The sequence below is a fragment of the Chitinophaga sp. CC14 genome, assembly GCF_048957795.1.
Lineage (GTDB): Bacteria > Bacteroidota > Bacteroidia > Chitinophagales > Chitinophagaceae > Chitinophaga > Chitinophaga ginsengisegetis.
In genome coordinates this window covers 288358-519043 of the sequence record NZ_JARBFY010000003.1, presented here as the reverse complement: position 1 = coordinate 519043, position 230686 = coordinate 288358, and the positions used below count along the sequence as shown (strand labels likewise).

The window sequence follows — 230686 nt, the reverse complement described above, 5'->3', positions numbered from 1 at the left end:
ATATGAAACAGATGAGGAACTGGTGAATGACAAACTCCAGTGGATGCGGTACCTCGATACCGCCAGTGTGAACAACCCCGTTTTCAGTATTAAAACACCGGAATTTAACCTGCATCCCACTACAAATCCGGTGCAATCAAAACATAACCTGAAAGGCGTAAACATTTACCAGGAACCGGAAAACACTTATGCCCCCTTCCGGCAACTAACCCAGGTAATCCGTGTGAATAATAAAAATTATGAACTGGTACTCCGTAAATCGCTGATAGAAAAAGATGACCTGGTAAATAACATTATCCATGTAATGCTGGTGGCCTTTGGCGGCCTGCTCCTGTTTGTATTGCTTTCCAACTGGCTGATCAGCAAAAGTGTATGGAAACCATTTTACCGGTCGCTCGACAAAATACAACAGCTGCAACTGAACAAACTGGAAAACATCCTTTTTGAACATACCGCCACGCTTGAATTTAACCGGCTGAATACCGCCCTCAGCGCCATGACCACCCGTATTCACAGGGATTATACCAGTATGAAAGAATTAACGGAAGATGCAGCCCATGAAATGCAAACACCCCTCGCTATTGCCCAGAGCAAACTGGAATTATTGCTGCAGGACGACACCCTCTCGGAAACACAACAGAACAGCATCCTAGCCGGTTATGATGAGCTGCAACGCCTGTCGCGCCTCAATCACAACCTGTTGCTGCTGGCTAAAATAGAAAACCAGCAGTACCCCGTAACGGAACAGCCCGACCTTTGCGCCGTTGTTGAAAAATACCTGCTGCTTTTTGAAGAGCTTATCAAAGAAAAAGAGCTGCATATTCATAAAGAAATGACCACCACCGCGCCGTGGCCGCTGCATCCGGCGCTCACCGATATACTGGTCAGCAACCTGCTCGGGAATGCTATTAAATACAATTATCCACAAGGTAATATCTCCATCCGGTTAACACCCGACACTTTTACCATTTCCAACACCAGCCATCTGCCCGAAATACCCGCCAATGTGTTGTTTCAGCGCTTTAAAAAACACAACAACGGCTACACCAATTCCAATGGCCTGGGACTGGCCATCGTTAAAAAAATGGCAGACTCCTATCATTTCCATCTTACCTATTATTATACAAACGGCCAGCATACCTTCAAGATAACCCTATAACCTACCGTTCAGATTTGCTCCAGATTCAGTGTTTTTCTTTGCCATATAAAGGAGCATATGAAACAAATAGTACTGGCTATCATTTTATTGAGCATAACGGGAATTACAACCGCACAAAATCGTGTGCCCGTTCCCGTTAAAGACACTACACAGCAACCGCTTAAAGATACCACCATCAGCAAAGTATCGGACCTGGAAGAAGTAGTAATTTCTTCTACCCGGAATAACCGCCGTATCGAAGACCTCCCCATGAAAGTAGAAGTACTGGGAAAAGAAGATATGATGGAAGAAAGCGGCATAAAACCCGGTAACGTGACCAGTATCCTCGGCGACCTGTCGGTAATCCATATTCAAAACACCTCCGCAGTGAGCGGTAACAACGCCATCCGCATGCAGGGGCTGGATGGTAAATACACCCAGCTGCTTCGTGATGGCGTGCCCGTGTACGAAGGCCTGAGCGGCAATTTCGGCGTACTGTCCATTCCGCCGCTGGATCTTAAACAGGTGGAAATTATAAAAGGGTCTGTGTCCACGCTTTATGGCGGTGGCGCTATTGCAGGTATTATCAACTTCATCGCCAAAACGCCCGGCAGCAAACCCGAACTAACGGTGCTGGTTAATCGTAGTACGCTGAAAGAAACCAATGTGAACGCGTACTACGCAGAAAAATACGGCAAAACCGGCATGACTCTTTTTGCCGGCGTTACTACTCAAAACGCCACCGACGTAAATAAAGATGGCTTCAGCGATGTGCCACGCCTGCGCCAATACCTGCTCCACCCCCGCTTCTTCTGGTACATCAATCCACAAACCACTTTCGTGGCAGGTTATACCGGCACCATCGAAAAACGCGAAGGTGGCGATATGCAGGTGCTGGATCATGCTGCCGGCGGCATCCATCAGTATACAGAAGTCAATAACAGCGAAAGACACAGCGCAGAGCTGCAGTTCACCCGGAAAAACCTGGCCGGCGGAACATTGTCTGTGAAAGGAGCCGGGAGCTTCTTTCACCTGGAAAATAACGTGGAAACATTTGCACTGCTGGGAAATCAAACCAGTACCTACGCGGAGGCTGCCTATCATAAAACTGCCGGCCACCACGACTGGGTAGCCGGCATCAACAACACCGGCGAAATATATCACCGCGCCAAAGGCGACAGCACATTGCTGGGCAACTACCAGTACAACACGGTGGGCGCTTTTGTACAGGATGGCCTCCGGATCACGGATCAGCTGATGGCAGAGGCCGGACTGCGTGCAGATCATCACAATAAGTTCGGCTGGTACATTTTACCACGACTGGCATTTGTGTACAAACCGGTGAGTGACCTGTCCATCCGCCTGAGCGCGGGGACCGGCTATAAATCGCCCGCTGTTTTCACCACCCAAACCCAAACCATCGGCTACCGGTACCTGCTGCCGCTCAGCGCAGGTATAAAATCCGAAAGAAGCCAGGGGATTAACTTTGACGGGAACTACCACACCATTTTTGGTAAGGTAGACATGACCCTGAACCAGGCGTTCTACTACACCCATATCAAAGATCCCATCCTGCCGGTGCGGCAACCCGGTAACCAGGGGATGTACCTGCTGCAGAATATGCCTTATGCCGTAAACAGTCTCGGTACAGATACCTACCTCCGTTTTGAACTGGATCACCTGGAACTGTACCTGGGATATAATCATACCGTGTCCCGGTACAACGATCCCGCCCGTACCAACATAGCATTTGCGCCACAGGATAAGTTTGCCGGCACGCTGGCCTACAATATTGAAGGCAAGTGGCGCTTCGGCATTGAAAACAGCCGCGTAGGCCATCAGTACGACGATAACAATCAACAAACGCCCAACTACTGGTTCTGGGCAGCCATGATTTCCCGGCAGTTTGGAGAGCATGTTACGCTGGTACTCAACGGGGAGAACCTTTTTGATGCAAGACAGGGCAAGCATGCTCCCCTTTATACCGGTACCGTTACACACCCGGAATTTGCACAATTATGGGGGCCTGTTGACGGAAGAATCATCAATATGTCATTGAAAGTTAATTTATAGTTAAATTTATCAGGAACAATGTACCTTCGCGGTCTTAATTTTCTATTCTATACACCATGAAATTTGTAAAAAACAGGTATGCGGTGCTCCTGGGCTTTGGCGCCGTACTCCTGATCCTGTCGTTCCTCGTTAGAACTGCCTTACTGGTATGGGCTTTCCCACAATCCGGGCTGCGCCTGTCCCATTTACCGGCTATTTATGGCAAAGGTCTTATTTACGATGCCGGGGTAGCCTTATTCTTTACCATCGCTTACGCGCTTTACCTGTTGTTGCTGCCACAACGGCTCAACAACACCCTGTTTAACCGGGTATTCACCTACACCGGTTTCTTCCTGGCCATGGTGATCCTCGTGTTTTCTTTTTTTGCGGAGTTTACCTTCTGGGGAGAATATTCCGGCCGGTTTGATTTTATTGCGGTAGACTACCTCATTTACACGTATGAAGTAATCAGTAATATAAATCAGTCGTATCCATTGCCATTACTGATTGGCGGCGTATTATTATTCACCGCCCTTATCACCTGGGCTTTGGCGCGCAGGGGAGTTTTCCGCAACAGTTTCCAGTCGAACACGCCGTTCGGAAAACGGCTGCTCATCTTTGCAGTCCTGACCGGCCTGATGTTCCTTCACATTTTCCTGGTCAATAATACCTGGGCAGAAAAAAGCAAAAACCGGTATGCGCAGGAGTTATCCAAAGCGGGTGTGTATTCGTTTATATCTGCCTACCTGAACAATGAGCTGGCGTATGATAAATATTATTTGCTGGAAGATGATAACAGCGCCTTCAGCCGCCTGCGTACCTTATTACAATCGCCCGACAGCCATTACCTGGCCGCCGGTAACACTATTTACAGGAGTATAACGGATACGGCTACACGTGTTACACCCAACGTGATTATGGTCACCATTGAAAGCTTCAGCGCTGATTTCATGGACCGCTTTGGCAACACCGGGCATATCACCCCGGTGCTGGACAGTATCGCCAAAGAAGGCATCCTGTTCACTAACATGTACGCTACCGGCACCCGCACCGTAAGAGGTATGGAAGCGCTGACACTGGCGGTACCGCCCACACCCGGACAAAGCATTGTTCGCCGGAAAAAGAATGAAAATCTCTTTTCTGTGGGCCAGTTGTTTGAGCAGCAAGGCTATGAGAGTACGTTCTTTTATGGCGGCGATGGCTACTTCGATAACATGAACAAATACTTTGGGAATAATGGCTATGATATCACCGACCGGCTCCGTCATAAACTGGTGGATGATCATATCACCACCACCCGCACTAACATCCCGGACAGCGCCGTACAGTTCGAAAATGCGTGGGGCGTATGCGATGAGGATATTTATGCCGCCGCTATTAAAAGCGCCGATCAGAAATATGCTGCCGGGAAACCGTTCTACGATTTTGTGATGACCACCTCCAACCACCGGCCATTCACCTATCCTTCCGGCAAAATAGACATCCCTTCCGGCAGCAGCCGCGAAGGCGCTGTAAAGTATACCGACTACGCCATCGGGCAGTTCCTGAAAAAGATCCGCACCAAACCCTGGTTTAAAAACACTGTGATCATTTTTGTAGCCGACCACTGCGCCAGCAGCGCCGGTAAAAATGAAATAGAAATCAGTAAATATCATATCCCCTGTATCCTGTACAATGTTCCGGGTGCAGCGCCGCAGGAAATCAGCACCATGTGCTCCCAGATAGATATTTACCCTACCCTGCTGGGTATGCTGCACTGGACTTACAACAGTAAATTTTATGGCGAAAATGTGCTGGAGCCCGGGTACCAGCCCCGCGCAATGGTAAGCACCTATCAAAAGCTGGGCTACCTGGAGCCGGGTAAACTGCTCATCCTGAGTCCGCAGCAAAAAGCGCAATGCTTCAGCTGGAACAAAGAACGCAATGAACAACGCGCCACCGCGATGGACAGCACACTCCTGAAAAACAGTATTGCCACCTATCAAACTGCCTATGCCCTGTTTAAGAACGGCGGCATGGCAAAATAACACATCCATCAGCGGAGAGAACGGCCTAAAAACGTTCCCTCCGCTGGTGACAATAATTCCTTGTTCGTTTCTCCGGTTAATTCCCTAAATTTATTTCCACGGTATTATCTTAACGATGTAACTACACCGGTATTCATAATCTGGCCTCTTTTTTAACATCGAATATTAAACCAACATCGCTCATGCTGGCTACTGCAGCGCTGCGTCAACAAAAGTTACTGGACATCATTGGTAGTATTCCTGCGGATTATACAACGCAGGAACATCCCGTTAATGCCGTTCAGCAACTGTTAGGACAACTGATGGAACTCACAGGCAGCACTTACGGTTTTGTGGGAGAATTGAAGAAAAGCGATACGCCTTCACAACTGCATACCATTACGATCATTAATCACGCGCCGGAACACGGCTGGAACTTCACGCCTGCCCTGCAGGAGGTGGCCTCCAACGGACAACCACTGATAGCACCGGCAGGAGACAGCACGCCCGCATTCATCGGGTTACCGGTTGCCTGCCAGCAACAGGTGCTGGCCATAATAGGGCTGGCAGGCAACACCAGCGGCTACGCTGCAGATACCGTTACTTTCCTGCAACCACTGCTGCAAATATTAGGGCATCTTCATTTTCACGCACTCCGGGAAAGGGAAACCAGGCAGCTGCAAACCGATTTTACCCGGTTAAAAGCAGAATGGGATTCGCTGATGCTTACCCTGGATGATATTTTATTTGAGATGAATGACCAGAAGATCTTCACCGGGATATGGTGCAGCAACGACAACCTGTTGTTCCGGCCCAGGGAAGAAGTGATCGGCAAAACCATTAAGGAGGCACTGGGCGAACATGCCGGCACTTTCGACCGGCTAACAGATAAACTGCTGGAAACAGGAGAAAACCAGGAATTTGTGTACCCGGATATCAGGCAGGGGCTGCAAAACTGGTACCAGCTGAAGTTACGGCTCATCAAAGATAAGTCGCCCGCCCCACGGCGCATCCTGCTGATGATCCGGAATATCTCGGAAATTGAAAAAAAGAACAACAGCTACCTGCAGGCACAATCTGAACTCCACCGGAGTAACCAGCTGCTCGGTATTTGCCAGCAGATGGGTAAAATGGGGGGATGGGAATTCAATGTAGCCACCGGCGAAACCTACTGGACCCGCGAAGTGTATGAACTGAGAGAGGTACCGCACGACTACCCCCTCACCTTTCATTCGTCCGTTGAGTTTTATCATCCGGACGACCGGTCCGTTTTCATTGCCGCCAGGGAAGCGCTGATCCATCATAAAAAGCCGTTCGACCTGGAACTGCGGCACCTCTCCGCCAAAGGCAAACCCACCTGGATGCGTACCATTGGCAGGGCGGTATTTGACAACCAGGGGCAACTTACGCACTTCAGGGGCATTATCATGGATATTACTGATAAGAAAGATACAGAACTGGCGCTCACCACTGCCCGGGACAACGCACAGAAAGCTGCGCAGTCGAGAAGTGATTTCTTATCCGTAATGAGCCACGAAATCCGTACGCCCCTCAATGCCATTATCGGCATCGCCGGTATCCTGGGGGAAAACCCGGCAGCAGAACAGGCGGAAGTGGTGCGCAGCCTGGAATTCTCCGCCCACCACCTGCTTGGACTGATCAATGATATCCTCGACTTCAGCAAAATGGAGGCGGGGAAAATTGAACTGGAAAATATTCCGTTTGATCCGGAAGCCCTGCTCACAGGCCTTATGCGTAATTACCAGCCAATGGCAGCCGGCAAGGGCATTGAACTGATTTCCCGGCTTGATCATTTGCCGGCCACCCTGAAGGGCGATCCGGTAAGATTATCGCAGGTACTCAATAACCTGTTGAACAACGCCATCAAATTTACCAGCGCGGGATCAGTTACACTGGATGTACGCCGGAGAAATGCCTCCGCCGGCGCCTGTACCCTTTGCTTTGCCGTAAAGGATACCGGCGTGGGCATTGTCCCTGAAATGCAGGCTAAAATATTTGATACGTTTGTACAGGAAGATTCAGCCACTACCCGCCATCATGGCGGCACAGGGCTTGGACTCGCCATCACCAAAAAACTGGTGGCGCTCCACAACAGCAACATCATCCTGGAAAGTAAAAAAAATGAAGGCACCACCTTCCGTTTTGATATCAGCTTTACAATACCTGAAACAGCGCGCGGTCCTATGCACAAGAAAAATAAACACCGGGAAGGTTATCTGAAAAATATGAAGCTACTGGTAGTAGAAGATAATTCCATCAATATCCGTATCCTTGAATTGCAGCTGAAAAATTCAGGTGCACAGATTGAAACAGCCAGTAATGGTAAACTGGCGCTACAAAAAATACAGCAGCAATCTTTTGACGGTATTATCCTCGATCTGCATATGCCGGAGATGAATGGCTACGAAACGATTCCGCACATTCAACAACTACAGCCGGATGCTTTTATCATTGTATTAACGGCCGACATTATGCCGGAAGTAACCGAACGACTGGCCCGTTTGCATGTAAAAGACATGCTGCCCAAACCATACGCAGCAGAGGATCTGCTGGAGATACTGGAGCGGCACCGGAAAACATAACCTCCTTTTATAGTACCTTCGCGCCTGCACCAACAGCCAGCAATTATGCAAACATCTTCTTTGTCGGCCCGTGATCTGGACGTGATCTGGCACCCTTACACCCAAATGCAAACCGCGCCTGCACCAATAGGCATTGTACGTGGTGAGGGGGCTTTGCTTTTCGACGAAAACAATAACAGCTATATAGATGCCACCTCCAGCTGGTGGGTGAATATTCACGGTCACGCGCATCCGCATATTGCGCAACAGCTGGCCGCCCAGGCGCTGCAACTGGAACACTGCATTTTTGCCGGCTACACCCATCCGCCGGCTGTTCATCTTGCGGAGCGATTACTACCGCTGCTTCCCGCCAATCAACGCCGCGTTTTTTATTCAGACAATGGCTCTACTGCCATAGAAGTAGCCCTGAAAATGGCGATCCAGTACTGGGATAACAAAGGCACCCCCAAACATAAGATCCTGGCTTTTCACAACGCCTATCACGGTGATACTTTCGGCGCCATGAGCGTAAGTGGGAGAAGTGTGTTCACCCGCGTTTTTGATGACCGCCTGTTTGATGTCCAGTTCATTGAAGTACCCACTGCGGAAAACATCTCCCAAATAATAAACAACATCATTGCACTGCAACCGGAAGATATTGCCGCCTTTGTTTTTGAACCGCTGCTCCAGGGCTCCGGTGGCATGGTGATGTATGATGCGGCCGCCTTTGAACAGCTGCTGCAGTTTTGCGCCGCTAAAAATATACTGCTGATTGCAGATGAAGTGATGACCGGCTTTGGCAGAACCGGTAAAAATTTTGCGATGGAATACCTGCAAACGCCACCGGATATTGTTTGTCTTTCCAAAGGGCTCACCGGCGGCACAATGGCGCTGGGCGTAACTACCAGCACCGCAGCCATATATGAAGCCTTTCTTTCCACAGATAAGTTGAAAACATTATTCCACGGGCATTCTTTCACCGCCAACCCGCTGGCCTGCACGGCCGCACTGGCCAGCCTGGACCTCTTTACCGATCCGGCCTGCGCCGCCAACCGGGAACGCATACACGAAAAGCATGCAGCCTTTCTGAAAGAGTTGTTTACTTATACCGTTATAAAAAATCCAAGATTGTTGGGTACCATCCTGGCGTTTGAAATAGTAACGGCTAACGCCGACGGTTACACGAATGCGTTGGCGGATGAACTGCACCGCTTCTTCCGGGCTAAAAGAGTGATGCTGCGCCCGCTGGGCAATACCCTTTATATACTGCCGCCCTACTGCATCACCAACGAACAATTGGAGGAAGTGTACAACAGTATCCGGGAACTGGTGGCTACCTTATCATAATAAAAAAGGGCACAGACGCGGTGTCTGTGCCCCCTGATATTTTTCCCGGTAATATTATTTAACCGGTACAGATACTTTAGTGTCATCCCACTCAAATACCACTGCATTACCGGGTAAAGTGAAGGTGAGTTTTTCTGCTGGTGTAGACAGTTTTTCGCGTGGTACTTTCACGGATACTACGTCTTCGCCTTTGTTCTTGTCGTAATCATAAGCGCCCCATTGACCCAGTTTACCATTCAGGATAACGGTCCAGGTTTTAGGATCAGGAATAGAGAAGAAAGTGTAAGTACCTGCTTTTACAGGTTTGCCGCCAAATACCACGTCTTTGCTGAAAGTGATCAGGGTGGCTTCATCAGCGCCGGTGCGCCATACTTTACCAAATGGTTCCAGTTTACCAAAAATTTCGCGGCCTTTCTTGGAAGGCTGGCCGTACACTACTTTAATACCGTTGGCTTCTACTGTAACGTGGGGGCTTTTACGTGCCTTCTCCTGAGCAAAAACGAGGCTGGTAAAGGCCAGAAATAAGGTTGCCAAAAAGAAATGTTTCATTTTTTTAGTTTTTTCTGTAAGAAGTTGTTGAGATACGACAACAATTTAAATCATAAAAACCATCGTAAACAAAACTATTGGATCAATGGTAAAATAACTCCATACTATTTTCCTTCGCAGATCCGGCTCAGCTTCGTCAATCCGTCGTTCATGGCCGGGCCGTATACCCTGTCGGCTACAAATCCCCTTAATTTCCACCACGGCAACATGCCCAGTTTAATTTCCATATGCCAGAAAATGGCGGTGGCTTTGCCATCCGGCGTTGGCTTCAGTTCTATGCCTCCGTTTACAGGACGCACGCTTTTAATATCGAGCAGGTAATGAATCCCCGTGGCCGGATCGCTGTCCAGTACCGTTACCTTACCGCTGTTGAGTTTTCCATCCCAGCTGTACCAGGCGCCGGGGCCGGACGGCGGATCGGAGTATACCAGGGTGGCGGTAGTATCGGGGCGGGTCCAGGGGTTCCAGGCATCCCAGGCTTTCAGGTTACTGATATGTGCGTATACCGTATCAACAGGCGCACGGATAACACCTGTACGCTCTACCACTGCTGTAGAAGGAAATGCCAGCGATAGCCCGAAAATCACCACGCCTAAAATGATCACACTGATCAGTAACAACTTAATAAACCGCATAGAAAAAATATATTATCCTTTAAGGAGCCGCTTTATGTTTGCCAGTCCTTTTTCAAAATCCTTTCCTACCCATTTGTCCATCATCAGCCCCATCACTTTCCGGATGGGATGTTGCCCCATATCGCACACCATTCCCCAGGTAACCAGGGTGCCGCCATTTACAGGGTCCAGCCGGAAATAGCCTTTGGTAACGCCCATACCCATAAAATCGATGTGGGTGGCCACCTGCTGATCGGGTTTGGATTCCGTGATGGTCATATGCCCCTTCCCTACGTTCCGGTTGCGGCTTTCCCAACTGTAACCGGCGCCCACGCCACTTTCCTTTTCCCCGTAAGTAATTCTAACGTTGGGGTCCTGTTCCTTCCAGGGCGACCATAGCTCCCAGTTACGGGCTACGTTCACCAGCGGGAAAATATCTCCCGGCGCAGCCGTTATTACCAACGAACGCTCTACCTTAATGGCAGAAGACAGGAATAAACTGAAAATGAAAAGCCCCAGCACAAGGACAATGAACGCACCCAGGATAATGAAAAAGGCTTGCATGTGACTGGATTTAGGTATCACAAAGCTAACGAAATCGCCTTATTCCCACTTGAATACTTTCACGGCTACCGCATATACGACAACACCCCATAAAGTAAGGATGGCAATATCCCAGCCTACATGCCAGAGATGCAGCCCTTCAAAAGCCACTTTTCTCAGGGCGTCTATCAGGTACGTGAGCGGCATGATCTTACAGATCGGCTGCAGCCAGCCAGGGAAGGAATCTATCGGGAAAAAGGTGCCCGCCAGCAGGAATTGGGGCAGGGTAACGATATTGGCCAGCGGCGGAATAGTGCTCTCGTTTTTTGCCAGGCTGCTCACCACAAAACCAAAACCCATAAATACCAGCAGCCCGAATACAGACAATACCAGCATTTCCAGGAAGGTGGCAAAGCCATGTACCAGCGTAAAGCCAAAGGCAAAATGCCCCAGCGCAATAATTACCACAGAGCTGATAAGCTGGAAGATCATCCGGCTCAGCGCTTCTGCCAGTACAATATAGGTGCGTTTGATGGGTGTAGCAAAGAAACGCTTGAGTACCAGCGTTTGGCGCATATTATAAAACAGGAAGGCCGTACCAAAAACAGCGGCACTCATCAGGGCAAAGCCCAGCTGACCAGGTAAAATAAAATCGATGGTCTTAAATTCACGACCCGGCACCTCTGTTTGTGTAAAAGTGGCTACCGTAGGGCGTTTATAGGTTTCATCATCCAGTTTGCCGGCGATGCTCTTCAGCACCGATAACAGGGTTACTTTTTTTGCAGCATCGGAGGCGGTAGAGGTCCGGATATTAATATCATAAGCAGTTACATGATCAGCCCCCTCTTTCGGCACAATGTTCAGAATGGCCACCAAACGGCCTTTCTTCAGATCATCTTCCATTTCTGCTTCAGGCTGATCGGCGACCAGTTTCAGCGTACCGGCATGCGACAATTCCTGGTAATACCTGCTGGTAATATCAGTCCGCCGGTCCACCCCCACTTTAACGGAAACAGTACTTTTACCAATAAACCCAAACACCAGGATAAATACCAGCGGAAAACCCAAACTGAACACTACTGCGGAAGGACTACGGAAAATACCTCTTAAACTTCCTTTCGTAATGGCCAGCATGGCCCTCAACTGACTGTACTTAGCTCCATTCATCTGATTCTGCTATTTTAAAAACCGGCGGTAAAACTACAACGTTTTTCCAGCTTTTAGTAAAAAATGCAGCGGAGGTTGTCTTTCTCCCGATTAACTGTGATTATGCTGATTTAGGGATTTGATCACTTTTGATTTTAAAAGATTAGGGGAGATATAAGCGGATTCGCTTATATCTCCCCTAATCTTTTAAAATTTATAAAATCCAAAAAGTAAAATCAAAGTAATCAGCATAATCCTGAGAAAGACAAAATACGCTTAGAAGTTATATTTAAACGGCATTCTTGCCTGGATATCGCCATGCAACTGTTGTACGTCCTTTATCTGCTGGTAAATTTCGTAGTTGGCGCCCAGTTCCTGCTTCACCATCTGCGCGCGCATGTTGCCGCTAAAGGTTTGTACCAGCCTGCTGATCGAGATTTTTGACTCCGGGTATTCGCGTAAGCGGTATTCCGACAGTTTAGCCAGCTTTGCGGCACAGGCCAGCGCTTCGTTGATACCACCGATACGGTCTACCAATCCCAGTTCCTTTGCCTGCAGGCCACTCCATACGTGCCCCTGGGCAATACTGTCCACGATAGCGGGGTTCAGCTTCCTGCCGGCTACCACCCGTGATTTGAAAGAAGCATAGGTACTGTCTACACCATTCTGGATAAAGCGCTTCTCTACTTCGGTAAGCGGACGGCCCATAGAACCAAGATCTGCATAAGGAGCAGTTTTAACGCCGTCGAAGGTAACACCCACTTTATTTTTGAAGAAGTCCTGCATATTAAACATCACACCAAATACGCCGATAGAACCGGTTAAGGTATTAGGTTCTGCAAAAATGCTATCAGCCATACAGGAAATGTAGTAACCGCCGGATGCTGCGTAGTCGCCCATAGACACCACTATCGGTTTCACTTTCTTAGCCAGCGACAATTCGCGCCAGATCACTTCAGAAGCCAGTGCGCTACCGCCACCGGAGTTTACCCGGAACACGATTGCCTTTATATTTTTATCTTCACGCGCTTTGCGGATTTCGCGGATGTAATTCTCGCTCGCAATGGTTTTATCCCGGTCTGATTCTCCGCCTATGATATCGCCCTCCGCATAGATCAGCGCTATCCGTCCTTCGCCGCTGCCGGAAGAAAGGTCAGTACCGCTGTTATATTTTCCGAGGGTCACCAGGCTTACTTCCTCATCCTGTTTAATGCCCGTTTTGCTTTTCAGTTCTGCCATCAATTCATCATCATACTTCAAACCATCTACCAGCTTATATTTCAGTGCATCGGCCGGTTCCTGGATAAGATTCTCATTGGCATAGCCATGTAAAGTAGCTGTATCAATATTACGCGCAGTGCCTATTCCTTTCAGGAAGGTGCCATACAGCTCTCCCAGGAACTGGGTGGTTTGTATACGGTTGGCCTCTGTCATCTGTGTTTCGCGCAGTGGCTCGGTGGCGCTTTTGAATTTTCCGCAGTAAAAAATTTCCGGTTTGATTTCCAGTTTATCCAGGGTTCCCTTCAGGAACATCACCTGGCTGGCAAAACCGGTAAAATCGACTCCACCTTTTGGGTTCAGGTAAACTTTGTCTGCCGCGCTGGCCAGGTAATAGGCGTTCTGGTCCATCACTTCTCCGTATGCGTATACAAATTTTTTGGACTTCCGGAAACGGAGGAGCGCATTGCGCAACTCCTCTGTACTGGCAAAGCCGTTGGGGTTACCGTTTACTTTCAGATAAATGCCTTTGATGTTGTCATCACTGGCGGCATTCTCTATCAATCTTACCAGCTGATACAACCCAGGGGGTTCTGCTGATTCGTTGTTTATCAGTTTGGCGAGTGGGTTAACTACATTCTGCTCGTTGTACGACTGCCCCGTTTCGAGCACCAGTACGCTATTGGGGGAAATTGTTACCTTTTCAGGGGTAATGGCCCTACCTATCATTATCAGCAATATAAAGAAGCATACTACTGTAAATGCTATGAATGCAAGGAATGAGGCCAGGAAAACTTTAAAGAAACGCATACTTTTTTGTTAAGATGAAACTGAGATAGAAAGATACATTTTTTCAAAAATAAGGAATATGGCTACTTTTGAGTCCTGAAATATACATGAATACAGCAATATTACTTATAGGTGGCAATTTAGGTGATCGTACCGGGAACCTGCAAAAGGCGGTACAATTGATTGCTGAAACAGCCGGAGAGGTGGTACAAACCTCAGCCTTATACCAGACCGCTCCCTGGGGAGCCGTGGATCAACCGGACTACCTGAACCAGGGAGTGGAGATCCGCACATCATTGGATGCACTAACGTTATTGCATACACTTTTGGAGATAGAAAGAAAGATCGGCCGTATCCGCCAGGAGAAATGGGGATCGAGGGTAATTGATATCGACCTGATCTTTTTCAACGACAGCATTCATTCCCTGCCAGATCTGAAAGTACCGCATCCGCGGATGCATCTCCGGCAATTTGTGCTGGTGCCTTTAATGGAAATTATCCCGGACTATATGCACCCCGTGTTGCATAAAACCGTGAGGGAACTGGCAGCCAGCTGTCCGGATACATTACCTGCAAACCGTTACCTGGATTAATTTTAAACCCATTTTCATGCACTATAGATTTATTACGGTAGAAGGAAATATTGGCGCCGGCAAAACTACGCTGGCCAACATGCTCGCTACCCATTTCTCTGCAAAACTGATATTGGAAGAATTTGCAGATAATCCATTTCTCCCTCTTTTTTATGAACGCCCGCAGCAATACGCTTTTCCGCTGGAACTGTTTTTTATGGCGGAACGATATAAACAGCTCAAGGAAATGCTGCAGTCGCAGGACCTTTTCAGCGATGTGATCATTTCCGATTACCTCTTCATTAAAAGCCTGTTGTTTGCAAAGATTAATTTACCGGAAGAAGAATATTCCCTTTACCAGAAACTTTTCGATATCATCAATCCGCAGCTGGTGCAGCCGGAGCTGCTGATCTTCCTGAATGCACCGGTTACAAAGCTGCAGGAAAATATCCGTCACCGCAACCGCTCCTACGAGCAGCAAATACCCGACGAATACCTCCTGAATGTGCATGATATGTACATGCAGTATATCAAGCAACATCCCGTGCGCACACTGATGATAGATACTACCAAAGTGGATTTTCTCCGGCAGCCGGAAGATTTCGACCACCTGCTGCTGGCGCTGGAAAAAGAATACGAGCCGGGAGTGCATTATCTGAAACTATGATGCGGATGTTGTCATCCGCTGGGCAATGGCGCTGGCGGCCACAAAGCCGCTTGTCCATGCGTGCTGGAAGTTGAAGCCGCCGGTAATGCCATCTACATCCATTACCTCGCCCGCGAAGAACAGGTTGGGCACCAGCCGGCTTTCCATGGTGGCCGGGTCTATTTCACTGAGCGTAATACCCCCGCAGGTAACAAATTCCTCTTTAAAGGTAGTTTTACCTTTCACCGGGAATTCCATGCTTACCAGCAGCTTCATTAAACGGTTCTGGTCTTTCGCCGGAACGTCCGCCCATCTCATCTCTTCAGAAATACCTACCTGTTGCAGCAGGAATTGCCATAAACGCTGTGGTAAGCTGAAAGGGTTTTTATTATATATCTTCTGCTTTCCTAATTCAAAACGCAGATCCTGCCAGTGTTCCCGCAGGGTATTTTCATTGTAGGAAGGAATCCAGTTAACGATAGCGGTAAAGGTATATTGCAGTTGCTGCAGTTCCCGGGCGCCCCAGGCCGACAAGCGCAATACAGCCGGACCGCTCATACCCCAGTGGGTGATCAGCAAAGGGCCCTGTTCCTGCAGTTTGGTACCGGCTACTTTCACCTGTGCATTGGTGGCTACTCCCATCAGGCCCGTAACAGGGTTGCCCGGCATATTAAAGGTAAACAGGGATGGCGCCGGTGGCATAATGCTATGACCCGTTTGTTCCAGCCAGGCAAATTTGCCCGCCTGCGCGTAGCCTCCGGCGGCAATGCATAAATAGTCGGCGGTAAGCGCAGGACCTTGCTGCAATTGCAGCTCCCAGCGCCCGTCGCTGCCCTTTTTAAAGGAAGTTACTTCTGTATTGGTACGGATGTTAAGATGATATTTATCTGCTTCCCGCAGGAGGCAGTCGATAATCGTTTGGGAGTTATCTGTTACCGGGAACATCCGGCCATCGTCTTCCGCCTTCAGCGCTACCCCTCTTTCTCCAAACCAGGAGATGGTGTCGGGCACAAAGAACCGGGAAAACGATTTCTTTACAAAGTTCTGGCCGCGGGGATAGCGTTTAGCCATATACGTAATGTCAGGCGCATTGTGGGTTACATTGCACCTCCCGCCGCCGCTCACCTTTACCTTCGATAACAGCTTGCCTGTTTTTTCCAGCAATACCACTTCCAGTTGCGGGCATAGGCGGGCCGCATTTACCGCACAAAAAAAACCGGCAGCACCGCCACCAGCTATCACTAAACGTTTCTTTCCTGAACTCATTAAAATCTTGTTAAAACCGTAGGTTGAACACGCAATAATAACAAACCTGCCGTAATCTTACTGATTAAATCTTCCAAAGTTTATATTTTTGACATATATTATACCCGCTCAAACTATATTGCATGCAATCGAACCTGAAGAAAAAGCGACAACATCTGAAATGGATAATACCAGCCGTTATGTTAGGCGGCGTAATGAGTGCATTGGCTGTACAAACGCGCCCTACTGACTGGTCCGACCGCATTATAAAGGCATTACAAACCTTCGGCAACCGTTACCCGGCCGAAAAAGTATATCTGCATCTTGATAAGGACTACTACGCAGCCGGTGAAACCATCTGGTTCAAAGCCTATCTCACCCTGCAGGGCATGCCTGCCACCACCGCCACCAACCTGTATGTGGAGCTGCTGGATAAAAACAATAACATTGTACAAAAGAAACTGTTTGCCGTTGGCAACGCCGGCGCACCCGGTAACTTCGATCTGCCGGAAACGCAGAAAGCAGGCGTATACCAGCTAAGGGCTTATACCGCCTGGATGCTCAACTTTGATCCCGCATTCAGTTATACCCGGACCATAGAAATCTTTGATCCTTCCAAAAAAACACAACCGGAAGCCGATAGTGCCACCACACCGGATTTTGCCGTACAGTTTTTCCCTGAAGGCGGTAACCTGATTGTGGGCCAGCCTAACGTGGTAGCTTTTAAAGCCATCGATAACAATGGTTACCCGGTAGAAGTATCCGGCGCCGTAAAGGACGCTAAAGGCGCCAGCAGCGCAGTGATCAAAACCCTGCACGATGGTATGGGCTCTTTCGAGATCACCCCTGCCAATGCACAGGACATCTTCCAGGCAACGGTAAAAAACAATAAAGGACAAACCAAAACGGTGGCCCTCCCCGCAGCAGTAGCTGCCGGCGCCTCCCTGAAAGTATTCAATAAAGGCAGCCGTATCTTTTACCAGGCTGTACCCGGCAACGTAACCGATACCTCCATCAACGATCTCGTGATCATTGCCCAGATGGGTAGCCAGCTGGTGTACAAAGCCAACCTGGATATCGGGGAAGGCCGCATCAGCGGATTTATTCCCGCCGATCATCTTCCATCAGGTATTATCCAGATCACGCTTTTTGCTAAATCAGGCATGCCACTGGCAGAACGCCTTGCCTTCGTCCGCAAAAATGACCTGATGCAGATAGATGTACTGGACGCAGATACCCACAAGGAACCCAGAACAAAGAATGCCTTTGAACTGAGATTACCCGATACCATGCAAACAAATATCTCTGTAGCCATTACGGATGCAGACGCGGTACCGGTAGATAAAAATTCCAATAACATCATCTCTACTTTCCTGCTCACCTCCGATATCAAAGGTTATATCTACAATCCGTCGTGGTATTTCCGTAATGATGCCGACTCCACCCTGAAAGGTCTGGACCTGGTGATGATGACCAACGGTTGGAGACGTTTCAGCTGGGAAAAGATCATCAATAACGAATTCCCTGAAGTGAGGTTCCCATACGAACAGGGATTACTCATGAAAGGAGTAGCCACCATGCTCAATGGCCGCCCGATGCCTACCGGTAAACTGGATATGATCATCCGTCTCCCGATAGACAGCTCCTCCATGTTTGCCTCTACTCCCATCAACGATAAAGGACAGTTTGAGATGGCCAACATGGTATTCCCGGATACCGCTTACATCTACTACCAGGGCAACGACCTCGTAAAAAAAGGCGTAGATGTAAACGTGAAATTCGATAATCACTTCTTTGAACGTCCTACACAAATTAAGATTCCTTACCCGCTGCGCATACCACCTGCGGTTGATAATAATGCACTGAAACAATTCCTCGCCAATGCGGCAGAAGGCAACAAGGTAAACCGCTCCATCAATAATAAAACGGTGTACCTGCAGGAAGTAAACGTAAATGCGAAAAAAGTGAAGCCGGAAGAAACCACGGAAAAACGTTACGCTTCCGGTATGTTCTCCGGTGGTGATGGTTACTCTTTCGATTTAACAAAAGAAACGCCCATTGCACTCAACGTATTCCAGTACCTGCAATCCAAAGTAGCAGGGCTGCAGATTACAGGCGATTATAACAATCCAACGCTTTCCTGGCGCGGTGGCGCACCGGGATTATATCTCAATGAAATGCAGTCGGATGTGAGTATGCTAAGCACCCTCTCCATCCAGGATATTGCACTCATCAAAGTATTCCGTCCTCCGTTTATGGGTGGCTTTGGCGGCGCCAATGGCGCTATTGCGGTATATACCAAAAAAGGCGGCGATAATTCACCTAAAAATGATCCAAGTATCAGGGGCTTTAAACTGTATAAAAAAGCAGGCTACCAGATCGTGAAACAATTCTATTCACCGGACTACTCCGTGAAAAAAGAAGTACACGCATTACCTGATAAACGCCTCACGCTTTACTGGAATCCGAACGTAGCCATAGACACGCTGACGCACACCGCCAGGGTGGAATTCTACAACAATGATTTCACTAAGCGTTTTCGTTTAGTCGTGGAAGGTATAGGTGAAGATGGCAGTGTAGGCCGGCTGGAACAGGAGTTTTAGCGGATTTTGTCTTTCTGCCTGATTAGGCTGATTATACTGATTACCTTGATTTTACTTTTTGATTTTAGAAAGGATTTTAAATGATTAGGGGAGATTTAAGCGGATGTTCGCTTATATCTCCCCTAATCATTTAAAATCAAAAGTGATCAAATCCCTAAATCAGTATAATCAGCCTAATCAGGCAGAAAGACAAAATCCGCACTGATCTATTGTATAAACTGGGGTCTGATTAGGTTATCAAAAGTGAAAATTTCATCCCACTTTTCCTGCGTCACCCATTTCTTTTCTTTTACGGCAAGGTCGTGTACCGACTTACCCGTTTCCAATGCTTCTCTTGCAATAGCGGAACATTTCTCATAACCGATGATCGGGTTGAGCTGTGTTACAATACCGATGCTTTGCATCACCATGTCCCTGGTGCGGTCAGCATTAGCAGTGATGCCTGCCACACATTTATCTTTCAGTGCTCTGCATGCGTTATTCATATAGGTGATGGCGGTGAACAGCGCGAAAGCAATGGTAGGCTCCATTACATTCAGTTGCAGCTGACCTGCTTCCGCCGCCATTGTTACCATAAGGTCGGCGCCAATCACATAGAAAGCCGTTTGGTTTACCACTTCAGGAATTACCGGGTTTACTTTTCCCGGCATAATAGATGATCCCGGCTGCATGGGCGGGAGGTTAATTTCGTTCAGCCCTGTCCGTGGTCCGGAAGAAAGCAGCCTCAGGTCGTTACATATTTTAGAAATCTTTACCGCAGTGCGTTTCAGCACACCGGATAATTGTACATACGCGCCGGTATCCACGGTGGCCTCAATAAGATCTGCCGCCAGTACGAGATCCAGCCCCGTAATAGCTGCCAGGTGCTTGGTTACCAGGTCTGAATATCCTTTGGGCGCATTTACCCCGGTGCCAATAGCGGTAGCCCCCATATTGATTTCAGAGATGAGACGTTTGCTGTCTTCCACCCTGGATAATTCTTCATTGATGTTGGTAGCGAAAGCCTTGAACTCATCACCCATGCTCATGGGTACTGCATCCTGCAACTGGGTACGGCCCATTTTCAGTACGTTTTTAAACTCCTCTCCTTTTGCCTGGAAAGCCTCTCCCAATTCACCCAAGGTTAATTTGTAGCCGGTAAGTTTATTGATCAGTGCAATGCGGAAGGCCGTAGGATATGCGTCGTTGGTGGATTGTGAGCAGTTCACATGATTATTGGGGTGACAGAATTCATACTGCCCTTTTTCTTTGCCCATCATTTCAAGCGCTACATTGGCAATTACTTCGTTGGCATTCATGTTTACAGAAGTACCTGCACCGCCCTGTATCAGATCGCTGAGGAACTGGTCATCAAATTCACCTGCAATCACGCGGTCGGATGCTTTGATGATGTATTCTGCAATATTTTTATCAAGCACGCCGAGGTCGCGGTTGGCCATAGCAGCGCCTTTCTTCACATAGCCCAGGGCCTGCACAAACATGGGTTCCACTTTGAGTGGAATACCGGTAATATGAAAGTTTTCTATTGCACGAAGGGTTTGAATACCATAGTATACATCCTGCGGTATTTCTTTTTCTCCCAGGAAATCGTGCTCAATTCTCTTTGCCATATTTAAAGTAATTTAGGCCTGAAAGTTAAACGGATTTAGAACAATGAAAGCATTTCAATTGTTTTATTTTATCTTAAAGTGCAGCGCTTTTGTTACTATTCATTTGTAATTGGTCATTCATAATTTGTTATTTTCTATGGGGTTTCGTATTTCTCTGCTCTCTTTTCTAATTTTATTTTCCGTAAGAAGTAATTGTTTTGCGCAGCACCTGTCACCCAATTTCAATGCCGCCGAATACGGTGAGTTGCTGAAGTTGGCGGAGCGCTCCAGGGACACCCCGTGGACCAAAGTAAAAAGCAGCCCGCCCGTTGATTGTGAGCTGGTATACCGTTCCCCGGAAACAGGATTGGTAAACCGCTGGGATCTCTGGAAAAGAAAAGACAATGTAGGCATCATCTCCATCCGTGGTACCAACGGCACCGCTGCTTCCTGGCTGGAAAATTTCTATGCCGGTATGATCCCGGCACAGGGCGTCGTAAAATTAAACGACAGCACCACCGTACCCTATAAAGTGGCAGAAGATTCCAGGGCGTATGTACATGCCGGATGGATGCTGGCAGTAGCAGCTATGGGACCGGAAATGATACAAAAGATCAATGAGTACTATCAGCAAGGCATACACGAATTTATCATTTTTGGACATAGCCAGGGAGGGGCCATTTCTTTTTTAATGCGTTCCTATTTTCAATATGCCCCCGGTTTGCCGAAAGACATTGTTTTTAAAACATATGCCAGTGCAGCGCCTAAGCCGGGTAACCTCTATTATGCATACGACTTCGATTTTATTTGCCGCGATGGCTGGGGACTGCGTGTAGTGAATGCGCGCGACTGGGTGCCGGAAACACCCTTCTCTTTGCAAACAACGCGCGACTTCAATACCGTGAATCCGTTTACCGATATCAAAGGCGCATTAAAGAAGCAGAAATGGCCGGTGCGGGGTGCGTTGAATTATATGTACGGCCGGCTGGACCGTCCTTCCAAAAGGGCTTCCAGGCGCATGCAGCGGGTATTGGGCAACTTCGCCTACAAGCGGGTAAAAAAAATACTGCCGGAGTATCAGCAACCGGATTTTGTGGCCAGTCACAATTATACGCCGGCAGGCACGCCAGTGATCTTACACCCCGTGAACGGTTATGATGAAAAGTTTCCGTTCGACGGAAAAAATATCTTTATTCATCATTTTCCGGAGGCTTACCGGTGGGAACTGGAACAGATCTATCATATAGAAGCCCATTAATCGTTACCGCTTTTTTCGCCGGTAAACCAGTGTTCCTTATCCCTGAATAATACATTGAAAGTAGTGAGCGACCCATAGATGCGGGTAATGTACTGCTGCATGTTCACCTTTTCTTCATCGGTGAGTACTTTGTGGCTGTTGATGTTTTGCTCCAATACGCGGAGGCGGTCGCGCAGCATCACTATTTTATGGAAGAAGGTATCGATGGGCAGCTCTTTTGCTTTCAGCGTGGTATCGCCGGGTTGAAGAACAAGGGTACCACCTTTCCAGCGGTCGCCCAGCGGCACTACTTCCGTAATACCTCCCCAGAGGCGCAGGATCTTCAGCAACGACGTTTCCACATCTGAAGCGGTTTCCACTTCCGGGGTTACATTTTCTGCCACCAGTACTTCAAACAACGGGTCTGTTTTATCGATCATCTTAATACCATGATCCATAAACGTAACGCGGTATTGGGCATATTTAACAGCCACAATAACGCCCTGACCAAAATGTGCGTGCTGCACCCGGGAGCCAACGCCGAGAGTTAGTTCTTCCATTTCTTTTTACGTAAACATAAATAATTCTGCGGATTTTGTCTTTCTCAGGATTAGACTGATTGTACTGATTTAGGGATTTGATCACTTTTGATTTAAAAAGATTTGGGGAGATGTAAGCGGATATTTTCGCTTACATCTCCCCAAATCTTTTTAAATCTTTATAAAATCAAAAAAGTAAAATCAATATAATCAGCATAATCAGTCTAATCCTGAGAAAGACAAAATCCGCGCTATTCCTTTACCTTGTTAAGAAAGTACGACAACTTAAACAACAACTCATCCTGTAAACCTGCGCGCAGTTTGGCTTCCTCGTCGGTGATACCTAAACGGCGAAGGCGTTGGTAATATACATAAGAGCCGCCGATCAGTTCCAGGCATTCCTGTATTTTACGTTTTACTTCTGCTTCTTTGGTCCTTTTTTCAAATTCTTTTTTTGTAAGAATTTTATCTACAAAGTAGAAGTGATCTTTGTCTTCCACCCATTTATTTCCTTCCCTGTGCTGGGGTTTATATACTTCCAGGTAGCAGTTGTCCAGTTTCAACACATCGCCGAATTCAGCGCGTATATCTATTACCGTTGGTTTCTCTGCAGCTGGATTGGCCAGGCGTTTTTTAATATGATTGCTGATTTCAACACCCAGTTCATCGCTGCTCATCAGGATCTGGTTCAGCTCTGAAAATTCCAGGCTGATAGTGATGCGGGCGTATCCCCTGCCGCTCTTTATTTTACCAAACAGGCTGGGAGTGGTTTGTTCATCAAAGATGATATCTTCCACCTGTACTTTGGTAATGGTTTTATAGTTAGGTGTATAACCATCTTCCAGTGGTGTAGCACGTTTATTCACCAGCCTGGATGGTTCCTGGCGGCGGGTAAACTGAATGAACTCGTCGATAAAGCGCAGTTCGTGTTTCTTCAGTTTGGTGTACAGTTCGTGGGTGGTATGGTTATGTATTTTACTGAGCAGCATCAGGTCGTTCCAGCTGTCGAAATGCTGCATTTTCTTCAATTCGTCGAGGATATCCCCGGCGGCCATATTGCGGCGGTAAAAAAGCTCTCCAATGAGGAATAGGGCATATTCCTGTGCGGGGTATCCCAGCTCGGGCAACACATCGTAAGCACTGCGTTTTTGTTCGCGGGCGCTTTCAAGCAGGTCAATGTCGGACATAACAGGCGCCAATAGATACTTACGTGCGGCCGTGCGTAATTTTTTACTTACATAATCCAGCAACTGGTCACTCACATGGCCATGATGCACGAAATCATGCAGTATCTGCACAAAGCGCCGGGATGTAGGCAATCCAAATTGTGAAAGAATATCGTTTTCCATGTCCAGCACGTCCTCAAAACCAGGCTCCTCCTTTCCAGGCTTCACCCGTTGGTCCATTTGCTGGTAACGCTGATAGTACTCCTGCAACTTCAGTTTAAGCTGATCCATAATGTATATACAATTAAATATTAAATACTTGCTTTTATTTCAGTTAGAGAAAAAGGGATTTTGTTAAATATTTCCTGTCTTGGTTAACTTATCCGGACTAAAGGGCATTAAATCGCCTGAAATCAGGGATTTCTTTGATGCCATAAAATAACATCCTACTGATTATTAATCACTTATAAAAATGGGAATGGAATGGGAAAGTGCGCAAAGATACACCTTTTCCGGAAGTTCCAATAGAGGCGCTTGTTAATGTTAGGAACGGTTCTTTTTAACAAATGAAAACGATTTTAATATTGGGTTTCATTTGCAGAATATGATCTATACGTAATCCCTTGAATTTTTTTTATTCAAAGTATTTGGAATTTAAAAATAGTTTCGCTTATCTTTGCACTCCCAACAACGAAATAATACACGAAATTGACGATAAAACGGTGGTTGTAGCTCAGTTGGTTAGAGCATCAGATTGTGGTTCTGAGGGTCGAGGGTTCGAAACCCTTCAATCACCCAAAAACAAAAAAGGCTTCTGTAAAAAGAAGCCTTTTTTATTTTCAGAAAGTACTAAAAAAATTCTTGGCCAGATAAAAGTTTCACTTATATTTGCACTCCCAAAAACGGGGTAACCGTTGAACATGGTGGTTGTAGCTCAGTTGGTTAGAGCATCAGATTGTGGTTCTGAGGGTCGAGGGTTCGAAACCCTTCAATCACCCGGAAAAATTAAAAAGGCTTCTGTAAAAGGAAGCCTTTTTGTTTGTGTGAACAGTTGCCCCACCGTCTTGAATTTTTTTATTTAAATTCGTTAACGTGAAATTAAGCATATGATAAGGCCATTGACAGAAATAGAGAAAAGAGCACAGATTGCGGTTAAAAAACTGCGGGATGAAACCTTGTTGCAAGGCAATCCTTTTATGATCTATCATAAAAGTCTTCCAAAGGGCAAATACTATATGGAATACCCTGATGGCAAAATGAAAATCGTTTCGGTCTCCCGTAAACTGAATGACTTTATTGTTGAGAGCGAATTGTCGCAGCAACAGGCTGATCTGATCAGAAAAAGGCTTAACTCCAAACACAACTAGTGCCAACGCTTTATATTATTGCAGGCTCTAACGGCGCTGGTAAATCTTCAGCCGGGCCAGATTTGTTACCCACAGAATTAATAAAAAAGCACTCCCCTTTTGATGGCGACAAGCTAAAATCGCTAAAACAATTAGAATTCCGGAAACAACTGGGGTGTTCATACAAAGAAGCCGGCAAGCTAACGGATGAATATGTTGATCAAACCTTTGAGTTGCAGTATAAGTCCGCACTTGAGCAAAACGAAGATTTTGTATATGAAGGCCATTTTACAGAAGAAGAGAGCTGGTCATTGATACGCACCTTTAAAAAGGAGAAATACCGGATAAACATGCTCTTTATGGGATTGGCAACACTTGAAATATCACTGGATAGAGTATTTAAACGCGCTATGAATGGTGGACATAATGTCCCTGTTTATGAAATTGAAAGGACAATCTCATAACTTTTCACATCCCGCCAGACGAAATGCCCCTATGGTTCACCGCGGGCCTCCCCAACCTTTTCCAATCCGGCTCCTTTACCTGAACCAAAAAATTCATTTACTTATTGCCTTCCTATTTTTTACATTTGTAACATCTGAAAATCAATTCATTCAATGATCTTTTTCCTTCCCCTCATCGCTGCTGTCATCGGTTGGTTACTCAATAGCCTTGCTGTTACCCTGCTTTTCCGCCCGTATAAACCCGTTAACATCGGCTTTATCACCCTGCAGGGATTGTTCCCAAAAAGACAAACACACCTGGCCAACAGCATCGGGGCACTGGTAGCACAACAGTTTTCTTTTGAGGATATCAAAACCAAAATGACGGATCCGGAAAAGATCAAAAAGATTATTCCACTCGTAGAAGCACACCTGGACAGCTTCCTGCGGGAAAGACTACCCAAAGCAATGCCCGTACTCTCCATGTTCATCGGCGATAGTATTGTAAACCAGATAAAAACCCACCTGGTAGCGGAACTGGACACCCTCTTTCCCGTACTGATCCGCCAATACCTCGATAACATAGAACAGGACCTGAACCTGGAAAAAATGATAGCACAGAAAATTGCAGGTATCTCCGCAGCACAACTGGAAACCATTACCCACAACCTCCTCAGCAGGGAACTAAAAAGTTTTAAACTCCTCGGCGCCATCAGCGGACTCATTACCGGGTTAATATGCATGGCTATCTCCCTCTGGTAATACGCTGAAACACACCTCTGTTAACTACTGTTAAGACCTCTTAGCGCTTATATTTGCGATTTCCTGCGCGTAATAATTCCACTCATCACAATCTCAAACCATTCATACCTGTACCCCGATACATTTGTCCTTATCTGAGAAGAAAGTCCGGATAAAAAACTATAAGGATGAAAAAATGCTACGCAGTTCTTGCTGGTATACTTTTGTGGCAGGCGCACGCCTTTGCACAGGCGCCCGGAGCTACAACCCCGCGGCAGGCACAAGGACAGGGACAACAGGGAAGACCCAACATGCCTCAGATTGGCCATTTATATGGCAAACTGGTGGATGCTAAAACAGGGAAAGCAATAGAATATGCTTCTGTTACTTTATTAAGGCAGAAAGATTCCTCACTGGTAACAGGCATGCTCACCAAACCCAATGGCGACTTCAGCCTGGAAAATCTGCCCTTCGGCCCCATGATACTACGGGTGAATTTCATGGGCTACACTAACATGCAGAAAAAAGTAACCATCACACCACAGGCCACTGAACAGGATCTTGGCAATATCAAAATGCAGCAGAACGTAAAAACACTGCAAAGCGTGGAGATCACCGGGCAAAAAAGCGCCTTTGCGATGGGCATCGATAAAAAAGTATTTAACGTAGACAGGAACCTCACCAGCGTTGGCGGCACCGCACAGGACGTACTGAAAAATGTACCATCTGTGAATGTAGACCTTGATGGAAATGTTACCGTGCGTAATGCTTCTCCCAATATCTTTGTAGATGGCAAACCCTCTACACTTACCCTTGATCAGATTCCCGCAGATGCGATAGAAAGTATTGAACTGGTTACCAACCCCTCTGCGAAATATGATGCAGAAGGCATGTCCGGTATACTGAATATTGTGCTGAAGAAAAACCGCAAAGCCGGCTTCAATGGCGCCCTGAATGCAGGTATCGGCACAGGTAATAAATACAACGGCGGCGGTAATATTAATATCCGTCAGGGTAAATTCAATGTGTTCGCCAACTATAACATCAATGCCAATCAGAACTGGGCAGATGGTACCACCAGCCGCAGCAACTACAGCAACGGCCAAAAGGCAGATACCAACTTCCTCTTCCAGAACAGCAACAGCACCAGCAAACCGCTGTTCCAGTTCGGACGGTTCGGACTGGACTATATGCTCGATAACAGGAACACCATCTCCATCTCACAAAATATTGTGGCCGGCGATTTTAAAAACAACGAAGACCTGCGCAGCACCTTCTCCGATAAGGATCACGTGGTAACCGGTATCAGCGACCGCCTGAACAATAACAACTTCAGCTTCCGTAACTACACCACTGCACTGAGTTTCAAACATACCTTTGCACAACCGAATAAAGAATGGACCGCTGATATCAACTACAATAACAGCAAAAATAACCGCAACGGCGACTATCTCACACAAGCGCAAAACGCCGCAGGGTCACCACTCGGACAAGCATTGCTGCAAAACAATACCACCAACGGTAAAACCACTTTCGTTACTTTTCAAACAGATTACACCAACCCCATCGGGAAAAATGGTAAGCTGGAAGTAGGCGCCAAAGCTACTTTGCGCGATTACACCAGTTTGTATAACGTGTACGACAGGGATACTACCACCGGTGAATTTGTCAACAACCCGCAGCTCTCCAACAATTATAAATACAATGAAGAGATCTATGCCGGTTACGCCAACTTCGCCAATACCATTGGCAACTTCGGCTACCAGGCAGGCTTACGTGTAGAGCAATATGTGTATGCAGGCGAAAATGAAGGCACTAAGTACAAGCCCACCAAAGCAGTACCAGGCTTCTTTCCCAGCCTCTTCCTCTCTGAAAAATTAAAGAACGACCAGGAGTTACAACTGAACTATTCCCGCCGTGTAAACAGGCCCAATTTCTTCCAGCTGATTCCTTACCGCGATTACAGCGATCCTCAGAATCAACGGGAAGGTAATCCAAACCTGAAACCGGAATACACCAACAGTTTTGAGTTTTCATATGTAAAGAACTGGGCCAACAGCAACTTCCTCGGTAGTGTGTATTTCAGGAATACCAACGATATGATTTCCACCATCAGCACACCCATTGGCGCGGATACATTACTCACGCAGTACATCAATGCCAACAGGAGCAACTCTTACGGTGCAGAGCTGACCATGAAAAATCAAATCCTGAAAGGATGGGATCTCACTACCAACGTGAACCTCTATCAAACAGATATGAAGGTAAACGCCAATGGGCAGAACTATGATAACAACGGCTTCAGCTGGTTTGCTAAAATAAATTCTGAAACAAAATTACCGGCCAACTTCACCGTGCAGGTAAATGCCACCTACCAGGCGCCTACTATTGCACTTCCGTCATCCGGCGGTGGTGGCGGCGGCGGCCGTGGTGGCGGAGGAGGTGGATTTAACCAGATCCCAAGTTCTGCACAGGGTACCATCAAAGGTTTCAGCACAGTGGACCTCGCAGTGAAAAAAGATTTCCTGAAAAATAAAGCAGCTTCTGTAACGCTTAGCGTATCAGATATTTTCAATACCCGTCAGTATGAGCTGAACCAGGCATCGCCGGAGTTTGCACAGGATTATATCCGCAAACGTGAATCCAGGATACTGAAACTCAACTTCAGCTACCGCTTCGGCAAGTTTGATGCATCATTGTTTAAAAAGAAAAAGAAAGACTCCGGAAACGATACACAGATGGGCGATCCCATGCAGAGTTTCTAAAAACATACTAAAGAAGGTGAATGCAAACCACAGGCCGGTTAGTAGTGCTACAACACTCTGCCGGCCATGTTTTTTTAGCTACCACTCATCATATTTCGTGAATGTTTAAACATACGCCTATTACTTTTACGCTGTTGTTGTATCATTATTAAAGTTGCTAAGTCCACGCATGCGAAATTTTTTCTCACTCATGGTCGTGCTGTTTGTTGCGTCGTATAACGTCAACGCACAAACGCCAATTCCCACAAGCCTGAAGGTAACAGGAAAGGTAGCGGATATTGTTACCGGGAAACCTATTGAATACGCTTCCGTGGTACTACTGAAACAAGTAGATTCTTCTATGGTTACCGGCGCTTACACCACTCCCACCGGCACCTTTTCACTCAATAATATTACGCCAGGCATTTATGTTGTCCGCATCACTTTTATGGGATACGAAAAACTGGAAAAAGCCGTAAGGGTTACAGAAGGGAAAAATACGCTGGCCGGCACACTCCGCCTGCAACCCGCCGGTAAAGTGCTGAACGCAGTGGAAATTAAAGCAGAAAAACCAGCCTTCTCCATGCAAATAGACCGGCAGGTATTTGATGCCGGTAATATGATCAATGCAGAAGGAGGAACGGGAACGGATATACTAAAAAATATCCCCAGCGTGGATGTGGATATAGATGATAACATTACGCTCCGTGGTAAAAGTGTTACTATTTATGTAGATGGTAAACCCTCTCCTTTCGGGGATGCTAAAACAGCCCTGCAAATGATCCCCGCGGAAAGCATCGACCGGGTGGAAGTGATCAATAACCCTTCCGCGAAGTTTGAAGCCAACGGCAGCGGCGGTATTATCAACATCGTACTGAAAAAAGATAAAGCCATCGGCTACAATGTAATGTTCAACGTAGGCGGCGCTACCCGCGGGGAAGGCTTCGGAAGCGCCAATGCCAGCTTACGTATGAAACGGTTTAACTTCTTCGCTAACTACAACGGTCGCTACGAACAGGTAAACGGCAGCGGAAAAAGCTTCCGCCAGAATCTTATCGCAGACAGCAGCGATACGTGGTACTTCTCCCAGATCAGTAAAAATGAAAACAGGAATACCAACAACGGTGGCCGCTTCGGATTCGATTACTTCATGGATGATCACAATACCTTCACACTGTCGCAGGGACTGAACTATAACCACAGCCAGAATGAAGACAACATCCTCCTGAACTACATGGACCAGAAAATGGAATCCCTGCGTAACGGGGAACGCGCCAATAACAGCTATAACCGCGGCAATAATAAAAATACCAATCTCAGTTATAAACATACTTTCGATAAGCCCAACCAGGAACTCACGGCCTACATCAGCTACAGCGGCAATAACAGCAGCAGCGGAAGCAACTACAATACCCAGTATCACATTACATCCGTGGATACGCTTCCCAACGCCGATAAACAAAGTAATAAAGGGAAAAACGGCAACCGCTTCTGGAACCTGCAATCAGACTATACTTCCCCACTTGGTAAGAAAGGTAAACTGGAAGCCGGGGTGAAAGCTACCATGCGGCATATCGACAATAACTATGTAGCCACCTTGTTCGACTGGGATGAAAAAGATTATGTGATCAGCCCCACGCTGTCCAATAAATATGATTATGAAGAAGACATTTACGCCGGCTATCTCAATTTTGCCAACGCCATTGGCAACCTCGGTTACCAGGTAGGTGTTCGTGCAGAACAATCGCAGCTCAAAGGATACTCATTTACAAAAGATACCACGGTGAATAACCGCTTCTTTAACCTGTTTCCCAGCGTATTCCTCAAATACAATATGCCGAAGAACCAGAACCAAAGCCTGGTGTTCAACTATTCTACCCGGATAGACCGGCCCAACTTTGATCAGCTGCTGCCGTACATCAACAACTCCGACCCGCAGAATATCCGCACCGGTAACCCGGAGCTGCAGCCGGCACTGTCGCATAAGTTTGAGGTAAGCTACTCGGTATATTATCCCAAATCCAATAATTACCTGAGCACCAGTACCTATTTTGCTCAAACAAATGATAACATAGACCGTATCAGCACCCTGGATACCATTTCCGGCGTTACCACCACCAAACCCATGAACCTGGCCACCCAGCAGAATATGGGCGGAAATGTGTCTTATAGCTTAAACCTTACCAAATGGTGGAAAGTATGGGCCAACCTGAATGTGGAATACAGCAAGCTTACCAGCATCGCCGTCAATAATGAAAACTTCAGCTACGGGTTAAACGGGAACACACAATTTCGTTTACCCGGTAAGTTTAGTGTGGAGTTAGGCGGTCATTTCCGCTCTCCGCGCATTCAGCCACAGGGAACTTTCAAAGCGATGAATGGGATTGACCTGGGAGTGCGCAAGGAGTTGCTGAACAAATCGCTGGTGGTGGCCCTCAATATCTCGGATCTGTTGAATACGCAGCAGTTCAGCTCCCACTACGAAACCAATACCTTCATCCAGGATTACGACCGTAAAAGGGCTACCCGCTTCATCCGGCTGAATGTGCGCTACCGTTTTGGCAAAATGGACCCGAACCTCTTTAAGAAAAAGAAACCACAGGAAGAAGAAGAAAAACAGGAAGAAGAAAAGCCCAGAGAGGGCGCGGGACGGCTTTAATAATAAAATAAGACAGGATCATATCAGTGCAGGGGCTTCATCTCCCCTGCATTATTTTTTTCCAGCCAGCATGGGTACAAAGGAAAAGTTATCAAATAACTCCTGCTCATTCTCTGTTTCGCTGATTTTGGTGATCCGCAGCATACGCTGTACCTCCTGCCCGCCCACGGGAATCACCATTTTGCCGCCGATCTTCATCTGTTGCAGCAATTTTTCAGGGATATAGGGAGCTGCCGCCGTTACCAGCACCTTATCAAAGGGAGCATAGGTCGACAATCCCTCATAACCATCTCCGTAAAAGAAACGAAGATTCCGATACTGGGCTTTGAAAGGAAAACTTTTTACCTGGTCAAACAGCTTCCGTTGCCGTTCTATCGTAAATACATTGGCTTTCAGCTCGGCCAGTACACATGCCTGGTAGGCGCTGCCGGTACCTATTTCCAGTACTTTTTCATAGGGTTTTACCTCCAGTAGCTGCGTTTGATAGGCTACCGTATACGGCTGCGAAATGGTTTGTCCCTCCCCGATAGGGAAGGCCCTGTCGTCGTAAGCTATACTTTCAAAAGCCGTATCCAGGAAAAAATGCCTGGGAATATTGCCAATAGCTGCCAGTACGTTTTCATCTGTAATACCTTTCTGACGGATACTATCGACTAACTGTTTACGTAATCCTTTTTGTTTATAAGTATCTTCATACCGCCTCATGGCCGCAAAATTAACCAATACAAGGGATTTTCAATGTATTTTGAAATCTGTAATTTCCAACATTCATTTTTTTATTTTTACTTTACAATCCATTTTAGCATTTACGGCTCACAAAAAAAAGACCATGGATATAAATATTCAAAGCAAAGTAGCGCAATGGCTCAACGGTAATTACGACGCTGAAACCGTTGCCACACTGAAGAAAATGCAGGAAGGAAACCCTGATGACCTTAACGACGCTTTTTACCGTAACCTCGAATTTGGTACCGGTGGCCTCAGGGGCATCATGGGCGTTGGCACCAACCGCATGAATAAATATACTCTTGGAATGGCCACCCAGGGCTTCGCCAATTACCTCAAGAAAACCTTTACGGGTGAAATTAAGGTAGCCATTGCACACGACAGCCGCAATAATGCCCGCTTTTTCGCGGAAACCGTTGCCAACGTTTTTGCCGCCAACGATATTAAAGTGTTTCTTTTTGAAAGCCTCCGTCCCACGCCGGAACTGTCTTTTACCATCCGTCACCTTAAATGCCAGGGTGGCGTAGTACTCACCGCCTCCCATAACCCGAAAGAATACAACGGCTACAAAGCCTATTGGGACGACGGCGCACAGCTGGTGCCACCGCACGACAACAACGTGATCCGTGAAGTAGAGAACATCGCTTCCCCGGATGAGGTGAAGTGGACCGGTGGTGAAGCCAATATCACCCTCATCGGTAAGGAAATAGACGAAGCATACCGCCAGGAACTGCTCAGCCTGTCCATCAATCCCGATATCAACAAACAACAGCACGACCTTAAAATAGTATATACGCCTATTCATGGTACCGGCATCACACAGGTGCCCCAGCTGCTGGAGCAATACGGCTTTACCAATGTAAACATTGTCCAGGAACAGGCTACACCGGATGGAAACTTCCCCACCGTGGTATATCCTAACCCGGAAGAATCGGAAGCCATGAGCCTGGGCCTCAAAAAAGCCAAAGAACTCGATGCCGATATCCTCCTGGGTACCGACCCCGACGCCGATCGTGTAGGCATTGCCGTGAAAGACCTGAAAGGAGAATGGATCCTGCTCAACGGTAACCAAACCGGCGTACTGCTGTTTAACTACATCGTGGAAAGCCGCAAAAGCAAAGGACTCGCCAAAGCAAACGACTATATTGCCAAAACAGTAGTAACATCCGACCTGATCGATGTATTTGCTGCCAAAAACAATATTACCTGCTATAACGTACTTACCGGCTTCAAATGGATCGCTGACCTGATCCGCCGGAAAGAGCCAAAAGAAAACTTCATCTGCGGAGGTGAAGAGTCCTATGGCTATATGATTGGTCAGAATGTACGTGATAAAGACGCCATCGCCTCCGTAGCCATGATCTGTGAAATGGCCGCCTACGCGCGCAGCAAGGGTAAAACCCTGTTTGAACAGCTGATCGACATCTATGTGCGCTATGGCTATTACATGGAAAGTTTGATTTCTATTACCAAGAAGGGAATGAGAGGCGCTGAAGAAATCGCTGAAATGATGCGCGGATACCGCGAAAATCCACCGGTTTCCATCAACGGCTCACCGGTAGTAACTCTTTACGACTACCAGCTGCAACAGATCAGGGATATTAAAACCGGCGACATCAAATCACTGGATCTCCCGAAATCCAATGTACTGCAGTTTGTACTGGCAGATGGCAGCAAAATATCCGCCCGCCCTTCCGGTACTGAACCAAAAATCAAATTCTACTTCAGCGTAAATGCGCCTTTAGCCAACGCAGGTGACTACGACAAGGTGACCGCTGAACTGAATCAAAAAATAACCGGCATTATTCAGGATCTGAAACTGAAATAACGCCCGTCATCTGAAAAGATGATAAAAACCGGGAATGTTGAAAGAAAGGACTCCTCCGGAATTTCCCCCTTTCAGCATTCCCGGTATTGTTTAGCTACCCGCATGAAGAAGCCACTGCTCATCCTGATCCTGTTACTGCCGTTTTTTAGCAGCATGGCACAAAAAAAAGTGCCTTTCTCCACTATACCCGATACTACCATCCAATCACGCGTATGGATCCTGAGCGGCGCTACCGCGGCCCTTTATGGCGCCGGACTCGCAGCGCTTAACACTGCCTGGTACAAAGGCTATCCCAGGTCGGGGTTTCATTTTTTTAATGATATGGGCGAATGGAACCAGGTGGATAAGACCGGGCATATTTTCAGCGCGTACTTCATCGGGAAATACAGCCGCGAAATGTGGCGCTGGTCGGGACTGCCACGAAAGAAACAGATCTGGATCGGCGGCCTGAGCGGGTTTGCCTACCAGTCTGTTGTGGAAGTACTGGACGGCTACTCTTCTGAATGGGGATTTTCCTGGGGAGATATGGGCGCCAATGCCATCGGGTCGGCCCTGCTCATCAGCCAGGAACTGGCCTGGAACGAACAACGTATCCAGCTGAAGTTTTCGGCGCATCCACAAAATTATGATGACCCTGTATTACAGCATAAGGCAGATCAGCTTTTTGGCACCACTTTCTGGGAAAGAACCCTGAAAGATTATAACGGTCAAACATACTGGCTATCTGTAAACCTTTACTCCTTCCGGAAAGAAAGCCGGCTACCTAAATGGCTGAATATTGCCGTGGGATATGGTTCACAGGGGATGATAGGCGGGCGCGATAATACCTGGACAGACGAACACGGGATCTACCACGACTATAGTCAGCTCCGTCGCGTACGGCAGTTCTATCTTTCCCCCGATGTGGATTTTACCAAAATACCCACACGGAAAAAAGGCGTTAAAGTAATATTCCAGGTATTGAATATGCTCAAGTTTCCCGCCCCCACCTTTGAAATCAATTCAAAGGGGAACATGAAATTACACGCAGTCTATTTTTAATCACTTATTCAAAGTAAGCGGAAACAATCTCTTCCCCGTTCATTTCTACCAGCACCATGTCCTGCAGGGTGGTTGCCAGTGAATATCCTACAAAGTCGACGGATAACGGGAAGGATTTGTGCTTACGGTCTACCAGTACGGCGGTCTGGATTTTTTTGGGGAGATATTTCAGCAGCGGTTTCAGGGCGTACAGCATGGTGCGGCCGGAGTTAGCCACATCATCTACCACCACTATCACTTTATTATCGAAGTCTATTTCTTCAGATACCACTACTTCACCGGGATGCTGCTTATCCAGGCGCAGTTCAATAATATGGATTTTCAGGGGAGATATCTGTCCGAGGATAGCGGCCAGTTTATGGGCTATGATCACGCCACGGTCCCAGATACCGGCTAATATGATATCCGTGCCATCGCTGTTATGCTCATAGATTTCATAAGCAATGCGCTCAATTTTCTTTTGAATGATATCCTGCGTTAGAATGATGTTCCTGCTTTCCATGGTTGCAAAAATAAGCAATTAGCCATTAGCAGTTAGCACTTAGCAAAAAAATCAAATACACTAAACCTTAACCCCTAACGGCTGATAGCTAAAAAAGACATAAATTAGGGAGTCAAATCTGAGCTAATGCGAATTGTACAAGAATTATTATTTGTGATCCTATTCGGAACAGCGGTATATCTTTTTGCCCAAAAGGCAAGCCGGATAAGGAAAAACATACTACTGGGGCGGGATAAAGACCTGAACGATCATCCGGATCAGCGTTGGAAAAACCTGCTGCTGCTGGCTTTTGGTCAGAAAAAAATGTTCCGTAACCCACTGGTAGCTGTACTTCACTTTTTCGTATATGCCGGATTCCTGATCATTAATATTGAAATACTGGAAATCATCCTGGATGGTATCCTGGGCACACATCGTTTATTCGTTCCCGTATTGGGCGCTGTTTACCCGGTGCTGATCGGCTTATTTGAAGTACTCGCTGTACTGGTAATTACCGGATGCGCCATCTTCCTGGCACGCAGAAACATATTAAAGCTAAAACGCTTTATGAGCAAGGATCTTAACGGGTGGCCGCGTTCAGATGCCAACTATATCCTGATCACCGAAATTGTGCTGATGCTGCTGTTCCTTACCATGAACGCAGCCGATCAGGCATTACAGGCAAAAGGCGCCACGCATTACATAGCTACCGGCAACTTCTGGATTTCAGGGATGTTTGCCCCCATGCTCAGCGGCATGTCCGATGGCTCACTGGAAATACTGGAGCGCAGCTGCTGGTGGCTGCACATCGCCGGTGTACTCGCTTTCCTGAACTATCTCCCCTACTCCAAGCACCTGCATATTATCCTCGCATTTCCCAATGCGTACTATGCCAGCCTGGAACCCAAAGGTGAAATGGAAAACATGCCTGCCGTACAACATGAAGTACAGCTGATGCTGCAACCGGAACTGGCTGCCAACGCTCCGGCCTCCGATACCATGCCTAAGTTCGGCGCCAAAGATGTAATGGACCTCACCTGGAAAAACTTGCTGGACGCCTACAGCTGTACGGAATGCGGCCGTTGCACGGCTGCCTGCCCGGCCAATATCACCGGCAAGCTCCTGTCGCCCCGCAAAATAATGATGGATACCCGCGACCGCCTCGAAGAAGTAGGCCACAACATCAAAGCCAACGGCGGCGCCTTTAAAGATGATAACAAAGCCCTTTTACGCGATTATATTTTAGAAGAAGAACTGCGCGCCTGCACTACCTGCAACGCCTGCGTACAGGAATGCCCTGTAAGCATTAACCCGCTGGATATTATCCTCCAGCTGCGCCGCCACCTGGTAATGGAAGAATCCAGCGCCCCGGCAGAATGGACCGGCATGTTCAGCAACATCGAAAACAATATGGCCCCCTGGAAGTTCAGTATGGACGACCGGGATAAATGGACCGGAGAATAAGGCAGTAGCACAACACCATCATCAACATAAATAACCTTCATGAAATTAGTTAACCGGTCAATTGGAATTACACTCATAATATTTGGGATATTATTGGGGATTTTTATGCTAACAGAAAGACAAACTACCGTCTTCCCTGATTTTATTTCATCAAAAGGTAAATTCGCTATCCCCTATCAGCTTGCAACCACCAATTTTCCTTTTTATGCCGGGATCTGTGTTTTTGCAGGAGCTATGCTCTTAATAAAAGGGAATAAAGACATATAAAAAGAAGAAGCCGTCAATTATGACGGCTTCTTCTTTTTATGCAATAGGGACTCATTCATTAATTTGCTCTCACAATCACATCCTTCGGCGCTCCCGGAATACCATCCACTCTCTTAGTGGTTTCTCCGTTATGCCCCGTGCCTGTATTCAGGTAAAAAATGCTGCCTCTCACACCTACCAGCAACTGGTTGCCGTTATCCAGCAGTTTCAGCATGGTAATGGTTTGACCGCTGAAAGAAGTGGCCATTTCTTTCACATCTTTATTCAATGGGTTATACCGGAATACTTTATCTCCCTGTGTGAAATAAAATACCCCCACCGGCGACTCTGCCCAAAGCGTGGTGGCATTGATCTTATCTGCAATCACCGGTTTCCTTTTTTCCAATGCGTGGAAAACAGGATCGCCACCGGTTCTGAACTCCACGCCAAAGCGCAGTTCCCTGATCTGGCCAACACTGTCGCAGAAAGCATAACATTCGTTGTCTGAAAAACGACCCAGGTGCAACATATCCATCTTCAGGTTCTTAGGGGTAAATGCAGAATCTTTTACGATGTAGTTGGTATCAAGATAGTTGCCCCAATCCATCCGCACCAGCTTCCGCTTCGTTTCCTCAAAGCCCACGAAATAACCCCGGTTATCAGGATCGCTCGCAATAATGGCCGGAGACAGGCTATAGGTGCCGGAAAGCGGGATACCCATAAAGCCGTAATAGGTGGCAAAGGGCGCGGTTTCTGTAGCACCGCGGTATAACTTTTTGTTGATGATACCCACGGGCACACCAAGACTCGAAGGAATAAAAGTAGATACCTCCAGCGGCCCCGGATCGGAATAAAAATTCTTCGCCAGCGTTCTCAGCTTGCTCAGGTTATTAGGATCAATGTAAACGCCCCCCGTTTTAAAAGTAGCCCAGTAACCGGTAATAAGATTACCATAGTTAACATTTTTCATCATGGTTAGCTGCAATGCGCCACCAGGAAGGGTATCGTGATTAATATTGGTGTATACATCGGCTTGTACCGTGCCATCTTCCTTAATAAAAGATATTTTGGATGCCGTTATATCATCACTCAACACCACTGTACCACGGGTAAAGGTAGCAGTACCATTGATCACAAATTTGTAATAGTACTTCATGTCGGTAATACTATCATACACAATATACATCGCTGGATAGCGCGAGGCGCCCAAACCAAATACGATGCGCAGCTCCTGGCCGGTATAATCCTGCGTACCCATCTGGCCGGGAACGGAAATTTTCCACAATCCCTGGTACTTTGTATTGCCGGAGGCCAGCACCACCTTTGGAGATATGATAAAGCTATCCCCTACAACCGCCGTGTAAGCGGTATCCAGCCGGGTGATTATAGGTTCGGGAACCGGGTGATAATCGTAATTGCCTTTGTCTTTATAGCAGGCGGTAAATAATACCAGGATGCCAATGATATATAGAAATACATGTTTCATGTGTATAGGTTTTTGTTATTGTGGTACAATCCTGTTCCCGTTTTCGTCATGGAAATAATACCTGCCGTCGGCCGCACTGTATTCGAGCGGGTATTTTTTATTAAGATTACCGGTGTTATAGAAATAATAAGTACCGTTTGGTTCCTGTCCTATCGCATAACCCTTATCCTTATAATCGACGGTGCGGGCAATAGGGTCCATCATAAACGCACGGAACTGCCGCAGGTAAAACAATGTTTTGGGAGTGGATTGCCAGTCGGAATTATCCAGTTGTAACTCCGTAGTGCCGGAGGTACGGATAAACAGTTCATGCTTCACCCGGGAATAAACACCGAGGTCGCTTTCCCACACTACCCACCACAACGGCTGTTCCAGCCGGTTTGAAAACGTAATCTTGGCGGTATCGTAAGAAGGGAAGTCGTTGCTAAATGCGGAGGAAGCACTGATCTTCAGTTTAATCACCACAGAGGTGTCCAGCAACAGCGGATCGCTTCCGTAAATGATCAGCGGCAGATACGCCTTACCTGAATCGGCCGGGATCTTATACGCTGTGTCCAGCGCTTTGTAATGCAATCCGGCAGTGGCGGTGGAGCCATTGGCTAATACCGTTGCTTTAAACCACCGGTCGTATGGCACCCGCTCGCCGGAAATTCTTACCGGCAGTAAAAGGGTGTCTATGGATATTTCCGGAAAAAGGGCAAAGGAATAAAAGAAGCTGTCTACCCTGGTACTCTTTATATCATCTGTAAAATCAAAATAAACATTACTGTTCTCACGGAACACCAGATCATCCTGCTTTTTGCATGCTATCAGCAGGATCCAGCTGAACATGCTTATCGCTGTTATCTTTTTCATGTGCTATATTTTATCGGTTACCGTATGCGATTTCATCATCAGGAAGCGGCAGTACAAACACGCCATCGGAGGCTGCCACCGGCTTGCCGCCTAATCCCAGTATGGGTCTGTTTAAGCGTTTGTACATGTAGAACAGCTGTCCTTCCCCGTACAATTCTTTGCGCGCTTCTTTCAGCAGTTCGGTATAAAAACTGTTGGCATCAGCGGGGCCACTGTATGGCCCGATACCGCGGTACAGTCGTACTTCATTGAAATACGCCCAGGCTTTATCCGGAGCCGTAGCAAAAGTGCATTCCGCCGCGATGTAATAAATTTCACTGAGCCGCAATGCAGGTCCCATCAGGTAATGAAGATTATCATCGGTACGCTTGTATTTTTCCAGTTGCAGGTAAGTAGTACTGTTTACGGATTGTTCGCTGAACCACTGTTTAAATCGGAAGTCCTCCCCGCCTATTCCGGCTACTTCATAAATGTTTTTGCCTTCTGTGCTGGAAATAAACAATCCTTGTCCGTTACCTTTCCGGAACTGGTCGTTCATGGCATCTTTCCGGTTGGGCATATAATAGCCGAAGATGAGTTCCTTATACAGGATCCTGTCTTTCTTGGCATCGTTGCCATTCATGAAGTCCTCCTGGCGGGTCCAGGGGAATTTCTTTGCATTAATAATTTCCAGGGCATTCTGTAACGCGTGTACCTGGTCATTTTTATAGAGATATACCCTGGCCAGCTCACCGCATACTGCATAATAATTTAAACGGTGACGGCGCTGCTGCACAAACATTTCCCCGTTGCCTTCTGTACTGGAATCCCTGATCATATATCCTACTTTATAACCCGCATTTAAAATCGGGTCCACGCCGCGCAATATTTCTTTTGCTGTGGTGAGATCTTTGATCACAGAATCCAGCAACGCTGTTACGGTTTGCATGGGGGCGGCGTTTTTGGAAAACTCCGTTACATAAGGCACGCCCTGTGCGGCCGGCTTGCTGGCAAAGGAAGGGGCAAACAGGCGGAGTGCATCAAAATGGCACCAGGCCCGCATTGCCAGCGATTCTCCCTTAATGAGACCGTAGTTAACACCCGACAGGATACTTTTTTGCTGGTCTACTTTAGCAAGAATTAAATTGCTGTTGGCAATCACTTCATACAATCTTTGCCAGATCTTATCTTTCCTGCCTATCAGGCTTTTATCTTTATAGTTATAGATAGCAGCCTGCCGGTAACCACCTCCATCAATAACAGGAATAGCATAGTTTTGCGCCAGTACATCCGGCAAACCACCCATCAGTTCCTTGCCATAGATCTCTTCATTCAAACACAGGCTGTAAAGGCCATTCAGGGCATCTTTAAAGCCATCTTCGGTTTTAAACAGCTCATCCCCGGATACTTCCGAAATCGGTTTTATATCCAGCCATTTGCTGCAGGAGGTAGTGAGTAATAAAATGAGGACTAAATACTTCTTCATATATAATGATTTTAGAACCTTGTTTGAAGTGAAAAAGTGAAGCTCCTGGCAAACGGGTAATCAATACCTCTTTCTGCCTCTACGGTAGACCAGTAGCCGATATCATTCATGTTAAGCGAAAAACGGAGGCTTCTCATCTTCAAACGGTTGTAGAATGCTGCGGGCGCTTCATAAGAGAGGTACAGCGATTTAAATTCCAGCCTGTTTTCTTTTTGTACAAAACGGGAAGAGGCCCTGGTCATTGACTGATCAGCAATGTTTTTGTAGAAAGTAACATCGCCTGGTTGCTTCCACCTGTCAGTTAACACGCGGGAGTCTACGTTAAATCTCGGGTCTGCATTTTCCACGCGGTCCAGCAGCGTCTGGTTGTAGTAGTCGCCGCCAAACTTAGTGTAGAAGCTCACTTCCAGCATCCAGCTTTTATACACTACGTTACCGCCGAAGAACCCTTCCAGCTTGGGTGTCTGATCTCCTACCGGCACGGTATTCTTCACATCGTATACGTAGGTTTTGGTACCATCGGGATTCAAGAAAATTTCCTTGCCGTTTTCAGGATCAATCCCCAGCGATCTTACCGCGTAAATGGTATTCATGGATTGTCCTTCTTTGTAACGCAGCAGCGATAAAGATTTCAGCTCATCTTTTTCATTCTGTTGTTTATCGATATCATCGTTATAGGCTTTCAGCGCATTGGATATTTTGGTGATCACGTTGGTGTTATGCACCATGTTTACCCAGAGGTTTGCAGACATATCGCGGTTACGGTATACGTTTCCACGGATGTTAAACTCATATCCCTTATTCACCATTTCTCCCAGGTTCTCTTTATACTGGTAAAAGCCGGTGGAAGGCGCTACGTTGATATCTGCCAGCAGATCTTTTGTGCGTTTATAATAATAGCGGGGCGCTACATATAACCGGTCGTGGAACAGGCCCAGTTCTGCACCCAGGTCGTAGTTTTGTGTGCGCTGCCATTTCAGGTTGGAGTTGCCATACGCTTTAAAGTGCGCACCTACGCCGGTAGAGTACCAGTCGCCGGTATAGTATTCATAAGTAGTATTGGATAAATAGGCCGGAAAAGATACTTCACCCGTTAAGCCGGTAGTGGCTCTCAGTTTCAGCTGCGATACAATGGTGTTACGCAGAAACTTTTCGTTGTGCAGGTTCCATCCGAGTCCGTACGACCAGAAAGGCGCCATGCGTGCGTCTACCCCGAATTTAGAAGATCCGTCTACCCGCAGGGTAGCATCCATCAGCAGGCGGTTCTGGTAGGAGTAGTTAATACTTGCCAAAGCGCCGGCCAGTCTTTCTTCATACGTTTCGCCGGTAGGCGCTTTGTCTCTTTCGTATGTTCTGGCAAAGGTGATATCAGTAAACCGGTCGTTCGTAAACCCTTGCGCTTTAAAGGTTTTCAGGGAGTTTTTAGCTTCCTGCATATTTAAACCGAGTGAAGAGTTAAAGAAGTGGTCGCCTATTCCTTTGTTGTAATTCAATACCAGGTTACCATTGTACTGTATCTCATCACGAACACCGAAAGTGTAGGTACCACGGTCTTTCAGGTCATCGCCGGTTTTATCAAAGAACTCGTTGCTATAGGGAGACACGAACTGATCGCCGGTAGAGCGGCGTTTGGTTAAACTCAGATCGCCGCGGAGTCTCAACGTATTCGTGATATTATATTCCGCAGAAAATGCGTCTGTAAACTCCAGGTATTCAGATTTGTTGAAGCTGGCCAATGTGGCTTCATACATGGGGTTCAGCACGGTGTTGAGTTTCATGCCATTGGTCTGGTAATCGGGTACATTCCATTTATCCAGTTCCCGTAGCAGTCTGCCGGTAGAATCAGTTTTAGGGAAATAGGGGTTCATGCGGGCATAGGTGGAAAACTCGCCGTATGGGGATTCCCGGCCGTTTACCTGTGAAATGGTGAACTGGTTGCGGAAAAGTATCTTGTTATCCTTCAGGTTGTATTGCAGGTTGGTAGCAAGACTGTAACGGTCGCGTCCTGATCCTTTCATCACCCCTGCATTGGTTTGATAACGGCCATCGATAATATATTTAAGCGACTGTGAGCCTCCTTCCAGCGTAACGGAATGTTTGTGACCGAGATCGGTGCCGAGCGGCTGCGACAGCCAGTAGGTGTTTACGCCGGCCAGTACATTCCTGCGTTTGGCGTAGTACTGCATTTGCAGTTCATCGCGCCCCTGTCCTAATGCGTTTTCGTATACCCCTGACAGTTTCTCGTATTCCAGTTTCTGCTCACCGTTGAGCAGGTGGTATGCCGTGAGGTCTGGTGTGGTAACGTTCAGTTCATAGCCATAGGTGAGCGACAGCTTGCCTTCCTTTGGAGGCCGGGTAGTGATCACCAGTACGCCATTGGCGGCACGGGAGCCATATACCGCGGTGGCTGCCGCATCTTTCAGCAGGGTTACCGCCGCAATCCTGTTGGGATCGAGGTCGTATACCGACTGTACCGGAACGGGGTAACCATCAATCACAAACAGCGGCAGGTTGGGTGTGCTGTTGATCTGGTTGCGGGTGAGTTCCGTGGTTTTGCCGGTGGGCAATGCGGTGGTGCCTCTTACATTGATGTTGGGCAGGGCGTTGGGGTTTGATCCGGAGAAGTTGTTCTCCACGAGTTTAAAAGAAGGATCGAAAGATTGAATACTGGCCAGTATATTCTGAGGGTTGAATCGTTTTAGCTCTTCTCCCGTAATAGTAATAGCTGATCCGGTGAAATTATCTTTCTTGATATTCTGATAACCGTTTACTACCACGTCTTTCAGCGACTGCATATCGGTAAGCAGGGTAACGGAAATGGATGTACGCTTTCCTGTTTTTATTTCCTGTGTTTTATAGCCGATGTAGCTGAATACCAGTATGGCGTTATCGGGAACATCTCTCAGCTCAAAGCGGCCGTCTGCATTGGTTTGCACGCCATTACGGGTACCTTTCACCACAATGGTTACGCCAGGGATGGGCACGCCGTCTTCCTGTGTTACCTGTCCTTTCACCGGCGGACGCACGGGTATTTCCTGCACGGGTGCCGGGGCGGCGGTTACCACAGCTGCTACAGGGACTGGAACAGGTGTTTGCTGTTTGGGAGCGGGAGCCGTTTGCTGCGGCGGATCTTTCCGGAAAATGATATAATTATCTGCGCCGGCTTCTTCTACCTCCAGGTTCAGTGGTTGCAATAAACGTTGCAGGTAAGCCTGCATTTTAATGGCTGCTGCTTTTGGCGAAGGAACCGTTGCTTTCAGGTCTTTGATGGTGTTGCCCGTATAGTTGATACGTATCTTATACCGGTCTTCCAGTATCGCAATTACCTCCTTCAGGGGAAGTGGTTGCTGCTGTGTAACCGGACGGGTAGTGGCGTACAATACATCATGTTGACGGTGCAAAGGCGCCGCTGTAGCCGGCGACACACAAAGCTGTATCAGCAGGGCCATAGCCATGCTTCCGCCAACACGCCTGGCGTAAAATTCTATCATAGCAATAGATTAGGTTGGTTGAATAATTGTTACCTCGTTATTATGGTTGATTATAATTTCATCGGTGCATAAGTCCCCCTCCCGGATGCGGCGGGTAAGGCATTGTTTATTATGTCAGTTCAAATACTATTGTTGGTTGATCCTGTATGTATGGGCGCCCGTTTTTGTAACGGTAACCTGTAACGACCTGGATAATGTCCTGAAAAATACTTCTACGTTATCTGTAGGTACTGTTCCTGTAAATGTTTGCCTGCCCAGGCTTTCCTCCTGGAGCTCAATAGTGATGCCCAGGTTATCCTGCAGGGATTTGATTACCTCCGTAATTGGCGTATCTGTAAATAATAGCTTTTTACTTTGCCAGGAAGAATATACTTCCGGGTCTACTTTTTTATTGGTCAGCTCATTGGTGGTAGCTGAGTAAGTGATCATGTCGCCGGGCTTCATGATGATAGGTGCTGCGGTATCGCTTCCGCGGGGGCGCAGCGCCAGTTTCACCACGCCGTTGTTCAGTACTACCTGTGTTTGCACCCGCCGGGTGTTAACGTTAAAAGCGGTACCCGTTACCTGCACATCCATGTCGCGCGTATGCACTATGAACCGCTGATTATTGCGTTTATGCGTTACTGTGAAAAATGCTTCTCCCTCAATCCATACTTCGCGGGCATCTTTCGCATTCCATTTATCTGCATATCTCACCGATGAATTCACATTAAGCCGGATCTCCGAGCTATCGGGCAACAGGATGGTTTTCAGTTCCCCCATTGCAGTAGCCTGATGCACTTCCCCGCCGGTGAACAGGAAAAAAGCGGCGGCATATAATACGGCAATACCCGCCAGCACTGCGGCATAAGGCAGCCATCTCCTGTTTTTTATGGTATTCATTACCGGCTGCAGGGCAAAGATGCCCGGTTTGCCGGATCTTTCTGTTTTATCGATGGTTTGCACAATGCGGTTCCAGGTATCGGGTGCTGCGGCGGCATCAGGCACCCAGGTGGGGGAGCCTATTACCTGCAGCCATTGCCTGGCCTGCATTACGTCTTCACGCTTATCCGGATTACTGCCTATCCATTCTTCCCAGAAAGCGGCGGCTGTGGCGTCGTTATCCAGCACCCAGCTCCGGAAAGAAGGTTCCTGCAAAAAATCTGAAATAGTGAATTCCCTGAATCTCATCTTCAATACTTATAGTGTAAAGTAAACCGGTGTTAAAATCTTAGCGTTCCGGCGCCACTTTTTTTTATTTTTTTTTCCGTTGTCTTTCAATTGTCTGTTAAACACTCATTAAAATGGCCATAACAAAAAGAGTGTAACCAGTTTATCGCTGTGCTTTTTCAGGAAGCGCAATGCCTGTGACAACAGTACATACGTGGCGTTCACGCTGAGCGACATCAGCGCGGCGGCTTCTTTTGTATCCAGTCCCTGGAAATAACGCAGGTGCAATACCTCCTGCTGCCGCCGTGGCAACTGGTTGATCACTTTTACCAGCTTCTGCTGCTGCTCCCTTTCCGATTCCCGCCCCATGATGATCTGTTCCGGGTTGGTACTGAAATCGGCCCTGTCCATCGACTGGTCAAACATACTGGGAACATACAGGGGCTTCAGGCTGCGGAGAATATTCCTTTTAAGACTGGCCAGCAGGTAAAAGCGGATGGTATCAGTAATGGATAAACGCTCCCGGCTGAACCAGAGTGTCACAAAAAGATCGTGGATACAATCTTTTACGATAGTTTCATCTGCATGAATCTTCATTCCATAGTTGAACAGTGCGGGGAAATGCTGTGTATAGATGAAAGACAATGCATCCTTATCGCCTTCCACTACCTTGATCCATAGCTCCTTATCATTCAGGCTGGCGTACAATTCAGTTGGATTTAAAATTTGTGCGGTTCTGTTTTTTATCTTTATATTCAATTCGTCTTAAAGATATAAACAGTAATAATAGTAAGCAAGTGTCGAAATTTAAAGGATACACCAGAATTTTAGACAGTTGCATGACTTTTCGGCTTTTCATTTGATTGCATGCAATCATTTTCGGTATTAATTTAAAATAACTAGAATGCATATTAAGACAATGGCAGAATATGCCGCAAACGGAGAAACCCCGGAAGTACTGTTCTGGGTGGGATGTGCAGGGAGTTTTGATCAGCGTGCCCAGAAAATAACCCGGGCATTTGCTACTATCCTTGAGAAAGTGGGCGTCCGTTTTGCCATTTTGGGAAAAGAAGAAAGCTGCACCGGGGATCCGGCAAGAAGAGCGGGAAATGAGTTTATTTTCCAGATGATGGCGCAGAATAATATCCAGCTGCTGAATATGTATGAGGTAAAGAAGATCGTTACTGCCTGCCCGCATTGTTTTAATACCCTGAAAAATGAATATCCCACACTGGGAGGCAACTACGAAGTAATACATCATACCACCTTCCTCCAGTCGCTGATTGATGAGGGAAAAATAAAGATGCAGGAAGGCGGCACCTTCAAAGGCAAAAAAATTACTTATCATGATTCCTGCTACCTGGGCCGCGCCAATAATATATATGAAGCGCCCCGCAAGGTATTGGAAACACTGGATGCTGAACTCGTGGAAATGAAGCGCTGCAAAAGCAACGGACTCTGTTGCGGCGCCGGTGGCGCGCAGATGTTCAAAGAAGAGGAAAAAGGCGCCACCCGTATTAACTTTGAGCGCGGACGTGAGGCTGTAGCCACCGGGGCTGCGGTAATCGCCTCCAACTGTCCTTTTTGTATGACCATGCTCACCGATGGCGTAAAAGACGCCGGCAAGGAAGAATCCGTAAAGGTGCTGGATATCGCAGAACTGATCGCAGAGAGCATGAAATGAATCCATTTACCTAAATTTGTGTTATGAACACCAGCAACATCTTCCCTTCAGGCTTTTCTCCCGCCTCCAGGGTTTGGATATACCAGAGCAACAGACCATTCAATGAACAGGAGATACTGGAAATTAACGAGCAGCTGCATCAGTTCACAGCCCAGTGGAACGCCCACGGCGCTCCCGTAAAAGGCTGGGGACAGGTAGTGTTGAACCAGGTGATCGTATTGATGGCAGATGAATCGCAGACCACCGTAAGTGGCTGCAGTACAGATAGTTCCGTTCGCATTATCAAAAGTATAGAGCAACAGTACAGCGTAAATATGTTCGACCGCCTCCTGCTCGGCTTCATCGTAAAAGATAAAGTAGAGCTATTGCCTATGGCCCAGGTCGCCTATGCACTGGAGAAAGGTTATATCGATGAAAACACCATCTACCTGAATAATACCGTACTCACGAAGCAGGAACTGGATACCCAATGGCTGCAACCGCTGAAAAACAGCTGGATTGCGAAGAAGCTGGGGGTAAAAACCGCGTAACCTCCGTCCCGCGGGCGTTAGCGCTTCAAGTCCACCTTTCCTTCGGGGATACTTCGTGGATACGCCGGGTATAAGGCATACACCATTAGCTGTTTCCGGATCATTAATGTCCTTTTATATAGGAAAGCACATTAATCATCCGGAAATACTATTTTCTGCCATTCTGTCATTTTGTTATTTTTATTACCTATTTTTGCCTTCCAAAATTTTTGTCAGGATGCTTGATCTGGATACCAAAGTGCATGATGAAAGTCGCCAGGGAGAAGCTTTTGCTCCTGCAACGACTGGCACCCAAACATATACTAAAAAATTCTACATAGAAAGCTATGGTTGTGCAATGAATTTCAACGATAGTGAAATTGTTGCCTCCATCCTGGGCGAGGAAGGCTATGGCCCCACCCGCAACGCGGAAGAAGCCAGCCTGATACTGCTCAACACCTGCTCTATCCGCGAAAAAGCGGAACAAACCGTACGTAAACGTCTTACCGAATTCAAAAAAATAAAACAGCAAACCCCCGGCATGCTGGTGGGTGTTTTAGGCTGTATGGCCGAACGCATCAAAGGTAAACTGCTGGAAGAAGAGAAACTGGTAGACCTGGTGGTAGGCCCGGATGCCTACCGCAGCCTCCCTGCGCTGATCGCAGAAGCAGGTACCGGTCAGAAGTCGGTGAATGTATTGCTGAGCCGCGAAGAAACTTACGGGGATATCAGCCCGGTACGACTGGACAACAACGGGGTTACTTCCTTTGTATCCATCATGCGGGGATGTAATAATATGTGTTCCTTCTGCGTGGTGCCTTTTACCCGTGGCCGTGAACGCAGCCGCGATGCCTACTCTATTGTCAGGGAAGCGGAAGACCTCTTTGCCAATGGCTACCGCGAAGTAACACTCCTGGGCCAGAACGTGGACTCCTACTACTGGACCAGCAACGACGGTAGCGAAACCATCACCTTCGCCATGCTGCTGGAAAAAGTAGCGCTCATCAATCCTTTGCTGCGCGTACGTTTCAGCACCTCCCATCCAAAAGACATTACAGATGAAGTACTCTTCACCATGCTGAAGTACGATAACATCTGCAACTATATTCACCTGCCCGTGCAAAGCGGCAGCTCACGCATATTGCAGCTCATGAACCGTACGTATACCCGTGAATGGTATATCAAAAAGGTGGACCGCATCCGTGAACTGATCCCCGACTGTGGCCTGTCGACCGACGTGATCACCGGCTTCTGTACCGAAACAGAAGAAGATCACCAGGAAACGCTCAGTCTTATGCGCTATGCCCGCTACGACCTCTCTTACATGTACTTCTACTCCGAACGTCCGGGTACACTGGCCGAGCGCCGGTATACAGATGATGTTCCGGAAGAAGTAAAGAAAAGAAGACTGGCGGAAGTAGTGGCGCTGCACCGCGACATTTCGCAGGAAAACATGCTGAAAGAAGTAGGCCGGACTTTCAAAGTATTGGTGGAAGGCACTTCCAAACGCTCCGATGAGCAGCTTTTTGGCCGTAATGATCAGAATAAGGTAATCGTGTTTCCAAAGGAAAATTTTAAAAAGGGCGATTACGTTATGGTTAAAGTGGAAAGCTGCACATCAGGTACTTTGATCGGGAAAGCAGTACAATAACAGATAGCAATATGCTGTCTGTATTTTAAACCATCAAACATATGAATAACCGCTTATGGACATACAGGCTATAAAAAACAGGTTTGGCATTATTGGTAGTAGTCCTGCACTCAATTACGCTTTGCAGGTGGCTGTTCAGGTAGCCAATACCGATCTCACGGTACTCATTAACGGTGAAAGTGGTGTTGGTAAAGAGGTTTTTTCACAGATCATTCATGCCCTGAGCGCACGTAAACATAATCCATTTATTGCCGTTAACTGCGGCGCTATCCCTGAAGGCACCATCGACTCCGAGCTTTTCGGCCACGAGAAGGGATCGTTTACCGGCGCAGTAGACAGCCGTAAGGGTTACTTTGAAACCGTTAACGGCGGCACTATTTTCCTCGATGAAATTGGGGAGATGCCAATGGGTACACAGGCGCGACTACTCCGTGTACTGGAAACCGGTGAATATATCCGCGTGGGTTCCTCCAAAGTACAGAAAACAGATGTGCGGGTAGTAGCCGCCACCAACCGTGATCTGCTGGAACGCACCCAACAGGGCAAATTCCGCGAGGATCTTTACTACAGGCTCAACACAGTACCCATCCGGGTGCCTGCGCTCCGCGACCGTAAAGAAGATATTCCCTTACTGTTCAGAAAATTCTCGGTAGACTTCTCCGAAAAATATAAAACTCCCTCGATACAACTGGATGAAGAAGCCCGTAATATCCTGGTGAACTATCCCTGGAGAGGTAATATCCGTGAACTGAAAAATATTGCAGAACAAATTTCCGTTCTATCCTCAGATAAGCTGGTAACTGCCAATGACCTGAAAAGGTTCCTTCCCGATCAGCCGGAAGTAAACCGCCTGCCTATGCTGGCAGCGCCGCAACAGAACAGCGATTTTAACAGTGAAAGGGATATCCTGTACAAACTTTTCTTCGATATGAAGAAAGATGTAACAGAAGTAAAGAAAATGTTCTTCGACATCCTGCAAAATCCGAATATGGCCCATGCAGCCGAGTATCATGCCGATAATCATGTGCTGCACAGCTATCCCGGCGCTGCAGAAATGAATACGCCTCCCGGCGCAGGCCTGGGACCGGCGCAACAACCCATTATCCTGCCGGATAATAAAATTGATCATCACGAAGAAGTAGAAGAAACATTATCTATTGCCGACAAAGAGAAAGAGCTCATTGTGAAAGCACTGAAAAAGCACAAAGGCAAACGTAAGGATGCCGCGCTGGATCTCGGTATTTCCGAAAGAACGCTTTACCGCAAACTCAAAGAATATAATATCGCTGAATAAACGAATCTTAATCTTAGCACCACAATGATCCGCAATATCAAAGTATTTATAGCCGTTGGCATGATGGTAATATTGGCAGGTTGCAGCGTAAAGTACTCTGCCACCGGCGCCAGTATAGAACCGGGAGCCACTACCGTGAACGTACGCTTTATTGAAAACAGGGCGCCCATCAATAACCCCACTTTAAGCCAGAAGCTGACGATGAAACTGCGCGATAAGATCACTTCACAAACCTCTCTTACACAGGTGAACGAAACAGAACCCCGCGCCGATTATGAGTTCAAAGCCACCATTACCGGCTACTCCTTTTCCAATGCGGCGGTAACCAACGTTGACCAGGCAGCTACTTCCAGGCTCAATGTTACCGTAAACGTTACTTTCATTAAAAGGATAGGCGATAAAAAAGGCTTTACCCAATCCTTTTCCCGTTCCGCAGAGTTCCCGGCCACGCAATTGCCCAGCACCGTGGAAAACAATCTGCTGGAAAGCAATATTATTCCAGGTATCACAGATGATATCTTCAACAGGGCTTTTGCAAACTGGTAGTGTGTAATCATTAATTTATTACATTAGCAACCTATGACGGCAAACAGGATTATAGCACATGTGTTTCAACAACCCTCCCTGGAGTTGGTAAATGAAGCTGCAATGGAGCAACTGGTAGCGGATCACCCATATTTTTCCGCAGCCCGTCTCCTGCTGGCAAGAAAAGTATACCAGCAAACCGGCAACCTTCATCACCCTGCTGTTAAAAAAGCGCTCCTGTATTCAGATCAGCATCACTATGCTTATCAGCTGATTACAGCAGAACAGGTGTTACAGGAGGTAGAAAACCGCGTGGCCGCCATTATTCCGGAAGATGCACTTCCGGAAATAGAAACTATTCCTGAACCAGCGGAACAAGAGGTAGTTATTCCAGATCCGGAAGAACAGGAAGTGATGGAAGAACCGGTAACCACTCCTGAACCGGAAGAAGAAGAAAATATAGCATTGGCATCAGTAACAGAAACAGCACATACACCGGAATATCATACTACCGCCCCGGAAACGGAAGCATCCATAGCCATCGCCGATTTTGAACCCGGAGGCGCCAGTCATACCGTGGAAGTACTGCCACCACCGGTAGTGATGCCGGCCGCCACAAACGGGCAGGATCATGTGGATCATGTGGAGGCTGCAAACGAAGAGGAGGAATCAACTTCCTCCGGGCCTATTAAGATATTCCCAATGGCAGCAGCCGAAGAAGAAACGGAGCTGATCTTTCAACCTTTATACACGGACGATTATTTTGCTTACAAAAGGCTCAAACATCCTGAAGAAGCAGATGATTTAAACGAACAGGGAGCGGCAGAAATGAAGAGTTTTACTTCCTGGTTACGGCAAATGAAGGACAATTTTGCCGGTAAAACCAGCAAAGACTGGTATCACCAGCAATTACACCGGATGTATGAAGAAGACGAAGAACCGGAAGTTTCTGAAACAGTGGAAAAAATGGCGATGGACTCCATTGTATTCAACAACGATATCGTTTCTGAAACCCTGGCTGAAATCTGGGTACGCCAGCAGCAGTATGGCAACGCGATTAAGATATATCAAAAATTAAGTTTGCTTAATCCCGACAAAAACGCTTATTTTGCGCAGAAGATATTAGACTTAAAGTCAAAAACAGATAAAAATAAACAGTAATTTCTATGTTGATAATTTTTGGTATCCTGATCATATTAGCCTGTGTGTTGTTGGGCTTTTTCGTGCTGATCCAGAACCCAAAAGGTGGCGGACTCTCCGGCAACCTCGGTGGTGTTGGAAATCAGGTGATTGGGGTGCGTCAGACAACTGACGTATTGGAAAAAGGTACCTGGATACTGGCGGCACTGATTGCCATCTTGTGCCTGACTGCTCCTTTCTTTATTGGTAAAGGCAGCAAAGTTCAGCAGGTAGCACCTAGTGCAGTGGAAAAAGCATCCGCAGGACAGCCAATTGCGCCTCCGGCACAGTCAACTCCGTTACCAGGTACTACACCTGCTCCGGCGCCGGCTCCCGCTCCCGCTCCCAGCAAGTAATTAACACTATCGGAATAATAATATTTGAAACCTCGCCGTTAAAAGCGAGGTTTTTTTTAATGGCATCCGGCGGAGTAATTGAAAAACCTGACTGATCACGCCTTTGCCCACTTGTAACTTCCAACACTATCTATGGCGAAGAAAAGCAAACAATCCAGCGCAAAATCTGTCTGGATAAGACGGATACTGGTCATTGCCGGCTGTTTGGCAGCCGGGGCACTGGTATATACCTCTTACCGCGTATTTGGCCCCAATACCAAACCCTTCGGCGACAGCAAGTATTTTTATGTGCGCACCAACAGCACCTATGCTGCTGTACTCGACGGACTGGAAGAACAAGGCATTATCCGCAACCGCAACAGCTTTAACTGGGTGGCGGAAAAACTGGACTACCCCAACCGCGTAAAAGCAGGACGCTATAAAATTACCCGCGGCATGAGCAACTTCGACATTGCCCGTATGCTCCGCTCCGGAAAACAAACGCCGGTAGTACTCGTTATCAATAAACTCCGCACTAAAAACGATTTCGTCAGGAAGATCTCCAACAACCTGGAAGCAGATTCCACTGTAATGCGCTCCCTGATGAACGACCCGGTATACCTCCGCCAGTTTGGCCTGGACACCAACACCGTAATGTGCGCCATCATCCCCAATACTTTTGAGTTTTACTGGAATACCGGCGCAGAAGCCGTATTTAAAAAGATCGAAAAAGAAAGGGAAGAATTCTGGACGCCGGAAAGAAAAGAAAAAGCCGCTAAACTGGGACTCTCCGCCAATGAAGTAACTATTCTCGGCTCCATTGTAGAAGAGGAAACCAATAAAAACGATGAAAAACCAATAGTGGCCAGCGTATACCTTAACCGCTACCGGAAAGGCATGCGCCTCCAGGCAGATCCTACCGTGAAGTTTGCACTGCAGGACTTCGGATTGAAAAGGATCCGGGAAAATCATACCCTCTTCGATTCTCCGTATAACACTTACCGTTATGCCGGGTTACCTCCGGGACCAATTTGTACCCCCTCGGAAAAAACTTTAAATGCCGTATTGAATACTCCGGAAACAGATTACCTTTATTTTTGTGCCAGAGCCGACTTCTCCGGCTATCATGCTTTCGCAGCCACCTATGCCGAGCACCTGATAAACGCAAGAAAATACCAGGCAGAACTGAATAAAAGAGGATTCTAAATAAAATAACAAATTTGGCCTTCAGACCCGAAAACATCATCTTCCGTTCAAAACCCTACCGCCGGCTGGTGGAAAGGACTAAAACACTGATCCTTCCCGGGTTTGAAGGCATCCCATTATACGACGTACTAAAACACTTCGGGCAGGAAACCAAAAGCAGGGGACTGGGCGACCGCGCCAGGGCCATTTCCTTTAACTTCCTCCTGGCCATCCCGCCGTTCTTCATCTTCCTGTTCACATTGGTACCCTACATCCCGGTACAAAACATAGAGCCCACGCTCTACGACCTGGCAGAAGATCTTACCCCCAACTACAACACCTACATGATTGTGCGGGGAATGATCCACGACTTCCTCTACACACACCGCAACGGATTGCTCTCTATCGCCTTCCTGATGGGATTCTTCTATTCCTCCAACGGCGTAATGGGCATCCTCCGTTCCTTCAGCAAAATACAGGGCGCCGGCTTCCGGAAAAGAAAGTGGTGGCAAAACAGGCTGATAGCCCTGCAACTTACTGCTATCCTGGTTCTCCTGCTGCTCATTACCGTTGCCCTTATCATTGCACAGGGAGCTACCCTCCGCTGGTTGTTTAATATTATTGGCATCCACAGTACACTATTGCGGAACGTGATCGATATAGCCCGGTGGGTGCTGATCATTATGCTTTTTTACTCGGTTAACGCAGTGCTGTACCGCATTGGCGCCGCTACCACCACCCGCTGGAAATTTATTACCGCCGGCGCCGCCGTAGCCACCATATGCATGATCCTCGTTACCGTTGGGTTTTCCTGGTTCGTAAATAATTTTGGCAACTACAATAAAATTTATGGCTCCATCGGTACCATCCTCGTACTCATGCTGTGGGTGTTCTTCAACTCCTTTATCCTCCTGGTTGGATTTGAACTGAATGCCAGTATCAGAACCGTCAGCGACGCAAGAAAAAAAGAATCCCTGCCCGCATAATACACATTATCAATTCGTTCCTTTTTATTACCTGACAAATATTTCTATCTTATTATTTTTTATTATATCTTAAACGATTATTTGCCTGAAAAAAGGCAAGAATATCCTGTAGCATTTTACTATATTTAGTCAGGACCTGAAAACCATTTGCTATGATTAAGGCCACCTTTTATTTATCCTGCTGTACTATTTTACTTTCTTCCTTTCATCCAACCCGGGAAGTTCCCCTGGAACCAGGATCTCCCTTACCAAAATCAGAAGTTGCCTGTACCGATATTTCCGGAAAAGAGATTTCATTGGCCACCGCAAAAGGCACTAACGGGTTACTGGTCATCTTTGGCAGTAATCAGTGTCCGTACATGCTGCGCAACCAGGAGCGGCTGCGTAACATCTGTCAGTATGCTTCAAAAAACAAGATCGGCGTAATTATGGTCAACTCCAATGAAGCCGCGCGTACCGGCAGTGAGTCCTTTGCCGCCATGAAGCAGTATGCGTCCTCACAGCAATTCAGCTGGTATTATGTAGTAGATAGAAATGCGGTGCTGGCCAATGCTTTCGATGCCAATCATACACCCGAATGCTTCCTGTTTGATAAAAACAGCCGCCTCGCTTATAAGGGAGGAATTGATGATAGTCCGGGTAACGCGGATGCCGTAAAAACGCGCCTCCTGCAAAATGCCATCAATGAAATGCTGGCTGGTAAACCTGTTAGCATCAACACCTCCCATAGCCTGGGATGCAACATAAAAAGGAACCTTTAAACTATTGTCCTACCAGGAAAACTGCATTACTGAACAACAGCTTGCCATTTTCCCAGAAACTTCTGAATAAAGGATTATCTGCAAGAATAATAACAGCTCCGTTACCTATCTCTTTCACGCCAAACAACAGCCCGTCTTTCAACTGCTGCCGGGTAGATGCGCCCACAAAACCGGTGAGATAGCTGTCTTTCTTTAACACGCCTACATTCCAGCCGCCACTCTCAATAAACTCATATAAATGGGCATCCTGTTTCAGCGTGTAATACAAAGCAGGATAGCCAAAAGCCAGCGGATGTGTAGTATCCAGCTGCACCTTATAAATAGCGCCGGGAATAAACTGTTTAATGCTTTCCCGCTCCCTGTTGGCGTACGGTTTCACCGCATCATACGGATGCGCTGCTGCCGCTTTATCTTTGGCGTCTTTATCTTTTTCTTCTTCTTTCTTCAGTTTAATACCCCATTCAGCACCTGCTACCTGTGCGGCCGCACCTTCCAGCGCAATCAGTTTTCCACCGTTATTCACCCACTCTTTCAGCTTATCGGTAGCTGCTTTGTCTTCAAACATTTTATAATCTCCATCTGCTAAAATCAATACATCCGTACGGTCCCAGTTAATATCATCCACATTTCGTTCATCCACTACCGTTACAGGGAAGTCAAGCTGTTGTTCAAAGAAATGCCAGATCTCTCCCATGCCCAGTGAAGAGATGCCTCTTCCCGCCAGCAGGGTTACTTCCGGCTTGCGGATAAAGCGGATCTTATCAGAGCCAAAGTCCATTCCTTTATCCACAAAACCAGTGGCCACTGCTTCCAGTGAAATTTTAAAGTGATTGGCCTGCATGGTAATGAACCGGTCGAACTGATCCCCTTTAGCAGTATTGCCCGAACGGGTAATGATAAGCGTACCTGCCGGGAAATCCTTGCCCCCGGCGGTGAACGGCGTTTCTGTAAAGCGTACTTTAATATCGTTTTGCAGTAAGGCCGACAGGAATTTCACATCGCGTACACTGTTCCACTTAGCCAGGTAGGCGTATGGTTGCTGTATGGATAACGGCGTATTGTTACGCACCACCGGGGCATCTGTTGCTGGTGTTAACGGCTGCTTCACCGCATAGGATGTTAGTCCGTAAGCATAAGGCAGCGCCCATGCAGTAATATCATAAGTAACTGAATCTGTTAAATGAGATACCGGTTCAAACAATACCCGCAGCATATTGGAATGTGGCTGGTAGGCATTGATCACCAGGTCTTCTTTATCGATGGTAAACGTTTCTGTTTTACCCGTAAAATAATTGAACCCGCTGGCGCTGCCGGCATTGGCGCCAAACCCAAACGCAATATTATTTTTACGCAGCAGTTCTGCCAGTGTATTGAGCTTTTCCGTATTGCCACCGGCTTTCACCACATACGATTTATACCCGCCCTGTGGCGTTTTCTGCGCTGCTTCAAAATATTGTTTGTATTCGCTGATGATCTTTTCTGCCTGTTGGGATGCCACTTCCACGGTAGACATGCTGGTGGTGAAATGATGCGCAATACGGTCGGTGAGTGTAAGCGTATCGCCATCCTTTTTCAGTACTGCCACACCTGCCCTTCCGCTGCCACCCTGTTCGTATGTCATACCAATAGCGCCGTTGTACATGGGATAGGTATCGCCATAGCTGGGATAGAACAGATCGAAGCGTTCCTTTGTAAAATACAACCAGCCCTGCTGATCGAAGTACTTCGCATTATTCCTGCCGATGAGCACCTGCAACTGGCGCTGCCAGGGCGTAATGGCGTCATGAAAAGGTTCTGCAGCAGGCGCAAAATAATAAGGCGCCTCTATTTCCTGTTCATGAAAATCCACATGCAGCTGTGGCATCCACTGGTTGTACTTCGCCACCCGCTGCTGCGATTCCTTTTGTGTTTGCCAGGCCCAGTCGCGGTTCAGATCAAAGTAATAATGATTGGCCCTTCCGCCCGGCCAGGGTTCATTATGCTCCCTCGACCAGCGGTTTACATTGGGTGTAACGCTACGGGTGTTGTTATAGAAGTTCACGTATCTTTCGCGTCCGTCGGGGTTAAGGCAGGGATCAATGATCACTACTGTGTTCTTCAGCCATTGCTGCGTTTGTGCATTCCCGTTATTCACCAGTTCATACAGTGCTTTCATAGCTGCTTCTGTGGAAACGGCCTCATTGCCATGCACGTTATAGCTTAACCATACAATTACCGGTTGGTTGCCGGTGTTGCCGCCTTTTGCGTTAGACATGTCCAGGCTGTGCTGCCGGATTTCATCCAGCCGGCCTATATTTTCAGGAGAAGCAACAATAGCCATCACCAGCGGCCTGCCTTCATAGGTGGTACCATACTGTTCCAGCTTTACGTTCTTCGCCGTAGCTGCTACCTGTTTGAAATAATCTACCACTTTATAATGTGGCGTAAACTGGGTTCCCAGGGGATAACCGAGAAACTGACCGGGTGTTGGCACCTGGGCATCCGCGAAAAAAGCGCCCAGTATAACAACGGCCATTAGAACAAATCTGCGCATAGAAAGCCTGCAATTATTGAATACTGTAAGTTAGGAATTGTTTTCCGGTGATAATTATTAACACCACTTAAATTATTAAATTTCCTATAATTCCCCGCATATCGTTAATTTCGATCCAAACAGATACCCATGCGTTTCCTTATCATGCTGGGGATGACGGTATGCACTTTACATACCGCGTGTGCCCAGCAAATAACAGATGAACTACATCCTTACGATTATAGTATTGAGAAAGATATTAAAGTGCTGCACGGAGCGGTAGTATCTGCGCATCCATTGGCCAGCCGTGTAGGCGCCATTGTGCTGCAACAGGGCGGCAACGCGGTGGATGCGGCAATAGCCACACAGCTCGCGCTGGCAGTGGTATATCCCGGCGCCGGCAACATCGGCGGAGGAGGCTTCCTGGTAGGCCATCTCAAAAATGGCCGGAACATCGCCATCGATTACCGGGAAACAGCCCCGGCAAAAGCGCACCGGGATATGTACCTCGACTCCCTCGGCAATCCGGTCACACAGTTAAGTCTTGATGGCCACCTCGCAGCAGGTGTACCCGGCACTGTTGCCGGATTATTTGCTGCCATGAAATACGCCAAACTGCCTTTTGCAAAACTCATAGCGCCCGCAATCCGCCTGGCAGAGAAAGGGTTTGTGATCACCGAAGCAGAAGCCAATGGACTCAACCACGCAAGAGCCGATTTTGAAAGACTGAACACCAGCAAAACCGCCTTTGTAAGAGAACAACCCTGGAAAGCCGGCGATACACTGGTACAGAAAGAACTGGCACATACCCTCACGCTTATACGAAATAAAGGAGCCGCAGGATTTTACCAGGGGGAAACCGCCGCCAGCATTGTAGCAGAAATGAAACGTGGCAACGGCATCATGACCCTGCAGGATCTCAAAAACTATAAAGCAAAAGAAAGAACAGCCGTAGCCTTTAACTATAAAGGCTATACGATTGTAACCATGCCCCTGCCTTCCAGCGGTGGCATCTGCCTGCAACAGCTGATGGGTATGGTGGAAAACTATCCCATTTCACAATGGGGATTCCAGTCGCCCCAGGCAGTTCAGCTGATGGTGGAAGCTGAAAGGCGCGCTTATGCCGACCGCGCCCAGTTTCTCGGCGACCCCGATTTTGTGAAGGTGCCTGTCTCCCAACTCACCAACAAAAAATACCTGGCCACCCGCATGCAGGACTTTACGCCCGGCAAAGCAGGTTCCAGCGAACATACCAAAGCAGGCGTACTTCCTGAAAGCGAAGAAACCACGCACCTCAGCATCATCGATGCCGATGGCAATGCAGTAGCCGTAACCACTACCCTCAATGGCCACTTTGGCAGCAGAACAGTAGTGGGCAAAGCAGGCTTTTTGCTCAACAACGAAATGGACGACTTCAGTGTAAAACCCGGCGTACCGAATATGTACGGACTGGTAGGCACCGAAGCCAATGCCATCGCGCCGGCCAAGCGCATGCTCAGCTCCATGACGCCTACCCTCGTTTTACAAAAGGACGACGTGTTGTATTCACTGGGTACTCCCGGCGGTTCTACCATTATCACTTCCGTTTTTCAAACGTTGATGAATACACTGGAATTCGGACTCACTCCATCAGAGGCTATCAACAAACCTAAATTCCATCACCAGTGGCTGCCGGATGAAATTGCCGTGGAAAACGATTTCCCCGACACCACCATCCAGGCGCTGGAAGGAATGGGTTATAAAGTAGTGAAACGCGGCCCTATTGGCCGTACTGAAATTATTAAAAGAGCGCCTGAAAGCCGCTACCTGGAAGCTTCCGGTGATAAACGCGGCGACGACAGCGCAGCAGGATATTAACTCAAAAATATTGACATGTCTATTCAGTCTATCTATTTACAAAGCGTACTAAAACGGCTGGAAACACACAGGGAGCTGGGTCTTAAAACCATCCAGCGGCTCAATAAAGACCAGCTGAACTGGCAACCGGACGGAGAGCCGAACAGCATTGCCATGATCGTCAAACACCTGCATGGCAATATGTTGTCGCGCTGGACTGATTTCCTCACCACCGATGGAGAGAAGCCCGGCCGCAACCGCGACCTCGAATTTGAAGAAAGCGATCTTACCCATGAACAGCTCCTGCAACGCTGGGATGAAGGCTGGAACTGTATGCTGCTGGCCATCCGCAGCCTGCAGGAAACAGACCTGGACAGGACCGTGTTTATCCGTAACGAGCCTCACATCGTGATAGATGCCATTAACCGGCAGCTGGCGCATGTGCCTTACCATGTGGGACAAATCGTATACATCGGGAAAATGATCCTGAAAGATAAATGGGAAAGCCTGTCCATCCCCAAAGGTGGATCTGCCGCTTACAATAAAGAAAAAACAGGGAACTGATCATTCATGAAAATACGTTATCTACTTACCGCTATCGCGGTGTTACCCGTGATCACCGCCTGTCAGGGTAAAAAGAACAATGAACTGCTGATGAATAAAAAGTGGCGGGTATACGATGTAAAAATTCCACCGGAGTCGCCCATCAGCAACACGCAATACATACAGGCGCAGGATCTTAAAAAAGGTTATTACCGGGATGCTTATTACCAGTTCCTGGATAATAATGTTTTTGTGGCTACTATTGCCGGCAGGTCGGATACCGGTAAATACTTTATCCTCAGCAATGGCGCCATGATTTCTGTTACCGCGAAGAACGGCGACCGTAAAGTGGAAAACCTTGTGACCGTTACCAGGCTTACCGAAGATTATTTCGACATGCAGGTAACATCTACCGATTTCCAGTTTATCTTATGTACTAAGAAAGATTAACGGCTATGTTGCATACGGATTATACACCCGGAAGAACAGTTACACAGGACGGCCGCAGCTGCCTGTTTTTTTCCGGGTTTGCCTACCTGGGGCTGCACCAGTTGCCTGCCTTCAAGCACCTGCTCGCGCAGGGCATTGAAAAATACGGCGCCCTGTTTCCTTCCTCCAGGTCGGCTAACTTACGTTTATCCATATACGAAGAAATAGAACATGCGCTGAGTAGCCATTTGCAACAGCAATCAGCGGCCGTTTTTTCCTCCGGGTACCAGGCATCACAGGCAGCGGCACAATACGCCACCAGCGGTAAACAGCCCCTGTATGCACCGGACGCACACCCTTCGCTGTGGCATCAGCAACCGGAACTGCCGGTCATGAGCCGGGAGGAATGGATTGCTCAAACCATCGAAAAAGTAAACACGCACCCGGATCATCACTTTGTGATTATCACCGACACCGTGAACCCCCTTACCGGCACCATCCACCCTTTTCACTGGTTGCAGGAATTGCAGCGCAAGGTATTGGTGCTGGCAGATGACTCTCACGGGATCGGTATATTAGGCCCTGCCGGGCAGGGGGCTATCCATTTTTTACCGCAAACCCCATTTGTAAGATACCTGCTCACCGCCTCTTTGGCAAAGGCATACAGCGTTTCCGGCGGGGTTGTTGCCGGGCATGCAGCAGATATCATGGCGATAAAAAGGCTGCCCGTTTTTTCCGCCAGCACGCCTATGATACCGGCCCACGCCTACGCCTGGCTACAGGCCGGGGAACTGATGGTCAAAATGCACCGGTCGTTACAGCAAAACATTGCTTATCTCCTTCATCTTACGGCCAACACTGCTGTGCATAACCCGCATGGCCTGCCCATGTTTATCCTGCCACCGGGCGAGGCATTGGTGCAATACCTGCTGGACCGGGACGTAATTATTTCCAGCTTTCCTTATCCGCAGCCGCATAGCCCGGTAATCAACAGGGCGGTGGTGTCGGCACTGCATCTGCAGGAAGATATGACAACGCTGCACCGGTTCCTCCAGGAGTTTGGTATCGCAAAACCATAGTGTATTGGAAGATAGATAGCTTATACTTTGCAGTTGCCTTTCACCTGCTTTGGAGATACTTAGCACATGCCTTTGACATGGAGTTAATGTGGAGGTGATGTGGAGGTGATGTGGACTTGATCGATAAGATATTGGGGATCAATGCTTTGCAAGGGTTTTTTCCGTGCTACTTCTGCGAACTTCAAAAATGAAGATGTTGGATATCAATGCTTTATACACATATCAAAAATAAGCCTGATCAGCGGAAATACCAAATAAAAACGGGGTTGCATCATTACTGTTGATGCAACCCCGTTTTATGTATGTTTCACTACATTTCTTACGGTGTAACCTTTACCGTTTTAGGCATTCTCAGCTCCACTACATACGTTCCTGCTTTCATCAGGCGGAAGGCAAACAGCGGATTCACGCTACCGATTTTGCTCGATAAATTTTTATCTACCGATACAAAAGCAGAAGGAATACGGTAATACATCAGGTAGTTCCAGTTGGTACCGCCATTAGAGTAGCGGCTCAATGGGAACGGTGCGATCTCAAAGTTACAGATCATAGCTGTATCGGTATATTCAATCGGATGGAACCTGGCGTAGTTCTCAAAAATAGGACGGTCGCCGCGTTTAATAATCTCTCCTTTTTTAGGATTGAAAGTCTTACCATCTTTATCTGTTATTTTCAGGATAACAGAAGCGCCGCTTTCACTAACCCTGGTAATCGTCATTACCGGCGCGCCCATTGGCACGGTAGGAGAACCATCGTCCGGGAAGAAGTTACAGTTGGCAGTTGTTTCGGTAACCAATGGCGGATCAATAGTAGTGAGTGTACCAATATTCTTATACACTTTGGAACCGGCCACATTGGATACTTCCACATCATACTCGTAGGTAACGCCCAGCGGTAAGCTATCGGTAGCGCCGTTAAATACAAACTGACCACTGGCCAGGAATACATAGGGCTGCATCTTTTTCAGTTCCCGCTTTTTATTCACCAGCTCTATGGTAGTGTCTTTGGCAGGATCTACCGCTGCCGTATATACGTAAACGGGGTATTCTTTGTAAAATTCGTCCGCATGTTTTTTGTTATCGGCTCTCCTGATATCCAGCAGCTTCACGGTCATGGGCTGGGTGGTACCATCTGCAAGGATAGCGTTTGTTTTCTGGAAAGCGTTACCCCGCTGTACTTTTATCGGGGTATCCGGTACGTACAGGCCGTCGCTCAGAAAGCCTTCTTCAATCTTTTTACATCCGGCAATCAGTAGTCCGAGCAGAACAGCGGATGTGAGCAGTTTTATCCCTTTATATTTATGCAACATACTTTTTAGTTTAATGGTGATGACTATTTCCAATAGAACACGTGGTTGTTTTGCAGTACATGCAATACACCTGTTTTGGTAATGATACCGGTTGTTTGCAAGGTATACTGCATATCCCTGTCTTCTTCCGGATAGTCATCCGGGCGTGGGTCCGGATCGAGGCCATTAATCACTTTTGTTAACGCCATAAACCTTACGCCTGCCGAGAAAATGTCGTCGTAACCGCCGCTTTTAATCAGCTTGAAAGCGAAGTCTTCGTTCACTTTATTTTTATATATCTGTGATTCCAGCGAAAGATCTGCGCGTACAATTTTACCTGTGAAGATATAAGCCAGCAGGGAGTCGCGCAGCTCAGGCGCTTTCAGACTGTCGATGGTATATTTGATATTTTCATCGTTCTCTTCAATCTGCAACAGCCTTGTGCGTACAGCGAGGAACTGCTTGATAGAGTAATCCGTAGGCGCTACAAAAGTAACATCACTATTAACCGTTTCTTTCAGGCCGGCCTTGTCTATCAGCAGGATCAGCGTATCGAAATTTGGATTGGCTTTCAGGTAATCATAGGTGGTAAGATCTGTATGATCGTTGGTAGGACTACCGCCCAGGAAATGATCATCTTTCTTACAGGCAGCGAACAACAGGGTAACCAGTAAGATGCCCCATCCTGCTTTTGTGGTAAATATTTTTAGTTTGTTCATGTCAGTACATTTAAAATTTCAAGATGCTATTTCACTTTACCCAGCCAGTATTCATTTTGTGTAAGCACGCTGTTGTTGAGGAACAATACGCGTCCTACCGGCCATTTCCAGCCACCGGCATCAAACCGGTCCCGCGGGAAACCAGGAGCAGCGTTCACGTTGCCGTTCATGAGCATACCGGTGCGTACGAGGTCGTACCAACGTTGTCCTTCTGCATATAATTCACGGGAGCGTTCCAGGAATGCTTCTTCTTTAATATCGGTCACATCTTCAGCCAGAATTGGTTCCGCATATGAGCGGGCTCTTACCCTGTTGATGTCCTGCAGTGCGGCGCCTACATTTCCCTGGTCGGCGCGGGCTTCTGCACGCAACAGCAGCAGATCAGCATACCGCATCAGGATGATGTTGGCATCTACGGAAGCATCGGTGAAGTTGCCGGGATTACGGTAGTTGATGTTTTCCCGGTTAGGGCCAGCAAACTTGCAGATCATCACATCGTACTGACCAAACGCATCCAGGTTGGTGAAGTAATAATGGCGGCGTACATCGGTGCCGGCTTCATCATACAGCATATTGATCAGGTCAATATTCGGGGCATCTACCTTCCCATCTTTATTACTGATAAAAGGTGTTTTCAGGATGCTATAATAAAATCCTTTTTCTACCTGCTGTTCGCCATTCGCTACCTGCATATTGATTTCGAATATGCCTTCCATTGATTTTCCGTGGAAGATTTTTGGATACATATCGGCTGTGAGTAACTGGTACTGACCGCTTTGTTCAACCGAATCTACGGCTGCAATGGCATTGGTTACATCGGATGCTACCTGTCCTTTATTCAGGAAGTTTCTCCACATGTAGGCGTGCGCCAGTAAGCCAAATGCAGCGCCCCTGTTGGCTCTTACCGCTCTTTCACTGCCGCTTTTATATTCCCACGGCAACAGGCTGATAGCTTTCTTCAAATCAGCGATACAGGTATCCAGGATGAGCTTCTCATTGGTTCTCGGAATATTCTCTGCTCCTACTGGATTAGGATCATACTTCATCACCAGCGGCACATCGCCCCAGATACGCACCATATAGAAATAACTGAAGGCGCGCAGAAAGTAAGCTTCTCCGAGGAAACGGTTACGGGTGCGGGTAGCCTGATCCGTGAATTGTGCATCCGGAATATTGGGAATATTATGCAGCATAATATTCGCCTGCGTGATCACTTTATAGTAGGGCGACCAGTCGTGATACTTATCCAGATAAGATCCCAGGAAATCTGCGGTATTCATGCCATCTCCTCCTTTCACCAGGAACCTTACATCGTATACGTCGTAGTCGTTAAATTCATACGCGGGTAAGGAACCATATGCAAAATGCGACATGTTCTGATCCCAGTCTGTATTGGAAGTTAAAGCCCTGCGCAATAACGCATAGCCGCCGGCCACGCCTTGTTCTGCATCGCGCTGGTTTTGCCAGAAAACGGAGTTATAGGGAGAATTGATGGGCTCCTGATCCAGCAGCTTCTTACAGGACACGAAAGGCGACAACAGCAGTCCTGCAGCTATTACCGTGAATATATTTTTCAGACAATTCATATCTTCTTCTTTTTAAAAATTAAAAACCAACATTTACACCGAGGGTAAACTTACGTGGTATCGGGTAGCCGCCACCGGTGTAAGTACCTTTTTCATCCACTGCTTCCGCATCCGGAACGCTTGATTTCTGGAACATCTTTACATTGTCTACCACCCCGTAGATCTGGAGTTTGCTCAGCTTTGCACGTTCCAGGAACTTAGGACTGAACTGGTACGCCAGGTTCAGGTATTTGATACGCAGGTAGGAACCATTTTCTACAAATGCAGAAGAGAAAGGAAGGAACTGGTAGTAATATTTCTGGCTGTAAGGAATCACTTCTGAATACTTACTGTTATCGCCTTCTTTATGCCAGCTGTCGATGGTAGAAGGATCTATAGCTGCAATGGTTGCATAGCTGTTGGTTAAACCGGTAAGCCTGTCGGACATGTATTTGTTATAGATATCACGTTTAAGGGTAAACGTCAGATATACCTGCATGCTCCAGGGTCCGTAAGAGAACACGTTGGTGAAACCGCCGGTACACGCGGGGTTAGGATTACCGCTGCGCACCTTATCATTCCAGTCCCAAACATCGTAGTCGCCGTTCTGATCTTCCCAGATAAAGTCGCCTGCCTGCACGGTATGGTTACCGCCCCAGTAGGTAAGCTTTTCACCGGTGTAAGGGTTAAACGGAATATCTTTTTCACTGGCGTATACGCCTTTGTTTTTGATCAGGTAAAACTCATTGATAGCGCGTCCTTTGGTCAATACATAGGTCATACCGGTGTTGTTGTCCGGTACCATCAGATCGCGGTTATCATTGGGTAATTTAACAATCTGGTTTTTGATGAAAGATAATATCAGGGTAGAACTCCACTGGAACTTAGTGGTGGGCGGTGTAATACGACCCTGTATCGTGAATTCCACGCCGGTGTTGCGTACATCTACCGCGTTGGTATTTACTTTATCATACCCGGAAGTAGAAGGCAGCAGCAGGTTAAACAACAGTTTGGAAGTACCCCTGTTAAACGCGTCGGCAGTTACATTCAATCTTCCGCCAAAGAAACTTGCATCCACCCCGATGTTGGATTGGATAGCCTGCTCCCAGGTTAATCCGTCCTGCGCCACACCATCTGAGAAGTTAGGCGTAACGGCATTCACACCGTTGTAGGTACCGCCGGTAGATCCGCCATAGGTACCCTGGTTGATGCTGTAAGTATTATACTGGAGGTAATATTGTTTTGGTAAACTTCCTGTTACACCATAGCTTCCACGGATCTTGAAATACTCCACCCACTTTTTGAAAGGGGCCATAAATGGCTCGTCTGAAATATTCCAGCCACCGGATACAGAGGGGAAGTAGCCCCATCTGCTGTTACGGCCAAAGCGGGAAGAAGCATCCGCACGATAGGCAAATGACAACAGGTATTTTTCTTTATAGTTATAATTCACACGGGAGAAAAAGGACAGCATGCCGGATGACTGGTAATCAGACCCGGAAACGAGGTTGCCATATGCGTCTCTGTACATCATATAGCTGAGGTTATAGCCCTGTACCACTTTCACGTTGTCGTTACTAAGCGCGCCGCTGCCGATACCGGTAAATTCATTCCGGATATTGTTGATGGTGTTACCCAGCAGCACGTTTAAGTGATGGTCTTTATTGATGATGTCGGAAGTATAGCTCAACGTGTTATCGAGGTTCGCATTTTCAAAGCGCGATTTACCACTTTGTGCATAAGACAACCCGGCGGTGTTCAACTCTCCGGGACGGAAAATGTCGCGGGTATTGATGCTGGACTGGATAGATCCGATGGAGGCAAAGCGCAGCTTTTTAGTGATATCGTAGTTTACGGTAAGACTGGCAGTGATATCATCGTTGATGTTTTTATCACGACCGGATTCCAGGTCGCCGGTAAAGTTTTTGCGATCGATATCCGAGATATTAAACAGGGAAGAAAGATACTGGCCGCCTATTAACGGGATGGTATTTTCTCCGGGGAATACGCCACGGCCGCGGGATCTGTCGCCACGGCTTAAACGGAACAGCGAGGATACATTCAGGCGGGACGACATTTTCACACCCATTGCGGCGGAAACGGTATAACGCTTAAAACCGGTACCACGGATCGTTCCATCTTCATTGTAGTAGTTGCCGCTCACGCGGTAGTTGGTGGTTTCTGATGCGCCGGAAACAGACAAGTCATAGTTCTGGATAATACCGTTCTGGTAGAAGAGATCCTGCCAGTCGACCGCTCCGCTGAAAGCGGGGTTCAGACTATCTGTGAGCATCATAGGGATACCGTTCACTTTCTGCTGATCAGTAAGATACTTTTGCAGGTAGTCCATTTTGAACCATCTTTCTTCTGCGCCGCCATATACTGTTTCAAACTTTGGTTTCTGGATCATACCGGCGTAGGTGGAAAAGTTCACCTGTGGTTTGCCCTGTTTACCACGTTTGGTTTTCACGATTACCACACCGTTAGCGCCACGGGAGCCGTAAATAGCTGCTGCCGATGCATCTTTCAGGATGTCGATCGATTCAATGTCGTTGGGATTCAGCCCGGCAATGTAGTTGGTACCGGTGTTGTCAAATGCGGCAGCATCGTCCAGTGACACGGGGATGTCGTCGATCACAAACAGCGGGGAGCTGAGGGTGCGGGCGGCGCTGGCATCACGGCTGATAGAGGTGTTTCCCCTTACCACGAAAGAGCCTCTTACGCCGGGTTCACCGGTGAAGTTCTGCACGTTCAAGCCGGCTGCACGGCCTTGCAGGAGCTGGTCGAAGCTGGGAGAAGGCAGGTTTTCGATGTCCTTGCCTTTCACGCTGGAAACCGCTGCTGTTACCGTTTTACGCCGTACTTCCTGGTAGCCGATCACCACCACATCTTTCAGGCTTTTGGCATCCGGCTTAAGCGAAATGGAGTAAGATGCTTTCCCCGACAACACCACTGTTTGCGTTTCAAAACCTATAAATGAAATGGAAAGTTTGTTGGAATTGCCTTTCAGGGTAAGCGTAAACTGGCCTTCGGGGCTGGTGGCCGCCCCATTATTGGTACCTACTTCTTTTACAGATACACCGGGTAATACCCCTCCTTTATCATCTGTAACAGTACCTGAAATTTTTCGCTCCTGGGCCCATGCGTGCAGGCATAGGAATCCCATTAGCGCTAGTAGTAGCAACTTTTTGTGCATAGATTCTGGTTTATTGAATTATTCTGGAATTATCAGACTGGTTGACTGAATGTTTACGGAATTTTGTTCACTGGTGAAATAATCGTTGTTACTGTTATTGGAACGGGTGAATTACAATTGTTGCTGGTATACTATAATTTGGCTGAATAAATCTGGTTACTTAAATGTTTGTTCACTTGTTTGTTCACTGAAATGCTACATTGTTCATTAATTGCTCACTCGTACTTTCATTGTTCTGGAAGGAAATTTAGAAATGTTAAAGTTTTCCTAATAGGCCGGAAAGAATTAGTGACACTATTATGACGGATATTTTCATACGGTGAGAAATAGCTATATATCTCTATAAAGTATTGATAATTAGATTTAAAGAAGATGGGTGCATTTATTCCTTCATCTTTATAAGATAAAATACTATTATCAAATAAGAATATAATACCACAATAAAAAAGAAGGTCCGACAATTTCATGATAAACTCAACGGGCCGTTTTTTCCGGGTGTACAAGGGACCGGTACACACTCACTGGCACCTATATACGAAATCACTGGTCAGCATACTTTGCCGGTTAAACCGGAAATCCATCTTATTTATCTGCTAAATGGCATTGACTGCCAACTATTAATTATTTTTGCCGGATAAACTTTGCCGCCTGAAAAAAGTACGGAAAATATTATCTGTCGTGTTACTGTGTTTGTTAGGCCTTGTCATTCTGATCGGAATACTGGTAAACATCCCCGTGGTGCAGAACTTCCTTGTGCATGAAGTGACCAGCCGCTTGTCGCAGCAGCTTAAAACCCGCGTGGAAATAGACCACGTGAGCTTCCGGCTGTTCAACAGTATGCAGCTGGAAGGCGCGCTTATTGAAGACCAGCACAAAGACACGCTGCTGTACGCAGGCAAGCTACAGGTGCGCATTACCGACTGGTTCTTTTTCCAGGACAAGCCCATTATCAAATTCATCGGGCTGGAAAATGCACAGGTAAACCTGCTGCGTACCCGCAAAGATTCCGTGTGGAACTACCATTTTCTCGAAGAAGCATTTAGCTCTTCCAAACCGGATACCAGCACCCAGCCTTCCGGCGGTATTTCCCTGGACCTGAAAAAGATTGATCTTAAAAACATCCGGCTCAACCAGGTGGATGCCTGGGTAGGTGAAGATATGCGGGCATCCGCCAAACGTATTTATCTCGATGCCAAAAACCTGGATCTCCAGAAACATAACATCGATATACAGGAACTCACCCTCACCGATCCCAATTTCATTATCAGCAGCTACGCGGCCTCTCCCCTGCGGCGCCGCCGGAAACCCAGTCCGGACCACCCCGTACCAGACACCGGGCAACTGCAGCAGCTGCGTTGGAACAATGATAACTGGAAGCTGGTGGTGAAAGAACTCAATATTAAAAACGGCATCTTCGGTGTGGATAACCCCGACGACAGCACGAAAATAGAACCCGGCTATTTTGCGCCGAATCATATCCGCTTCAATGAAATCAATCTCTCCCTCACCAATACCAGCCTGGTAAAAGACAGTGTGATCGGGGATCTGACCCTGCGCACCAAAGAGCGGAGCGGCTTTGAAGTGAAAAAATTAACCAGCCGGTTTAAAATGTCGCCCGTGGAGATGGAGTTTTCACAGCTCGATCTTGAAACCAACCGCAGTCATATCGGCGACTACTACACCATGCAATACAGCGACATCAGCGATATGAGCGATTATATCAATGATGTGTTTATGCAGGCCAGGTTCAAAAACTGTAAACTATCTTCAGACGATATTGCCTTTTTTGCACCGCCCCTTTCCACCTGGAAAAAAGAAATTACGCTGAGCGGTAAAGCCAGGGGCCCTGTCAGCAACCTGAAAGCCTCTGAAATAGATCTTACCGCCGGCACCACCACCCGTCTTAAAGGGAGCCTGGAAATGCGCGGACTGCCGGATATCTATGAAACATTTATCGATTTTCATACAGAAGAACTGGTTACTACGGGCAATGACGTGATGCAGATCATGCCCATTGTAAAAGATATTGTGAGCACGGTGCGTATCGACCGCCTTTCTTCCATCCGCTTCCAGGGAAGCTATACCGGGTTCATCAACGACTTTGTGGCCTATGGCCAGTTCCAGACCAATCTTGGTAAGCTGAACTCCGATCTTAACTTTAAAACCAGCCGCGATATCCCCGTTTACTCCGGGAGTTTAAAAGCCACCAACTTTGATATTGGCAGCCTTTTTAATAATGCCAACCTGTCTACCATTTCGCTAGATGCCAAAGTAGACGGCGCCGGCTTTAACTTTAAAACGCTGAAAGCTACCGTAGATGCCGATGTGCAGGAAATATCCCTGTTTGGATACGATTACCGCAACATCAAAACAAAGGGGGAAATGAGCCGCAAATTCTTTAATGGCTCGCTCACCGCCAATGATCCCAACCTGGATATGGACTTTGCCGGGACCATTGATTTTAATGCCGCCCTGCCGGAATTTAAGTTTAATTCAGAAATCCGTAAGGGAGATCTGAAGGCCCTGCATATCACGGAAGATTCCGTAACGCTGCAGGCCAAACTGGAGCTGAACTTTGTGGGCAGCAACATCGATAACTTCGACGGTACCGCGCGGATGTATGATGTATCTGCATTTAAGGACAACCGCCGCCTGGAATTTGATTCCCTGTATATATCGTCGCACATGGTGGACAACCAGAAGCTGCTCGAATTTACCGGCAGTGAAATCGACGGTTTTGTAAAAGGACAATACAGTTTCCTCCAGCTGCCGGATGCTTTTCACCTGCTGCTGTATAAATATTACCCCAGCTATTTCAGTGCGCCGCAAAATGCTGTCATCAATCAAAACTTCACCTATGCTATTAATCTCGGTGAAGTGGATAAACTGCTGAGTGGCTTTACCAAACAGTTTTCCGGGTTTGACCATGCTACCGTAACCGGCGCCCTCAATACCATGAATGGCGGCAACCTGGCGTTGAACATCCAGGTACCGGAAGCCGGCTACCTGGGATATCATGTACAGGAGTTACAGGTTAAGGGAGATGGCAACTTTAATAAGGTGAACATCAGTGCAAGCATTGGCAAAGTATTATCCGGTAAAAATGTGATCCTCGAAAACCCGGTGATACTGGCCAGTTCAGGGCATGACACCTCTTTTGTAAAAGTGGACCTGGCCGCGGAAGACACTTCTTCCCTGGATGGCTTCTATGCGCGGATCATCACGGTAGCGGACGGGCTGAAGATCAATTTCCTCAACAGTGCCTTCACCGTAAATGAACGGCAATGGAATGTTACCCCCGGCAACGAAATATACTGGAGCAAACATTTTCTCACGGTAAAAAATCTCCGGGTTACCCGCAATGACCAGAGCATTACCGTAGAAACCAATGAGTATAATCCCGATGAATCAAAATTCATCGTTACACTTAAAAACCTGAACCTGGCAGATGTAATTCCCTCCCAGCTGATTTCCACACGGGTGGAGGGTATTACGGATGGCACCATTAATATTGCAGATCCTACCGCAAACCTCGACATCAATACCGCGCTGAGAACACGGGAGCTGCGTATCGATAACGACTCCATCGGCATTTTAAATATAGATGGCACCTATCATCATCTTACCGGCGACGCCACCTTTAACATACAATCTGATAACGAAGGAAAGGCTTTCCTGGCGCAGGGCAAAGTGGGATTAACCGCGGCCAACAACGGGATTGATGCCAGCGTGAAGCTCAATGGCACCTCTGTGAGCCTGTTGAATAAATACCTCGCGGGCTATGTATCCAATCTCACCGGCGCAGTAACCGGCACCTTAAATGTAAGCGGCACCACGCGGGTGCCTTCCGTTAAAGGCGCGCTCACCCTCGATACTGTAGGGGTTACGGTGGATTACCTGGGCACCCACTACCGCATTCCGAAACTGAATGTGAACATAGATGACAACCTGATTGAATTCGGCAACTTTACGCTGGTAGATAAATACAATACCAAAGGCACTGCCAGCGGGTATATCAGTCATGATCATTTCGACAAGCTCAACTTCGACTTTGATGTTACCGGCCGCGGGTTCCTGTTCCTGAATACCAGCGCCACCGATAACGACCTGTTTTACGGAGATGTGCTGGCCGATGGTAAAGTATACTTCTCCGGTCCGCTGAACGATATGCAGATGCACATCCTGGCCCGTCCGATTAAAGGCACCCACTTCTATCTCCCTATGTCCGACAGCAAGGATATCGGGAAGTACGATTACATTACGTTCAAAAGCTACGGTACCGAGATTGTTGAAAAGAAGAAGAAAAAAGACAATACCAAACTCACCGTGAAGCTGGATATCGCCGCCAATCCTGATGCGCAGATCGATGTGATCCTGGACGCCACCACCGGCGATATTATTTCCGCCAACGGTACCGGTAACCTGCAGATCACGGTGAATACAGAAGGCGATTTCACCATGTTTGGTAACTACGAGATTAATAACGGTTCCTATAACTTCAATTTCCAGCGGCTCACCAGCTGGAAGTTCGACATAGAAAAGAACAGTACCATTACCTGGAACGGTGATCCGTCGGAAGCGCGGGTAAACATTATGGCGAAGTACTCCCTGCCAAAGGTAAGCCTGTATAACCTGGTAGGCCAGGGTACCAATGTGAGCACCGATAAGCTGGCTACGCGCACCGAAAAAGTGGATGTGCTGATCAACCTGCGTGGCGCCCTGCTGAAACCGGATATTACTTACTCCATTGAGTTGCCTGAAGTGGGCAGCCTGGCTTATGAAAGTGGTGTAGCTGCCCATCTGAAAGAGATCAACAACGACCAGAACAAGGCGTTGTTCCAGGTGTGGGGGTTGCTGTTTTCCAACCAGTTCCTGCCGGATGATGCCACTACTACCGCTGCTGCCAATGTGGGTATTACCGGTAAAAACAGTGTGGGACAAGCCTTATCTGCCCAGGCGCAGGCCATTCTCAATAACATCACCGGGGCGTTGCTGAAAGGAAGTGGAATCGGGGTGAATGTGAACTATCGCGCGTACAATGTGGGCGGACCGCAGGATAACTCCTCGGTAGACCGTAACCAGGTGAGTGCCGGTATTACAAGCAATTTGTTTAATAACCGTTTCCGTTTATATGCCGGTGGTGATTACGACTGGGGTAAAACGGCTACTTCCGCCAATACCAACCGTTTTGCGGGCGACTTCCGCATTGAATACCTGCTTACTCCGGATGGCCGTTTCCGTATCAATGCCTTCAGTAAAACGGATTACGATGTGTATAACCTCAACAACCGCACAAAATCCGGCGTGGGCATTTCCTATATCAGGGAATACAACCGTTTCAGCGAGCTGTTTAACGACAGGCGGCGCAGACGTACACCATTACTGGATTCCCTCCGCCGTGCAGCGATGCTGAAGCAGGAGCAGGATGATTCTTCCCGCATTAAAGCAGATACTACCAACATTGAATAAAACAACAAAGGGAGCAACAACTGCTGTTAAACAGTGTTACTCCCCGGTGTGGTTTACTTTGCAGGAATGGGTTCATTCCTTACTATACGCGTTCTCAATGATGACTGTCACTTTATCCTCTGAGGATATCATGTCCCAATTTGTCGCGTTTGGTTTTAAGATAATTCTCGTTGTGCGGGTTGGGATGAATTTCTATGGGCACATTTTCAACAACTTCCAGGCCATAACCACTTAAACCGGCGCGTTTGCGGGGGTTGTTGGTGATGAGGCGGAGTTTGCAGATACCGAGGTGGCGGAGGATCTGTGCGCCTACGCCATAGTCGCGTTCATCCATTTTAAAGCCCAGTTCCAGGTTGGCTTCTACAGTGTCCATGCCTTCTTCCTGCAGCTTGTAGGCTTTCAGTTTGTTCATAAGACCGATACCTCTTCCTTCCTGGTTCATATATAATATAAGGCCTTTCCCTTCTTTTTCCACCATTTGCATGGCGGCGTGCAGTTGTTCGCCACAGTCGCAACGTAGTGAATGGAGGATATCCCCTGTTACGCAGGACGAGTGGACCCTTACCAGTACCGGTTCATCTTTTTTCCAGTCGCCTTTTTTCAATGCCATGTGAATTTCACCGGAGTTGATTTGTTTAAAGGCGATGAGTTCAAAGTTGCCGTATTTGGTGGGCATCTGTACTTTCACGCCTTCTTCAATCAGCGTTTCCGTGCTGAGGAGGTAGGCGATCAGGTCTTTTATGGAAATGAGTTTCAGGTTGAATTTGGTGGCTATTTCGCGGAGTTCCGGCAGGCGGGCCATAGATCCGTCTTCATTCATAATTTCCACCAATACGCCGGCAGGCTCAAACCCTGCGAGGCGGGCCAGGTCGATGGTGGCTTCCGTGTGGCCGGAACGGCGTAAAACGCCGCCGCTTTTGGCTTTCAGCGGAAAGATATGGCCTGGTTTACCCAAATGTTCCGGTTTGGTGGTGGGATCAATCAGCGCCTGTACTGTTTTAGCCCTGTCGTGTGCGGAGATGCCGGTAGTGCAACCGTGTCCGAGCAAGTCTACCGAAACGGTGAAAGGGGTTTGGTGCAGGGCGGTATTATCGCGGACCATGAGGTCCAGTCCCAGTTCTTCGCAGCGCTCTTCTACCAGCGGTGCGCAGATGAGCCCACGGCCGTGGGTACTCATAAAGTTGATGATTTCAGGTGTTACGTTGCGTGCTGCCGTGATAAAATCACCTTCATTTTCACGGTCCTCGTCATCTACCACGATCACCAGTTTACCGTTTTTTATATCTTCTATTGCTGCTTCTATTGTATCTAACATATATTATTCCCTCCGGGTCAGTAATGTTGAATTGCGCAAAGTTACAACATATACATGTGAAAAGTTGCCGGTGGAAGTAAGTGCTGTTCTATATGAAAACCATTGGGAAGATGTTAATTATACAGCGTAATTTTAACATATAACAATGATTGCCAATTTAATAGGGGATTTATACACCTGAAACCCGATAAGGTTCACTGTGGTAGCAGATTTTTCTCATTATTAATATCTCATATTTGAGAAATCGTAATTTTCGGGGAAATTCTTGAAAAAACTATTTATTAAGAAGGATATGGCTAGATGCCATTCAAATTTTGATATGCCACTTGAGATATCCACAGTGTACTTAACAATTTGTTAATTCCGCGTTAAAATTTTCACGGGAAAATTGTTCAACTTTGCGTCTGAAACAACAACTTCTTTGCTTTATGGGGTTTAAAAAACTACTCTTTACATTCTCATTGTTGCTCACCGTGTTTGTAACCTATGCGCAGGTAACTACCAGCAGCATAACCGGTGTTGTAACCGATTCTAAAGGCCAGGGCCTGATCGGGGCCACTGTAAAAGCCACCCACACACCTACTGGAACAATTTATGGCACCACTACCCGCGGCAGTGGTGAATTTACCATCCCTAACGTTCGTGTTGGCGGACCTTACAAGGTGGAAGTTTCATTTATCAGCTATGGAACTGAAACTTACAACGACATTTTCCTCAAACTGGGAGAACCGCTGAAATTAAATGTAACGCTCTCTGAAGGCTCTACCAGCCTGAAAGAAGTGAGCATTACCGCCAGCAGGGCTATCGCCAAAGGAAACGGCGGTACCGCACTGAACATTTCCCGTACACAGATGGACAATATTCCTACTGTAAACAGAAGTGTACAGGATTTCGTAAAACTGAGCCCGCAGGCATCTGTTTCTACCAATGGTAAGGACGGTTCACCTATGGGTATCTCTTTTGGCGGCCAGAGTAACAAGTACAACCAATTTGCGGTTGACGGCGCTGTAACTAACGACGTATTCGGCTTATCTGCTTCCGGTACCAACGGTGGCCAGGCAGGTGCCAACCCTATCTCCATAGAAACTATTGATCAGCTACAAATTGTACTGAATCCTTACGACGTTAAACAGAGCGGTTTTACAGGTGGTGGTATCAATGCCATTACCAAAAGCGGAACAAATGATTTTCACGGTTCGGCGTACTTCTACTACCAGGGACAATCCCTCGTAGGTAAAGCCCCGGATTCTACCCGTGCTGACTACGGCAATTTCACCAATAAAATATTCGGTGCATCACTGGGCGGACCAATTATCAAAAACAAATTGTTCTTCTTCGTGAATGCAGAAAGATCTGTCAGGAATAACCCGATAGATTATAACCCTGCAACCGGATCGTCCAACGTAACTACCGATGAACTGAAAAGTATCTACGACTTTGTTCAGAATAAATATAAAGTAGATCTGGGAAGTTATACAGACCAGGAACGTGACAAACCAGCTACTACCCTCTTTGGACGTATCGACTGGAACATCAACGCGGTACATAAACTGACCGTACGTCATAACTACCTGAATGCAAGTGACCTGATCTACAGCCGGACTAACAGTACTGCAGCTTTTGCAAATAACTATTATAAATTTCCTTCAAAAAGTAACTCCAGCGTTATCGAGTTGAACTCCAACTTCTCTAACAGGCTGAGTAATGAACTGAGGATTGGTTATAATAATGTAAAAGACAGAAGAACTTCCCTGGGTCAACCTTTCCCTACTGTTACCATTAATGATAACGGTCGTACCATCAACCTGGGCAGCGAGTTTTCTTCTACTGCCAATGCACTGGATCAGAGTATCTGGACCATCACAGACAACCTGACCATGTATAAAGGTAAACATACCATTACAGTAGGTGCCAATGCTGAAATCTATAAGATCAAAAATACCTTTATCCAGGGTGCTTTCGGTTCTTACACTTATGATTCCATCAGCGGATTTATCAATAACCTGAAACCAAGACAATACCAGATCAACTATAACACCGCAGATTCTACCCTCCGGGATGGTATTGGCTTCAAAGCAGCACAGATCGGTATTTATGCACAGGACGAGTGGAATATCAGGAAAAACTTCACCCTGACTTATGGCGTAAGAATAGACATTCCTATCTTCCCAACCACCCCTCCGGATAACGTAGCATTCTCTAAATCCCCAAGCTTTGCTGGATATTCCACTACCACCATTCCAAAATCAAGACCACTGATTGCTCCGCGCATTGGTTTTAACTGGGATGTAACCAACGATGGATTAACTACCATCCGCGGTGGTGTTGGTATTTTCACAGGCCGTGTACCGTTTGTATGGATCTCCAACCAGTATGGAAATACCGGTAACGTATATACCAACGTAAGCTTGAGCGGCTCAGCTTTACCAAATGAATTCCGCTTCAACTACGATGGCAACAGTCCTTTTTACGGACAGTATTCTGCAGCTAATCTCTCTGCAATGGGTGCTAACGTAGGAAGCAGCCCTTCCAACATTAACCTGTCTGACAAGGATTTCAAATTCCCCCAGATGTTTAAAACCAACCTGGCTGTAGAAAGAAGACTTCCGTGGGGAATGAGCGCTACTATTGAAGGTAACTTCACCAAAACACTCAACAACGCGATCTGGGAAAACCTGAACGTTATTCCTACCGGCGACAGCGTTTCTTTAGGCGGTGGTGTTAAAAGACCAACCTGGAAAAAGAAAGACAAAGACTGGGGTAACCAGATCCTCCTGCTGAAAAACACCAGCGAAGGTTATACTTATAACATCTCCGGTGAACTGACCAAACAAACAAGTAACGGTTTGTTCCTGAAAGTTGGCTATTCTTACGGTGATTCTTACTCTGTAAATGATGGTACCTCTTCTACTGCCGGTTCCAACTGGCGTTTTGGACCAAACATCAATGGTTTGAATAACCTGGAAATGGCCCGTTCCAACTACAGCATGGGCAGCCGTGTACTGGCAGTAGCTTCCAAAACCTTTAAATATGGTAAAGAAGATAAATTCCGTACTACTGTAACCCTGTTCTATAATGGTCAATCCGGTATTCCTTACTCATGGGTATATTTCAACACTGTTGATCCTACCGGCGACGACCTGAACTCCGGCGGTAACAACGACCTGATTTACATTCCAAAGGCAACAGAAGTAGCCACTATGGCCTTCGACCTGATCTCTCAGAAAGATTCTAAAGGTAATGTGATCTACACCCGCACACCGGATGAGCAGAGAGCTGACCTGGAACGCCTGATCAGCAACGACAGCTACCTGAATAAGCACCGTGGTGAAAATGCAAAGAAAAATGCAAGCCGCACTCCGTTCGAAAATATCTTTGACTTTAAAATAGCGCAGGTACTGCCTATTTACAAAGGTCATAAAGTGGAAATCACTTTCGATATCCTCAACGTAGGTAACCTGCTGAACCAGGATTGGGGCAGAACTTACTTTATTGCCAACAACGCTTCTACTCCGCTCACATTCAGAAAACTGGATGCTACAGGCAACGCAGTTTTCCAATATGACAGAAGAAGGGAAATCAATGGTTTTGGCGATGAAAAACCATACTATATCAACAACTTCACTGCACGCTGGAGAGGACAACTTGGTCTTCGTTACAGCTTCTAAGAAAGCAGGATTTAATTTATAAGAAGAGGGCTGGCCGGATGGTCAGCCCTCTTCTGTTTAGCTGGCAACCTCAGATGATCTACTTCTCCCGGAAGGAAATTTAAAACCCCTTCCCTCCCCCAAATTTTTCCCGATTGCGTAAATCAATGGCCATCCTTTTACCTAATTTCGCCCCCGTAAATAATTCGGCCAATACGCAAATAAAAAGGCAAACACTGCTATACACCACATGTTACACAAAAAAATATGCGTCCTGCTACTCTCCGGCTGCGGAATAACCGCTCCTCTGATGGCACAACAGAAAAATACCACCAACCATAAAAAAGATACACTGGGTGAACCAAGAGCACTGGGAGAAATTGTAGTATCTGCCAGCCGCAAGCCGGTAACACTGGATAACGTTCCTTCTTCCGTAACCGTTATCACCCGGAAGACGCTGGAAAATGACATGACTGTAAATACAGATGTAACGGATATCCTCGCACGGGAAGTACCCGGCCTGGCGCCCGGTACACAAACCAACAGCAACGTAGGACAATCCCTCCGTGGCCGCTCCGTACTCATCATGATCGACGGCGTTCCGCAATCCACCCCGCTCCGCAACGGGGAAGTGGATATGCGTTCCATTGACCCATCCGTTCTGGAAAGGGTGGATGTGCTGAAAGGCGCTACTGCCATCTATGGCAACGGCGCTACCGGCGGGCTGATCAACTACATCACGGTTACGCCCAAAGAAGATAAAATATTATCCGGTAAAACGATGATCAATGCCACCGGCTCACTCACCAGTATCAAAAACAGTGTGGGCGGCCGTTTGAACCAGGTATTACAGGGAAAATACAAGAAGTTCGATTACATCGTGAGCGGTGTGGCAGAACAAACCGGCGAATTTAAAGACGCAAAAGGCAAGCTGGTAGGCCCCAACTACAGCCTGGGTGAAACAGACAGCTACAACGCCTTTGCAAAAGTTGGCTACCAGGTAAACAGCCGTCAGCGTATACAGCTGATGTACAACTACTACCGCAGCCAGCAGAACTCCCACTACAACCTGGTGAACGGAGATATCGCCAAAGGCATCCCCGCCTCCGGTGTATTGGGTACGCCCGCCGGCGTGGCCACCGGGCCGAGAGGAAATCAAACCCTGCATCTCCTCTACCAGGCCGACAGCCTGATTGGCGGTACCTCTCTCACGGCAGATGCATACTACGAATCAAGGGATGATATCTTTTATGTGTCGTTCGGCCGCTTTGAAGGCGGCGATGGACAGTCGCATACCATCGATAAGAAAAAAGGATTGCGGTTAATGTTTAACTCCCCCCTGTCCAACAAAACTGCTTTTAATGGTACACTCTCTTATGGCGCTGACCTGTTGAACAACGTTACTTCGCAGCCGCTGGTAGACGGCAGGATATGGGTACCGGAGATGAATATGCTGAACTATGCACCATTTGCGGAAACACAGTGGTCGCTCTGGCAAAACCTGATCGTGAAAGCCGGTGTGCGCGTGGAAAGAGTCAGGGTAAGTGTGGATGATTACACCACTCTCCAGCTTACTAACGCCAACGGCACTACGAGCGCGCCGAGCATCGCAGTAAAAGGCGGCGACCTGGATTATACAGCTACTTTATTTAATGCCGGTATCCGTTACAACCGCCTGCCGGTATTCATGCCCTACTTTAGTTTTTCACAGGGCTTCTCCGTGTCTGACATAGGCTTGGCGCTGCGCGATGCGAAAGTAAACGATATTAAAAAGATCAATACAGAAGCAGTACTGGTGAATAACTATGAACTGGGTTTTGTGAGCGAATATAAAAAGCTTCGCTTTGAGTTAAGCGGATTTATCAGCACCTCCAAACTGGGTGCAGACATGATCTTTGACCCTAACACCGACCTGTTCAATGTAAGCAGAACCCCTGAACGTGTATACGGTTTTGAAGCGTCGCTGCAATACCAGGTGCTGCATAACCTCGACATCAGCGCCAGTTACAGCTACCTCGAAGGAAAAGCCGATACCGCCAAAACAGGCGGCAGCTATAATGTATACCTGAACGGCAGAAGGATTGCTCCTCCAAAAGTAACCGGCAGCATCGGCTACCGGCCGGTGCCGGCGCTGGAAGTACGACTGCAGTACATGGGCGTAAATGGCCGGAACCGTTTTGAGAAAAATGCCAAAGGCGTTTACAATGGTAACGAAGGAAAAGTATCTGCGTACAACCTGGTGAATTTCAACGCCAGCTACAAAGTGGCGCCCCGTACCCTGCTCACACTGGGTATTGATAACCTCTTCAACGAAGATTATTTCCCGGCACGCGCCCAGTGGTTTATGCAGCCAGGGTTTTATTCCAAAGGAAAAGGCGCCTCCTTTAATATAGGCATTGCCGTTAATTATTAATAAAAGAAAGGTAATTGTAAGAAGAGATCCATAGCGGTTTTCCAGGTGGCCATATCATGCCGGCCACCTGGAATCTCCAGGTAAAAAATATCCTTGTCCGGTTTGTAGCCCTTTTGTAATAACTCCTTTATCAGGTCCCGGGTATCATCGATACTGTCAATCACCCCATTGTTATTCCTGTCGGCCGTTTCATCGGCGGTACCACATTCAAAGAAAAACTGCTGCCCCGGATGATAGCTGCCTGCGCGGATCAGCTGGTGCATAATCCGGTGAGTATCATCCCGGTATTCCGCTCCCAGCGCTTTACTACGCCACCATAACGACCCCGAAAAAACACCGGCCAACTGGAAAAGATCCGGGTGATGCCACACAATATCCAATGCCGACAAGCCTCCCAGGGAAAAACCTGCAAAGGCGCGCTGCACGATACGCATATCCGGATACTGCTGTTGCAGGAATGGCAGCAACTCCGCAATAATGAAGCGGGTATAACTTTCGGCAAGCTGGCCCTGCCCCATATAATCCGGTACGCCGGCGGTGCCATAAACAGCTTTCCGGTCGGCATCCGCATAAATGCCCACTGCCAGTACAGTGGCCGGCAGCGCCGGTAATAACCCGGAAAGTTCCTGACCATCATTTACCAGTAAAAGTATATGGGGAGATGTACCGGTGAAGTAGCTATCCAGCTGCACTCTGCGCGCCAGATGCGCAGAATTGATATAATGTTGACGTATTTGCACCGGAACAATTTACCAATAAACCAATAATCTTTTTTAAATTTAACTAAACACTTTCCCGTGACCGAAAACTATTTAAAATGGCATTCTCCCAACCTGGGAAAGGAATTTGAGATGTTGGTATACGGCGATAGCGGGTACCCGTTGCTCCTGTTCCCTACCTCTATGGGGCGTTACTATGAAAGCAAGGACTTTGGCCTGATTGAAGCCCTCCGCTGGTTTATTGAAGAAGGAAGAATTAAAGTGTATTGCCCCGACAGTATTGATGCACTCAGCTGGTATAATAAAAATATTCCCCCGGAACAAAGAGCGTATAATCATACCTGTTACGACAAGCTCCTCATGGAAGAAATATTGCCCCGCATTGTTACCGAAACAGGGCATCAGCGGATAGTGGCTGCGGGCTGCAGCTTCGGCGGTTATCACGCCGCCAACTTCGCCTTCCGGCATCCGGACCGTGTTTCTTATTTATTCAGCCTGAGCGGGATCTTCGATATTAAATTCCGCATGGACGGATACTACGACGACAACGTATACTATAATAACCCGGCCGATTATGTGCCGGAAAACCAGCATGCAGACCTCTGGCGCATGGGTATTGTACTGGGCGTGGCAGACAGGGATGTAACCCGGCCACAAAACGAACTGTTGTCCGGTATACTTACCGGCAAAAAAATAGCCCACTGGCTGGATATCCGCCCGCAAACCATCCACGACTGGCCGGTATGGCGGGAAATGCTGCCGCATTATGTTTCACTTATCAAGTAAGCACCATGAAAAAAATCGGGATTCTCTTCGGGCAGGAAAACACTTTTCCACAGGCATTTGTAGACCGTGTAAACCGCATTAACCCTCCCGGTATCTTTGCGGAATTTGTGACCATCGACAAAGTAATGCAGGGCGCCGATCCGGGCTATGCCGTTATCGTAGACCGTATTTCGCAGGATGTACCCTTCTACCGGTCTTACCTGAAAAATGCCGCAGCTGCCGGCACCGCGGTAATCAATAACCCTTTCTGGTGGAGCGCCGACGATAAGTTTTTTAATAACGCCCTCGCGGAAAAGATCGGCGTAAATGTGCCACGCACCGTACTGTTGCCTTCCTATAAACTGCCGGACGATACCACCGATAAATCATTCCGCAACCTGATTTATCCGTTCGACTGGAACAGCATTTTTGAATACGTTAGCTTCCCGGCATACATGAAACCCTACGCCGGTGGCGGATGGAAACATGTATACCGCGTAGAGGATAAGGATGATTTCTTTCATAAACACAGTGAAACAGGTCAGCTGGTAATGATGCTACAGGAAGAGATCGACTTCAGTCAATATTACCGCTGTTTTTGCATAGGCGGTAAAGACGTGCGGATTATGCCATATAATCCCAAACACGCACCACATCAGCGTTACCAGGCCGATTATGAACCCAGCGCCGAACTAGCCGCCCGCATCACAGAACAGGTGCTTACCCTTCACCAGCACCTGGGATACGATTTCAATACCGTGGAAATAGCCGTGCGCAGCGATGTGCCCTACGCCATTGATTTCTGCAACCCTGCACCCGATGCCGATATTCACTCCATTGGCGCCGAACATTTTGAATGGGTAGTGGAAACCAGCGCCCGGTACGCCATAGAAAGGGCTATCGCACAAAAGCCGGGAAAAGACAATCTCACCTGGGGAAAATTTGTACATCCCGGCCGGGCAAAAGCAAAAGCTGTAGCTGCTGTTGAGAAAAAGAAAACCGCCGCTCCCAAAGCAAAGAAAACCACTCCCGAAAAGGAGAAAAAGACGGCCGCTAAAAAAAGCCCCGCCAAAAAACAACAAAAAGAAAAATGAAACCGTTTTACTGCCCTACATTTGTAGATAGCATTAAAGCTAAAAGCTAACAACATGTTTAAGGCGTTCACGCTGGGGATCGAGGAAGAGTATATGGTAATGGACCCCGTTACCCGGGAACTAAGATCACATGAACAAAAAATAGTAGAACAGGCGCATAAGGTGATCAACGACCAGGTAAAGGCGGAGTTTCACCAGGCTGTAGTGGAAGTAGGAACACAGATCTGTGCGGATATACACGAGGCGCGGAAAGATGTAGCCTACCTGCGCCGCACCATTGCACAAATAGCCGGCGACCTGGGATTTAGTATAGGCGCTTCCGGTACCCACCCTTTCAGTAAATGGGAAAAACAACTCATCACAGATCATCCCCGCTATTTTGAAATAGTGAATGAAATGCAGGACGCCGCCCGCTCCAACCTGATCTTTGGTTTGCACGTACACGTAGGCATGGAAAACAGGGAGATGGCCATTCACATCGCCAATTCCGTCCGGTATTTCCTCCCGCATATTTTTGCGCTGAGCACCAACTCCCCCTTCTGGGAAGGACGCAACACCGGCTTCAAATCATTCCGTACAAAGGTTTTTGATAAATTTCCCCGGACCGGTATTCCCGATTATTTTGCCAGTATAGAAGAATACGACAACTATATCAAACTGCTGGTAAAAACCAATTGTATCGATAACGCTAAAAAAGTATGGTGGGATTTAAGGGTGCATCCCTTCTTTAACACCGTGGAATTCCGCGTTTGTGATGTGCCGCTCACCCTCGACGACACCATCATGATAGCCGGCCTTTTCCAGGCAGTATGTGCAAAGATCTATAAGCTGCGGATGCAGAATCTCAATTTCATTATCTATAACCGCGCCCTGATCAATGAAAATAAATGGAGAGCCTCCCGTTATGGGATCGATGGCTACCTGATTGATTTTGGTAAGGAGATGGAAGTAAATACGCGGGCACTTATCTCCGAACTGCTCGACTTTATTGACGATGTAGTAGATGACCTCGGCAGCCGCGATATTATAGCCGCTACCACCCGGTTGCTGGAAAACGGCACCGGCGCAGATAAGCAATTGCAGGTATATGCCGATACCAACGACCTTGTAGCGGTAACGGATTTTATCCAGGAACAATTCCTGCTGGGCTGTTAGTACCCCCGTAAAATAAATTTCGCGTAATTTTGTGGCATGCATCCAATTAAAAATAGCTGGAAGGTGGCTGTGCTGGATATGTATGAGGGTGTTCCCAATGAAGGGATGCGCTGTATCCGTGAAATATTGGCGAAATATGCCAGCATGCATGCCCTGGACCTGCAGTTTGATGAGTTTGAAGTAAGGCAGCAAATACAGGTTCCCGATACTTCCTATGACATATATATTTCCACAGGCGGCCCCGGCAGCCCGGTGGCCAGTGAAGGCAGCGACTGGGAAACCGCTTACTTTTCCCTGATAGAAAGCCTCCTGGAATGGAACCGTACCAACGAAAAGAAGAAGCCTGTCTTTTTTATCTGCCACTCCTACCAGCTCATGTGCCGCTATTATAAACTGGGAAATGTATGCAGGCGGAAATCACCGGCATTTGGCGTATTCCCCGTGCATAAAACCGCTGCAGGCATGCAGGAAAAGGTATTCAGCGCACTCCCCGATCCTTTTTACATTGTGGATAGCCGCGACTGGCAGGTGATTGAACTGGATTATGAAAATCTCCAGGCAATGGGCGGATACGTTATTGCGCTGGAAAAAGAACGGCCGCATGTTCCGCTGGAACGCGCCACCATGGCCATCCGATTTAATGAACACTTTATTGGTACACAGTTCCACCCGGAAGCCGATGCTGCCGGTATGCACATGTACCTCCTCCAGGAAGAAAAGAAAAAACAGGTAGTAAAGCATCACGGCCTGGAAAAATATAACAGCATGATCCGCCAGCTTACTGATCCCGGCAGGATTATGCTTACACACGACCGGTTTATTACTGCATTCCTCGACTATGCTATTTATGGCCGGCTGTCGGACAGGCTGGCGGCCATTGAAAGGCTGGTGCAGGTTGCGGCGCATCATGATAACGAGCACTCGTTCTTCTAATTAAAAACTTATGATTCCTGCTGTCAGAAAAGCATATAATCAACAATTTACACCAGCGCAATACCAGGCTTTTTTAACAGGTATTGCGGCTGATACCGGCGTGGCGCCTGCTTTCAGGGTGGCCGAAACACCCGTGTTTGTACCGGCAGCCCTCAGTAGTAAACTGGTGCAGGCATGCGAGGAAATAGTGGATGTATTGCTTCGCCCCGACTTTAAAACTATTACCCGCGATGCCATTCCGCCTGCCCTGAAAGTGCCGCATGAAAATGAGCATCCGCATTTTATTGTGATCGATTTTGCGGTTTGCAAAGCCGCAGATGATTCATTGGTGCCGCAGCTCATTGAATTGCAGGGATTCCCTACCATGATGGCTTTCCAGGAAGTAATGGCCCGTCGTTTTAAAACGCATTTCAATATACCGGATACGCTCAGTAATTTTTTCAACGGACTGGATGAAGCTGCCTATTACCAGCTGTTGCGTGAAATGATCATTGGCCCCTTTGCGCCGGAAGAAGTAATACTGCTGGAAGTAAAGCCGGAAGAACAGAAAACGCGGATTGATTTTTACAGCACCGAAAAAAATCTGGATATCCCCACCATTTGCTTAACCTCGCTGATACAGGAAGGCAAACAGTTATTTTACCTGAAAGACGGTGTAAAAACCCGTGTACGCCGTATTTATAACCGGATCATTTTTGATGACCTGCAACGCCAGGCCGCAAATCTTGATACACACGTAAATCTTTTCCAGGAACTGGACGTGGAGTGGATCACGCACCCCAACTGGTTTTATCGCATCAGTAAGTACATCATGCCGTTTATTCACAGTGAATATGTGCCCAAAAGCTGGTTCCTGCATGAGTTACCGGTGGTACCTGCCGACCTTGAAAATTATGTATTGAAACCACTTTTCTCCTTTGCCGGACAAGGGGTATTGATAGATGTTACTCCCGAAGATATTGATGGGATCAAAGATCCTGAGAACTGGATATTACAGCATAAAGTGAAATATGCGCCTGCCGTGGAAACGCCTACCGGTCCGGCTATCTGCGAAATACGCATGATCTATATCTGGCAGGATGGTGCTGCGCGGCCAATGCTGGTGCACAACCTGGCCCGGATCAGCAAAGGCAAAATGATAGGTGTAGGATTTAACAGCAAAGATACCTGGGTAGGTGGCAGCTGTTGCTTTTTTGAATTCGGCGATCCAAAATAAATAACAGGAAAGCGGCTACTGTAACCGCTTTCCTGTTAGCACTAAAACTCAAATTCTTCAATCAGTGGTCCGGTGGTGTACTCATTTTTTTTCCCCACCCCGATAGCCAGTTCCTGGTTCTCGTTGTTTTTAACGATCAGGAAAGGCTGACCATATTTCTGTTTACCGGCAAAAATTACGGCAATATCTGTACAGGAATAAACGTCTTCGTTAGTCAGCGTAATTTCCTTGTTGTTGTCCAGCACATTTTCCGTTTTTTTATTTTCCTTCCGGAGATGTAATTTTCTTCCTACATACTGCCGCTTCAACCATTCGTAGTTACCGTTAATAATAACCGGTGTGTTAGAAAGATTGTCTTCAGGCACCTGGTAAAGCAGGAGTTTCCGGTCTTCATCCCGCAGCGTAAAAATCAGCGTGGACGTACCTTCCAGGTTTCTACGGTCGTAGTCAACGATCATGAATGTTTTATTCTCTATCGCCTTGTAGGGCGTATAAAAATGTCCGCCTTTGAGTACACTTTTATACGGCACTTCCACTACGGCTTTCATTTTAAGGTTATCCAGCAGGGTGTCTTCTTTATTTCTCACGGAGCGTCTGGGGTTCAGTTTCAGGAAAGTGATCTCCTGTCCTACCAGTGTTAGCTGGGCGATATCCGGTGTAAGATGCTGAAAGGCAATGCTGCTGTCGTAAGGAACTAAAGTCGGCTTCTTCTCGGTATCCCTGTATTTGATCTGGGCGGTAGCGCCGAAGGAGGCTGCCATTCCCAGGCACAAGGCTAAATGTTTCAATTTCATATACACTAAAATATTGGCAAAGATATATTGTTTCGGTGCTGCACCTGACACAGCAATTTGTTAAAAAACATAACGGAGAGTTTGCAAATACATTGCGTAGTGCGCTTTTATCTTTGGTATAAATATTTACTTTTATGTAAATATGTCAACTTAATACCTATCCTTATGTTTAGTAACCTGGCCATAGATGTGGCGCTTGGCCTTATTTTCATTTACCTGCTATACAGTTTGCTGGCCTCCGTGGTGCAGGAACTGGTTGCCAGGATCTTCAATTCCAGGGCGCGGCTGTTAACGAAAGGGTTGCGCCGGATGCTGGAGGAAGATGATCACAGTAAAGACCTGGGCTGGTTTGGGAAGTTTACTTTCTTTAACTGGTTTTATGAACTGGGGTGGAGCGTGGTGTATTTCTTTGAGCCTTTCCGGAAGAATCCTTTCCTTAAAAAGTTTTACAGCACGCCTTCCATCCGGAACCTGGGGGAAAACAGCGCCACTTCCCGCCCGGCCTATATCAGTCCGCAGATCTTTTCCCAAACAATGGTACACCTGCTACGCGGCAGTGTGCAGGAGCATAAAGGCACCGATGCCCAGGCTATCAAAGCTGCGCTGACGCATAACTACCTGCACCTGGTACCGGATACGAGGGAGCACCTGTTGCAATTGTTTGAAGATGCCGGGCATAATACAGCCGCCTTCCGGATCAATATGGAAGGCTGGTTCAACGAAACCATGACCCGGGCCAGCGGCTGGTACCGGAAGCAAACGCAAACCTGGTTGTTATGCATGGGTATTGCCATTGCGGCATTGTTTAACGTGGATTCCATTGCCATAGCGCGGATCCTGATGAAAGACAAAAATGTAAGATCACAGATGGTGCAGCTGGCAGCCAGCAGGGCGCCGGGTTATACCGCTATCACTGATACGCTTATACGTAAAAACGTGCTGCATAAAGACAGTGCCTTTTTCCGGGCGGATACTTCCGTTCGCATACTGGTAAGCGATACCTCCCTGCTCGGCGTATATGCCCTGCTACGCAGCGATGCCGGCGATGCGGCGAACGTGCTGGGCATCAGCCGGGCCTGTGTTACCGATACTACCGGCGGGCATATCACCATGCGTTGCGGCTATACGCATCCTTTCCAGCAAAACGGCTGGCTGGTTTTCGCCGGCTGGTGCATTACCGCGCTGGCAATATCGCTGGGAGCGCCCTTCTGGTTTGATTTGCTGGGCAAAGTGGTGAAGTTCAGAACTACACAGCCCCCGGCAGATACTCCCGGGAATAACACCGCTGCCACACACTAAAGAAGATGTTGTAGATTTGTGTATCTCCTCATCTTTCTAAAAAACAGCTATGAAACGCACCAATTATTCCTCCGGCGCACTCTGGGAAGGAAAAGTAGGTTACTCCCGTGCGGTAAGGGTAGGCAATGTAATTGAAGTATCCGGCACCGTAGCATCCGATAACGACAAGGTGGTAGCAGAAGGTAACGCCTATGAACAAACGAAATTTGCCCTGGCAAAAATAGAGTCAGCGCTGATCAACGCCGGCGCCACACTGCATGATGTGGTACGTACCCGGATGTTTGTAACAGATATCTCCAGGTGGGAAGAATACGGAAGGGCGCATGGGGAATTCTTTAAAAGCATCAAACCGGCTACTTCTATGGTGGAAGTAAGTAAACTGATTGATCCCCGTTACCTGGTGGAGATAGAAGCCACTGCTATTGTAGAGCAGAAAGCGGGATGAAGGGAATACTTCTGCGCTTATTCTTCCCGGCACAAATCGGGCAAACAAGCGCAGAAGGCACTACATCTTATTTATACAGCTCTGTCCATTTCAGCATACCACCTACCAGGTTTTTGGTGTTGGTAAAGCCCATAGAGTCGAGCAACATACATGCCTGCCCGCTGCGGTTACCGCTGCGGCAATACACGATAATTTCCTTGTCTTTCCAGTCCTCAATTTCATCCACCTGCATCTGCTGTACAAAGCCCAAAGGAATATGCGTACCGCCAATGTTGAACTCTGCGCGTTCATGTGGTTCCCTTACGTCTAATATATAAAGTTCTTCACCGTTGTCTATGCGTTGTTTCAGTTCTTCTGCCGTAATGTTTTGCATGTTATTAAGTATTTAAAATCAAATTACATCATTTTCAATTATCCTCTTCAACTGGTTTGGGGGCGGCGGTGCTGTCGGTTACCGGTTTGGTGGCTGATAACCAGAAGTCAACGCTTTCACCGGCTCTTACCATGTTAAAGTCGCCGATTTCATTTTTACGGGTAGGCACCTGTTTGATCACATAGGCGTTTGCCGTATCGGATACACTGGGATCAATGATCACAGTACCTGGATTGAGATTGCTGGCGCTGAGCATTTCACGGGCTTCTGCATAGGTGAGTCCTACAAAGTTAGGCACCGGGTTTTCCACGCTGCCGGTTCCGCTGCTGAGGATCAGGGTGATATTGCTGCCTTCCGCCACTTCGGTGCCGGGCTTTACCTTCCTGCCATTGAGCAGTTGCTGTAATACGGTGTTGGTGGCAAAGTCGGGTTTATAAATGGTATCTCCTACGTTAAGACGCATGCTTTTGAGCATCATTTCGGCACTGCGGAAGGTAAGTCCTTCGAGGTCCGGCATTTTCACCATAGGCGCCACTGTTTTATTTACTGTCAGGTAAATAGTTCTGCCCACCTTTACCTGCGCTCCCTTGTCGGGTGTTTGTGCATACACTGCCAGGGGAGGAATAGAATCGATATAAATAGAATCTCTTACATCGGCTTCAAAGCCGGCTTTCTCCAGCAACTCAATAGCTTCCTTTATATTTTTCCCATGAACATCCGGTACGGTTTGCTGCTGTCCATGTTTGGTGATGAAACCCAGCATGGAGAAAAACAACAGGGCCAGGGCAAAAAACATTACAATAACCGCCAGCAGATTAAATAAAAAAGAGCGTTTGGTAATAAAGTCGAACACGATAATTATATTAAGTGTGATAATCCTTACTTCAGGCTTTCTTCCAAAAGCAGGCCATAAAATTCCGTCAGTGTTTTTCCTGCAGCCCTTACCTGCTGGGGAACCAGGCTGTTTTCAGACTGCCCGGGCATTGTATTTATCTCCAGGAAATATAATTTCCCGGTGCTTTCTTCATATATAAAGTCTACCCGCACAATGCCTTTACAATTCAGTTTGTTGTAAATAACAGCAGATATTTCCTGTACCTGGCGGGCAATATCGTCTGTTATGGGTGCAGGGGTAATTTCGTTGGATACGCCTGGGGTATATTTTGCTTCGTAGTCGAAGAACTCTTTGCTGCTCACTACCTCCGTGATAGGCAGCACGGTAATGGCGTTGTTGGCGCGATACAGTCCCATCGTCAGTTCCCGGCCTTTGATAAATTCTTCGATCAGGATCTGGGTGTCTTCCTTAAAGGCTTTATCGATAGCGGGTTGCAGCTCTTCGGCCGTTTTTACTTTCGACATACCGATGCTGCTGCCGCCTTCTGCCGGCTTTACGAACACGGGTAAACGCAGTTGCTGCAGTATTTCCGCTGTATTATATGGCTGATGGCGGAAAATATGTACGGATTTAGACACATTCACCACTTTCAGCGCATCTACTACCTTATTACAATAGCTTTTGTTGAATGTGAGCGCGGAGGTAACCATGCCACAGCTGGTAAACGGAATACCGAGCATTTCGAAGTATCCCTGCAGGCGGCCGTCTTCTCCCGGTGTGCCATGAATACCAATAAATACGGAATCAAAAATGATCTTCTTTCCGTTGATGGTTAAGGTAAAATCATTTTTATCTACTTCAGTCACCTGTCCATCGGCGCCTGTATGGCTCCAGCTCTCTTTGGTGATAATAATCTTGTATACCTTATATTTACTGCTATCCAGATTATTTTCAATAGTTACGGCACTTTGTACGGATATCACATATTCTCCGGAATATCCACCGGCGACCAAAGCTATATTCTTCTTCATAAGATATTTTACTATAAGCGGGTAAAGTTAAAGGTTATTTGTTAATTGTCAAGAGCCACAGCACTTGCGGGCGGTGGCTGTTCAAATTACATAAAAAAACCGTCCCAGCCAGAGCGGGAACGGTTATTAAGCTTCCTTGAGAATATTTTAAACGTGCAGTTTTGCCTTCTTTTCCATCAGTTCGTCTACGGTTTCCTGGTACATTTCGTCAGGAACGCAGCAATCTACCGGGCAAACCGCCGCACATTGCGGTTCTTCATGAAATCCCTGGCATTCTGTACATTTGTTGGGCACAATATAGTAGGTATCTACACTGATAGGCGCATTTCGCTGGTCAGCATCCAGTACACTACCATCCATTAATGTATAGGAGCCTTTTACGGTGGTACCGTCGGCTAACGCCCATTCAACACCACCCTCGTATATCGCATTATTGGGGCATTCCGGTTCGCAGGCGCCACAGTTTATACATTCGTCTGTTATCTTAATTGCCATAGTGTAAACTTTTTGGTTAAGTAGTAAGCCATTAATTTTGTGTGACAAAAATAAAATTTTCCCGGTTTAATTAGGTCATTATTTATATAGTTTCATGAACATAGCAGAAAAAGAAGCCGCATTGGTGCGCCTGGGGCAGTATCTGGCGGATAAGAGCCCGGAATTGGAAGCAGTAAAAGAACGCGCATATATTGCCAATGGTTGGTTTATTCCCCCTTTTATAGACAATGCACTGGATAATATCTCCCGCTATTTCCTCTCCCCTGCCCCTTTACAACAGTGGTTGCAGGGATACCCCAAAGTTACGGAAGAACGGACACCTAAAAACGTGGGGATCGTTTCTGCCGGAAATATTCCCCTGGTAGGCTTCCACGACTGGCTTTGCGGGTTCATCAGCGGGCACCGGGTAAAAATGAAACTTTCCGGGAAAGATGAAATCCTGATGAAACATATCCTGGAAAAGATCGGTGAATGGTATCCGGACCAGGCCAATCAAACGGAAATACAGGATATGCTGAAAAACTGCGACGCCTATATTGCCACCGGCAGCAACAACTCCGCCCGGTATTTCCACTACTATTTCGCCAAATACCCGCACATTATCCGTCATAACCGCACTTCCGCCGCCATCCTTACCGGTAAGGAAACGCCGGAAGAACTGGCTGCCCTGGCCGATGATGTAATGTTGTACTTCGGTCTTGGATGCAGGAACGTTACCAAGATATATGTACCGCTGAACTACGACTTTGCCCCCCTGCTGAAAGCGCTGGAAAAGTATAGCCACCTCGCCGATCATCATAAATACAAAAACAACTACGATTATAACCTGGCCCTGCTGCTGTTGAACAGCAGCCCCTATATGACTAACGGCAGTATCCTGCTGCAGGAAAATACCGGCCTGTTTTCTCCCATCAGTGTTTTACACTATAGTTATTATGTAGATATGGCCCAGCTGCAACAGGAGCTTTCCGGGGAAGACGCCGTGCAATGCCTGGTAGGACAACAGTTCACGCCGTTCGGTTATGCCCAGCAACCATCACTTACTGATTACGCAGACGGTGTAGATACCATGAAGTTCCTGCTGGAGTTATAAGAACGGAGGGCACTCCCCTCCTAACAATTTGTCGCAATTACTTGTTATATTGACAGGCGGGCTGCCATGCCTGTCAGTGGGGTATTAAGCTGTGTTTAACGATTGATATAAAAATGTGTTAAAGTAAATCACCCCTGTTGCGTTTGATTCATGGCGCGAATTAAATTTGTAGTCAGGGCATGTAAATTGATCATATCCCGGCGTTATTATTAATTATCACGCAAACACACTATAATATGAAATTCAAGCAAATTGTTACGACTGTTCTTATCAGTGCTGTAACGGCAGCTGCCTCCATATTTGTGTATGGCAAATATATCCAGCCGAAGCAGCCGATTGTTTTCCAGAATGGTACTGAAATTCCCGTAAACTATGCGCGCTACATGCCGGGTACGGAAGGGAATGCGAATGCCACCCCACCTTCCGACTTTACCACCGCGGCCAAGGCAGCAGTGCCGGGTGTAGTACATATCAAAACAAAGATCAACCCCAGGCAGGTAACCAATGGCAATAACCTGCAAAGAAGACGCAGTATCCTGCAGGACCTTTTTGGAGATGATTTTTTTGGAGATGAATTTAACGGTGGCGGAGATGGCCGCAGGTACTACGTTCCAGGCCAGATGGCTTCCGGTTCCGGCGTACTGATCTCTGCAGATGGTTACATTGTAACCAACAACCACGTAGTTGCAGACGCCGATGAAATCAGCGTTTCCCTCAGCAACGAAAACAAAGTATTCAAAGCAAAAATGATAGGAACCGACCCCAGCACGGACCTGGCGGTTATTAAAATTGACGCCAAAGACCTTCCTTACCTGCTGTATGGCAACTCCGACAATGTGGAAATAGGACAATGGGTACTGGCGGTAGGTTATCCGCTTAACCTGGATGCTACCGTAACTGCGGGTATCGTGAGTGCCAAATCACGCTCTATCGGTATCAACAGAAGCGGCGGCAAAGTGAACAGCGCCATCGAATCCTTTATACAAACGGATGCCGCTGTAAACCAGGGTAACAGCGGTGGCGCACTGGTGAACACTGCCGGCGAACTGGTAGGTATTAACTCTGCGATTGCCTCTCCAACAGGCTCTTATGCAGGTTACTCCTACGCGATCCCGGTAAACCTCATCAAAAAAGTGGTGAACGATATCCTGAAATATGGTAACGTACAACGGGCTTACCTCGGTGTAAGATATGCGCCGTCCTCCCTCATTGCCAATATGAGCGATGAGCAGTTAAAGGATGCCGGTATCAAAAGGGATGTAAACGGCGTACAGGTAACAGATGTATTGCCCAACAGCTCTGCTGCGGCCGCAGGTATCCGTACCGGTGATGTGATCACTGCAGTGAACGGCGTAAAAATTCCTACCACTTCCCAGCTGAGCGAACAGGTGGCGCGCTATAAACCAGGCGATAAGATCAGTTTAAGCTACCTGCGCGATGGTAAAGAAGTGACCGTGGACAATGTAGTGATGAAGAACCTGAAAGGCAATACGGACCTGGTAAAGGTAACTGCACTGGATCGTTTGGGTGCGGACCTCTCCGAACTTGATAAAGACCAGGCCGCCCGTTTGGGTGTGAATGGCGGTGTAATCGTAAATGATATCGGCAACGGTATCCTGAAAAAACAAACCACAATGGCTCCGGGCTTTGTAATCCTGAAAGCCGGCAATACACAGATCACCTCTGTGGATGAACTCAGCCAGGTGGTGGAAAAACAAAAGAATCTGAAGCTGATAGGTTTCTATCCTGAAAAAGGCGGAAATATCTATTACTATAATATTGCTACCGGCGCTGGCGCCGAAAACCTCTGATCCCCTGAAGTAACCGGGTTTTAGGTCTTAAAAAATAAAAGTCCCGTTTCCGGCTGGCCGGAGCGGGACTTTTTCATTTAAGTCGTACACGCATTGCCTGAAAAAGCAGGGCATGTAATCAGTCATTCTATGAAAACCTATTAGAAAAATAGTATAAGCATATGATAAGTTGGCGGGGCAATCCGTAAACGGGTGGATTGGCTTAGGCAACGCACAAAAAAGCCGGTTGAGCGATGGCTCACCGGCTTTAATAATTAGCGTAAATTAATAATATCAGAGATTGATCACCCCTTTCAGCTGGGTAAAGAACTCATCTTTTTTACGGGAAGAGATTGGAATATTCTTCTGATCGCTCATCACCACGGCTGTTCCCAGTCCTTTAATGATTTTTACGATGTGGTGAATATTGATGAGGAAGGATTTATGCACCCGGTAAAAACCTTTATCGGAGAGCATTTCCTCATACTCCTTCAATGACTTGGAGATCAGGTGAGATACGTTATTGATCAGCTGGATTTTAGTGTAGCTGTCAAAGGCTTCACAATAGATAATATCCTTCAGATCGATTACATTATACCCGTCATTCACCGGTATAACGATCTTTGAGAAGGCGTTATCGTTGTTCTTAACGTAGTCTTTCAGTATGGATGCCAGCTCGTTGAGTCGTCCCTTCTTGCTTTTCTTCACTTTTTCAAGTGCATCTTCCACTTCACTGACCTTGATTGGTTTCAACAGGTAATCCAGCGCAGCAAACTTAATTGCCTGCAGTGCGTATTCCTGGAAAGCAGTGATAAAAATAACTTCAAAATTCAGCACCGGAAACATTTCCAATAGCTGAAATCCATTGTGTGGTGGCATCTCAATGTCAAGAAACAGAACATCAATGGGGTTATTTTTTATCATTTCTGCCGCCTCATTGATATTCTGCGCCTCACCGACAACTGTCACATCTTTGCAGTAGTTCTCGAGTATATTGCGTAAAATATGAATGTTGCGGACTTCATCGTCTACAATGGCAGCTTTTATATTACTCATAACATCTTAACAATGGGAATCAGTATTTCAACTAAGGTACCTTCCTTATTGCCGAAACCAGATTTAAATTTATCAATAATTTCTAACTTTCCAACACTTCCATTAAAAGATTTTATAATCTGCAACCGCTCTTTAATCACGCTAAGTGCAGTAGACTCGTGTTTAATGAGCCTTGAACTTTTAATGCTATTCGACTTATCCCAGCCTATTCCGTCGTCGTCTACCGAACAATATAACAGGTCATCCACCATTTCCAGGCGGATTTCCAGGTAACCGCTGATATTTTTAGGCGCCAATCCGTGTTTAATCGCATTTTCCACTATCGGTTGAATAATCATGGGCGGGATGTAGATGGTATATTCCTTCAAAGCATCTTCCATGATAAAGTGATAGGTAAAGGAATGGGCAAACCGGATCTTTTCCAACTCCAGGTAACGGGTCAGGAAAGCGATTTCTTCTTCCAGCGATATATACGACTTCCTGGAGTTATTGAGCATCTGCCTCATGAGCGTAGCAAAGTCTGCCAGGAAGTTCAGCGCCTGCTTCTCTTCTTTCTCCAATATAAGGTGCTGAACGGAATTCAACGAATTAAAAATAAAATGCGGGTTCATCTGGTTGGTCAGCGCCTTGGCTTCCAGCTCTGCAATACGCCGGTTATATTCCGTTTTACGTTTCTCCGCCTGCTTAATCCGCCGGATGATATACCGCAATCCTATCAGCACCACCAGCAGCCCGGCCAGCAGCAGAATACCTCTCGCCCACCATTGCTGGTACCAGCGGGGCAGGATATTCACATCTATACTCACCGGTTTTGACCAGTCGCTCTTGTATTTCCTGGCCCTTATCATCAGGGTGTAGTTGCCCGGCTGCAGGTCGGGGAACGGGATGATGTTAGACATGGTGGTTACCCAGCCGCTGGTTGTATCTCCCGAAAAATTATACTGGTATTCCACCAGCTCCGGCAAATCAAAAACGATGGTACCAAATTCTGCTTCAAACGAAGCTTTACGTTTATAGAGATGTACAAAATTATTGGAGGCCAGGAACGTGCTGTCGCCATAACGGATGTTATTCAGGTAAATCACCGGCGGCACGGTATCCACCGGGATATGATCCGCATTGAAGTAACACAGGCCGTTAGAGGTAGCAATGTACAGTATGTCGTTATCTGCGTAAACACCCCGGATGTCATCAGACATCAGGCCGTCGCTGGAGGTGATATTACGTGTAATCGTTTGCGTTTTTACATCAATTACGGATACACCGTGGTTTGTGGCTACATACAGCCGGCCCACGCCATCGTAGTAAAGTTGCTGGCAGATATCGCTGGCGAGGTCGTTGGCGGTTGACAGGTGTTTTACCACACTATCGTTTTGCATCACATAAATCCCCCTGTCGCTGGTGCCAATCCACAGGGAGCCATCAATCCATTTCAGATCTTTGATACTCACCTTCCGCAGGGTATCTGCACCGGCAGGCAGCAGTTGCCGTTTGCGGTCGGTACAAAAGAACAGGCCATTGTTGGTACCTACATAATAAGCGGAGTCGTTGATGCTGGCTAACGAGGTAACCAGCATATCGAGGTCGCTGATGGCGTAATCATCCAGCGCTACTACCTGGTTTTTGGCGGCAATCCTGATTTTTCCACCGGGCGACACATCTACATCTTTCAGCATTTTTACGGCTTTTAAGAGAGATGTTTTCCGGGACACGGTGTTGAACTTATACAAACCGTTATCCGTGCCGATGAGTACATTATCGGTGGTATACGGGGTAATGGAAAGTACGCTGTTCCGGCCGGAAGTGGTATCCACTGTGTATTGCCGGATATTGTTATCCCCGTCCATTGTATTGAGGATGCCGGCATTCTGCCCTATCAGCAACAGGTCATTTTTCTTGTCTTTGCTGATACTGAAAATAGAATGTGAATAAAGTCCGTTGGTATTATCGAGATAGCTGAAGTAAAAATTCTTGTAGGGGATGTTATACACACCGTCACCGAAAGTGGTGATCCAGATGTTGCCGTCCCTGTCTTTCAGCAGGGAGGTAATGAAATGATTATCCAGCAGCCGGATGATTTTCCGTTCTCCGTTAAAATAACCTTTGAGGTAGTATAAGGCGCGCTGGGTACCTATCCACAGGTTATCGTTATCAATGCATATGTGGCTGATATCATCTTTAATTCCCCACTCCGCGCCGTTAAAAAAGCATACCGCATCTTTGGCGGTATAGGAGTACAGCGTGTTCCGGATGATGACGATAGCGCTTTTATTGATCCGGTTGTGCAGTGCAGAGTCATCTAACGGGTACGGGGATACGGGGTAAATCTGTTGTTGTGTATTACCCGGATCGTGCAGGCTTTCGAGGTGAAAGGAAGCCTGCAGCGGATGAAAGATACTGTCGTTCCGCATCAGGAAATACAGGTCTGATCCGGAGGCGCCCAGTTTATCGTAGATTGTTTTTTTGCCGTTGTATTGAACGATGCGGTTGTTGGTGTTGAGGAACCACATGTAACCGCCCTGCCCTTCAAAGGCATACTGCATGTAGTGGCTACGGCTGTTAAAAATGAGGGAGGAATCATTGTCTTCGCTGTGAATCACTGATTTCTCATAGAAGGAAGGCTTTCCGTTGAGGGTAAAAAACCATACCCTCCCTTTGGAGTCGGCGGCGAGTTTCACCACCTCGTTATCTGTAAGACCGTCTTTTTTGGCGTAGTTGCGGAATCTTTTACCATCAAATTTGCTGACACCGGTGGGAGTTGCAAACCATATGAAACCGTCTTTATCCTGCACAGCAGCATAAACAGTAGCGTTGGCCAGTCCGTCCTTTACATTATAGTTACGGATCATCAGCCCCTGCGCGAGGGTTGTTGTAACAGTGCAAAAGAAGACCAACCCCCATAACATTATAAAACGGTTCAAGGGCATCGGATTTTAATGGTTTATTGCAGGAGTATTACCTGTAAGTATTACGAGTTACGGATTTTTAGGGAAACTTCCGCAAAAATCCGGCCCCGTAATACTTAATATGAAACATCTTTCCTAGTACGCTCTTGCGAAAAGCACCCTTTCTTTGGATGGTTTACCGGTCAGGATACACGTGCCAGCTTCCTGCGGGTTATTGAGCGGGATGCAGCGTATAGTAGCTTTTGTGCGTTCTTTGATCTGTTCTTCCGTTTCGGCGGTACCGTCCCAGTGAGCAGATACAAAGCCGCCTTTTTCGTCCAGCACTTTTTCAAATTCCTCAAAAGTATCTACACTGGTAATATGACTATCGCGGTAAGCTTTTGCTTTATTGAACAGGTTGAGTTGTATTTCGTCGAGCAGTCCGGCGATGCGCGCAGGTAAACCATCGAGCGACAGGCTCATTTTTTCCCTGGTATCGCGGCGGGTTACTTCGGCCACATTGTTTTCGAGATCCCTCGCACCGATGGCTATACGAACCGGTACGCCTTTCATTTCGTATTCGGCAAACTTCCAGCCCGGACGGTTATTATCGGAATCATCGTATTTCACGCTGATACCGGCGCTTCTCAGTTCCTTAACAATAACATTTACTTTTTCATCCAGTCCGGCTTTCTGATCGGGGCCTTTATAAATAGGCACAATTACTACCTGGATAGGTGCAATTTTTGGCGGCATTACAAGACCTTCATCATCGCTGTGTACCATGATGAGTGCGCCGATCAGGCGGGTAGACACGCCCCAGGAGGTAGCCCACACGTGTTCCAGTTTATTTTCTTTATTAGAGAACTGGACATCAAATGCTTTGGCAAAATTTTGTCCGAGGAAGTGAGAGGTACCGGCCTGTAAGGCTTTACCATCCTGCATCATGGCTTCCACGCAGTAGGTTTCCACGGCGCCGGCAAATCTTTCGCTGGGTGATTTCAGTCCGCGAACCACAGGCACCGCCATATAGTTTTCTGCGAAGTCAGCATAGATGTTCAGCATCTGTTCTGTTTCTTCGATGGCTTCCTGCGCGGTGGCGTGGGCCGTATGGCCTTCCTGCCACAGGAATTCCGTGGTACGGAGGAACAGGCGGGTACGCATTTCCCAGCGCACAACGTTTGCCCACTGGTTGATCAGGAGGGGTAAGTCGCGGTAAGACTGGATCCAGTCTTTATATGTATTCCAGATAATAGTTTCAGAAGTGGGGCGAACGATCAGTTCTTCCGCCAGTTTGGCATCCGGATCAACAATTACGCCGCCGCCGTTGGGATCATTTTTGAGGCGGTAGTGGGTTACTACGGCGCACTCTTTGGCGAATCCTTCCACGTGCGCGGCTTCTTTACTTAAAAAACTTTTAGGGATGAACAGCGGGAAATAGGCGTTCTGGTGACCGGTTTCTTTGAATTTGCGGTCCAATACATCGCGCATGGCTTCCCACAAAGCAAATCCGTATGGTTTAATTACCATACATCCTTTCACTGCAGAATAATCTGCCAGTCCGCCTTTCAATACCAGGTCGTTATACCACTTTGAATAGTCTTCCGAGCGGGCCGTAATCTCTTTACTCATAAAAATTATACCTTATTTATATACCGTTATTTTTAAGCCAATTCTGGTTAAATTTGTCGAGACAAAATTAAATCCGTCCGCCGGGTGCCAAAGGCCGGATTGGCTTAGTTTTTGTCCAATTATATTAAGAAGAAAATTCCACAAACATAGATGAAAAACATAACGTTGCAAACACTTATCACAAAATAATATAACGTAGCCTGTGTTATTGTAACTTTCTTCCCGTAATATCCGTTTAAAAGAAGTAAATTTACTACACGAATCACGCTTAAAACATATTTCAAATGAAGCCTATATTATACATTGGACTGGCCGCATCGCTCGCACTGGGAGCGTGTTCCAGTACCTATAAAACGGCTCAGACTCCGGATGATGTATACTATTCTCCGCGTCAGCAGCAGCGTACCTATGCCTCCAACAATGGTTCGAACGGCAACAGCCGCCAGGATGAAAACGATGCAAACTATGTTGAAGGAACACAGGAAGATGGCGGAACCTATGTAACCTACCAGGATGATGACCAGGGTGATTACCAGCGTCGCTTAAACAGATTTGGCAGTGGCAGCAACTATTCCGGTGATTACTGGGATGGTTACAACGCAGCCTCCAACATGTACCTGAGCAGTGGCTTTGGCATGGGATACGGTAGTGGCTTTGGTTTTGGCTACAGCCCGTACAGCAGCTTTTATGGTCCATCCTTCGGTTTGGGTCTTGGATTCGGCTGGGGAATGGGTGGTTACTACAGCCCATGGAGCAGCGGCTTCTATGGCGGATGGGGTTACCCATATGTAGGTAGCTACTGGCCTTCTTACTACTACCCGTACTACGGCGGCTACTATGGCCACGGTGGCTACTACGGTGGTGGCGGTTACTACGGACATTATACTACACGTCCTTCCAACTCCTATGGTTCCGTAAGAGGCGGTAACGAAAGAGTTCGCAGGGCCGATTATACCAACAGTGGCGGCACAGGCGGCGGCGGTTATACCCGTCCTTCCAGAACCGGTACTTTCCAGCCTGCCAATGGCGGTACATCCGGTGGTGAAAGACCACGCCGTGTATTCCAGCAGTCCAGTTCTGAAAGACCAGTAACCAGACCTGCTTATCAGAACAACAGCGGCAACAGCAACAATGGCGGTGGTTATTCCCGTCCGCAGAGAACAGAATACAGCAGACCTGCTCCTACTCCGGCTCCAAGTTACACTCCCCCCAGCTCCGGCGGTGGTCGTGTAGGTGGTGGTAATTCCGGTGGCGGCGGCGGTGGTGGCTACAGCCGTCCATCCAGAGGAGGCCGTTAATTATAAAAATCATTTACAAGATAAGCGTAGCCTAAAAACCTACGCTTATTTTTTATCTCGCACACGTTTTGCCAGTTCAGCACGTTATACTTATCGCAGCAAAACCTTAACAACCGTTAAATAACCTGCTAGCAAATCTCATTTTAAGAATACCGACTATGATTAAAAGACTTTATCCTCTTTTAGGTGGCTTGTTTATTTCTGTAACAGCACTAGGCCAGAGTTCCAACGACGCATTACTTTATTCTCCCCTGCAGCCTCATGGTACAGCCAGAACCCAGGCGCTGGGCGGTGCAGGTGTGGGCCTGGGAGGAGACTATTCATCCGCTCACATTAACCCGGCAGGTATTGCCATCTTTAAGACCGGCGAATTTCATATTTCAGGTGGCGTAGGCATCTCTCAAAATACCTCTAATTACCTCGGTAACGGCCAGCTTGATAATAAAGGAAGCCGCAGCAATTTCCAGTTGCCGTCCATCGGGCTGATCATGGCTACCAACAAGAACAGCGGCAGCAGCACCTGGAACAACATTACCTTTTCACTGGGTTTAGAGCGCCTGGCCAATTATAACAACGAAATTGCCATTGCAGGCCACAATACCAAATCATCTTATTCAGACCGTTTTGTAGATGATATATTCGATGGCAGCACCTCTACACAGGCGCTGGGCACCGATCTTGGATTCAGCACCGGTTTACTGGCTGATTACCAGCCCACCAGTGGTAACAAAGAACCCATGACACTGGCCTCTCCTTCCAGGCAGATCGGAGGACTTACCGAAGGCATTCAGCAAAGAGGTACCCTGAAAACAGAAGGTGGTTTAAATGAATATACTTTTGCTATTGGCGGTAACTACGGCGATCGCCTGTATATCGGCGCCAGCCTGAACCTCCCCAGTATTAATTATAAAGAATCCCTGGCATGGTCGGAAGATGATGCCAGCAGCAACAAAGGCAACAACTTTGGCTACTTCGATTATTACAAGGATCTGAAACGTACCGGTTTAGGTGTTGGTGGTAAAATTGGTATCCTGTATAAGGTTACTGACCACTTCAGACTGGGTGGTACCTTCACTACCCCTACCTGGTATTCTCTTCACGACAGCTACAGTTCTGAATTGTATTCAGATGTGGAAGACGGTCGTGGTGAAGTAGGCTCCACCTCCTTTGATCAAACAGAAGGCTACCCTGTAGAATATGATTACAACTACACCGCGCCTTTACGTGCAGCAGCCGGTGCATCCTATTTCTTCGGTAACCTGCAGGAGCCACAAAGTACACAAGGCTTTATTACTGCCGACTATGAATTTGTGAACACCCCTTCTGGTAAATTCAGAATGAGTGATGACAGAGCCGGAGAAAAAAATCTGAACGATAACATCAGCGCTGTATATAAATCTACTTCCAATATTCGTGTAGGCGCTGAGGTTAAATTTATGGCGATCTATGCGGTGAGGGCAGGTTTTGCTTCCTATGGCAATCCATACAGCGATGATAAATACAATGCAGGCGTAAACGCTTCCCGCAAAGTTTACAGCGGTGGTATTGGCTTCCGTAATAAAGGTCTTTATGCTGATGCTACCTATAGCTATACCCAGGGCAAAGACAGGTACCAGCCTTACACCGTGTATGATGCACAGCTGAGTCCTGCCGCAGCTACACTGGATTATACCAGGAGCAATATTATGCTGACAGTAGGATTCAAATTCTAAACAACATCATCTTATTATAAATAGAAACGCCGGGATGTAATTACATCCCGGCGTTTCTATTTATCAGATACTTCACTCCGCTTTTAAATTCTTCACCGGGTTTTCCAACGCTGCCCGGATAGCCTGAAAACTCACTGTAAGTAAGGTAATGCCAACCATACTGATTCCTACCAGCAGGGACACCCCCGCTCCCATCTCGATGTGGTATGCAAAACTATGCAGCCACCGGTCCATACAATACCATGCCAGCGGTAACCCAATCAGCACGGCGATCAGTACCGACCGCAGGAACTCGCCGGAAAGCATCATCATTACATGTGCGGCGGTAGCGCCCAATACTTTGCGGATACTGATTTCCTTGCGCCGGCTTTCGGCGGTAAAGGCAGCCAGGCCAAACAAACCAAGACAGGATATCACAATAGCGAGTGCGGTAAAATATTTTGATAAGGCGGCCACTCTTTTCTCTGCCGTGTATTGCGCCTGGTAATCTTCGTCGAGGAATTTATAATCGAACGTAAACCCGGGGTTATAATTCTGATAGAAGGCTGCCAGTGCATCCAGCACTGCTTTTGTTTGTCCGCCTTTTACCTTTACCATCACGGTGCTGTTCAGGGAATCCAGCCGGAAAAACAACGGGCTGATGGTCTCGTGCATAGATTGAAAATGAAAGTTCTTCACTACGCCTGCTATCTCCGTTTTCATTCCATTAAATTCGATCACTTTGCCTACAGGGTTATCGATGCCCATTGCCCTGATGGCCGCTTCATTAAAAATAATCCTGGAATCATCTGCACCATAGTCGCGGGAGAAAGAACGGCCGGCGGCCATCTCGATACCTAGCGTTTCTATCATATCATAATTCACCGGAAACGGACGGCACATAATTGTTTCCACGATGCCCCTGCCCTTCCAGGTACATCCTATGGAAGGCGCGCCCAGTACATTTCCCACCATGCCGGAAGCATTTACCACGCCTGGTATCCTTTTCAATGCTGCGAGGAATTCAGGAATATGTTCCGGCACTTTTCCTTCCACATCGAAGTATACAACGTTGTCTTTATCATAACCCGGATTTGTATGCTGTACATAAGCTATTTGCCGGTACACCGTTATCACCGCTACCATAAACAGCACTGAAAGTGTGAACTGGAATACCACAAGACCTTTGCGGGCCAGCAATTGCCCCGGTGATCCAGGCACTTTCCCTTTCAGTACCGGCAGCGGATTGAAACCGGAGAGATACAACGCAGGGTAGCCGCCGGCCAGGATGCCCGTCAGCAGGGCCACAGCAACGATGATACCTATCATCTTGCCATTCAGGGAAAAAGACAATGCCTTGCCGGTGATATGATTGAATTCCGGCAGCAGCAAGGCTACCAGCAGTAACGCGATGCCGAGCGCAAGAATGGTCATCAGCATAGATTCGCCGAGGTATTGCAGTATCAGTGCCAGGCGGTTGGCGCCAATTGTTTTGCGGATCCCCATCTCCTTCATTCTGCCGGAAGCCTGTGCGGTAGAGAGGTTTACAAAATTAATGCAGGCAATTACCAGGATAAAAAGTGCGATGAGGGAGAACAGTTTTACATAGCTGATCCTGCCACCGGCGGCAACGCCGTTTTCATAATTGCCATGCAGGTAATGATCGCTGTAGCGCTGCAGGAACAGGTTGCGGGGTGTGGCGCTGCCTTTGGTGAGGCTGGTCATGAAGTTACTCAGCTTTGCATTAAAGGCGGGGATATCGGCGCCCTCCTTCATTACGAGAAAGGTATTGAACGGTCCTTGCGGGTCTAATGCAGTGATGTTCATAATTTCCCGGAATGCATCGAAAGGCAGCAGGCAATCGAATTGGGTGGAAGCATTGGAAGGGAGTTTGGCCAGCACGCCGGAAACGGTGCTGATCTTTTTGAACCGGTCTACCTGCCAGGTGATTGTTTTTCCAATGGCATCGGTGGTGCCAAATAATGTATGCGCGAGCTGTTCAGATATAACGATGCTGTTTTTATCCTGTAATACCTGCCGGCTGTTTCCCTGCAGCAAGGGATAGGAAAATACCTGGAGGTAATCCTGGCCGGCAAATATGCCAGCCGATTTAGTGCTTTTGTTACCGGTGGTCAGCGCTATTTTAGGAAACCAGGAAGCGGGTGTGCTCACAGTGGCATTTTCCACTTCCGGCATATCTGCTTTCAATGTAGCCGCCAGCAATGCGGGTGTTCCATCAGAAGTGGTGATGCCTTTTTCATGTGGCTGATTTTCCATTACCTGGAAGAGGCGGCGGTCGTTTTTGTGGAAGTGGTCGATGCTCAGTTCGTCGTACACCCACAAACAGATCAGCAACGTACAGGCGAGACCGGTAGACAGTCCAATGAGATTGAGGATAGTAAAACGCTTGTTTTTCAGCAGATGACGCCAGGCTGTTTTCAGGTAATTTTTAAACATAAGCAACATGTTTTTGTGAGGTGTGCGCACACGGAGCAGCTAAGAAAATGCCATGTTATCAGGCTTTTAAATACAAGAGATTTATATATTTTATATTTATGACAAATGTCCGGTTTCAGTACAGTGGTTGTCCGTAATTATTTTTCCGGGAGATGTATACTGGGGTGTTACCGCTGGTGGTAAAATCCTGCGTGGGGCAATTCTCATTTTAGTTGTTGCTGTACATGGGTCATGATATCTGCGGTATCGCGTGGATCAAACCAGGTGAATGCAGGATCTTTTCTGAACCAGGTGAGTTGCCGTTTTGCGTATTGGCGGGTATGTGTTTTAATATCGTCGATGGCCTGATCGAGGGAGATATATCCGTCGAGGAAGCTGAATATTTCCTGGTATCCCACGGTGCGGAGGGCGTTGTGTTCGCGGTAAGGCAGTACGGAGCGGACTTCTTCCACCAGTCCGGCGTGCACCATTGCATCTACGCGGTAATGGATGTTATGATGCAGTTGTTCCTTTGGCAGGGTGATGCCTACTTTAATCACCCGGAAATCGCGGGGGGAGCGGGTAGCGCTGCGGAAGGTGGTAATAGACTGACCGGTGGCGTCGAGTACTTCCAGGGCGCGGATGAGGCGTTGGGGATTTTGTGTTTCCGCGGTAGCGTAAAAGCCGGGATCGCGTTGCTGCAGTTGTTGTTGCAGCCAGGCGAGGCCGTGTTGCGCATACTGTTCATTGAGGCGGGTGCGGATGCCCGGGGCAATAACAGGCATATCGTCGATGCCTTCCGCAAAGGCCCTGATATAAAGACCGGTGCCGCCGCACATCACGGCAACGTCGTTTTTTTCGAAGATTTCGCGGGCGTATCCGAGGGCCAGTTTCTCGTAAACGCCGGCATTTACATCTTCACGGATGCTGTGGGAATTAATGAAATAGTGGGGAACCGCCGACAATTCTTCCGGGGAGGGCTTTGCTGTGCCGATGCTGATTTCGCGGTAGCATTGCCGGGAATCTGCAGAGATCACGGCTGTTTTAAACAGTTGCGCCATTTGAACGGACAAAGCTGTTTTGCCTGAAGCGGTGGGACCTGCGATAATGATGACGGTTTTTTGCATAAGTATTGCACTAAATATTTAGGGATCTGTTTATTTTTTCCGGGAGACGGGCCATTTCAGCTAAGTGGATGAAACGGGTGATCTCTGCAAAAAATAAACAGATCCCTAAAACGACTGACAGTTCTATTTAAAAGTTATTTTCTTCTTCTCCGCCAAATTCTTCTGCACCATCGCCGCCCAGAGCGTCGCTTTCTTCACCTTCTTCGCCGAAGCCATCGGCATCCATACCTTCTTTATTGAGGTCATATTTTTCTTCCATTTCCACGAGTTTATCACCTACCAGGCCTTTGGTGCCATATTGGCTGGGGGCAAGACCTTCTTTGCGCACGCAGGCAGGGTAAACCACTTTGCTGTTTTCGTCTTTGGAAACGCCGATGAGTTCTACGAGGAACGACCAGTTTTTGGCGAAATCGTAGAGATAGATAAATTTCTGATTAGGATCTTTCACTGCGGCAGCAATCATAGTATCCGCCATCAGCAGGGGTTCTGCTTTGCGGGGTTGATTATCTGCTTCCAGGATGATTTCCCGGCCACGTTGCCAGTTATCATTGCTGCGGAAAAAGGTGGCTTTGTGTTTTGAATCAAATTCGAATGCCTGCAAAATTGCTTGGTGAAATAATAAAAACGTCTGATTCGGCTTAATGGCAATGTCTCTGTAGACACTTTCATCTTCTTCCCAGTAAACTCTGAATTTCAAAACCGGCATGACAAAAAGGTTATAAGTTATTTAATGATTAAACACTCCGCAATGAGCGGTTGATCCTGAATGCTAGTGTACTTTATTATGGTATGTAAAATTACCAATTTTATTTAACCGGGCTTAGATTCAATGCGCCGGCTTTTTCCAATAAAAATGCGTATGCCGCCTCGTAAGTATTTGGGATTTCGCCGTCCAGGATCGCTTCCCTGATGGCACTTTTCAGATCACCTACGATCCTGCCTGGTTTCAGCCCAAATGTTTCCATGATCATTTCCCCGGTTATGGGAGGTTGCCAGTTGCGGATCCGGTCGCTCTCTTCCACTTCTTTCAAGCGTCTGCGCACCAGTTCAAAATTTTCGAGGTAGCGTTTAACCTTGGTTTTATTTTTTGAGGTAATATCCGCTTCGCACAGCATCATCAGTCCTTCTATGTCGTCTCCGGCATCGAAGAGTAATCTCCGGATAGCCGAGTCTGTTATGTTTTCTTTGGTGAGGCTGATGGGACGCAGGTGTAGTTCTACCAATTTCTTTACCAATCTCATTTTCTCGCTCAATGGCAGTTTCATTTTGCCAAAGATGCGGGGAACCATTTTGCCGCCCACCGCGTCGTGGCCGTGAAAAGTCCAGCCATGACCTGGTTCAAATTTTTTGGTAGCGGGCTTCCCGATATCGTGTAACAGTGCTGCCCATCGTAGCCAAAGATCTTTTGTATTTTCCGATATATTGTCTACTACCTGCAAGGTATGATAAAAATTATCTTTGTGCCCTTTTCCCTCGTACATCTCCACTCCCACCATATCGATCATTTGGGGGAAAATAATTTTGAGCAGGCCGGATTTATATAAGAGGTCCAGTCCTACAGAGGGTTTTACTGAGAGCATTATTTTATTGAACTCATCGGAGATCCTTTCCTGGGAAATGATCCTGATCCGTTCTGCATTTTCCTGTATTGCCGTGAAGGTGCCTTCCTCGATGGTAAACTGCAGCTGGGAAGCAAACCGGATGCCACGCATCATGCGCAGGGGGTCATCGCTGAAGGTTTGAGCGGGCGCCAGGGGAGTCCGGATAATTTTCTTATCGAGATCGGCGAGGCCGTCGAACGGATCGAGCAGGGAGCCATAGTCGATGTCCCTGAGGCTGATAGCCATTGCGTTGATGGTAAAATCGCGGCGGTTCTGGTCGTCCTGCAGGGTACCTGCAGACACTTCGGGGTTGCGGGATTCTTCGCGGTAGCTTTCTTTGCGGGCGCCAACGAATTCTATTTCCAGGTCATTCAGTTTAACCTGGGCGGTACCATAGGTTTTGAAGAAGTTAACGGGAATGTTGTTGCCTAAGCTTTCTGCGACTTTGTGTGCGAGTGCGATGCCATCGCCTACGCACACAATGTCCATATCTTTTGTTTTCCTTCCCAACAGTTTATCCCGCACAAAGCCCCCGATCAGATAGGCAGGAACGCCCAGTTCATGGGCGGCCAATGCTATCTTTTCCAGCACTTTTCTTTCCTGCAGGGAGCAGGGTATGTCCAACGGCTTGCTGCTGATCATATTTAAATATTCCTGTTAATTTTTATTCCTTTCTCTGAAACCAGGGCGCAAATGTAATAAATAAACGATTTTAATCCCGGATTATCACGATTGAACCGTCTTTGTTTATCCTGATAATCCTGGATGCGGCGCTGGTGGTTTCATCGTTTTGCCGGTACTTTACCACATAATCCACGCCATTCCGGATGTTGGCAGACACTTCGCGGAAGCTGGCCGGCGAGGGTTCCCCGCTGATATTGGCAGAGGTAGAAACCAGTGGCTTACGTAATCTTTTGATCAGGTGGCGGCAAAAAGGATCTTTCACGATGCGGATGGCGATGCTGCCATCTTCGCTGATAACGTTGGGGGCCAGTCCGAGTGCGCCTTCATAAATAACGGTGGTGGGGCGTGTGAAACCGGCGATGATGTCTGCCATATCGGGCCGTGGATTAGCCACATAATGCAGCAGGTCTTTCGCATCAGCCAGTAATATTACCAGGCTTTTGCTTTCGCTCCGTTTTTTGAGGGCATAAATTTTCTGTACGGCCGTTTCATCGGTGGCATCGCAGCCGATGCCCCAGATAGTGTCTGTAGGATAAAGGATAAGTCCGCCGGTACGCAGCACCGGCATGGCCGCACTGATATCATCTTCAAACATTTTATATTTTCTTATTTAGTTGTTTATATACTTTCATCATGGCGGCAGCGCACTTTTCGGGGGTAAAACGTTGTGCATGCTGCCATCCTTTTTCCTGCATCTGCTTTACCAGGGAAGGATTTTCAATTACCTGCCTCATGGCATCCGCAATGGAGCCGGGCTCCCGGGGATCTACGTACAGGGCTGCATCTCCCGCAGTTTCTGCAAAACAGGATCCGTGGGAAGTGATCACCGGTGTACGGCTCCAGAGGGCCTCCAGTATGGGGATCCCGAATCCTTCGAAGAAAGACGGGTAAAGGAGCGCCACCGCGCCCTGGTACAGGAGGGGCAACTCACTGTTCTTAAGCCGTACCTGTTCATTGAGGAAAATCACTTGTTGTGTGAGTCCGTTTGCTGCCAGGTATGCTTTTACTTTCTTTTTATAACCGCTGCCATTGCCCAATACCACCAATGGTAAATCCAGTGTACCTTTTAGTGTATTCATGGCCGTTACAATGCCTAACAGGTTTTTCCGTTCGATCAGCGACCCTACATACAGAAAATATTGCGACGGCAAACGGTACCTGGCGCCCATTGCAGCAATATCATCATCGGGATAAGTAACGGCAAAAGAAGGATCACAGCTTTGGTATACCACATCAATTTTATCGGCCGGGGTATGATAGTAGGTGATCAGGTCCTGCTTTGTCTGCTCGCTGATGGCCACTACCCTGTCGGCCTGATGGCAGGCGTAGCGGGCCTTACGGCGATACGTGATTACATCGATAGGATTGTACTGCTCCGGGTATCTTTCAAAAATAAGATCGTGCATGGTAACTACCGACCTGATACCGCTTTTATGGATACCAAACGGCAATTCATGACTGAGGCCGTGATAAATACCAACCTGGTAACGTAACAGGTCCTTTACCACAAAACGGCTGCGCCAGGCTGATTTAAACCAGCGGTACAGCGGCTTTTCCGGCACCACTACTTTAAGATCCGGCAGGGCACTAAGATCGTACATACCTGTTTGCTTTGGGGCAAACAGGTAATATTCATCTTCCGGAAAATCCTTTGCCAGAGATGATATCAGGGTACGACTATAATTCCCAAGACCAGTGTCGTTCTGGAATGCGCGTTTGGCGTCGAATCCTATTTTCATAAAGTTCTTTCTTCCACAAAAGGCAAAATTACGGATTACAGATGGCGAATTACGTATATCTGATAAGATTTCCGGAAATACCTCTTTGTAATTCGTAATTTTATTTTCTACGTATTATGTTTGCATTAATACAAATAAGCGTCAATCGGCTGTACCGATAAGCGTTTGCGCGGAGTTAAAATTACCTGTGTCTAAATTTGTGCTATACGTAGTAAAAACTAAAATTACATTTAATATTATACGAATATGTAAATAAGTATTTTATGCTAATGAAGGATATTGTGTTCTACGCAGCATACGGAGATGAAAAGAAGAAAGTGGTATTATCAGAACCGAGCGGTGCGGGCGGTCAAATATTCTTAACAATAGATAATTTCCACCGGGGAACTTTCACTGAAATGCGCGGAGAGTGGAGACACTATAGTAACAAATCCGAATTAACAATAGATGATATCCAGATTTTAGTGGAGATGATTAAAAATAAAAAATCCGCCTTGTGAGCGGATTTTAAAAAGGCCGGGGTGAAAGGGGGATTACTGCATAAGCGATCATTTTAAGGCAAGGTCCGGGGGCAGTACGCGGTGTATTTGCGCAGTTATCTATTCTCGGGCCAATCCCAATAATCTGTGCCGGGCAGGCCATCTTCACCTATCTCAACAGAGGATTTATGAGAGACGGACAGCCGGAGCACAACAGGATCCGTGGCATTCATTGTAAAAATCGTTAGTGTTGGTGCCTTATCGCATCCTTCCGTTACAATTGCCGGCAGAATATTGCCGAATGAATGCTGTAGTTCCTTGTCTCGGATGGCATGATAATGTACTATGCTTCCAACAGTTGGTAATTTTACTTCATTCAGGTTTATTATATTTTACTGGTTTAAAATGACTATGCCGACAGGTTGCTGCTGGTGCTTCATACTGGTAGGGTCAGGTTAAGTATAGGTAGTCGGTTTTCTACAGAGGTAATACATTTCTTCAGCTCTTCTGCATATTTTGGGCCTGTTGCATATCCGGCGGCGGCTATTGCATCGGCAAATTTCCTCGGATCGCTGAAGTTAAAGGCAGAAGCATAGCGCTTCTGCTCCTTCAGAAACCGACCATAATCCGTCCATGCTTCTGCAGCAGAATCATATGCACGGAATAGCCGGCGCACCACCCATTTATATCTGGTCTTACCGTCTTTTGTATATGCCGTGATGCTGATAACTTCAGGGAACTTATGCAGCTGTCGGTTATTATCCGGGAAATCTTCTTCGGTTCTTAGCAACTGTGTGCGCCCTTTCCATGCCGGACCAGGTGTCATGCCGGAGGAATTGAATTGTGGCGCATGATCGCCCCAGCCGCTTTCCAGCCCCTTCTGGGCTAACATGAATAATGTCGGTATCCCTGTATCACGCCAGCATGTAATGGCGGCAGGGAAATTTAATTTTATGAAAATGCTGATCTTATCGTTTGCGTTCATATAAATACTTTAATCAGTTTAAAAAGACCCCATACTCCGGGAATGGTCAGAATGCCAAATAGGTAGCAATACCAGTTTTGCCGGTTATTGGCTGTTTTCTGGCCGGCTATCTGCGCTTTGAGGGTTTGGTTGTCCTGAGACAATTCAGCGATTTTCCTGTTGGCGGCATTGAGTTTGGCGTTATCCAGTACAGGGTATGGAGCCGGCACCGTATCCGGCCAGCATGGTTTATACCATGATCGCAGGCTCTTAATTTTGGCAGACAAGCTATCTACCTGTCGCGCATATCCGGTTACCAGGTCAGCACATGCCCGGGAAATACTGTCCGCTGCGCGGGCACTGTCCATCTTAAACCGGGCGGTCAAATCATCGCCGGTCCAGATTAAACTATCCAGGGCGGTTAAGTAATTGGTATTATTCGCTGGGCGATATTCGGGGATAGGACCTGAGACCACCGGATAATATGTCCCGCAGAAATCGGCGAATTTTTCCGGGTGATCCGTAGCATAGTGCCTCGCGCCGCGCTCCGTGATGCATCCGGTTAGTACAATAAGAAATATCAGCAACCATCTCATCGTATCCGTTTTATTTCAGTGTGAGAATAAATCGTATCCAGCCCCGTTACGGTCACCCATGTATCCCACCGGAAAATTCTACCATCAGGGCGTTTATCAAGATCACTGTATTGCACAAACATCACCGGTCGCCGGCACAGGCTATCTATTTCCACAAGTGTAGCGTAAGCAAAGCTGTCGGCTTTCTGTTGGATAATAGCCTTTAAGGAGGAATCGGGCAAAGATTGCTGAGTTCCCGAGTAGTAATTGCCGGCTGATCCGGCAAATATAAATGGCGACAACACGAGCGCCACGAATGCTTTTTTCATAGCTGGCTGTTTTTTATGCTATCAATTTTGGGCTGGATGATACGCCTATCGGCATCTTCAATAGCCCGATCCATCAAGCGCTGAATCATTATACTGTCGGCTTTCCTCTTTATATCTGAATCCATTACTTTATCCATCAACCTTCCTTTATAGCAATCTTTTAAATCCTTCTGCATGGCCTTGCGCTCCTGCTCTGAAAGCTTAAGGAAGTAAAGAAGGACACCAATAATGCCACCCCATATGTATTTTTTCCATGCTTGTGGGATCTTAAACACCCGAAATTCTCTTTCCACCGATAATAATTAAGGCTATAAGAAATAGGAGTACATACTCATTTACCTGGTAGCTCTTCGGATCGAAAAACAATTCATCGAGCAGGTTATTCATGGCGCACAATACGCCGCATAGGATGATCTTTTTATGAAACACTGGATATTTAACCGGTAAATAGTCCGCTACCCAGTGCATCATTATGGCCAGGGCTAAACCCTGATAGAAGGCACCCTTCCATAAAAGCGGCCACACCGTAAATGTTACGATGTACATGAACAATGCAGCAGCTTTTATGATGGCGCGATCAATCATCTGTCGCCGGGTCTGGGGCCAATCAAATTGTCGTCCTTTTTAACCTTATTTGCATCACCGGCTACTCTGCCCAATACCGCGATAGCGGCAGCGATAGCAATGCTTATCCAGTTTGTTTCACCTGCTTTCTGCATTTCCTGAACAACCAATAGGCCGGCCACAATATACCCGGCTATTGAAGTGAGTGAAGATTTACCAAAAATTGTCTGAATGAATTTCATAGTTAAAAATTAAAAGGTGGTTAAAGCCGACCGCTTCCAACCGGCTGCGGTCTTTATATAAATGTAATTCGCGTCCCAACTGACATCTCCGGTATTCCCATTGGCGTCAGCGGAAGAAGTTGGCGTATACGATGTACGTAGTCGTAGCTGATTGTAACCAGTTGAACTACTGAAGTCTCCCCTGGCTGTAGGTGCATTATTCCCTACCCCTAAATTCCCTGCCCCCGTTAATCGCATCAATTCATCCGTATCTACTGTGTAGTCAACGGCTGTTGTCTGCTTGAAGAGCCATCTAAAAACAGGCGAAGCGGTAGGGGCACTACTTATTGCATAGTTGTATGACCCATTCGTTTCCGTGTTGAAGCCGGCGCGGTAATTAGAACTTATCAAATTGCTCCGTATACTGCTTGTATATGGTGAGGCATTCCAAATTCCGCTACCGGAAATACGAAAGCTTTCCGCCTTATCTGTGGCTGTCTGGTTGCTCACATATGCAGTGGACCCAGATAAAACAAAGGAGGCCGTGGTCAATCCCTTTATATCGCCAGAAGCGCCGCGGACCAAAATAGTATCTGAAGTAGAGCCGATAACAGGAGATGTGGCAATAGTAACAGCGCCGGTATTTTTTAACGTAAGAATATTTGCGATGTTAGTACTGTCTGTGTTCATTTTCTGAAAAGACAAATCGCCCGTTTCAGATACTATCCTATAATCTTTGTTCGACAGAGAAGTATTTTTGAATCTAAAAAAAGGAGCAGCGCTATTAACTGTAAAGCTATGATTGCTCTGAACCGGCCCCGTAAAGCTGGCAAAAGCATCGCGTGTACGAATAGAGAATAGGTTCATATTGTCTCTGGACCTGTCCACGAAAAAAGTGGAATCATTAAACAATAATCGAAGCAACGGGGCGGTGTTATCCGTTTCAGAGAAAGTAATTTGGGGCGCCGTGCCGGTCACTGTTACGATGCCGGAAGAGGTTATACTGCCAGCTGTCACCGCGCCTGATACTGCTAAGGGGACGGTTGGATTTGTAACCCCGATACCAACATTTCCGGCTATATACGAAACAGTATTCCCTGGCGAATAAATCGCCCACTTATTAATACCTTTTGTCTGCGGCCTTATGTACACTCCAAATTGGTTTGTTGTAGGGCCACTCCCTACTATATCCTCAACCATCAGGCTGACGCCATTTGTTAACACTCCAGTTCCTGTATGTTGCAGCAAAGCTTGCAGGGCATAAAAATCAGTGATATTACCCGACCCGGAAAATGTTGGACGTGATTGAACTCCATATAGGTGCGACCAATTTTTGCTACCGCCAAAAACAGTTGCGATATCCATTACCGCAAAAGCACTACCCCCAGATGTTGATGCCGATTGTGTAACATAACTATAATCACCTATACTGTGATACCCTGAGTCTACTACCATAGTATCTGTTATCATTAATTTGGCAGACCTGGTTGTAAATGGTTTGCTACCAATAATGTATTCCTTCAGGCCATGAAACTCTGGCCGAGGCGATGGTGAGTAGCGAATATCTGAAATCCCGATTGCGCTGTCGGTCTTGAATATTGCAAGGTATTGGGCTTGCCCTGTATCAAGTTTTGCACGGTATTTAAGGCTATCCACTAATCCGGTGGGTACCGGGAACTCTCCACCGGTGGTATAGCGTCCATAGAATATGCCGGTTGAAGGATCATAGCGGAGGGAATCGAGGGCCGTTATGCCCGATGGGGTATTTAAGAAAAGCTTTCCCGTAGCATCTACTGATAAATATTTAGATGCGTTGGTATTCGCCAATGGCGGTAGTTGGGCAAATAAATTATTAAAAACCGCGTATGGACTGCCAGATGTAGTACTAAGTATTGTACTACCTGGCGAAACTTCTGCATACGCAGATCCAGTAGATCCGGTTAAGGTTAAGAAGTCTTTCCCAGAAGAAAAGTAATTATTCAACGAAGAATCATTAAGTTGAAACGAACCCTGTTTTAGCATACCTACTGGAACACCTTTTGCATAAAATCTAAACTCACCCTGTTTTCCATTTGGCACATATATGTATCCAGATTCAGTACTGTCAAGTTCGGTGAACCCTATTTCTTGCTTATCGTTGGATAATCTGAACAACGGCGCCGCCTTTACAGTTCCGTTTAGAGAGAAAGCGTACCCCTTAGTTTTGATGTCTGTGTTGTGATTTAGCGAATCGCCCAGTTGGAAGGTATTACCGGCCAGGTGAACACCGTTATTACCGAAATAGATATTTCCAGCGCCACCTACGATACTGCCCCAATAATTACCGTTCCAAAACCGTATAGGTGGGGTCGCAGGATGCCCTACAGTGTCCTGTGGAAGTATGACTAAGGCGCCAACACGATAAGGGGCAAAGCCTGTGGTATCTCGCACTGGAATGTAAAGCCCGTTATCGAATAAGACACTTCCCGGATAGATATAATCACCGTAAACAGGTTGCGGATCCTGCGCCTTCACGAGGAAAGGCAGTAACAGGATTACTAAAAAACTAATTAACTTCTTCATTGTTATATTGTTACACTGTTATCATTTCTTGATATAATACAAATAAGGTCTGTCCTTTAAACATCCCTTTCGGAATATTCACCTGGCTTGTATTCGGATTCCAGGTGTATTCTGTTTGCTTTAACGGCTTGGTCTCCAGCTCAATCTGAAGTATGTTTTTACCAGTAAGTGGATTTCCGTTAATATCTGCCAGAGTAATGAGCGTTTCACCATTTACACCAGCAGTATAGTACGTCTCACTCGTTTTTTGGTACATAGAACTTGTAGGATTAGTCGGCACGTATGGATCTGACGGATTTTGATTAGGATTAGTATTCCCGTTAGGATTCTGATCGACTATTGCCAGTACGTTACCATTGTTACCGAAATTCGTTGCATATTTAATTCCTGAAAGGGTGAATCGCTGGTAAACATTTACATCAGTTACCAATTCATCGTTGTAAGTAAATTTTTGACCAGATAACGGTGTGTCATTTGCACTATCTACCCCACTATCCTGGAGAACTTTATACAGGAGATCCAGAGAGCCATAGCAATTCAAGCAAACATCCAGTAAGCTCTGACCATATACCGCAGTGAATGTTTTTATCGCCATTTAGTCTTTTGTTGCGTTTGGATTAATAGTCAACTGTCCATCGTTTCCGATCTGAACAGAAGGATTTGTAACTGTATACCCGTCTGATACCAGGTTCAGTTTAATTGCCCGCTGCAATTGTTGCTGTTGGCCGGCAGAATTCAAATAGCTAAACACACCCACACCATCAGGTGGGTTTTCTTTCCACCAGCCTGGAAAAGCGTTAATGGTATCCATGATGTGCTGTTCGTCACTTTCACTTATTAGAAAATCACCATCCCTTATTTGTAGGTCATTCTGCATAAGTGCTATGTCGTAATTAACTGCCATGTACTATTTTTTCATTTTCAATTTCAGACTGTTGTGTGGGTGTCAGAGTGCCAGTAACTGGTGTTGATGTTGTGCCCGAACTGCTACTTCCTGTAGTAACTCCGGTATGAACATGCGAATTGAATGTATTAATCAGTGTGTTCACCTTTTCTTCCAGCGCATTTAATTTCTGGGTAAGTGTGATCACTTTGACTAACCCGGCAAAACTGCCATCATTAAGGGTAATTTTATCCGGTTCCACATCGATGATCGAATCACCCACAACGGTATACATCCGGTCCAATTCACTATACATTGCTACATATGGCTGAACATATTTGCTTAAAACCACAATGACAGTGCTACCCACCTTAGGTACGCAAAGCATCCCATCATCGACTTCGGCCATGAGCTGAACTTCCAAAACATCGGCAACTGCATTTCCAGAAGTATTACTACAGGTGCAAACTCTGCTATCTACATCAACCGAATCCACATTGCACACCAATAGTGAAACCTGATCGTTCAAATCGGTACCAGTTAACTGTCGCAAAGCGTTTCTGATTGCTGCGTTACTCATATAACATTACCTTTTGCATCCAAACGAGCTATTTGATAGTCAAGGGAAATAACCTGACGCAAACCATTCATACCGTTGGAGTATGTTACCGCCTTTACTTTATACCGGCCATTGCGTTCCGGTAACACATTATCTATAATATCTACATTATCACCCTGCCGGACATATGGAATACCGAATGTGGTAAATTTGCCTTTAAAGCCGGTATAGTAGAATTTCTGTAATTCCTTCTTCGCTAAATCAATTAATTCAGCAGAAGATGCCACATTCCAGAAATATAGCGTCCTACGTTCTCCGGCAGTATTTGGCGCGAAATCGGCTTTTTCACCTGCGGGTTTTACCTTACCAATAAACTCACCGTTTTGTTGAGTGACCAAAACTTCCAGCCTCTCTTTCTTTGTTTTAGGCTTACCTGCTTTTGTCGTGACCTGCAACTCGCGCTTATTCACTGAATAGGCGATAGCGGAAAGCTGAACATCATCCTTCCGTTTGTAATCCAATTCATCGGAAATGATGTTCTCCTGAAATTTGAATATCTTTCTGCCACTGGCGAGGGCATCGCTTTCCAAATATACCTGGGCGCCACTGCGTAGTTCATTGCCGCGGAAATAACTCTCGAAGTGATAGTCCTTCCTGAGCCTGGCAAGTACTTCGCAAACTGTCTCATTCTGAGTGCGGAAAGCGCCGAAGGTCGTTTTCGTCAATGCGTTAACTGTAAAGTCAGTGCCGGTCAATAAATCCCGAAGGATATCTTCTAAAGTCGCAGTAGCTGGGTACGTTTTGTTGGGCGCGATAAGCTGTTTTAGTTTCCACATATTATCTTCACACTCCAATACAATCGGCAATTTGCTGGTGACTTGCGAAATATATCCCGTGAACAGTACACTGGTCCTCAATACCTCATTACCCGATTTTTCATAGTACCTATACCCGCCTTCAATTGTTACTTTATCCCCTTTGAGGAAAAGCGGCACACCGGTAGAAAATCCCCCTATGTTCACATTCGGTCCGTTCAGAGAAAGTAATGCCCCATCACCGTTTCGCACATAGACGTTCTTTGGAAGGGTAATCTTTGCCTTGTTAGTAAGATCGGCCCAACTATCAGATGCTTCGTATTCTGCTACGAAATCATAGCGAATTACGGATCTTCGGTTAGGAAAACTAGCCGTTGGCTGCTGCTGAAAAGTGATATTTGTGACTACTCTATACATTACTGATCTGTAGTTCTACTGGCGTGTCTGATATAGCATTAATCGTAAATATCTGTTGACTGTATCCACCTGGCTCCTGCGCAGTGTTGAAGTCAACAATAACAACATCGTAGATATCCAGGTGCTGCAGGTAAGTGCTGGTAACCCGAATAGGTACTGGCGCGTCTACCATTCTTTTTAATGCGATCACATCATCTGCTGGGTAATGACCGTTCTGTCCAGTGATAATGCCGTTAATGCTGATTTGATAGTCCCCTTTGCCGATGTATTCCTTTACTGTTCCGTCTCTACCCTGTATGGCTGTTGCCACAATGTTTTTAGGTAGTGATACAGCTAAAAGAACCGTGGTGAGCTTTACTGAAGGAACTATGATACGCTGAGTACTATTAAGATCATAGGCCACACTTTCAAAAGTCAAATCCGTCAACACCGGAGTGCCCAGGGATGATTGATAGAGTGCCGCATCCTGATAAGTAGTTTGGTCTATCTTGCCTGCGTAATTATTAGGCAAAGCCTTCATAACCCGCACATTTTGCAGATTATATGTCCGTATCAATTGCGATGCTATAGTTGCTGAAGTTGCCATTATTGCCCTGCTACAATTTGTGAATCATTAACTGCGCTCAGAAGCGCTTGAGTTACCAACTCTTTAATTTTTGCTGTTCCCTCAGTGATATTTGTGGTTTTTATCTGGAAATCTTTTATCAGATTATCAATTTTTATGTTGATGGTATATGATTTGGTACCGGACACTTTTGACGTACCAGTATCAGCTCCAGGGGTAACAGTATTAGTGCCTGGCTTACTGCCCCCTGCCGGCGTAACTGTCTTGGGTGTACCGGTCTTACCTTCAGCAGGGTTATCTTTAGCGAAATCCGCCAGACCTTCATCCCAACCTTTCTTCGCCGCTTTACCGAGGCGTTTTGCCGAGTTGAAAACAGCGTCTACCCCCTGCTGCCCACCCAACATATACTCATCCCAGTTGAAAGTGAAGAGCCCGTGAAGTTGGTGATATAAACCGGTGAAGATATCGGTTACTATAGATGCAAACTCTTTCAGCACGGCCCAAGCAGCCCAAACGGCGGCCCGGAATTTTGAAAAATGGTTGTACGCATAGATAACGGCAGCAGTAACCGCCGCTATTGCGGTAATTACAAATCCAATCGGATTGGCCGCAAAAGCGGCATTAAGCAGTATCTGCATACCGGTCCACGCTTTTGTCGCAGCTGACGCAGTTAGCATGCCATCACCCAACAGCGTAATGCTTGCGTATTGAATTGTCTCCCATAAAACCGATGCTTTGGTAACAATGAGCGCTCCGAGCATTATTCCTTTATATGTAAGCCAGGCAGCGCCGGCGATACCTAATGCAGTAGCTACATCTCTGATCAATCTTTTATGCTCCATCAACCAGCCCCAAACATCTTTCAATCCCTCTACAAATCCTTTAAGTCGATCAATTCCTGCCTTAATTGCCGGCTCCATATCATTAAATATGGTCTGCTTCAACTCAATGAAGGAGTTGTGCATATCCGTCATTTTAGCGACTGTCGATTGTACAGCTGTGGGAATTGCTCCGCCGAACTTATCCTGTAAGGCTTGGGCAAACTTTGGTAAGAAATCATTAGCCAGGACATTTCCTGCTTCCACCTGCTTCGTGAACTGGGCAGTAGTCATGCCCATAGCTTTAGCCGCTAACTGGAAAGCGCCCGGTAAGGCGTTACCCAGCTGTAGCTTTAATTCCTGACTCTGGACTGTGCCCTTTGAAACCATTTGATTCAAGGCCATGAATACCTGGTTAGCTTGTGCACCAGATAGATGCATGGCAGTTACCCCGGTTGTTACACCTTCAAATATTTTCCGGGCCTTTTCTCCTTGAAGAGCGGATCCCATAAGCGCCGCGTTCATAGATGAAAACCCTTCTGTTGTCTCCATGACAGGCAACTTATAATCATGAATCATTCTTTGTAGGAACGCATGATTTTCCGCTGCATCAGCGGCATTTAAGGAAGTGTAGTTTATTACATTGTTAAGGGTTTCCAGTTTACTACCGGTATCAATTACGTCCATCGCAAAATTTTTGATCTCGTTAAGACCAAATGCGATACCGATACCCGCACCAACTTTCATAATGCTTGATTGCAGATCCGACATAGTACCCTCCAGGTTCTTAGCGGTGCCATCTATGCTTTTAAGCTGATTTGAGATCAGATCACGGAGCGATAATGTATATACTACGGATTCGTTCACTGGTTATTCCATTTGTCCGGTTTTCTTCAAAACGTATTTGAGCATTCCCCAAAAGCGATAGATATCGTCCTCCGAAAGTGTCTCAGGGTCAATGTGTAGGTAGTAGAGGATATAAGAGCAGATCTTTCCGTATTCAGAGCTACCATCTGTTATGGTATACTCATCTATTTTTTTTTGAAAGTGTTCACGGCAAACTTTACGAGACCTTGTGCAGCCATAGCAGCGCCAAGATTATAAGTATCATTTTCCGGTAACTCACTCATGATTCTCGGATCGCTCGCTTCAGCGATGATGGTTAATTCAAGCAAATCCTGAGCGGCTGAAACCATCATACCAGCCATTGCTTTATCCAGAATACGGGTTTTAGCAAGTCTGTTCGGCTCTTTCAGATAACCGATAACCTGTTCTTCCGTCTCCGGGATTTCAAAAACGATGGGAGTTACTTTACCTCCAAATTTCTTTTCCAGCTCCGAGGCTTTTTCCTGGATCTGTTCATTTGACAGCTTGGTTGTTTCCTTTTTCATCTTACAGGTGGTCTATTTTGCCGATAATAAGCGGCAGGGTTACGATAAGTTTGGTATCATTTTGAGCAGCTTCCACGCCTTCTTCAAGGAATTCGCAGGAACGCAGAATATCACGTGAAGTACTTGCCAGGTTATTACCAAAGAGTACAGGAATGTCGAACATTCCGATTTGCAAAGGGTCGCGATTAGGTGCTGCTGCAATGATTCTACGCAGTTCATCCTGGTAGATATCGATGCTACCCTCCGGTTCAATCTGACCATAGCCACGGGAGATTGGCTGATTGCCATACCCGTAGTTATTCGTTTTGTTTTGTTTATTCTTATAGCTGATTTTGGTAATACCTATCACCGGCACTCCGAAAAGCACCAGTTTGATATCCGCCCAGGAGTAGTTTACTCCGTTAATGAGTGCAACGGCCATGATTAAGAAATTGAGACGTTAAATCCAATGTTTACCTGGATGTTCCGCGCTGTTCCAATTGGTACCAAGCTGACAGAAATAACCAGTAAACCGGTCTGCAGAATGTTTTGTGTCGGGTTAACTACTACCTGTTCAGCGCTTAACTCGCCATCACGGACCATTTGCGCCAAATTCCTTTCAGCTTCTGTTTCCAGGTAGGTAACAACTGTATCAGCGAGTGTGCCATCTGCATTCAGTGTAATTGGTCCATTAAGGACTGGTACGAGAGAGGTGTAGACTCCCCTGGTCGCTTTCTGAATAGTTCGGTTATCGGTGATGTACGCATAATCAGATGCCACAGAGATGGCGGAGCTATTCTCGTTGAAGAATGATCCCGCTGTTCCCACAAACTTGCGCAGGAAAATATAGCGTTTGTCCTGAAGCGCAGATAACAGGTTATCGGTGATAGATGCGTCACTGAACAGTTTACCGTTGGCAAAAGCCAATGTATCGCACTCAGTACCATCACTGATGTTGAACTTCTGCACCCATGCAATGCTTTCACTTACTTTCGCTAAGGCTACGGCGCCAAGTGCAGCGCCTAAAGTTGTGATAGATTTGCCGTAGGCGGCGTACAACTGTGCGCCTAATGCTGCGCCATCCTGGGATATTACTGCACTACACAAATTGGCTGTCAGTACTGAGAGATCCGCAATTGTGGAGATATCTGTAACCGCGGATATATCGGCAGCGTAAAGCGCTATGATCTCCTTGTGCTGGCCTACCAGTGTATTGCAAACTCCGTGAATGGCAGTAATGTCGGCAGCGCTGAAAGCAGCGCCGTCTTTGTATATTCCAACCTGCCTGATCAACCCATTTGCATAATTCTGCAATGTGATGATCTCTGAAAATGTATAAGGATTCGGCACGGCAAAAAAGCCGACGAATAAATTACCTTGCGGCTGTATACGGAAATACTCAGCAATATGGTAGTGCCATACTGCCTGCAAAGATGCAACCCCGCCGGTAAACTGAGTTAAAGTACCTGCAATTGTACCAACAATGGTAACAGTAACCGGAGTTCCGGTATTTAGGAACACGCCTAAGCCTTTGCGGGCTTTAATCGTTACGGTAGCGGAGGAAACAGTAGCCGTATATCCATGTGTCGCGGTACCGGCGTTAATAACAGCAGCAATTGCAGTAGCCACATCAGCGACAGCGGCATCCGCGACTACTTTAGTATAAGTGCCCAGGTTAACAACTTTGCCGCCCGGCTCAGTTACCGTGATAGTGAGTGTATTGCCAGTGGTACCAACGGCAGTAACCAGATAAGTTGCTGTTGCCTGGGTTTCATCACTGTAATTAGCGAGAATACCGGCGTTTTCAGCGTCTTGTACGCTGAAAAATTGTTTTATCCTGTTGCTCGTACTGAATCCAGACGGCAAAGTGGCGGTATAGAACACCAGCCCAGATATGTAATCCTGACCGGCTAAAGGTCTACCCAAGCCACCCTGACCTAAAACGAAACGTACATTATTAAGCGCCATGTAAGTTTATTTTACGGGGATCTGAATCGTGTCGCCCACTTTCAGCCCTTGTTTTTCAAAATCAGGATTGTTGATGAAATCCTCTTCAGTGAGAACATAATCTTCCGTCTCATCACCGGCCGAATCGGTTTCACCAATCACATCTGCGGCTGAGTATTCAACAAAACCTGGTACCTCCTGAAGATGGTATTCGCCGGCCTTGTTGATGTAGATTTTCTCTACATACTCGTGAGTAAGCAGAAATGCGATAGCCTTTTCAAAGTTTTTCGCTTCCTGCACTTTTGGGGTTTCGTTCTTCGCACTGTTCTTTTTTTCTTTTGCCATGGTTATGCAGTTAATGCACGGCCCATTTCAACCCAGGCAGTGCCGTTAAAGATGAATTCTATGTAGCCCTCTTTACTGATGGCTAATGTTAACGTTCCTGCGGATGAAAACCCGGTGCCGAATGTTGCTACTCGGCTTGTAGCGTCTGCTTTTAGCAGAATGCGCATCTTATCGCCTATAAAAGGCAATGTCGTATCCGCGGTAAAGGTCACCGCTCCAGTGAGAGTAGCAGGAACCACAAGGGTATCCTGCTGAGAAGCGGTAATTTTGATGCTTGCGGCATATGCAGGGGCTTTATAGTCCTGCGTAACGGTCCTGAAGGTATTATCCTGGTTAGGACCGGGAGTGAATCTTGGATTATTAGGCATGTGCTATAAAGTTTAAAGCGTGATTGTGGTGTAGAGGACTACAAAATCAGGGAAACCAAACTGGGTATCCATTTTGAACAGTCCTTTGATAAAGTACAGCTCACTGTTTGCCTGCAGGCGAGCCAGTTGCAAACCGTCCTGATCTTCGGTACTGTTGACGCCCAACCAGGGGTTAGAATCCAGATCCGGACTGGAAACACAAATAACGATTGTGTTATCAGGCATACCGGCTAAAGGCACCACATCATAGCCTTTGTATCTGTTGATACCTTTTTCGGTAGTATCATTGTTCTTAAAGGTTTGAGTGGTCAGCGCTTCTTCATAGATCTGTTGAGTGGCGTAGCTGATATGAAACTTCAGCCCCTTAGCACCGTATTTATACAGAATCGCCTGCGGAACAGCTTTATAGGCTCTTCCCATTGCGTCCAGTATGTTTTCCTGACCGCCACCGGCAGTGCCGGATACGAGCGTTGCAGGAGAAGAAACCTTAACAGTCTCAGAAGCCTGTAACAGCTTTACGATAAGACCATCGAAGTATAAATACTGCACATCGGTAGCCGCTTGTCCTTTTGTGGTAGGATCTACTGCTAAGCCTTCAGGGTCGAACATGATCCGACTTTTCCAGGTTGCGTTTTCGAAGAACTCGTTCAAACGCTTCATCGTCTGTAACACTGTGAAATCCTCTGCGGTAGGAGGAAGCTCACGATCCAGCAGTTTTGGCTCCAGGTTTACGGCTTGCCAATGCTGTTCGTAGTCACGGGGGTTAAACTCCAGGTAAAGCATCATATCCCGTGGAATCAGCACTTTGCCGTCAACGTTGATGTTACCTTTACTGGAGGGGGTTGCAGCGCGTTTCTGCATAAAGCCAGAAACCTCAATGCGAGGAATAGTGTACTGTTTCTTAATCCCGTCATGTACGTGGATACAACCTTTTTGTACGGTATCCATCTCAATAACCGGACGGGTAATGAAATAACTGGCAGCTTCGCCAGCATAGGTGGTGTCTTGGATTACAAGTGCTTCAGCCATTGTTCACTGTTATTTTAAGCGGTTTGAAATCTGTGACATAGCCAGAGCGACGCCACCTTTCATTTCAATATTTTCTTTTGGTTCACGGTTAACGACTTCAAACTTGGAAGCCGTTTTGTTTACCGGTAAACTTTCAAGACGGTTTTTAACTTTGTCAAAGTCTGTTACGGCATCCTCGGTCCACTCCGCGATAATTTTCGCTTCGTTTTTGATTTTGCCGGCTTTAACAGAAGTGTCGATGAGGTTTTTAGCCTTTTCCAGTTTGGCTTTATTTTCCACTTCGATTTTCTCCTTGTTAGAAGCGTCCAGGTCGTTTTTCATCTTATCGTAGTCTTCCTGGAGTTGTTTTGATTTGTTCTGAGCTTCTTCCAGGTCGTTTTTCAGCTTATCCAGCGCCTCTTTGGAAGAGTTTTGCAGGGCAGCGAGATCGCTTTCAGCTTTAGTGGCGCGATTTGTAACAGCGTCAATTGCAGTTACGATACTGTCCTCATTAGCTTCTGCGTTAAGCCCCAGTTTGTTAGTAACCTTCAGCATTTTTGTACTATTTAAGGTGATAAGTTTGTTCACTATTTTGTTGGCCTCTTTCCAGTAGTTAGCAGGAGTGTTCAGGCCGGAGAGACGTTTTTTATTGAGGTCGATACTTTTTTCCACTATATCGCATAACCCGAGAGAGTAGGCTTCATCCGCAGAAATAAAAGTGGTTCGGTTCATCATGCGTGAAGTAGCTTCTTCATCCATACCACTCCGGCCACAAATCATTTTAACCAGAGAACCTTTCATGGCATCAATCAGTTTGGTATTGTCGCTGCCGGAAGGGTTGTGATACATCTGAACAGAATAATCGGCCATGATACGATTACGTCCTGCCTGGAAAATAACCGCCGCAATGCTTGCCGCCATACCAACACAATAGGTATCTACTTTTGTATTGCTTTTCAGGATGGCATTATAGATAGCGTAGCCCTCCATTACATTACCACCGGTGCTGTTGATCCAAACCTGTATGCGCTTTTTACCCATGCCATCAAGGGTTAACAGCTCCTGTTGAAACAGGTCGCCCCGGATACCTTCACCGTCTTCATCATCTGTACCGATATGACGGTTAATGAGCATTATGGGCTCATCAGATTCAATGTTCACTGTGTAATAAAAAGGCATGGTGTGAAATTAAAAAGCCCCCGATGGTCGGAGGCTGAGATAGGCTATCTATTTGGAGTTAATTACTGATTACGGGAAACCGGAATACGGTATTGTTGTAGATGCTTATATTGGGTCTTTAAAATACAATTATGCCCAAATACACACTGCTATCATTTAAACGCATACCCAGTAAAGTAGAGGGAGGCGGCGTATTAGATCATAACACCTGGGAACTGTCTTTTCTTGTTGAGAAATACTTTGGTTTATATTGCCGCTTCCGGACTGTAAAGGTTTACAGTCATTCCCACTATGCTACTGACTACATTGAAGATAAGTGGCGGAAACATATTCTACAGCCTTTTCCGGACTTGCGGGTAATTGATGAAATTACATGTTACTATTAGTATGTATTTTTTGACTGTAATTTTGATATCTGCTCCTTCGGCATTGAATCAAAAAAAGACCGAACCATTATTTTAATGGCCTGGCTGCATGGCATTTCGTTCAGTTCTGCGTACTGGGTTACGAGCTGCCGATATTTCGGCGGCAAAGATGCTTTTACCTGGTTTTTCCAACCCTCTTTTTTCTTTTCGGCCATGTGCTATAGTTATGCTACCCGTTGAACCCAGAGTACAGACCTGTAGGGGTTCATGATACTGTATACTTCTCCGCCGCCAGTTATTCCTGTTTCCCCTGCCTCAATAGCGACATAATCCGGGGTGCCTGAGCTATCTGCATTTGCTTGTAGCTTTGGGATGTTAAGTGTATGGCTATGGGGGGCCATTTCTTCAATAGTGTTTTGGTGTGTTTTACTTCCTCCCACATTATTAAATGGTGCATTAAAATCAGGATCAGCAGGAGTCCACCCAACTGGAATACGCCCCCGCATATCAATGGTATTGCCTAAACCGTTCATATCATGCCAGCCAATAGTGTATGGATGAATACCGGCTCCATTAGCATCAAAATACTTACTGTAAAGATCCCCCGCGGGCCATTTCCACATCGTAATCTGTCCGATGCTGCCCTGCAGCCTTTTTGTAATATCAATCCAGTCCAGGTAATTAGCTGCTCCTGACCCGCTTAAACCGGCCTGAATAACACACTTACGAATCTGGTGAACATTCCTATCGATACCGTCAGTAAACTGCACCGGGTCGGCAGTTACATCAGAGAAAAACGATAGCCCGATAGTATTGCCTGGTGGGTTGGGTACGATACCTACGGCGACATTGGCGCCACTCACAGAAAATACTGCGGCATCTACCAGGTACATTTCGCCGTTGTAGAAAACGGAGCCGGCAGAAATGTTATAGTTATTGCCACTACCAGAATTAACACAACCATTCAGCACATACATCTTTGTTGGGTCATATGCAGATCCTGCCAGTGCTTTACCGAGTGCTGATAATGCTTCCTGATAAGCCAACTGTATATGAACCAGCGAACCGGCCTTTAATGGTAATCCAACAGTTCCGCTCACGGCGGATGTATCTAATTTTCTCATTGTTAATATGTTATAACGTTGTAAAGTATTCCAGCTATGATATACTGATCGGCATAATTCCGGATGATCTTTTCGCAGTTAAGCGGATCCGGATCCAGCGAGTTAAACAGTGCTACCGGTACGTGTATAGTCAAGTTTGCAAACGGACTGAAAACGTATTGGTTAATAATAAACTGCGATGAGTTGTTACTATAAACAACTGATGATATATTCTCAATCCCGCCAACAGTAAAAACACTATACGGTTTTGCTGTCACTGTGGTGTATATATCACTTACATTGGGAGGCTGCCGGAAAACACTGCCGAAGTATTTATTAATGGCATACTCAAAAATCAGTTTATTACCGGTATACAGCACTCGTTCAAACACACCGATAAAGTTTTCCTGTACAACCATCCAGGAGGTTTGTACAATAGGTTCGTCCGTATTTCCGTCGATAAGGCTCTCGTATACCTTCTGCTTATACTGCACCCTGTCATACTTATTGTAAGACGTACCATTAACCCAGGCTATGGCAGTAGATCCGGTGCGGTAACTCCCCATCCATAAATCACGTAGCCACTGTATCGGTACCACCAGGGCTTTCAACCATGCAACAAATAGCCGGTAGCGCTTATCAGGCGGTGATGCCTGCACAACAATCTTGTTAAAATCTACATCGTATATACTCATTACTCAGGTATGAATTGTAAAGTATCTGTCGGTGTATTACCTGCAGTCGTTTCCGGTATCATGTACCCGCTAACCGTTGGCCACAGCCGGGAAATCACCTGGTTATTGAGCACCAGATAAGTACCGGCGCCGAAAGCTGTGTTATAAGCTCTAGCAGATACATTTTGCAACAACACGTCCGTAACACCCACAACACTACGGATAGCAAACTCCAAACTGCTGATGCGCATTTGCCCGTTAAATGGCAGCTGCGCAAAGAAAGCGTTAATGGCCTGCAGCACATTGGCGCTGATCACATCACTGTATTGCCCGTTGTAGAACACCTGGCCCTGGATGTAAAGCAGATCTGGATCAGTACTGATCACGTTATATGATATACCATCAGCACCTATCAGATTAACGTAACTCTGGACCGCATTCAGCTGAGAACTATCCAACGCCTGTGGCGGATCGCCTTTTGCCACTTTCACGATAACATTGTTGGCGATATTGGTAGTGACGCTGCATCTGGTGATTATCCGTAAGGAAGGGTCGATCACTGGATATGTGGGCGCCAGGTTAACCAACTGGATGATTTGAGGTACATCAGTACTGTATTGAAACTGAAATACCCGGTCCTGTATCCATGCAGCGCTTGCCGGCGCTCCTTTTGCTACAGTACTTTCTACCTGAGCGTTGAAAATGTCCATAAGCTGTTCCAACATACTGATAGCAACACTCGTTATGTAAGCCCATAATCGGTAGATCGCCCTGCGGCTGGTAGAGGTGAGACCCGGTGACAAATCCGGGTCGGCTGCCACCTGGTCGAGTATTTGCTGTTCTATTTGTGCTATCTTTCTTGCCATTATTGTGGTATGTATGGTTTATATCCTGGATGAGGGTAAAGGATGTTGTTCTCTACACCGGGAATATTGTCAACGACGTTCAACTGAATTTGCAAACCGGTTGGCGGATCTTTCGTAATGAGTTTTCCGCTATCCGGATCCAGCGGAGAGCCTTTTGTATCTATGAAGTTGACCGCGAAATCCACCGTGTAGTGATAAATGTTGTCGTGTTCATAGTCTTGTTCTTCTAAAATCTTTGTCATTGGCCCGCATCCAGTGGGTTTAAATAACTGCAGCTTCTCAATAACCGCGTCGCGTATATCGAATACTACGAGATCCTGTTCAAAGGTGCCGTCCTGCGCATCATAGTATTCATGCGCTATGTGGATACGGAAAATAAGATCCGCAGAAGAGACTCCCAGCGCCAGAGTATCCCATAAAAGCCCTTGCAAGGTTTCTACGAATGCCGCGGGCTTCGGAAAGTTGTACTGTTCTCCGCTCTTCTCATAATCTATCTGGTTATTCCAAACACGGATAAACTGAAGAGCGGGAATCTCTTTAAGCGCATTTAGTATATCCAGTATCGGTTGTTTAATCCCTGCCACGGCTATTATTTAAAGTTCTGATCGGTGTTCTTTTTAATTAATGCTTTGGTGATGCGGTCTACTTCACGATTCCATCCTATAAACTGGCGTTTTGGCATTTTACCGCCGTTACCCATTATCCCACCATCGTTATGTATGGCTGCGTATGGCTGTTTCATCTGAAACCGAACACCCTTAGATGTTGTTACTTTGATGCTATTATTCAAATCCCGGCGAAGCGCTCCAGAACCTACCAGGATCTTCCGTTTCCGCCGGCTTAGTCCTTTTCTTTTGGGGTATTTCCATTCTGGTGTTCCTTTTATCCGGCGTTTAACCTCCTTCCACGGCTTATTCCCCCAAGCTTGCTTATCAAAAGACCGCATGAAGTAGTTCTTTTGCGCAACAGCTATTTCCCGAACTAGTTTAAGTTCGTTACGCTTAAAGTTGCTAAGCACCACATCAAAGCCAAACTTACTCTTTGCCATTATGCCATTATGCCATTACCGGTTTATGAAATTCACAGATAAGCGGCTCCCACTGGAAAGGTGATCCCCTTCTTACCGGGATGTGGTCCATTGTCAATTCCTCTTCATCCTTTAATACCTGTTTATTTTTACTGGTGAGCATAAGCACCTCGACCCCTTTACGGAAAAGATCGTAGTAAGCAGGTCGTAAGATGATCGCTTTTAAGGGGTTTTGCCGCTTACGGTGATACCCCACTGCCTGGGCTACCAGATCAATGGCGTTATTGTATGTTCGGTTATAATCACTGAAATTAAAAGGCTGATTCATTGTTCACTGTTACTTTATGGGTAAATCAAAATTTCTCCGGGCGAAGGCCAAATCTCTTTTAGGCATTTCGGTAAAGTATGGGTGCTCTTTGGTGAAGATCTCACCACTGATACCGACATTATTCTGAAAATATCCTGGCATCTGTTCATCCACTATAACCATAAGGCGTTCAACCTTTGCTTTACTGGTGGATCTGGTGCTCTTACTTTCCTGAATCAACGTACACCGGCAGCGCCAATGGTTAGTCGGCGATTTGGTCCGCCAAACCGGATGATTAACCGGCAAACACAAACCGTTCAATGCTCTACAGATATCCGATGTAACTTCATCCATCACAGCAGAATACCGCAACTTTGGATAGATGTCCACATCTGCTTCAATTTGTTTCCAACGCTTAGCATTCTGCGCTTGCGCCATAATCGTTTCATGTTCAGATTCGGCCCATACCTGGTGCTTCTCATAAATCGGAAGCGCCTTTTCAGCATACTCTTTGTATGTCTTTGTACCTCGTCTCGCCGCTTGTAATTCCCTGGTGAGCTGATAGGTTTTAGCCCCGGAAAACGCCTGAACATTAACAGATAGCTCACCATAAAACTCCTTCTGGCCTGCTTTGCTGCCGAATCCCTGGCTAAGCGTTTTAGTAAAATCCTTTACCGTTGACCGGTAATACTTAATAGGGAGATTTCGGGTGTTGATATCACCAGAATACACACCTTTAAGCATCTTATTTACCGCTGCCGGAGTCATTTACCGTATAACTTTTTTACTTTATTCTGAATGTTCTTCACGCTTTTTACTACTTCCTTTTCATCTTCTTCGGGGATTTCTTCACCTTCGGGGTCAACTTCCTCCACTTCTTCAGTTTCAATACCGGTACGTTCCTGGAAATAGTCAGCTGACATTTTCAACCCGCCATTCTTCATAGTTTGGGCGATCTGAGCAGTAACCAGGTTACTTTTATCCTGCCGTTCCCGGAAAGCTTCTTCTTCCTGATCGTTCTTATACCGGAATTTGTAATCCTCCGGAATATTCATCAATCCCAGGTTGCGCAGTTTCGGGAAAAGTTGTTTATTGATCACCGGAAGCATAAAACGGGCGTCTTTCACCTGCTTATCCCGTAACGCTTGTGCAACCGGACTGTTATCATCACCTTGACCGGCGCCCAGTTTACCTGGCGTACTGTCCATAGCATCGGCATGACCCAGTATGATTTTGGATACTTTAGCCTCACAGCGTTTCTCCAAATTATCGTAACCCTGATAGCCGGTACCGCCCAGTTTCGTTTCCAAAAATTCTATTTCGTCCATTGGATCGATGATAGCGTAGCCGGCGGATCCCATGCTCTGGATAGCCCGTTCAAGTTCTGCCCGTTCTGTTTCAGTGGTCTTTGTGGTCTTACCAACACGGTAAGGCATTGCATACAGTTCTACGAAATCACCGTTAAAGCCGAGGGTGTTGCGCAGGAAGATTTCGTATAAAGCGATCTGGTACAGAAGACCATATCCGCTGGGGCTAACTCCTGAATCGCTTTGAGTGTTTACGAAAACGTGCCAGTCGCTTTGCGGTTCTTCACGCCAATCTTTACCGGATGTGGCGTAAATAAAGCTGCCTACCTGGTGACGATCTGGGGATATGAACCAACGTGGCACCATAGAAACATCCTGTATCTGATTGCCGACAATATCACCCAATGAAATAAGACTGTATCCAAAGAATTTCGCATCCAGTGCGTATTCCTGAAAATCGTAAAACCAAGACTGTTCCTCCAGCTCCTGAGTAAGTACAGCACTTTCCACGCCTTTGCTGTCACATATCTTAAAATCCCGCAGTAGGGTTAAATCCTTCCGGCGCTCCATGAGTGAGAACACATGACCGTTGAGGATCGTATCAATGAAGATGCGCTGCATCTTTACCCGAAATGGGTAGTAGGCTTTCTCCGCTTCCCGGATAGCTTCCCGCCACATGCTTACATCAGTACGCAGACGTTGCAGCTGTACCGGACTGATGTAGTTAGCCAGGTTCTGCGTAACCCCCTGCTTCGTGTTATTAAAGTTGGAAGCACTGCCGGGAAGCGACTGCGTGTTGAAACCGAAGTTCTTAACCTTATGTATGCGACTGCGTTTACTCATTTATTTTTCGGTATTAACCGTTTTAAGTATTTAAATAAAGCTGCGGCATTGTTCATTACCGTTTCAATAATCTGTTTACCCAATTCATCCACCGCAGCATTCAAGGCTAAACGTTTTGACATATGGGCTCGGTAATCATCCGCACTGCTACATAGGCGCTTTATACCTTCTAAGTCATTCCTTTGAACTAATCGAGCAATTAAGTAGTCAGTTTCAGATAGAGGTATACCGGTTGCTGTGGACACGTCTGTTGAGATCTTATTAATCGCAGTTAACTGTTCTTCAGACAAGCCCATAAATGGTAGAATACCCCGGTAGGCCGGATCACCCCCTGGTTTACTGTCTCCGCAAAGAGCTTTTAGCGCTTCAATATCCTTAACTGGCATACTCAATAACTGTTTATGTTTTTAATTGGTCCGCCCCATCTCACACGGCCGCCCTGTCTGGGTTGCTTCATCGGCACTACTGGTGTAACCTCCCCCTTTGCACATTTCTTCAACCAGTCGATAGCATCGTCATATCGTTTAACCCGCAGCTCCGGAATATTCCGGGGAGCGATCCGGCTATGCACATGATACAGCGCTATGTCAACCATGTAGGTAACAAGCTGCTGACTACGTGTATCACCGGCAGCCCAATACTGTGATACGGCGAGCTGGCCGGCCGGAACAGAATACGGAACACCGACACCCCAATATTGGGCGCCGTTGTTCACGTTATCTGGGTATACATTGAGGAATGGTAAATTCTCATAATCTCTGAATTGCAGTGCCGCTTCCTGGCTCATTGGTTGAGTGGCGATCAGGTTAGTGTAAACCCGGTTCTGATAAAACACCTTATCCCCGACTACATACTGCTGGTATAAACTGAATGGTGGGAATGGGTACACTGCATAATACATAGCACCGGTGTTGCCCAACTCGTGCCAGCTTGCCGGATTAAACGTGCCGGTTGTTGCAGCAATACACTGATAAGCTTTGCCGTTGTTCGTTACACAGTCGCCAATGTTGTAGTTGGTAGCTGGTGCGTATACCGGATAATCCAAAACAACACGGGCGCCGGCTTTATAATTCACCGATATCGGATTATAGGATAGTACGTTCTGTAACTCAGTTGATAGGTCGTATTTCTGAACCAGGTAACTGGACGCTTCCTCAATAGCAGTACTTACTGCACTATCGAGGATAGACGGATCTGAGCTGATCACCTGATTAAGGTTTTCAACCTGGATCTGCTTTTTAAAGTCTGCGTTAGTTAAGTAGTTCATTAATAACTGTTTTTGCTTGTATTCTTACCAGTGGTAACTTTCGTTTCAACACCGCCTTTCTGGTACCTAGTAAATTCTCCGGCGAAGGCGTAGCAGAAGAAGTAGTCATTTGCATCTGAAGTATGGCCGTACTTTTCATACGGTACCCCGGTTTGCGGGTGCTTCTCTTTGGTTTTTGCTTTCGTTCCGTCTGCTGCCTCTTTCAGGTACATATAGTCTGAAATAGTCTTTGTACAGTTGTTACCTATTGTGAATAACAGACCATCGTACCTGAAAGCGAAAACAGTGTTTATAAAATTGCCGCGCATCACAACCGGAGGCGCAGCGGTTAATACTCGTTGTGTCGGTCGATACCTGGCCAGGGTGCGCAGGATGATAACATAATCATTCTGCCCTTTTTCGGACCTGGTATCCTCTTTCTTACCATTCGGATCACCGTAGATGAATAAGCCGGCAGAATGGGCCGGAAAACGCCGTATGAACTCCCTGCACACATTCTCTGTACGGTTGTTCGGTGTTTCGAGACATATTTCATCAATTTGCCTGGCATGTTTACCGTCTATCTGCCAGATACAACAGGTCATGTACGGATTCACGTTAAAGTCAAACGTGATATGTAGCGCCTGCTCCGGCCGGTAAATCGTATCCGCCGTATCCCTGGCTCGGTCAAAGAGCTTGTAAAAGTTGCCACCTGTCTGTTTTCGTGTCCATAATCCTTTCGCATAAACCGAATACAGATAAGGGTTTGTCGTTTTGTACCCCTCAATCTGGGCTTTCACCTGGTCAGGTAACCACCGGTTATCCTGGTAAACAGAGTGATGAACAGTAACAGAGTATTCGATCTGCCGGTGTTCCACTTCAATGGTCGTGGTGGTTCTGAACGATAGTTCGTCGTGATCTTTGAAAAACCGTTTCCAAAACCAGTTCTCGGTAAAGTCGCCCTCTATCTCCGGGTTGATACTGAAGAATTCCTGAAGGCAATCCGCCCGATCCGACCGTATAGTGAGCGAGATAGTTGCGAAATCTTCTTCATCCGGAATATCTTCTTCATACCACACACACGTCGGATCCTTTATCGATTTAAGGCTGGCCGGATCATCACCGCCGCGGGCAATAAACCGGTTACCGTTCCTACAGATGATCGCCAAAGGGCTTGTCCTGAATACAAAGAGCTGCTGTAATCCGAGTGTTATAATCGTCTGCTTAATGTTCTCATAGCTACTTTCCTGTATGGTGTTGTACTTTTTGCGGTACAGTATGCACTTAAAGTATTTATGAGTTAAGCATTGAAAAACAAGTATTTTAGCAATGAAATCCGATTTGGAAGAACCACGGCTACCGTAAAGGATTATAAACCGGTCAACGCACTTTACTAAACCGACGAACTTCTCATTGATGATCCTTCGCCACTTTGGCCATACTACCTTTATCATTCGTCATCATCTTCACTGGTTTCCACCACGATGGTTGTTTGTTCGATTTCCTTCTTATCCACCAGGCCCAAATCACGGGAGATCAGATTTTGTTGGAAGATGCCAACCGCAGCACCTTCAAACTTCTGATTGTAAATCATATCCTCTATGCATGTAAGCACCTCCAAAAAATCCACGGCTTCTTTATCACCTTTATCGCTTTTAGCCGTGCAAGTTTTTCGGAATTCGTTCCACCATCCCCGCGAGGCCCTTGCATAAAGACAAAACCCCGCAACGGTATACGCGCGGGGCAATTCTCTTATAACCCGTTTGCCGGCACCGCCGACATAATCTTCTTTAAGTATTGGTGTTGTATCGCAGTAGTGAAAATATTCAGTGGCTGTATCCAATAGCAGTACAGGCGAGGCAAATATCTTGTCGCGACCATGTTTTGACCTTAACTTCCAAAGTTGATTATTCTGTTGAAACTTCTTTCTTGCCACTGGACTTCCGATTTTCTACATGAATAGAATGCGTGTAGCCCTTCGGATGCATGGTTTTACGGGGAGAGAGTATAAGGTTAACCCAGCCGTTCTTTGATGGCAAAGCCTGTAGCTGTTGGATGAACTCATCCAAACTGATGCCCAGTAAGATTTCGCCTTTTGACTGTTTTACGTTTATACCTGTAATCATGTTTGCCGTGGTATTACACTGGCTTAAATCGGAAATAAGAATCGGAAGCCGTTACAAATTTATCAAAATATATTCGATTTCACCAAATTTAATTTCAGCTGTAATCCTTTGCTGTAAAGGATTTTGTGATGTTTAATTGTTGTATTTATGTTGTACAATTGTTGTTTACCACAACCGTCTTCATGCCGTTTACCAGACGCTTTTTAATTTCTTGAATTGCCCTTTGAGAATCCTCTCTGTTGCAAAGGCATATTTCCTGTACACCACTCATGGGTAGTGCGAAATTCTCATGTCTAAAGTCCAGACTTATGGGTTTCGCATAAAAGGCTGTTAGGTATTCGTTTATCTGGTCCACCGCCGGTAAACCTATTTCGATGATTCGATCTGTGCGCCCTTCGCGAAGTAAAGCAGCGTCCAGGTGATCCAAATGGTTTGTGGTGATGCAGGTAATCAGCCCATGCCTGTAAAAAACTCCATCAATGCAATTAAGGAGGCACGAAAAAGTAACACGGTGCTCGCTGTTTTCCCTGCGCTTAAATGCTGCGTCGATGTCTTCCAGAACCAATACACTGTTTTGAGGTATGCCGCTGAATAGTTGCTGAAGTGCATTATCGTTTTTTATGGAACTGATGTTCAGGGAATAGAGATTTCGCCCTGTAAACATCGCAATTGCTTTTGCTAAACTGGTTTTACCGGTTCCGGGAGGGCCGTGAAATAGAAAAGTTCGTTTGTATGGTATTCCCAAATTGTCGTACCATGCTTGCGACACCTTGAATTGTTCCAAATCGGCTTTCAGAACGTGTCTAATCTCCGGATCGATAATCACTTTATCCAAATCCTTCACTACCATGCTCCCATTCATCCGCCACTCGCCGTAATCAAGCCCGGAATATATTCGCACAGCATTGTCCTGCATAGCTGCCCAATATTCTTTTACGATATCCTGCAGAAGCTGTTCAACAGTAGCCCGACAGTTAAAACCAGATATTGTGTAGGTATAACCCATCAAGCTGCTAAATGTCTGTGCATGTCCGAGTTCTATAGCCGATTTTGATATGATTAATATTTTACCTTTAATTTTGATAACAAAGTGGTTGGGAGCTTGCCGATAGGTTACCGGAGGTGGTGTTTTAACATCATGTGTACCTGGATAAGTACACATGAAGGAAATATAAGCCTGTACATCTCTGTACTGACGTACGTAGTTCTTAGCCAGCCATTTTTCGAAAATGTCATACAGGTCATCGTATTGGAAGATAGTCACCTTGTACATAACTTTCATTGCGATTTTCCGCTGACAGAAAGTCAATAACTGCTTAGGCAAATCTTTTGCTGTATAAAGAAAACTGCCGAATACGGCCATCAGTGCCGTTGTACTTAACACTGGGTTTTGCAATACTTCTTTAAGTTGGAATACCAGATCCATGTTTATGCGGTTTTTAGTTGAGGTAAATATTTGTTGATACGTGCTTTAATCGCCAGCATTAAAGCATCTTGATTTGCATTCTTGCCATTGAGAGAAGCTACCATGTCTTCGTGAATTGTGCCTTTCACGATAAACCGGGTATTGATTACCGATTTGGTTTGGCCCTGCCGGTCCAGACGTTTAAGCGCCTGCAGATACAGCTCCAAACTCCATAGAGGACCAAACCAGGTAGAATGGTGTCCACCGGATTGCAGGTTCAACCCGTGGCCGGCACTGGCCGGATGAAGTAAAAACACCTCAATCTTACCGGCGTTCCAGTCTTCAATGTCCTGTTGGTTTCTCAGTTCCCGGAAGTTGTAACCCTTCAGTTTACGTTTAATCCGGTCCAAATCTGATTTATACCAGTAGAATAACAACATTGGCTGACCATTGACAGCTTCCAAAGTCTCTTCCAGAGCTTCCAACATCGCTGTATGAACTTCGTGATACGGACCTTTGCTTCCCTCTTCACCGTATACAGCGCCGTTGGCGAACTGCCAGAGTTTACCGGATAACGCTGCGGCGTTTACTGCAGAGATGTTTTCCACATCCTCCATAGCTAGTACCTGTTTCCGTTCAAAATCCTGGTACTGTTTCAACACATTTGGCGGCAGAACAATTTCGATATCCCGGTCAATACGTGGCGGAAGCTCCAGGTAATCTTCAGCTTTCATGCTGATACAGATATCGCCGATCTTCTCGTAAATCTCTTCCTTGTAAATATCATCACCCAGTAAGCCGGTATCATCCTTCTTTTCCTTGTACTCATACACCACATGGCCGTTCCGCTTTCCGGGGTTCAGGTATTTATCCCGGTAGCCGGTAATGGTTTTGCCCAGGCGCTCGCCCTGATCAAGCAGGTATATCTGCGGCCAGAGATTTACTAGGTCACCGGGGGTACCGGTAAGACCTACTACCCGGTTAATACGTGGCCGAATTGTCCGGAGAGCCTTAAACCGCGCTGATTTTGAATCTTTGAAACTGGACAGTTCATCTATCACCAGCATATCAAACGGGAAGGACCCGCCCAGGTGAGAGATAAGCCAAACCACATTTTCCCTGTTGATGATGTAGATGTCGGCTTTCTGCAGGAGCGCTTTTTTACGTTGAGTTTCCGTTCCGAGGATTTTAGCCAGTTTCAGATGTCGCAGGTGATCCCACTTTTCAATTTCAGCACTCCAGGTATGTTCCGCCACATGCTTTGGCGCTATCACCAGTACTTTGCTGATCTCAAAGCTGTCGTATATCAGCAGGTCAATGGCAGTCAAGGTGCTTACTGTTTTACCCAGCCCCATATCAAGGAATAAACCGGCAGCGGGGTTATCGATGATATGCTTTGATGAAAAACCCTGATAGTTATGTGGTTTGTAAATCATTTTCCAGTTCGTTTAAAAATTCGTTGAGCTTTTCTACAGTATCGATCACGGTAACAATGAAACCTAAAGACCGTAACCAGGGAATGACTATTTTCTGTCGGGGCTTCAGTGGTTTACCAGTAGATTTGATCTCTGCAAACCTGATCCTGCCCCCTGGTAGTAGTATCATCCGGTCCGGCATTCCTGTGAAGCTGATGCACCAGAACTTAAACGCTTTGCCTTTCAGCTTTTTCACTTTGTCGGTTAGTTTCCTTTCCAGGTATTTTTCACTTTCGGTGTTTGTCATTGATTCAAGTTTTAATTAGGTGACTACACGAAAACACGGACTACACGAAATTCTTACGCGGGCCAGAATGTGCGTTTAGAGCGTTGCGGGTATATATTTTATCTCTAATTATCATTTTTATGCTTTTAGTACTTTTCGTGTAGTCGGTGTAGTCATTTAGATGTAATTAATCGCTGTCGCACTATTAGCCGACTACACTATTATTTTTTCGTGTAGTCGTTCGTGTAGTCCGTGTTGACGTCTGTACACCTGCCCCCGTTTTTCGTGTAGTCGTTTCCAACACGTTTGTACCCCCTTTGTGTACCATAATTACCGAATCGTAAAGGACTTTTGGAGTTATCCGCCCATCCTGGCATTGTCCGCATAATATCATGCAGTTCTTTAGTGTTAAACTTGTTCAGATCTTTATGCTGCCCGTTCAGAACTTCACACCATATCTCCGCTATGCAGACCTTCGTCCGTGGTTTTGCGCCTATCGGAAGGGTGATATCATCGCCGGCGATAAACGCCCTGCGTTCGTAGATATTCATATCATCCCAGTTATCCGGCAGTAACATATCGAGGTACCTGGCGATCATACCGGTACGCTCGTCCACCTCACTGTGGCCCTCCTGTACCTGTGCGGCCAATGCTTCCAGTTCAGGGGTCAGGTAAAGCGGTTCCCCGGCTTTATACAGTTCCACAGCTTCAGCCCAAATCTGAGCCCGTTCGTACCTCCCGGCTTCTGTGTCTTTGGCCATATCTATGAATACGTCTTTGGTAGGAGGTTGCATGTGTACCGGTATAGGCCAGAACCGGCGGTTACCGGATGAATCCCGGAGGAAATCCGGTTTATTGGTGGATGCAAAGAATACACACTGCCGTGGGAAATCTTCCATACGCCGGCCGTAAGCCACCCGGTACCGGTCTACTCGCTTTGTGATAAAGTGCTTGATCGTTTCTACATCGGCTTTTTTCAGCCCCGCGAGTTCGCCCATTTCCACCAGCCAGACACCCTGCAGCTGTTCATAGGCTTCTTTACCTTGAATAGTAGAGAAGCTGTCAGAGAACCAATCACCACCCAGGGCGTCGATCAGGCTACTTTTCTTCTTACCCTGTTCGCCAACCATCACAACAACGTAGTCGAATTTGCAACCGGGCCGGAAGATTCGGGTAACAGCGGCGGTTAAACTCTTCCGGGTGAACGCCCTGGTGAGTTCCGTATCTTCGGCGCCCAGGTAATCAATAAACACCGTTTCCAATCTGGGGATACCATCCCAGGTAAGACTGTTCAGATAATCCTGCACCGGGTGGAAAGCATTGTTGCGCATGCTGATATCCATAGCGTCTTTGACCTTCTGCGCCGAGTGGATGGTGTATGTTTTCTCCAGATAATGCCGGATGCTGGCGTCGTCGGCATCGGTCAGATTTCTGGTTTCTTTGGTAACATGGCGCCACGGCAGATGTTTTAGGGCTACTTCCCGTTTATCGAAATTGTTATACGCCAACCGGTTTTTAAGATTCGGATCTTTGGCAAGGATGGTGACAACGTTATCAATGGTACCCAGTAGATTGCCTTTCCGGTCGTATTCCAGATCTTCCAGCCAGTTATTGTTTTCCAGTTCCTCGGCCGGTTCATCCAGCGGGATACCGTCGAATTCATGTTTTGCATCCTGGAGCCGTTCTGTACCGAGCAACCGCCGCACGGTTACATCTTTACTAGCTAAATCCACCATTGCTGTATACGACGGTAACCGGTTCGGCGCTGTACCCTCTTTGGCATCTTCGTCCTGTAGGCCATATAGATGCAGGCGTACCAGGTCAAAGGCGTTACACAGCTTTCCGCTGGTTGGATCTGTGCCGTGGTGGCTATAGGCGTATTTATCCTCGTAGGTGACCAGGCCGGCAGACGTACTGCCGTGAACATACGTATACCGGTCCTCGATATCACATACTTCGTAAACCTCACTGAGGTATTTCTCTATCACCTGGCTGATAGTGTATGTCCGGCAGAAGGCGCCGATTAAACCCGGCTTTTCCAGTGGATCGCCTTGTTTCTTTATATCCCGCTGCACACTGTCTTTATCCCGGCTTCCCATCGGCCATTCGCTGCTATCCCACCAGTTACGGTATGAGCTGAGTACCTCATCAGCGGATAACCACGGACCATCCTGGTATTGGAACTCAAACACACCGTCTTTACTGGTTGATGGCCAGTACATCAGTCTACTGGGTTGGTACCCGGTATGGTCGAACATCTCAATATCCAGATTACCGGCTATACGGCGGCCTATGGCGATGTATTCATCCGGTGCAACCTCTCTATCCAGCGGGATGATCAGACGTAAACGTGGGGCTTCTGGAGTGTGTTTATGCGTAGAATACATCGCAGCGGCACAGTCGTATAGCATCGTGAAGTCCTCCCACACTGACTGACTGGCGAAGTCCAGATCCAGAGTAACCAACTGCCGGTGCAGGACGCTGCCTTTCAACCGGCGACCGCCGTTCAGGTATCCGCCTACGAAGCCGCCGATATCCTTTATCTCATCCTGGCGCTCACGTTTGGCGGCCATGTACGTTTTGTGCGTCTCAGCGGTATGGTGGGTAACACTGATCTTATTGAGGAACTCCGACCATTGTATCTGTCTGTTCTTCCAGTTCTTTGCATCCCGGTGGCCGCCGAGGGCTATATCGAATGTACCGTTGTGGTGTATCTGTATCATCTTATCCGACGTTTATTCGGTCGTAAACAATAAATTCTGTTGATCCGGTGAACCCTTTACTGAGATTTAAAACGCAGGTCTGAATACGGGCATACTGGAACGTTTTTCGCGGCAACGCGGTGATTGATTTAAGACCATAATCTTTGAGGAAACGTAGTCTTACATCCGAATCACTGATGGTAAACCAGGGCATAAGTGCAATGACTGTATCGCTCATCTCCATACATTCAGTAAGAATTTTATAACCTAACCGCATACCATGCTTGCTGTAATCCTCTTTAGCGTTATCCAGAACCGCGTATTTCGCAGCGAATGGCGGGTTCATTACCACACAATCGTAACGCTGCGGTATATGCAAAAAAAAAGTCCTCCGGTGCAGTGATATTATATGCTGTATCTCCCAATAAGTTGTACCACTCTAAAGCGCTCACTATATTTCCTAATCCCGGTGTTGGTTCCAGTATTGTTTTCACGCCAGCAGGCACAAGAGAGGCCATATAATCGGCTATGTTTGCCGGCGTTTGGAAATCCAGTCCTTTTTGTAGATTGTTCATTTTACCATTCTTAAAGGTGAAGGCTGTTGCAGAGCGATGCGCTCGTCTTCCAGAACCATTTTACAAGCTTCGGTGTATACCTCGCAAATCCTTTCAACTGAGGTACCTAATGCGGCGGCTACCTGCCTGGGTGTCTGGTGATCTACTTCCACCATATCCCACACCATCTGCATACTGTCGCGTTTGAACTTATACATGAGGATATCATTTAAGATCAAGTAGGAAATCTGATATTTCCTTTTCTAGTTTTGTGTAAATGATCGGGCGTACTTTCTTGAGGAGTGTTACTGCCTTCTTCAGCTGTACTTCTCTATTAGCTGCATGAACATACCCCATATCAAAACAGAACACCGCCACTGTAGTACACCCTTTAGTCGGATCAATTCCATAGGTTTCCCTAATAGCTTCAACACAAATTTTTTCCATTTCTTCGCGGGATGGTTTACTCATAAAATCGGATTATAGTGTTTACATAATTCAATCACTGCCTGACACTGTTCTACGCCGAACATACCGATATGCGTATACCGTGGATCAATGCCCATAGCACCGGATAGCCATTTATAAATTTCTGTGCGGGCAATGTATTTCGGCGTTCCGGCGGCTTCTTGTGCTTTCCAAATTGGATCGAAGGCATCGTGTGCCATGCGTTTCCATAACCGGAGTTCAGCGTTTGCCAACCTGCCGAGTGCCCGGGTACTACTTTTATGGGTGCCAACCCAGGCATCACAGTTGAAGCAGACATACACCATGCCGTAGCTACGGACTTTATACACCCGGATACTATCCACGTATTTCGTCGGGCACCCACAGTACGGGCACATGTTGCCAGACATGATGGCGTCGCGGTTAGCGTCTGTTATCTGTATTTCCGGCATGAGTTCTATATTTTTCACTGCATGCAATTGCGCAGAGAAGCGCCACCGCATAAACAGTTAAGTAGAAAGAAATGAGTAGCTGGGCCATGTATAGGCTATTTATATGGCTTTACGAATTGGGATACTATCTGATCAATTGATTTACCGTTAATATTAGCTTGAACGATAACATGATCACGGATAACATCAAAGTTCAGTTTAGACTGATTGTTAGACTTTTCTGAAACGGTAATACTACCATCTGTATAGATACGATAGAGTGAGTCTTTGTAACTTGATCAGCAATAGTGCATTGCGTCTCTTGTATTTTGGACTCTACATCTTTCTTTTGTTTGATCAGTCGAAGTAGTTTTTTATAATTCGCTGATTTTTTTATGTCAGCAGTAACCTTTACGGCAGTTTCGTTTGCTGATTTATTCGCTTCAGCAATAATCTGTCGGGCTATTGCGCCCGCGGTAGTTGCGTTAATTACGTTTTTCATGTTTAATCTTTTTTGTAGTAAAGAGTTTCGTAGCTTTCTGCCTTCAGATGCAGACCGGGCGCCCAGCTGATAGGCTCACCCATTATCCGGTTTACTTCTTCGGTGCTTCCCCAACCATCTGGTACTTCCAGCACTACTTCATCATGCACATGCATAACAATGCGATATCCCGCGGCATTCAGGCGCAACATAGCGTCGGCCAGCACGTCGCGGGCAACAGCCTGTACGATGTTTTCCACCAATTTTCCGCCGTAGGTATCTGTGCGTACCCATTGGCCTTTCTCCAGGTTCATGTACGAGAGTGATTCACCGCCGAATTTATTGGGGCGAAGGAGCGGTTCGTAATAAGCCAGACGCCGGCCACTGGGTAACTGTATAAAGAAAATACCTCTCTCAAGAAACATGTAGGTACCAAAGGACAACTGTATACGTTGGCCTGTGTTCATGGCCCTTACCGCAGCATCATTTACGTCATACCAGTATTTCACAATGGCGGGATTGGCATTACGCCACATTTTCACCAGCTTCGGCAATTCTTCCTCAAGGAGGCCCATTAACAAAGCCCCCATAGTGATCAGTGCATTAGGGCCGCCCTGATATCCTAAAGCGAGTTCTGATACTTTCCCTTTCTGGCGCAGGTCTGAGCCTTTGGTAATACTTTCAATCGGAACTTTGAACATCTGTGCAGCTGATGCTTCGTAGATTTTACCATGAGTATTGAAGACATCGAGTCTCCATTTTTCTCCGGCGAGCCAGGCAATCACTCGCGCTTCAATAGCGGAGAAGTCCGCTGGCAGGAGACGATGCCCGCGTTTTGCAACAAAAGCCGTGCGTATAAGCTGCGAGAGTGTGTCAGGAACATTACCGAAAAGCAATTCCATCCAATCCAGATCACCGGCTAGAACCGTGTTACGAGCGAGATCCAGATCTGCCATTTCATTACGAGGCAGGTTTTGCACCTGAACCAATCTGCCGGCCCAGCGTCCGGTACGGTTGGCTCCATAATACTGCAGCAATCCACGAACCCGGTGATCAGCGCAAACTGCATCATTCATGGTGATGTATTTGCTAACGGAGGTTTTTCCCATTTCCTGCCGGATTTCTAGGATGCGTTTAACACTTCCTGCATCGGATACGGAATCCGCTGATTCCATAAGTCCGGGAATCGTTTTCTTTGTAAGGCTGGTAACCTCTTCCCCTATAGCATTACCGAGCCACTGTTTCAGCTGAGCTCCACTGTTTGGGTTATTCAGTTCAGTGATCTCCACCGCTTCGGCGGTCAGTTTTTCCCGGTAGGCCGAATCAAATTTGATAGCATTCTCGACCAGTTCACAATCAATCATGACGCCACCATCGTTTATAAGCTGATCCAGATCCCATACCCTTTTTTCCTTCAGGTGCATAGGGAAACTGGAAATATTACGACGAATTGCTTGTTCTACATCCACATCTTTAGCGCAATACCCAACAAAAGCGCTCCACTTTTCCGGATCGTGCTCCGGTAGGTTGCGTGTACGTCCTCCGTTAGTTTTCGTGGCTTTGCACGGAGTGCAGAAATATTTAATAAGCGCTTTACCTACCGCATCTTTTTCAACAGGAAGTTTCAGTGCTTTTGAGGCGCCATCTAATGAAAGCGGCAACCCTAGCTGCGCAACACGGGCCATTGTACACTCCCATTGTTGTGGCGGTAACTCTAGCAGAAAGTGTTGGGCGATACAGACACGCTCAAAGGCCGCATTATGCGCAGTTTTAAGCACATCCGGATCAGTTAATGCTTTCATGATATAGTCCGGTATTTGTTCTCCGGAAGCCAGATCAATTACAGCTGCTGGAGCGCCATTAATGGAATAACCGAAAAGTAGTATTTCGAAATCGGATGCCTCTACATACCGGTATATGCCCGTATCAGAAAGGTTTGCAGAGCTATATGTTTCAATATCAATTCCGAGTTTATCCATTTTTAACGGCGTTTTGCGGCTGACGCTTCCTTACGGAGCACATCCAGGTTACGTTGTATGTACTGCATGACGCCGCGGTGGTCGCAACCATTTTCATACAGCCATAGGAGATATACCGCCGGCACATTGGCCAGCGTCTTTTTGTTTTTATATTTGCCGAACGGCATCATAGTTGAATCGGTAACGGTATTCGTTTCCATATAAGTGCAGTTTTGCAGGTGAGAAAGAAGAGGGCCGTAGCCCTCCGTTTAATTCAGGAAATCGTCGTCATCGTTGAATTCCACTTCAACGTCGGCAAAATCAGATTCGGCAGTGCTGCGGCTACCCAGTGGCTCGCCGTCTTTAACCTTCCAGATGTGATTAAGTCCTGCGGCGATGCCTTTGTTACCATTTTTGTTGAATGGGTAAAAATTAATGCTTACATAGGCATAGCACCCACTGTATACATCATCCTGTTTAGTTACCGGAGTTCTGCCAGGCCCCGACACGATACCAGGTTGATTCCGTGCAGATGCATTGATGAACATTGCGCCGCGATACGCTTCATCCTCTGACCTGTCAATATCACCATCACGCAAAGCGATTTTAAAGTTTGCCGTTGGTATTTTGCCGCCGAAGGTTCCGGTTTTACCCTGTTCTTTGGCTGCGTTGATGGCTTTTTCACAATCCGCGATAATTTGCTTCTGTGATTTCGGGATGATGAGAGAGGCGGAATACTTCTTCTCTTGCCCTTCTTCAAGTGCTGTAGGCTCCCAGATGTGCAAAAAGCTGAGACGTACAGGTCCTATCACCACTTTAGTGGCTTGCTGTGGATTACTCATAAATTCTATGTTTTTAGATGTTAGATTTCAATACCTGTGAAGTCAGCTACAGCTGCTTCCGCGCTGTTCAGCGCAGGTCTTTTGTCTGATTCAGGTACCAGCGCAGGCGCGCCAGTGGGTTTAATAATAAATTCGTTCAGAAGTGTTGCAAAGGTCTTTTTGCCGATCTTGCTTTCCATATCCGTAATGCCTATAAGCGTCTGCGGTTTAAATATGACATCTTCGCCAAACCCGTTTTGTTTCAGCACTTCAGTGATTTTTTCTTCGTCGCTATACTTCCTGTTGCTGCGACCTTCAACCAGCTTATAGCCCGGCCATTTAGCTCCATTATGCACCGCAGAATAAAGGGCGTGATCTTCAACAGCTTTAAGCCATTTTTCAAAGACATCTGCTTTGCTTAAGATGTCGGCCACTTCTTCGGGTGTGAGCATTGGTGCCGGCTTAAATTCATGTTTGGCCATTTGCATATTCTGCTCAGCGAATGCCCGGCACATGCCTTTTGCTTTACAGAAGGTGCAGTGTTTACCAGGTACGTACTCCCCCTCTCCTGCAAAAGCCAATTTCGCGCGCGGAATCAACGTTTCTGCGCCCCAGGCTTTCAACTCAGCGACAGAGATTTCCCAGCTGCTGAAGTTCTCCAGCCGCGGCTGGTAAATGGTCATTTCAACCTGGGTGATTTCAAAGAGATAATCAAAATGCGCCAGACCGCCGAGGGCATAAAGCATCATCTGTTTATTCTCCTTCGCTTCTACGAAATGGCCTTTGCCATACTTCAGATCGATAAACCGCATGGTTCCGTCACTGATGATAAAGGCATCACCGGTGCCAAACCCCTCCGGTACATGTTCTGTAAGGTCGATTCGCTGTTCCAGGAATATCTGTGCGTCACTGTTGACCGCTAAAGCCTCGGAGTACTTCTCCATAACGAATGTGGCATAGTCGTCGGCATGTTCCATCATCGCATTGGTGTAAAGGCGGTTGGATTGAATTGTTTCCAGCGCCTTTATCTCATCCAGTGCGCCAATGATATTTAACTTCTTTCGTAGAAGCAGCTCTCCCAGACTATGCGCGAGTGTACCTTCAAGTGCCGCTTCACTGGTCTTATCCGGAAAGTTTTTCTCCTGGCGGGCGGACGGTGTACAATTAAGCCACCGTTCCGCACTTGATGGAGATAGTGTAGCGTGTGCCATACTACAGGGCGTTTACTTTTGCAAGGAAATCCGCACGATTAGCCGGCAGTAACGCTGATACAGAAGCCACGCCAAATTCATTAAGCAGCGCTTTGATCTGCACTTTGTGCGTATCCTTCTTTTCGTTGACAGCAAGGCGAACCTGTTCAACAGTTACTTTAACATCGGATGTGCTTTCCTCAGCTGTTTCGATAACTGCCTGCGTAGGGACTTCGATTTTCTGAGTGACAGTTGGATCCGCAGTTTTCTTTATCGCAGGTGAAGCGATAGCACCCGCGGCGCCCGCGAGGCCAATGGCGCCCTGAATCAATGACAGGATCTCAGGGGCGAGTGTGTGAGTTACTGTGATATTCATATATTAAGGACCGGTAAACCACCGGCAGGGCTTTTAAACAGTTGCAGAAATACCAGCCAGTTGGGCAATGGCTTTAATGTAGTTACCATATTCATCGATTCGTTCCTGAGTGTATCCGTAGTCACGGCCAACGGATTCAAAGTTCTCCACCCACCATTTAACATCATGTCGCTGGCAGCCGATCTGAATGGTATCTTTCCACCAGGTTACAGTATGTGCGGTACCAGTAATGAAAATGGACTTAATCAGGATCTCTTTTTCCTCGATCTGGGCCGCGTAGCCGATCCGGGCCGCGTCACCGATCTGGGCCTCGTCACCGATCTGGGCCGCGTAGCCGATCTGGGCCTCGTCACCGATCTGGGCCTCGTCACCGATCTGGGCCGCGTAGCCGATCTGGGCCTCGTCACCGATCCGGGCCGCGTCACCGATCTGGGCCTCGTCACCGATCCGGGCCTCGTTGCCGATCCGGGCCGCGTAGCCGATCCGGGCCGCGTAGCCGATCTGGGCCGCGTAGCCGATCCGGGCCGCGTAGCCGATCTGGGCCGCGTTGCCGATCTGGGCCTCGTCACCGATCCGGGCCGCGTTGCCGATCCGGGCCTCGTTGCCGATCCGGGCCGCGTCACCGATCTGGGCCTCGTCACCGATCCGGGCCGCGTAGCCGATCTGGGCCGCGTTGCCGATCCGGGCCTCGTCACCGATCTGGGCCGCGTCACCGATCCGGGCCGCGTAGCCGATCCGGGCCGCGTAGCCGATCTGGGCGGAAGGGCTAATAACGATGTTGCGTTTTTGCAACTCATCTGTGTTGCTCAGCAGGAAAGGTTTCCAGCCTTCGCCAGATACATAGAGGTAAATTGTTGTGGAGTTTTCCATACCTTTGTAATAGTTTTACGTTTTTACATAATTGGTCAGTGTTTGCCGCACTGGCCTTTTCTTTTAGATGATGGTGTAGAGAACATGCAGCGCCCAGGCCAGAGCAGTGACGATGCCGGCTCTAAATAACCACCCGATGTCTTTTGTATTTTGATTCATGATTAATAAATTGCGAGGTTTAAAAATTACCAGCGGTAAAAACCGCCGGTGTCTGTCCTATATCCCTATACCTATGAAATTCTTTTACGGTAGGTGAAAGCGCGCCATTCGTTACGAACGAAATCGCGGGCAAACCAAACTGCTATAAAGCAACCTACCAATACGGCGAAACGGCCGTAGTCCAGAACGAGTTGAGTAGCTATTGTTGCCATTTTTCTGATAAGTTTATTGGTGAAACATTTAGGATGAAGAGCATCAAACAAAACCAGGATAATCATCATCGTTATTATCTGTGAAATCATCGTGACCAGTTTTAAGTATACAGTAATGCCAAAAGAGTAAGGCCGCAGCCACTCCTATGCAGATAGCAGTTGTCATGAGTGAGCAGGTTTAGGATTTTTTATCATTTCCAGATATTTTCTCTTTATAGCAATCTCCCGTCCCAGCTTACTGGTAGGTATCATGTGGTCTTTTATGCGACGCACGACAGTCTGCTTGCTGCAATTCCAATTACCGGCTATTGATGCGATTGTGATTTCTTCGTTGGGGTTCTCCTTAACTTTAGTAAATGCAGCCACAGCTTCTTCTGCCGCCTGCTTTGCGCAGTCTTTCAACATCGCTTTAAATTCTAAGATCGGTAAGGATATGAGCTGTACTGCTTCCATGTTATAAGGAGTTGACTTTGTTTTGAATATTTGCTTTCTCTTTTTCCGCCTCTTCCAACACAGCTTCTATAACCTCGTATTGAGATGATTCGTTATTCAGAGTAGCGTAGAAAGTGTTGCGTTTTACGCCTGCCCGCTGACACATTTCACGAACGTTTACACCTTCAAGGCGGCTTAATATTTCCTGTTTCTTTTCTGGCGTAATCATGTATTACAGATTTTGCGTAGATATACCTATTGTCAATTTGATAACGTGATGTACATTTGTTGTACAATTGTTGAATACAATATTACAGATATTTCTGGGAAATCACAAAATTTTTGTGAATATAATTTTAAACATGCCGAAAATTCTCCCTCATACGGAAAGATTTATTTTGATTTTCAATAAGTTGAAGAACGAAAAAAAATTACCCTCCAATGAGATTTTAGCCCAAAAAATTGGACTTAATTCTGGTAATTCGATTACAGAAATTAAAAATAGGCGTCAGAACATCGGAATGGATGTATTACAGAAATTCTGTGACTTATACGGTAAGGATAACGGCTTTACTATGGATGCTTTTACTGGAAACTCCCCGTTTTCTCCTGATGACCACCTCAACTGGGAAAGAGCGGTTATCAAGGTTTTGACTCATGAACTGGCAAAAGTTCAGTCGAAACTTTACAATCGTCCAGTTGAGGACTGTTTGGAAGAGATTGATAAAAACACCACTTTGACTTTAGCAGATCTAAGACGGTCTGACAAGTGATAGGATCAATTTCGGTTTTCTTCTCTTGCATACTTCACGGTATTATTTTGAGGGTTAACTACTTGCCAGGTGCAGTTATGAACTGAAGTTATTTTTCCACTACGCAAACTATATACGTACAACTATGAAAAAACTACTCTTAGGAACAATTGTTCTTTTAGCATTCAATGCTGCCGTAATTATTACGCAAATGAGCTGTCGGAAAGAATCGATGGCACAGGCTGTACCTGATACGAGTGGGTTAACTCAGCAAAATACGATTTTGCTCTACTTGGCAAATCCGAACAGTAATGTTAAACATCGACTTATGCTTTTGGATTACACCGGAAAGCCAAAAGCTATGATAGCACCATTTGAGCCCCCGGTAGGTGAAACATATGTTGATGGCAGACTCTCTCCTGACGGAAAAATGATATTCTTCAGCACTTGTATTACTGGATTAAATGGCGCAATAAAGCTGTATTCAATGAAGGTAGATGGATCTGAAATGAAAGAGATATATAGCAATAAGAGTAGTGACAATACAAGCTCGCTAACATTAGAGGGAGCCTACTAGATCCATACCGTAAACTTAGAACCAGGAAAAAAATTCGGGAATACTAACCTTTAAAAAATGGATGCTCTGCTAACTCCTGGGCGTTTTCCTCTTTTTTTATCTTAATGTATTTCATGAATGCCGATTCAGTTTTATGGCCGGTTATCTTCATTATTTTTAATACCGGGATTCCGGCCATATAAGCGTTTGTAGCAAAGCTACGCCGCGCTGAGTGCGGGCTAACGAGATCATGTTTGGCGTAATACTCTCCTTTCCTTTCGCCTCCCAGAGTCATTGTGATAAGGTGCTGTTCGTTGAATTTGGCCTTTTTGCAGATCTCACAGATATGGTAATGAAAGTTGGTACTATTCAAAACCGGCATGTTACCAGCGTACTTCTCAAAAATCTCCCTGGCAATTGGATGAACCGGAATGATAACCTTCTCTCCATTTTTACTGGCGAGGAATTCAAAAACATTGCCCCGGATCTTGTAGTTATTAATTCTGCGCAGGTCTTTTGCCCGTAACCCGACCCAGCAGGCGAAAACAAATACATCTCTTGCCCGACCCGCAGCTACCCTTAATTTCAGCGCATATAGCGTCTTTATCTCGTCTTCAGAGAGAGCTACCCCATCAGCATCTTCCTGGCTGAATGCAAATTCTTCGGATTTGTGAAACAGATTTTTGTGCTTTCCTGCGCGATAGGTGATTGTGAGGAATCCCCGGAAATTATTCCCAATCGTCGCTATGCTGTTTTTTGAGTATTTGTTTTTAACAAACCAGACCATTAGAGCATTAAACCAAGTGGAATCAATATTATAGGTGAGTGGGGTTCCTGTGTCTTGGGAAAAAGCCTCTAAACATATTAAGCAATTTTCATAAGCTATTGCTGTTGATTCACTGAATGGGGTTTTGGTTTTGAATTTTAAGAGTGTCTTATCTCTCATGGTGGTGATAACCTTATTAAAGTCAGCAATGAACCCTCGTTTTGCGCCACGATCCCTTCCTATCGCAGTCAATACTACTCCCTCCAGTTCATCCTTTAGAATCTTAACCTGCATACGATTACTACTTTCTTCGTATTTAATGACCGCTTCTTTTATACGGTTCACGGTAAGCTGTTCTGATTCCTTCAACCTGGAGAAGTCCAAAACTTTTGAATCTTTATTTATCTTTATGCCCAGTGACACCCGGGCGCGACCATCGTCGCAGTATTTTGAGAAGTATAGATACTCTCCGGACCTAACAAACATTTGTGTCTAATTTTATGACTAAAATAGGGAATTATTGATAAATAAGCGGATAAATTTATAAACAGCAACACTTATAAAAACGGCCACAGTGGGCTACAGATAATATTTCTTCACGTTAGATAATACAATTTAAAACACATTTGTATTATGTTTGCAAAAAATAAAAAAAATGGATTTACAACAACAAATACTGGCTGCCTGGGCTGATCGCAGTCTCTTACAGGAGACACAGTACACAGATGCAGTTAAAGCGGTGATAGAAGCGGTAGACAAAGGACATCTGAGAGTTGCGGCGCCAACAGAAAACGGCTGGCAGGTGAATGAGTGGGTAAAGCAGGCAATTTTACTGTACTTCTCCATTCAGCCAATGGAAACAATGGAAGTGCCTCCGTTTGAGTTTTATGATAAAATGAGATTGAAGTCGAACTATAAAGACCTGGGCGTAAGAGTAGTTCCGCATGCAGTGGCCCGTTATGGCGCATTCATTGCCAAGGGCTGTATCCTGATGCCTTCTTATGTTAACATCGGCGCTTATGTAGATGAAGGCACAATGGTGGATACCTGGGCAACAGTAGGCTCCTGCGCACAAATTGGTAAAAACGTGCACCTGAGCGGTGGCGTTGGCATCGGCGGTGTACTGGAACCATTACAGGCCAGCCCGGTAATCATTGAAGATGGTTGCTTTATCGGCTCCCGTTGTATTGTGGTAGAAGGCGTTGTTGTAGAAAAAGAAGCTGTACTGGGTGCAAACGTAGTACTGACCCAATCTACCAAGATCATTGATGTAAGCGGCAGCGAGCCGATAGAATACAAAGGCCGTGTACCAGCCCGCAGCGTGGTAATTCCGGGTACTTATACCAAGAAATTCCCTGCCGGCGAATACCAGGTATCATGCGCACTGATTATTGGTCAGCGCAAAGCCTCTACAGACCTGAAGACCAGCCTGAACGATACCCTGCGTGAGTTCAATGTAGCAGTATAAATATTTATATATTGATGGACGGCGCCTGTTTACGGGTGCCGTTTTTTATGCCTGGAAAAAAAATTTGGTTAGTTTAAAAAAGTGTTTACTTTTGCAATCCCTTTTACGGGGATATGCGATGCCCAGATGGCGAAATTGGTAGACGCACTGTGTTCAGGTCGCAGCGTTCGCAAGGATGTGCTGGTTCGAATCCAGTTCTGGGCACAAAAAATGCAAAATCCGCTCTAAGAGCGGATTTTGCATTTTCTATTATTTCTTCGTGTTTCTAAGTATTTCATATTCACTCTGAAATTGGTTCGATCAAATCCCTTGACAACCCACTGTCAAATCAAATTGGACTATTACAAATTAACGCCCTCTCAACAAGTTTCTAAAGTCTATGGACAATCACAAATAATACTTTAAAACTTTGAGGGAATTTACGCCGCTCGGATTAAAGCATTTCCTTAAACAACATTTCCCACGTCTTCCGATGCCCCCGCATTGTGCTGCAAAATGACCCTACGTAGCCGCTCCTCATGTTCGTCGCCCCAAAGACCAATGGATTGAATCAACGGAATGAGTGTTTTGCCAAATTCCGTAAGACTGTATTCTACCTTTGGAGGCAAAACCGGAAAAATCTTTTTAGTGACCAATTCATGATCTTCAAGTTCCTTCAGTTGCACATTCAACACCCGTCTGGTTACATCCGGAATTTTCCGCTGAAGTTCACTTGGCCGTAAGTTGCCTATATGGATGAACCAAAGAATACGGATCTTCCATTTTCCATACAATACTTCACCAACCAGGTCAAGTCCACAATTGAGCGTCGGAGTAGTTTTTTTAATGTACATAACTACAAATATACAATACACCCGATGAACGGTCAATACGGATAAATTTGCCCGTATCTGATTCGTAAGCCCGTAATTGTTTGCTTCCCGCATACTATCGAGATTTGCACTACAAACAAAAACACATGGAACAGCAATTCAACTACAGCAATGAATTATCCGGTAAGATAGCCTTAGTAACAGGTGGAACCAAGGGGGCTGGCAGAGCAATCGCAGAACGCTTAAAGGCCGCTGGTGCAACAGTAGTCATTACCGCGAGGAACAAACCCGAACAGTCAGATGCAGACCTTTATTTTGTTCCTGCTGACCTAAGCAAGGCAGAAGAGGCGCAAAAAGTAATCAGCGAAGTGCTGTCAACCTATGGCAGGCTGGATATCCTGGTAAACAACCTTGGTGGTTCATCAACACCCGCCGGTGGTTTTTCAGCACTGAATGATGAGGATTGGATATCAACCTTACAAGCAAATTTACTTGCTCCTGTCAGGCTTGACAGGGGATTTTTACCTCAAATGATCGATCGGGGAAGTGGTGTAATTATTCACATCGCTTCCATCCAGGGCAAATTGCCGCTATACGATTCTACCTTGCCGTACGCAGCTTCAAAAGCAGGATTAATCAATTACAGTAAAAGTTTATCAAATGAAGTTACGCCTAAAGGTGTCCGCGTGCTAACTGTTTCGCCGGGATGGATAAATACAACAGCATCGATAGCCTGGTTGGGCGAGATTGCAAGAAATGCAAATAGTACTGTAGAAGAAGCTCAGCAAAGTGTCATGGATGCATTGGGTGGAATACCTTACGGCAGACCCGCCGAACCGGAAGAAGTCGCAGAATTGGTCGGCTTTTTAGTTTCACCAAGAGCTAAATACTTAACAGGAACAAATTTCGTCATTGACGGAGGAACAATACCAACAATCTAAAAACTTAAATCACATCATCATGGAATTACCCAAAGTAGTAAGGCGTTTTATAGAGACACAAAACAATTATAATAGCAAGGCTTATACCGACTGCTTCACTGTAACGGCCGTTGTGCATGACGAAGGCAGAATCCATAATGGCAAGGAAGAAATTCGCCAATGGATCGAACATGCAAATGAGACTTATCAATCTTCAATGGAGCCTCTAAATTATGAGCAGTCCGGATCAAACGGAGTGCTGACATCGAAAGTGTCTGGCACTTTCCCAGGAAGTCCGATAGTATTAAAGTTCCATTTGGAATTTAGGAACGGACTCATAGAATCTTTAAAGGTCACCGGGTAAATTGACATATCATCAAGTTGCACTTATATAGATTACGGAAACCGCCGGTAAATACGGCGGTTTTCTAATATTAGAACCACGAAAACTAAGAGGGCTTTATCTAGGTAAAGAAAAAGTCTTCTTAATATATTAGTCTGATGAACATATATGGCCTACATTCCCAACTTTCAAGTTAACAGAATGTTAGAAAGCAAACATCTATTCAGACAATTGACGGCATAAAGCATGTAGAAACCAATTCAACTTGCTTAAAATCAACATCAATTGGTTCAAAAACGTTCCGCTACTGGGCACGGAGAGGCTTGTAAGTTTAAACTTACAAGCCTTTTTTAATTCCGGTATTTGAACCACCAGGGTAAATTAAGCATTCCTATTCTTATTTGAAATTGATTCCCTTTTCTCTCATATCCTTTCGGCCCCATATGGTCATTGCATCAATTATAGGTAATAATGTCTTTCCGTATTCTGAAATTTTATATTCTACTCTTGGTGGGATCTCGGGATAAATGATGCGCTCAATTACGCCATCAGCTTCCAATTCACGTAACTGGTTTGTAAGAGTTTGTCTGCTGATCTCTGCTATATTCTTCTGTAATAAGCTATATCTGTTTTTATCATTGCGGATAAGGAACAGAATTACAGGCTTCCATTTTCCACCAATAATATTCACGCAATGCGTTACAGCACAATTATTTGGATTGAAGTCCTTTGTTTTTCTAATCTTTTCTTTTGCCATTAGTCTAAAATTATTGCCTATAACCATATATATGGACTATACCATAAAAATAGGAAGCCCCGAATAAATTTGCAGTCTAATGAATAAAAAATGTTTAACAAAGAAATCAAGCAGATGGGGGCATTTCAATTTTCTGTTCCTTCAGGACATATGAATTTTCAACTGGGCCATCTAAATATCATCATCGTAACAGATGGGATCGGATATTATGATAAGAATTGCTTTGCTCCTGGTATCGCAAGAGGAGAGGTAAACCAGCTTTTAGATGATCATTATATTGAATCTGAGTACTTTGAACTTGCTCATAATATTCTTGTGATACAAACAGGAGATAGAACAGTATTGATCGATGCTGGCAATGGAGACGGGAGTGAAAAAAGTGTAGGACGATTGCCCGAAAATCTGTTACGCGCCGGAATTTCTCTACAATCGGTTACAGATATTGTGTTAACACATGCTCATCCTGATCACATTAATGGATTAATCAATAAAGAAAACACATTGGTTTTCCCCCGTGCAGACGTACATCTGTCCAAAACGGAATATAATTTCTGGATGTCTGCGGCTCCTGATTTCTCCAAAAGTAAAAATACAATCGAGTCTTGCCTGTTTGTGCAGCAACAAGCAAAGGATTGCTTTACTATTTTAGGTAATCAACTCAAATTATTTAATGAAGCAGAACCGCTATTTGATTTTCTAACTCCTGTTTTAGCGCCAGGTCATACGCCTGGACACTGTATGTTTGCCGTTTCCGCTAACGACGAAATGTTTATTCATATGGCTGATATTGTTCATGATGAAATTATTTTGTTTTCCAATCCGCATTGGGGTACCATATTCGACATTGATTTTGAACTGGCGGCAACGACAAGAAAAGATATACTGGATCAATTTGCCCGTTCGAGGCAGCGCGTTTTTTCATACCACCTTCCATGGCCAGGATTTGGTTATGTTCAAAAAGTGGGTAACACATATAAATGGGTGCAGGAAAGATATTTGACACCACAATTCCGAAAGTCCATTTAATTTTTGATTGCTGCTGTCAGATTTCTGCTGTATGATTTTAAATTTATCTGCTCAATTATTATTACCCATGCAGCAGGAAAAAAGCCATTGGTGTTACCGCCGTTTTACATGCCATTTCCATTCATGATACATCCGGCAACAGAGAGGACTAATAAACAGTCTGTAACGTTTGTCAGAAAATTAAAATTATATCACAGTGAAGAACAGTTACTCCGGCTTTGAGGTAGGAAATAGCGGCGCTACCGCCGGGTATCTTGCACCAATAGGTTCTGAGGTGGCCTTACAAATCGCTGCTGACTTCACCCAGTTTGCATTTGCATTTGACGATACTTTCTGCGATGAAACTCCTATTGGCAAACAACCTATCGCACTTGCTGCTGTTACGGCTAAAATGCTCCAGCAACTGGAAGGGCCGGAACATCCGATTGATGAAAGCGACAATTGGTGCATGGCATTATATGACATGTGGCATCGATGGAACAAACAGGTGAGACCGGTACTTACAGAGCGGTGGGTACAAGGCTGCAGAACCTGGTTCTTTGTTGAGATCCTCAGAGCCTAAGAGATAGTAAGCCTGTTTCTTTATTCCTTGCGTCTACATTAACTTCATAATAATCAATGCTGTCTGGTTCGAATATTTACCGCTACCGGGCCCGAAATGGACAAACTTAGGTTTGTCCATTTTTTATTTGGGGAAAAGTCCGGGATCAAGAACTATTCTTCGCTTAATAAATGGATAACTCACTCACAACATTAACTTGTAACTAACGCTTATCATTCTTTCATTATCTAATTTTCATGTTATTTATTTAACATAAAAATCCAACTTCCCCAAACATATATTCACACCCTTGAATCACTGAAACAAACAATACAAAAAGCCAGATTGAAGGCTGTTCTAACCGCGAATGTGCAGTTGCTGGCCACTTATTGGGAGATAGGTAATGTTATATCGCAACAAGAGAAGGACCAGGGATGGGGATCAAAAGTGGCAGAGCAGTTAGCGAGAGATTTGAGCATAGCATTCACCGACTTCAGAGGTCTTTCCCCAAGAAATCTTCGCTATATGAGAAACTTTGCCATAGCCTGGCCAGGGTTATCAGTGTTGAGTAACCACGACACAGCCAGGAACATGAATTCAATTTTGCAGCAGGCTGCTGCAAAATTGCCCTGGTTTCATATTTGTACGCTCCTCGATAAAGTAAAAAATCAACCAGAACGAGCATTGGAAAAAGCATTTAAGCCTGAAAGAAAACTATTTGAATATCTCCATGTAATCAAAAGTATCGATGGTGAAAATTATGAAAGTATACTGTTCTCTGAATCTCTTAAACTTCATACAAAAGAAATAGGATTACATATCAAAATGGTTCTACCAAAATAGAGCTGGCATCCAGTCCTTAACCAAAGTTTTTTTGCAAAATGCTACAGCGGCTCTAATTGGTTAACAATGCGTCACCCTTATTAAAGGCTTCCTACTTTATCGTTGAATATTTCCCCCGACCGGAGAATACAGCGGGCCATAAAAAGGAGAATAACCATTATAACCGCCTCTGCTTACGCCAACGCTACCGGAAATGGAGAATGTTTTGTCATTGCTGATATACATCACACCTATTTTTGCATCTGAATAGGCCGCAAAGTTGTTATTCTGCATCAGGCTATTATTCTTGTTAATCGTAGGTTGATAGGGTACACTGTTGTAACGGAAAACGTAAGGTGTCACCGATACGCCTCCGAAGGCGTACAGGTTATTGGTCAATTGACGGTTTAACTGCAATCCCAAAGGTACCGACAGGAAAGAACCACTTCCTCCTTTAAATGCTACAAAGCCAGCGGAAACGCCGCTATATTTTGTAACAAACCATTTCTTATGGATATTGTTGGTATCGCTTACCTGTTGAGGGTGCTTGAAGACTGATTCCGTGCCATTCATAGCTCCGAAAGATGAGTCTATCTGTGCATTTACAGTCATACCCGACATTAAAATAGCAGCAAAAAGAATTATCCGTAACATACCAATAAAGATAAGCATCCTTTTTTTATTAAAATGCTAACATAATCACAATATGTGATCTGAAAGAAAAAGCCCGCTCAATCGGGCGGGCCTTTTCTTTCAGATATGTATTATACTTTATTTTTTCTGCTGTGCCAGGAAAGAAACGAGCGATGCAAGTTCCTCGTATGACAACGCGTTGGCAAGACCCGTTGGCATCATAGACGTTTTCATTTCCTTGCGGGTCAGGATATCGGCTGTTTTTACGGTGAATACTTCACCGCTGATATCTCTCATAACTACCCTGGCAGAAGTTTCTTCCGTAACAAATCCCATGTAAGACTTGTTACCCTTCGCAGTGATCATCACGGTGGCAAATCCCTGTGAAATAGATGCGTTAGGCTTGAGAATGGACTCTGTGATCTGCTCCCGGTTCATGATAGAGCCGATTTGTCCCATAAAAGGACCTTTCATTACTTCTCCTTTCTTAATACTGTGGCAGGCTACACAACCCTGGTTGGTAAACAGTACTTTCCCCCTGGCCGGATCTCCTTTTAATTTATTGATGGCTAACAAAACATCCTCGATAGATGATTTGCCCACCTGACCTTTTTTACTTTTTATTTTTTCAAGATCTACTTTGGGTTCTTTGACCGGAGCTGCAATCACTTTTTTCTCTGGTGCGAATGCGGCAATATCCATCCGGTTGCGGGCATCAAGATCTCTGAAAAACGCCTTGCCGGGGCTGGCTTTCAGCGACGCTGTTTTAAGGAATTTTTCGATAGCCGGTGATGCTTCCCAGGTTACGCCTTTGTAGTAGGGGCCATGTGAATCCGGTCTGGTTCCCCACCACCAGGATGCATCATAGGTGTCTTCTTTTTTGTAGAGGCGTGCTAATGTGATAATGATCTGCCGTTTTAATTGCTCATTTTTCGACACCGTGTAAGCATTCATTAAGCCGTCCACTGCTTTCTGATCATGCATATATCGTAGTGCCCACAATGCCAGCGTGGAGTTTTCACCGTTGATTCCCGCTACAGCGGCATCTACTGCATGAAGGCCAACCAGGGCCCGGACAGCCAGGTGAGGCAGCACAATAGCAGCATTGGGCGTAGCGTGCGGTCCTTCCACATCTTTAACAGGGGCAATAAATGATGCCGGAACTTTAGTCTGCAACAAAGCGCTGGCTGTTTCGATACGGCCTAAACGTCCCAACCCTATAATCGCGGCCGCCTGCACGCGCGGAGACGGATCTTTAAGTCCTTCCAGGAAAGGTTCAGTTGAAACATCTTTCAGGATGCCTTTCCTGTCTGCCAACGCGCGCAATGCATGTTCCCTTACGGAAGCATCTTTTGTTAATGATGTTAAAGCAGGGATGCCATCTGCGCCTGCAGCCTGCGCATAAGTATAGATACCGGCCACGCGGGCAAATAATGGCAATTGGGCATCTGAAGCGATTTCCAATGCCGCGGACATTCCTTGTTTACCCCCACGCGCAATTAATTCCTGAGAGGCATTCAAACGGGCAACCGCACTGGCCGATTTAAGCAATCCTGCCAATTCCTCCACCGGGGCGGTGGCCAGGTTGGGAAATGCCTGGTAAGTCCAGTTGTTTGGTACTGCCCGGATCACATAGCCTTTATCCGGACTGCCGGAGTAGCCTGCGCCATCCCATGCTGAAAGGAAAAGCCGGCCGGATCCGTCAACATCCAGGTCCGTAATCTGGGGAAGTTCTAAAAAATCTTCGTCTTTCTGGGTGAATGTGGGGCCATCAGGCGTTACCCTGTGAATGTAAAGCATGCTTCTTCCCCAATCCGCCATCATGGGAACGTTATTGTATTTCTCAGGCCAGCTGGGTTCCGCCATATATAAAGCGCCGGTACCGGAGCCGCCACCAAGATCTGCCAGCGCAGGTAATATTTCATCTGTAAAATGCTGAAACAATACCGGGTATCCATATTCCCCGGATTGGATATGGTGGGAAAACCGCACATTCCATCCGCCACCATCATTGGTATTTTCTCTCGTAAAAATATTCATATATGGATCAATGGCCACATCATACACGTTCCGTGTACCGTGGGTGAATATCTCCATTTCGGTACCATCGGGGCGTACCCTTACAATACCACCGCCAAGCATGGTCAGTTTCTTACCGGAACGATCCGTTGCATTATGAAACCCAAAATCACCAACCGCAATATAGATCCAGCCATCAATACCCATCCTGATACCGTTAGTGGCGTGATCCGTTCCCCGCTCCTGAATGTACTTGGTATTACTGAGATTTTCGATAAGTGGCTGAGGAGGTCCGTCTGCTTTTCCATCTCCGTCCTTATCTTCAAAAACAACCAGCGCCATCCCGGAAGCTTTACCGGATTCTTTGGAAAATGTGGTGTGCAATACAAAAACCCGGCTGCCCTGCACAATGATGCCACGTGGGTTATCCACCGTTGCAAACTCAATATGCTCGTCCATTTTACCGTCATTATCCTTATCTATAAGCTTAAGAATCCGGCCTTTCCCCGGGTCTTTTCCCAATGAACCCATCATATCCACGCCTACAAACACTTCGCCGGTTGGCGCAACTGCGAGACAAGCGGGGCTGGGCGTGATATCAGGACCGGAAAATCTTGTAATTGTTAAATCAGGGGGATTAGGAGAAGTGTTTTGAGGCTCTCCTATAAATTGTTTTGTGCCAATAAATACTGCTAGAGAATAGATCAGGCCAATAGAAAATTTCGTCATTTTGGTTCGCGGTATTAATAAAATAGTATTTCAGTGCTTTAGCAAAAGCATTGGTCAATATAGAAAAAATAAAATTTCAGGCCGGAATTATTTGGGGAGCGGCATCAAATACTATTGAATGTGCGACATCTGGTGGTATAAATGGGTGGAATATGGCCCTGCAAAACCTATCTGTAGCTATGCCATGAAAACCCCAGCAGGCCATGATGGGCTTCGGAATACAGGTAGTCCCCTTTCGTAAAGCGGTTATATACCCCCTGTTCAAATTCCCGCCTGGCAACCAGGGCGTTTGTTTTGAGTACCAGCAGGTGATAAGTTGCCTCTACGCTATCAGGCAGTCCGGCTGAAGCAGCCTTTACGCTGCTGAGTCTTCTTTCCCTATCCAATACCAGGCAATTGGTACAGCCAGGATTTACATCTTTTTTATAATGCTCCTCACCCACCTCTATCCATTGAGGTGGCGCAATAATACTATCAGCGGGCAGCAGGTGCAAATAATACGAAGTGATCTCTCCTTTCCTTTCTTCAGGTTCTGAATAACCTTCAAAAGAATGTTTGCCTGTACCGGTAACGAGGTACTTTATCGTTGCCGGACGGGATAGATCAAAGGCGTAGTTAATACCGGCTAAGAATGGCAGGGTATAAAAGGCCATCGTCATCAGCAAAGCATGCTCATTAATCCGTGCATCATCCGGCGCCCGTTCTGTTTTCTTAACCAGGATGTAGGCTACCGCTACAGATGAAGCAATGACCAATAAATATCCTGGGAAGGAAATGCTATAAACGGAAAATACATGAGGAACTATAAAGAGATATACAACAAGCATCGCTGCAAACAGTGCAAGGCGCGTTATTTCGCCCCGGGGCTTCCTGTTAAAAAAAAACTGCATGCTTGTACCCGCAGTTTTATGGATAAAATATCTCAGCAGTGGAATACAAAAGATAATCACGAGAAGATACCTGAAAGTAACAGACCCGGGGTCGGTAAAAAGCAACCATATACACAGTGCCAGGCGGGTTACGGCAGAGAAGATTATAGTGCCAATTGTTTTTATCAGGTGTTTCAAAGGTGGTAAATTGTTTTATCCAAATTACGAATATTGGGGTGTAAAAACAACTGCATAGTGTATGCGTTCCCCCGTAGGGTGTTTTCGTATTTGATTAGCATCCTCCATTTCCCATCTTTTAATTTTGAAAATTACTCTATTCTTATTTACAGTAAATCTATTACTGAATACTGTAAAACAATTATTCCGGGCCATAAATACAGTAAAACGATTTGGATCATCTATTAAAACTCTTTTTTATAGAAGGCGATAGTTATCATTCCCGTTTCACGCAACTTATCAATAACCGACATCAATCATATATTAATTAAAATATTATATTTGTACAAATGTATTTAATTGGGACAACGTGCTAACTATGTTATTAAAAACGGGGATCAGCTCACCATTCACTATCACCATTGGCGGGCCAACTCTATTGCATCAGACCTATATTTCGGTGAAAAGCCCTTTCTACGCTATATAAGCGAATGTACAGTCCGTGAGGAATTAATGGATCCTATTTGGATGGAAGGCTTTGTAATACTGGATATGGCAGAAAAACTGCTTGGCTTCTGGGCATGGGAACTCGAAAATGAGACTTCTGTTTTACGTTACTATTTATCCGCATTGAAAAAAAAATGGCCTGGCTGGCAGATTATGCATTTAGCTAATGAAATGTACGATGCGGAACCATTGTTAGGCATTGACTATGTTTCACAGCAACCAGCCACTAAATTTGAATGCACTGATCCAGCGGATATTATTAATGATCCTTTAGGTGACTATCCTAACGTATTGTTCATTATCAGACAAAACGAAAAGCTTTTTGTTGCCGAAACGAATATTACATTGGAATCTATTATTTGTTATGGCAAAGATATTGTTGCCCTACTGGAAACAAGACCAGCCATTTCGATGCCGGCGGAAGGCCAAACGCGCGCACTTGACCACCTGTTTATCGACGTTGATAACAAACAGTTGATTGCCAATGCCAGTATCTTTGGCATATGGAAAATGATGGCTCATAAGTGGCCTGAATATACATTAAAAATGGGCCGCATGGGCTATCTGGCTATGCTGGAAGAGGCAAACATTCCCACCATTGGATTAGAAATACCAAAAGAAAAGGTACAGGAAGCGTTTGCGCATATGACCACTCCGCGGGAAACCTATGATCCAACGGATCTCATTAATCATCTGACAAAGGAACCGGGCACAAAAATAGAATTTATAAACCCTCACTTCTTCGACAAAGTTTCCCCCCGTAAACCTTGACTGCTGCAAATCGTACAAAATTGGCGGCAGCTATTCCATCGCTTTTGAAAAACAAAGCGGCTGCCTCAAACATGACGCAGGGTGAGAGTCAAGCTTTTTTTATTTAATGGATCTAACTCTCAGCATCAGTGTGTTGAACTTTTGGAGAAAACATTGATCACTACTACTCCTATCACGATTAATGAAATACCGATAACAGCCGGCAGGTCTAATTTCTGCTTGAAGAGGACTAATCCAATTACCGACACTAATACGATGCCTACACCCGACCAGATGGCGTAGGCAATTCCCAGTGGAATGCTTTTCAATGTGAGGCTAAGGCAGTAAAATGCGATGCCGTAAAATACTACCACCAACACGGAGGGCCAGGGCCTGGTAAATCCTTCGGAGGCTTTCAGCGACGAGGTAGCAATGATTTCAGCAATGATAGCTATCAGTAACAATAAGTATTTCATGCGTCAGGTTATTGATGCGAAAATAGTACTCCCGGCACTGAAATATATTTTTTTATGTGCGCTTAAAACAGGCGTAGGGAATACAGTGCAGTCGCTTTGGTATCGGGCAGGAATGCAATAGCAGCAGGCGTTTACCTGCAGAAAACGTGCTGGAAAGGTGGACTTGATCAGGAGATGTGATGGGGATGAATTTGATCTTCGTGAAATGTATTTTGGGAGAGATAATGATGTGATTTCTGCTGATACGGATACCTGATTATCCTCCTAAAGCCACCAGATGCATGCTTATGGGTATAACAACGCACGGAAAGGTAGTTTCCGTTGCAGGGGAAATATATACTGATGCGAGTTGTACTGGTGCTGCTGGCAGTGGCTACCTTCATTCCCGCTGCCGTGCAGGCACCGACAATACCACTTTTCCCGTAGCAGACAAAGATTGATAAGGCAGCATTCTTTTTACACGGGGGATACTGTTTACTTTAACGGGCTGCTTCTTTATAGTAGCAGGTGCAACAACCGCTATGATATCGGCGGCCTTGCTCCGGCGGTTTTCGATAACAGCGCCGTGTTCATATGCTCTTACCTGTAAGGTAACCAGCAATGTACCTCTCCCCGGAACGGTGGCGGCCAGTTCGGCGCCGTTGAAAGGCTGGTCCAAATCGACTATGATGGCCGATTCAGTGTGTCCTGTTATTTGCCGCTGCGCGAAGTTAATGCGAACGGCTACCACAACAATTTCCAGGTGTGTTGCTTTGGCCGGTGGCCATAGCTTCTGGGCTGGTATATGCAGTATGCCGCCAGTTGTGATAATGGGTTGAAGCGAAAAGAACTGATCCACACCCGTGTACGGATTAAAGCGGAAGCCTTTCAGCTCCGGCAGGCAATCCCGTGTTGCGGTGATCAGCGCTTTGTTTAAGCGGTTCACCAGTGTGCCGCCGGGGTTTATCGCCAAATGAGGAGTGATAGCCCGCCGGATCAGTTTCCCTTTCCTGCTGGCGATACCAAAATCGCGTGATGCCCTCCGTGTAGCGGTGGTTTGCTGTACTGTATCCGGCATGCTGCGGATGAAGTAAGATCCATTTCTCCGGTATCCTATGACGTTGCCCAATTTACCGGTGAATTGGAGCAACCCTGTTTGTTTTGCCATAAGGGGTTAACATTTTTACTGAAAATACGAAAATATTTTCAGTCCGCCATGCTACCATCGTCTGCCTTTTATCTCTTCCACGGTGTGATCATTGATCCAGTCCCAGTCTATTTCCACGCCCAGTCCTGGCTGTTCCGGGCAATGCTGGCAGCCATCTTCCCGGATTTCGAGCGGATTGTTTTTCAGGCCGAACCGGAACATGGGGTGATGGGATTCCAGGAAACGGGTGGTGCGTGCAGCGCATGCCACGTGGAGGTTAGCGATATCCAGTAATGGTGAGGCTGCGGTGTGGATTTCAAATTCAAAGCCCATCATTTCACACATGCCGATGGCTTTCATAACACCGGTGATGCCACTTTTATGATGAACATCGCCGCGAACAATATCTATGGCTCCCTGTATCATGTAATTGGGTAATTCGAAGAGTCCCACGGTTTCTCCCGCCAGCACGGGTGTTCTGATGGCCCGCGATAGTTTTTGCAGCTGGAGGATGTGTGCATCGGGGAACGGTTCTTCAAACCATTCGTAGTGAAGATCGTCCAGCTCATATCCTATCTTCAATGCGTCTTCAAAGCTTAATACGGCGGAGGAGTCCAGCATGAGCGGAAAACTGCTGCCGGCTATTTCCCTTGCCAGCCGCAGCTTTGGGATATCCTGTGCCGAGCCGCCGGATAGTTGCAGTTTTATTCCTTTGAAGCCCTGGGCTATTTTCAGCCGTACCTGTTGTTCCAGGGCTTCGGGCGTGGTGATGGTTTGCGGCGGGCAACTGGAATACACCGGTACTTTATCGCGGTATTTTCCCAGCAGCACGGCGATGGGTAAGCCGGCGACCTTTCCTTTGATATCCCATAGCGCTACATCGAGGTTGCCCCAGATGGTTTCACGGAAGTTGTAAAGGTGTCGTTGTTTGCTTCTCAGCCGTTGCCAGATAGCTTCATGGTTCAGGGGATCATGACCAACCAGGTCGTGATAATAAATATCATGTACCGCGTAAGCTGATGCAATCCCCTGGCCTAACGGGCAATAGTCCATTGTATATCCTTCGATTCCTTCATCTGTATGAAGGATGGTCAGCGGAAAATCAAAAAAAGGTATATAGCCCGATGGCACCGGATGAGGAGCGTACCAAAGTTCAGATGATAATCTGATAATTTTTGTAGTAATATCTGTGATCTTCATGATTATTATTTTTCAATAGCCTTTATCGAAGCGGACTATATTTTTCAGGGGGATACCATTTTTAAAAGCAGCCAGGTTTTCGAGAAAGCAGGCTACAATACCTTCATATTCTGAGGTGCTGCCTCCGCCGAAATGCTGACTTAGAACGGTGTTGGGGCAACTCCACAACGGATGGCCGGCCGGCAGTGGTTCTTCCTGTGTTACATCTAATACGGCGCCGCCTATACGACGATGCATGAGTGCTTCGGTGAGTGCCTGTTCGTCGGCGAGCAGGTTACCTCTTCCCACATTGCAGAAGATGGCATTGTGTTTCAGTGCGGCGATCATTTCCCGGGTAAACAGTCCTTTTGTTTCTTCTGTACCGGGCAGGCAGGCTATCACGATATCGGCTGCAGGCAAGGCGGCTTCCAGTTCAGTTGTTGTTCTTATAACGGCGTTTGGTGAGCGGCGGGCATAAAGCCTGATGGTACAATCAAAGCCCTGCAGTATTTTTTCTATCCTCCTGGCGATGTTACCGGCGCCGAGGATGATGACGTGTTTGTTTTGCAGTGTTTGTAATGCGGGACGGATGATATGTCCTACCCATTGTTGTTTGTTCTTTAGGGCTGCAAATTCACCGGCGCCCCTGTATAGCGACAGGATGCCTGCAATGGCTGTTTCCGCGCAGGGTTGGGAGTAGTAGTCCTGCATATTGGTGACTATGGCCGGTATTTTAATATGCCGGTAATATTCAAACCCGGTGGAGTACAACTGTATCCATTGCAGGTTCACAGCCTTTTCCAGCCATTCCACGGGTTTGGGATTTCCGAGCAGGATGTCCGCTTTTAACAGCGCTTCGCGTTGTTCGCTTTCGCCGGGTAATTCATCTCTGAAGATAAAGCTATCGCCGGCGGCGCCGGCAGCCAGTGCGGATTTATGGCGCTCTGCAAGGGGAGCGTCAACAAAGATCAACATATACTTATGGTTTGGGTTTATTCAGTGTTTTTTTCCGGTAAAATCTTTTCCGGCTGTTAACCATTCGAGGTTAAAGCGTTGTATAACGATGCGGTATTTCCAGTCGTTATCGTCGCCGTCCCTGATTTCGTACAGGCAGTAAATGGTACCGTCCTTGTCTACCGCCAGATCAGAGTAACCCGCGCCTTTTTCGAAGAGTACTTTTTCCACGGGCCAGGTACGTCCTTCATCATAGCTGAGTTTAGCTGCCAGGCGTTCGCGGGGTTTATATACTTTTTGTCCTTTGCGGATTTCGGTGGCATTGTGGCGGCTGTCGGGGTTTACGAACAGGATCCTGTTGATGCTGTTTGGTTTATTACCTGATAAGCGGAGCAGGCTGGCCATGCATACCGGTTCAAACAGCTGTTCATCCAGCACCGGGGTGGACCAGTTACTGCTGCCATCGGGACTATAGCTGATGAGGCGTTTGTTGGGGGCGCATTCGTTGCGCATATTTACCATAACGCGGCCATCGGTGAGTTGCAATGCTACTGTTTCGCTGGGGTTTACCACGGTATCTGTTGAGCCGGCAATCTTATCGCCGGTGTTGGCAATGATGGCGCCGCTTTTCCACGTTTTCCCATGATCGTCGCTATAAATAGTAGCCGTGCAGGAAGGCCGGTGATCGCCGCCAGGAATATTTTTATTGGGAATGCAAAGCCATACCGGTACTACGAGGCGGCCGTTTTTCAACTGGATACCATGGCCGGGGCCGGGGGCCAGTACTTTCCAGTTATAGACAGCGCTGAAGCCATTGAATGCAGAGGTAATATCTACGGGGCGTGACCAGGTTTTGCCGTCGTTGGTTGATTTCATATAATAAGCGCGTGCATAATCCACATGATAGAGCAGGTGTACGGTGCCATTTTCATCCACAATGGGTGTAATATTACTGGTGGGAACGCCGGTGGTATGTGGTACCACTACTGTTACCGGTTCCCAGTGGCGGCCTTTATCGATGCTTCTGCGCATCAGGAGATCCATTTCCGCCCAATCCTGGCCGTTGCCGGCGCGGCCTTCTGCAAATGCCAGCAGCACGCCTTTTTTGGTGACCACCAGGGCGGGTACATGCATAATGGAATAGCCATCCCGGTCGGGTTCAAATAACAAGGTGGTGTCTGAGAAGGGCTGCTGCTGAGCGTTGGCGCCTGTTGCGTATACCAGGATCAGGAGAATGAAGATCTTTTTCATAACTGTGGCGATATCTGTTTTGTTTAGTGGTTGCTATGGTGATCCAAAAGTATATAATTCAGATTTGTCTGACAAATTATTTGACAAAAATTATTTGTCAGACAAAAAATAATAACTTTGCAGGGGAGATCTGATAAAGAGAAAGGATGGTTGTAAATAAGATATGACCGTTATGTTGACAGATCCTGTGGAAAATTTACAGTTATGGAAATAAAGCACGACCAACTGAGATCTGTTACATTAGTAGATCTCGTGGAAAAAAAGATACTGGACTATATCAAAAAGAACAAACTTGGTCCGGGGGCCAGCATTCCCGGAGAGGTGGAACTCACCGACACGCTGCAGGTAGGACGTAGTGTAATCCGCGAGGCATTGAGCCGGCTGAGGATGCTGGGCATCATTGAAAGCAGAACGCGACGCGGGATGGTGTTATCAGAACCCGCTGTGATGGAAAACCTGGACAAGATGATCAATCCTTATATGCTGAAAGAAAGGTCTGTACTGGATTTGATTGAATTCAGGATATCGCTGGACATCGGGATCTGTGACCAGATCTTTGATAATATTACGCAGCAGGATATTAAAGACCTGGAAAAGATCGTGAAGGAACAACCCGCGCTGGGGGGCAACCGTTACGCAGTAGAAAGCGAGCATGCGTTTCACCGCAAGTTATATGAGATCCCCAATAATGAGATCATCAAAGGATTCCAGGCAATCCTGCTGCCACTATTCAATTATGTAAACGAGCATTTTGATGAGTTTGCACCTTTCTTCGCACAAAAGAAAAAAGTGATCTCGCATAAAGACCTGCTGAACTACCTGAAAAAAGGCGACCGCGAAGGATACCGGAAAGCGATGATGCAGGATCTTAAACCTTATGCGGAGTTTGTGAAATCGAAGAAGGCAACACCCTCATTTTCTTAACTTCTGAATGGTTAGTCCCATATCCGCCAGCCGGTGGCCCAGATTAGACAAGATATAGTCCTGCTCCGTTGGAAATCTTTCTGCTATCTTTTTATACTCCGGTAATAACCTTTTATCCTTCACACCGGATAGCGCCTGCAAGGTAGCATGCACTACATAATTTGAAGGATCATTTAACCCATTGATAAAAACATCCAGGTAAGGAGCCTTCTTTTTAAGTTTCCCTAAAGTATAAAAAGCTGTTTTCCGGATTTCTTCACTACTGTTGGTTGTCATCGGAATAATTAAATGCGCATAATCCATTTTCGATTCTCCCAGCAGGTAGGTGCAAAACCGGAATGTTTCGTCATCATGGATGTTCCCGATATTTTTTTCGATGATCTCCCGCCATTCCATGCTTTTATCTTTTGCATACCACCAGATAAGTTGAACAACGGTTAGCAGATCAACAGCACTGTATGCCACCAGGTGGGGCTTTGCCAGCGGGTAACTGAACTTTGTGAGTACCTGCAGCCAGGTCCGTTTGTATTCCGCCTCTGATAACCGGTATTCATTTTCCAGTATGGCCACAACGCCGGGTTCAATGCTTCGCTTAGTTTGTATACCGGTGATACAATCCAACCGGGTTGTTTTGTTTGTTGCAGTATGGTATTTTTCCAGCAGTGAAGATACACTTCCACCCATTGCATAGCCAAACCAGGTGGGGCCGGCGGCCAGCAGGTCCCCCGAAAGGATTTCATCCAGCCAGCGTTCATACCAATCTAAAAAAGTGTCTTCAAAAGTGAATTTTGGCTTTTGCCTGTCTATGTCGATGTTCACTACCTTGCCTGCATGTTCCCCGTTTAACACCAGGCCGTGGATATAGGCGCACCCCTGAGATCCGATGGGTAAAATTCCGGTGTAAATATTTTGTATCGCTTCATCGTACTCTTCATCTGAAATATCTTCCTTTTCGGCTTCTTTTGTAAGGTTATTCCATTCATCCTCTGTTATACCGGGATAAATTTTCACAGGTTCGCTTAAATATTTTTCAGGATTACTTATCAGGTCATTTGCACCTTTCTTCAAAGGGTAAATGCCATAGAACGGACCGGCTGCGGAACCGGCCTGGGATATTCCTCCATTTCCCACATGAAGCAGGAATGCCCTGAAGCTTCCAGGCAAAGAAATGTTGTACGCATTTTCAAAATCAGAAAGTTCGGACTCCTCCAGTGGTTGGTGGATAACGTATTTATGATAGCTGGCGCCAAATACTTTCAGCTGTTGATCCTTTTGCTTTGCAGCTGCCAGTTTTACCCTGATCCGTTCTATTTGTTCCTTGTACTGATGCATGGGTTAAAATTAATTCTTTTCCCCAACAAACCGGATCCTTGCGTGTCTGTCAGCTGGAAAGTAATGCCAGGGGATCCGTTGGCAATGAGCGGAAGAACCGCTTCATAAACTTTCATTCCCGGAAAAGATATAGCCCAATTTAAGAAAAAACAGTGGATGTTATTCGGCGTTTTCTTTCCGGAGCCTGAATTCCAGTCCGTCTACCACATCTCCTTCCATGCGCAGCCTGATGGTAAGCGGCAGCTTTACGGGAGTGGCAGTCATACCGAGTTTTTGCAATTGTACCGGGTCTATTTTTACGGTATAGGTTCCGGGCGGTAGTCCCATATAATTAAAAAAGCCATCTGCTTCTGTTTGGGTACGCGCCACCAGTGTAGAATCGTTTTTATAAAAACCGATGGACAGGCGGCCTATCCCCTTTGTTACGTTTTCTTCTTCCAGGAGCACTTTACCGGATACTTCTCCCATAATCACCACCGGTACTTCAACCAGCTTCATCTGGTTGGGATCTATCGCCACGCTGATGGCCGGCTTTTTTACCTGCCATGCCACATTATCAAAACTATTTTTTCCCAGTTCGATGAAATAATATTCGTAGGGTTCCATGTTAACGATGCGGATAGTGGTATCGTGCCGGTTCTGGATAATGCGGCCGCCGTTGCAGTTTGTTTTCAGGCCGTAGGCTTTGGGTTCGCCGGGATCGCGGCGGCCATTGGCGTTGAGATCCAGGAAAGGCAGCAGTACCACGCCACCTGTGCCTACGCTGGTGCGGTTGCTGAATCCTGCAAAGTTGGTTTTATCGTCGTATATCAGGCTACCCCGCGCAGATTCCACGAGGGTGGTCATGTTAGTTCCTTTCCAGGCAGAAAACCCGATCTGTGAGAAAGCAAAATCGTATCGTAAACCTATGCCCACATTTGTGATATTGCTTTTATAGTTGCGCTCATAGGATACGTTCATGTAACCATGTCTGAAAAGATATTTACCCAGTTCGCATCTTACGGCCATCAGGCTGTTGCTGTTGTATTCATATTGCACCTGTGGCGTAATTAAAATTTCGCCCGGCAGCCTGTAGGTGAGGGCGAGGTTGGTATATACAAATGGCGGTTCCGGTTTTATAAAGATCGCATAGGTATTCACGCTAACGCCTACACGGAATATAGCGCCGGAGAGCAGCCATTCGGCCGTTGTATATTTTGTTTCCGGCAAGATGATCTGGTTAAGCGTTACGCGGTTGAAAAAAGAAAACTTTTTTGCCAGGAAAGGTTTTGAAATAATAAACTTTCTTTCTTCCACAAAATTATAAATAATGGCCTGCTGGCCTTTTTTATATCTTGTATAAAACAATTCAAACTGCAGGTTGGAAGGCATGCGATAGGTAAGTATACCACGGCCCCGTACGCCGTAGGTATAGTCGCCCGCCAGTAAAAGACTGGACCCCACGCGGGCAGAAGCCATCACAAAAGGCATAGCCTTACCCGTTGTAATAGACGACAGGTATTCCATCCCTCCTCCTACCGTGACATTCCTGCTGAGACCATAGTTCATTTGCACCCGTGAAAAGATACTCTGATGTCCATCTTCCACCATACCGGCGCTCGCAGTATATTCAAATTCATGCAGGGGCAGGAAATTGAATGGTATACTGATGTTCTCTTCCCTTGACCGCTCTTCGCCCCAGGGGCCATAAAAGCGGAGGCGCACCACGGAATTACCATATACCAGCGGTACCTGGAAAGTAAAAAAGCCGGCTGCATCTGCAGTGGTATAATCTACCAGCGCGTTGTTCACATATAATTCCACGGTCCACCCGGGATCTGTAAAATCACTCAGGGTATAGGAACCATAAGACCTCCTGTAGGAAGTGGGCGTGTTTGTAAACTGCACCCCTACCACCGGATCGAACAGTGAGGCCGTGGATGGCGTAAATATTTTACCTGCAATGATCTGCCGTAAGGCGCTGTTATCATTATTTACATAGCGCCACCGGTAATATTGCTGGCGCTGGTCGAACGGCTTGATCAGGACGCTGTCGTGGCTATAGGGCAACTGCTGTTTTGCGTAGTTGTTATAGTTCAGCGATACATTTGTTTCTCCTCCAAGAACAACGCCGCCCATGGCGAGGTTTAACCAGGTGTTCCCGGCGCCGCCTTCGGGGCGTTGGGTGGCTACCACCGACCAATCGGCCATACCAATGCTGAACATGGGCCGGCGGGGGCCAATGATGGTATCTGCTTTCAGTTCTCCTTTTAACCGGCTGATATTCCGTCGCATCATTTCCTGCCGCATTTCCCTGATAGCAGGGAGTTCCTGCCTGGTTTCCAGTTTAACGGAGAGGGAACGGAAACTGAATTTACATTGCAATCCGAACACCGTTGCATACAGGCCGGTTTTCAGGTAGAGCGCAGTTTCTGTGCTGACGATATCATCTTTATTTAGCGGGATGATCCTGTTTTGGTAGTGGATCACATTATTTTTTCTATCTACCAGGAACGGGGCGTTTTCATTAATAAAGAAGCCATATACAGAATCCATGTGGGGTGAGGCCGTGTTCCTTATCTTCAGAAAATTAAAAATATCGGTAATAGACAGATAGGCAGAATCATTGTTGATAACGGCGGGGATTTCCGCCCCTCCTATCCCCTGCACCACCACAAACACAGAGGTTTCATAAAAAACAGGTTCCGGCTCTATGGCAAAGGCTTTCAACGGAACGGCAAATAACATGGGGCAAAAAATTATCCACACCGGTGTTGCCCGGAATATACTGCGGATGCAGTTGAGGATGATATTTTTGCCTGCTGTTGTCATATTCCGTTATTCCTGGATAAACGTGACCGTAAATACACCGCTGTAGGAACCTGACGGATTAGATGGCGGGCTGCCTACGGTGAGCGTTCCGCCGATCCTCACCAGGTTCCTTGCCGGTGGTGTAGCCGTTGTTATAAATGAGCTTCCCGTACTGGCAGCGCCCACGTGTAAAGTGATGGTGCCTCCATTGCTTCCGGTAAGCACTACGTCCGGTCCGTTCAGTATAGAAATGAGCGTACCCCTGTTTGCTTCTATTTCAAAAATGGCGGGTGAAAACGGATACCCCAGGTTTGCCTGCACAACGCTGCCGGTGACGGAGCGTGAGCCATCGGGATAGATGATCACTGTTCCACCGGATAATCCCTGGAAAAAGGCGCCGAAAATGAGCCCCTGCGCCGGGTTTACATACACCGCAATAGGACGTGGAGGCGGCTCCTGCGCAGATGCCGTAACATACCCGAACAGTACCAGGATACCTGCTACTGTTAACCGGCAGCGGAACTGTTTGAGAAGATTTATATCCTTTATCATCCTGGTGAAAAACATCTTTAAAAATTATTGCTGATTATTTATAAATACTTTTTTAGACACCACTTTATCATCTGTATAAAATGAAACAATATATATTCCGCTGCTATACTGCTTCCCTATTACATGCTGGCCGTTGCCGGTAATATCCTGCCGCCATAATACCTGTCCGAGGAGATTAGAGATGGTGATGCGGCATTTTTCACCGGGCACTTTATCGAAGTAGCCATAAAGTATTCCGCTAACGCTGTAAGCCCTGAACACCGGTTCTGAAGCAGGCGGGGATGTGGTGCTGTTATTCCGGAACACGAGTGAAAAACGGTTTTCATACGTGCCTGCATCGAGGTATACCCTGTACTTTGCATACTGTCGCAATTCTTCCGTTTTACCGGTTACGGCATCCTTCAGGTAAATATGCAGCTGTTGCGGCATGCGTGCGATATCCACGGTGTTGAATGTTACCCATCCGGCCTTTTCTGTTTTGAGCCCCAGCGGTATTACACCGGTGCTGTCGGGGAACTGCGGCCATGCGTTAATAGAAAGCCGGGCGCTGTCGGCAGACAGTGCGTAGATGTTAGGCACTGCCGGATCTGTGTTCATCAGCTTTAGCGCATCCATTGTTTTCTCGAAGGCTGCTGATGCAGTGGCATCGAAGTACACCACTACCGGATCAGCCGTTTGTCCGTCGTCTGCAAAGGCGGCGCTCATCCTGAGTATAGGCGTTGTTTGCGAAACGCGGTGATATACCGGCGAGAGATTAGTTGTTCTTGCGCTGTTGTTTACCGACAACGTGCCGGTGACCGGGAAGGCGCCATTGGTAACGTGTACAAAGAATCCCTGCATGGCAGCGATCACGTTGGTGGCAACGCCGTCGCTGGAAACGCCGTTGATATAAGAGCTGTAGGTGCCGGTATACTGATCGGCAGTACCTCCGTTAAAATAGTAAACGGCATTATCGATGTTAGTACGGGTCCATCCGGCGGCAACGTCCCAGTCGACCGGCGAAGGAAACGGATTCCCTACCAGGTTGAAGCCCTGCGTATAGGGTTGATTGTTATTGGTAAGCGTGGGCGCCGTAACGGTTTGATTATTCACTACGCCGGTGATATCTATTGTTACCGGTGTATTGGAAGTGCCCATCTGGGCAGTATATCCCTGCATAGGCGTAAGCACGCCCGCAGGGCTGGTATACGCTACCCAACCGGAAGATGTGCGGTTTTCCACATAGCGGTAAAAAGACGGGAATGTAGCATTGAGATTAATATCATCTGCCAGCTCATTTACGGTGGCGGCCTGGAAAGGAGAGCTGATGTATTTATATCCGAATGCAGTGGGCAGATACCTTTGTATGGTAACATTACCGGCTACCTGTCCGGCGCCGCTGCCATCGATCAGCGCTGTTTGAGTAGCGGTAGACAGCAGCGTAAGATAACCACCGGTATTTAGCTGTCCGCTGGTTACTTTGAGAATCCCGCTGATATTCAGTGTACCGTTCAGCGTTACGCCCGATGCGTTGTTGATGGTAAGGTGCAGTAATGTATTTGAGGTAAAGGCTGCGGCAGGAATTACCTGTGCAGCGGCCCCGTTTAATTCTATGGTGCCGGCTGTAGCAGTGAAGCTGCCATTGTTAGCGATAACGCCTCCTACCTGAAGTGTGGCGCCGCTTACTGTTACCGTAGCGCCGGTTTGTATGGTTATATTATTGGCTACCGCTACACCGGAGTTGATAAGCGGATAGTTTACAAGACCTGTTGGGATGGTGACATTAGTGGTGCTCACCGGTATGGCGGCAGACGACCAGTTACCGGTAATATACCAGTTGGTGCTCACTGCGCCGGTCCATATAGCGCCGGTGGCCAGCTCTCCTATTGCCAGGTCGCCAAATGCGGTGAGTCCTGTTGCCTGTATGGAAGTAGGCAGTGGGGAACTTACGGCAGCCAGCGACCAGGAAGTACCGTTATATCTTGCCACTTTAAAATTGGTGGTGACCGATCCTGCATCCACATCCGCGGCTACCCAGTTAAGTGTTACTGAAACTGTGGTAAAGGTGGTGCCACTGTTGGTAAAGGCCCAGTACCTGTTTACTTTCCTGCTGGTATTTAAGCCGGAGGTGAGGAGATTCGGATGGCTGACGGCGTATACACCAGCAAGCACATTACCGGCAACACTTACATTGGCGTATAGCGTTGTTGCCGGTGTATAATTGAGACTGTCGCCGAGTTCATAAGTGCGGGTAACATTGGTACCGGTGGCTACATTTTTTTGCAGGCGGCCATATACCCATCCTGTATTTTGCGCGGCGCCGCTTACTGTTCCGGTGGCGGGAATAATCACCGCGTTGGTAGTCCCGGTGCGGATTTTTCCGGCCATAAATGTAAGTGTACCGTTTACCGTGGCGTTCGTAGACAGGGTAACCAGTCCGGTTGTTTTATTTACTTTGATATGATTAAAAGCGCCGGTGGAAGCAATGCTTTGATCAGCAGTACCATTGAAATAAATGGTAGAACCGGTGTTGGTAAATGTTCCGCCGGTCATACTCCAGTTTCCCCTGAGTGTATCCGTGAAGCTGCCCGGTACAAACGTGCCGTTGCTGAGTGTGAAATTATTCAGTATGGTTAATGGCGCAGTGGCAGTTTTTGTACCTGCTGCCGAGATAGTAAGATTACCATATGGCGTCACTGCAGCAACGGTTTGTGTGCTGCCGGCATATTCCACGGTGCTTAGTGTATCCAACAGATAGGTTTCAAAATCCGGCAGACTGTATACTCCTCTTACAATGAGACGTGCGCCGTCGTCGATCACCATTCCCCCGCCATTTGTGGCATCCTGGATAATGGTAGAATCGCCGGCATCGAGCGTGCCGCTGGTGATGTCCAGTGCAATCATGTTTCTGAGGGTTCTGGCAAGTGTAGTTGTGGCGGTAGCTTCTTTATGTACCTGCAGTTGTGCGAGGTTAAAGGGGCTGCCGGTACCGCCGATAACAGAAGGTGCGGCGCCCGTCATAGCAGGCATGCCTGCCGATGCATCCAACGATCCGTTAATGGTAAAGTTATGCTCTATATTAAAGTCCGCGTCCGAAGTTACGGCGCCATTGATCACGAGATTATAAAAGGTAGTTCCTTCACTACCGGTTAAAATACCGGCAGGGGAAGTCATGGTAAAAGTAGAAGTACCGCCGTTCAATGTACCATTGCTTTCGATATCACCGCCAACTGTGAAATTGTTACTGCCTGCATTAAAAATGGAGTTGCCATTGATATGAAGATCCCCGCTGATATTCCAGCTGGTGGCCGGTGTAACACCAACCGTATTGGCAATGGTAACATCTGTAAGCATGGTTGGCGACCCGGAAACGGTAAGGGCCGCACTGCCGCCGAATATCACAGAACCCGTACTGGAAAAAGCCGTTCCCCTGAGAGTGATGTTCTGTGCTGCAAAAGGATTAAAGTAAAGTGTACCTGTGCTGGTTACCGTACCATTATTAGTAAAGCTGCCGCGGATGGTGTGCGTGGAAAGCCCCCCGTTGAAAATGGCGCCGCTGCTGATATTAAAGGCCACCAGTACTGTCCACCCCACACTAGGATTGATGCCCGCAGTGTTGTTTACATTCAGGGTAGCGAAGGTAGGGGCGCTGGTAGAATTTAATACCGGTGACACGTTACCATTGAAATTAATGACGCCGCTTGAATTGGAAATAATGGCATTTAAGAAGCGGATCGTTTGCAGGGAAGTACCTGTAAAAGTGGTGACGCCGTTGCTGGTGAGTGATCCGCTGTTGGTAAGGTCGCCGTTTATTGTTGCAGAGCCGCTGCCACCATCGTAGGCGCCGCCGGCTATTACCTGCAATAAACCATTGTAAGTAATATCGCTGCCGGCTACTGCATAGCTGCCGTAAACAGTAAGCCTGTTGAACGTAGTATTTCCTGTAATTGTTTTCCCGCTGCCATTAAGGGTAATTGTACCGGTGCCACCGGCAAAGGTGCCGCTGTTGGCCCAGTTGCCATAGAGGTTGATGGTAAATGCACCGGCGCTAAAAGTAGTACCACTGCCGATCTGCAGATCGCCATTTACGGTAATATTAGCCGCGAGGGTTTTGGTGCCGCTGCCACTTAGTATAAGATGCCCGTAGGCAATATTTCCTGATACGGTTTGGGTTCCTGCCCTGTTGTAGTTAACGGTGCTGGTGGTGCCGGGCAGGTACTGGGAATAGTCTGCAGGAAAATTATTTGTTCCTCCTGCCACCAGTGTGGCGCCGTTTGCGATGGTAAGTGTTCCTCCCGGGGAACTACGGTTAGCCGTGAACGTAGCCAGGTCGAGCGTGCCTCCGTTTACAGACAGGTTGCCGTTGGTAATCACATTACCGGTAAGCGTGGCTGTTGCTCCTGTTTTGTTAACCACAACATTATTAAAAGTGGTAGCAGAAATATTCTGTGCGTTGCTGCCGGTGAAGTTAACCGTTCCCGTTCCGGGAGTAAATGTGCCACTATTGCTCCAGTTACCGTTTAATGTTAATGTGGCGGCTCCTCCGTTCGCGGTAGCTCCCGCGCTGATGGCTACATCCCCGGTTACCGTGGTGGCCGCGTTAATGCTCAGGTCACCACCGCTGACAGTGAGATTGCCGTTTACTGTAACGGCGCTGTTGATTTGCGCACTACCGGCAGTTTTGGCTATGGTGAGGTGATTGTAGGTAAGTCCGGCTACCGACTGGATGGAGGAGCCATTATACACCACGGTACCGCTGCCTGCCGTAAACGTGCCACTACTGTAGCTGAAGCTGTTGCCAATATTCAGGGTACCTGCACCCGAGAAGACAATACCGGCGCCACCTGATTGAATAACCGATCCTGTGGCCGTAACGTTACCATTCCCGATGTTTAACTGTATATTATGACCGGCGGTACCATCACTCAGCGTAAGGTTTCCATTTACAGTAAGGTTCTGGTTATTTACATTAATAGTATGGCTGGCATTGGCCGACCACAGGCCGGTGATATTACCCTGTGTTACCAATGACCCTCCGGCGGCCAGTGTAAGCGTGGCTGCCTGTGCGCTGCCGAAGGAAATGCTTTTCACGTTGGCGCTGTTATTGATCACCGGTTGGTTAGTGAAAGCAATGGTGCCTATTTCAGCAATATCGTTAACACCGGGTGGCCGGGAAGGGCTGCCCTGTGCAATGGTCCAGTTGGCAGCCGTATTCCAGTCGCTGCTCACGGACCCGTTCCATCTCACCACGTTAGACGCAGACGCCAGTGTATAACGGCCCGTAAATGCAGCCAACACGCTTGTTTGCTCCACATAATTGGCGGTGGTATTGCTGCCTGAATTACCATAGATGGACCAGCCGGAACCTGCATTGCGCCAGATACTGAGACTGGATTCGGTGTTACCATTCAATTCTGCATCTTCATAGTGGAAGCGCAGCAGCGTAGCTGCCAGGGTGATACCGCTGGCCGTAATGGTATATTCACGGTTCACGGCTGCTCCCGAAGGAAAATCGGCTACACTCTGCGGGTTAACCTCCACTGTGATGGAAGCAGACGTAGTAATCCCTGTGAGGGTGACGGTGTTATTGGGGCTTTCAAAAGCATAGGCAGTACCCAATGCAAACGTGTGGGAATGCTGGATCTTACCCAGTATGATACCGTTGCCTGATCTGTTACCTGTAATGGTAACGGTGTTGGCGCCGGTAATCATCGTTCCGCTGGTCATGTTAAGCGTGGTTACTGACACATTATTCAACAGGGTTACCTGGTTAACGGCACTGGTTTTATTGATCGTGAGTATATTAAAAGTAGTGGCGCCTGTTACGGAAGTATTAGCCGCGCCGCTCAGTGTTACTGTGCTTGTGGCGGGTGTGAAAGTACCGTTGTTGATCCAGTTGCCCAGAACGGAAATGGATTGCGTAGAGGCGTTGAAGGTAGTGGCCGATGCGATGGTAAAATCGCTGTTGACCACCACGGTACCTCCCAGCGTTTTTGTGTTGCCGTTGCTTACGGTGAGTTTGTTATAAGTGCCGGCTGCCAGTGTTTGCGCGCCGGTTCCATTAAAGTTAACCGTATTGGGAACGGAGGATGTTACATTGAGTGTTCCCGCCGTAACGGTGTATACATTGGCTATTCCCAGCACTGCGTTGGCCGATAGTTGTAATGATGTTCCATTGAGGGTAACATTGAAGAGGTTGGCGGTGCCGTTCAGGAAGCTGCTGCCGGTGAAAGTGGCCGTACCTGCGCTGGCCGTGAAAGTGCCTGATACATCCAGGATGTTGCCGATAGAAAAAGCTGCGGTGGAGGTGATACTACCCGTTACCGCCAGTGTTCCAAAAGTAACAGTACCTGCGCCGGATAAAGTTTTCCCTGTACCGCTCATGGTTACACTGCCGGTAGCATCATTCATACTACCACTTACAGACAGGTTACCGGTGATGGTTATTTCCTCGGCTGCGGTCACGGAACCGGAAACGGTAAGGTTTTCAAATGTAATACCGGTACCGGTGATTGTTTTGCCGGCGCCGGTCATGGTAAGGGTTCCACCAGCAAGGTGGGTGAATGTACCCGGGGCTGTGCTGGTAAGGTTTCCGGTTAAGGTAACAGCTGTGCCGGCAGCCGCTGTGATATTGGTAGCAGCAACTGTGAGGTTATTAAAATTATGTGTGCCTGTTCCGCTGATGGAAGTACCTCCTCCGTTCATTACCACCGTTCCCGTACTGCCGCTAAAGGTGCCGTTATTTACCCAGCTGGAGGAGGTAGTGACGGTGAAGCTGCCTCCATTGAATGTGGTAGCCGTACCAATATTCACATTACCACTCACGGTGATATTGGAGGCGGCAGTATAGCTAACGGATGTACCGCTGCCGATGGCAGAGGTAAGATTTCCTGAGATCGTAAGTGCTGTGCCCGGCATGGTTTTAACAGCGGCACCGCTGCTGGCAGACAAAGTGAGATTTCCATATGGCTGTACTGCTACTGCCTGGTTGGTACCGTTATATTCCACGGTGCTGGTGAGGCCAAGAGAAACAGTTGAATAGTTAACCGGGAAGGTACTGGTACCTCCGATTTTCAAGGTAGCGTTGTTGGCTACTGTCAGGCCGCCGCCCACCACGGTGGTCCCCCTGTTTGCGGTAAAGGTGGAGAGATCTAGCGTACCGGCGAGTACTTCTATTTTTCCTGCTGTTTCAACAGTGGCATTAAGCGGATTCAGGTTTCCTCCCAATGTCTTTATGCCGCTGCCACTGATCCGGAGGGTGGAATAGGTAAGCGTGTTCCTGACCGTTTGATTTACCAGCGTACCGCTATAATCTACAATACTACCGGCGGCCAGGGTTATTGTTCCGGTGAGGCCGTAGTTACTTCCGATGACGGATGCTTTTACGTGAAGGATGCCACCGGCGGCTACTGAAGTGGTGGCAGCGCCGGAGATGAGAACGGGTGTGGCTACATCTGCCGGAACAAACGTTCCGTTTACGGTAAAGGTACCGGATACGGTCATGTTCACATTTTGCGTGGTGGTGCTGCCCACGCCGATGGTAAGTTTTCTGAAAGTGGTAGCGGACGTGCCGCCTATAGATTGGGTGGTTCCTGCAAAAGTTACCCTGGCATTGGTGCTGGAGGTAGTGTAGCTGCCGGAGTTAGTCCAGTTACCTTTTACAGTAAGTGTAACGCCGCGCTGCGATATGGTGCTGCCGGAACTGAGCACCAGGTTGCCTGCTACGGTGAGACTTTTGGAAATGGTTAATGTAGCATTAACGCCGGCGCCTACGGTGAGTGATTTACAACTGGAGCTGTAACTGATCACGGGGTAATATATTCCTGTGAAAGCGGCGTCGCCTATGATCGCATCGACAGTGGCGCTGGGTATGCCTGCAGTCCAGTTGGCACTGTTGGACCAGGAACTGCTTACGGTTCCTTTCCAGCTTGTTTGCGCCGATAACAGAATGGGAAAGAGCAACAACAGCAGCAACAGCAGCCTTCTACCCGGCGGATACCGGCAGGCATAAAGGAGTGCGCCGGGGATACCGGAAAGGAAAGCCCTGGTTATTTTGTTGTAACACTGATGAACGAACCAATGTATAATCACTTCCATAGGAGCGTTATTTGGTTGAGGCTTTCTTCCGGCTACCGTAACTGCAACTCGGCCTGGGCCAGTTGTTCCGTTGAAGCTTTTGATTTGGCAGTATATGCTATGCGTAATTTCCCGGTATGGTAATTAATACCTGATTTGTTTTCAAGCGGAAGATGAAGGTAACGTTGCGTGTTGGGTGTGTATACTGCCAGCCCCCTGGCCACTGCTACCTGTGTTGTTTTCCCCTGGGGCGACACATAATCAACTGTGAGATCACCATATACCGAAGAATTGCCCAGCCGGTTAAAGAGTACATTCAGACCAGGACCTTTTGCGAGGTCAACAGACAGTTCTGATAGTTGCACGCTTGCGGCGGTTTCGCCGACACGTATAATAACCGGGATGGTGATGCCAAAAACAGGGGTCAGTTTCACATTGATACCGTTGCTGTCTGCAGGTGCAGTATCCTCCCCGATGGGCTTTTCATCCGGTACCGCCCGGAAATAGAGATGCGAGCGGTATTCGCCAGGCTCCAGCTGGGCCGCGCCGGTTAACTGCAGTTTTATCACCTGTGCTTCATTGGGTCCGAGTACCACGCTGCGCGGGAAGAAGCGCAGGTATTTACTGGCAAACTGTTGCCCGGAGTCCGGTTCATTAATCTGTTGAAACGTACCATTCTTATTCATCCGGATCTCTACGAATGAAATAAGATACCTGGCGGTATCTTTTCCGGAGTTTGCAAGATTCAGTTCCTCCGCACGTTTGGGGCCTTCAAAAACAACCCGTACGGGCGTCACCAACAGGTTACCCTGGGCGCATGTTTCCTGTAATATCATGCAACAACATACAATAAATGCGATCACAAAACAGTAAGGATACCTAACGAAGCAGTTATTCGGGCGTACCGATGAGTTCATGGGTTCATACTTTGTAATAAGCGTATAGCCGCGAAGCGTGCAGCTACACAGGATATGATTAAGGTTGTCCGTAAGAAGAGCGGCCGTATTTAAAGCCGGTTGATCAGTTGTAATTAACGGTTACATCGAATGGGGTACCGGAAACATATGTTCCGGCGGCCTGTGCAGCGCTTACATTCAGGGTAGCGCCTACATTAAGCGTTTGGGTACCTGCTGTAAGTGTACCAACACCTGAAGGGTCGCTGGTGAAATTTGTAACCGTCATGGTATTGGACCCGCTGGTGATAGTGAGGGCAGTAGACGGCAAAGTAATGCTGTAGGAATAGTTGCCGGTACCTGTTACGGTAAAGGAAGCGGCAGTAATGGTTCCTGTAGCAGTGGAGGGAAGCGTAACACCGCCGGTAGTGCTGCGAACACCTGCCGGGGTAAGCACAACTGTACCACCAGCGGTGGATTGTACGGCTACGTTACCAAAGTTCATGTCTACATCTTTCACAATACTGATGGGTGTTACAATAGTGGCGGTAGCAGTAGCAGAAGCTGTTTCCTGCGCAAATGCATCGGTTGCAAAAGCTGCAAATACCAGCGTAACAGTGGAGATAAGGCTAGTTCTTTTCATTCTCAGCTATTTTAAATAATGAGGGAATATGTATAAAGATTGTTTTCAGGCTACATAAAAATAGAATGGCTAACGTTATCTATCACAAGCTACAGATATCAGATGGGGCCGTAAGGCTTTCATAATCCAGTTATTATAATCGCGACAATTTCTATTATGAAGATAATACAAAATATTAAGAACCACCCATTTTGGGGTGATTCTTTTCTTTACCTGATAATTCTGTATAGGTTTTCGTAATTCGCTCAGGTCGTCATTCAGTGGCTTCTTTATTCCGCTTTTCATATAACGCCGACCTGTACCTCTTCGCCAGCAAACCCGTAGCCAACGCCGGATCAATATCTGCTACAATTACACCTGGTTTGCCATATTCCCCGTGTGCTATGCAGGCGCCGTCCGGACCTATTAACGAGCTGGCTGAATCGGGGTAGGTAAACGCATAATTGGCGCTGGCGAAATAGATGGTATTTTCCAATGCGCGCATCATCATGGCCTTCTCATAGTAGGGGTTATTGATATGGCCCCATTCGGTAAGTAATTCACCGGCGGTGTTGCTGCCGGTGCAATGCGGGTGAAATACTATTTTGGCATCGTGCCGGGCTGCCCACCGGACAGATTCCGGATAACGGAATCCTTCATGACAGATGGTGATACCAAATTTCACCCCATTCACCTCAAAAATGCTACGCTCTGTTCCGGGGATCCAGATATTATCTTCCGTGGGATCTAACTGGTTTTTGGTCTGGTATCCCAATACTTCTCCGGTTGCTGAAATCACAAAAGCTACATTCAGCAATGCTTCTCCCTGGTACCAGTCCATCGGCATAATAACGGCAATGGAATTTTCAGCGGCAAGCTGGCCCACTTTTTCCAATGCCTCCTGTAATTTTCCGGGAGAACGCTCTGCTTCCGTACTTCCCATTCCGGGATAACCGGGGATATATGACTCAGGGAAACAGATAATTTCCGCATGTTGCTTTGCGGCCTCTCCTATTAGTTTTTCAGCCCATGATAAACCTTCGTTAACAGATGTGGGGGGTGGTGGAGAAGCCAATGCTATTTTCATAAAATGCAGATTATGCATGCAAAGTTATTCAGAATTATTAAAGAAGAAGATAACCTGTACCCTATAAAATTCCGGATTTGTAAAATGTAATTCCGGATCCCGTAAACTAAAGCTAAGGGAAGCTATCAACTTTGGGGTTGAATTACACTTTTTGAATAATGAATATAAAAACCGCCAGGCGTTGGTTTCTATGGCATAAATGGACCAGCCTTGTTTGCACTGTTTTTTTACTGATGCTATGTTTAACCGGTCTTCCGCTGATCTTTCATGAAGAGCTGGATGGACTGCTGGAAAAACAGGTAGTGGCAGAAATCCCTGAAGGCGCCCGTAAACTAAGCCTGGACTCACTGGCAGTACTTGCCGGCAAACAATACCCGGCGGAAAAGATACGGTATATCTTCTGGGATGAAAAAGATAAAAACAAGATCATATTTGATCTCGCCGCCAAACCCGACGCTCCTCCGGAAGGAAGCCGGTACGCCATGCTCAACATGTATACCGGCGCGGTACTGGACAAGCCCACTACCGATGGAGTAATGGACATCATTCTGAAGATTCACATCAATATGTTTCTTGGTATTGGCGGGAAATTATTCCTGGGTCTCATGGGGATCCTGTTCGTTATTGCCATTATTTCCGGCGTAGTGCTTTATGGGCGCATCATGAAAAAGTACGATTTCGGGATGGTGCGGAAGTATAAATCGAACCGCCTGAAATGGCTGGATACCCATAACCTGATTGGCATTGTTACACTTACATGGGCCAGTGTGGTAGGACTTACCGGTGTTATCAACACCCTGTCTGATGTAGTGCTGGCCTTATGGCAGCAGGGACAGCTAAAAGAAATGGTGGCGCCGTATGCCCACCAGCAGCCACTTACGGGCAATCTCAGTTCATTAGACAGCGCAATGGCGGTAGCACAAAAAGCTGCACCACATATGGAGCCGCGTATAGTTACCTATCCCGGCACCCTGTTTTCCAGCAAACATCACTACGCTGTATTTATGCGGGGCAACACCTCTCTCACATCGAGGTTGCTGATGCCCGCACTGGTGGATGCCAAAACCGGCGCCCTTACCGATGCCCGGAGAATGCCCTGGTATGTAAACACCCTGTTTTTATCAGAGCCCCTGCACTTCGGTGATTATGGCGGTATGCCTTTAAAGGTCATCTGGGCATTATTTGACCTGGGTACCATCATTGTATTGATTACGGGCCTTTACCTGTGGTTTGCGCGCAGAAAGGCCACCAAGCTGCAATGGAGCAGGCTCACCGAAAAAACCGTATACGAAAATGAAGAATAATGCATGGATCAGATTATGGGGAAAACCGCTGCTAATAGCATTGCTGTCGATAGCCGGATTAATTACAGCCCTGGCAGGCGACGGTTTCTGGGATATATTTTCCTGGGTAGCGTTAGCCCTGCCTGTTATTATTATTGTGCGGAGCTATTATTTTCCGGGGAAGAAGTTTAATTGACGTATGGCCTCTTTTTAAAAGCTATTTTTGCATCTCCAAAAATAAATACAATGGCGGTGCAACATGTTGTTAAACGGTTATTATACCTGTGTGATACTATTCCTTCAAAGATCCGGCTTATACCGGATGCTGAATTTACCACCCCGCGTGCAGCAGGCAAATGGTCGAAGCAACAGATATTAGGCCACCTCGTTGATTCTGCCACCAACAACCATCACCGGTTTGTAAGGGCACGATTGGAACCCGTACCTGTTATTACGTATAACGGGGACGACTGGGTGAACACACAACACTACCAGGAAATGGACCGCGCACAACTGCTGCTGTTCTGGGAATATTACAATCGTCATCTTGCTGCTATTATCAGTGTAATAAAAGAAGATGAACTACAGAAAACCTGTAACAACGGTGATCCTGCGCCTCACACGTTACAGTTTTTAATTGAAGATTATGTGCGTCACCTGGAGCATCATTTAAACCAGCTGATACCTTCCATATAATTACAAAAAAAATAGGCTGACCGGGTTGGTCAGCCTATTTTATCAATGCTATCTGATGACTTACTTCAATGTGATAGTGCTTACAGTAGATACTTCTCCTACTTTTACTGCTACGGCAGCAACGGTAGTATCTTTTAAGATACCATTACCGGCAATAGCCACATTATAAGTACCCGCGCTTAAGCCGGATATTACATAGGCGCCGGTTAATGCGTCCGGCAATGCGGAAGCAACAGTATCCGTGTTCTGAATGGCGTAAACGCCTTTCACCTGCAGCAATGGTAAAGCGATTCCTTTGATAGTACCGCTGGTTGCTTGTGTATAAGTACGGATCACTGGTTTCAGGATGTACTTATTGCTTCCGGTGGTAACAATAGAGCGGCCTGCGTCAAAATCGATCCAGAGGCGGTATTCGATGTCGGCAACCAGGTCGGCATGAACATTCAGTTTTAAACCTGATTGTTGTGCAGAAGGCGTTTCCAGCAGGTGAGATACTCCATTCAATACTACGCTGTTGTTGGTACCCAATACCAACCGGATCTGTGAAATTTTACCGGCGGGTAATTCTTTTGACGCCAGTAAGGTGTCTAATCCATTTCTGAAATCCAGCAGGTTATACACGCCGGGACGTGCCAGGGGAACAGATACCCAACCTGCACCCGTTTCTGCCGCATCGGCCGATGCATTTACCTGGATGTCCTGGATATCGATGTTCACTTCATCGTAAATAGCCGGATCATCTGTCAGGTACACGGTGAGCTTCGACTTGCCACTGTTGGAAGAAGACTCGTCTTTGCTGCACGCACTAAAGAATAGCATTGATGCGGAAACCACCATTAACGTGGCGAAGAATTGGTTTTTCATGATTCAAAGATTGAATTGAATAACAGTTGTTGGTTAAAATTGAATTTGAGTCGATAAAATAAAGTTGACAAAGATAGTGACAGATTTGGTATTATTTATTATTTATATACGAATATTCATTCGCGTGACATTACTCTGGGAAAAACAAAAACTGTACCGGGAAACCGTAACACCCGTTGGATACGGTTTCCCGGTAACAGAACGGCCAGGCAAATTGCCTGGCCGTTCTGTTAATATATGACTAAATGATATCTCTTATCCCTTCTTTCTCACCAGTTTTGCTTCTTTGGCATCCATTCCGTACAGGTCATTGAACAATAATTTGAAGGTGCCTAACGACTGTGCGCGGAAAGTAATTTCAGGACCGAAAGCATAGAGCATGCCGGCGCCTACGGGGGCAGAAAATGCGGCTACCCCGTCTTTCAGGTATGCTTGTCCCCATGCCCAGCCGCTATGCAATGGTTTATCCGTAGAAAACCAGGCAATCGGTTTAATTCCTTTACCTGTGGCATCCGGATCCAGGCGGAATACGGGGCTGTTATCGAAGTTTACATCTCCTACAGCGGGGAGACCCCATGCAGCGGGGTGCGTGCTATCGAACGATACCTGCAGGATGCTTCCGGGCACAAAATATTTGGTACCGGGCAGCGGTTTTTCCTTACCGGCATTATCTTTTTCTACCAGCGCATTGTGTACCGGCAGTCCGAGGTGATAGGCCAGGTTGGTGCTGCTGCCGATGGTGATCACGGTGCCGCCTTCTTCGAGGAAGGTTTTTATCTGCGGAATGGATTTCTCTTTGGTGATTTTACCTAAAGAGTGCCGGTATTGTTCCGGGATATCTGCGGGCAAAGGATCTTTAGGGGCATATCCATACCTGTTGGGCTCTGCGCCTGATACCGGCGGGATAGCGCGGGTAGCGAAGATGATGGCGTCGTATTTACTGCGGAGATTACCGGTATCGATATCCTGCGGATATATTACCTCAAACGGGAAATGATACTGCTCCATGATCCACCGCATCCAGCCGGAAGGCATAGAGCCGCCGTAAGTATCCCATAATGCAATACGCATGGGCGCCATGCTTACGGTTCCTGCCGGACGTTTGCTGATACCGGTGGTTTTAAGGCCGAGGGTAGCAGCTGATTGTTGCAGTATTTCTTTTGCCTTGCCATCTGCGGGCACATAAAAATTACCCGGAACGGCTTTATCGTTGCCGGCCACTCCTTTGGTAAGACGGTATACTTTCACACCTGCTTTCATGAGGTCATTTACCGCGATGAAAGCATTGTTTTCCCGCGCACTCAGAAGATAGCCGCCGGCACTAGCCAATGCTGCTTTGGGAGGCGTTTGTAACGCGCCGTAGGGCAGCTTTGTAAATGGCCCGTCGAAGCTATCGAGAATCCTGTCGAACTGCACGCCCATCTGAAAGGCCAGTGTCCATCCGGCGGCGTCATATGGCCGGATAGGAGGACCTCCGGGATACTGAAAATCGTTTGGATGATCCTGTGGTTCAAACATATCCAATACATGCGGGCGGAAAGCCTGGTTTGTTTTTACGATGTAGGAACCGGCGGGATATTGTTTACCTGCCACGGTAAATGACGCATCTGCTTTCTGTACCTGTATGCCTGCTTTGATGAGGGCATTGATAAACTTTACGGCTGTCGGGAAATCGGCCTGGTCGGCGGGCAGGATGTAGCCACGGGGATCTCTCCCGGCAGGATCTTTAAACACCGCATCATAATACTTCATCGGGATATTACTTCCCCTGCGCATCCAGCCATACGGATCGCTGCCATCGTTTTTGTCGGTGGAATCCACGTTATCCTTTTTAAAAGCGGCAGTAATGGCTTCGGAGCGTTTGGGTGATAATGTCCAGGAATCCTGGCTACCTTTTTCGATGGCATTCTTACCCATTTTGTAAATATTGAAAAGCACTTCATCGCGTTGTCTTGCTGCATAATCGAGTACGGCGTAATTGAGCGACACCGAGTAATCAATAGAGCGTTTGAAGCGCCAGTCGTTTTGCGGCGTTACCGGGTTGGGCGTAGCGCCGTTGGGTATTAAGCGTTGCGGTACTACCGGGATCTTTTCCGGTGTGGGGTTACCGATAATTTCCGTGAGCAGCCCGATCATGTTATGATACTGTGTGGTGGTGCGTAAGCCGCCGTTGTACCACGTAGAAAAGCTGGAGCCATTGAGGCGGGTGTAACCGGGTTTATCTTCTGCATTGAGGCGGTTATACATAGCCGCGCCCAGTGCATCTATACCGGTGATCATCAGCGGATCGAAGAAATAGTTGAACGGATCGCGGTAAGGAGGGCCTGCCAGTACCGATCCTTCCGGTCCGCGCTGGTGGTGGTTGTACATGATCTGCGGCATCCATTCCAGGAACAGCTGGCGACCCATGTTCACGCTTTCTTTCATATTCATGATATAGAAATCGCGGTTATTATCATGGCCGATGTACTTCTGGTATAATACCGGCAACTGATCAACAGAACGTTTCAGTGTATCGGCATTGCGCATGTACCAGTTGGACACCAGCTCCTGGCCGTCGGGGTTAGCGTGTGTCATGAGGATGATCACATTATCAAGGATGCGCAGGGTTTCAGGGTCCTTCCGGCTGCTCAGTTCCCAGGCGGTTTCAATGAGCTGGTGGGTACCTACTACTTCGGTGGCATGCAGTCCGCCATCAATCCATACCACTGCTTTTCCTTCTGCGGCCAGTGCGCGGGCCTGTTCCGTAGAGATACCTTCTGCGCGTGCCAGCTGCTGTGAAATCTTTTTATATTTCTCCAGCAGTTTAAGATTTTCCGGAGAAGAGATGATCAGCATATACTGATCACGGCCTTCTTCTGTTTTGCCGATGTCTACCAGCTGCACGCGGTTCGACGTGGCCGCGAGTTTCTTAAAGTATGCCGCTGTTTGCGTGTAGTTGGCCAGTTGGTAATCGTCACCGATGTTAAATCCAAAATGTTCTTTCGGAGAAGGAATATTTTGTGCCACCGCAGTTGTACAAAACAGTCCAACAGCGGTGAGCGTGACAAGCAGTTTATTTCTCATAGCGTTTACTGATTGAGTTATTTACGATAATCCAGTGCGGGTTTTCTATCGCCCAGCATTGCTTCATATTTGAACCCGGTTCCCTGTCTTTTATTCAGTTCTTCTTTTGCCACCTTCAGGGCTTCCGGGCTTTTAAACAAATCGTATGCGGTGAGCGCCATTGTTTTGGCGGCTACCATCATGCCTTTTACGCCGATGCTGCTGCCGGCGGCAGCCACATTCTGCCAGCTGTGACCTGATGATCCCGGCACAAAGGTGGCGGTTACAATACCGGCTGTAGGGGCTACCCAGCTTACATCCGCCACGTCGGAAGAAGCGCCGCCGGCATCTTTGATCATGGTAAAAGGACTCACGCGGGAAGTAACGGTATCAGGGTCGGGGGTGTTATCTTTTTCCACGAAGGTGGCCTGGATCTTTTTGGCAAAATCCTTTTCTTCCGGGGTGTAACTGAAACCACCTACCTGGTGGAGGTTCTTATCCATTATTTGCGACAGCGTGATATTGGGCAGCATGTTGTACACCCCTCCTATTACTTCGTAATCCATGCGGGTGCCGGTTCCCAGGGCAGCACCTTCCGCGGCTTTCACCAATCTTTCCCACACGCTTTTCACCACTTTCATTTCCGGGTGTCTTACATAGTAATATACTTCTGCAAAGGCGGGTACTACGTTTGGAGCGTCGCCACCTTTGGTGATCACGTAGTGAATGCGGGTGGTAGATGGTACGTGTTCCCGCATCATGTTCACCATATAATCCATTGCTTCCACGCCATCGAGCGCAGAGCGGCCTTTTTCAGGAGAACCGGACGCATGTGCCGCGGTGCCATAGAACCTGAATTTAGCATTCTTGTTGGCCAGCCACGGCGCTATTGCCGCAGAGTTCTGGTTGCCCGGATGCCAGTGTAACACCGCGCTTACATCTTTAAACAATCCTTCCCTTACCATATACACTTTCCCGGAGCCGCCTTCTTCCGCGGGGCAACCATACAAACGGATGGTTCCTTTTGCACCGCTGGATTGCAGCCAGTTTTTCACACTAACGGCAGCAGCCACGGAGGCAGTTCCAAAAAGATTATGCCCGCAACCATGTCCGGGTCCACCGTCTTTCACCGGGTGTTTTTCCGGCACTGCTTCCTGTGATAAACCGGGTAATGCGTCGTATTCCGCGAGGATGGCTATGACCGGTTCGCCGCTGCCATAGCTGGCTTCAAACGCCGTGGGAATACCGGCGATACCGGCTTTTACGGTGAAGCCCTGTTGCTGCAAAGTTGTTTGCAGCAGCGCTGAACTTTGTTGTTCCAGGTAACCTGGTTCTGCATAGCTCCAGATCTTTTTTGCAATGGTATCGTAGCTGGCGGTGTGCTGATCCAGGTACGTGATCATAGCTGCTTTGTCTTTATTCTGTTGTGCTGCCGCAGATAACGCGAAACAACACATGATACTGCCCAAAATGATTTGCTGCCTCATAAATTATTTATACAATTGGTTAAACAGTAATTTAAAGGTACTGTGAGATTGGCCCCGGAACGTGATCTCCGGACCGAAAGCATATAGTTTACCTTTGCCTACCGGCGCCACAAATGCCGCAATGCCATTTTTAAGATACTGCTGGCCCCAGGCCCATCCGCTATGTAATGGTTTATCGTCAGAGAACCACATCAGTTTTTTGATGCCCGCAGTATCACCGGTGGCACTCAGTTTAAAAACGGGGCTACGCTCAAAATATACATCATTTCTTGCAGCCATGCCAAAGGTTTCTGCTACAGTAGTATCGATATCCGCCAACAGGAGGCTGCCGGGAATATAGTATTTGGTGCCGCTGAGTGGTTTCATTTCATTCTTGCTGTTCTTTTCCACCAGTGCATTCTGCACCGGTAACTGCAGGTGATAAGCAAGGTTGGTGCTGCTCCCGATGGTAACAATGCGGCCACCATCTTCCAGGAATTTCTTCAGCTGTGGAATAGAGGTATCTGCCGTAATTTTTCCCAGCCAGCTGCGGTATTGCGCGGGCAGCTCTTCCGGTTTGGGCGGTTTGGGTTCAAATCCGTTGCGTGCCTTTTTAGGTTTGCCGGTGTCGGGTATAGCACCGGTAGCAAAGATGATCATGTCGTATTTGCTGCGGAGCTTTCCGCTGTCAATCGCTGAAGTATAGATGAATTCGTAAGAGAAATGATACTGCTCCATCAGCCAGCTGATCCAGCCGGCAGGGATAGACCCGCCGTAGTTGTTCCAGATGCCGATGCGCATAGGCGTCACTGCTTTTAACCCCGCTGGCTTACTTTCACTAACGGTAACGGGTATACCAAATGAGGCGGCGTCTTTTACGAGCAGTTCATGTGCCTTTGCAGAAGAAGGTATATAGAAGCTGCCGGCCTCTTTAACGCCAACGGGTACACGAAATACTTTCACGCCTGCTTTCAGCAGATCATTTACCACAATGAAACCGTTGTTGATACGCGCATCGATGAGGTATCCTTTGCCGGTGGCTACTTCCTGCTTTGGCGGGGATTGCAAACTACCGTAAGGCAGTTTCTCAAAGGGGCCGCTGAAACTGTCGGAAATACGGTCGAACTTCACGCCCATCTGGAACGCCAGCGTCCAACCTGCGGCATCGTAAGGGCGGATAGGCGGACCGCCTTCATATTGAAAATCGTTGGGATGGTCCTGTGGTTCGAACATGTCTATTACATGCGGGCGAAAAGCCTGGCTGGTTTTTACAATGTATGAGCCGGCAGGGTATTGTTTTCCTGCCACTGTAAAAGCAGCCGTGGCTTTCTGCACCGCTATGCCTGATTGAATAAGGGCATTGATAAATTTGACAGCGGTAGGGAAATCTGCCTGATCTGCCGGAATGATGTATCCGCGGGCATCTCTGCGTCCGGGATCTTTCAGTACGGCATCATAGTATTTCACCGCCACGGTATCCTCCCGGCCGAAGGAGAATTCACCACCACCACCTTCTCCTTCTGTACCGGGTTCGGATTTTTTATTGTTCTTATTGGCAATTTTTATGCTGTCGATATAGCTTGGATAGAACGTCCAGTTGTCGCGGTTTCCTCTTGCAATAGCGTTGCTGCCCATGCGATAGATATTAAACAGCAGTTCGCTGCGATAGCGGGAGGCGTAGTCGAGTACCGCGTAGTTGAGCGATACGGAATAATCGATCGACTGCCGGAAGTGCCACCGCTGGGGCGTTACCGGGTTGGGGGTAGCGCCGTTGGGGATGAGCCGTTCCGGTACCAGGGGTACATTTTCCGGTGTTGGGCTGCCGATTATTTCTGTCAGGATTCCTACCATATTATGAAAATAGGGCGTAGTGCGCAGGCCGCCGTTCCACCAGGTGGAGAATTGTGAGCCGGCACGCTGGGTGTAGCCGGGTTTTCCTTCCACATTGAGCCGGTTGTTCATAGCAGCGCCTACGGCGTCGATACTGGTTACGATCAGCGGATCAAATACGTGGTTGAAAGGATCGCGGTAGGGCGGACCGGCGAGTACAGACCCTGCGGGGCCGCGCTGATGATGGTTGTACATGATTTGCGGGAGCCATTCCACAAACAGCTGGCGGCTGATGTTCTGGCTTTCCTTCATGTTCATCATGTAGAAGTCGCGGTTATTATCATGCCCCACATACTTTTCGTATAGCCGTGGTATGTTAGTAGCCCTTTTGCTGGTATCGGATTCCCGCATGTACCAGTCGGACACCAGCTCCTGCCCGTCGGGGTTGGCGTGTGTTAAGAGGATGATATCGTTGTCCAGGATGTTCATGGTTTCCGGATCGGTGCGGCTTACCAGTTGCCACATCGTTTCTATGAGCTGGTGCGTGCCTACTACTTCTGTGGCATGCAACCCGCCGTCGATCCAGATCACGGACTTTCCTTCTGCGGCCAGTTCGCGGGCCTGCTGGTCGGTAAGTCCTTCTGCATGGGCCAGTTGCTGTGAGATGGTTTTATAGCGTTCCAGCCGTTTTATATTTTCCGGGGAAGAAACGATGAGCATATACTGATGGCGGCCTTCTTCCGTGAGCCCGATATCTACCAGTTTGGTACGGGGAGACGCGGACAGTTTTTTAAAGTAGGCAGCTGTTTGAGTATAGTTAGCCAGTTTATAATCATCTCCTATATTAAAACCAAAATGTTCTTTGGGAGATGGCACCTGCTGTGCCCATGCCACCGCTACGGTTGTGAGCAGCAGGAGCACCAGGTAGTAAAATTTACTATTCATACGGGTTATCAGTTTCAGTTGATCAAAACGGGTTTTCTATTGTTTTTTAAACCTCACGCCTACGCGGCAATCGCCGGGTTCACCTCTTGCTTCATCGCAGATATTGTTGAAGAAGGTAACGATTCTGCGGCCATCGGCCAGGTTGAGGATAAATTTGAACAAAAAGTAATCGTTTACGCCCACATTTGAAAGACTTACATTATTCAGTGTTGCCAATTGCGCTGCTGTAAAGGAATACGTTTTTGGAAAGGTAGTCACCGTTTCATATAAATGATCGTTGGTACCCACTATGCTGGGCAGTGGAAACTGTGCGATATTCGTATATTGATTACCGGGAGAAGAGATGACTAACGGGTAAGCAGGTACGCTGGTTTCGGCTTTATTATAGCTGGTATAAACTTCGATAGAAGTAACTGTTTCTTTCCCAAATCCTTCCCAGCTGAGGGTAAAGGCAAACTGCTGACTGGCCACATCCGGATCTTTCAGGTTAAAGAAAGCTACTTTGCCCGCCTGCCGCGTTGGCAGGGCTGTTTTGGTAGTATCTATGGTAACTACCGGCACGGCGGTATAGGTATATTCCTCCCATTCGTACTTCACCTTTTTACAGGAAAATGCAACCAATGAAATAAGCAGTATGGCAACTATAAAATGTTTCATAATTATAATTTTAGTCCCGTAATTTTTTTCACTTATTTATCCCAGAAAACCGGTGTTGTTTGCTGCGCCACCTGTAAGCGGCTGGCGTCGTCACCTAAGCTGGTATTGGCTGTAAGCTCGGTTTCAGAGTAATACAGGCGCAGCGGAAAGGTGTTGAGCGGCGACAGTGGTGTGCGCAATGCCGGCAAGCCGGTACGGCGATAGTCGTTGTAGGCTTCCATGCCGTTGCCGTATTGCGCGATGTATTTCTGCGTCATCACCAGTTCCAGTTTACCGGCATTGTTGGCGGCATCATATTTCACCAGTTGCCCCGCGGCAAAGTCAGCGATGGTGGTGGCTGACAATGCAACGCCACCGTTAGCAACAGCATAAGTACTCACCGCGTTGAGATGTGCGGTGATGCCGTCTTTAAAAGCCTGCCGGGCATCGTCGCCGGTGTTGAGTGTAAGCGCTGCTTCCGCGCGGATGAACTTCACCATTGCGTTGGTGATCATGGGCATGATGCCTGCACCTGTGCCATCTGTGGGGCCTACTACTTTGAGTGTGCCGGTGGCATTGGTATTGGTGAGGAATTGATTGGTAGCGGGGATGTTATTCACCGGTGCATTGTCGTACAATCCGCCGGCGGGATAGATACCGAAAGTAGAGCGCCGGTTCAGATCGGCCGGTGCGGCTGTACCATCGCCGGGATTGCGGCCGTAGTAGCCGTTGCTGTTGGCCGAGTTGTTTAACCCTGCGGTGGCATTTTGACGGATGATGTAGTAGCGCAACCGGGGATCGTCGCTGTTAAACAGCAGATCAATCAGCGACTGGCTCATGTAAAACGTTTTGCTGCCCTGGTATTCCGACCGGTGCCAGGGATGCCGGTTGTTGGGATTTTGCCCTGGTCCGAACCGGAAGGTAAAGTCCAATGCGTTGCTATTGGCAGTACCGCCTATCAGTGTCGCCGGATCAGCAATCAGCGCCTGTATGGCAGCAGTGGACCGCGCAGGATTCACCAGGCGGATCTGGTTATATAATTTTAGTTTCAGCGAGTTGGCCATCATGAGCCAGGAGCTTTTAAGCCCGCTGTACAAAAGATCGGATGTAGCAGGAACCAGGGTGGTGGCGGAAATTTTACCGGCATCAACAGCAGCTTCGTCGATCATCTTCAACAAATCTTCATAAATATCCGCGCCTTTTTCAAAGGGTGGGCTCACGGTTTCCTGGCCTTTCTGTGATTGTGAATAAGGGATATCTCCCCACATGTCTACCATCAGGCTTACGAGGTATGCCTTCTCCAGTTTGGCAATGGCCACATAGCCCCATTGTTCCTGCGCTGTACCGGTTCTTATAATGGACTCCAGGTCGTTCAGCGTTTGTGTATAAAAGCCGTCCCATGAGTCGTTGAAGCTGGTACCCTGCTGCTGCAGCCTGCTCAGACCGGAGGAGAAAACAGTGTACTGCATAAAAGTGGCGGTGCCGCTGTTCAGCTGGTACATGTTGGCGGCCATTGATACTTCAGTAGCCGGCAGCAATAAAGATAACTGGGCAGTGGTGGGGTTATTGGGGTCTGTATTGATATCTACAAACTTTTTACAACCGGTAACGGAGAAAACACCTGCCAGTGCTATTGTATATGCAATATATTTAAGTGCCATCATCATATCAGGTTTTATGATCAGAAAGAACATTTCAGGTTTACACCAAAGCGGCGTGTGGTAGGTACTGCCAGGTTATCATATCCCTGTGAGTTACCAACGCCCAGCGAGCTTACTTCCGGATCGAAGTTGGTATACTTCGGGAAGTTGGGTGCGCTGTACCAGAGATTCCGGCCGGTAACAGAAATGAACGCAGAGCCGAAAGGTGTTTTACCTAAAAAGTTTTTGGGAATTTCATATCCCAGCGCCACTTCACGCAGGCGGAATACGGTGGCGTCGAATACCGATCCTTCATTGATACCGCCGTTGCCGGGGCCCATACTGCCGCTGAAGAAATGATCTTCAAAAGACAGCGCCACATTGTTCGGGATCTTATTGCCTTTATCGTCCAGCAGTGGCGTTTGTGTATTGATGTCACCCAGTACACCCGGTGATACGATAGTGAATTCGCGGTTTTCCATGTCGCGTGTAACACCGCGTGACAGCATCTCTGCAACGGTGCGGGAGTATAGCTGTCCGCCTTGTTTCCAATCGAACAGGATATTCAATGAGAAGCTCCGGAAGCGGAACGTGTTGGTAATGCCCACCATGAAATCGGGGTTGGGATTACCGATAGCTTTGAGTGCGCCGGAGATCAGTGGTTTACCGGTGTTGGGATCTATGAGCACATTGCCTTCATTGTCACGTGCATAGGCCGTTCCCTGGATAAGGCCATATGGCTGTCCTACTACGTGTACGCTGCTGGTACCGTTGGTGCCGCCATAGCTGAAGCGTTCATATCCTCCGAGGTCGCGGATGATGTTCCTGTTGCGGGTGAAGTTGGCTGAGATATCCCAGTTGAGACCGTTATTGGATTGCAGTGGCACTACCGTCAAACCCAGCTCCACTCCTTTGTTGGTGGCTTCACCGAGATTAAGGATCTGGGTGGTGTAGCCGGAAGATGGTGCAGCAGTAACCTCGAAGATCTGCGAGGTACTCTTTTTATTGTACCAGGTAAAGTCAATGCCTATACGATTATTGAAGAACTGCAGTTCTGTACCCAGTTCCAGTTCTGTAATAAACTCCGGTTTCAGGTTGGCGTTGGTAAGCAGGTTAGCCTGTGTTACCACGTTATACACACTTCCACCTGCCGGTGTGAAGGGCAGTCCTACGTTTGCGGGCGTAGTGGTAGCGCCGAGGATAGGATTGATCTGGTAAAAGTTTTGTGTCTGATAAGGAGATGCTTCGTTACCTACCTTAGTATAACCTGCTCTTACCTTACCGAAGTTCAGCACTCCTTTTGGCAGATGCAGCGCTTCTGTGAACACCAGTGATCCGTTTACACCGCCGTAGAAATAGCTCCTGTTATTGGAGGGCAGTGTAGAGGAAATATCGTTGCGTCCTACAAAGTTGAGGGAGGCAAAGTTTTTATAATCAAAGGTGATGTCTGTAAAGAAGGCGTAGTAGCGTTGTTTCAGGATGTTCCTGTTATTGATCAGCTGTATAGGTGTTACAGAGCTGGTGTTGTTCATGTCTATCAGGTCGGCCACGATGATATTATCCCCGTAAAAAGCTTTCCTGTCTGTGAGCCGCTGGTTCACGTTATTACCCACAATTGCGCGCAGTGATATATCTGATGTAAGAGGTTTGGTGGCGGTTACCAGCAGGGTGTTATCCAGTTCCTGGCGGTAAATATTATCTGAAGTGATGCTTCCGTTGGGATAGGAAGAGCTGCCTTTACCGCGTACGCTCATGCGCCTGTCGGTGTACGCGTTGAAGCCGATGGTGTTCTGTACATTCAGCCAGGGCAGCGGATCGAAGCCCAGTACCAGGTTACCGTAGTACCTGTCCACGTCGCTGGTAGAAGGACTATGTTTCACCGACCAGTAGGGGTTATCCACTCCCGTGTAGTCGTATACGTTACTACCATCTATCGGGTTCTCGTAAGGATAATTAGTGAGATCGTAGCTGGTAGGTACGTACATGAGGGTAGACATAATAGAGCCTGTGAGACCGCCTACCGGTGGCGTTTTCTGCCTGGTGGTGACGTAGTTGATAGCGCCGCTGGCATAGAATTTATTTTCCAGCCGGATGTTTCCGCCGATGTTAACGGAGGTGCGGCTTATTTCGTTGCCGGGTACTACGCCTTTATTTTTTGTATTGGAGAAGCCTGCGTTGAAGTTTCCTTTTTCGTTACCGGAGGAGATGGTAATGGCGTTTTCATATACACTACCCTGCCGGAAGAAATTCTTTGCGTTCTCTTTTGCATATGACTTATAAGGCACCTGGATGGGTGTTACGCCATCGGCTTCGTAGAACTGCGGGAATACCGCGGAAGAGAATTGCCTTGTGAGCTGGTGCGGAATGGTGGCGCGTGTAGGCAGGATGCTTTTCACACCTTCAAAGGGCTGGCCCCAGGAAGCGTATACCCCTTGCCGGTAGTCGTTGTTGGTACCTTGTCCGTATTTGGTTTGATAATCAGGCAGACCGGATACCTGTTCCACGGAATAGCCGGTGTTGTAAGTAATTTCCGTGCCTTTCCTGCTTTTCTTTTTACCTGCTTTTGTGGTAATGATGATAGCGCCGTTGGCGGCTCTTGATCCGTACAATGCAGCGGCGGCGGCGCCTTTGAGCACCGTCATGGTTTGAATGTTGTTCGGATCGAGATCGAATGCGCGGTTGGTAACGCCAGCGCCGCCTACCGTGGTAGCGCCTACGTTGGCGAAGCTGGAGTTGTCGAAGGGCACACCGTCCACCACAAACAGTGGCTGGTTGTTACCGTTGAGGGAGGAGTTACCGCGGATGGTGATGTTGGTACCACCTCCGGCCACGCCGCCGGCGGATTGTACATTCACCCCGGCTACTTTGCCGGTGAGGGCTCTTACGGGATCCGGTTCTGATTTCTGTGCCAGTTTATCCGAGGTGATGGTACTTACGGAGTAGCCCAGACTGTTTTTCTGGCGGGCAATGCCAGCGGCGGTTACCACGAAGTCCTGCAATTGTTTTACGGCGGCCTTCAGGCGAACGATGCCGGCGTCTGATGCTTTTACTTCAGTGATGCTGTAGCCGATGGCGGTGATCACCAGGGTGGCGCCTTCTTTTACTTTGAGGGTGAAGGTGCCGTCGCCTGCGGAGGTAACGCCGTTGCCGGTACCTTTTTCCATGACGGTAGCGCCGGGGAAGGGATCGCCTGTTTCACTCAATATTTTTCCTTTCACTACAATGTCTGCCGGAGGAATGGAGTTCATATCGGGGGTGGCAGCGCGTTTGGAGGTGGCCTCATTATCTGTGAGAATGATATAATTATCATTCACTACAAAACCTATTTCGAGGCGGCCGAGGAGCCTGTCGAGCACTTTACCGAGTGCTTCCTGGTCGGCTTTTGCTGATACTTTTCTGTCGAGTGCGATATGGCTGGAGCTATATACAAATTTCACTTCTGCTTTGCTGTGGATCTGGTTCAGCACACCTTTCAGGCTCATATCATCTGCCTGCAGCGATATTTTCCTGTCGAGGATTCCCTGGGCATGTGCGGCAGCGGGGCCGGTGATCCCATAAAGTAATACGCCTGCTATCAGGCTGATCGCCGTTACTTTCTTGCATTTGGACAGGAAGGCATTTCTTTTTAGATTTATGAGCATAGACCTTGTACTTTGTTAGATTTCGGAAAGAATTTGACAAAGGAATTCCCTTACCGCGCTGTCACGCGGTGATAAACAGGGCTATTTATCATAAGCTGGCGGGGCTGTCACCCCTCCAGCTTTTTTAGTTGGAATTGATGTTAGCCATGATGTTGATTTTTTGTGTTTGACTCGATTCGATTGTGGTTGATAACAGGTTCATTTTTCACTTTTTTTGTTTGAGTAAAATAGTTTTCCCTTTGATGCTGAAGTCCAGGTTGAGTGCCTGGCTGATCATCTCCATTGTGTGTTGTAAAGACTGGTCAGTAAAATCTGCCGTGATTAGATTAGAGTTGATCACTGCGTCCTGCAGTTGTATGTCTACTTCAAATTTATTTTCTATCCGTTGTAAAACCTGTTGCATGGTGGCATCATTAAATGCCATGTTATATTCCGTACCTTTTGTGATGTCGTTAATGGGCGGCGTTCCTTCTTCCTGTTTACGTATAGCCGTGCCGGTAGCAGCATATACAGCCTGTTGTTCCGGGTATAATACTATGGGAGCCGACTGCGGCGCGCTGAGTGCAATTTTCCCTGTGAGCAGGGTTACCTGTGTTTCTTTGCCTGTTTCGCGGATATTGAAACTGGTGCCCAGCACCGTGGTGGTGAGTGTGCCACACTTCACCAGGAAAGGGTGCCGCGGGTCTTTGGCAACTTCAAAAAGCGCTTCTCCCTGTAGTATTACCTCGCGGTTACCGGCGCCAAAGCTTGCCGGGAATATTAGCTTACTGTTTCCTTTGAGCCATACGATAGAGCCATCCGACAGGATATGTTTTTTTGTTTTGCCGGGAATGCTTTGCAGCGATACCAACCGATGGGGCGCCACCATGTTCAGCAATTCCTTGCTGAATACAGCGCCGGCAATAACTATGCAGGCAATGCAGGCAGCGGCTTTCCAGTAACGGAGTAATGGCCTTATAATATCCGGTTGTTTATGTTTATTGATCCGTTCTACGAGGTGATGGTATCCTGCTATCCTGGCTGCATCTTTTTCTGCTTCGGGCATGGCATCAAATGCGTGCTCGTCGCCGGCTGCATCCAGCCACTGCTCCAGCTGTTGTGCCTCGGAAGCCTCCAACGTACCATTTAAATATTTCTCGATTAAATTTTTAAGATCCTGGTTGTTCATCAGTTTTTCACACTTGTATTTAATCAGGCAGTTAATAGTGTCACCTATAGATAAGTACACCAGGAAAACAGTAACACCTACGTCTTTTAAAAAAAAATTAAAAATTGAGGGCTGCATCCAGCAGGATGATCAAACACAGGTGATGGCCCAGCACCATTCTCAGCTGCCGGAGGGCTTTGGTGAGATGGTTTTCCACTGTTTTATGGGAGATGTTCAATGTATTGGCGATGTCGGTAACAGAGAGATGTTCATGACGGCTCATCCTGAATACCTGCTGGCATTTCTCCGGCAGCCGCGATACTTCTTTCTCCATTGTATTTTTAAGATCAGTGGCGGCCATATTTTCCTCGTTGGAATTATCGGATGGTTGTTCCGGCAATTGCGCAAACTGGTGGATATAGGTTTTGCGGATACGGTCTGATTTGAGATAATTGAGTAACTGGTATTTTACCGCGGTAAATAAATAAGCGGAGAGCGAGTGTGTGAGTTGCAGTTGCTCGTGTTTTTTCCAGAGGGAGAAAAATACTTCCTGGATGATTTCTTCTGCTACTTCTTTACTTTTTAACCTGTTGTATACATATCCGTATAAACGGGGCCAATATTCGTTGTAGATGGCCTCATATGCACCCATATCACCTTCTTTCAGTAAGGCCAATATGTGAGATTCATCTGATTGATTATATTTTTTTATAATGTTCAATATTTTCGCTTGTTCAGATGTTATAAACATAAACAAACGAAAAAAATACCAATTATCATAATAATAACCTGATATTTTATGTTGGAACACTTAAATAATTCGATTTTTTATAGATAAGGCGTTAAGTAACATGATAAAATGGCGATTCCTTACCGGGAAAGGATATAAGTTATCAGCGCCATCGCGGTTATGCCTGCCACATCATTCCACCGGAAAGGGGATGTTTGCCGGTTGTTGTTTATATTATAATGGTAGTGAGATGGATACGCCTCATATATAAAGCTCCTGCTGTTACTGCTATCCTTTACGGCAGGCAGGTACTGCTGCCATTGCCATTGTTTATTATTTGTGGCTTCGCCAAAGGAACCGTTTTGGGGCGCCGGCAGCAGCAACATTCCTTTCTTCCCGGCGAGGGCGCTGCTGTCCTGTGCCGATGCGGTAAAAGTAACGACCACAGCCAAACAGGCGGTGAACATCGTTTGCCGGAAATAATTTTTCAATGTATCTGGTAGTAGCATGGTAATAGTCCGTTTATTTTCAGGACGCATGGAATTTGCCATTCCCCTATCCGCCGGGGGAATTTTTTTTCCTGTACCCTTAACAAAAAGCCTTTGTATTGCGGGGCAATACAAAGGCGTTGTCTTCTCTATAAATTATATACTTACTGAGGCTCTACTGCATCTACTGCAGATGGGTCCATATATACGATTTCCCACAAATGGCCATCGAGGTCGCGGAAGCCACGGGAATACATAAAGCCCTGATCTTCCGCCGGCTTAGGCGCTTTGGCGCCGGCCTTTACCGCCTTGTCTACCAGTGCATCTACGGCTGCTTTACTATCGACCGACAGGCACATAATGGCTTCATTTACTTTGGAGGTATCTGCTATTTCCTGGTTGGTAAAGCTTTTAAAGAATGGTTCTGTCAGCAGCATAAAGAAGATATCTTCTGAAATAACGAGACAGGCAGCTTTATCGTCCGTGAATTGCAGGTTGAAAGAATAACCAAGACTGGTAAAAAAATTCTTTGATTTATCCAGGTCTTTAACAGGAATGTTTACAAAAATCTTCGTTGCCATTTTTTCCGGGTTTATGGATTACAGAATAAGATTACGACTGGCTGTTTTGTATTGGGAAAAGCGCGCGCAGCGCAGGGATGCGCAGGAAAAGGCTTACCCATACCAGGATACCGAATACCACCGGGAAGTAATAAGGTTCGTTTATCCTTGACATGATAGCTACCGCGCCGCCGAGGTAAGCGCTGATCAGGATTGCGCCCAGTACCGCTGTACGTGGGATTGCGTACAGTATGGTAGCAATGAGCAACACAATGCCGATGCCCTGCACCTGTTCTGCCGGCCAGCCCAGCTTCACACTGCCTTCCATTGAATAGATGTTCTTAATTACTTTCATGATGGCATCCACCAGGAGAAAGAGTACACAAAGAACAGTGATTACCCAACCGGTAATATTAGCTGCTTTTGAAGGAGCTTTTTTATTCAGATAAATTGTTTGCGCTTCCATATAGGTTGTTTTTTATGTTGTTTGATTGACAATACAAACTTACCCGCATTTGTTTTTATTTCTGCTGGGCGAATACGACATTCTTAATGGTTGATTGCGACAATTCAGGAACATCTTACCTTTGCGTCATGGATTATTTCAAAAAGCAGCTTGATTTATTAAAAACAGAGCGGGAAGAAGACCGGAGATCATATAAACAAATGACGGAATCCACGTCTGTAGCAGATCGCAGGGCAAACGGGCTTACCTGGTATCCGATTGCCATCAGGGGATCGGAAATGAGCCGGGGAGATTACCTAACCGTGGAAGTGGAACGCACCACCCATCAGGACCTGCCGCATCAGCTGCGTTTTGGCGCTTCTGCTGTTTTATTTTCCAACCATGATCCCAAACAGGATCATCTTGAAGGCACCATCACCTACCAGGGCGGCAACCGGCTGAAAATCACCCTGCGCACCGACGAGCTGCCGGAATGGGCCAGTGACGGCAAACTGGGCATCGATGTACTTTTTGATGACAATAGTTATGATGAAATGCAAAACGCGCTGAAACAGGCGGACGCATTGCAGGATAAAGAACCGGAAGGACGGCTGATAAAAATACTGACCGGGGAAAAGAAGCCCGTGTTTCACCCTGATATAACTCCTTATGTAAATCCCGCGCTGAATGCTTCCCAGGAATCGGCCGTTAATAAAATACTCTCCGCCGGCGACCTGGCTATAGTACACGGTCCGCCGGGAACCGGTAAAACCACTACCCTGGTACAGGCCATTAAAGCGCTGATCAAACAGGAACAGCAACAAATACTCGTGGTAGCGCCCAGCAATACCGCCGTAGACCTGCTCAGCGAAAAACTATCGGACGAAGGGCTGAATGTGTTGCGGGTAGGTAACCCGGCGCGCGTATCAGAGCGGCTGATGTCGCTCACGCTCGACAGCAAAGTGTCAGAACATGCCAGCATCAAAGAAATCAAGCGCCTGAAGAAACAGGCCAATGAATTCCGCGACATGGCGCATAAATACAAACGTAACTTTGGCAAAGCAGAAAGGGATCAGCGGAAAGCCTTGTTTGACGAGGCCCGCAAGATCATGAAAGAAGTAGGCAATACAGAACAATATATTATTGATGACGTCATCTCCAAAGCGCAGGTGATCACCGCCACGCTCGTAGGCGCCAATCATTATACCGTGAAAAATTTAAAGTATCACACGGTAGTAATAGATGAAGCCGGGCAGGCACTGGAACCCGCGTGCTGGATTCCCATCCTGAAAGCGCAGAAGGTGATCCTCGCGGGCGATCATTGCCAGCTGTCGCCCACCGTAAAATCGGACGAAGCCGCCCGCAAAGGACTCAGCACCACCCTGCTGGAGAAATGCACTGCCCTGCACCCGGAAAGCGTAACACTGCTGGAAGAGCAGTACCGCATGCATGCTACCATCATGGGATATTCTTCCAGTATCTTTTATGAAGATAAATTAAAAGCACACGCCTCTGTTGCCGGACACCTGCTGTTTTCTGAAGATAACCCGCTCAGCTTTGTGGATACCGCCGGTTGCGGTTTTGATGAAAAGCTGGATGGCACCAGTACCACCAACCCGGAAGAAGCTGTATTTTTATTTAAACATCTTACACAGCTGGTCACCGCACTGGGGGAACATTACCAGCCGAAAGACTTTCCAACGGTGGCGGTTATATCTCCCTATAAACAACAAATACAATTATTAAAAGAACAGCTGCAACACTCCCCGCTGTTACAGCCCTATGCAGACAAAATATCTGTAAACACCATCGATAGTTTCCAGGGACAGGAGCGTGATATTGTATACATCAGCATGACGCGCAGCAACACAGAAAATAAAATAGGCTTCTTATCAGACATCCGCCGGATGAATGTGGCGATGACCCGCGCCCGTAAGAAGCTGGTGGTGATAGGCGACAGCGGCACCCTTTCCCAGCTTGGGTTTTATGCTGATTTCATCACTTATGCAGAACATAAAAACGCTTATCAAAGCGCCTGGGAATTTATGGATGTGTAACGCTGGCTGTCATCACCTTTTCCAATACCTGGAAAAAAGCGGGTTGTTGTTCAAACATCGGGAAGTGGCCCGAAGCCTGGATCCAATGTAGTACTATATCCGGACGGATAATTTTCAGTTCGTAGGTATAGAAAGCCAATGGGTCCTGGCGGCTGCCAATCACGGTTACCGGCCCTTTATATTGCGGCAGGTTTTTACTGAGATCAAAATGTATCCGCTGCAGGTCCGACACCATCAGCGTTTGCATACGGCCATTGGGTTTTGCGACATAAATTTTCGCCATGAGGCTGTCGATGTCCGCTTTGTTGTAAATGTATGCCAGTCGTACCGTACGGTTATACAGCGCACTATCCACACCATTTGCCTTCCCTCCTTCTATCTTTTTGCCCAGCGAATCCATTACAGCCAGGTCGGACACGCCCAGCCGCCCGCGCAGATTATTCATATGCGTAGTCATGAAATCGGCCGAGAACTTATAATAGCCGGGATTTGCCAGCACCAGCGCACGTACCTTTTCCGGGTGGACAGCTGCATAGCTCATTGCCAGCATGGCGCCCCAGGAATGGCCGTAAATAATGGTTTTGCGGATACCTTCCTTCTGTAGCAGCCGTTCTATATCTTCCACGGCGGCTTTGAGATTGATAGTAGTAGAATCGAACGGTACGGGGATAGACAAGCCGGTGCCCCGTTGTTCCAGCAGAATGGCCCTGTAATGCTTTCCCAGCTCAATCGCCACTTCTTCCTGCTGCATGCAGGAGTTGCCGGGACCACCGGACAGCACTATTACCGGGCTACCTTTGCCATATACGTGATAATAAAGCCAGCCGTTGGGATATTTCAGGGAGTCCAGCTGCTGGGCGTAAATGGGCAAACAATACAGCAACATGGTTAACAATAACAACCGTTTCATAAGATGGTTTTTCAACATTAAAATAGGTGATTTTGGGCATATAACACGCCTATACCCCTGAAAGCCGCCACTGTAAAGGTTAAATAAATCCTTGCCGGGAGCTTAAAAAAGCATAACTTTGCCCGTTTTTCGGGGTAAGATAAATGGTAGCCTGCTCATAATGATCAGCCTGTTTATTTTTTGAATAAATACATTATGAGTAAAATAGTTGATTACAGGAAGTTACTGGGCGTTACCAAAACTACTGAAGTAAAAGAATTAAAAACGATCTACAGAAATTTAATGAAGGAGTGGCATCCTGATAAATTTGAAGGACTGGCAGAAGATCAGAAACTGGAAGCGGAAGCAAAGAGTAAAGAGTTGATTGAAGCTTATCACTTTTTAGTGAGCATAGCGCCTGAAACAATTGCCGCTGCTTTACCACAATACACCGCCACCATTTCAGCATCTACACTGGTGGATTTCTCCTACCAGAAACAAACGCTCCAGCTTCACTTTGAAGATGGCAGCAGCTATGAATACCTCGATGTTCCAAAAGCATTATACATTAAGCTGATTAACTCCGATACGCCGGGCAGATTTTGCCGCAGGCATATTTACCATGAGTTTGTGTACCGTAAGGTGAGCAAGGCGGTTGAAGCGTAGTACTTTAGATTTACAGTACTGTTGCTCATTGGTAGATGCAGCGTTCGGTTGGCACGCTGCTTTTGGGCACGAAAGTGGTCAAATGGTTTAAACACTGTTTGACCAGTTTTATTTTGGGAGGCGTTCTCGTCCAGTGTATATACTGGCTCAACGGCTTTATAGAGTTGATGAGCCTTTCGAATGCCCGCTTCATAATGCTGACATATGGCTCAATGGTGTCCCCGCTGCCATACGCGTTCACATTTAGTTCTATTAATTTGCGCTCCCCATCAAAACTGCAACTATCGCCGGATTCAGTGTATGTAAGTATTCCTCTAACGCAGTTCTCTTATCGGCATCCGCTTTCATTAATTCAAATTTAGGCGCTTTGCCCTCAATTCCTGATGTACTCACATATTTAAGCGAATAATCTTCAAGAGACAGATGAATCTCCATATCTGTGGCTTTTCCACTTAATACAAATTCCTTCTTTGCCCATTTCCCTTTAGAGAAAAAGTCCGTAAAGTAGTCCGGTACATTTACGCCCTTATAAATTAAGAGGTTGGCTACTATCTCTTCACTTTTTTCCAGCTCCAAATAAATATTAAAGTGCCTTAATAAAGGGTGAATAATAACATTTATTAAAAGTGTTTTGTCTTTGGGATGAGTGAACATTTTATATTTAACCCTAAATTCAAGGGGGCTTTTAATAAGTTCAGTTTTAATTAAATTCAGTACTTCAATGTCGAGGTGGTGTTTCTGTCTAGCCAGCTTAAGAAGAGCTTCGTGTATTATATTGATCATGATAATCTGTCTTGTATGATCATCTTTTAATACGAAATCCACTCCAGGATCATAACTAATCCGGACATGAAAATCCTTTCTCTCTCCAATAACCAAATCCTGATCTTTTTCGCTGGTATGAACAATTTGAATATGACTATAAAAGGTAAGGCCATGTTTCTTTAACATGCCGCCATAAACTAACGAAATTCCTTCCGCACATAAATTAATTGCTTCTTCCGTAAGTGACACTAATCTTAACATTTCAAATCTATTTAATTGTACCGGAAAGTGATTTCAGGTAAAATTTGAAAAATATGCATATGAACAACTTAACTCCCCGTAGGCCGGAAACTCGGTGTGCTTACATTACTTTCTATAAATGCCTTGCGGTATTCCCTGGGAGATTTTCCCTGGTAGATTCTGAACTGCCTGTTAAAGTAGGAAACATTGTCAAAACCGCAGGCATAGCATATTTCAGAGATCCCATTTTCTGTGCCTATTAACAACTTCGTAGCGTGACTAATCCTTATCTCATTTACAAATTGTGAGAATGTTTTGGTGGTTCTCTTTTTGAAGTAGCGGCAAAACGCCGCTTCGTTCATACAGGCAAGAGATGCGGCAGATTTACTATCTACATGATTAGGGTAATTTTCCAATACGTACTTGAATATGGGTTCTAACTTTTTTGAATCTGCATCCTTATAACGTGTTTTCCCGGGATCATCTGTTAGTAGTTGCACACTCTCCCTGCCCTGTAGCGACAATTCATCCAGAACCTGTAAAAGTATGATCAGGTTTTTCATTTGCTGATTTGCCTGAAATTGAAAAAACAGGTTATGAACAGCAGCCGATATTTTATTAAATTTTATTCCATACTGGGATAACTGCATCAGTTCTTTTATCTTTCTCAATTCCAGCTTTTCAAAAAAATCCCTGCCAACAAAATCTTCTGTAAACTGTACGATAATAGCATGCGCTATTTCGTCGGCTCCCACAGGTGAACTATTATTGCAGAAGCAATGGACCAAACCCGGACCAAACATATAAATTTCTCCTTCGTTGTAATTCATCACCTTATTTCCCGCATACATTCTGCCCGCACTTTTTACAATCAGGATCAACTCGTGCCCATGATGAAAATGGAACGTATTGGTGAACCGGGGTTGACAGAATTCTTTAATTACAAAACTGGCATCCTCCGGAGTGGATATGTGTCGGTAAGAAACTTTCATAACGTCTTTATCTTTAGTACACTATTTATTTTCTAAAGCAAAAAAACCAGGAATATGGTAAATATAGTATCGATATCTTGCAAATGAAGTACTTTTATTTCAATGGAAGTCTGAATAAGTTTGTGAAACAATGAATTTTTAAAAAAACGTTCCCGTCATGAAACCAACAAGTTTGTGCCATACTATTGTCTATTCTTCTGTGATGGACAAATAAATCACCTGCAAATACATTATTCCACTTTTATATATTAATGCGTTATGGAACTAGGGATACACAATTGGATGCGGTCTGAAACGATAGAAACTACCATGCGGAGAGTTGCTGCGCTGGGATATACCCAACTTGAAATTGCCGGAACACCCGAACATTATGATACGAAGCAACTAAGAAAACTAATGCAGGAACATGGTTTGTCCTGCTGGGGAGCTGTAACACTGATGTTGGGAGACCGGAACCTGCTTGCCAGGGATGAGGCGCAGCGCGCAAGATCGGTGCAATATGTGAAGGATGTAATAAAAATGGTAAAGGAACTGGATGGCCATATGGTGGCGGTTGTACCATGTACAGTCGGAAAAATTGTACCTGACGGACGACCTGATGAAGAATGGAAATGGGCCGTTAATGCACTGAAAGAAATTTACGACTATAGCGAGGCTTCCGGCATCCGGATAGGCATTGAACCCATCAACAGGTTTGAAACCTATTTCATCAACAGGGCCGATCAGGCATTGGCGCTGGCAGAAGCGACAGGACCCAATTGTGGCATTTGCCTGGATACCTTTCACATGAATATCGAAGAGGCAGATATGTTTGAGGCGATTAAAAAGGCGAAGGGAAAACTGGCAGGTTTTCATGTAGCAGATAACAACAGGATGGCGCCCGGAATGGGTAACCTCAACTGGAGGAAGATCATCGATACATTGAAGGAAATAAACTATAATGAAGTGCTTTCCGTAGAATTTTGTGCATCACTGGATCGTACGCCGGCTAATCCATACCCGGATTCTATTGATGAAAATCCTGAAAACTTATCTGCTGAGCAGGCGAAATTCCTGGTAGACCACGGCAGCGCTTCTGTTACAGAAGAGTTTTATACTATGCTCACCACCCAATCATTTAATACTTTATCAAAACTTATTTAAAAGAAGTCAACTGCTAACAGATGAAAATAGCTAATGTAGAGGCATTTTGGTTGCGCTGTCCGGTTCCTAAAGAAAAACAACATACTTCTGACTATGGATTGTTGGCCAATTTTGACATGACGCTTGTTGTGATCACTACAGATGACGGTCTTCAGGGATTTGGAGAAGCCAAAGCAGCGGTTGGATCTTCGGGCGTGTGTGCTTCCATTGTAAATTGTATTGAAAATGAGCTGAAGCCTGCATTACTGGGTAAACATGTGAAAGACATTTCCCGTTTATGGGAGGAGATGTACAACGGCACAAGGGATCACTACGCATTGCTGAGAGGGCGGAAATTCCCTATCCTCGGCAGAAGAGGCCTCACCATATCAGCCATGAGTGGCATTGATACTGCCTTGTGGGATCTGAAAGGAAAAATGCTGCAGGTTCCGGTGATGGATTTGCTCGGTGGCGCCTGCAGGGATAAGATGCCGGCCTACGCAAGTGGTGGCTGGGCAGATGCAGACAACATTGGCGCCCAACTGAAGGGCTATGTAGATAAAGGGTTTGGGAGTGTTAAGATGCGCGTTGGCGTGATGGACCAGACAGTACAAAACAGTATTGAAAGAGTAAAAGCGGCAAGGGCCGCCATAGGTCCGGATGTAAAACTGATGGCCGACGCACACGGTACCTTTAGTGTTCCGGAAGCGAAACAATTTTGCCGGGGAGTAGCAGATTGTAACCTGTATTGGTTTGAAGAACCTATCAGTCCTGACAATAAAAGAGGAACTGCAGAAGTAAGGGCTTCCACACATATTCCCATTGCAGCAGGAGAAAGTGAATATACCAGTTTTGATATTAATGCACTTTTGGAATTAAGAGCAATTGATGTGATACAACCGGATGCAGCTATCATTGGCGGCATTTCGGAAGCAGTGCGGGTATCGCATCTCGCCAGTGTGCATCAGCTGGAGCTGGCGCCGCATTGCTGGGGTTCTGCCTTTTCTTTTATGGCGGGCCTGAACGTAGCATTTGCATCGCCTTCGGCCACTATCATTGAGTTCTCACTGGGAGGAAATCCTATGATGTATGAGCTGGTGAAGGAGCAGATTACCGTTACAAACGGCTCCATCCAGGCGCCCACTGCCCCGGGATTAGGAGTAAGCCCCGACTGGGATTTCGTACGGCAGTATAAACAAAAAGTTTAGAAGTGATATTTGTAAATAACTATTTATGGCCAAAGCACTTAAAATTAATCACGTAACGCTGATTGTAGATAACCTGGAAAAAGCAGGTCATTTCTATCAGCATGAATTAGGCCTGGAGCCGCTTGCCGCCTTCCGGTTTGATTACCCCGTTATGTTTTTCAAATTCAACGAAGAGCAGCAACTGCATATCTCTGAATGGGAGGACCATACTTCCTTCCGTGGGCATGTTTGTGTGCAGGTAGACGATTTCAGCAGTCTTTTTTTCCGTATGAAAGAACTCAATGTAATTGATATAAAACCCTGGGGAAAGGTGAGAAAACTGCCTGACGGCGCCATGCAGATGTTTGTGCGTGATCCTGCCGGCAACCTCGTGGAAATATCTTCCATACCAGGGGCGGAAGTAGACTCCCGGATACTTACCGATGAACTCTATGAAGAAGGGTTGTATGTTTCAAACAGAAATGACTTCAGAGGATACAGATCTGATGATGCCACTTTATATCACAAGAAATGAGAAAAAACGTATTGTTGCTTGAAACCATTGCAGATGAAGCATTCGCCTTTCTTCAGCAGCATGTGAATATATTCACAGGATACGATGAAGCCAGCTTAAACAACGTATTGAACAAGGAAGACATCCATGCCATCATTACAAGAGGGAAAGGCCTGATCAATAAACCGCTCATAGATGCTTTCCCGCATTTACAGGTGGTAGCCAGATGTGGCGTAGGATTGGACAATGTAGATGTAGCTGCAGCAACAGTAAGAAAGATCATGGTAATTAATGCACCGGGCAGTAATGCCGCAACTATTGCGGAGCATACCCTGAGCCTGATGCTGATGCTGATGCGCAACATGTATGAATCGGTTTCACAGGTGAAACAAAACAACTGGAACTGGCGCAATCAATATACAGGAGATGAGCTGAACGGGAAAACACTGGGCGTGTTGGGAATGGGCAATATAGGAAAACGTGTAGCCCGGATTGCAGAAGCTTTTGGGATGGAAGTGCTGTATTGGAGCAAATCTGTCCAGGACCTGCCTTATAAATATCTGCCGATGGAAGATGTATTACGGTATTCGGATGTAGTTAGTCTCCACCTTCCTTTTAATAACGAAACAGGTAAGATCATAGGAGAAGAGCAACTGCATTTAATGAAACCCGGTTCACTACTAATCAATACCGCAAGAGGCGCACTTATCGACCATCCGGCATTATTACAGGCATTAAATTCCGGGGTGATTTCGGGTTTTGCTGCAGATGTATTGCCTGATGAGCCACCCGTTGAGAGCCTCGGTATTGTACATCATCCGCGGGTAATCATTACGCCTCATACCGGCAGCCTTACATCGGCCACCTATCAGCAGATATGCCTGCTCACCATCAATAATGTAGTAGCAGCGCTTACTGGCAGGAACCCGGAACCTGGCAGCATATTTAACCGCAGTGCGTTGCACTGATAAGTAGCCGGGTTGAATCGCATAAAAACGGTCATCAATAATCTTTGTTCAAATGAAAAAAATTTGCGTTTGCTTATTGTTTATGGTAAGCACCAGTATTACATGCACCGGCTTGCTCTTTGCACAATCTTCCAAAGAGGTAAAAAAGCCACTGGTTGTTTTCGTGACCGGTGATCATGAGTACAGCAGCGAAGAAACCATGCCGTTAATTGCCGCCGCACTGGAGAAGGATTATGGCATGAAAACGATCGTTCTCAAATCATCTCCTGATTATAACAGCGAAGAAAATATTCCGGGTCTCGAGGCATTAAAACACGCAGACCTCGCAGTTTTCTTCCTGCGTTGGCGCAGGCTTCCTCCCGAACAACTTGCGTATATAGATGCTTATCTGAAATCGGGCAAGCCTGTAATGGGTTTCCGCACCACCACCCATGCATTCCATTTTCCGGAAGGCCATGCCAGTGAAAAGTGGAATGCTTTCGGAGAGTTTGCATTGAATGCACCTCCGGGATGGGGCGGCGCCGCCAAACATACCCACTATGGACACGAGAGCAGCACGGATGTACGCATCATACCTGAACAAGCCAACAATCCTATCCTCACGGGCGTTGCAACAAACTTCCATGTCCGCTCATGGCTGTACCGTGTTTTACCGGATTATCCGGTGAAAGGTTCTACCTGGTTGCTGATGGGAAAGGCGGTTAATCCCGATAAAGAAGCTATTGAAAACCCTGTTGCCTGGACCGGTACCAACGCTTTCGGCGGACGGGTTTTTATGACAACCCTGGGCCACCCTGAAGATTTCAGACAGGAACCCTTTCAGCGCCTCGTGATCAATGCCATTCATTATGAGCTGGGCCTCAAAGTTCCACGAAAATGGAAAGGCAAAATGAATATACAGGTACCCTACCGCATAGCGAAATAAGTACACCACGTTTCCTGATTCAGCTAAATTTATCTAAGATGCCCAGACTATTTAAAATCGGCATTTACGCGCCTTTTATTCCCATAGTGTTGGCGATAATGATACTACACGCCTGTAAATCCGAAGTAGCCGCTCCGCTTACTATTTCCGGGACCTCACATATATCCCTGATCGGTAACAACCTGGGATCGAGAATGATAAATTATGATAATTTTGAAACGGAGCTGTATCTCCGCTACCCGGAATATAAACTACACATCCGCAATATGTGCGATGGTGGCGAAACGCCCGGCTTCCGGCCACACGCCGGCAGGAATTCCCCCTGGGCATTTCCCGGTGCAGAGAAATTCCGTCCTGTGCTGGACAGCCAGGTTCAGACAATAGAAGGCCCGAGCGAAGGACACTTTGAAACGCCTGATCAATGGCTCACCAGGCTCAAAACAGATGTGATCATTGCCTTTTTCGGCTATAATGAATCATTTGATGGAAATGAAGGGCTGAATAATTATAAAGCCGAATTGGATGCCTTTATAAAATGGACGTTGAAGCAAAAATACAATGGCACCTCAGCACCGCAACTGGCCATTGTTTCACCCATTGCTTTCGAAAATCTTTCTGATAAATATGATCTCCCCGATGGCCGGAAAGAAAATGAAAACCTTGCTTTGTATACCCAGGCAATGAAGGAAGTAGCCGCCCGTAATAACGTATTATTTGTAGATGCATTCACCCCTTCCAAAAAATGGTACCAGGATACGAAGGAGCCTTTGACTATCGACGGTTCACAACTGAATGAAGAAGGTTATAAAAAGCTGGGACGTTTGCTGGCAGACCAGATCTTTGGAAATGTTGCCACCAGCACAGAAACCAACAGAAAGCTGGTACACGACGCTGTAATGGAAAAAAACTGGATGTGGCTCAACGACTATAAAATACCAAACGGAGTACATGTATTTGGTCGCCGGTATGATCCTTACGGACCTGATAATTATCCTGCGGAAATAGAAAAAATCCGTGAGATGACAGCGATCAGGGATACCGCAATCTGGTTGGCCGCTTCAAAAGGTGAGAAGATGGATATTACGGCTGCCGATAAAAATACCAAAGTACTCCCTCCCGTTAAAACCAACTATAACCCTGCTAAAAACGGGAGTCTCCGGTATCTCAGCGGGCAGGAAGCAACAGGCAAGCTGAAAGTACCACCGGGGTACAAGGTTGAGCTTTTTGCTTCAGAGGAACAGTTCCCTGACCTGGCCAAGCCAATGCAGATGTCATTTGATAATAAAGGCAGACTGTGGGTAGCGGTGATGCCGAGTTATCCTCACTATAAGCCCGGAGATGCCAAACCCAATGATAAAATAATTATTTTTGAAGATACCGACAATGATGGCAAAGCCGACAAGGAAACTGTATTCGCAGATAGCCTGCACCTGCCAATCGGCTTTGAGATAGCAGCAGAAGGAGTATATGTTGCCCAGGGGACCAATCTTAAATTATTAACAGATACAGATGGTGATGATAAAGCAGACAAAACAGAGATCCTGCTCAGTGGCTTTGACGATCATGATACACATCACAGCAGTCACGCATTTACAGTAGATCCTTCAGGAGCGATCTATTCAGGAGAAGGTGTCTTTCTTCATACACATATAGAAACTTCTTACGGAACTATTCGCGCATCCAACGGCGGCTTTTACCGGTACGACCCACGCCGCAGAAAACTGGAACGTACTGCGCAGCTTTCTATTCCAAACCCCTGGGGTATTGCATTCGACGACTGGGGACAGCCATTCTTTGCAGAAACATCCAGCCCGGATATGCGTTGGATGCTCCCCGGAACCGTATTGCCCAGGTATGGTCAGGCTACGCATAAATCCATCCAGCTGATAGAAGATAAACATAAAGTACGGCCAACATCCGGTCTTGAATTCGTGTCCAGCCGGCATTTCCCGGATGAAGTGCAGGGCGACTTCCTCATCAACAATACCATAGGATTCCTCGGAACAAAAGAACATACACTGCAGGACGATGGAACAGGCTATAAAAGTCATCACCGCATGGACCTGCTGGTAAGCGGAGATCCCAACTTCCGCCCGGTAGATCTGGAGTTTGCTCCCGATGGATCATTATATGTGATCGACTGGCATAATATTCTGATCGGGCACATGCAGCATAATGCACGCGATCCGTTGCGCGATCACTCGCACGGGAGAGTATACCGCATTACTTATCCGTCGAGACCACTGGTGAAACCCGCAAATATAGCTGGAGCACCAATAGAAGAACTCCTGGAGAACCTTAAATTACCGGAGTACAGAACCCGCTACAGAACCCGCCGTGAACTGAGAGGACGCGATGTTTCAACCGTACTTTCCAAACTGCAAACCTGGGTATCCCATCTGGATAAAAAAGATCCGCGGTATGAGCATCATTTGCTCGAAGGACTTTGGGTGAGCTGGGGAATGAATAAAGTGGATCAGCCTCTTTTAAAACAGGTATTAACAGCTAAAGATTATCATGCAAGAGCCGCAGCAGTACAGGTGTTGCGGTATACCGGGCACCAGGTGCCTGACCAGGCAGACCTGCTAATGCAGGCAGCAAGAGATGAAAACAGCCGCGTACGCCTGATGGCTATCGTAGCCGCCTCCTGGATCGGTAAGGAAAAAGGTCTTCCCATTTTAGCAGAAGCAAAGAAAATGCCGCTGGACGAATGGATGATCCATGCGTATGAAACCGCAGTGGCACATCTCAATGGCGAAAACGTGAAAAAGGGAAAAGAGAAAGGTACCAATACAAACCTGAAAGGCGCAGACCTCGCATTGTTTAACCAGGGAAAGAAAATTTATTCTATAGAAGGATACTGTAAAACCTGCCATCAGGCAGACGGTAAAGGGCTTCCTGATTCCGGCTTCCCTCCTCTTGCCGGCTCCAGGTGGGTAACAGGAAACGATGAACGGCTGATCAAGCTGGTGATGAAAGGGCTCTTAGGACCAATAGAGGTAAACAATAAAAAATATACCGGCCAGGTTCCCATGACGCCTTTTGGCGGGCTACTGAAGGATGATGAGATTGCCGCCGTGTTGACCTACGTCCGGAATTCGTTCGGAAACAAGGGAACGCCTGTTTCGCCGGAAAAAGTAAAACAAATAAGGAAAGCCATAGAAAGTAAAAAAGACTTCTATTCTTCCGAACAGTTGCTTAAAGAGCATCCTATGGAAAAGAAGTAACAAAAAAACGACTTGTTATTTCATCTTCCTGTTTTACGCTCTTCTGTTAATTTACTATATCACTTAGCGAAAATATCACAAGGAAGTTTCAGTTTGTATATTTAATATTGTTAGGATTTCTAACCAATATAAATAATTACCGTAGCCACATAGATATAACAAAAGCATTCAACCAAAAAACCACATTACTCAGATAGCATTCACTGTACAACGACCACATCAGCACTCACATTATAATACGTTATGATCAGCACAGGCAGCCATTTCCACTGCCCTGGCACATCTATCTGTCTGTTACTTAACAAATGTTTCTGGAATAATAGGATACTATCAAATTAACCTAATAACATTTTAACTATGAAACAATTTTCCACGGTGATTTTTAAAATGCCAGCATTGCGCCAAAAAATCATTTATGCCACCTTTGCCTTATTCATGGGAATAGTAATGCCCCTCCATGCAAAAAATCCGGCAACGCTTAATTATCCTTCACCATCGCTCAAGGATGTACGTGGTAAGGTGCTGGAAGAGAATGGTGTGGGCGTACCCGGCGTGAGCATCAAAGTAAAGAATGCCAATAAGGCAACAACAACCGATGGTGACGGGAACTTCAACATTAAGGGCGTTCCCGATGATGCAGTGCTGATCGTTTCTTATATCGGCTATATTACCCAGGAGGTCAGTGTTACTTCCGCGGATATGCTGATTAAACTTGTTCCGCAAATTAAAAAGATAGACGAAGTAGTGGTGGTAGGTTATGGAACAACTAAAAAATCAGATCTGACCGGGGCGGTTGGTACCGTTAAAGCTGAAACGCTGCAGGAACGCCCGTCATCCTCGTTAAACCAAAGCTTATCCGGCCGCGTATCCGGGGTGAATGTATCCTCAAATTCAGGGAGACCCGGTGGCAGAACCAATATCCGTATCCGTGGGTCCAGTTCCCTGAGCGTTTCCAATAACCCATTATATGTAATAGATGGTGTAATACTGAATCCTGTGGGTTTGAGGAATGGCAGTACGCCGATTGACTATATCAACCCCAACGATATTGCTTCCATCGAAGTACTGAAGGATGCTTCTTCCACAGCGATCTATGGAGCCAGGGGCGCCAATGGTGTGATCCTTGTTACCACCAAAAGAGGTACTTCTGCCGGAGGAAGGATCACCTATGATCCCGACTTCAGTATAGGTGTGTTGCCAAAGAAGCTGGAGCTGCTCAATGCAAAAGAATTTCTGGCAGTAGAAGACCTGGCTTATGCAAACGCTCAAAAATATGATCCCGTAGGATGGGCAACGGGAACAAAATACACCGACCCCAAAACCAAACGCACCAATCCAAAACTATTTGATTCACAGGGAAACCCTTTATACGATACAGATTGGCAGGATGAAGCATTCCAAAAAGCATTTACACAGAACCACCAACTTGGATTTACGGATGGTGACGAAAAAAGAAGCATAGGCGCTTTTTTAAACTACCGTAGCCAGGATGGACTGGCACGGGGCTCCTGGCAGGACCGGTATGCCGGTCGCGTGGTGTACGACAGCCAGATAAAAGACTGGTTAAAGATTGGCGGTACAATGAGCTATACGGATCAGCGGGAAAAACAGGTGGACCAACTTGATGGAGGCGGTATCACCATGATGCGCCAGGTATTGGAAGCGCTGCCTATTATCCCCGTAAGATATGCAGACGGATCGTGGGCCAGCAACAGGGATTATCCGGGCATGGAGGGCGGCGATAATCCACTAAGGGTAGCTGCCGACAGGATTTCCATTCTGCATACACAAACCCTTCTTGGCAATATGTATACAAACATTCACCTGGCGCCGGGGTTGGAATTGAGATCGACTATTGGCGTCAATATCATTAATCAACGGGAAGATTATTTTGCCGCAAAAGGAATGCAATACATTTCTGACAACGGAAATGCGTTCATTAATAATAACCGCTACAACTCCTGGCAGTTTGAGAACTACCTTACTTACAACAGGCAGTTTTCAAAAGTGCATGCTTTAAATGCTATGGCGGGAGTATCCTGGCAACATATTGACCGTTTTGAAAACCAGGCGAGTACAGAAGGCTTCACCGACTCGTACTACCAATACTACAATCTTGGTGCTGGCTCCAGTCCCCAGCCGCCATCTTCGGTAGGTACGGCGAATGGATTGAACTCTTACTTTGGCCGTGTCAATTATGGCTTCCGCAACAAATATTTAGTCACCTTTACCGGCCGCCTGGATGGATCTTCCAAATTCGGAACTGACAACCAGTTTGCATTCTTCCCTTCTGCCGCCCTTGCCTGGAGAGTAACGGAAGAAGATTTCATGAAGAGTATCGCCGCTATATCCAACTTAAAAATCCGTGCCAGCTATGGCGCCACAGGCAACTCTGAAATACCCGCCTACAGGGCACTTGCGGGCATGGGAAATTATAGTGTAATTTTCAACGGCGCACGCAATTCCGGCGTTGGTATTGACCGTATCGCCAATCCTGGTTTACAGTGGGAAAAAACAAAACAGGTCGACTTCGGACTTGAACTCGGTTTGTTCTCCAACAGGGTAAATCTCGAACTGGATCTATACCGCAGAAAAGTGGATGGCATGCTGTTGGATGCCCCATTACCATACACCAGCGGACGTGATAAAATTTTCTCCAACGTAGGAAGTATGGAAAACAAAGGGGTTGAATTTGGGATCAATACAACCAACATTAAAACCGATAACTTCTCCTGGAATACTACCTTCAATATCTCCATCAATAAAAACAAAGTACTTGCTTTAGCCAATGGCGATATATCCTCCGGTAACGGTATCATCAGGGTGGGCGAACCTGTCGGCTCTTTCTTCGGAAGGGTGCATCTTGGCACCTGGAGCAGCAAGGAAGCTGACGAGGCAAAGAAATACAATATGCTCCCTGGTGATGTAAAATATAAAGATATCAACAACGACGGTATCATAAATGATCTGGACCGGACCATCATCGGGAAAGGCATACCCGACGGGTATGGCACCTTTCTGAACACCTTTCAATATAAATCCTGGTCGCTGACAGTAGACCTGCAGTTTATGTATGGCAACGATGTATTAGACAGGAGCATACATTCTGCCGAAGACAGGCAAGGCATTGCCAATAGCTATAAAACTGTGCTCAACGCCTGGACGGAAACAAACCAAAATACGCCTATAGCTCAAATACGTCCTATCAATGCGTATTACACCACTAATAACGACAGCCATAAAGTAACAGACGGTTCGTTTATCCGTGGCCGTAATTTATTACTGGCATATACATTTCCATCCACAACAGTTTCTTCTTTAAAACTCAGTCGGCTGAGAGTATATGCTTCCGTGCAAAACTTCTTCCTGGTTACGAAGTACAAAGGATACGATCCTGAAGTTTCCAACTCCAGCTCTCCTTTTGATCAGGGCCTGACATTGTACGATTATCCAAAGCCACGGGTATTTATGCTGGGGCTTAACGTGGGGTTATAATACATAACAAACTTCAAACGAAAAACTATGAAAGCAACAATAATAAGATTCGGACTGCTGGTATTAACAACCGGTGCATTATGGATAACCGGTTGCCGGAAATTTTTAGATGAGACAGATCCCAGCAACTATACAGAGGATACTTATTTTACAAAACCCGAGCATGCCAGGAGTTCCGTAAACGCCATCTATGCCAGTTTACGGGATCCTATGGACGGTGGTTTCAACGGCGCACCCTGGACCATGACAGAATTTGCCACCGGGCAGGCCGCTACTGATCTTGGACAGGCCGTTAACAGCTACTTTATAAAAGACCTGCACAATACAGCCGATAACACTTATGGAGAGAATTACTGGAAAAATTATTACAAGGGCATCAGTAATGCGAATCTATCCATCGCAAAAATACCAGGCATTAACATGGATGCAGCAGAAGCCAAAAGCCTGTTAGGCGAGGCTCACTTTTTACGGGCCTGGTATTATTTCAACCTGGTGCAAATGTTTGGTAATATTCCCTTAATTACTGAGCCTGTTGATTTAAAGTCGGAACAGTTAAGGCCCATGCAGGCAGCCCCGGAAGATGTTTATAAATTAATTGTGGATGATTTAACAGCAGCAGAGAACGCCGGGTTACCCTGGAGAGATGCCAGTGGGAAAGTAAGTTTGGGCGCCGTAAAATCATTGCTGGCAAAAGTGTATCTCACGATGGCCGGCTACCCTTTACAAAAAGGAGCTCCCTACTTTGACCTGGCAGCAAAAAAAGCAGGGGAAGTATTGGATTCAAAACAGTTCAAGCTATTTGACACTTACGGTGATTTGCATAATCCGGCAAAGAAAAATATAGAAGAGAACATTTTTATGATCCAGTATAAAACACAGGTCATTCCCGGCCCCTGGCAGTCGCTCATTATTCCTTACAACAAGAATATCTCCGCCTATTCTGCTGAAACAGGAGGTATTTACGCAACGGGCGACTTTGTAAAATCGTATGATGCTGCAGACCTGCGCGCCAAAGAAGGTCAGTTCTTTTTTACCGAATTCACCAACCAGGACAACAGAAACCTGAAGGTAAACCTGGGCGGATATTTTATATACAAGCTTTTTGATGTGACGGCACAAACCACCACTGCCAACAGCGATCTTAACTGGTCGTTGATCCGTTACGCCGATATATTGCTGGTGTATGCCGAAGCAGCCAATGAAGTAAGCGGTCCGGCCGCAAAAGTGTATGACGCGGTTAACCAGGTACGTACAAGAGCAAAATTACCGGCACTGGCGGGGTTATCCAAAGATCAATTGCGGGAGTCCATCTGGCGGGAACGTTGGTATGAGCTGTGTTTTGAAAACGTTACCTGGTTCGATATGGTACGTCTTCGTAAAGCATTTAACGTAAGTACCAAAGGCTTTGATAATTATGTAGGTCATAAGTTTTCTTACGGGCCGGTTCTAACGGAAAGAGAACTTTTATTTCCGATACCAAGTACCGAGTTGAGAAATAACCCCAATCTGATACCTACAAAAGGATATTAGTTTGAAGGTGCAAATAGTTTGACTAATTTATATTTAAGGAACGGCCCGCAATACTTAAGAAAGTATTGCGGGCCGTTCCTTAAAACAACCTCGTTATTTCCCCTGAAACTTCCTCCAACAGCTCTGCCGATTTAACAATAAAATCTTACAGCATCCAACAATAAAATTCTAACTTAAATGCTCATTTGAAAACCTAACATTTAAATTTTAACCCATGAGAAAAGCAATCTTTCTAGGCTTTCTGCCCCTGCTGTTTTTATTACAGAGCTATGCAACCCCCACTTCCGGCAGAAACGATGAAATCGGCGGCACCCATTGCACTGGGAAATCCATTAACAGCGCGGCCAACAACAAAATCCTGACGGAATTTAATGTCCGGATTACACTGGCAGACATTTATGGTGCGCCGGTTACAGGCGGCACCGGTTTACGCGGTTACTGGGCAAAAAACGTAGCAACCGGCGTGTACTATTACCCGGGCGGACAGGAAGACGAAGATAAATTTGATAACCTGCCGGCTGGTACCTACACCTTTGGCGCATATCCGGGCAACTGGGAAGGAGCGGTTTCCTCAACCGTTACGCTCAGCAGTGATGCAGTTGGACCGGATGGTTATATTGTTGTAACATTAACTTATTGGGTGGAATAACCCAACGTAGAAGACAGGTTGTAAATCAAATGATTTACAACCTGTCTTTTTTTATGCCCTTCCCCAAAACAGAACCAGTAACCCCGCCCTTCAAAAAGTGACTTTTTGCAATTTTTTAATTGAAAAGTATCAATTAAACCGAATCGATCTTCCGGTAACTTTGCACCACTAATAGTGCTCCCGGAAGGCATTTTTCCGGTTAACCTTTCATTGCTAACCAACAACCTGTTCTTTCTAAAATAGTCAGCAATAAACATGGAAAATATTATATCCGGGCCAACGTGGTATGTGAGTGATGCAGCATTTGACTGGTTGTATCCTGAGAGAATACAACAATTATCCAAGCGGCACTGGACACCTATGGCGGTAGCGAGAAAATCGGCCAAATTCCTGGCTTCCGGAACCGGGAAAAGAATACTTGATATAGGAAGTGGTGTGGGTAAGTTTTGTCTTATCGGAGCACATCAATTCCCGGAAGCTACATTTCATGGTGTAGAGCAGCGAAAAGAATTATATCATTTTGCGCAGGCAGCCAGGGAACGGACCGCATCAGGGAATGTTGAATTTATCAACAGTAATTTTACACAGGTAGATTTTAACGACTTTGATCACTTTTACTTTTATAATGCGTTCTTTGAAAACCTGGTTGATGAGGGACAAATAGACCAGGATACCGAATATTCCACAAGCCTGTATAACTATTATACACGTTATATGTTCAAAGGACTGGACAACAAACCCAGTGGTACCAGGTTAGTGACGTTTCATAGCCTGGAAGACGAAATTCCTCCAAGTTACCAGCTGGTGGATGCTACAGTAGATTTTCTCTTAAAAATGTGGATAAAAAGATAACCGGAAGGCGATAAGGTTACGCAGGGTGTACCTGTGAAAATATTAACAGATGCTGCGTCATATAGGAAGAAAAAGAAACTACCGGCATAATTTACGGCTCGCCGTACTTTTATGCTTTACTGCCGGAGTAGTAAATGCGGCCGGTTTCTTTGCTTTTGCGGTACTAACCACCAATGTAACCGGCCATGCGGCATTACTGGCGCATAAGTTGGCAACGGGCGACTTCAGGTCTGCACGAATGGTTGGTTTATGGCTGGTACTTTTTCTTGCCGGAGCATTTTTCTCTAGCTTCTGTACCGGCAAAGCAGGACAGCACAAGAGATTTGGTTATGCAATACCTATCGTATGCGAAATCATTATCCTTGTGCTGGTAGGTAGCTTTGGATATACCTTTGATCAATCTATTATCAAAACAGAATACTTTGCCGGCAGCCTGTTATTTGCAATGGGAATGCAAAACGCCCTGGTATCCACAATTTCCGGGTATGTGGTTAGAACTACACACCTGACCGGGATGTTTACGGATCTTGGTATTGACCTGTACACATGGATATCCACTTCAGGCAAAAGCGTTGCAACTGTCAGGAAAAAAATTATCCTGCGGCTCGTTATCATCACTTTTTTCCTGACAGGTGGAATTGCGGGGGGATATATGTTCCTGAAATTTAAGTATGTTACCTTTTATTTACCGGCGGCGGTACTGGTTATTGCGATGTTCTACGACGCTTTCCGGGTGAGGTTATCCAAAATGGTACACCGGATAAGGATTCAGGATAAAAAAATAGTGACGCAACCAGCTGATAATTGATTGGCTGCATCTATTTATAGTTGGCTATCTTAATCAACTTACCAACATCTTTTATCATAATTTTCCTTCCTTTTGTTTCCAGTATATTATCTTCTTTGAATTCAGTTAATACTCTTACGATATTTTCCCTGGCGGTACCCACAAGGCTGGCCAGGTCTTCACGGCTTATGTTTATTTCTATCGACATTCCTTCTACATAATTCTCCTTATACTTTTCCCGGATAATGATTAATTGCAGTGCCAGTCTTTCTCTTACGGTCTTTTGGGCGAACATGGTCAGACTGTTTGCCAATACGGCAAACTCATGGCTTAAAGTTTTGAGTAGCCTGTTGTTTAGTAAGGGGGAATAGTCGAGTGCCTTGAGGAAATCTTCTTTGGGAATGAATGCGATGGTGCTCTCTTCTATAACGGCTGCAGAATCCGGATAACGGTCTTCCGATAAGATGGCATGATACCCGATCAGCTGCCCTGTATTAGCCAGGTAAATGATCTGCTCTTTACCGTCATTGTCAACTTTATATTTCTTGACCTTTCCTTTGGTGATATAAAATATGCCGGATGGAAATGATCCTTCCCGGAAAAGCACCTCATTCTTTTTGTATATCTGTTCACTTTTATGGGCTACCAGCACCTCATAAACATCCGGCGGCAGATCCGCAAGGATGGATTCACTCTTGAAATCCCATTTATCTATTGGAAATATACCCTTGATACTCATCGCATGCAAAATTAACATTTTTAAAATTGATAAAACTCACTTTTCAGGGTGATAAACTTCACCGCAACGCTATTGAATGATAGATACCTTTGGGGCTATGACTAAAGCAGGGAGATAAGATTATCTGCAAGTCAATATTTCAACTGTAAACCGTAGCATAATACATGTCACTTGCATCATCAACTTCATTACGTGGGCATTCAGATAAGTGGTTTGAATCAGACGCTAACTTTCATCATCTCTATCCCCTTTACATACAGGCACTGGCACAAAGGCACTGGACTCCCTTAAGGGTGGTTCAGAAGGCATCTAAATTCCTGGCTGCCACACCGGGTGCCAAAATACTGGACATTGGCAGCGGGCCTGGTAAATTTTGCCTGGGAGGCGCCTACTATAACCCGGATGCTTTCTTTTACGGCATTGAGCAACGCAGCGACCTGGTACGTTATGCTTTTATTGCGAAAGAAATGGTGGGGCTTAATAATGTTACCTGCATGTATGGTAATTTAACAGAGTTGGATTTCCGCCAGTATGATCATTTTTACTTCTTCAATTCCTTTTATGAAAATCTTCCCGGCACCTATAAAATAGATGATAAACTTACTTATTCAAGGTCTTTGTATAATCAATATAACAGGTACCTGTATACCCAGCTTGAAAGAATGCCGGCGGGTACAAGGCTTGCCACCTACCACGGCGCCGAAGCAGAGGCACCACATGGATATCATATTGTGGGCACGGATATAGATCATCTGTTAAAATTCTGGATTAAATTATAATTGACCGGGGGGCGAAAAGATATTTTACTGGTATAAAATATCTGAACGCCGTGATAAAATGTATCACAGCGCTCAGATGATGGTTGGTTAAATGACATGCCCGCTACGGGGAGCATTATTAAACAAGTGGAATTTAAGACAACACGCGCTCCTTTTGCTTCCGCGTTTCAGCTTCAGGATCATGGCCCACATAGAAGGTCAGGTATAGCGTCCGGGACAATCGCATTAATAAGGGCATTGAAAGCGTTAATATAATCCCGTTAACGATCAGCCAATGAAAGATGCTGTCATCTCTCCAGGTTATACCAAAAATCAGCCAATACCATATTAAGTTAAACACGGAGAACATTACAGCCAGCACATAGCTAACGTATCCGGTTCCATACCAGAATCCTATTTCCAGTTCTGTCCGCTGGCCACACACGGGGCAGTTACCGTGCATATCCAGGACTCTTTTTAGTTGGTAAGGATTATCATTTTTAAACAATTTCCCTTTTCTGCAACGGGGACATTTATTCTTTAAAATGCCGGCAATAAAATTGGATTTCTTCATCACAATATTTTCTTCTGGTCCGGAGTGACCTGCTTAACGGATGTATCTCTGATGCAGATAAGTGCAAAACGGTAGCAACTCCATTGTTCGCTGCTACATTCAAGCGGCGGGATTCCTTCCAATGCTGCCTCTAATTTGTTGAGGCATCGTTGTACTATAAATCCATTCTTCTTCTTCTCCCTCATATTATTGACAGATACCTGGATAACATCTTTCACTTCTGCATTATTTTTTGCTACCCTTATTTGTTCAATTATTGTGGTTACATATTTATCTATTGTCATGTTCCTGCGTATTATTTTTTATATCATTTCTTCATCCACATTTTCAGTAAAAAATCTTCAGAGGCATCTATCAGCCGGTACCCCGGAGGCACTTCGTCTTCGAGGCTGTGAAAGGTTACCAGCCTCGTTCCTGCAGGTTTATTATCCAGTTCCCTGTACAAATAGCGGGAATAGTATTGATAGAGACTGGTGGAATAATCAATCTGCTGATCTATTCTATTCCTGGTGTCTAAATTTTCAAAGAAGGCATTGTAAAAGTAGAAGTGATCATAATCTGCCAGGTTAACCTGTGTGAAGTTGCCATTGATAAATTCTGAATTAATTGTTTTCGTGTATTCTTTTGCTGCCAGTGCATAATGATGTAATTCACTCCTTTGTTCCACGCCATAAAAAAATGATCCGGGATAATAATGAGCGCCGATAAGCGCAAATTTTCCAACACCACTTCCTATATCGAGGATCTTTCCATTTCCTTCAGATGCCAGGAAAGCAGCGGCGCTTTTGGCGATTCCCACGGGAGTCCAATGCCGTTTCGACATTTGCTGAATCCTTTCCGGGAACAGCCAATCGAAAGATGCATCTGTCAGATACCAGGCCGGTTTCATCAGCGTGTTTTCCATTACTGATTAGCAACTTTGGAGCGTATTAATTTCTGATAGTTTTCGGGAGAAAGAAGTGACTCCTGGTTGTAGAATTTCAGCGGAGTAACGAAAAAAATCCAGCCGTTGTCCTGCGGGCT

Annotated in this window: 202 protein-coding genes and 3 tRNA genes (2 of these 205 running past the window's edge); 77 read left to right on the top strand and 128 right to left on the bottom strand. The window is 46.7% G+C overall.

The features are described from left to right. From PV783_RS12145 to bioA, 5 genes are all read left to right on the top strand, one after another. Positions 1–1159: the 3' portion of a sensor histidine kinase gene (locus PV783_RS12145; RefSeq protein WP_420988150.1), read on the top strand. The gene continues 104 nt to the left of window position 1, outside the view; the window shows 1159 of its 1263 coding nt (coding positions 105–1263); its start codon lies off the left edge, out of view; the stop codon is at positions 1157–1159. A 57-nt stretch (positions 1160–1216) separates the two neighbouring features. Next, a complete protein-coding gene (locus tag PV783_RS12140; protein ID WP_420988149.1) occupies positions 1217–3211 on the top strand; it encodes a TonB-dependent receptor plug domain-containing protein in 1995 nt (664 codons plus the stop codon). Between the two features lie 56 nt (positions 3212–3267). Next, on the top strand, positions 3268–5217 hold the full coding sequence (locus PV783_RS12135; RefSeq protein ID WP_420988148.1) for an LTA synthase family protein: 1950 nt from the start codon (positions 3268–3270) through the stop codon (positions 5215–5217). A 182-nt stretch (positions 5218–5399) separates the two neighbouring features. Further along, a complete protein-coding gene (locus PV783_RS12130) occupies positions 5400–7799 on the top strand; it encodes an ATP-binding protein (protein ID WP_420988147.1) in 2400 nt (799 codons plus the stop codon). A 45-nt stretch (positions 7800–7844) separates the two neighbouring features. Beyond that, positions 7845–9125: an adenosylmethionine--8-amino-7-oxononanoate transaminase gene (gene bioA, locus PV783_RS12125; protein WP_079468526.1), complete on the top strand. Its 1281-nt coding sequence runs from the start codon at positions 7845–7847 to the stop codon at positions 9123–9125. Between the two features lie 54 nt (positions 9126–9179). Here the strand turns inward: bioA and PV783_RS12120 are convergent, their stop codons facing one another. The 5 genes from PV783_RS12120 to sppA form a co-directional block, all read right to left on the bottom strand. After that, the gene (locus tag PV783_RS12120) at positions 9180–9674 is read right to left on the bottom strand and encodes a DUF2911 domain-containing protein (protein ID WP_079468527.1); all 495 of its coding nucleotides are present in this window, start codon (positions 9672–9674) and stop codon (positions 9180–9182) included. Positions 9675–9778: 104 nt separating this feature from the next. Then, positions 9779–10309 (bottom strand): SRPBCC family protein, encoded by a 531-nt coding sequence (locus tag PV783_RS12115; protein ID WP_420988146.1) that lies wholly within the window; start codon positions 10307–10309, stop codon positions 9779–9781. Positions 10310–10321: 12 nt separating this feature from the next. Continuing rightward, complete coding sequence (locus PV783_RS12110) at positions 10322–10852, bottom strand: SRPBCC family protein (protein ID WP_111580042.1); 531 nt, start codon at positions 10850–10852, stop codon at positions 10322–10324. A gap of 39 nt (positions 10853–10891) precedes the next feature. Further along, a complete protein-coding gene (locus PV783_RS12105) occupies positions 10892–11998 on the bottom strand; it encodes an ABC transporter permease (RefSeq protein WP_079468530.1) in 1107 nt (368 codons plus the stop codon). 255 nt (positions 11999–12253) lie between these two features. Next, a complete protein-coding gene (gene sppA / locus PV783_RS12100) occupies positions 12254–14005 on the bottom strand; it encodes a signal peptide peptidase SppA (RefSeq protein WP_420988145.1) in 1752 nt (583 codons plus the stop codon). An 86-nt stretch (positions 14006–14091) separates the two neighbouring features. Between sppA and folK the strand changes: the two genes are divergently transcribed. Both folK and PV783_RS12090 read left to right on the top strand, forming a co-directional pair. Next, entirely contained in the window at positions 14092–14577 is a 486-nt protein-coding gene (gene folK / locus PV783_RS12095; RefSeq protein WP_079468532.1) for a 2-amino-4-hydroxy-6-hydroxymethyldihydropteridine diphosphokinase, read from the top strand. Positions 14578–14593: 16 nt separating this feature from the next. Next, complete coding sequence (locus PV783_RS12090) at positions 14594–15223, top strand: deoxynucleoside kinase (RefSeq protein WP_079468533.1); 630 nt, start codon at positions 14594–14596, stop codon at positions 15221–15223. Here the strand turns inward: PV783_RS12090 and PV783_RS12085 are convergent. Continuing rightward, complete coding sequence (locus PV783_RS12085; protein ID WP_420988144.1) at positions 15218–16468, bottom strand: NAD(P)/FAD-dependent oxidoreductase; 1251 nt, start codon at positions 16466–16468, stop codon at positions 15218–15220. The genes PV783_RS12090 and PV783_RS12085 overlap by 6 nt on opposite strands. Before the next feature lie 122 nt (positions 16469–16590). On the opposite strand from PV783_RS12085, the gene PV783_RS12080 reads away from it, so the two are divergent. Then, positions 16591–19050, top strand: a complete 2460-nt coding sequence (locus PV783_RS12080) for an MG2 domain-containing protein (protein WP_420988143.1) — start codon at positions 16591–16593, stop codon at positions 19048–19050. Positions 19051–19256: 206 nt separating this feature from the next. On the opposite strand, the gene aspA is transcribed toward PV783_RS12080, so the two are convergent. Next, the gene (gene aspA / locus PV783_RS12075) at positions 19257–20660 is read right to left on the bottom strand and encodes an aspartate ammonia-lyase (protein WP_079468536.1); all 1404 of its coding nucleotides are present in this window, start codon (positions 20658–20660) and stop codon (positions 19257–19259) included. Positions 20661–20796: 136 nt separating this feature from the next. Here aspA and PV783_RS12070 point away from each other — a divergent pair, with 136 nt between their 5' ends. Further along, the gene (locus tag PV783_RS12070; RefSeq protein WP_420988142.1) at positions 20797–21897 is read left to right on the top strand and encodes a lipase family protein; all 1101 of its coding nucleotides are present in this window, start codon (positions 20797–20799) and stop codon (positions 21895–21897) included. On the opposite strand, the gene PV783_RS12065 is transcribed toward PV783_RS12070, so the two are convergent. Together PV783_RS12065 and PV783_RS12060 are read right to left on the bottom strand one after the other, a co-directional pair. Continuing rightward, on the bottom strand, positions 21894–22436 hold the full coding sequence (locus PV783_RS12065) for a hypothetical protein (RefSeq protein ID WP_420988141.1): 543 nt from the start codon (positions 22434–22436) through the stop codon (positions 21894–21896). The two genes, PV783_RS12070 and PV783_RS12065, sit on opposite strands and share 4 nt — an antisense overlap. Positions 22437–22666: 230 nt before the next feature. After that, complete coding sequence (locus tag PV783_RS12060) at positions 22667–23872, bottom strand: hypothetical protein (protein WP_079468539.1); 1206 nt, start codon at positions 23870–23872, stop codon at positions 22667–22669. A 431-nt stretch (positions 23873–24303) separates the two neighbouring features. Between PV783_RS12060 and PV783_RS12055 the strand changes: the two genes are divergently transcribed. From PV783_RS12055 to PV783_RS12025, 7 genes are all read left to right on the top strand, one after another. Continuing rightward, positions 24304–24377, top strand: a tRNA-His gene (locus PV783_RS12055). 127 nt (positions 24378–24504) lie between these two features. Continuing rightward, positions 24505–24578 (top strand) — tRNA-His (locus PV783_RS12050). Between the two features lie 109 nt (positions 24579–24687). Then, the gene (locus PV783_RS12045) at positions 24688–24948 is read left to right on the top strand and encodes a hypothetical protein (RefSeq protein ID WP_133256272.1); all 261 of its coding nucleotides are present in this window, start codon (positions 24688–24690) and stop codon (positions 24946–24948) included. Next, positions 24948–25391 carry a zeta toxin family protein gene (locus PV783_RS12040; protein WP_420988140.1) on the top strand — a complete coding sequence of 148 codons (444 nt, stop codon included), beginning with the start codon at positions 24948–24950 and terminating at the stop codon, positions 25389–25391. Before PV783_RS12045 ends, PV783_RS12040 begins: the two co-directional genes overlap by 1 nt. Positions 25392–25544: 153 nt before the next feature. Next, positions 25545–26132 (top strand): DUF445 domain-containing protein, encoded by a 588-nt coding sequence (locus tag PV783_RS12035; protein ID WP_079468540.1) that lies wholly within the window; start codon positions 25545–25547, stop codon positions 26130–26132. A gap of 167 nt (positions 26133–26299) precedes the next feature. Further along, positions 26300–28876 carry a TonB-dependent receptor domain-containing protein gene (locus PV783_RS12030; RefSeq protein ID WP_420988139.1) on the top strand — a complete coding sequence of 859 codons (2577 nt, stop codon included), beginning with the start codon at positions 26300–26302 and terminating at the stop codon, positions 28874–28876. 169 nt (positions 28877–29045) lie between these two features. Beyond that, positions 29046–31514, top strand: coding sequence for an outer membrane beta-barrel protein (locus PV783_RS12025; protein WP_420988138.1), 2469 nt, complete (start codon positions 29046–29048; stop codon positions 31512–31514). A gap of 51 nt (positions 31515–31565) precedes the next feature. Here PV783_RS12025 and PV783_RS12020 read toward each other — a convergent pair whose 3' ends face one another. Then, complete coding sequence (locus tag PV783_RS12020; protein ID WP_079468543.1) at positions 31566–32219, bottom strand: protein-L-isoaspartate(D-aspartate) O-methyltransferase; 654 nt, start codon at positions 32217–32219, stop codon at positions 31566–31568. A gap of 124 nt (positions 32220–32343) precedes the next feature. Between PV783_RS12020 and PV783_RS12015 the strand changes: the two genes are divergently transcribed. Continuing rightward, on the top strand, positions 32344–34068 hold the full coding sequence (locus tag PV783_RS12015; RefSeq protein ID WP_079469994.1) for a phospho-sugar mutase: 1725 nt from the start codon (positions 32344–32346) through the stop codon (positions 34066–34068). A 102-nt stretch (positions 34069–34170) separates the two neighbouring features. Beyond that, positions 34171–35109 (top strand): DUF2279 domain-containing protein, encoded by a 939-nt coding sequence (locus tag PV783_RS12010; RefSeq protein WP_336386441.1) that lies wholly within the window; start codon positions 34171–34173, stop codon positions 35107–35109. Between the two features lie 4 nt (positions 35110–35113). On the opposite strand, the gene PV783_RS12005 is transcribed toward PV783_RS12010, so the two are convergent. Then, entirely contained in the window at positions 35114–35611 is a 498-nt protein-coding gene (locus PV783_RS12005) for a phosphoribosyltransferase family protein (protein WP_336386442.1), read from the bottom strand. A 126-nt stretch (positions 35612–35737) separates the two neighbouring features. Here PV783_RS12005 and PV783_RS12000 point away from each other — a divergent pair, with 126 nt between their 5' ends. After that, entirely contained in the window at positions 35738–37054 is a 1317-nt protein-coding gene (locus tag PV783_RS12000; protein ID WP_420988137.1) for a 4Fe-4S dicluster domain-containing protein, read from the top strand. Between the two features lie 39 nt (positions 37055–37093). After that, positions 37094–37321, top strand: a complete 228-nt coding sequence (locus PV783_RS11995; RefSeq protein WP_420988136.1) for a hypothetical protein — start codon at positions 37094–37096, stop codon at positions 37319–37321. A 58-nt stretch (positions 37322–37379) separates the two neighbouring features. Here the strand turns inward: PV783_RS11995 and PV783_RS11990 are convergent, their stop codons facing one another. The 6 genes from PV783_RS11990 to PV783_RS11965 form a co-directional block, all read right to left on the bottom strand. After that, a complete protein-coding gene (locus tag PV783_RS11990; protein WP_363434133.1) occupies positions 37380–38786 on the bottom strand; it encodes a PKD-like family lipoprotein in 1407 nt (468 codons plus the stop codon). 15 nt (positions 38787–38801) lie between these two features. Then, positions 38802–39641 (bottom strand): DUF4843 domain-containing protein, encoded by an 840-nt coding sequence (locus tag PV783_RS11985; protein ID WP_420988135.1) that lies wholly within the window; start codon positions 39639–39641, stop codon positions 38802–38804. 10 nt (positions 39642–39651) lie between these two features. Continuing rightward, positions 39652–41106: a RagB/SusD family nutrient uptake outer membrane protein gene (locus tag PV783_RS11980; RefSeq protein WP_420988134.1), complete on the bottom strand. Its 1455-nt coding sequence runs from the start codon at positions 41104–41106 to the stop codon at positions 39652–39654. Positions 41107–41117: 11 nt separating this feature from the next. Further along, positions 41118–44597 (bottom strand): SusC/RagA family TonB-linked outer membrane protein, encoded by a 3480-nt coding sequence (locus PV783_RS11975; RefSeq protein WP_079468550.1) that lies wholly within the window; start codon positions 44595–44597, stop codon positions 41118–41120. Between the two features lie 126 nt (positions 44598–44723). Continuing rightward, complete coding sequence (locus PV783_RS11970; RefSeq protein WP_111580026.1) at positions 44724–45767, bottom strand: FecR family protein; 1044 nt, start codon at positions 45765–45767, stop codon at positions 44724–44726. Positions 45768–45875: 108 nt separating this feature from the next. Next, positions 45876–46505 carry an RNA polymerase sigma factor gene (locus PV783_RS11965; protein ID WP_420988133.1) on the bottom strand — a complete coding sequence of 210 codons (630 nt, stop codon included), beginning with the start codon at positions 46503–46505 and terminating at the stop codon, positions 45876–45878. A gap of 145 nt (positions 46506–46650) precedes the next feature. Between PV783_RS11965 and PV783_RS11960 the strand changes: the two genes are divergently transcribed. From PV783_RS11960 to PV783_RS11915, 10 genes are all read left to right on the top strand, one after another. Next, positions 46651–47430: a (Fe-S)-binding protein gene (locus PV783_RS11960; RefSeq protein WP_420988132.1), complete on the top strand. Its 780-nt coding sequence runs from the start codon at positions 46651–46653 to the stop codon at positions 47428–47430. Positions 47431–47453: 23 nt separating this feature from the next. Continuing rightward, positions 47454–47960 carry a hypothetical protein gene (locus tag PV783_RS11955; RefSeq protein ID WP_079468554.1) on the top strand — a complete coding sequence of 169 codons (507 nt, stop codon included), beginning with the start codon at positions 47454–47456 and terminating at the stop codon, positions 47958–47960. Between the two features lie 217 nt (positions 47961–48177). Further along, the gene (gene miaB, locus PV783_RS11950; RefSeq protein ID WP_336386445.1) at positions 48178–49590 is read left to right on the top strand and encodes a tRNA (N6-isopentenyl adenosine(37)-C2)-methylthiotransferase MiaB; all 1413 of its coding nucleotides are present in this window, start codon (positions 48178–48180) and stop codon (positions 49588–49590) included. Between the two features lie 55 nt (positions 49591–49645). Beyond that, positions 49646–50884: a sigma-54 interaction domain-containing protein gene (locus PV783_RS11945; protein WP_079468558.1), complete on the top strand. Its 1239-nt coding sequence runs from the start codon at positions 49646–49648 to the stop codon at positions 50882–50884. 24 nt (positions 50885–50908) lie between these two features. Next, a complete protein-coding gene (lptE, locus tag PV783_RS11940; protein ID WP_420988131.1) occupies positions 50909–51430 on the top strand; it encodes an LPS assembly lipoprotein LptE in 522 nt (173 codons plus the stop codon). Between the two features lie 33 nt (positions 51431–51463). Then, positions 51464–52570 (top strand): hypothetical protein, encoded by a 1107-nt coding sequence (locus tag PV783_RS11935; RefSeq protein WP_420988130.1) that lies wholly within the window; start codon positions 51464–51466, stop codon positions 52568–52570. A 5-nt stretch (positions 52571–52575) separates the two neighbouring features. Next, on the top strand, positions 52576–52944 hold the full coding sequence (gene secG, locus PV783_RS11930; protein ID WP_420988129.1) for a preprotein translocase subunit SecG: 369 nt from the start codon (positions 52576–52578) through the stop codon (positions 52942–52944). Positions 52945–53076: 132 nt separating this feature from the next. After that, positions 53077–54129, top strand: a complete 1053-nt coding sequence (gene mltG, locus PV783_RS11925; RefSeq protein WP_079468562.1) for an endolytic transglycosylase MltG — start codon at positions 53077–53079, stop codon at positions 54127–54129. A 14-nt stretch (positions 54130–54143) separates the two neighbouring features. Beyond that, a complete protein-coding gene (locus PV783_RS11920; protein WP_159454213.1) occupies positions 54144–55094 on the top strand; it encodes a YihY/virulence factor BrkB family protein in 951 nt (316 codons plus the stop codon). A gap of 152 nt (positions 55095–55246) precedes the next feature. Continuing rightward, the gene (locus PV783_RS11915; RefSeq protein WP_079468564.1) at positions 55247–55855 is read left to right on the top strand and encodes a redoxin family protein; all 609 of its coding nucleotides are present in this window, start codon (positions 55247–55249) and stop codon (positions 55853–55855) included. 1 nt (position 55856) lies between these two features. Here the strand turns inward: PV783_RS11915 and PV783_RS11910 are convergent, their stop codons facing one another. After that, the gene (locus PV783_RS11910; RefSeq protein ID WP_420988128.1) at positions 55857–58388 is read right to left on the bottom strand and encodes a M14 family metallopeptidase; all 2532 of its coding nucleotides are present in this window, start codon (positions 58386–58388) and stop codon (positions 55857–55859) included. Between the two features lie 129 nt (positions 58389–58517). Here PV783_RS11910 and ggt point away from each other — a divergent pair, with 129 nt between their 5' ends. Genes ggt through PV783_RS11890 form a run of 4 tightly spaced genes read left to right on the top strand, consistent with a single transcriptional unit; the run spans position 58518 to position 62254 of the window. Further along, positions 58518–60224, top strand: coding sequence for a gamma-glutamyltransferase (ggt, locus tag PV783_RS11905; RefSeq protein WP_420988127.1), 1707 nt, complete (start codon positions 58518–58520; stop codon positions 60222–60224). A 15-nt stretch (positions 60225–60239) separates the two neighbouring features. After that, complete coding sequence (locus PV783_RS11900) at positions 60240–60767, top strand: DUF1572 family protein (protein WP_420988126.1); 528 nt, start codon at positions 60240–60242, stop codon at positions 60765–60767. 6 nt (positions 60768–60773) lie between these two features. Further along, complete coding sequence (locus PV783_RS11895; protein ID WP_420988125.1) at positions 60774–61196, top strand: hypothetical protein; 423 nt, start codon at positions 60774–60776, stop codon at positions 61194–61196. A gap of 5 nt (positions 61197–61201) precedes the next feature. Further along, positions 61202–62254 carry a hypothetical protein gene (locus tag PV783_RS11890; RefSeq protein WP_420988124.1) on the top strand — a complete coding sequence of 351 codons (1053 nt, stop codon included), beginning with the start codon at positions 61202–61204 and terminating at the stop codon, positions 62252–62254. A gap of 319 nt (positions 62255–62573) precedes the next feature. Here the strand turns inward: PV783_RS11890 and PV783_RS11885 are convergent, their stop codons facing one another. The 4 genes from PV783_RS11885 to PV783_RS11870 are packed head-to-tail and all read right to left on the bottom strand — an operon-like array spanning position 62574 to position 69022. After that, complete coding sequence (locus PV783_RS11885) at positions 62574–63563, bottom strand: DUF5007 domain-containing protein (protein WP_420988123.1); 990 nt, start codon at positions 63561–63563, stop codon at positions 62574–62576. A gap of 23 nt (positions 63564–63586) precedes the next feature. Continuing rightward, on the bottom strand, positions 63587–64261 hold the full coding sequence (locus PV783_RS11880) for a hypothetical protein (RefSeq protein ID WP_079468571.1): 675 nt from the start codon (positions 64259–64261) through the stop codon (positions 63587–63589). Positions 64262–64287: 26 nt separating this feature from the next. Next, complete coding sequence (locus tag PV783_RS11875) at positions 64288–65847, bottom strand: RagB/SusD family nutrient uptake outer membrane protein (protein ID WP_079468572.1); 1560 nt, start codon at positions 65845–65847, stop codon at positions 64288–64290. 19 nt (positions 65848–65866) lie between these two features. Beyond that, positions 65867–69022, bottom strand: coding sequence for a SusC/RagA family TonB-linked outer membrane protein (locus PV783_RS11870; RefSeq protein ID WP_420988122.1), 3156 nt, complete (start codon positions 69020–69022; stop codon positions 65867–65869). 738 nt (positions 69023–69760) lie between these two features. Here PV783_RS11870 and PV783_RS11865 point away from each other — a divergent pair. Then, on the top strand, positions 69761–74491 hold the full coding sequence (locus PV783_RS11865) for a translocation/assembly module TamB domain-containing protein (RefSeq protein ID WP_420988121.1): 4731 nt from the start codon (positions 69761–69763) through the stop codon (positions 74489–74491). A gap of 112 nt (positions 74492–74603) precedes the next feature. Here the strand turns inward: PV783_RS11865 and PV783_RS11860 are convergent, their stop codons facing one another. Next, positions 74604–75806 carry a bifunctional 3,4-dihydroxy-2-butanone-4-phosphate synthase/GTP cyclohydrolase II gene (locus PV783_RS11860; RefSeq protein ID WP_370912690.1) on the bottom strand — a complete coding sequence of 401 codons (1203 nt, stop codon included), beginning with the start codon at positions 75804–75806 and terminating at the stop codon, positions 74604–74606. A gap of 398 nt (positions 75807–76204) precedes the next feature. Here PV783_RS11860 and PV783_RS11855 point away from each other — a divergent pair, with 398 nt between their 5' ends. Together PV783_RS11855 and PV783_RS11850 are read left to right on the top strand one after the other, a co-directional pair. Further along, positions 76205–79474: a TonB-dependent receptor gene (locus tag PV783_RS11855; RefSeq protein WP_420988120.1), complete on the top strand. Its 3270-nt coding sequence runs from the start codon at positions 76205–76207 to the stop codon at positions 79472–79474. A 289-nt stretch (positions 79475–79763) separates the two neighbouring features. Then, positions 79764–81866, top strand: coding sequence for a TonB-dependent receptor (locus tag PV783_RS11850; RefSeq protein ID WP_420988119.1), 2103 nt, complete (start codon positions 79764–79766; stop codon positions 81864–81866). On the opposite strand, the gene PV783_RS11845 is transcribed toward PV783_RS11850, so the two are convergent. Beyond that, positions 81863–82606, bottom strand: coding sequence for an alpha/beta hydrolase (locus PV783_RS11845; protein WP_363434091.1), 744 nt, complete (start codon positions 82604–82606; stop codon positions 81863–81865). The genes PV783_RS11850 and PV783_RS11845 overlap by 4 nt on opposite strands. Positions 82607–82663: 57 nt before the next feature. Here PV783_RS11845 and PV783_RS11840 point away from each other — a divergent pair, with 57 nt between their 5' ends. Genes PV783_RS11840 through PV783_RS11820 form a run of 5 tightly spaced genes read left to right on the top strand, consistent with a single transcriptional unit; the run spans position 82664 to position 87748 of the window. Next, complete coding sequence (locus PV783_RS11840; protein WP_079468579.1) at positions 82664–83371, top strand: esterase family protein; 708 nt, start codon at positions 82664–82666, stop codon at positions 83369–83371. Between the two features lie 5 nt (positions 83372–83376). Next, positions 83377–84444 (top strand): ATP-grasp domain-containing protein, encoded by a 1068-nt coding sequence (locus tag PV783_RS11835; protein WP_363434087.1) that lies wholly within the window; start codon positions 83377–83379, stop codon positions 84442–84444. A gap of 54 nt (positions 84445–84498) precedes the next feature. Beyond that, positions 84499–85599: a carboxylate-amine ligase gene (locus PV783_RS11830; protein WP_079468580.1), complete on the top strand. Its 1101-nt coding sequence runs from the start codon at positions 84499–84501 to the stop codon at positions 85597–85599. Between the two features lie 36 nt (positions 85600–85635). Continuing rightward, on the top strand, positions 85636–86532 hold the full coding sequence (locus tag PV783_RS11825; RefSeq protein ID WP_079468581.1) for a type 1 glutamine amidotransferase: 897 nt from the start codon (positions 85636–85638) through the stop codon (positions 86530–86532). A 10-nt stretch (positions 86533–86542) separates the two neighbouring features. Next, on the top strand, positions 86543–87748 hold the full coding sequence (locus tag PV783_RS11820; protein WP_420988118.1) for a hypothetical protein: 1206 nt from the start codon (positions 86543–86545) through the stop codon (positions 87746–87748). 41 nt (positions 87749–87789) lie between these two features. Here the strand turns inward: PV783_RS11820 and PV783_RS11815 are convergent, their stop codons facing one another. Further along, positions 87790–88542: a hypothetical protein gene (locus PV783_RS11815; RefSeq protein ID WP_420988117.1), complete on the bottom strand. Its 753-nt coding sequence runs from the start codon at positions 88540–88542 to the stop codon at positions 87790–87792. 165 nt (positions 88543–88707) lie between these two features. Between PV783_RS11815 and PV783_RS11810 the strand changes: the two genes are divergently transcribed. Together PV783_RS11810 and PV783_RS11805 are read left to right on the top strand one after the other, a co-directional pair. Beyond that, positions 88708–89841, top strand: a complete 1134-nt coding sequence (locus tag PV783_RS11810) for a hypothetical protein (protein ID WP_111580005.1) — start codon at positions 88708–88710, stop codon at positions 89839–89841. 49 nt (positions 89842–89890) lie between these two features. Then, positions 89891–90286: a RidA family protein gene (locus PV783_RS11805; RefSeq protein WP_079468585.1), complete on the top strand. Its 396-nt coding sequence runs from the start codon at positions 89891–89893 to the stop codon at positions 90284–90286. 67 nt (positions 90287–90353) lie between these two features. On the opposite strand, the gene PV783_RS11800 is transcribed toward PV783_RS11805, so the two are convergent. From PV783_RS11800 to PV783_RS11785, 4 genes are all read right to left on the bottom strand, one after another. Further along, positions 90354–90659 carry a rhodanese-like domain-containing protein gene (locus PV783_RS11800; protein ID WP_079468586.1) on the bottom strand — a complete coding sequence of 102 codons (306 nt, stop codon included), beginning with the start codon at positions 90657–90659 and terminating at the stop codon, positions 90354–90356. 34 nt (positions 90660–90693) lie between these two features. Further along, positions 90694–91512 carry a PASTA domain-containing protein gene (locus PV783_RS11795; protein ID WP_079468587.1) on the bottom strand — a complete coding sequence of 273 codons (819 nt, stop codon included), beginning with the start codon at positions 91510–91512 and terminating at the stop codon, positions 90694–90696. Between the two features lie 26 nt (positions 91513–91538). Then, entirely contained in the window at positions 91539–92525 is a 987-nt protein-coding gene (locus PV783_RS11790) for a D-alanine--D-alanine ligase (RefSeq protein ID WP_420988116.1), read from the bottom strand. Positions 92526–92672: 147 nt separating this feature from the next. Then, positions 92673–93020 carry a 4Fe-4S dicluster domain-containing protein gene (locus tag PV783_RS11785; RefSeq protein ID WP_079468589.1) on the bottom strand — a complete coding sequence of 116 codons (348 nt, stop codon included), beginning with the start codon at positions 93018–93020 and terminating at the stop codon, positions 92673–92675. Between the two features lie 94 nt (positions 93021–93114). Between PV783_RS11785 and PV783_RS11780 the strand changes: the two genes are divergently transcribed. Both PV783_RS11780 and PV783_RS11775 read left to right on the top strand, forming a co-directional pair. Beyond that, positions 93115–94113 (top strand): acyl-CoA reductase, encoded by a 999-nt coding sequence (locus PV783_RS11780; RefSeq protein ID WP_079468590.1) that lies wholly within the window; start codon positions 93115–93117, stop codon positions 94111–94113. A 236-nt stretch (positions 94114–94349) separates the two neighbouring features. Further along, positions 94350–95924 (top strand): trypsin-like peptidase domain-containing protein, encoded by a 1575-nt coding sequence (locus PV783_RS11775; RefSeq protein WP_079468591.1) that lies wholly within the window; start codon positions 94350–94352, stop codon positions 95922–95924. A gap of 273 nt (positions 95925–96197) precedes the next feature. Here PV783_RS11775 and PV783_RS11770 read toward each other — a convergent pair whose 3' ends face one another. The 3 genes from PV783_RS11770 to proS form a co-directional block, all read right to left on the bottom strand. Further along, a complete protein-coding gene (locus tag PV783_RS11770) occupies positions 96198–96959 on the bottom strand; it encodes a LytR/AlgR family response regulator transcription factor (RefSeq protein ID WP_078672331.1) in 762 nt (253 codons plus the stop codon). Further along, on the bottom strand, positions 96956–99880 hold the full coding sequence (locus PV783_RS11765) for a histidine kinase (RefSeq protein ID WP_420988115.1): 2925 nt from the start codon (positions 99878–99880) through the stop codon (positions 96956–96958). Before PV783_RS11765 ends, PV783_RS11770 begins: the two co-directional genes overlap by 4 nt. A gap of 120 nt (positions 99881–100000) precedes the next feature. After that, a complete protein-coding gene (gene proS, locus PV783_RS11760) occupies positions 100001–101476 on the bottom strand; it encodes a proline--tRNA ligase (RefSeq protein WP_420988114.1) in 1476 nt (491 codons plus the stop codon). 284 nt (positions 101477–101760) lie between these two features. On the opposite strand from proS, the gene PV783_RS11755 reads away from it, so the two are divergent. Further along, entirely contained in the window at positions 101761–102774 is a 1014-nt protein-coding gene (locus PV783_RS11755) for a hypothetical protein (protein ID WP_420988113.1), read from the top strand. A gap of 158 nt (positions 102775–102932) precedes the next feature. Next, on the top strand, positions 102933–104486 hold the full coding sequence (locus PV783_RS11750) for an OmpP1/FadL family transporter (RefSeq protein WP_420988112.1): 1554 nt from the start codon (positions 102933–102935) through the stop codon (positions 104484–104486). 72 nt (positions 104487–104558) lie between these two features. Here the strand turns inward: PV783_RS11750 and PV783_RS11745 are convergent, their stop codons facing one another. The 6 genes from PV783_RS11745 to PV783_RS11720 all read right to left on the bottom strand — a co-directional run bounded on the left by PV783_RS11745 (position 104559) and on the right by PV783_RS11720 (position 112052). After that, positions 104559–106922 carry an ABC transporter permease gene (locus PV783_RS11745; RefSeq protein WP_420988111.1) on the bottom strand — a complete coding sequence of 788 codons (2364 nt, stop codon included), beginning with the start codon at positions 106920–106922 and terminating at the stop codon, positions 104559–104561. 203 nt (positions 106923–107125) lie between these two features. Beyond that, positions 107126–108028, bottom strand: a complete 903-nt coding sequence (gene miaA, locus PV783_RS11740; protein ID WP_420988110.1) for a tRNA (adenosine(37)-N6)-dimethylallyltransferase MiaA — start codon at positions 108026–108028, stop codon at positions 107126–107128. A gap of 127 nt (positions 108029–108155) precedes the next feature. Further along, a complete protein-coding gene (locus tag PV783_RS11735) occupies positions 108156–108734 on the bottom strand; it encodes an IS1096 element passenger TnpR family protein (RefSeq protein ID WP_079468598.1) in 579 nt (192 codons plus the stop codon). A 100-nt stretch (positions 108735–108834) separates the two neighbouring features. Then, positions 108835–110271: a CCA tRNA nucleotidyltransferase gene (locus PV783_RS11730; protein ID WP_079468599.1), complete on the bottom strand. Its 1437-nt coding sequence runs from the start codon at positions 110269–110271 to the stop codon at positions 108835–108837. Between the two features lie 70 nt (positions 110272–110341). Beyond that, a complete protein-coding gene (locus PV783_RS11725; RefSeq protein ID WP_079468600.1) occupies positions 110342–110908 on the bottom strand; it encodes an L-threonylcarbamoyladenylate synthase in 567 nt (188 codons plus the stop codon). A gap of 1 nt (position 110909) precedes the next feature. After that, positions 110910–112052 carry a glycosyltransferase family 4 protein gene (locus PV783_RS11720; RefSeq protein ID WP_420988109.1) on the bottom strand — a complete coding sequence of 381 codons (1143 nt, stop codon included), beginning with the start codon at positions 112050–112052 and terminating at the stop codon, positions 110910–110912. Positions 112053–112315: 263 nt separating this feature from the next. Between PV783_RS11720 and PV783_RS11715 the strand changes: the two genes are divergently transcribed. Further along, positions 112316–112552: a hypothetical protein gene (locus tag PV783_RS11715; protein ID WP_420988108.1), complete on the top strand. Its 237-nt coding sequence runs from the start codon at positions 112316–112318 to the stop codon at positions 112550–112552. 415 nt (positions 112553–112967) lie between these two features. Here the strand turns inward: PV783_RS11715 and PV783_RS11710 are convergent, their stop codons facing one another. The 52 genes from PV783_RS11710 to PV783_RS11455 all read right to left on the bottom strand — a co-directional run bounded on the left by PV783_RS11710 (position 112968) and on the right by PV783_RS11455 (position 151852). After that, positions 112968–113516: a glucosaminidase domain-containing protein gene (locus PV783_RS11710; protein ID WP_420988107.1), complete on the bottom strand. Its 549-nt coding sequence runs from the start codon at positions 113514–113516 to the stop codon at positions 112968–112970. Further along, positions 113513–114091, bottom strand: a complete 579-nt coding sequence (locus tag PV783_RS11705; RefSeq protein ID WP_420988106.1) for a hypothetical protein — start codon at positions 114089–114091, stop codon at positions 113513–113515. The genes PV783_RS11710 and PV783_RS11705 overlap by 4 nt, the downstream gene beginning before the upstream one ends. Continuing rightward, the gene (locus tag PV783_RS11700; protein ID WP_420988105.1) at positions 114088–114399 is read right to left on the bottom strand and encodes a hypothetical protein; all 312 of its coding nucleotides are present in this window, start codon (positions 114397–114399) and stop codon (positions 114088–114090) included. Before PV783_RS11700 ends, PV783_RS11705 begins: the two co-directional genes overlap by 4 nt. Beyond that, complete coding sequence (locus tag PV783_RS11695) at positions 114396–114692, bottom strand: hypothetical protein (protein ID WP_420988104.1); 297 nt, start codon at positions 114690–114692, stop codon at positions 114396–114398. The genes PV783_RS11700 and PV783_RS11695 overlap by 4 nt, the downstream gene beginning before the upstream one ends. Continuing rightward, entirely contained in the window at positions 114667–114945 is a 279-nt protein-coding gene (locus PV783_RS11690; RefSeq protein ID WP_420988103.1) for a hypothetical protein, read from the bottom strand. Before PV783_RS11690 ends, PV783_RS11695 begins: the two co-directional genes overlap by 26 nt. Positions 114946–114980: 35 nt before the next feature. Then, entirely contained in the window at positions 114981–115205 is a 225-nt protein-coding gene (locus tag PV783_RS11685) for a hypothetical protein (RefSeq protein WP_420988102.1), read from the bottom strand. Between the two features lie 9 nt (positions 115206–115214). Further along, positions 115215–117746 (bottom strand): hypothetical protein, encoded by a 2532-nt coding sequence (locus PV783_RS11680; RefSeq protein WP_420988101.1) that lies wholly within the window; start codon positions 117744–117746, stop codon positions 115215–115217. Positions 117747–117756: 10 nt separating this feature from the next. Next, complete coding sequence (locus tag PV783_RS11675) at positions 117757–118341, bottom strand: hypothetical protein (protein ID WP_420988100.1); 585 nt, start codon at positions 118339–118341, stop codon at positions 117757–117759. Next, positions 118342–118650 carry a hypothetical protein gene (locus PV783_RS11670; RefSeq protein ID WP_420988099.1) on the bottom strand — a complete coding sequence of 103 codons (309 nt, stop codon included), beginning with the start codon at positions 118648–118650 and terminating at the stop codon, positions 118342–118344. Then, on the bottom strand, positions 118640–119209 hold the full coding sequence (locus PV783_RS11665; RefSeq protein WP_420988098.1) for a hypothetical protein: 570 nt from the start codon (positions 119207–119209) through the stop codon (positions 118640–118642). The genes PV783_RS11670 and PV783_RS11665 overlap by 11 nt, the downstream gene beginning before the upstream one ends. Further along, positions 119206–120420, bottom strand: coding sequence for a hypothetical protein (locus tag PV783_RS11660; RefSeq protein WP_420988097.1), 1215 nt, complete (start codon positions 120418–120420; stop codon positions 119206–119208). The genes PV783_RS11665 and PV783_RS11660 overlap by 4 nt, the downstream gene beginning before the upstream one ends. After that, positions 120413–120940 (bottom strand): DUF6046 domain-containing protein, encoded by a 528-nt coding sequence (locus PV783_RS11655; protein ID WP_420988096.1) that lies wholly within the window; start codon positions 120938–120940, stop codon positions 120413–120415. The genes PV783_RS11660 and PV783_RS11655 overlap by 8 nt, the downstream gene beginning before the upstream one ends. A 65-nt stretch (positions 120941–121005) precedes the next feature. Next, positions 121006–122670 (bottom strand): tape measure protein, encoded by a 1665-nt coding sequence (locus PV783_RS11650; RefSeq protein WP_420988095.1) that lies wholly within the window; start codon positions 122668–122670, stop codon positions 121006–121008. Positions 122671–122834: 164 nt separating this feature from the next. Then, the gene (locus tag PV783_RS11645) at positions 122835–123194 is read right to left on the bottom strand and encodes a hypothetical protein (RefSeq protein WP_420988094.1); all 360 of its coding nucleotides are present in this window, start codon (positions 123192–123194) and stop codon (positions 122835–122837) included. 1 nt (position 123195) lies between these two features. Continuing rightward, on the bottom strand, positions 123196–123615 hold the full coding sequence (locus tag PV783_RS11640) for a hypothetical protein (protein ID WP_420988093.1): 420 nt from the start codon (positions 123613–123615) through the stop codon (positions 123196–123198). A gap of 2 nt (positions 123616–123617) precedes the next feature. After that, on the bottom strand, positions 123618–125141 hold the full coding sequence (locus PV783_RS11635) for a DUF2586 family protein (protein ID WP_420988092.1): 1524 nt from the start codon (positions 125139–125141) through the stop codon (positions 123618–123620). Positions 125142–125147: 6 nt separating this feature from the next. Then, positions 125148–125465, bottom strand: coding sequence for a hypothetical protein (locus PV783_RS11630; protein WP_420988091.1), 318 nt, complete (start codon positions 125463–125465; stop codon positions 125148–125150). Positions 125466–125467: 2 nt separating this feature from the next. Further along, the gene (locus tag PV783_RS11625; RefSeq protein WP_420988090.1) at positions 125468–125833 is read right to left on the bottom strand and encodes a hypothetical protein; all 366 of its coding nucleotides are present in this window, start codon (positions 125831–125833) and stop codon (positions 125468–125470) included. Between the two features lie 12 nt (positions 125834–125845). Continuing rightward, positions 125846–126862: a hypothetical protein gene (locus PV783_RS11620; protein ID WP_420988089.1), complete on the bottom strand. Its 1017-nt coding sequence runs from the start codon at positions 126860–126862 to the stop codon at positions 125846–125848. Between the two features lie 9 nt (positions 126863–126871). Continuing rightward, positions 126872–128020 carry an ATP-dependent Clp protease proteolytic subunit gene (locus tag PV783_RS11615; RefSeq protein WP_420988088.1) on the bottom strand — a complete coding sequence of 383 codons (1149 nt, stop codon included), beginning with the start codon at positions 128018–128020 and terminating at the stop codon, positions 126872–126874. Positions 128021–128402: 382 nt separating this feature from the next. Then, positions 128403–128600, bottom strand: a complete 198-nt coding sequence (locus tag PV783_RS11610) for a hypothetical protein (RefSeq protein ID WP_420988087.1) — start codon at positions 128598–128600, stop codon at positions 128403–128405. Between the two features lie 9 nt (positions 128601–128609). Next, positions 128610–129509 (bottom strand): hypothetical protein, encoded by a 900-nt coding sequence (locus PV783_RS11605; RefSeq protein WP_420988086.1) that lies wholly within the window; start codon positions 129507–129509, stop codon positions 128610–128612. Between the two features lie 2 nt (positions 129510–129511). Further along, complete coding sequence (locus PV783_RS11600) at positions 129512–130183, bottom strand: hypothetical protein (RefSeq protein WP_420988085.1); 672 nt, start codon at positions 130181–130183, stop codon at positions 129512–129514. Beyond that, positions 130183–131028 carry a hypothetical protein gene (locus PV783_RS11595; protein WP_420988084.1) on the bottom strand — a complete coding sequence of 282 codons (846 nt, stop codon included), beginning with the start codon at positions 131026–131028 and terminating at the stop codon, positions 130183–130185. Before PV783_RS11595 ends, PV783_RS11600 begins: the two co-directional genes overlap by 1 nt. Further along, the gene (locus PV783_RS11590) at positions 131028–131612 is read right to left on the bottom strand and encodes a hypothetical protein (RefSeq protein WP_420988083.1); all 585 of its coding nucleotides are present in this window, start codon (positions 131610–131612) and stop codon (positions 131028–131030) included. Before PV783_RS11590 ends, PV783_RS11595 begins: the two co-directional genes overlap by 1 nt. Positions 131613–131617: 5 nt before the next feature. Beyond that, a complete protein-coding gene (locus PV783_RS11585; protein ID WP_420988082.1) occupies positions 131618–132076 on the bottom strand; it encodes a phage virion morphogenesis protein in 459 nt (152 codons plus the stop codon). Between the two features lie 7 nt (positions 132077–132083). Further along, complete coding sequence (locus PV783_RS11580) at positions 132084–132383, bottom strand: hypothetical protein (RefSeq protein WP_420988081.1); 300 nt, start codon at positions 132381–132383, stop codon at positions 132084–132086. 9 nt (positions 132384–132392) lie between these two features. Next, positions 132393–133130: a phage minor head protein gene (locus tag PV783_RS11575; RefSeq protein ID WP_420988080.1), complete on the bottom strand. Its 738-nt coding sequence runs from the start codon at positions 133128–133130 to the stop codon at positions 132393–132395. Beyond that, positions 133127–134512 carry a phage portal protein family protein gene (locus PV783_RS11570; protein WP_420988079.1) on the bottom strand — a complete coding sequence of 462 codons (1386 nt, stop codon included), beginning with the start codon at positions 134510–134512 and terminating at the stop codon, positions 133127–133129. Before PV783_RS11570 ends, PV783_RS11575 begins: the two co-directional genes overlap by 4 nt. Then, on the bottom strand, positions 134509–134898 hold the full coding sequence (locus PV783_RS11565) for a hypothetical protein (RefSeq protein WP_420988078.1): 390 nt from the start codon (positions 134896–134898) through the stop codon (positions 134509–134511). Before PV783_RS11565 ends, PV783_RS11570 begins: the two co-directional genes overlap by 4 nt. A 2-nt stretch (positions 134899–134900) precedes the next feature. Then, positions 134901–135779 (bottom strand): phage protein Gp36 family protein, encoded by an 879-nt coding sequence (locus PV783_RS11560; protein ID WP_420988077.1) that lies wholly within the window; start codon positions 135777–135779, stop codon positions 134901–134903. Then, the gene (locus PV783_RS11555; protein WP_420988076.1) at positions 135779–137212 is read right to left on the bottom strand and encodes a PBSX family phage terminase large subunit; all 1434 of its coding nucleotides are present in this window, start codon (positions 137210–137212) and stop codon (positions 135779–135781) included. Before PV783_RS11555 ends, PV783_RS11560 begins: the two co-directional genes overlap by 1 nt. Beyond that, entirely contained in the window at positions 137209–137694 is a 486-nt protein-coding gene (locus PV783_RS11550; RefSeq protein WP_420988075.1) for a terminase small subunit, read from the bottom strand. The genes PV783_RS11555 and PV783_RS11550 overlap by 4 nt, the downstream gene beginning before the upstream one ends. Further along, a complete protein-coding gene (locus tag PV783_RS11545; protein ID WP_420988074.1) occupies positions 137666–137884 on the bottom strand; it encodes a hypothetical protein in 219 nt (72 codons plus the stop codon). Before PV783_RS11545 ends, PV783_RS11550 begins: the two co-directional genes overlap by 29 nt. 145 nt (positions 137885–138029) lie before the next feature. Then, complete coding sequence (locus PV783_RS11540) at positions 138030–139310, bottom strand: AAA family ATPase (protein WP_420988073.1); 1281 nt, start codon at positions 139308–139310, stop codon at positions 138030–138032. Positions 139311–139312: 2 nt separating this feature from the next. Further along, the gene (locus tag PV783_RS11535) at positions 139313–140725 is read right to left on the bottom strand and encodes an SNF2-related protein (protein WP_420988072.1); all 1413 of its coding nucleotides are present in this window, start codon (positions 140723–140725) and stop codon (positions 139313–139315) included. After that, the gene (locus PV783_RS11530) at positions 140706–141011 is read right to left on the bottom strand and encodes a VRR-NUC domain-containing protein (RefSeq protein WP_420988071.1); all 306 of its coding nucleotides are present in this window, start codon (positions 141009–141011) and stop codon (positions 140706–140708) included. The genes PV783_RS11535 and PV783_RS11530 overlap by 20 nt, the downstream gene beginning before the upstream one ends. A 200-nt stretch (positions 141012–141211) precedes the next feature. Next, positions 141212–143713: a VapE domain-containing protein gene (locus PV783_RS11525; RefSeq protein ID WP_420988070.1), complete on the bottom strand. Its 2502-nt coding sequence runs from the start codon at positions 143711–143713 to the stop codon at positions 141212–141214. 284 nt (positions 143714–143997) lie between these two features. Beyond that, the gene (locus PV783_RS11520) at positions 143998–144267 is read right to left on the bottom strand and encodes a hypothetical protein (RefSeq protein WP_420988069.1); all 270 of its coding nucleotides are present in this window, start codon (positions 144265–144267) and stop codon (positions 143998–144000) included. Beyond that, positions 144264–144464 carry a hypothetical protein gene (locus tag PV783_RS11515; RefSeq protein WP_420988068.1) on the bottom strand — a complete coding sequence of 67 codons (201 nt, stop codon included), beginning with the start codon at positions 144462–144464 and terminating at the stop codon, positions 144264–144266. The genes PV783_RS11520 and PV783_RS11515 overlap by 4 nt, the downstream gene beginning before the upstream one ends. A 7-nt stretch (positions 144465–144471) precedes the next feature. Next, complete coding sequence (locus tag PV783_RS11510) at positions 144472–144717, bottom strand: hypothetical protein (RefSeq protein ID WP_420988067.1); 246 nt, start codon at positions 144715–144717, stop codon at positions 144472–144474. After that, entirely contained in the window at positions 144714–145196 is a 483-nt protein-coding gene (locus PV783_RS11505; protein WP_420988066.1) for a zinc-finger-containing protein, read from the bottom strand. Before PV783_RS11505 ends, PV783_RS11510 begins: the two co-directional genes overlap by 4 nt. Before the next feature lie 142 nt (positions 145197–145338). Then, positions 145339–145626, bottom strand: coding sequence for a hypothetical protein (locus PV783_RS11500; RefSeq protein ID WP_420988065.1), 288 nt, complete (start codon positions 145624–145626; stop codon positions 145339–145341). A 2-nt stretch (positions 145627–145628) separates the two neighbouring features. Beyond that, positions 145629–147584 carry a DNA polymerase gene (locus PV783_RS11495; RefSeq protein ID WP_420988064.1) on the bottom strand — a complete coding sequence of 652 codons (1956 nt, stop codon included), beginning with the start codon at positions 147582–147584 and terminating at the stop codon, positions 145629–145631. A gap of 2 nt (positions 147585–147586) precedes the next feature. Beyond that, positions 147587–147784: a putative quorum-sensing-regulated virulence factor gene (locus PV783_RS11490; protein WP_420988063.1), complete on the bottom strand. Its 198-nt coding sequence runs from the start codon at positions 147782–147784 to the stop codon at positions 147587–147589. A 48-nt stretch (positions 147785–147832) separates the two neighbouring features. Further along, complete coding sequence (locus PV783_RS11485) at positions 147833–148405, bottom strand: DUF2815 family protein (RefSeq protein ID WP_420988062.1); 573 nt, start codon at positions 148403–148405, stop codon at positions 147833–147835. Positions 148406–148425: 20 nt separating this feature from the next. Continuing rightward, complete coding sequence (locus PV783_RS11480) at positions 148426–149595, bottom strand: DUF2800 domain-containing protein (RefSeq protein WP_420988061.1); 1170 nt, start codon at positions 149593–149595, stop codon at positions 148426–148428. A 1-nt stretch (position 149596) separates the two neighbouring features. Further along, positions 149597–149950, bottom strand: a complete 354-nt coding sequence (locus PV783_RS11475; RefSeq protein ID WP_420988060.1) for a hypothetical protein — start codon at positions 149948–149950, stop codon at positions 149597–149599. Between the two features lie 33 nt (positions 149951–149983). Then, a complete protein-coding gene (locus PV783_RS11470; RefSeq protein ID WP_420988059.1) occupies positions 149984–150820 on the bottom strand; it encodes a hypothetical protein in 837 nt (278 codons plus the stop codon). A 230-nt stretch (positions 150821–151050) separates the two neighbouring features. Then, complete coding sequence (locus tag PV783_RS11465) at positions 151051–151191, bottom strand: hypothetical protein (protein ID WP_420988058.1); 141 nt, start codon at positions 151189–151191, stop codon at positions 151051–151053. Between the two features lie 162 nt (positions 151192–151353). Continuing rightward, positions 151354–151644, bottom strand: a complete 291-nt coding sequence (locus PV783_RS11460) for a hypothetical protein (protein WP_420988057.1) — start codon at positions 151642–151644, stop codon at positions 151354–151356. Between the two features lies 1 nt (position 151645). Beyond that, positions 151646–151852, bottom strand: a complete 207-nt coding sequence (locus PV783_RS11455; RefSeq protein ID WP_420988056.1) for a hypothetical protein — start codon at positions 151850–151852, stop codon at positions 151646–151648. Between the two features lie 133 nt (positions 151853–151985). Here PV783_RS11455 and PV783_RS11450 point away from each other — a divergent pair, with 133 nt between their 5' ends. Continuing rightward, positions 151986–152396: a hypothetical protein gene (locus PV783_RS11450; RefSeq protein WP_420988055.1), complete on the top strand. Its 411-nt coding sequence runs from the start codon at positions 151986–151988 to the stop codon at positions 152394–152396. Between the two features lie 124 nt (positions 152397–152520). After that, positions 152521–152952 carry a hypothetical protein gene (locus tag PV783_RS11445; protein ID WP_420988054.1) on the top strand — a complete coding sequence of 144 codons (432 nt, stop codon included), beginning with the start codon at positions 152521–152523 and terminating at the stop codon, positions 152950–152952. A 43-nt stretch (positions 152953–152995) separates the two neighbouring features. Here PV783_RS11445 and PV783_RS11440 read toward each other — a convergent pair whose 3' ends face one another. Further along, on the bottom strand, positions 152996–154183 hold the full coding sequence (locus PV783_RS11440; protein WP_420988053.1) for a tyrosine-type recombinase/integrase: 1188 nt from the start codon (positions 154181–154183) through the stop codon (positions 152996–152998). 169 nt (positions 154184–154352) lie between these two features. On the opposite strand from PV783_RS11440, the gene PV783_RS11435 reads away from it, so the two are divergent. Both PV783_RS11435 and PV783_RS11430 read left to right on the top strand, forming a co-directional pair. After that, on the top strand, positions 154353–155165 hold the full coding sequence (locus PV783_RS11435; protein WP_079468602.1) for a 2,3,4,5-tetrahydropyridine-2,6-dicarboxylate N-succinyltransferase: 813 nt from the start codon (positions 154353–154355) through the stop codon (positions 155163–155165). A gap of 120 nt (positions 155166–155285) precedes the next feature. Next, a tRNA-Leu gene (locus PV783_RS11430) sits at positions 155286–155369 on the top strand. 242 nt (positions 155370–155611) lie between these two features. On the opposite strand, the gene PV783_RS11425 is transcribed toward PV783_RS11430, so the two are convergent. Then, the gene (locus tag PV783_RS11425) at positions 155612–156091 is read right to left on the bottom strand and encodes a winged helix-turn-helix transcriptional regulator (RefSeq protein ID WP_420988052.1); all 480 of its coding nucleotides are present in this window, start codon (positions 156089–156091) and stop codon (positions 155612–155614) included. Between the two features lie 32 nt (positions 156092–156123). Between PV783_RS11425 and PV783_RS11420 the strand changes: the two genes are divergently transcribed. Both PV783_RS11420 and PV783_RS11415 read left to right on the top strand, forming a co-directional pair. Continuing rightward, positions 156124–156918 carry an SDR family oxidoreductase gene (locus PV783_RS11420; RefSeq protein WP_420988051.1) on the top strand — a complete coding sequence of 265 codons (795 nt, stop codon included), beginning with the start codon at positions 156124–156126 and terminating at the stop codon, positions 156916–156918. Positions 156919–156937: 19 nt separating this feature from the next. After that, positions 156938–157261 (top strand): nuclear transport factor 2 family protein, encoded by a 324-nt coding sequence (locus PV783_RS11415; RefSeq protein WP_420988050.1) that lies wholly within the window; start codon positions 156938–156940, stop codon positions 157259–157261. Between the two features lie 376 nt (positions 157262–157637). On the opposite strand, the gene PV783_RS11410 is transcribed toward PV783_RS11415, so the two are convergent. Further along, a complete protein-coding gene (locus PV783_RS11410; RefSeq protein WP_420988049.1) occupies positions 157638–157997 on the bottom strand; it encodes a winged helix-turn-helix transcriptional regulator in 360 nt (119 codons plus the stop codon). A 90-nt stretch (positions 157998–158087) separates the two neighbouring features. Between PV783_RS11410 and PV783_RS11405 the strand changes: the two genes are divergently transcribed. The 3 genes from PV783_RS11405 (at position 158088) to PV783_RS11395 (ending at position 160407) form a co-directional block, all read left to right on the top strand. Then, a complete protein-coding gene (locus PV783_RS11405) occupies positions 158088–159023 on the top strand; it encodes an MBL fold metallo-hydrolase (protein ID WP_420988048.1) in 936 nt (311 codons plus the stop codon). Positions 159024–159219: 196 nt separating this feature from the next. After that, a complete protein-coding gene (locus PV783_RS11400; RefSeq protein ID WP_420988047.1) occupies positions 159220–159585 on the top strand; it encodes a hypothetical protein in 366 nt (121 codons plus the stop codon). 252 nt (positions 159586–159837) lie between these two features. Continuing rightward, positions 159838–160407 carry a DUF1016 N-terminal domain-containing protein gene (locus tag PV783_RS11395; RefSeq protein ID WP_420989230.1) on the top strand — a complete coding sequence of 190 codons (570 nt, stop codon included), beginning with the start codon at positions 159838–159840 and terminating at the stop codon, positions 160405–160407. Positions 160408–160503: 96 nt separating this feature from the next. Here PV783_RS11395 and PV783_RS11390 read toward each other — a convergent pair whose 3' ends face one another. The 3 genes from PV783_RS11390 to PV783_RS11380 form a co-directional block, all read right to left on the bottom strand. Further along, a complete protein-coding gene (locus PV783_RS11390) occupies positions 160504–161040 on the bottom strand; it encodes a hypothetical protein (protein WP_420988046.1) in 537 nt (178 codons plus the stop codon). A gap of 117 nt (positions 161041–161157) precedes the next feature. After that, positions 161158–163767, bottom strand: a complete 2610-nt coding sequence (locus tag PV783_RS11385; protein WP_420988045.1) for a DUF7133 domain-containing protein — start codon at positions 163765–163767, stop codon at positions 161158–161160. Between the two features lie 167 nt (positions 163768–163934). Further along, positions 163935–164657, bottom strand: a complete 723-nt coding sequence (locus PV783_RS11380; RefSeq protein WP_420988044.1) for a hypothetical protein — start codon at positions 164655–164657, stop codon at positions 163935–163937. 516 nt (positions 164658–165173) lie between these two features. Here PV783_RS11380 and PV783_RS11375 point away from each other — a divergent pair. Further along, positions 165174–166091 carry a hypothetical protein gene (locus PV783_RS11375; RefSeq protein WP_420988043.1) on the top strand — a complete coding sequence of 306 codons (918 nt, stop codon included), beginning with the start codon at positions 165174–165176 and terminating at the stop codon, positions 166089–166091. Between the two features lie 125 nt (positions 166092–166216). Here the strand turns inward: PV783_RS11375 and PV783_RS11370 are convergent, their stop codons facing one another. The 5 genes from PV783_RS11370 to PV783_RS11350 all read right to left on the bottom strand — a co-directional run bounded on the left by PV783_RS11370 (position 166217) and on the right by PV783_RS11350 (position 171056). Further along, positions 166217–166546: a DMT family transporter gene (locus PV783_RS11370; RefSeq protein ID WP_420988042.1), complete on the bottom strand. Its 330-nt coding sequence runs from the start codon at positions 166544–166546 to the stop codon at positions 166217–166219. A gap of 379 nt (positions 166547–166925) precedes the next feature. Continuing rightward, positions 166926–167693, bottom strand: coding sequence for a hypothetical protein (locus PV783_RS11365; protein WP_420988041.1), 768 nt, complete (start codon positions 167691–167693; stop codon positions 166926–166928). Between the two features lie 51 nt (positions 167694–167744). Then, on the bottom strand, positions 167745–168872 hold the full coding sequence (locus PV783_RS11360; RefSeq protein ID WP_420988040.1) for a mandelate racemase/muconate lactonizing enzyme family protein: 1128 nt from the start codon (positions 168870–168872) through the stop codon (positions 167745–167747). Positions 168873–168884: 12 nt separating this feature from the next. Then, entirely contained in the window at positions 168885–169826 is a 942-nt protein-coding gene (locus PV783_RS11355; RefSeq protein WP_420988039.1) for a D-2-hydroxyacid dehydrogenase, read from the bottom strand. A 21-nt stretch (positions 169827–169847) separates the two neighbouring features. Further along, positions 169848–171056, bottom strand: a complete 1209-nt coding sequence (locus PV783_RS11350) for a sialidase family protein (RefSeq protein ID WP_420988038.1) — start codon at positions 171054–171056, stop codon at positions 169848–169850. Positions 171057–171260: 204 nt separating this feature from the next. On the opposite strand from PV783_RS11350, the gene PV783_RS11345 reads away from it, so the two are divergent. After that, positions 171261–171980 carry a FadR/GntR family transcriptional regulator gene (locus PV783_RS11345; RefSeq protein WP_420988037.1) on the top strand — a complete coding sequence of 240 codons (720 nt, stop codon included), beginning with the start codon at positions 171261–171263 and terminating at the stop codon, positions 171978–171980. On the opposite strand, the gene PV783_RS11340 is transcribed toward PV783_RS11345, so the two are convergent. The 7 genes from PV783_RS11340 to PV783_RS11310 all read right to left on the bottom strand — a co-directional run bounded on the left by PV783_RS11340 (position 171969) and on the right by PV783_RS11310 (position 187311). Continuing rightward, positions 171969–173312, bottom strand: coding sequence for an SMI1/KNR4 family protein (locus PV783_RS11340; protein ID WP_420988036.1), 1344 nt, complete (start codon positions 173310–173312; stop codon positions 171969–171971). The genes PV783_RS11345 and PV783_RS11340 overlap by 12 nt on opposite strands. 159 nt (positions 173313–173471) lie before the next feature. Next, positions 173472–176039: a hypothetical protein gene (locus tag PV783_RS11335; RefSeq protein WP_420988035.1), complete on the bottom strand. Its 2568-nt coding sequence runs from the start codon at positions 176037–176039 to the stop codon at positions 173472–173474. Between the two features lie 90 nt (positions 176040–176129). Further along, positions 176130–176654, bottom strand: a complete 525-nt coding sequence (locus PV783_RS11330) for a DUF4402 domain-containing protein (RefSeq protein ID WP_159454218.1) — start codon at positions 176652–176654, stop codon at positions 176130–176132. Between the two features lie 24 nt (positions 176655–176678). Beyond that, the gene (locus PV783_RS11325) at positions 176679–184730 is read right to left on the bottom strand and encodes a T9SS type A sorting domain-containing protein (protein WP_420988034.1); all 8052 of its coding nucleotides are present in this window, start codon (positions 184728–184730) and stop codon (positions 176679–176681) included. Positions 184731–184762: 32 nt separating this feature from the next. Further along, positions 184763–185545: a hypothetical protein gene (locus PV783_RS11320; RefSeq protein WP_420988033.1), complete on the bottom strand. Its 783-nt coding sequence runs from the start codon at positions 185543–185545 to the stop codon at positions 184763–184765. A gap of 184 nt (positions 185546–185729) precedes the next feature. Further along, complete coding sequence (locus PV783_RS11315) at positions 185730–186245, bottom strand: DUF4402 domain-containing protein (RefSeq protein WP_420988032.1); 516 nt, start codon at positions 186243–186245, stop codon at positions 185730–185732. 253 nt (positions 186246–186498) lie between these two features. After that, a complete protein-coding gene (locus tag PV783_RS11310; RefSeq protein ID WP_420988031.1) occupies positions 186499–187311 on the bottom strand; it encodes a carbon-nitrogen hydrolase family protein in 813 nt (270 codons plus the stop codon). Between the two features lie 158 nt (positions 187312–187469). On the opposite strand from PV783_RS11310, the gene PV783_RS11305 reads away from it, so the two are divergent. Genes PV783_RS11305 through PV783_RS11295 form a run of 3 tightly spaced genes read left to right on the top strand, consistent with a single transcriptional unit; the run spans position 187470 to position 189290 of the window. Then, entirely contained in the window at positions 187470–188615 is a 1146-nt protein-coding gene (locus PV783_RS11305; RefSeq protein ID WP_420988030.1) for a PepSY-associated TM helix domain-containing protein, read from the top strand. Next, the gene (locus tag PV783_RS11300; protein ID WP_420988029.1) at positions 188605–188790 is read left to right on the top strand and encodes a hypothetical protein; all 186 of its coding nucleotides are present in this window, start codon (positions 188605–188607) and stop codon (positions 188788–188790) included. Before PV783_RS11305 ends, PV783_RS11300 begins: the two co-directional genes overlap by 11 nt. 50 nt (positions 188791–188840) lie before the next feature. Next, positions 188841–189290, top strand: coding sequence for a DinB family protein (locus PV783_RS11295; RefSeq protein WP_420988028.1), 450 nt, complete (start codon positions 188841–188843; stop codon positions 189288–189290). Between the two features lie 60 nt (positions 189291–189350). On the opposite strand, the gene PV783_RS11290 is transcribed toward PV783_RS11295, so the two are convergent. From PV783_RS11290 to PV783_RS11235, 12 genes are all read right to left on the bottom strand, one after another. Then, positions 189351–190154, bottom strand: coding sequence for a DUF4382 domain-containing protein (locus PV783_RS11290; protein WP_420988027.1), 804 nt, complete (start codon positions 190152–190154; stop codon positions 189351–189353). Between the two features lie 255 nt (positions 190155–190409). Next, complete coding sequence (locus tag PV783_RS11285; protein WP_420988026.1) at positions 190410–193220, bottom strand: M14 family metallopeptidase; 2811 nt, start codon at positions 193218–193220, stop codon at positions 190410–190412. Positions 193221–193237: 17 nt separating this feature from the next. Further along, a complete protein-coding gene (locus tag PV783_RS11280; protein ID WP_420988025.1) occupies positions 193238–194686 on the bottom strand; it encodes an amidohydrolase in 1449 nt (482 codons plus the stop codon). A 3-nt stretch (positions 194687–194689) separates the two neighbouring features. Then, positions 194690–197440 carry a M14 family metallopeptidase gene (locus tag PV783_RS11275; RefSeq protein ID WP_420988024.1) on the bottom strand — a complete coding sequence of 917 codons (2751 nt, stop codon included), beginning with the start codon at positions 197438–197440 and terminating at the stop codon, positions 194690–194692. 36 nt (positions 197441–197476) lie between these two features. Next, on the bottom strand, positions 197477–198097 hold the full coding sequence (locus PV783_RS11270) for a hypothetical protein (protein WP_079468628.1): 621 nt from the start codon (positions 198095–198097) through the stop codon (positions 197477–197479). Between the two features lie 32 nt (positions 198098–198129). Then, positions 198130–199740 carry a SusD/RagB family nutrient-binding outer membrane lipoprotein gene (locus tag PV783_RS11265; protein WP_363433990.1) on the bottom strand — a complete coding sequence of 537 codons (1611 nt, stop codon included), beginning with the start codon at positions 199738–199740 and terminating at the stop codon, positions 198130–198132. A 17-nt stretch (positions 199741–199757) separates the two neighbouring features. Next, positions 199758–203357: a SusC/RagA family TonB-linked outer membrane protein gene (locus tag PV783_RS11260; RefSeq protein WP_420988023.1), complete on the bottom strand. Its 3600-nt coding sequence runs from the start codon at positions 203355–203357 to the stop codon at positions 199758–199760. Between the two features lie 205 nt (positions 203358–203562). After that, on the bottom strand, positions 203563–204525 hold the full coding sequence (locus PV783_RS11255; RefSeq protein ID WP_420988022.1) for a FecR family protein: 963 nt from the start codon (positions 204523–204525) through the stop codon (positions 203563–203565). Positions 204526–204622: 97 nt separating this feature from the next. After that, positions 204623–205255 carry an RNA polymerase sigma-70 factor gene (locus PV783_RS11250; protein WP_133256309.1) on the bottom strand — a complete coding sequence of 211 codons (633 nt, stop codon included), beginning with the start codon at positions 205253–205255 and terminating at the stop codon, positions 204623–204625. Positions 205256–205374: 119 nt separating this feature from the next. Then, entirely contained in the window at positions 205375–205743 is a 369-nt protein-coding gene (locus PV783_RS11245) for a hypothetical protein (RefSeq protein ID WP_420988021.1), read from the bottom strand. A gap of 143 nt (positions 205744–205886) precedes the next feature. Beyond that, positions 205887–206303, bottom strand: a complete 417-nt coding sequence (locus PV783_RS11240; protein ID WP_420988020.1) for a VOC family protein — start codon at positions 206301–206303, stop codon at positions 205887–205889. Between the two features lie 31 nt (positions 206304–206334). After that, positions 206335–206748, bottom strand: coding sequence for a DoxX family protein (locus PV783_RS11235; RefSeq protein WP_079468634.1), 414 nt, complete (start codon positions 206746–206748; stop codon positions 206335–206337). 128 nt (positions 206749–206876) lie between these two features. Between PV783_RS11235 and PV783_RS11230 the strand changes: the two genes are divergently transcribed. Beyond that, entirely contained in the window at positions 206877–208784 is a 1908-nt protein-coding gene (locus PV783_RS11230) for an AAA domain-containing protein (RefSeq protein ID WP_420988019.1), read from the top strand. Here the strand turns inward: PV783_RS11230 and PV783_RS11225 are convergent. Further along, positions 208771–209694, bottom strand: a complete 924-nt coding sequence (locus tag PV783_RS11225; RefSeq protein ID WP_420988018.1) for an alpha/beta fold hydrolase — start codon at positions 209692–209694, stop codon at positions 208771–208773. The genes PV783_RS11230 and PV783_RS11225 overlap by 14 nt on opposite strands. Before the next feature lie 195 nt (positions 209695–209889). Here PV783_RS11225 and PV783_RS11220 point away from each other — a divergent pair, with 195 nt between their 5' ends. Beyond that, on the top strand, positions 209890–210339 hold the full coding sequence (locus PV783_RS11220; protein ID WP_079468637.1) for a KTSC domain-containing protein: 450 nt from the start codon (positions 209890–209892) through the stop codon (positions 210337–210339). Between the two features lie 252 nt (positions 210340–210591). On the opposite strand, the gene PV783_RS11215 is transcribed toward PV783_RS11220, so the two are convergent. Together PV783_RS11215 and PV783_RS11210 are read right to left on the bottom strand one after the other, a co-directional pair. Next, entirely contained in the window at positions 210592–211365 is a 774-nt protein-coding gene (locus PV783_RS11215; protein WP_420988017.1) for a hypothetical protein, read from the bottom strand. A gap of 68 nt (positions 211366–211433) precedes the next feature. Further along, entirely contained in the window at positions 211434–212336 is a 903-nt protein-coding gene (locus PV783_RS11210; RefSeq protein ID WP_420988016.1) for an AraC family transcriptional regulator, read from the bottom strand. A gap of 258 nt (positions 212337–212594) precedes the next feature. Here PV783_RS11210 and PV783_RS11205 point away from each other — a divergent pair, with 258 nt between their 5' ends. The 11 genes from PV783_RS11205 (at position 212595) to PV783_RS11155 (ending at position 227613) form a co-directional block, all read left to right on the top strand. Next, positions 212595–213479, top strand: coding sequence for a sugar phosphate isomerase/epimerase family protein (locus PV783_RS11205; protein WP_336386501.1), 885 nt, complete (start codon positions 212595–212597; stop codon positions 213477–213479). A 20-nt stretch (positions 213480–213499) separates the two neighbouring features. Further along, positions 213500–214666, top strand: a complete 1167-nt coding sequence (locus tag PV783_RS11200; protein ID WP_336386502.1) for a mandelate racemase/muconate lactonizing enzyme family protein — start codon at positions 213500–213502, stop codon at positions 214664–214666. Positions 214667–214691: 25 nt separating this feature from the next. Continuing rightward, a complete protein-coding gene (locus PV783_RS11195; RefSeq protein WP_420988015.1) occupies positions 214692–215180 on the top strand; it encodes a VOC family protein in 489 nt (162 codons plus the stop codon). After that, entirely contained in the window at positions 215177–216127 is a 951-nt protein-coding gene (locus PV783_RS11190) for a 2-hydroxyacid dehydrogenase (RefSeq protein WP_420988014.1), read from the top strand. Before PV783_RS11195 ends, PV783_RS11190 begins: the two co-directional genes overlap by 4 nt. 52 nt (positions 216128–216179) lie before the next feature. Then, positions 216180–217052: a ThuA domain-containing protein gene (locus tag PV783_RS11185; RefSeq protein ID WP_420988013.1), complete on the top strand. Its 873-nt coding sequence runs from the start codon at positions 216180–216182 to the stop codon at positions 217050–217052. A 38-nt stretch (positions 217053–217090) separates the two neighbouring features. Then, on the top strand, positions 217091–220279 hold the full coding sequence (locus PV783_RS11180) for a PVC-type heme-binding CxxCH protein (RefSeq protein ID WP_420988012.1): 3189 nt from the start codon (positions 217091–217093) through the stop codon (positions 220277–220279). Positions 220280–220636: 357 nt separating this feature from the next. Beyond that, positions 220637–223774, top strand: coding sequence for a SusC/RagA family TonB-linked outer membrane protein (locus PV783_RS11175; RefSeq protein ID WP_420988011.1), 3138 nt, complete (start codon positions 220637–220639; stop codon positions 223772–223774). A 27-nt stretch (positions 223775–223801) separates the two neighbouring features. Further along, positions 223802–225304 (top strand): RagB/SusD family nutrient uptake outer membrane protein, encoded by a 1503-nt coding sequence (locus PV783_RS11170; protein WP_420988010.1) that lies wholly within the window; start codon positions 223802–223804, stop codon positions 225302–225304. Positions 225305–225518: 214 nt separating this feature from the next. Then, complete coding sequence (locus tag PV783_RS11165) at positions 225519–225953, top strand: hypothetical protein (RefSeq protein ID WP_420988009.1); 435 nt, start codon at positions 225519–225521, stop codon at positions 225951–225953. A gap of 255 nt (positions 225954–226208) precedes the next feature. Then, positions 226209–226805: a methyltransferase domain-containing protein gene (locus tag PV783_RS11160; protein ID WP_420988008.1), complete on the top strand. Its 597-nt coding sequence runs from the start codon at positions 226209–226211 to the stop codon at positions 226803–226805. 49 nt (positions 226806–226854) lie between these two features. Then, positions 226855–227613 (top strand): YoaK family protein, encoded by a 759-nt coding sequence (locus PV783_RS11155; protein WP_336386511.1) that lies wholly within the window; start codon positions 226855–226857, stop codon positions 227611–227613. 10 nt (positions 227614–227623) lie between these two features. Here PV783_RS11155 and PV783_RS11150 read toward each other — a convergent pair whose 3' ends face one another. After that, positions 227624–228331, bottom strand: a complete 708-nt coding sequence (locus tag PV783_RS11150) for a Crp/Fnr family transcriptional regulator (protein WP_420988007.1) — start codon at positions 228329–228331, stop codon at positions 227624–227626. Positions 228332–228495: 164 nt separating this feature from the next. On the opposite strand from PV783_RS11150, the gene PV783_RS11145 reads away from it, so the two are divergent. After that, positions 228496–229110 carry a methyltransferase domain-containing protein gene (locus PV783_RS11145; protein ID WP_420988006.1) on the top strand — a complete coding sequence of 205 codons (615 nt, stop codon included), beginning with the start codon at positions 228496–228498 and terminating at the stop codon, positions 229108–229110. Positions 229111–229243: 133 nt separating this feature from the next. Here the strand turns inward: PV783_RS11145 and PV783_RS11140 are convergent, their stop codons facing one another. The 4 genes from PV783_RS11140 to PV783_RS11125 all read right to left on the bottom strand — a co-directional run. Then, positions 229244–229552 carry a hypothetical protein gene (locus tag PV783_RS11140; RefSeq protein WP_111580531.1) on the bottom strand — a complete coding sequence of 103 codons (309 nt, stop codon included), beginning with the start codon at positions 229550–229552 and terminating at the stop codon, positions 229244–229246. 110 nt (positions 229553–229662) lie between these two features. Further along, complete coding sequence (locus PV783_RS11135; protein WP_420988005.1) at positions 229663–229947, bottom strand: hypothetical protein; 285 nt, start codon at positions 229945–229947, stop codon at positions 229663–229665. A gap of 23 nt (positions 229948–229970) precedes the next feature. Further along, a complete protein-coding gene (locus tag PV783_RS11130) occupies positions 229971–230567 on the bottom strand; it encodes a methyltransferase (protein ID WP_420988004.1) in 597 nt (198 codons plus the stop codon). Beyond that, positions 230567–230686, bottom strand: the end of a protein-coding gene (locus PV783_RS11125) for a hypothetical protein (protein ID WP_420988003.1). It continues 288 nt past the right edge of the window; the window shows 120 of its 408 coding nt (coding positions 289–408); its start codon lies beyond the right edge, outside the window; it ends in the stop codon at positions 230567–230569. The genes PV783_RS11130 and PV783_RS11125 overlap by 1 nt, the downstream gene beginning before the upstream one ends.

What these genes read in the sequence shown, in the direction of transcription:
- PV783_RS12140 (WP_420988149.1), top strand. Translation starts at nt 1,217, where the DNA reads ATGAAACAAATAGTACTGGCTATCATTTTATTGAGCATAACGGGAATT.
- PV783_RS12135 (WP_420988148.1), top strand. Translation starts at nt 3,268, where the DNA reads ATGAAATTTGTAAAAAACAGGTATGCGGTGCTCCTGGGCTTTGGCGCC.
- PV783_RS12130 (WP_420988147.1), top strand. Translation starts at nt 5,400, where the DNA reads ATGCTGGCTACTGCAGCGCTGCGTCAACAAAAGTTACTGGACATCATT.
- bioA (WP_079468526.1), top strand. Translation starts at nt 7,845, where the DNA reads ATGCAAACATCTTCTTTGTCGGCCCGTGATCTGGACGTGATCTGGCAC.
- PV783_RS12120 (WP_079468527.1), bottom strand. Translation starts at nt 9,674, where the DNA reads ATGAAACATTTCTTTTTGGCAACCTTATTTCTGGCCTTTACCAGCCTC.
- PV783_RS12115 (WP_420988146.1), bottom strand. Translation starts at nt 10,309, where the DNA reads ATGCGGTTTATTAAGTTGTTACTGATCAGTGTGATCATTTTAGGCGTG.
- PV783_RS12110 (WP_111580042.1), bottom strand. Translation starts at nt 10,852, where the DNA reads ATGCAAGCCTTTTTCATTATCCTGGGTGCGTTCATTGTCCTTGTGCTG.
- PV783_RS12105 (WP_079468530.1), bottom strand. Translation starts at nt 11,998, where the DNA reads ATGAATGGAGCTAAGTACAGTCAGTTGAGGGCCATGCTGGCCATTACG.
- sppA (WP_420988145.1), bottom strand. Translation starts at nt 14,005, where the DNA reads ATGCGTTTCTTTAAAGTTTTCCTGGCCTCATTCCTTGCATTCATAGCA.
- folK (WP_079468532.1), top strand. Translation starts at nt 14,092, where the DNA reads ATGAATACAGCAATATTACTTATAGGTGGCAATTTAGGTGATCGTACC.
- PV783_RS12090 (WP_079468533.1), top strand. Translation starts at nt 14,594, where the DNA reads ATGCACTATAGATTTATTACGGTAGAAGGAAATATTGGCGCCGGCAAA.
- PV783_RS12085 (WP_420988144.1), bottom strand. Translation starts at nt 16,468, where the DNA reads ATGAGTTCAGGAAAGAAACGTTTAGTGATAGCTGGTGGCGGTGCTGCC.
- PV783_RS12080 (WP_420988143.1), top strand. Translation starts at nt 16,591, where the DNA reads ATGCAATCGAACCTGAAGAAAAAGCGACAACATCTGAAATGGATAATA.
- aspA (WP_079468536.1), bottom strand. Translation starts at nt 20,660, where the DNA reads ATGGCAAAGAGAATTGAGCACGATTTCCTGGGAGAAAAAGAAATACCG.
- PV783_RS12070 (WP_420988142.1), top strand. Translation starts at nt 20,797, where the DNA reads ATGGGGTTTCGTATTTCTCTGCTCTCTTTTCTAATTTTATTTTCCGTA.
- PV783_RS12065 (WP_420988141.1), bottom strand. Translation starts at nt 22,436, where the DNA reads ATGGAAGAACTAACTCTCGGCGTTGGCTCCCGGGTGCAGCACGCACAT.
- PV783_RS12060 (WP_079468539.1), bottom strand. Translation starts at nt 23,872, where the DNA reads ATGGATCAGCTTAAACTGAAGTTGCAGGAGTACTATCAGCGTTACCAG.
- PV783_RS12045 (WP_133256272.1), top strand. Translation starts at nt 24,688, where the DNA reads ATGATAAGGCCATTGACAGAAATAGAGAAAAGAGCACAGATTGCGGTT.
- PV783_RS12035 (WP_079468540.1), top strand. Translation starts at nt 25,545, where the DNA reads ATGATCTTTTTCCTTCCCCTCATCGCTGCTGTCATCGGTTGGTTACTC.
- PV783_RS12030 (WP_420988139.1), top strand. Translation starts at nt 26,300, where the DNA reads ATGAAAAAATGCTACGCAGTTCTTGCTGGTATACTTTTGTGGCAGGCG.
- PV783_RS12025 (WP_420988138.1), top strand. Translation starts at nt 29,046, where the DNA reads ATGCGAAATTTTTTCTCACTCATGGTCGTGCTGTTTGTTGCGTCGTAT.
- PV783_RS12020 (WP_079468543.1), bottom strand. Translation starts at nt 32,219, where the DNA reads ATGAGGCGGTATGAAGATACTTATAAACAAAAAGGATTACGTAAACAG.
- PV783_RS12015 (WP_079469994.1), top strand. Translation starts at nt 32,344, where the DNA reads ATGGATATAAATATTCAAAGCAAAGTAGCGCAATGGCTCAACGGTAAT.
- PV783_RS12010 (WP_336386441.1), top strand. Translation starts at nt 34,171, where the DNA reads ATGAAGAAGCCACTGCTCATCCTGATCCTGTTACTGCCGTTTTTTAGC.
- PV783_RS12005 (WP_336386442.1), bottom strand. Translation starts at nt 35,611, where the DNA reads ATGGAAAGCAGGAACATCATTCTAACGCAGGATATCATTCAAAAGAAA.
- PV783_RS12000 (WP_420988137.1), top strand. Translation starts at nt 35,738, where the DNA reads ATGCGAATTGTACAAGAATTATTATTTGTGATCCTATTCGGAACAGCG.
- PV783_RS11995 (WP_420988136.1), top strand. Translation starts at nt 37,094, where the DNA reads ATGAAATTAGTTAACCGGTCAATTGGAATTACACTCATAATATTTGGG.
- PV783_RS11990 (WP_363434133.1), bottom strand. Translation starts at nt 38,786, where the DNA reads ATGAAACATGTATTTCTATATATCATTGGCATCCTGGTATTATTTACC.
- PV783_RS11985 (WP_420988135.1), bottom strand. Translation starts at nt 39,641, where the DNA reads ATGAAAAAGATAACAGCGATAAGCATGTTCAGCTGGATCCTGCTGATA.
- PV783_RS11980 (WP_420988134.1), bottom strand. Translation starts at nt 41,106, where the DNA reads ATGAAGAAGTATTTAGTCCTCATTTTATTACTCACTACCTCCTGCAGC.
- PV783_RS11975 (WP_079468550.1), bottom strand. Translation starts at nt 44,597, where the DNA reads ATGATAGAATTTTACGCCAGGCGTGTTGGCGGAAGCATGGCTATGGCC.
- PV783_RS11970 (WP_111580026.1), bottom strand. Translation starts at nt 45,767, where the DNA reads ATGAGATTCAGGGAATTCACTATTTCAGATTTTTTGCAGGAACCTTCT.
- PV783_RS11960 (WP_420988132.1), top strand. Translation starts at nt 46,651, where the DNA reads ATGCATATTAAGACAATGGCAGAATATGCCGCAAACGGAGAAACCCCG.
- PV783_RS11955 (WP_079468554.1), top strand. Translation starts at nt 47,454, where the DNA reads ATGAACACCAGCAACATCTTCCCTTCAGGCTTTTCTCCCGCCTCCAGG.
- miaB (WP_336386445.1), top strand. Translation starts at nt 48,178, where the DNA reads ATGCTTGATCTGGATACCAAAGTGCATGATGAAAGTCGCCAGGGAGAA.
- PV783_RS11945 (WP_079468558.1), top strand. Translation starts at nt 49,646, where the DNA reads ATGGACATACAGGCTATAAAAAACAGGTTTGGCATTATTGGTAGTAGT.
- lptE (WP_420988131.1), top strand. Translation starts at nt 50,909, where the DNA reads ATGATCCGCAATATCAAAGTATTTATAGCCGTTGGCATGATGGTAATA.
- PV783_RS11935 (WP_420988130.1), top strand. Translation starts at nt 51,464, where the DNA reads ATGACGGCAAACAGGATTATAGCACATGTGTTTCAACAACCCTCCCTG.
- secG (WP_420988129.1), top strand. Translation starts at nt 52,576, where the DNA reads ATGTTGATAATTTTTGGTATCCTGATCATATTAGCCTGTGTGTTGTTG.
- mltG (WP_079468562.1), top strand. Translation starts at nt 53,077, where the DNA reads ATGGCGAAGAAAAGCAAACAATCCAGCGCAAAATCTGTCTGGATAAGA.
- PV783_RS11915 (WP_079468564.1), top strand. Translation starts at nt 55,247, where the DNA reads ATGATTAAGGCCACCTTTTATTTATCCTGCTGTACTATTTTACTTTCT.
- PV783_RS11910 (WP_420988128.1), bottom strand. Translation starts at nt 58,388, where the DNA reads ATGCGCAGATTTGTTCTAATGGCCGTTGTTATACTGGGCGCTTTTTTC.
- ggt (WP_420988127.1), top strand. Translation starts at nt 58,518, where the DNA reads ATGCGTTTCCTTATCATGCTGGGGATGACGGTATGCACTTTACATACC.
- PV783_RS11900 (WP_420988126.1), top strand. Translation starts at nt 60,240, where the DNA reads ATGTCTATTCAGTCTATCTATTTACAAAGCGTACTAAAACGGCTGGAA.
- PV783_RS11895 (WP_420988125.1), top strand. Translation starts at nt 60,774, where the DNA reads ATGAAAATACGTTATCTACTTACCGCTATCGCGGTGTTACCCGTGATC.
- PV783_RS11890 (WP_420988124.1), top strand. Translation starts at nt 61,202, where the DNA reads ATGTTGCATACGGATTATACACCCGGAAGAACAGTTACACAGGACGGC.
- PV783_RS11885 (WP_420988123.1), bottom strand. Translation starts at nt 63,563, where the DNA reads ATGTTGCATAAATATAAAGGGATAAAACTGCTCACATCCGCTGTTCTG.
- PV783_RS11880 (WP_079468571.1), bottom strand. Translation starts at nt 64,261, where the DNA reads ATGAACAAACTAAAAATATTTACCACAAAAGCAGGATGGGGCATCTTA.
- PV783_RS11875 (WP_079468572.1), bottom strand. Translation starts at nt 65,847, where the DNA reads ATGAATTGTCTGAAAAATATATTCACGGTAATAGCTGCAGGACTGCTG.
- PV783_RS11870 (WP_420988122.1), bottom strand. Translation starts at nt 69,022, where the DNA reads ATGCACAAAAAGTTGCTACTACTAGCGCTAATGGGATTCCTATGCCTG.
- PV783_RS11860 (WP_370912690.1), bottom strand. Translation starts at nt 75,806, where the DNA reads ATGTTAGATACAATAGAAGCAGCAATAGAAGATATAAAAAACGGTAAA.
- PV783_RS11850 (WP_420988119.1), top strand. Translation starts at nt 79,764, where the DNA reads ATGGCACAACAGAAAAATACCACCAACCATAAAAAAGATACACTGGGT.
- PV783_RS11835 (WP_363434087.1), top strand. Translation starts at nt 83,377, where the DNA reads ATGAAAAAAATCGGGATTCTCTTCGGGCAGGAAAACACTTTTCCACAG.
- PV783_RS11830 (WP_079468580.1), top strand. Translation starts at nt 84,499, where the DNA reads ATGTTTAAGGCGTTCACGCTGGGGATCGAGGAAGAGTATATGGTAATG.
- PV783_RS11825 (WP_079468581.1), top strand. Translation starts at nt 85,636, where the DNA reads ATGCATCCAATTAAAAATAGCTGGAAGGTGGCTGTGCTGGATATGTAT.
- PV783_RS11820 (WP_420988118.1), top strand. Translation starts at nt 86,543, where the DNA reads ATGATTCCTGCTGTCAGAAAAGCATATAATCAACAATTTACACCAGCG.
- PV783_RS11815 (WP_420988117.1), bottom strand. Translation starts at nt 88,542, where the DNA reads ATGAAATTGAAACATTTAGCCTTGTGCCTGGGAATGGCAGCCTCCTTC.
- PV783_RS11810 (WP_111580005.1), top strand. Translation starts at nt 88,708, where the DNA reads ATGTTTAGTAACCTGGCCATAGATGTGGCGCTTGGCCTTATTTTCATT.
- PV783_RS11805 (WP_079468585.1), top strand. Translation starts at nt 89,891, where the DNA reads ATGAAACGCACCAATTATTCCTCCGGCGCACTCTGGGAAGGAAAAGTA.
- PV783_RS11800 (WP_079468586.1), bottom strand. Translation starts at nt 90,659, where the DNA reads ATGCAAAACATTACGGCAGAAGAACTGAAACAACGCATAGACAACGGT.
- PV783_RS11790 (WP_420988116.1), bottom strand. Translation starts at nt 92,525, where the DNA reads ATGAAGAAGAATATAGCTTTGGTCGCCGGTGGATATTCCGGAGAATAT.
- PV783_RS11785 (WP_079468589.1), bottom strand. Translation starts at nt 93,020, where the DNA reads ATGGCAATTAAGATAACAGACGAATGTATAAACTGTGGCGCCTGCGAA.
- PV783_RS11780 (WP_079468590.1), top strand. Translation starts at nt 93,115, where the DNA reads ATGAACATAGCAGAAAAAGAAGCCGCATTGGTGCGCCTGGGGCAGTAT.
- PV783_RS11775 (WP_079468591.1), top strand. Translation starts at nt 94,350, where the DNA reads ATGAAATTCAAGCAAATTGTTACGACTGTTCTTATCAGTGCTGTAACG.
- PV783_RS11770 (WP_078672331.1), bottom strand. Translation starts at nt 96,959, where the DNA reads ATGAGTAATATAAAAGCTGCCATTGTAGACGATGAAGTCCGCAACATT.
- proS (WP_420988114.1), bottom strand. Translation starts at nt 101,476, where the DNA reads ATGAGTAAAGAGATTACGGCCCGCTCGGAAGACTATTCAAAGTGGTAT.
- PV783_RS11755 (WP_420988113.1), top strand. Translation starts at nt 101,761, where the DNA reads ATGAAGCCTATATTATACATTGGACTGGCCGCATCGCTCGCACTGGGA.
- PV783_RS11750 (WP_420988112.1), top strand. Translation starts at nt 102,933, where the DNA reads ATGATTAAAAGACTTTATCCTCTTTTAGGTGGCTTGTTTATTTCTGTA.
- PV783_RS11745 (WP_420988111.1), bottom strand. Translation starts at nt 106,922, where the DNA reads ATGTTTAAAAATTACCTGAAAACAGCCTGGCGTCATCTGCTGAAAAAC.
- miaA (WP_420988110.1), bottom strand. Translation starts at nt 108,028, where the DNA reads ATGCAAAAAACCGTCATCATTATCGCAGGTCCCACCGCTTCAGGCAAA.
- PV783_RS11735 (WP_079468598.1), bottom strand. Translation starts at nt 108,734, where the DNA reads ATGCCGGTTTTGAAATTCAGAGTTTACTGGGAAGAAGATGAAAGTGTC.
- PV783_RS11730 (WP_079468599.1), bottom strand. Translation starts at nt 110,271, where the DNA reads ATGATCAGCAGCAAGCCGTTGGACATACCCTGCTCCCTGCAGGAAAGA.
- PV783_RS11725 (WP_079468600.1), bottom strand. Translation starts at nt 110,908, where the DNA reads ATGTTTGAAGATGATATCAGTGCGGCCATGCCGGTGCTGCGTACCGGC.
- PV783_RS11720 (WP_420988109.1), bottom strand. Translation starts at nt 112,052, where the DNA reads ATGAAAATAGGATTCGACGCCAAACGCGCATTCCAGAACGACACTGGT.
- PV783_RS11715 (WP_420988108.1), top strand. Translation starts at nt 112,316, where the DNA reads ATGCTAATGAAGGATATTGTGTTCTACGCAGCATACGGAGATGAAAAG.
- PV783_RS11710 (WP_420988107.1), bottom strand. Translation starts at nt 113,516, where the DNA reads ATGAACGCAAACGATAAGATCAGCATTTTCATAAAATTAAATTTCCCT.
- PV783_RS11705 (WP_420988106.1), bottom strand. Translation starts at nt 114,091, where the DNA reads ATGAGATGGTTGCTGATATTTCTTATTGTACTAACCGGATGCATCACG.
- PV783_RS11700 (WP_420988105.1), bottom strand. Translation starts at nt 114,399, where the DNA reads ATGAAAAAAGCATTCGTGGCGCTCGTGTTGTCGCCATTTATATTTGCC.
- PV783_RS11690 (WP_420988103.1), bottom strand. Translation starts at nt 114,945, where the DNA reads ATGTACATCGTAACATTTACGGTGTGGCCGCTTTTATGGAAGGGTGCC.
- PV783_RS11685 (WP_420988102.1), bottom strand. Translation starts at nt 115,205, where the DNA reads ATGAAATTCATTCAGACAATTTTTGGTAAATCTTCACTCACTTCAATA.
- PV783_RS11680 (WP_420988101.1), bottom strand. Translation starts at nt 117,746, where the DNA reads ATGAAGAAGTTAATTAGTTTTTTAGTAATCCTGTTACTGCCTTTCCTC.
- PV783_RS11675 (WP_420988100.1), bottom strand. Translation starts at nt 118,341, where the DNA reads ATGGCGATAAAAACATTCACTGCGGTATATGGTCAGAGCTTACTGGAT.
- PV783_RS11670 (WP_420988099.1), bottom strand. Translation starts at nt 118,650, where the DNA reads ATGGCAGTTAATTACGACATAGCACTTATGCAGAATGACCTACAAATA.
- PV783_RS11665 (WP_420988098.1), bottom strand. Translation starts at nt 119,209, where the DNA reads ATGAGTAACGCAGCAATCAGAAACGCTTTGCGACAGTTAACTGGTACC.
- PV783_RS11660 (WP_420988097.1), bottom strand. Translation starts at nt 120,420, where the DNA reads ATGTATAGAGTAGTCACAAATATCACTTTTCAGCAGCAGCCAACGGCT.
- PV783_RS11655 (WP_420988096.1), bottom strand. Translation starts at nt 120,940, where the DNA reads ATGAAGGCTTTGCCTAATAATTACGCAGGCAAGATAGACCAAACTACT.
- PV783_RS11645 (WP_420988094.1), bottom strand. Translation starts at nt 123,194, where the DNA reads ATGAAAAAGGAAACAACCAAGCTGTCAAATGAACAGATCCAGGAAAAA.
- PV783_RS11640 (WP_420988093.1), bottom strand. Translation starts at nt 123,615, where the DNA reads ATGGCCGTTGCACTCATTAACGGAGTAAACTACTCCTGGGCGGATATC.
- PV783_RS11635 (WP_420988092.1), bottom strand. Translation starts at nt 125,141, where the DNA reads ATGGCGCTTAATAATGTACGTTTCGTTTTAGGTCAGGGTGGCTTGGGT.
- PV783_RS11630 (WP_420988091.1), bottom strand. Translation starts at nt 125,465, where the DNA reads ATGGCAAAAGAAAAAAAGAACAGTGCGAAGAACGAAACCCCAAAAGTG.
- PV783_RS11625 (WP_420988090.1), bottom strand. Translation starts at nt 125,833, where the DNA reads ATGCCTAATAATCCAAGATTCACTCCCGGTCCTAACCAGGATAATACC.
- PV783_RS11620 (WP_420988089.1), bottom strand. Translation starts at nt 126,862, where the DNA reads ATGGCTGAAGCACTTGTAATCCAAGACACCACCTATGCTGGCGAAGCT.
- PV783_RS11615 (WP_420988088.1), bottom strand. Translation starts at nt 128,020, where the DNA reads ATGCCTTTTTATTACACAGTGAACATTGAATCTGATGAGCCCATAATG.
- PV783_RS11610 (WP_420988087.1), bottom strand. Translation starts at nt 128,600, where the DNA reads ATGGCCGAAAAGAAAAAAGAGGGTTGGAAAAACCAGGTAAAAGCATCT.
- PV783_RS11605 (WP_420988086.1), bottom strand. Translation starts at nt 129,509, where the DNA reads ATGAGAAAATTAGATACATCCGCCGTGAGCGGAACTGTTGGATTACCA.
- PV783_RS11600 (WP_420988085.1), bottom strand. Translation starts at nt 130,183, where the DNA reads ATGAGTATATACGATGTAGATTTTAACAAGATTGTTGTGCAGGCATCA.
- PV783_RS11595 (WP_420988084.1), bottom strand. Translation starts at nt 131,028, where the DNA reads ATGGCAAGAAAGATAGCACAAATAGAACAGCAAATACTCGACCAGGTG.
- PV783_RS11585 (WP_420988082.1), bottom strand. Translation starts at nt 132,076, where the DNA reads ATGGCAAAGAGTAAGTTTGGCTTTGATGTGGTGCTTAGCAACTTTAAG.
- PV783_RS11580 (WP_420988081.1), bottom strand. Translation starts at nt 132,383, where the DNA reads ATGAATCAGCCTTTTAATTTCAGTGATTATAACCGAACATACAATAAC.
- PV783_RS11575 (WP_420988080.1), bottom strand. Translation starts at nt 133,130, where the DNA reads ATGACTCCGGCAGCGGTAAATAAGATGCTTAAAGGTGTGTATTCTGGT.
- PV783_RS11570 (WP_420988079.1), bottom strand. Translation starts at nt 134,512, where the DNA reads ATGAGTAAACGCAGTCGCATACATAAGGTTAAGAACTTCGGTTTCAAC.
- PV783_RS11565 (WP_420988078.1), bottom strand. Translation starts at nt 134,898, where the DNA reads ATGCCAGTTAAGGATATTGAAGCGCTAAAAGCTCTTTGCGGAGACAGT.
- PV783_RS11560 (WP_420988077.1), bottom strand. Translation starts at nt 135,779, where the DNA reads ATGAACTACTTAACTAACGCAGACTTTAAAAAGCAGATCCAGGTTGAA.
- PV783_RS11555 (WP_420988076.1), bottom strand. Translation starts at nt 137,212, where the DNA reads ATGATAAAGGTAGTATGGCCAAAGTGGCGAAGGATCATCAATGAGAAG.
- PV783_RS11545 (WP_420988074.1), bottom strand. Translation starts at nt 137,884, where the DNA reads ATGATTACAGGTATAAACGTAAAACAGTCAAAAGGCGAAATCTTACTG.
- PV783_RS11540 (WP_420988073.1), bottom strand. Translation starts at nt 139,310, where the DNA reads ATGGATCTGGTATTCCAACTTAAAGAAGTATTGCAAAACCCAGTGTTA.
- PV783_RS11535 (WP_420988072.1), bottom strand. Translation starts at nt 140,725, where the DNA reads ATGATTTACAAACCACATAACTATCAGGGTTTTTCATCAAAGCATATC.
- PV783_RS11530 (WP_420988071.1), bottom strand. Translation starts at nt 141,011, where the DNA reads ATGACAAACACCGAAAGTGAAAAATACCTGGAAAGGAAACTAACCGAC.
- PV783_RS11525 (WP_420988070.1), bottom strand. Translation starts at nt 143,713, where the DNA reads ATGATACAGATACACCACAACGGTACATTCGATATAGCCCTCGGCGGC.
- PV783_RS11520 (WP_420988069.1), bottom strand. Translation starts at nt 144,267, where the DNA reads ATGAACAATCTACAAAAAGGACTGGATTTCCAAACGCCGGCAAACATA.
- PV783_RS11515 (WP_420988068.1), bottom strand. Translation starts at nt 144,464, where the DNA reads ATGTATAAGTTCAAACGCGACAGTATGCAGATGGTGTGGGATATGGTG.
- PV783_RS11510 (WP_420988067.1), bottom strand. Translation starts at nt 144,717, where the DNA reads ATGAGTAAACCATCCCGCGAAGAAATGGAAAAAATTTGTGTTGAAGCT.
- PV783_RS11505 (WP_420988066.1), bottom strand. Translation starts at nt 145,196, where the DNA reads ATGCGGTGGCGCTTCTCTGCGCAATTGCATGCAGTGAAAAATATAGAA.
- PV783_RS11500 (WP_420988065.1), bottom strand. Translation starts at nt 145,626, where the DNA reads ATGAAAAACGTAATTAACGCAACTACCGCGGGCGCAATAGCCCGACAG.
- PV783_RS11495 (WP_420988064.1), bottom strand. Translation starts at nt 147,584, where the DNA reads ATGGATAAACTCGGAATTGATATTGAAACATATAGCTCTGCAAACCTT.
- PV783_RS11490 (WP_420988063.1), bottom strand. Translation starts at nt 147,784, where the DNA reads ATGGAAACGAATACCGTTACCGATTCAACTATGATGCCGTTCGGCAAA.
- PV783_RS11485 (WP_420988062.1), bottom strand. Translation starts at nt 148,405, where the DNA reads ATGAGTAATCCACAGCAAGCCACTAAAGTGGTGATAGGACCTGTACGT.
- PV783_RS11480 (WP_420988061.1), bottom strand. Translation starts at nt 149,595, where the DNA reads ATGGCACACGCTACACTATCTCCATCAAGTGCGGAACGGTGGCTTAAT.
- PV783_RS11475 (WP_420988060.1), bottom strand. Translation starts at nt 149,950, where the DNA reads ATGAATATCACAGTAACTCACACACTCGCCCCTGAGATCCTGTCATTG.
- PV783_RS11470 (WP_420988059.1), bottom strand. Translation starts at nt 150,820, where the DNA reads ATGGAAAACTCCACAACAATTTACCTCTATGTATCTGGCGAAGGCTGG.
- PV783_RS11465 (WP_420988058.1), bottom strand. Translation starts at nt 151,191, where the DNA reads ATGGCAACAATAGCTACTCAACTCGTTCTGGACTACGGCCGTTTCGCC.
- PV783_RS11460 (WP_420988057.1), bottom strand. Translation starts at nt 151,644, where the DNA reads ATGGAAGCAGTACAGCTCATATCCTTACCGATCTTAGAATTTAAAGCG.
- PV783_RS11455 (WP_420988056.1), bottom strand. Translation starts at nt 151,852, where the DNA reads ATGATTACGCCAGAAAAGAAACAGGAAATATTAAGCCGCCTTGAAGGT.
- PV783_RS11450 (WP_420988055.1), top strand. Translation starts at nt 151,986, where the DNA reads ATGCCGAAAATTCTCCCTCATACGGAAAGATTTATTTTGATTTTCAAT.
- PV783_RS11445 (WP_420988054.1), top strand. Translation starts at nt 152,521, where the DNA reads ATGAAAAAACTACTCTTAGGAACAATTGTTCTTTTAGCATTCAATGCT.
- PV783_RS11440 (WP_420988053.1), bottom strand. Translation starts at nt 154,183, where the DNA reads ATGTTTGTTAGGTCCGGAGAGTATCTATACTTCTCAAAATACTGCGAC.
- PV783_RS11435 (WP_079468602.1), top strand. Translation starts at nt 154,353, where the DNA reads ATGGATTTACAACAACAAATACTGGCTGCCTGGGCTGATCGCAGTCTC.
- PV783_RS11425 (WP_420988052.1), bottom strand. Translation starts at nt 156,091, where the DNA reads ATGCGGGAAGCAAACAATTACGGGCTTACGAATCAGATACGGGCAAAT.
- PV783_RS11420 (WP_420988051.1), top strand. Translation starts at nt 156,124, where the DNA reads ATGGAACAGCAATTCAACTACAGCAATGAATTATCCGGTAAGATAGCC.
- PV783_RS11415 (WP_420988050.1), top strand. Translation starts at nt 156,938, where the DNA reads ATGGAATTACCCAAAGTAGTAAGGCGTTTTATAGAGACACAAAACAAT.
- PV783_RS11410 (WP_420988049.1), bottom strand. Translation starts at nt 157,997, where the DNA reads ATGGCAAAAGAAAAGATTAGAAAAACAAAGGACTTCAATCCAAATAAT.
- PV783_RS11405 (WP_420988048.1), top strand. Translation starts at nt 158,088, where the DNA reads ATGTTTAACAAAGAAATCAAGCAGATGGGGGCATTTCAATTTTCTGTT.
- PV783_RS11390 (WP_420988046.1), bottom strand. Translation starts at nt 161,040, where the DNA reads ATGTTACGGATAATTCTTTTTGCTGCTATTTTAATGTCGGGTATGACT.
- PV783_RS11385 (WP_420988045.1), bottom strand. Translation starts at nt 163,767, where the DNA reads ATGACGAAATTTTCTATTGGCCTGATCTATTCTCTAGCAGTATTTATT.
- PV783_RS11380 (WP_420988044.1), bottom strand. Translation starts at nt 164,657, where the DNA reads ATGCAGTTTTTTTTTAACAGGAAGCCCCGGGGCGAAATAACGCGCCTT.
- PV783_RS11370 (WP_420988042.1), bottom strand. Translation starts at nt 166,546, where the DNA reads ATGAAATACTTATTGTTACTGATAGCTATCATTGCTGAAATCATTGCT.
- PV783_RS11365 (WP_420988041.1), bottom strand. Translation starts at nt 167,693, where the DNA reads ATGGCAAAACAAACAGGGTTGCTCCAATTCACCGGTAAATTGGGCAAC.
- PV783_RS11360 (WP_420988040.1), bottom strand. Translation starts at nt 168,872, where the DNA reads ATGAAGATCACAGATATTACTACAAAAATTATCAGATTATCATCTGAA.
- PV783_RS11355 (WP_420988039.1), bottom strand. Translation starts at nt 169,826, where the DNA reads ATGTTGATCTTTGTTGACGCTCCCCTTGCAGAGCGCCATAAATCCGCA.
- PV783_RS11350 (WP_420988038.1), bottom strand. Translation starts at nt 171,056, where the DNA reads ATGAAAAAGATCTTCATTCTCCTGATCCTGGTATACGCAACAGGCGCC.
- PV783_RS11345 (WP_420988037.1), top strand. Translation starts at nt 171,261, where the DNA reads ATGGAAATAAAGCACGACCAACTGAGATCTGTTACATTAGTAGATCTC.
- PV783_RS11340 (WP_420988036.1), bottom strand. Translation starts at nt 173,312, where the DNA reads ATGCATCAGTACAAGGAACAAATAGAACGGATCAGGGTAAAACTGGCA.
- PV783_RS11335 (WP_420988035.1), bottom strand. Translation starts at nt 176,039, where the DNA reads ATGTTATTTGCCGTTCCGTTGAAAGCCTTTGCCATAGAGCCGGAACCT.
- PV783_RS11330 (WP_159454218.1), bottom strand. Translation starts at nt 176,654, where the DNA reads ATGATAAAGGATATAAATCTTCTCAAACAGTTCCGCTGCCGGTTAACA.
- PV783_RS11325 (WP_420988034.1), bottom strand. Translation starts at nt 184,730, where the DNA reads ATGGAAGTGATTATACATTGGTTCGTTCATCAGTGTTACAACAAAATA.
- PV783_RS11320 (WP_420988033.1), bottom strand. Translation starts at nt 185,545, where the DNA reads ATGATATTACAGGAAACATGCGCCCAGGGTAACCTGTTGGTGACGCCC.
- PV783_RS11315 (WP_420988032.1), bottom strand. Translation starts at nt 186,245, where the DNA reads ATGAAAAGAACTAGCCTTATCTCCACTGTTACGCTGGTATTTGCAGCT.
- PV783_RS11310 (WP_420988031.1), bottom strand. Translation starts at nt 187,311, where the DNA reads ATGAAAATAGCATTGGCTTCTCCACCACCCCCCACATCTGTTAACGAA.
- PV783_RS11305 (WP_420988030.1), top strand. Translation starts at nt 187,470, where the DNA reads ATGAATATAAAAACCGCCAGGCGTTGGTTTCTATGGCATAAATGGACC.
- PV783_RS11300 (WP_420988029.1), top strand. Translation starts at nt 188,605, where the DNA reads ATGAAGAATAATGCATGGATCAGATTATGGGGAAAACCGCTGCTAATA.
- PV783_RS11295 (WP_420988028.1), top strand. Translation starts at nt 188,841, where the DNA reads ATGGCGGTGCAACATGTTGTTAAACGGTTATTATACCTGTGTGATACT.
- PV783_RS11290 (WP_420988027.1), bottom strand. Translation starts at nt 190,154, where the DNA reads ATGAAAAACCAATTCTTCGCCACGTTAATGGTGGTTTCCGCATCAATG.
- PV783_RS11285 (WP_420988026.1), bottom strand. Translation starts at nt 193,220, where the DNA reads ATGAGAAATAAACTGCTTGTCACGCTCACCGCTGTTGGACTGTTTTGT.
- PV783_RS11280 (WP_420988025.1), bottom strand. Translation starts at nt 194,686, where the DNA reads ATGAGGCAGCAAATCATTTTGGGCAGTATCATGTGTTGTTTCGCGTTA.
- PV783_RS11275 (WP_420988024.1), bottom strand. Translation starts at nt 197,440, where the DNA reads ATGAATAGTAAATTTTACTACCTGGTGCTCCTGCTGCTCACAACCGTA.
- PV783_RS11270 (WP_079468628.1), bottom strand. Translation starts at nt 198,097, where the DNA reads ATGAAACATTTTATAGTTGCCATACTGCTTATTTCATTGGTTGCATTT.
- PV783_RS11265 (WP_363433990.1), bottom strand. Translation starts at nt 199,740, where the DNA reads ATGATGGCACTTAAATATATTGCATATACAATAGCACTGGCAGGTGTT.
- PV783_RS11260 (WP_420988023.1), bottom strand. Translation starts at nt 203,357, where the DNA reads ATGCTCATAAATCTAAAAAGAAATGCCTTCCTGTCCAAATGCAAGAAA.
- PV783_RS11255 (WP_420988022.1), bottom strand. Translation starts at nt 204,525, where the DNA reads ATGAACAACCAGGATCTTAAAAATTTAATCGAGAAATATTTAAATGGT.
- PV783_RS11250 (WP_133256309.1), bottom strand. Translation starts at nt 205,255, where the DNA reads ATGTTTATAACATCTGAACAAGCGAAAATATTGAACATTATAAAAAAA.
- PV783_RS11245 (WP_420988021.1), bottom strand. Translation starts at nt 205,743, where the DNA reads ATGCTACTACCAGATACATTGAAAAATTATTTCCGGCAAACGATGTTC.
- PV783_RS11240 (WP_420988020.1), bottom strand. Translation starts at nt 206,303, where the DNA reads ATGGCAACGAAGATTTTTGTAAACATTCCTGTTAAAGACCTGGATAAA.
- PV783_RS11235 (WP_079468634.1), bottom strand. Translation starts at nt 206,748, where the DNA reads ATGGAAGCGCAAACAATTTATCTGAATAAAAAAGCTCCTTCAAAAGCA.
- PV783_RS11230 (WP_420988019.1), top strand. Translation starts at nt 206,877, where the DNA reads ATGGATTATTTCAAAAAGCAGCTTGATTTATTAAAAACAGAGCGGGAA.
- PV783_RS11225 (WP_420988018.1), bottom strand. Translation starts at nt 209,694, where the DNA reads ATGAAACGGTTGTTATTGTTAACCATGTTGCTGTATTGTTTGCCCATT.
- PV783_RS11220 (WP_079468637.1), top strand. Translation starts at nt 209,890, where the DNA reads ATGAGTAAAATAGTTGATTACAGGAAGTTACTGGGCGTTACCAAAACT.
- PV783_RS11215 (WP_420988017.1), bottom strand. Translation starts at nt 211,365, where the DNA reads ATGTTAAGATTAGTGTCACTTACGGAAGAAGCAATTAATTTATGTGCG.
- PV783_RS11210 (WP_420988016.1), bottom strand. Translation starts at nt 212,336, where the DNA reads ATGAAAGTTTCTTACCGACACATATCCACTCCGGAGGATGCCAGTTTT.
- PV783_RS11205 (WP_336386501.1), top strand. Translation starts at nt 212,595, where the DNA reads ATGGAACTAGGGATACACAATTGGATGCGGTCTGAAACGATAGAAACT.
- PV783_RS11200 (WP_336386502.1), top strand. Translation starts at nt 213,500, where the DNA reads ATGAAAATAGCTAATGTAGAGGCATTTTGGTTGCGCTGTCCGGTTCCT.
- PV783_RS11195 (WP_420988015.1), top strand. Translation starts at nt 214,692, where the DNA reads ATGGCCAAAGCACTTAAAATTAATCACGTAACGCTGATTGTAGATAAC.
- PV783_RS11190 (WP_420988014.1), top strand. Translation starts at nt 215,177, where the DNA reads ATGAGAAAAAACGTATTGTTGCTTGAAACCATTGCAGATGAAGCATTC.
- PV783_RS11185 (WP_420988013.1), top strand. Translation starts at nt 216,180, where the DNA reads ATGAAAAAAATTTGCGTTTGCTTATTGTTTATGGTAAGCACCAGTATT.
- PV783_RS11180 (WP_420988012.1), top strand. Translation starts at nt 217,091, where the DNA reads ATGCCCAGACTATTTAAAATCGGCATTTACGCGCCTTTTATTCCCATA.
- PV783_RS11175 (WP_420988011.1), top strand. Translation starts at nt 220,637, where the DNA reads ATGAAACAATTTTCCACGGTGATTTTTAAAATGCCAGCATTGCGCCAA.
- PV783_RS11170 (WP_420988010.1), top strand. Translation starts at nt 223,802, where the DNA reads ATGAAAGCAACAATAATAAGATTCGGACTGCTGGTATTAACAACCGGT.
- PV783_RS11165 (WP_420988009.1), top strand. Translation starts at nt 225,519, where the DNA reads ATGAGAAAAGCAATCTTTCTAGGCTTTCTGCCCCTGCTGTTTTTATTA.
- PV783_RS11160 (WP_420988008.1), top strand. Translation starts at nt 226,209, where the DNA reads ATGGAAAATATTATATCCGGGCCAACGTGGTATGTGAGTGATGCAGCA.
- PV783_RS11155 (WP_336386511.1), top strand. Translation starts at nt 226,855, where the DNA reads ATGCTGCGTCATATAGGAAGAAAAAGAAACTACCGGCATAATTTACGG.
- PV783_RS11150 (WP_420988007.1), bottom strand. Translation starts at nt 228,331, where the DNA reads ATGAGTATCAAGGGTATATTTCCAATAGATAAATGGGATTTCAAGAGT.
- PV783_RS11145 (WP_420988006.1), top strand. Translation starts at nt 228,496, where the DNA reads ATGTCACTTGCATCATCAACTTCATTACGTGGGCATTCAGATAAGTGG.
- PV783_RS11140 (WP_111580531.1), bottom strand. Translation starts at nt 229,552, where the DNA reads ATGCACGGTAACTGCCCCGTGTGTGGCCAGCGGACAGAACTGGAAATA.
- PV783_RS11135 (WP_420988005.1), bottom strand. Translation starts at nt 229,947, where the DNA reads ATGACAATAGATAAATATGTAACCACAATAATTGAACAAATAAGGGTA.
- PV783_RS11130 (WP_420988004.1), bottom strand. Translation starts at nt 230,567, where the DNA reads ATGGAAAACACGCTGATGAAACCGGCCTGGTATCTGACAGATGCATCT.